Raw genomic sequence first — 214369 nt, 5'->3', positions numbered from 1 at the left:
GACCATCAGCTGCGGAGCAAACCAAGATTGCGCCGTCCATCTGAGCAGCACCAGTAATCATGTTTTTAACATAATCAGCATGGCCTGGGCAGTCAACGTGAGCGTAGTGACGCGCTTCTGTTTCGTACTCTACGTGAGCAGTATTAATTGTAATACCGCGCGCTTTTTCTTCTGGTGCCGCATCGATTTGGTCGTAAGCTTTAGCTTCGCCGCCAAATTTTTTCGACAACACTGTAGCAATCGCTGCAGTCAATGTAGTTTTACCATGATCCACGTGACCAATTGTGCCGACGTTAACGTGCGGCTTGGTGCGTTCGAACTTACCTTTTGCCATTTTAGACTCCTAATGAATTTATGAGAATATTCAGGCACACGCCCGACAACTTTGGATCAACAACGATTCTTGGTGCTCTTGACGTGGATTGAACACGTGGCCTCTCCCTTACCAAGGGAGTGCTCTACCACTGAGCTACAAGAGCAGATTACTTGCACCAAAAAAAATGCGCAAAATAAATACTGGAGCGGGTGAAGGGAATCGAACCCTCGTCATAAGCTTGGAAGGCTTCAGCTCTACCATTAAGCTACACCCGCACGGCCAACAAACAAAAGCCTAAAATCTTGCCAATGGTGGAGGGGGCTGGATTCGAACCAGCGTACTCAGAGAGAACAGATTTACAGTCTGTCGCCTTTAACCACTCGGCCACCCCTCCATTGGGAATCCAAGAGTATAGGGATACTTCCCTTGCCCGTCAACACCTTTATGCAATCGCGATATAAAATTTAGAAAATTTTTTGCGAAAGCTTACCTGTGTAGAACATGCTCTTTTTTATACACAAGCTTTTCTACATTTTTTTTACCTTATTACTAAGATCATTGTTTGCAATTCTGCGACATTTATTAAAATTATCTCCCTTAAGATAAGTTCCGGTAGCAAAATGGATTCGCTTTATTCGCTTTCCCTAAACCTAGAGGAGTCTATGCAAATGAACAAATTTCCTTTACTCACTGTCGCATCCGGTACCTTGTTGCTGGCGGCTTTAAGTTGTAATTGCCTGGCAGCGAGCGAGCGTGGCTCAGAAGCTGAGGCGCAAGAGATGGTCAAGAAAGCTGTTGCACTGGTTAAATCTGCGGGACCGGAGAAGGCATACAAAGTGTTTACCGAGCATCCCGATGGTGCGTTCAAGGACAGGGATCTGTATGTCTTCGCCTATGATTTTGAAGGAAACTGCCTGGCTCAGGGTGCAAATCCCAAAATGATAGGGAAAAATCTGATCGCCATTAAGGATGGCGATGGCAATGCTTTCATCAAGGGCATGATCGATATGGTGAAAGCAAATTCCAAGGGGACTTATGGTCCATATAAATTTACCAACCCAAATAGCCAGGGCTATGAACTCAAAAAATCGTACTGTGAACGTGGCGCGGGAGACACCATGGTGTGCGTAGGAACTTATTTCGTCAAATAGGCTAGCAAGTGTGGATATGCGTTAAAAGGAACGCATATCCAAAACAATCTTGCCGCGCTTAGTTTCTGGCATGCGCCAATTGATAAGCATCAATTCCTTCAAATTTACCTAATTCCTGCGACATAACACTAAGGGACGTGGCTAATTTTCGATTTAGCGCCACTGCCACGAAGCGCCACTCGGTCTTACCCTCTTTCGCCGAAATGCAAATTGTACCGGTCGCGATTTCATAGCCGCGCGCCAAGGCGAGCGCGCGTATTGCAGCCTCTTCCACCTCGAATCCGGCTTTAAATTGCATCACGATCGCTACTGCCTGTCTGGATGGCAACCAGGATTCCAGCTTGACCACCCAAATCATGCAACCAGCGGACAAAAACGCCAGCAAGATAGCGGCAGCGTAGAAGCCTACCCCGACCAAAATCCCTATCGCCGACGAAGCCCATAATGAAGCCGCAGTAGTCAGGCCACTGATACTAAATCCTTCCTTCATAATGATACCGGCGCCCAGAAAGCCTATGCCTGTGACTATGCCTTGTACCGTGCGCGAAGGATCCAGGTTCACCGGAATCGCCGCTCGACCACCGAACCAAAAATCCGGATAGCCGGTAATCACCACCAGTGCGGTTGAGGCCATACACACCAGGCCGTAGGTGCGCATACCCGCTGCCCGACCATGGTAGGAGCGCTCATAGCCGACCACGAAGCCTAGCAACATGGAGCCGGCCAGATTTAAAAATATAATGATATTTGCGTCTAATTCAGTGCTGGACCAGAAGGTGGAGACATAGGTCGAAAAGGTCAACATGACGATGCTCCTGAAATTATTTATATAATAAATCCAGTGTAACAATCCCTTTTCCTTAAGTGTGAAAAATCTCTCACCTTTTCCTGCAAGTGAGTCAGTTTGGGCTCAAAACGCCCAAGTCATAGAGACATACGCCAGCTTACGCAATGGCAATTGCGCGAATACCGAATCAGCGGCGCCGCCGTACCAGCGCCAGCCCGCGTCCACGCGCAGCTGATCACCTTGCCATCCCAAGGACGCGGTAGTTACGAGCCCGTTGTCGGCTGGGGTCCAGAGCAGATCCAGAGCCGGCTGCCAGGACGCCTTTTGCCAACTCCAGCGTGCAAACAGATTCTGCCTGTGCAAATTGGCGGAACTGGAAAGCAATTGGTTTTGCGCCTGCAAATTACCGGCTAGCGCACTCGTTTGCCCAACCAGTTTTGGGGCAGCGGCTAACAGCTGGAGATTGCGCGCACTCCATGCGCGCCACTGCTGCGGCGATGGAGCGCTAGCATCCCACCATGCTTCCATTATCAGACTATGTTGCGCTTCATTACTCCAGTTCAGGCCTAGCAATACCTGACTGATATTCTTCCGGGTCTCACTATGCCAGGGTGAACCAAGTAGCAACAAAGCTGGCTGCGCTTCCATGAGCAAACCATCGCTATGTCTTAAATAGCGGGCGGATGCATGCAACTCCAGCGCGTCACTGGCAACCCAGGCCAAGGCCGTTCCCAGACTCGCGCCGCTGTGTTTGCCGTAGCGCGCAAAACCATGCAGATCCAAAGCGCCTAAGCGATAATAGACACGCCCTGCCAAAGCTTGCTCTTCACCCTTATCCGGAATGCCGCCCGAAGTAGTCAAGTTAGAATTAGTTGAGCCAGAAGTAGTTGAGCCAGAAGTAGTTGAGTCAGATACGCCGGGATTCACCCAGACCAGAGAAGCCGCCAGCGTCGCATCGAAATACTCCGCCATCAGCAAGGGGCGGCCAATCGCGCTCACCGCGATCAAGCTTCTGCGTTTTTCTTGTTGCACCACATCATTCGGGCGAAAGCCATATGCCACATCCCACTCCACCACTTTTTTACCAGCGCTGAGCTGCCAGCCGCCCTCGCCCCACGCCGCGACTAACTCATTTAACCAGGCATCTGAGTTGCTATTGCCACGGCCATCGCTTTGCGCCTGCAGCGTGGCAATCCCGTTGATGCCTTTAGTCCCAAAATGCAACTCCGCCTCTAGCGTGCCTAGCTGCTGGGCTTGCTCTGCCTGCGGCGCGCCTATGCCATCGCGTAATTGGCTGGCCTGATGTTGCGGGCTCTTTGGATTCGCACTTTGCTGGCTCATTAAGGCACGTAACTGGCCCGAGCCATTCACGGTCTGGGCTGCAGCGTAGCCAGTCAACAGCGCGAACGTGGCCAACAGGGCGGTTTTCTTCAGCATATACACGCCTTACTCTAAGCTAGGGTTTTTGGCTAAAAACATCGGGTTCAGCCATTGCTCGGGGATGCTGCGCGGCTTGCGGCTCAGATAACGCACCCGGGTCTCTTTGTGGCTACTCAATTGATCCAGCAACACCATCTCACTGACCACTGCCGGTACTTGCGATTTATCCAGAATAAAGCTGGCGCGTTTGGCCAGCTTTTCCGACTGCACATAGAGGTCGGCCTTGATCGGTTCATGTTTAGTCTTACCCAACCACAAATCGATGTGTTGATAGGCCGCCGCTTTACGCGTCGCATCCAAACTAAGATGCAGGCAGGCTTGCGTGTTGCCCGCAGCTTGGCCCAGCCCTTGCTCAACTCGCTCGCACTGCTCTTCTGCCACTAACTTACCCTCGTAATCCTGGGCCCAGCTCATGGTCGCAATATCGCCGATAGAGGCGTCGCCCAATAATTTTTGCATAGGCGTAATCCGCAAGGGGCGCTGGCTACCGGGCAGCAACATCCAGAAATCATCGCCCAACATCAAGACCTTTTGTCCCGCTTCTGCAGGGCTTTGCATCAAGACCAAGGATTGGTGCTTTTTTTGCGAGAACACCAGGTAGCGACGTTCTTTTTCCTTACTACCATCGCGGTTGTAGCTGGTAATTTGGGTTTCTACCTGCATCTCATCACTAGCGAGGCGGAACTGATCGGCCGCCGTCAACAACGCGCCCACATCCTCGGCCAGCGCCGCACCAGAAAACATAGCGCAGGCCATTACCGTTGTTTTTAAAAAGAATTTCATCATTTTTTCCCGTTTAATTGTGGGCCAGCGCCACCACGATAGGCTGACGCATGGTGTGCCTGGCGATCCAGGCAGCCGACAACATCGATAAAAGGATCATCATCAAGATCGTGCCCAGATACAGGCCGGCATCGATACTCACCATCAAGGGATAACCGGTCGAGCGGCCCGGTGGCGGCGGCATCTGCACCGGGAACAGCGTCAACAGCAAGGCCACAGTCAGCGCCAGCAAGGCCCCCACCAACGCACCGCTGCCGCCCAACAACATGCCCTCGAAAGAAAAGCTGCGTATCAACTGACCCGGCAAGGTGCCCATGGCACGCAGACTACCGATTTCGCGGGTGCGTTCTATGATAGACATCGCCATCGCATTGGCCACCACAAACACCACAATCACGCTAATGATGAGACCGAGTGCGCCGAAGATGCGGTCATACAAATCTCTTACCGATTTATAGAAAAAAGCCTGATCCAGCCAGCTCTGCACCGTCATCGCCGGCAAGGCCGCCGCCAGCCTTTGTTGCGCGCTAGTGGTTGCCTCCATAGAATTTAAAAACACCCCCAAGCTCGATACCTTGTTGCTGTTCAAGAGTTTTTGCGCGGTCTTGATATCGGTGTACACCAGGCGTTTATCCATCTCTGGTATCCCAGTCGAGACCACCCCCTTCACCACCACGTCGAGCGCATTTAAGGCGCCATCGGTGGTACTGGTCATCAAGGTCAGGCTGCTGCCAGGTGTCGCCTTTAAACTACGCGCCAGCGCACCGCCTAAAACGATCTCGGTCTGGCTCGCATTACTGGCCAAAATCGCGCCCTGTTTCACGCTTAAAAACGGCCCTTTCACGGCGAATTCAGCATCGGGGTCTATCCCTACCGCCATCATGATGGTCGATTTATCGCCATTGCTGATCAAGCCGGTAAACTCAACTCTAGGCAAGACGTAGCGCACCGCAGCGTCGGCCAAAATCGTGGCCTGCAATTGCGCCGCGTTTGCTATGCCGTGCTGCAAAGGCAGATCTTCTTCCGTCACAAAATAGGCAGGATTCGCAATCACCAGGTGGCCAGAACTACGCGCCGCCGCCTGCGCTAAACCCTCGTAAGACGAATATGCAAAACCACCGGCCAACAAAATAGCCGCAGTGCCTAAGGCCGCCACCAGCACCGTCACCAGCGAACGGCGACGATTGCGTAGCGCATTGTAAAAAGCAAATTTCAGCCAGCTGGCATCGAACAATAAGACCCTCATTGCAGCCTCCCGTCCAGCAGCGACACGATACGGTCGCTGCGCCGCGTCAGCCGCTCATCATGGCTGGCGATGACAAAGGCCGCACCTTCGGCATGCCCGCGTTCACGCATCAAATCGAGCACCTGATCAGCCGTGTGCGAATCCAAACTGGCAGTCGGTTCGTCGGCGATCACCAGACTGGGGCGTTTGATTAAGGCACGCGCGATCGCCACCCTTTGTCTTTGGCCGCCAGACAGTGCATCCGGCAGATGCTGGGCATGCTCGTGCAGACCAACCGCCTTGAGTTGCGCCGCCACCCGTTCACGCCTTTCGGCTAAGGGCACGCCTGTCAAAAACAAGGGGTAATCGACATTCTCGGCCACCGTCATCACCGGCACCAGATTAAAGCTCTGAAAAATAAAACCTATGCTGTCGCGCCGCTGCAAAGTGCGCTGGGTTTCATTCAGATCTGCGATAGACACGCCACCCAACAAGACCTCACCGCTATCGGCCGCATCGATCATGCCGCACAAATTCAAGATGGTACTTTTGCCGCTGCCGGAAGGCCCGGTCAGCGCCAATAACTCACCGCGCTGCACCGATAAATCCACCCCTTGCAAGGCACGCACCAGATGGCTGCCGAGTCTATAAGATTTATACACATTTCTTAACTCAACCACCGCTGCCTGGCTGCTGGCAGCTTGCATCACGCCACCTCTTTCAGCATCGCCTTGGCCGCGGCGCTTTGCGGTGCTTCGCTGCGTATCACGCTTTCCAGAAAACGCCTGGCGTCGGCGTGACGCTTTTGTTGCACAGCCAGACCGGCAGCGCGCATCCACACCGCACCACGAAAACCGCTGGCAGTTTTTTCAAACTGCGCATCGGCCAAGACTTCATTGAGCAGCTTGCTACCGCGCTCCGCCCGATTCAAAAAACCCGGCACCGCCAAGAAGGTATTGGCCGCCACAAATTTCACTTCCAGCGGCAAGGGTGTGTCGCCATGCAATAACTTGGGGTCGGCCACCTGTGCCAGTTGCACGGCCTTGTCTAACATCGCCATACCGTCTTCCACATACGACATTTTCTTCCAAGGGAACATGGTGGTGTTGGCCAATTTAGTGGTGGCGGCACCGGCATACGCCATCAATAAGGGATGCGCAGGCTCCTTCTTGAGCAAGGCTGTAAAAGACTCAGCCGCCTGCTCTTCAGAACCGGGCGCGGCCATAAATTGCTGGAAAGCGCTTTGAAACTCAGGCTCAGAAAAAGCCAGCGCTTTAGAGCCAAACGCCAAAAACAAGCCCGCGCTGATGGCCAGTTTGAGCAAAATCAAGACGAACAAAATGCTAAATTTTTTTCCGACTGCTGCGTTGAATGTAGTTGTCATGCTGTACTCCAGAAATATAAGGGTTGAATAAATGAGCCAACCTGGCAAGAGTAAAGCGCGCAGCGCAGCATCGCCACCAGCTAGCGACCAAGGGCAGGAATAAGGTGTGAAGCGCAGCAAAAACAGCGCGAAAGGATTTTAAATACGGCATGGCCCAGCGCGCATAGCCGGCGCGGCCTGCAGGCCTAGGTGCTTGAAGAAGCGCATGGAATATGCGCAGTGGCAGGGGTGCTTGGTGAGATAGTGAACGGTGGATTAGACCTGGGGTTATTGCGGGTAATGGCCTTATTCAACCTTCTTGCGCAAAATTGAAGGGTGCGCACGCCGATCAGTAAATTCTAGACGCGCACTTATTCGCGCGTCATTTTCAAAAGTCTGGTTAGCCCTTAACATAGCCAGGCAACTACACCATCGCCACGCTTCGCCGCATCCTGGTAAAACCCGACTAAGCCAATATAATTTTGCAGTAAATAATCGAACGCATCATCTCCATCACGAACGCACATGTCAGCAAGATAAATGTCTGCGTCTTGCATTTTTTTTGGTTCGTATCGGGACTTGAAGGTATCGCCGTCAATTTGAGAAAGTGCATTCGCTATTTCGCGAACTTGGCTAGCCTCAATAATCCGTGCGGGGCCATAACCAACATCCTCCCCAATTTCTGAACCACCTAGAATAGCCAACGACAATATAGACTCCCCTGCGTCGACTTCACCACAAAGCATGAAATGAATACAATGCCATGATTTATCAACGTCAAAGTAATTAAAAGGCTCACTTTCGCCATCGTCTGGGTATAGAAAACTCTCTATCTGTTCAGGGTCAGACTGTAACTGTTCCATAATTTTTGCATCAACCGGTGCAAAGCAAGCAACCATACCCATATGAGACTCCTATTTTTTGAGGCCTAACTAACAGCGTTTATCCGCCGCACCGGAACGCAAAAATAAAATCCGCGAGCTGCTTGCGGTGGATAAACTTTGTTGGACTGAAACGCCTACTTGGCGCTCACACTGAAGATTGTAAGCGATGCACTTTCCATAGCGCTAGCAATTTGACCATCAGTTCACCATTCGTAATCCTTGCGTAGGGTGCGCCGTGCGCACCATGTGAAACCATACTCGCCGAATTTACCCGCTATTGATCCTGAACCAGCGTTGCGCAGCACCCTAGCTATGTGAACCCGGTAAGACGAAATGGGTTTCAACTATACCGCAACTAGCAATCTCAAAACAGGCAACGCCACAGCGCATATTCCATGCGCCTTTCCAGGCACATAGGCCTGCAGCCCGCATGGGATATGCGCGCTGGCAGAGCTGCTTTTGAGATCGCAAACCATGCAAGACGCTTGCGGCGATTGGCCGCCTACTGCTTGCGGCTTACGGTCTTAGCAGAAAATAGACGCTGCCACATCCTAAAAACACCGTTGGGTAGAAGGTGAAAGCGAAGCCAAATGCTCGGGACGCCGCACCGCCTGCATAGCCTATGTAGAACAACAGGCGACCAACAAAGAACATCGCGGCGGCCGCAGGAATCAGCGCCAGGAAGTGACTAGGCAAGATGATGGCGCAAGCAAAATACACCGGCAACGCGAGCGCCAATTGCTCCAGAGTGTTTTGCAGTAGCGCTTGCAGCAGCCAGGCGCGTGAGCTGCCCTCGGTAAGGCCGCTGCCATTGATGTCTTCTGGCGTAAAGAACCTATGCTGCGCCAATCGGGCGATACAGATGAACAATGTAGCCGCCGGTGCCATCAGTGAGACGGCCAGCAGTTTTAAACGGAACTCCAGGGATGCGCTGAGTACTAAGTAGACCGCGCCGAAGATGGCAGCCAGGGCGAGTAGCACCGCCGCCATCAAGAAGGCCGCCGCCGCGCCAATTGCCACGCCGCGTTGTGCGCTATCCATTGATGCGCCCGTCACGAATGACTTGTTAGGCATTATTTTTGCGGCCCCTCATTTTTTAATTTCATATTAAAACCAAATAATTGAGCGGCAAAAAAAGTCACCGAAAAACAAACCGCTGTAATGATATAAGGGCCAAACCAATAGGACATTATTTGATGTAGTACACCATCAGAATTTAAAGTACCAAAGGCGAAAAGAGTAACGCACAATAAGCACGCTAATAGAGCGACTATCACTATGCGAGCGGGTACGGAATTTGATTTGTTTATTTTCTCTTGATTATCCAATTTTTTAAACTCTCCGTTCTATGTAACATTGGTGTGATGTATAGGATTGAGCTGAAAGGCTGGCCGTCCAGGATAATAAAATGTCTTGTCCCATTTTCAGCTAGTACATCCCGAGTGCAATGTTATAAGTTTTCACGGCGCACGCTCAACTCTCAAGCCGACGATATCAGGATTTGATTTTAAAATCATCTCTACCGTTGAAGTGCCGGGATCACCGCCACGGTTGTAATTAGAAGTAAAACAATTTTGGCGACTTCCCGTCGATAGTCCAGTTAGCCATGGATCGACCATAAGTGCTCATTTTTATCAAAAGAAAGAAACGGCGTATCAAAACCATTTTCTGGCGTGAGACTTGCTGACAGATCAATCACCTTCGACAAGGACGCGATGAATTTCAGAATCGCCTCATGCTCAAACTGCCCCTTTATTTCGCATGGATCAATATCAAGTTCAATTTCATTTACAACAAAAAAATGACAATTTACTGTGACGCCACTTACATTAAGTGAAAGAATATGGTGGCCTTCACGATTTAAGAAAATGCTTTCTGCGGATAACATTTCTTGAGCTTTTCCATCAAACGAATATTCGTAATGAAAATCCTGAACGAACGATAGAAATTTCTTCCACTGCTCCATCTCGGTATCGACAAAGTAAACATCCCGCAATGAACCGTCTTGATTCCAAAGATCGGGGACTTCCGTGATTGATGGAAAACTCATGACGGCTACCGTGTTTTAATTTCAATTTTACAAGCTTAACCGAGCAAGTAGAAAAAGACCATTTGTTTCCATCGTCTTGAAACCCGCATGGGTGTTGACTCTTCTTACATAAGCTGGAGGTAAGCCCGGTTTGACCAGTTAGCTAAAGCCATCAGCGTGCGTCAGCCCCGAGTCCAGAATTTTGTGCGCTCAGTAAATCGCATTCTTGCGCGAGGCGTCAATAGCCGCAGGCGCATTGCGCCGCATGGAATTCCAAAACTGGCAACGCCACTGCGCATATTCCATGCGCTTCTTCAAGCACATTGGCCTGTAGGGCGCATGGAATATGCGCGTTGGCGGCATGTTGTTTTTGGTTTGCGGTTGCTAAGTCGAGTTTGCACCTCTGTCGTTGTTGTGAGATTGCTGGCCGGTGGTAGACCGGCGGCTACTCCCTTTTCTTGCTTCGCCAAGAAACGGAAGCAAAAGAAGGCGACGCAAAGTCGCTGCCCTTCGGGTTCCCGCCTGTGCAGGTCAAAAAATGGGAAATGAAGCAAACTCGCCTGCGGCTCAGACAGCTTCATTTCTAATCCATTTTCTGCCCAGCACAAGCGGCAGCGCCACATGCGAAAGGCGAACGTCAAAACATTCGTAGTGCAGCCGCCGCTTCTCCGCAAAAGCACATCGAGCTACGGCAATCCGCTGCTTTTGACTTGGTTTTTGATTTGGTTTTTGACTTGGTTTTTGACTTGGTTTTTGACTTGGTTTTTGACTTGGTTTTTGACTTGGTTTTTGACGTGGCTTTTGACTCGGCTTTTGACTCGGCTTTTGACTTGGTTTTTTACCTGGATTTTGAATCGAATTCGCATGTGGCGCTGCCAATTGTGCGGGGCGGAAAATGGATTAGAAGTGAAGCTGTTTGAGCGCAGCGAGTTTGCTTCATTTCCCATTTTACGACTTGCACAATTGGGCATCCCGCAGGGACAGCGACTTTGCGTCGCCTTCTTTTGCTTACTCTTCTTGGCGAAGCAAGAAAAGTAAGTAGCTACCGGGCTACCCCCGGTCGGCAATCACCCAACTACGACGGAAGTAAACCAGCGCCACCGCCAGCGCGCATATCCCATGCGGCTCGCAGGCCAAACGTGCCTGAAGAAGCGCATGGAATATGCGTGCTGGCAGGTGCAGCTTTTAAAACCACGACATCCCAGAGACATGGTCACGCCGATGGCGCCTTGCTCAAATCGCCTACTGCGCTGACTTTGTAGCTTTTAAAAACACCAATACAGCAAATAGCAACTCAATCAATCCACCTAGCCCTGCGGCGACGACCGGCGTTAGCGCTAAGAAGAACACCAGATTTGCGGCGAGTATCAGGCTCACACCGATTAGCCAGTAAATTGATCTGCCATACAGACTTGCGAAGATCAGGTAGCGGCATCCTATGGTTGCCATCATTGCTGGAAAAAATAAGCCTGGCTTTAAAAGAAAAAGACCATAGGCCATCGCGCAGCACAGGATAAGCCAAATTGTCGACGCCATCCCAAGCTGGTTCAGTGCATTGGCTTTGCTGGTCTTCGCGGCTCGTCCTAGCGCCTTGGTCACAATGAGGCTTATCGGATATATCAGCGCACCGCCTATGAGCAGAGTCCATACGGCCTGGTTTATCCCGAGCTGGTAACACACCAATGTGGCTGCCATCCACACCAGGCCCGACACCAGGATACCCGGGGCACCGTCATAGTAGGCGTGGCGCATTTCTTGTTGCTGCTGTTCGCTGATGGATAGTTTCATTAGATCTCCCTGAGGTTTACTGGATATGTCCGTCGTCGTACTTGGCGATCGCTAGTGGCTTCGCGCCAGACCTCGCCTTGACGACACTGGCTTAGACGCCGGCTTATTACCCGTCCGCCGGAACTGGTTTAAACAGATTGATATTGGTGGGCTGATACCCGAGTTTGGCGTATAGCGCCTGTGCGGTTTTGTTATGCCCGAACACATGCAAGGCTATGCCGCTAAGACCGCGGCTGCGTACTTCTTCCTCTAAGGCGAGCAAGGCGCGCGAGGCGTGACCGTGCCGCTGATGCTCAGGCCATACCGCAACATTGTAGACATAAGCGATTGGCGCATTGAACTTATGCCTGACGGCGAACCACAATACGCCCACCGCTTCAGCCTGGGCATTGGTAATCATAAAGAAGTGATTGTCTGGCGTGTGCAGACCCAGAGGCAGGAGTTCACTATTCTCCTTGCGTGCCAACGCCAGCGACTCTGATTCTGCCCACTCGCCAGATTCAAACTTGGCGGCGGCATAGTCTTTGATCGATAGCTCGGACCAAGTTGCGTATTCGGTATCGGACATGGGGCGCAGTACTGGCATAGGGCGATCTCGGTGAGGATTACTGTTAATTAATTTCGTAAAGTGGCTTTTAAATAGCAAACGGCGCAATACGCCGGCGCCAATTCGCTCCCACCTTAGGACGGGTTATGGCGTTTGAAACCCAAAGTTATGGCTTTGCTTGCCGAACTTCATTCGTTCTTTTTTTGCGGAGAAAAATCGCTTGCATACACGAGCGGCTTGCCCTCCAGCCACGGATGATAGTTGTTGGAAAATTCGATACGTGTGACATCCGAAGGATGGGATGCGCGAAAAAGTTTGAAGAAGGGACTCCATTCTGTAATCCGGCCCTTGTCACTCGCCCAACTGGCGAACATCTGAGCTTGAGTCAGGTTGTCTCTGGTCATTTCCAAGGCATAGCGATCTGCTTCCAGCTCGACATGTTGGCGAAAAGCGTTGACGGGAGGCAGCACCATTAAATAAAAAATGCTGAGCAACAGAACCGCCAGCGGCAAGGAAGCGGGGTGTGCAAGTTCCGAAAACGCTAAGCCTGATGACCAGCGCGCAACAACTGCGCGTGTCACGAGATGCACAAAGCATAGTCCCGCAAATGCCAGCCCTGACAGAAGAAAGAAAGCCTTGATGTTGTCATCCTTAGCGAAGTGCTTGGCCTCGTGCGCCACCATTTGCAGCGTCCACGACTCGGGGTTCTGAGCAAGCAGCGCGTCATTGAGCAGCATCAGACGAGTCGGCCCCATACCGATAACCCGCCCCGGCGGGCACGACGATGCCGGGTCGCAATGTTCGACCACGATGGCACTTTGCGGAACGCCAGCTCGCGCGGCCAGCTCGACGATGCGCTGTTCTAACGGCGAGTTGCCAAGTGGTTTGTAGCTTTGTGTGAATGGCTCCACCAGCAAAAACGCGAGCACCACGATGGATGCCGCAGCAGACGCCCATAGCCACCATAGCCGCCGACTCTTCCCTATCAGCCAGTACGCCAGCATGGCGACCAGCGTCAGTCCGACTATCGGCAACACCGATGCGCTGAGTTTGTTTGCGAGCCAGACCAGGAAAGCTTGGCTTTGCGCACCAGTTGCGTCGTCGTAAGCGCGATCCCATCGGTACCTAACTGGCAATCGAACTAGCCGGTCCAACAAGAAAAAGATCGCCGCGAAAAACGCCAGCGAGATAAGTCGATGTTGTCTGCAGATTCGTGCCGCGAATTGGTAGAGATGCGCGCCCCAGCCCGTGACCAGCAATATGAAAGGCAGGGCAAGACCCACGACTTGATTGAGGCCCCAGAACCAGTTGCTGGCATGGTGGTATTCAAGCGCTTTTGACGACGACGCGGGAATCTCAACGGATACTGCGGCGCTCACCGCAGCGACCATCAGCGCCAAGCTCGCGCACCCCAGGATACCAAATGATGCAAGACGAAAAGTGTTTCTCATGTGCTTCCCTCAGGTTAAAAATCTCTGGTCTGCCGCGACAAAATCAAATGAGTGGCCCTTGCTGTGGCTTCGTGCTTGACGCAGGCATAGCCTAAGGCCGGAAGATCGATACCTTCAAAAAGTCGCTCACCAGAGCCGAGCAGGACTGGCGATATGGCGACATGCATCTGATCGATCAGGCGCAGGCGCAGATACTGCTGGATCACATTGACGCCGCCACCAAGACGAACATCTTTGCCGCCGGCCGCTAGACGGGCGCGCTCAAGGGCGACGACAGGGCCTTCCGTTACGAAGTGGAAGGTGGTGCCGCCGTCCATGACTAGCGGTGCGCGCGGGTAGTGCGTCAGCACGAAGACCGGCACCTGATACACCGGGTTCTCGCCCCACCAGCCGCGCCAGCTCTCGTCTGGCCACGCACCACGAACCGGCCCGAACATATTCCTGCCGAGTATCCATGCGCCTATGTTCTGGAAACCGCGCGCGGCATACTGATCATCGACACCGGTTTCGCCGCTATCGTTTCCAAACAGCTTTTGCTGAAAAGTAAGCGTAGGGATCGCCCAGGCATGCAGCGCAGTACCGCCAACGCCCAGCGGATTATTCATATCCTGGTCTGGCCCAGCACCGTAACCGTCTAGTGAAATGGTAAAACCCTCTACGCGTAGCTTGGACATGATGCCTCTCTGATTTGCGAGTGATTAAGAAACTTGCTTGGGGATGCCTGATGTAAAAATAACCGGCGCACATGCGCGTCAGTGTCGAATGTGAAGTTAAATTCCACATTCTTTCTTGCTGATATATTTCTTCAAAATTTTAACTAACGTCCGTTTACTGTTCGCATACTCAATGTTACTAATGACGTATTTATCGTTTTCACGAATGAGGGTTACCGAATCTAGCCAATCAATAATGTCGGTTGCGTCTTTGGGATTTGAATTTCTTAGTCGAGCATTGATAATAAATTTTTCATCCACTTTCTTTTCGTCTAACGAAATAACTTTTGTAAGGCTTTCGTAATTCCCAACGAAAATACTTCCTTCAAACATTAGAGGTTTAATATCCCGAGGAGCTAGCGCAGCACATCTTTCTTCAGCCGCCAATGAAGCATGTAGCAAATAGACCAAATCGGTCGATAGAATTTTTTTCAAGGATTTGAGATCGCTCTCTTTCGGAAGACCACCACCATCATGGCCGATCACCCATTCGTAAAACTCTGCCGCAACGCGAGTAGGCGCGCTCTCAGCACAAAAGGATGACGATGACATTATCAAAGTCAAAAATATGGCAAGGCTTATTCGTATCATTAAAATCTAACGTATTTTAATTTGTTGAAAAACTAAGCGATAACTACAAAGCTAGTCAAAAGTTGTATTTCGCCGGAAAACCATATTGAGCCTGGCTCTTATCGCGGCAAGCTCGAAACCAAAAGAGAAAAGCCGATAGAAAGGGGCGCAGAGACTCATTTTCATTTTATCAATAAACTTAGCAAAATTGACTTTTATTTTTCCCGCCATCCACCGACTTTGCGCAGGGCGGCTATCGGCGCAGGCGTATTGCGCCGTATCAGATTTCAAAAACGGGCAACGCCACTGCGCATATTCCATGCGCTTCTTCAAGCAACACTGGGCTGCGAGCCGCATGGGATATGCGTGATGGCAGGGTCTGTTTTTTAAAACCCCTAAGTCACAGCAATTGCCTGCGCTTACGCCTTGCTCGTCGCAGCTGCCGAGCCAATCCCTTCTGCGAGGGCCTTCAGTTTGCCCAGCGTAACCGGAAGGCCGGCGTTCAGTTGCCTGGACAGCATAGGGCCAAGTACAAAGGATAGTAAACCCGAGAACGTCACTCTGTGAATGACCTCGGTCGCTCCTGGCGTGGCGACCAGTTCGTGCTCGAACAGCATGCAAAACAGGGGAATCTTAGACTCGACCGTGAAGCACCTGCCCGGCTCCACTTGAGTAAACAGCATAGGAACGCTCATACCCTTAGGTGGCGTGATACGACCGCGACTACCGACGCGAAATGGCCCCTCCAGATAGGCTTGCTTGGTGTCTGGATCCCAGGTGTGCCAGTTTTGTACATCCTCATAGATACCAAAGATTGTTTCAGGGGATGCAGAGATGGCGATTCGGTGTTCAACTTGCATTGCTAACTTTCAGAAAGGAGAAATGTGATGTTTGCGGCCTAAGCTTAAAGTTCAGCGACCGCGATGTGAAGCATGAACGCCCATGTGCAACGCCGTGATAGACAGCGGTTGCAACGGAAGATTCAATTCACGCAGCGGGCTAGAGAAAACCTGGCAGCTCACCGTGGATGCTTGATATCCTGGTCTGGGTCAGCGCCGAAACCGTCTATTGAATTGGTGAAATGCTCTACGCGTAGCTTGGACATGATGCCTCTCTAATTTGCGGGTGATTAGGAAACTTGGTTGGGGACGTTTGACTTTGGAGCTGAGGGGCCTGTTGGCGGAGGTCCACTCCAGCGACGGGTTAGGCGTCGCTGGCGGTGAGAGGCCTGTTGTCTTCAAATGTCGTGCCCGTAGACGATGAAGCCGGCATGCTTGCCAAGCTTTTCGTATAGCAGACGACCAGCGGCGTTCGTCTCGTGGGTTTGCCAGTAGACCCGCTTGATGCCCTTCGCTGCTGCTTCTCGATAAACACCTTCAATCAATGATCTTCCAATACCGCGGCCGCGCCCACCCTCGGCGGTGAATAGGTCTTGGAGGTAGCAGGTGAGTTCGATCCTCGTCGTGCTGCGGTGGAACAGGTAGTGCGTAAGGCCCACCAGTTTTGCTTCCGATTCCGCCACGAGCGCGAACACAGGTTCGTCGGGATCAAGGAATCGCTGCCAGGTGACTTTCGTGATCTCGGGCGCCAGTGCGCTCTCACCCTTCCGGCCATAGAAGGCGTTGTAGCCATCCCAGAGCGGTTGCCAGGCTTTGAAGTCGTCTTGCTTGATCGGACGTACGATAACAGGGCTTGGCATAAGGTTGGAAGTCTTCGGTTGTGAGATCGAGAGTATGCGGAATTGCAACGCCTAACGTTGAGGTGCCGGGATCGCCGCCACCATAGAATTGTCAAATAGCGAAATCGTCGCTGGCGATTCCCAGACGACCGCCTTGTTAGGAATTTCAATTTCTTTTGAAGTTTTTTGAGAAAAACATAACGAGGTCAACGTCTTTGTAAAGCTTCAAATGGTGGAAGACGACAATGAAAGACTTGAACTAACTTTCGCTCTCGATCGAGATCAAAGCACATATCAGCATGAAGCTCGTAAAGATACTTACCGTCTGAATTTTTATATCGAGGAGTTACTTGCATTCTAAAACCGGTGTCTAATTTCCTTATGGAATATTTAAAATCATATTTGCCCTCTTTTGTGTTGAACTCACTTGCCGCCCAATTTTTTGCGATATTTAGAGCATCTTTATCTTCCGCGTCAAATTTGTATGGCTTCATTGGAATCCATTTACTTTCACAGCTAACGAAAGCGAATGACGATAAAGAAGTTACAAAAACAAAGAATGCCCCGATAAATTTCATGCCTCGCTTCCTAACTAGTTATATCCGTCACCGTGACGGGCGAATCGGACGAGTGACGCATATTAAGAACAATCTCTCGAAACCCGCTAGCAGACTAGCTTTTGAGAGTTTCGCTAGATTTTCAAACGCATTAAAAAAACCTGAAATCCGTCAGCTTATTTTCTTTCGATTATATCAATAAAATTAATGAAATTAAAATATTCCCCTGAATGCATTTAAAGCTAATTACTCTCAATTTTTGCGCAGGGCCTCAATCCCCGCCGACGTATTGCGTCGCATGAAATCCCAAAAACAGGCAACGCCACTGCGCATATTCCATGCGCTTCTTCAAGCACACTGGCCTGCGAGCCGCATGGGATATGCGCGCTGGCAGGCCAGTCTGTTTAAGCAACTACTTAGCCGCTACTAAGCCGCTACCAAAGCGCGACATGTCTGCGATTGTGCTTTGCGCATCTGGGCTAGCCTAGCTCTGCATCCGGCCAACACTAACGATGTCGAGTTTCCAAGACTTATCCGATTTTTCTTGAAACTTTTCCTGTCATGCTGCGGTCTTAATCGGCTGGCAAAATACTATATTTGCTTGCGTTTTTTTGGCTCGGCTTTTTACAGACTTTGCATAGCCCACACCAATAGCAATGGCAGCGTATTGTTCTGCTGTTGACTTTATCCTTTACCACTTTGCTTCTACGAATTAATCATGAATACTACTGCTCTCTTGCAAAAACGTCGTTCACTCCTGACCGGTGGCGTGCTCGCGGGTCTGGCTGCTGTCACCAGCGCCAGCGAAGCCTTCGCTAAACCGACCAAGACCACAGGTCTGGTCCTCGATCAGGCCAAGTGGAGCAAACGCAATCACGCCCAGTTGCAAGCACTGATAGAGCGCAATGGCACAGCCAGCGCCAGCTACAACGCCAAGCGCCGCCCGTATGCCGTGTTTGACTGGGACAACACCAGCATCATGAACGACACCGAAGAAGCCTTGCTGATGTACCAGATCAATACCTTGTCGTTCAAGCTCAACCCGGCAGAATTTAGCGCCATCATCCGCCAGAACGTACCGGCCGGGCCTTTTGTGGCCGACTTTAAAAATGCCGCTGGAGCCATCGTTGATCTAGCATCGGTTTGCAGCGACCTCGATAGCGACTACCAATTTTTATTCGACAATTCGGATAAATTTAAAGGCAGCAAGAAGCTAGAAGAAATCCGCGAGACCCTGCAGTTTCAGGATTTCCGCGCCAAGCTGTATTTTTTGTATGAAGCCGTCAATGAAACCCATGGCGTTAAAGTCGGCTACCCGTGGGTGATCTACTTCTTCACCAATATGTCGGTGGCCGAAGTACAAAAACTGGCGGAAGCATCGAACGATCATAATCTGGGCTTGGGACTGAACAAGACCAAATACACCAGCCCGGCAGCCCTGAGCGGTAAAGCCGGTGTGGTCAGCGTGGCGCATTTCCACGGCATCCGCCTGTGCACCGAGATCGCCAGCCTGATGGATGCGTTCCGCCAAAGCGGCATCGATGTCTACGTCAGCACCGCTTCATTAGAAGACGTGGTCGCAGTATTTGCCACCACACCTAAATACGGTTACCACGTCAAGCGTGAAAACATCCTCGGCCTGCGCCTGGAAAGCGCCGACGGCGTACTGCAAAACAAATACAAGAAAGACTGGCCATTGAACTGGGGTCCGGGCAAGACCGAAGTCATCCAGCGCGAACTGGTTGCCAGCAAAGGCTACGGCCCAGTGTTCGTCGCTGGTGACAGCGATGGCGACTACGACATGCTGCGCGATTTCTCTGACACGCAATTGGGTCTGATCGTGAATCGCCTGAAAAAAGGCAAGATCGGAGATTTATCAAAACTAGCCTCAGAACAACTGAACGAGAAAAAACCCCGCTTCCTATTGCAAGGCCGTTTTGAAATGACAGGCAACTGGCTACCAGCAGAAACCAGTATCAAATACGGAAAATCCGCCGAGACTTTGCTGGCTTGATTTGCTGAGTTGAACTGCGACGGTTGGGAATAAAAAACGGCAAGCTTGATTTAGGCTTGCCGTTTTTTTTCGTTCTCATTTTCTATTTTTAAATAAGACGCGCTGGCCAAATCCGGTCTTATTTTTATGGTGCTTGTATTGCCTGCCGTAAAAGTAGAGTGCGCATGGAGCCCTACGCTTGCTGGGTAAGCCGAACGGTTTGCACCCGCCCTACCTGACTGATAAGGCTTTATCCCAACTTGCCGTACTCACATAGCTTTGAGTAGTTCCTGTCTTTTTGCTTCGTGTTCAGACTTGCTTATCAAGCCATCTTTGAGGAGAGCATCAACGTCCTTCAGTCTTTCAGAGATAGATGGTTGTGAAGATTTCAATTTGGAAGAAATTGCTACCTCCGCCTTAGTTGGGCAAGTTTGCGCGCATGTTTCCATTGCGGTTTTGCAGGATGACTCGTTAGCTAGGGGAAATAGCTTGAAGCCACTCATACAACTAGTGTGATTGGCCGAACATTGTTGTGCGCACACGCTGTCTGTGTTTGCAAAATCAACTTTTGGTGCCCCAACGCAGGCTGAAAGCAAGAAAACAAGTGTAGAAATAAGAGGTGTAATTTTTTTCATTGAATGGTTCGAATTGACGAGAAATAATTATCTAGATACGTCGAAAATGTGAAGCATATCCGATGAAGGGTAGCTACTCATCTTGACCAATTTTAAGAGTTTGGTTGTGTCATGCCACTCGGCGGCACACATTTAAATTGCAACTCGGTTGAGCCGAGTCGTCCGAGACCAGCAGGTGTAGTCGTCACTTCCACTGTCTTAACTTCAAGCTTTTTTCCACGGCAAAAGGCATTGGCTTCTTGGTAGACTTCAGCTTTATTGCTGAAAGATACGCCTACTCCAGGTGAACCATCTTTCTTACCAATCATGTAGGAATCTTGGCCCATTGGTATAACGCCAGTGCTCTGGCAACCGGCAAGTATCAATATTATTATTGCGGCGCTCAATGATTTAATGCGATCCAATTTCATTTCCTTGTGAAAGTTCAAAATTACATGCTTGGGCAAGCAGGGTATTACATTTTATCAATTAAATTGGCAAAGTTGAAATGAAATTCAGAGATCAGCTTTCACCGGATTTCTGCAAACCAATGAGGCAATGGGATTCATCTATTAATGCACTACAAAATTTCAAATACGTGCACTGCCGTCACGCATATTCCATGCCCTTCTTCAAGCACATAGGCCTGCAAGGCGCATGAGATATGCGTGCTGGCGGCATGCTGTTTTTGGTTTGCTGTGGCTTGGTCTTGTTTATATTTCTGTCGTAGCGGTGCGATTGCCGACCGGGGGTAGCCCGGTAGCTACTCCCTTTTCTTGCTTCGCCAAGAAACGGAAGCAAAAGAAGGCGACGCAAAGTCGCTGCCCTGCGGGTTCCCGCCTGTGCAGGTCAAAAAATGGGGAACGAAGCAAACTCGCTGCGCTCAGACAAGCTTCATTCCTAATCCATTTTCTGCCATGCACAAGCGGCAGCGCCACATGCGAAAAGCGAAGGTCAACACATCCGTAGTGCGACTTGCGCGTCTCCGTAAGCCAGCGTAGGTACGATTAGCGCAGCGTAATCGTACGCATGCCGCGCTGAATGAAATTCTATTTTCCGCTACCCCGCCCTGCCACTGCGCATATTCCATGCGCCTTTCCAAGCACATAGGCCTGCAAGCCGAATGGGATATGCGTGGTGGCAGGGTCAGTTATTAAATGTGCTACGGCACAATGACGTGCGTGCGATTACGCTACGCTAATCGCACCTACCGTGCTGCTTTTGATTTGGGTTTTGACCTTGCTTTTGACGTAGTTTTTGACTCTGCTTTTGAATCGAATTCGCATGTGGCGCTGCCAATTGTGCAGGGCGGAAAATGGATAAGGAATGAAGCTTGTCTGAGCGTAGCGAGTTTGCTTCATTCCCCATTTTACGACCTGCACAATTGGGCACCCGCAGGGCAGCGACTTTGCGTCGCCTTCTTTTGCTTCCGTTTCTTGGCGAAGCAAGAAACGGAAGTAGCCGCCGGTCTACCACCGGCCAGCAATCGCATAACAACCACCGAAGTAAAAACAAGACCAGACAACAGCAAACAAAAACACCTCAAACCAGCGCAGCCTTACAACAATTCAATACCAAAACGCCGGGCAATCAGCGCGAACAGGCCGAAGCTGACGATGGAGATCAGCACACTGGCCAGCAAAGTCAGCCAAAATCCCAGACGCGGCAGCAGCCAGGGGAAGACCAGAAACATAGGCAAAGTGGGCAGCACATACCAAAACGTGTACCAGGCATGATTGGCGATCTTCTGCTCGGACTGATGTTCCAGATGCAGCCAGATCAGGGTGATGATGGTCACCAAAGGCAGCGCCGCGATTAAGCCGCCTAGCCGGTCGCTACGCTTGGCCAGCTCAGAAACGAGCACCACGACACCGGCCGTCATCAAGTATTTAGTGATTATCCAGAGCATACTTTTCCTGTCAGCTAGCGCTACACCGAGCGCGATGACGCATGATACAGGGCGATGGCGAGGTGTGGAATATTTAGAACTGCCGCTGCCACGGCCTTCCCGTAATTTTAAAATTGTGCCCTGCCACTGCGCATATTCCATGCGGCTTAGCGGGGTGATGCCTTGGAGAGGCGCATGGAATATGCGCGTTGGCAGTGTCATGTTTTTGAAATTCACCAGGGCACTGCGAGATGCGTGCGATTAAATTTTATAAATCGCAGCTTGTTTGAAAAATCAAACATTGCTTTCAATTTGAACCACCCTCATCCCCACCCTTCTCCCGCTCGCGAGAGAAGGGCTTTGTATAGCGCAGAGCGAACTAGATCTGACTCAGGCGTGCCTGCATGCCGCCGGATAACCAGAGCTGCTGGTCGGCACCGACTATCATGGCATCGACCTGGTGTAAATGGCTGAGGCGCTGGCGTCCGGCGTCTGCGCCTGCCACCATGATGGCGGCACCGAGGCCGTTGATGGCGGCCAGATCATGGCTGACTAGCGCCAGACCGTGCGGGCCCTGGGTCGGGTAGCCGGTTTTTGGATCGAGAATATGGTGCAGGCGTTTACCTTGATGCATGAAGTAACGCTCATAGTCACCGGAGGCGGCGACAAAACCCTGATTCAACGCCACCACACCCAGAATTTGTTCAGGCTGGCGCGGGTCGCGCAGACCGACGCGCCAAGGGCGGCCGTTTAAATTACCATTCACCAGCACATCACCGCCGCCATTGAGCATGGCATTGTGCACGCCGCGTGCCTGCAGGGTTTGCAGGCCGGCCTGCAAAATTGGTAGCTTGGCGATGCCGCCTAAATCGAGGCGCATGCCGCGTTTGCTCAGATAAGCGGTGCCGGCTTTTTGATTCAGGATCAAGCCTTTGGAATCCACCAGCGGCAATTGCGCGGCGATCTGTTCGGCACTGGCCAGCGCTGGATGGGCGGCGTCAAAATTCCAGTCTTTAAAGGCACCGACGCTGGCATCAAAAGCACCGCCACTGCTGCGCGCTGCTTGTTGCGCCATCTGCAGTACCCGCATCATCTCGGCCGGCACTTGTACCGCCTGCAGACCAGCGGCCAGATTGATGGCGTTGAGCACGCTGGTGCTGCGGTAGCGGCTCATCATATCGGCCAGCCGCGCCATCTCGGTAAATGCCGTAGCCGCGGCGAGCTCTAGATTACCGCTGCCCTGCAGTGTCAGATCTAGCCGCGTGCCCATCAAGACCTGGCTGGCCTGATGAATATCCGGCCTGGCGTGCACAGTTGGCACCACCAAACCGCAAGCGAGCACAGGTAAGGCCATCAAGAGGCGACGGCGGCGCGCTTGGAATTGCGCTTCAATCCGCGCATCTGACAAAACAGGACACATACTTTTCCCCAAAGACTAAGCCTAGGCTCGCAAAATTAACTTAGTATTCAGCCCACTGCGAATACCATTTAAAAAAACAAACCTCTCACAGGAGACACAGAGGCACAGAGAACTTCCTGCTTGCCCTCTGTGAATCTCTGTGTCTCCGTGCCTCTGTGTTGAGAGGTTTTTAATTTCTTCATAGCGCTGAACAGTCAGCAAATTAACGCGACTGATCAACCATAAAATCTACCGTTGCCTTGACATCGGCATCGCTCAAAGTAGTCGAACCGCCACGCGCCGGCATCTGGCCTTTGGCGCCGGTGAAGCCTTCCAGCGCATGTTTGTACAAGACATCCATACCCTGGGCGATACGTGGAGCCCAATCGGCCTTGTCGCCAGGCTTAGGTGCGCCCGCCACATTAGCGGCGTGGCACAGCGAGCAGGTTTTGCCATAAGTCGCTTTGCCGACCACGTTTTCAGCAGCGGCCGGAGCAGTTGGCGCGGCGGCAACCACGACTGGAGCGGAGGCAGGAGCAGATGCGGCAGTTGTAGCCGCGTCTTTTTGGCCGCAGGCGCTCAACAAAGCCAAGCTGAAGATACTCAATATCAAAGCGGATGATTTTTTCATGATGTATTCCTTAATTTACGGTGGGTAGATCCGATCATTTCGAGCTCTAGATCGCGATTTTTATAGGCTTATTCTAACTCGCGCAGCGTGCGCAAATGGGTGTGATTGGAGTGTCGCACAGCAAAGTCTGCGCTAGAACAAACCTGCCGAAAAAATCATCCTATTTCCGAATTTTCTTGACGCCCGTCAATTGAATTTTTTTAGCTATAGCCCACCATCCCATCCGTTGTTGTATTCATTCACCATGGCCTAACCGTTTTACCTACCGAAAAGACCAGCTAATAAGGATCGCATCATGAGCCAAGACAAAACCGCAAAACCGGAAGTTGCTCCAGCATTAGGCCGCCGCAAATTCCTCAACACCGCCGCCATCGCCAGCATAGGTAGTTTGGTGGCCTGTACCGAAAAACCAAGCAGCGCCAGCGCACCGGTAGCAGCCTCAGCAACGGCAGCGAGTGGCGATCACTCCAGCGCCGCCAACGCTACACATCTGAAACCGGGCGAACTCGACACTTACTACGGTCTATGGAGCGGCGGTCACACTGGTGATATGCGCGTTTTGGGCTTGCCTTCTGGCCGCGAAATCCACCGCATTCCTTGCTTCGTACCGGATGCATTGGTCGGCTGGGGGATTACTAACGAGTCTAAAAAAGTCATGGGCACCAAGCCTGACGGTAGCCTGAAGTACACGGTTGCCGATACCCATCACACCCATGCCTCTTACAAAGACGGTAATTACGATGGCCGTTATGCCTGGATCAACGATAAGATCAATGCCCGTATCGCGCGTATCCGTCTCGATTACTTTGTCTGCGACAAGATTACTGATCTGCCTAATGTGCAGGGTTTCCACGGCATTTTTCCGGACAAGCGTGATCCAGTTGATGAAAAAATTAACTACACCACCCGCGTTTTCTGCGGCGGTGAGTTCGCCATTCCTATGCCTAACACTGGCATAGAAGACGGTAGCAAATACCGCTCGCTGTTTACTTGCGTCGATGCCGAAAGCATGGAAGTACGCTGGCAAGTGCTGATCGATGGTAACTGCGATCTAGTTGCTTCTTCGTATGACGGTAAATTGGCCGCCACCAATCAGTACAACACCGAAATGGGGGTGCACTACGAAGACATGATGGCATCCGAACGTGACGCCTGCCTATTCTTTAACATCGCCAGAATTGAAGCGGCAATTAAGGATGGCAAGTTCAAGACTATCGGCGACTCTAAAGTGCCAGTGGTCGATGGTACCCACGAAGGGAATAAGGATCCTAAGACCGCTTTGACGACTTATGTCTCTGTACCCAAAAATCCGCATGGTGTGAACGCCAGCCCGGACGGCAAGTATTTCATTTGCGCTGGTAAATTATCGCCAACCACGACTGTGATAGAACTGAACAAGGTCTTGGATTGGTTCGACGGTAAGCTGGAAAAAATCGACGATGCCATCGTGGCCGAAGTTGAACTGGGTCTGGGCCCTTTACACACCGCATTTGACGGTCGCGGCAATGCCTTTACTACGCTGTTCCTCGATAGCCAAGTGGTGAAATGGAATGTAGAAGCCGCGATCAAATTCCACAAAGGCGATAAAGCCTCGAAATATGTGGTGGATCGCCTCGACGTACAGTATCAGCCTGGCCATTTGAATGCATCGCAATCCGAAACCAAAGCGGCCGATGGTAAATACCTGGCGGTAGGTTGTAAGTTCTCTAAAGACCGCTTCTTGCCGGTCGGTCCTTTGCATCCTGAGAATGAACAATTCATCGATATCTCCGGTGAAAAAATGGTCTTGCTGGCGGATCACCCGGTACGTGGCGAACCGCATGACTTCATCATTTTCAAACGCGATCTGGTTCGTCCTAAGCAAGTGTATGACCTGAACGAATTCCCTTTAGCGACGAAAGATCCTAAAGAATCAGGTGTAGTACGCAATGGAAAAAAAGTGACGGTAAGACTGACTTCGCAAGCGCCAGCCTTCAGCATGCGCGAGTTTAAATTGAAAAAAGGCGACGAAGTCACCTTGATTCTGACTAATCTCGACAAGATTGAAGATTTGACGCACGGTTTTGCCATCCCGAAATACAACGTCAATTTCATCGTCAATCCACAAGAAACCGCCTCGGTCAGCTTCATCGCTGATAAACCAGGTGTGTACTGGTGCTATTGCACTCACTTCTGCCACGCTCTGCATTTAGAAATGCGCACCCGCATGATCGTGGAAGCCTAACCCGGTAGTTGTAGCTCCGGTGCTGTCAGGGTTTGCCTGGCAGCACCACACAGCAGGCTGATTTTTTGCATTTGTTTAGTAGGAATGCCGATGCTTTTTTCAGACCCTCTGTTAAGTAGGAATAAAAATGTATCTAAATAAAAACCACTTAGCGACCAGCGTAGTTCACTGCCTGGTCGCATTTTTTCTACTGCTGGGCATCGCTGTCGTCAGTAGCGACAACAGCTATGCGGCTACCGGTTCCTACGAGGCAGCCTTGCCCGATGAACTGAAAACCGCCAAGGACATGTGCGCGCTCATCCCCTGTGGCGAGGCGTTCCCCGGTGCCGTGAGTTTCTCCGAACGCATGGGCCAACCACCGTATGTAGAAGCCTATGGCGCGCCGGTAGCGGGCAAAAAACCCTTGCTCGGTTACGTGATGCTATCGACCGATATCACCGATACGCCAGCCTATTCGGGCAAACCCGTGGTCACGCTGATGGGCATGGACTTGAAAGGTCGTTTCGTCGGCATCAAGGTGCTTAAGCATTCAGAACCGATACTTTTACTTGGCATACCTGAGTCTGCCTTACTCAATTTTAATAAACAATACATAGGTAAATCGGTGGCCGACAAGGTCGAAGTCGGTCAGTCGCGTCCGGATGAAGGCGTGCTGGGCGTGGATGCCATCTCTGGCGCGACCGTCACCGTAATCGTGCAGAACCAGGTCATGATGACGTCTGGCATGGCGATTGCCAGACAAGTTGGCATCGTCGCCCCTAGCGTGCGTGAGCCGGCCAAGTATATCGTCAGCGGTCAGCATCTGTCATGGGATCAGTTAGTCAAACAGGGTAGCGTACAACGTTTGCTGGTCAAGGCCGAGCAAGTCGGACTGGAGAAAAACAGTGTGCCGTTTATCGAACTCTGGTTTGGTGACCTGAATCATCCGGATGTAGGCATCAGTCTTTTGGGCGAACATAGCTTCAATAACCTGCACTCGCAGCTGAAAGAAAACGAACATGCGATCTTCATCATCCGCACCGCCGGTATCGAGTCTTTCAAGGGTTCTGGCTTTGTACGCGGTGGTATGTATGACCGTATTCAGGTCAAGCAGGATGCCGACTCTTTTACTTTCCGCGATCTCGATTACCTCAATCTGTATGGCATAGAGGCCGCTGGCGCGCCCACCTATAATGAATCGGCGATCTTCGTGATACGCTCAAAAGCCTTCTCTAGCGCTTACCCGTGGAAACTCTCTTTCCTCGGCAACCGGGTCGACCGTGCCACCGGCGCGCGCAGCTTCGCTACCTTCGATACCAAATACTGGTTAGCTAACGAGCTCTTGCTAGGCGGCAGACCTACAGTCGAAGAAGCGGCAGCACCGTATGTGCGGATCTGGAAATCGCGTGCGCTAGAAATTATCTTGTTCGCTCTGTTGCTGATTGCTGTCACCGTAGTCTATGCTTTGCGCGAGAAACTGACACGTCGCTCTAGCCATAAAAACAAATGGCCGGTGAATATTTTCAAATATAGCGCCTGGGCACTGAGCATAGGTTTCGTCGGATTTGGCGCGATGGCGCAACCGTCTATCACGCAGGTGCTGACCTGGTTCCATTCCTTACTGTTTCAGTGGACCTGGTCGCTGTTCCTGACTGACCCTTTCATCTTTCTGTTCTGGATCTTCATTATTGTCACCGTCTTCCTGTTCGGGCGTGGTCTGTTCTGCGGTTGGATGTGTCCATTCGGCTCACTCTCGGAAGCGATTTACAAAGTCGGTGAAAAAGTTGGACTAAAACGCTTTCAGGGGCATCTGCCGCGCGCCTTGCATGACAAACTCAAATGGCTCAAGTACGCGATCTTTTTTGCCTTGCTGACGGTCTCTATGTTCTCCATGGGTCTGGCAGAGAAACTGTCAGAAGTCGAGCCGTTCAAGACCACCTTCCTGGTTGGCATCACGCATCGCAGCTGGCCGTATGGCTTGTTCGTCGCTGTCTTGCTGGGTATCTCACTATTCATAGAACGGCCTTACTGCAAATACATTTGTCCACTGGGCGCTGCCCTGGCCATGCCTAGTACCTTCCGCTGGTTCGGTCTGAAACGCAAACAAGACTGCAATAGCTGCAAGGCCTGCACAGTCAGTTGCGGTTCGCTGGCGATTGATGCGGCCGGCCGTATCGATCACCGCGAATGTCTGCACTGTCTCGATTGCATGGTGCTGTATACCGACGTCAAGGGCTGTCCTCCCCTGGCAAAAGAACGTAAACGGCGTGAGCGCGATGGACTAGAAATCAAGGCGATCGGACGTGATGGTTATTTCATTCCTATCTATCAGATCCCCGCGACCCCGGCCTCGACGGCAGTGCAAGCCGGGCCTGATCCGCGCATGCCTAGCGACATGGTAGTGCCTCCGCACAAAGCAGGCAGCACTGGCTTGAAATGGCTAAGTCAAGAACTGTTCGATCATTTGTGGCCATGGAGCGCAGAAGGCTGGGCATCGCAAAGAGCCTTACAAATCGCCGGTTTCGCGCTCGCCATTGCGGCCAGTCTGGCATGGGTATTCACCGCCTTCGGTCAACTTTCTTCGGCGGCGATCATAGGCTGGTGGTTAGGCTGGAGCGTCTACGAGGTATTGATACGCTTGTCCGGCCGTCGTTACGTGAAAGACGGCCCATGGTGGCAAGCCAATTACCGATATGCCAGCCTGATGGATATGCTGAGCTATGTCAGCTTCAAGAATTTGCTGATAGGTGCAGGCTTGTTCCTGAGCTTGAAGGCATTGGGGTTATTAGCAATATGAGAGCATACCCACGCTGCTTTCCCCTACTGCTGTTCCTTGCTATGGCCTATGTTCAGGCCGCCACCATACAAGTGCAAGCCGGCAGTTCGCTGCAACAGGCAATCGCCAACGCGCAGGCTGGCGATGTGCTTGAGATAGCACGAGGCCATTATCAAGGTAACTTTTTGATAGACAAGAAGCTGACCTTACGTGGTATCAATCGCCCGACTTTGAGTGCGGCGCAAAAAGGCGATACCATCCGCGTCACCGCGCCCGACGTAAGGCTAGAAGGCCTGATAGTGCGCGACTCCGGCGACAGTCTGAAAGACCAAAATGCTGGCATCTATCTTTACCCTGGTGCGCACCGCGCCGTGGTCAGACACTGCGATCTGACTTACAACCTGTTTGGCTTGTGGATAGAAAAATCTAATGACGTGCTGATCGAGGGCAATCTGATCACCGGCAAGCGCGAATACCATTCTTCGCAGCGCGGCAACGGGGTGCAACTGTACAACACCAATGGTGCGCGCATCATAGGCAATAACATCAGCTTTGTGCGCGATGCCCTGTATGTCGATGTCTCGCACCATGCCATTTTTAAATCGAATAAATTGCATCACAGCCGTTACGGCAGCCACTACATGAACTCTTACTACAATCTGTGGGAAGACAATGACAGCTATTACAACCGTGGCGGCCTGGCATTGATGGAAGTGCGCAATCAAACCGTCAGAAATAACCGCACCTGGGGCAACTCGGATCACGGCATCATGCTGCGCACCATGCAGGATTCGGTAGTCGAAAATAATGTGATCGCCGGCAACAACCGCGGCCTGTTCATCTATGATGTTGAGTACGTAACGATCAAAAATAATCTAATCGTTGACAACCACGTCGGTGTGCATCTGTCGGCAGGCTCTACCCGCAACGAGGTCGAGGGTAATGATTTTATCGCCAACCGCGAACAGGTACGCTATGTCGGTGCCAGGGATGAAAAGTGGGGCGTCAACAGCGGCAACCACTGGAGCAATTATCTGGGTTGGGATAGAAATGGCGACGGCATAGGCGATGTCGCCTATGAAGCGAATGACATGGTCGACCGCCTGAGCTGGCGCTACCCCAGCACCAAACTCTTACTTGCCAGCCCGGCAGTACAGGCCTTGCGTTTAGTCGCACAGCAGTTTCCTGTGTTACGCGTGCCTAGTGTGGTCGATCCCAAGCCGCGTATGCAGCCGACTAACAAGCAATGGAGCCAGTGGTATGGCAAGCATTACCCAGGTCAATAAGAGTCAACCTACACCTATGAAAAACACGCACACAACAAGCGCTCCGGCTATCCAGGTATGCGGCGTCAGCAAACATTACGGCGCTTTGCATGCGGTCGACGCTATCGATCTGACGGTACAGACTGGCGAAATTTTTGGCTTGATCGGCCATAACGGGGCCGGTAAAAGCACGCTGTTCAAGATGATGCTAGGTCTGGTCACGCCGACTTCAGGCGAGATCCTGATCAATGGCACAGCCGTCAGCGGGCCAGAATTTCGCCAGACCCGCCGCCAACTCGGTTATCTGCCCGAAAACGTGGTCTTGTATGACAATCTGAGTGGTCTGGAAACCCTGAAATTTTTCGCCAAACTCAAAGGCGCGCCAGCCGAGCAATGCGCCCCCATGCTGGAACGCGTGGGTCTGGCACATGCGCTGAAGCGCCCTTTGCGCGAATACTCCAAAGGCATGCGGCAGCGCCTGGGTTTTGCGCAAGCCTTGCTGGGTGAGCCGCACGTCTTGTTTCTCGATGAACCTACCAATGGCCTCGATCCGCAAGCGATACGCGATTTTTACGCCACACTGCGCGGCTTGCGCGACAGCGGTGTCACCATCATCATCACTTCGCACATCTTGGCCGAACTGCAAGAAAGAGTAGACCGCCTCGCCATCATGTCGGCCGGCAAGATACAGGCATTGGGCAGCGTCGCACAATTGCGCGAGCAAATGCAGATGCCGCTCACTTTGGCGCTCAAACTGACACCAGACGATGTACTACTGGCGCAAGACCTGCTAGCTCATATGGCCGGAGTCGCTTGCACCGTCGTGCCTGATGGCTTGGCCATCAGTTGCCCGCGCACTAGCAAGATGGCGGTGCTGCATGCAGTACACAGTCTGGGCAGCAAGTTACTCGATCTGAGCATACAAGAGCCTACGCTGGAAGACGTATTTTTTGGATTTTCGGATTAAATCAAAATAAAGAACACGCTATGGAATTCTCACAAATTTTTACCCTGGCCGCGAAAGAGTTTCGCGACCGCATCCGCAATCGCTGGGTGCTGGCGGTGGCTCTGGTGTTCACCGTTTTCTCTCTGGTCATCACCTATCTGGGTGGTGCACAGCAAGGCCAGATCGGACTGAAATCGATAGAGCTGACCATTACCAGTCTGGTTAGCCTGGTCATTTATCTGATCCCTCTGATCGCTCTCTTGCTGGGTTTTGATGCCATCGTCGGTGAACGCGAACGCGGCGCGCTCGACTTGTTGCTGGCGCTACCGATTACCCGTCTGGAATTATTACTGGGAAAATACCTGGGCTTGGCGGCTGCCTTAACGCTCTCGACCACGGCCGGCTTTTCGCTGGTGGCTATTTTGCTGTATCAACAATTTAGCTGGCCCGGCTTGTTCCACTACCTGGGCTTTATGTTCAGCTCGGTGCTACTGGGTCTGGCGTTTTTGAGTCTGGCGGTATTTATGTCGGTAGTGGCGCGTGAACGCACACGCGCCTCCGGTCTGGCGATTGCACTGTGGTTTTTCTTTGTGCTGGTGTTTGATCTGCTCTTACTCGGTGCTTTGGTGAGTACCGGCGGCAGCTACGGTGGTGATATTTTTGCCTACGCCTTATTGCTCAATCCGGCCGATGTATTCCGCATACTGAATGTTTTTTCCCTCGACGATGTCCGCACCCTATACGGTTTGTCCAGCATTATTCCGCCGGCGCTGGCCAAGCCCTGGATGATGGGCGCTGTCATGCTTACCTGGATAATTGTGCCGCTAGCCCTGGCACGCTGGAGATTTAAATCATGATGATCACACGCCGCAAATTTATATTCTCCACAGTCTCTCTTGCTCTGTTTGGTAGCGCTCTGGCTGGCTGCGGCCAATCCACGGCAGGCAAAACTCTGACACCGGTGGAGATCGATCCCCGTACCACCTGTGATCTGGACGGCATGTTACTGGCCGATTACGCTGGCCCGAAAGCGCAGATTTTTTATACCGGGCATGACACGCCTACCTTCTTTTGCGACACGGTGGAGTTGTTTCATACGCTGCTGGCACCAGAACAAGTCAAGGCGATCGCAGCTGTGTACGTGCAAGACATGGGCAAGGCCGACTGGGAGCAGCCGCGCGCTAACTGGTTCGATGCCAAGACTGGCTTTTATGTGCTGGGTAGCAAGCGCCACGGATCGATGGGCCCCACTATCGCCAGCTTCGCACAGGAAGCAGATGCCAAAAAATTTGCCGCAGAATGGGGCGGCAAGCTGCTGCGCTACGCCGAGATCAAGGCTGACATGGTGGATCTCTCTGGCGGTGCCTTGCACGATACCAGGATGTAATCATGCCGTTCCGTCCAGCCGCGCCAGCAACAATTACCAGGCACAGCTACCGACTAGGCGGCTGGCTGGTTTTGTCGGTGTTAAGCGCCATATTACTCACTCAAATTGTGCCCTGGCATGCGACTGGCAACGATACCAATCGCTTGACAGCAATTGGCGAAGTCTGCATCGTTGCGCCGCCTACGCCATATGATCCCGCATCGGGCATAGGCTTACATGCGCCGCGCGCGGTCCCCCTTGATGCGCGCTGCCCGGTGTGTGGCATGTATCCGGCCCGCAGCCGTGATTGGGCTGCGCAAGTGATATTCACTAATGGTGACGCCCAATTTTTCGACTCGCCGCTGACACTCTTCCTCTATCTGCAAGATGTAGGACATTACAGCGTTGGCCATCGCGCCAGTGAAATCGCCGCCAGCTATGTCAGCGACACCAGCCTAGCTAATGGTAAATGGATCAAGGCTAGTGAAGCCATCTATGTCAGCGGCTCGACTGCCATGGGACCGATGCGTGCCGGTAATCTACCGGCGTTTTCCAGCAAGGCCGCGGCACTCGCTTTTGTCGCGAAACGAGGCGGAGAATTAATCAGCGCCAAAGAGATCAGTCCGCAGCTACTGCAAAGCCTGAACGGTGCACGCCATACGCAAACTCATGCGCATACCGGATAAAATAAAAAAGCCGCAGTGACCATCGGTCCCTGCGGCTTGATCTTAAATCGTAAATCTTAAGCTTGTGCGGCGCGCTCGCCCTTGAGGGTAAACGCCATAAACAAAATCGCTAAGACGCATGAAGCTACCAGTATCATAAAGCCGCCATTCCAGCCAAAGCGCTCTACCGTCCAACCTAACAATGCGCTAGCCGCCACCGAACCACCGATGTAGCCGAAGAAGCCGGTAAATCCTGCCGCTGTCCCTGCTGCTTTTTTAGGTGCGAGCTCTAAGGCATGCAAGCCTATCAGCATCACCGGACCATAGATCAAAAAGCCTATACTGATCAGTGCCGCGATATCGACCACAGGATTGCCAGCTGGGTTTAACCAGTAGACCATCAGTGCCACCCCGACTAAGAGCATAAACAAGATACCGGCAGGAGCACGACGCCCTTTGAATACTTTATCGGACACCCAGCCACATAATAAGGTGCCAGGGATACCGGCCCACTCATAGAAAAAATATGCCCATGAGCTTTTATTCAAGCTGAAACCTTTGACTTCTTTTAAGTAAGTCGGCGCCCAATCAAGTACACCATAACGTATCAGATACACGAAGACATTAGCGAAAGCGATGTACCACAGTAGCTTATTATTAAACACGTATTTGAAGAAAATTTCCTTGCCGCTCAGTTCTTGTTCTTTGCTCTGGTCATAGCCGACTGGATAATCATTTTTGTATTCTTCTATACTTGGCAAACCCACCGACTGCGGCGTATCACGCATAGTAAAAAAAGCAAATCCAGCTATCAATAAAGCGAAGGCTGCCGGCACATAAAAGGCGCTATGCCAGTCATTAAATAGCGTCATGCCTAGCAAGAATAAAGGCGCAACCAAACCGCCGCCGACGTTGTGCGCGGTATTCCACAAGGCGACGACTTTACCGCGCTCCTTATGCGACCACCAATGCACCATGGTACGCCCGGCTGGCGGCCAACCCATACCCTGCACCCAACCATTAATAAACAATAAGGCGAACATTACGCCAACTGAAGACAAGGCCCAAGAGCTAGTGCCGATGAAAATAGTGAGCAAGGCGGACAACACCAAACCTAGCGCTAGAAACACTCTAGGATTAGAACGATCCGAAATATTTCCCATCAAAAATTTAGACAAGCCGTAGGCAATTGACACGCCCGATAAGGCAAAACCCAATTGGGTTTTGCTGTAACCCATTTCTATCAAACCGGGCATCGCCAGCGTAAAATTTTTCCGCACCAGGTAATAACCGGCATACCCAAAAAATATCCCCAGAAAAATCTGCAAACGCATACGCTTATAGGTAGCGTCGATTTTATCCTTCGGTAGTGCCGCTATATGCGGTGAAGGTTTTAACCAATCAAACATTGTTGTCTCCATTTAAAATCATGCCTTTAGCCCTAAAGCATAAGGTCGAAAGTTCTACTATTGTTGTAGGCCTAAGCACTAACACCAGCTGTTAGCGCCTGGCCACTCACGGATTTTCTGTGATCCAGATTGCGAGTTTTTTCTCGGTGTCAGCCGGCAAATGCAGGCCTAACTTGCTACGCCTCCATAAGATATCGGTGGCGCTGCGCGCCCATTCATATTCCATCAGATAGCGCACTTCCCTGACGTATAAGCCGGGTGCGATGGCCTCACCCATTTCATCAAGGCACGTACAATTTTGCAATAACTGATGAATTTTTGTGCCGTAGGCATGCGCATATCTGGCCACCAAAGCAGCAGGAAGCCAAGCGTATTGCTGCTGCATGGCACGTTCAAATTCGCCAAATTCGAGTACGGCACGATTGTTTGGTCCAGTGCCAAAAATATCTCCGCCTGGCAAGCAGGCGTTGGCAGTCCAAGACTTAGTGTGATTGCCGAGTAAAGGTGCCAGCATATCGACTGCGTCTTCGGCCAACTTGCGAAAGGTGGTGATTTTCCCGCCAAACACCGTCAGCATAGGTGCTGCGGACTGATCCAACTCTAAACGATAATCGCGGGTAATTGCCTTGGCATCGGCCGCACCATCATCGACTAGCGGGCGCACTCCGGAGTAAGACCAAACCACGTCACCAGGCAAAATCGCTTGTTTGAAATACAGGCTACTCAGTTCGCACAGGTAGTCGATTTCTTCCTGTTGTATCGCCACTTGATTGATATCGCCGCGATAATCGAGGTCAGTGGTGCCGATCAGTGTGAAATCTTTTTCGTACGGAATGGCAAACACGATACGGCCATCCGGATGTTGGAAAATATAGGCATTGTCGTGATCAAACAGGCGTTTGACCACGATGTGACTGCCCTTGATCAGGCGCAGCGTCTTGCCCGCTGCCTGCGGTACGCAATCTTGCTGAAACTGCGCCGACCAGGAGCCCGTCGCATTCACCAGACTACGCGCTTGCACAACTATCGTATCGCCTGCTTTATTGCGTAATTGGGCCTGCCATTTTCCGTCTTGCTGGATCACAGCGACACAGCTAGTACGGGTCATCACCGTCGCGCGCTTTTCGACTGCATCCATAGCATTCAAAACCACCAGACGCGCATCATCGACCCAACCGTCGGAATACATAAAGCCGCGTACCAGACTAGGGTTTAGCGCTACGCCCGCCACATGTTTGCGCAGATCGATCGCATTCGAACCAGGCAATAGTTCACGCCTTGCCAGATGGTCATACAGAAAAAGACCGGCGCGCAACATCCAGGCTGGTCGCAAGCCCTTCATGTGCGGCATCACAAAGCGCAAGGGAGAAATGATGTGAGGTGCCGAACGCATCAAGACCTCGCGTTCTATCAGGGCTTTTCTGACCAGATTAAATTCGTAATACTCTAGATAGCGTAGACCGCCATGTATCAGCTTGGAAGAAGCAGACGAGGTATGTGAGGCCAAATCATCTTTTTCGCACAGAATGACGGACAAGCCGCGTCCGGCGGCATCACGTGCTATGCCGACGCCATTGATGCCGCCACCGACGACCAGCACATCGCACTCCATTTTTTCTTGTGGCAAATTCATTTTGGCCTTTCTCGCTACTTTTTTATTTGGACTAAGACAAAATCGCTCCAGCGCGGCACTCCGGCTAAGTCTTACTCTTACGCTTACTTTAAGACGGCAAGACGGGTGTAACAATGCTGGGGCGGTTTTATGTAGTCTTACTAATGATATCGTGTGGCAAATACGCTACTAAGTCTTTAGCATGCAGCACAGATCAAATCATGCATACAGCTAAATACGTTAAGATGACAGGCGTCTAAGATACGCCAAAAGCCGAACGATAAGCAACAAATTTATGATTATTTCGATTCGAAAATGTTCGATAATGTTCTTTTTCATTCAAAACAATTCGAATTACTAACAATTTCTGTGCAATTTCTTCATTTTTGAACATTTATGATACTCAATCCCCGTCAACGACAACTGCTTGATGCAATCCGCGTATCCGTCACCATTTCGGTAGAAGATTTGGCGCAACAACTCGCCGTCACGCCGCAAACGGTACGTCGTGATGTCAAGCAAATGGAAGAAGCCAAGCTGCTGACCCGCTATCACGGCGGGGTAGCGCTAGCGTCCTCAGTTGAAAATATCGATTACGGCCAGCGCCAGCTATTACACAATGAGGCCAAGCGTGGCATCGCTGCGACTGTGGCACAGCAGGTTCCGGCGGGTTGTTCCTTAATGATTAATATCGGCACCACCACCGAAGAAGTAGCACGCGCCTTATTGCACCATCAGGGTCTGCACGTGGTGACGAATAATCTGAATGTGGCAGCGATACTGGCCGACAATCCCCAGTGTGAGGTGATCGTGGCCGGTGGCGTGGTGCGCGGACGTGATCGCGGCATCGTCGGTGAAGCCACCATAGACTTCATCCGTCAGTTCAAGGTCGATATCGGCATCATCGGTATTTCCAGCATCGATGAAGATGGCAGCCTGCGCGACTTTGATATCCGCGAAGTAAAAGTGGCGCAGACTATCATAGAACAATCGCGCGAGGTCTGGCTGGTGGCAGATCAGGGAAAATTTGGTCGCAAGGCGCTGGTGCGCATGGCGCATTTATCGCAAATCGACCGCTTGTTTACCGATGCGCCCCCGTCTCCGCTATTCGCCCAGGTACTTGAAGAGGCGCAGGTAAAATTGATCGTGACTTCAGAAGGCGCTGAAAGCGCTCAGCACATTAAGCACACGGCTGATTGATAACCGCTTCCACATGGTAGCCATCCGGATCGATCAGAAACGCGGCGTAGTAATGCTGTCCGTAATCAGGACGTAAACCCGGCGCGCCGTTGTCGCTACCGGCAACCAGTAAAGCGGCGGCATGAAAGGCATCTACCGCCGCCCTTGAACTGGCGGTAAACGCCAGATGAAAGCCCTCACCAGCGGGCTGCGCATCAGGGCGTAATTTCAGGCACAGTAAATCTTTGCCTTCAGTGACGCCGTAGCCTATCGCATCATCATCTTCAAACACGCGCTGATAGCCGAGCGCACCGAGCGCCGCATCATAGAAAGCCGCGGACAAACCCAGATCGCGCACCCCGAAAGAAATATGGTGAAGCATAGTCAATTCTCTTAAAAAAAATGCATTATACCTTTGGCTAGAACAAATAAAAAAAACGCCTGGCCCAACGCGCATAGCCCATGCGGCTTGCAGGCCAGGCAGGCTGGAAACCCGCATGGGATATGCGCGCTGAGCCTATCAGTTAGCGAGATCTGCTTATCGGCAAAACCACGCTACATGCGATTTACTTCTAAACAAAGAAGAAAATGATCCTTTCCTTTGCCGCTGTTCCTCTTCAAGATGACGCACTTATCCCTTTTCGGAAGAATTCCATGTCTGATCATCCAGCACCGCAATCCCACTTCAGTAAGACGCCAGCGCCAGCGCGTCGTCGTATCTTGTTGGCTATGCTCGTTGCGACTAGCTTAAGCGTGTGCATGCCAGCGCATGCGGCCGCAGACATCCTCAACGCCTCCTACGACGTGACGCGGGAATTGTTCAAAGAAATCAATCCGGCGTTCGTGGCCGACTGGAAAAAGAAAACCGGCGAAAGCATCAGCATCAACCAGTCGCATGGCGGCTCCAGCAAGCAAGCGCGCTCGGTCATCGACGGTATGGAAGCCTCGGTGGTGACCATGAACCAAGCCAATGACATCGATATTCTGGCCGAAAAAGGCCTGGTGCCGGCAGACTGGAGCAAAGCGTTTCCGAATGGCTCGGCACCGTTTTATTCGACCATGGTGTTTTTGACGCGCAAGGGCAATCCCAAACAGCTCACTAGCTGGGAAGATCTGGGCAAGCCAGGCTTAAAAGTGATCGTACCGAATCCTAAAACCTCAGGCAACGGGCGCTATACCTATCTGGCCGCCTGGGGATCGGTGATCAAAAGCGGCGGCACCGAAGCGCAGGCGCGTCTGTTGGTTGATCGCTTGTTTAAAAACGTGCCGGTACTCGATGGCGGCGGACGCGGTGCCACCACCACCTTTACCCAACGCGAAATCGGCGACGTTCTGGTAACCTTTGAAAATGAAGTGCAACTGGTGCGCCAGGAATTCGGTGACAACTTTGAAGTGGTGTATCCAAAAATCTCGATACTGGCCGAGTCGCCGGTGGCCGTGGTGGACCGCGTGGTGAATAAGCTGGGCAACCGCAAACAGGCTACTGCCTATCTGCAATTTTTGTATTCGGAAGCAGGTCAAGAGATCGTCTCCAAACATTTTTTCCGGCCACGCTCTGAACTGGCGGCCAAAAAATATGCGGCTAACTTTAAACCGATTAACCTGTTCACAGTAGAAGATGTATTTGGCGGCTGGAAGCAAGCGCAGAAAAAACATTTTGATGATGGCGGCGAGTTCGACAAGATTTATCAAAATAAAAAATAGACGATAAGTATAAATAGCACTCAAAGCTCCATTTTGGCTGTACATGAAAAAGCCCCCGAATTTTTTCGGGGGCTTTTTGCATCTGGCTCAAAAAGTTCTAACGTATTGCGCGCCATGTCAGGCTATCCACACATAGAAGAAAATCATCTATCAAACCCTGAAATGATTCGTTCTGATTTATTGGCCTGCAACGTATTCTGTAGCCCTGATCAATGACTAATAGACGCTTTTATCGCGACCGGAGATTGCTATGAACCTGAGTATATTTTCCCCCTCGATTCTCCGCAACGCCGCCAGGCTAGCGTCCATAGTTCAAACCGACAACAGGTAAAACATCATGCACCATCAAGCTCTACAAACTTATTTAAGCCGGCTGCAACATCATCTGCCGTCTGAAAGTGCCAGCAATCTTTGGCTCGATGAACAAGGGCGGGCTCGCGGCCGCTATGTGAACGCCTCGCTGACCAGCGCATTTCAAGCGATACGCAGTGGCGAAGATAACCAGATCATTGCCTACGAAGCCTATGCCCGCAGCTACTCTGCCGACGAGCTTGGCCTGAATGTCTGGAAGCTGCTGGACTACGCTGCCAGTGACGATGAGTCGGTAGCACTTGATAGGCTGTGCCGCCTGCTGCATGCGATCAATTTTTTCCGCCAGCCAGAGTCGCAACAACTAAATCTGTATCTAAGCGTGCATAGCCGTTTGCTGGCTGCCGTCGCAGGTAACCATGGGATGGCGTTCCGGCGCGTGCTCGATGTGCTGGAACTGCCGCATCAGTGCGTCGTGCTGCAATTACCCTTAATTACGCCAAGCCAGCGCTGGGTGCTAACGCACGTGGCAGAAAACTACAAACGCAACGGTTTTCGGGTCGGTGCCAATGCTGGCAATCTGGCGCAGGCGCTCGATGTGCTGGCGCGAATACGGCCCGCCTCCATCAAGCTCGATATAGAGCAAGTCGGCACTGATCATCAGCTATTATCGCAATTGTTAGAGCAAGCCGAAGCGCAGGACTGCCGCATCATCTTTAAACGCATCGAGACTGAGAGGCAGTTTGCACAACTGCAAAATAAGCTGGCGGGCAGCGCCAAACCGTATCAGGTACAGGGATTTCTGTTTGATCGCCCCAAAGCCAGCTTAGGGCCGCAGCGCTACGCACGGGCCTATGCGTTTGCCCATGAACAACGGATAGCAACTGGCGATGCACAGCTAGGCGGATAAAATTTATGCAGCGTTCTGGAAATTAGAGCAAAAATGCGCGAATTCAAAGCTATAGACGAAATTCATCTATCACTATGCTAAAAAATTCGTTTTCCATATAACCAAACCCTGCGATGATCAGCCATTCATAGTTACATACGTAATAAAGGCTGAGCATGGCATTTTCTATTGGTAGGCAAGCGCGCGGCAGTTCGCCAGTGCGGCGCGTGATCCCCGGCTTTCATCTGTCGCTGGGCTTCACTCTGTTTTATCTGGGGCTAATCGTCTTAATTCCCTTGTCGGCGGTGTTTTTGAAAACCTTCAGCATGAGCTGGGAGGCGTTTTGGGCTACCGTCACCTCGGAGCGGGTGATGGCATCGTACCGGCTGACCTTTGGCGCCTCGCTGTTAGCTGCGCTGATCAATGTGGTGTTTGGCGGCATCGTCGCCTGGGTACTGGTGCGCTATAAATTCCCCGGCAAGCGCGTGATTGATGCGCTGGTCGATTTGCCGTTTGCCCTGCCCACTGCAGTGGCCGGTATCACGCTGGCAACGCTATATGCACCTAACGGCTGGCTCGGACAGTTGCTGGCACCGCTGGGTATCAAGGTAGCCTACACCCCGCTAGGTATTTTGGTGGCGCTGATTTTTATCGGCTTGCCGTTTGTGGTACGTACCGTGCAACCAGTGCTGGAAGAAGCCGAAAAAGAATTAGAAGAAGCGGCCGTCAGCTTAGGTGCCAGCCACTGGCAGACTTTTCGACGAGTCACCCTGCCGACGATACTGCCAGCCCTGATGACCGGTTTTGCACTAGCCTTTGCGCGCGCCACAGGTGAATATGGCTCGGTGATTTTTATCGCTGGCAATATGCCTATGGTGTCTGAGATCACTCCGCTGTTCATGATTACCAAACTAGAACAATACGATTACGCCGGAGCGACCGCGATTGCAGTCGTCATGCTGCTGCTGTCGTTTTGCCTGCTGCTGAGCATCAACGCTCTGCAAGCCTGGACCCGTAGCAAGCAAAATGCAGGGAGAGAATAATGACGACGCAAAATTTACCCGCCAAGCAGCGCCGTATAGAGCCACCCATCACGCCGGCGGCCACGCTAGAACCGCTATGGATCAGAGTAATTCTAGTGACGGCGGCACTGGCATTTTTGACGCTGTTTTTGTTTGTGCCGCTGGTGGCAGTATTTGCCGAGGCCTTCAAGAAAGGCTGGCAGCTGTATCTGCAAGCCATCATCGAGCCCGACGCCTTGTCGGCGATACGCCTGACCCTGATTACCGCTGCCATTGCGGTACCGCTGAATCTGGTGTTTGGAGTAGCGGCGGCCTGGACCATTGCCAAGTTTGAGTTCCGTGGCAAGAGCATCTTGCTGACCCTGATCGATTTACCGTTTTCGGTTTCGCCAGTGATTTCAGGTCTGATCTATGTGCTGCTGTTTGGTGCGCAGGGCTGGTTTGGCGAATGGCTGCGTGATCACGATATCAAGATCCTGTTCGCGGTACCCGGCATCGTTCTTGCCACGGTATTCGTCACCTTTCCGTTTGTCGCCAGAGAACTGATACCGCTGATGCAGGCGCAGGGCAGCGAAGAGGAAGAAGCCGCGCTGGTGCTCGGTGCCAACGGCTGGCAAACCTTCTGGCACGTGACCTTACCGAATATTAAATGGGGTCTGTTGTATGGCGTGATCTTGTGTAATGCGCGCGCCATGGGTGAGTTTGGCGCGGTCTCGGTGGTGTCCGGACATATCCGTGGCGAGACCAATACCATGCCTTTGCAGGTAGAAATTTTATATAACGAGTACAACTTCACTGCCGCCTTTGCGGTGGCCTCGCTGCTAACGCTACTGGCCTTATTGACCCTGGTACTGAAATCCATCGTCGAATGGAAAACCAATGAATCACGTCATGAAGCTTCGTCTCACCAGCTTTCCCACGACATCGCAGGAGAAAAATTATGAGCATCGCAGTCCATCAATTACACAAAAAATTCGGCAACTTTACTGCGCTTGATCGTGTCTCGCTCGATTTTGCCGATGGCGAACTGACCGCCTTACTGGGGCCATCCGGCTGCGGCAAAACCACGCTATTACGCATCATCGCAGGTCTTGAATTTGCCGACAGCGGCCAGGTCTTGCTCGATGGCGAAGACGCTTCAGCCACCCACGTGCGCGAACGTCAGGTCGGTTTTGTGTTTCAGCACTACGCCTTATTCAAGCACATGACGATTTTTGAAAACATCGCCTTTGGCTTGCGCGTCAAACCGCGCCATTTGCGCCCGTCCGAAGCACAGATCAAAGAGAAGGTCACACAATTACTCGAACTGGTACAGCTCGATTGGTTGGCTGACCGCTATCCTCCACAATTATCCGGCGGCCAGCGCCAGCGCATCGCACTGGCGCGCGCACTAGCGGTAGAGCCGCGCGTCTTGTTGCTGGACGAACCCTTCGGCGCGCTCGATGCCAAGGTGCGCAAAGAGTTGCGCCGCTGGTTACGCCGCTTGCATGACGAATTGCACGTGACCAGTATTTTTGTCACGCACGATCAGGAAGAAGCGCTGGAAGTGGCGGACAAGATCGTGGTCATGAATCACGGCAAGGTCGAACAGATCGGTGCGCCTTCCGAGGTGTACCAGCATCCGGCCACACCTTTCGTGTACGGCTTTCTGGGCAACGTTAACCTGTTCCACGGCCGCGTGCATGAAGGCGTGCTCGATGCCGGTGGCGTGGCGTTCGACGCGCCCGGCCATCAGGACACCCGCGACGCCACCGGCACCGGCTATGTCAGGCCGCATGAGCTGGACGTGGCACGCTACACGCCCGGTGCCGAAGGTTTGCTGGTACGACTGGGACGGGTCCACAGCATAGGTCCGCTGGCGCAACTGGAACTGGTACGCGATGACAACGGTGCCTTGGTCGAAGCGCTGATCTCTAGCGAGCGTTTTGCCCAGCTACAGCTAAAAGTAGGTGAGAACTTATTAGTGACGCCGAAACGCCTGCACGTGTTTGTCGATCAACTTTAAATTCGTCCATCAGAAAACGATACGGAATGCTATGAACTTTCAACAATTACGCTCGATACGTGAAGCCACGCGCCGCCACTTCAATCTGACCGAAGTGGCCAATGTACTGTTCACCTCACAACCAGGAGTCAGCCGCCAGATCCGCGAAGTCGAGGAAGAATTGGGCGTCGATATCTTCGAGCGCAATGGCAAGCGTCTGACCGGTCTGACCGAACCGGGCAAGGACATCATGCACATCATAGAAAGACTGCTGCTGGAAGCAGAAAATCTGAAACAGGCCGGTGATGAGTACTCCGACCAGAACCGGGGCACACTGACCATCGCCACCACCCATACTCAGGCACGCTATGTGCTGCCTAAGGTGGTGCAACAGTTTCGCTTGGCGTTTCCCAATGTGCGTATCGCTTTGCAACAAAGTGCGCCTGAACACATCGCCGAGTGGGTCTTGTCCGGCAAGGCCGATATCGGCATCGCGACCGAAGGTTTGTCGCAATTTAAGGATCTGGTGTCCTTTCCCTGCTATGAATGGCATCACGTACTGGTGGTCCCGGACGGCCATCCGCTGCTGCAAAAAGCGAACGCGCTGAGCCTGCAGGATTTATCTGCCTATCCTTTGATTACCTATGATGTCGGGTTTACCGGTCGCGGCCATATCGATGACGCCTTTCGCCAAGCCGGGCTGACCACCGACATCGTCCTGACCGCCATGGATTCTGACGTGATACAACAATATGTCGCGCTCGGTCTAGGCGTAGGTATCGTGGCGGCGATGGCGATAGAAAGCCAGCGCATGCAGGGTCTGCAAACGATACAGGTCAGCCATTTATTTTCCGTCAATGTGACCAGACTGGCAGTCAGACGCGGCAGCTACTTACGCACGTATAGCTACGACTTTATCCAAAAATTTGCCCCGACCCTAAGCACCGAGCAAATCCGCAAGGCGCTGTCAGAACTGGAAAGCTCCGGTGACAGCGCAGCTAAAGCCGCAAGTTGAGATTGCGGCTCAGGATGAAACGGTGTGTGCGATAAGCAAGCCTTATGGGCGTTATCAGAGAAATTTAAGGCATGCCGCCAGCGCGCATATTCTATGCGGCTTGCAGGCCAGGCAGGCTGGAAACCCGCATAGAATATGCGCGACAGGCCTATGCTATGTTGAGATTTTGCGAGATGTATGCAGGTGCTAAAAATTGCCATCAGCTTGATAATTCTTGACCACGCGCAAATCACAAGCGCAATGCTGCTGGGCTTTCGCGGCTGGCTCGCGCTATAATTCGCCTTATGAAACGTTTTTGGAAAAATAAGCTCATCACGATCTGGATCGCCTGTCTGGCAATCTTGGCGAATGCGCTTGTGCCTTCCATTGCGAGTGCCTTGGCAGCGCGGGATGGTAATGCGCCGTCCTGGGCAGAGATTTGCAGCACACCAATTGCCGGGCTTGCTGCTAAAAAAGTCAGCACTAACATCGCGCTCAAGCTGCCTGGCAAGATCGATACCCATACTGCCAAACACTGTCCGTTTTGTCTGCCGCACGCCGGCAACTTTGCCTTAGCGCCAGCGGCCTTGCCTTGCTGCGCCGTGGCTGCCGGGCATGACGCCTTTCCTCCTCTGTATTATCAAGCGCCGTCCCTGCTGTATTCCTGGGTTACGGCCAATCCGCGTGGCCCGCCACAATTTTCCTAAGACTCCCTGCAATACTGCCCTCCGTTAAGGGCAGAGTGCTCTGCGTGCGATCAGTTCTAGCCTTTTGCTGAGCTGATCTGCCAGGGGCTGTCGTCACAGGAAAAGTCTTGGCTCACGGCTCTGATGCCGCTGCGCTAAGGCGACAAGGCACAATAATATGGATAAGCTTTATCTCAGCATGCCCGAGCGGGACGATCTGTCCCTGCCTAAGTCCATGCTCAAATCTTCACTGGTAGCCGGTGCTCATCTGGCTTTCTTGCTGTGCTCCTTGCAGGCTAGCGGCGTGATCAGCCACAAGGCTATGCCGCTACCCATGAATGTTATGACTGTGCTGATAGCAGCACCTAGTCAGCCAGCCGCGCCGGAAAATCTGACTAAACCTAGCGCGCCGGCCTTGCATCAAGCTGCCATCGCCCCGCCTTTGCAGCATGCCAGCGAGCAGCAAGCAACGCCGGAAGCGCCAGCCATGATCGCAGCGAGCGCTCCTACAACTACAGCCGCCAGCTCGACGCCAACAGCCGCTGCGGCAGTCTCGACAGCGGCAGCAGAGCAACGTACTGAAGCCAGCTTTGATGCCGCTTACCTGAATAATCCAGCCCCCGCCTATCCGCTGATCTCACGCCGTCAGGGTGAATTTGGCAAGGTCTTGTTGCTGGTACAGGTGACGCCGCACGGCACCGCAGCGCAGGTAGAGATCAAGCAGAGTTGCGGTTTTCCGCGACTCGATGAGGCGGCATTGGAAGCGGTACGCAAATGGCATTTTGTGCCGGCGCGGCATGGCGACGTCGCCGTCGCGGCCAGCGTGGTGGTGCCGCTGAGCTTCAAGCTAAATAGTTAAACCAAATAAAAATTACATCAATATAATCGGAATACAGAAATGAACTTCAAACACACTCCGCTAGCTTTCGCATTGCTTGCCGCTTTCACTCAAATGGCCTACGCCGCCGAGCCGCAAGTATTGGAAGAAATGGTGGTATCTGGCTCACGCAGCGCCACTAAACTATCGGAAACCCCGGTCGCGATTGGCGTCGTCAAGGAAGAAGTATTAAAGCGCGATAAGCCTAAGACCATGGGCGAGGTCATCAATCGGGTCGCCGGGGTGTACTGGAACGATCTCGGTAATGAGCAGCACAGCATGAGCATACGCCAGCCTATCAGCACCAACGCGGTGTATCAGTATCTGGAAGACGGCATTCCTATCCGTCCTTTGGGCGTGTTCAACCATAATTCACTCAACGAGATGAATCTGGCTGGCACTGAAAGCGTGGAAGTGGTCAAGGGTGCGGCCTCATCGCTGTACGGCAGCAATGCGGTCGGCGGCGCGGTCAATTTTATGACAGCACGGCCATCGGCTACACCTTACGCCAGCATCAGCGCACGCTATGAGGATGTTTCTGGCTACAAGCGCATAGACACCATCGCCAGCAATACCTGGGGCGATCTGGGCCTGCGTTTTTCCCAATACAGCTCACGCCGCACTGCTGACAACTGGCAGCAATACAGCAAGGGCGATAAAGACTCAGTCTCGCTGCGCGGCGATTATGCCTTGAGCGACTCGGCAATCTTACGCGCCACGCTGGTGCATACCGATCTGGATGTTGCCATGACCGGCGGCCTGAATGAAACCGACTACCAAAATACACCGGGCAAAAGCATCAATAGCTTCACCTATCGCAAGGACAAAACCACGCGCGCCAATCTGGCCTGGGAGGCGGAAACCGTCAAGAACGGTCTGACTACCGTCACCCTGTTTTCTCGCAAAAATGACCATGGCCAGATCCCTAGCTATACTCTGGTCGGTTGCAGCGCCAAGGCCAAACTTTGCCAGGGCACAGAAAATAATAGCCACGTCGATTCTCTCGGCCTGGACGCCAAGCATCAGCAAGAGTTTGATTGGCTGGCATCGCGCCTGATCGCCGGCGTGTATCTGGACAAGAGCGACAATCCTTACTACAGCAATAATCTGAGTGTGGTGCGTGACCCCGTCACCGGCATGAATCTGAGCTATAGCAACGCCAATGCCAGTAACCCAAAGGGCGTGCGCAACTATCAAGCCGACATCAACAACACCGCTTTTTTCACTCAATGGGAATTTAGCCCGCTGCCAAAAACCCGGGTCGTGGTCGGTGCCCGCGCCGACGCCATCAGTTACGACTACACGAATAATCTCTCACCGGCTGGCAGCGTTAATTATGGCGCGGCCAACGAGAGTCGTAGCTTTTCGCATGTCAGCCCTAAGCTCGGCGCTACCTATGCGCTGGGCAAAGACAGCAGCGTCTACAGCAATCTGAGTCAGGGTTTTACCCCGCCCGAAGTGAGCCAGCTCTACGGCAAGACCGGCATCCCAGATCTGAATCCGGCCACCTATAATAACTATGAGCTAGGCTTGCGCATGGCGTTTCTGGATGGTGCCTTAAAGCTCGATACAGCGGTATACCGACTGGACGGGCGCGATACCATCGTCAGCTACACCATCGCCCAGGGGAATAGCGAAAACCGTAATGCCGGCAGCACCCGCAGCCAGGGTTTAGAGCTGGGTCTCAACTATGATGCTGGCCTATTTGACGCCCGCCTTGCCACCACACTGGCTAGCCATAAATACGAAAAATATCAGGTCTCCGGCAGTATCGATTACAGTGGCAAACAAATGCCGCAAGCGCCTAGCGATATCACTAGTGCAGAGCTAGGCTATAAACCAGTCACTGGTGCGCGCATCGCGCTGGAACTGGTGCATCAAGGTGAATACTGGATGAACAATGCCAATACCGTGCGCTATGCCGGCCATACTTTACTGAACTTACGCGGCAGCTATCTGCTCGCCAAAGGCTGGGAGGTCTGGTTGCAAGCGCGCAATCTGGCAGATACGCGCTACGCCGACTCGGCATCAAGCTCTTACTCCGGCACAGGTGCCTATGTACCTGATACGCAAAACTCCTACACTCCGGGCGCACCGCGCAGCGTGATGCTAGGCGTGACGTATGCGTATGGCGGTAAATAATCTTGATGCATGATGACCACGAGAAAGATACTCTGATGAAAACCATCCTAGGACGATTAACAGGCTGCATGGCAATCGCCGGCTTGATGTTGACAACACTGCCGGCGCTGGCCCATCACAACGCGCCGGCAGTTTCCGACAAAGCAGCCGCCCCCTATTCCGGCAGCGCTTTTGCCCCCGACGGCGCACTGTGGAGTCTGCAACTGAACGCACAGGGTCATCTGGCCTTGCACATCAGCCGTGACGACGGCCGCAGCTGGCTGCCGGAGCGCGTACTCGACACCGGTGACGATCACATCAAAACCAGTGGCGAGAGCCCGCCGAAAATCGCCTTCGGACCAAATGGCATCGTCATCATTATCTACGCGCAACCGCTGGCGAAAAAATTCACAGGCGAAATCCGCATGCTACGCTCTACCGATGGCGGCGCCCACTTCGCCGCGCCGGTGACCTTGCATCAAGACCGTCAAGTAATCAGCCACAGTTATGCCGTGATCGCCTTCGATGCCAAAGGTGCTTTGCATACGGTCTGGATAGATTCGCGTGAAAAAGCTGCCGTCACAAGCGCCAATGAAGCGGCAGAAAAAACCGGACTAGCCAAGACTGATTACCGCGGTGTCTCGCTATATCGCAATGTCTCGCTCGATGGCGGTGCCAGCTTTGGTCCCGACAGCAAGTTATCCGACTATAGTTGCGAATGCTGTCGTATCGCCGTTACGCCGACTGCCAACGGCCAGATCGCGGCGCTGTGGCGGCATCTGACGCTACCGAATATCCGCGATCACGCCTTCACACTCTTGAGTGCAGAAACGCCAGTGGCTACTTCGGCACCCTTAGCCGAACCGGTGCGTGCCAGCTTCGACAACTGGGCGATAGACGGCTGTCCACACCATGGCCCGGCGCTGACCACATCCACAGCCGGTGGCTATCATGCAGTCTGGTTCGGCGACCGGGCTGGCGTGGCGCAGGTACGCTATGGCAAGCTTGATCAGGCCGGCAATCCCGTCGGCACTGCGCAAGTACTGCCCGATACCAAGGCCGAACACGCCGACATCCTTAGTAGCGGCAGCAAGCTGGCCATCGTCTGGCGCAGCTACGACGGCACAAAGATGAACCTGAAAGCCTGGATCTCGGACGACGATGGCCAGCATTTTAAGCTCAGAGAGATCGCCAGCAGCAAACTCGATAGCGATTATCCGCAACTACTCAGCAAGGGCGGAAAAATCTACGTGATCTGGAACACCACAGGGAAACGCCATGTTGAAATCCTTTAATTTCGGAGCGACTTTGTTGACTGCGCTCAGCCTGCTGAGCAGCGCTCAAGCTCTGGCTGCCGCCAAACAAATAGAAAATTTTGACGCGCACAGTTGGCAGCGTTTCCAGAAAGACTTACCACGCCCGGCGGCGGTGATTTTTTCGACCACCGATTGCAGCCACTGCCCGGCCATCATCGCCGCACTTGGCGAGCAACTAAAAAACCGCCTACCGCAGATACCTCTGGTGGTAGTGGTGATGGATGGCGAAGACCAGCCAGGCTTGCTGCAAGAAGCACACTACAAACCGGCCAGCCGCCTGTTCGTGTTCAAGGGCCAGAGCGCAGCGCTGCAATACTCGATCAACCCGAACTGGCGCGGCATCACGCCCTACGTCGCCCTGCTACCGAAAAACGGCGAGCCTAAATTAGTGATGGGCAAACCATCTGCGCAAGAACTGGAAAGCTGGCTAAGCAGCGGCCAAAAACACTAGACGTCTAGTTGACACCAGGCACAAGCCCAGCGCGCATATCCCATGCGGCCTGCAGGCCAGGCAGGCTGGAAACCCGCATGGAATATGCGCGCTGGGCTTGCCTGTTGTAGATTTTCACCTTGGATTAGCTCACAATTAAACTCACCACCGAGCTCAAAATTAGGCTCACCATCTGTATCAACAATGAAAACGGAAACATCATGAAAAAGATATTCATCACATCGCTACTAGCACTCTGTTTCGGCACTGCCGCACAGGCACAAGTGAGCGTCAAGGAAGCCTGGGTAAGAGCCACCGTGCCGCAACAAAAAGTCACGGGCGCTTTCTTGCAAATCACCTCAGGTCAAGAGGCGCGTCTGGTCGCTATCAGTTCGCCAGCCGCGGCCAGCGCCGAACTGCATAAGATGGAAATGGAGGGGGATATTATGAAAATGCGGGCCATCGATGCGCTTGCTTTACCCGCTGGAAAAATGCAAGAACTTAAACCGGGCAGCTATCACATCATGCTGATGAATCTGAAAGCACCTATCAAAGAAGGGGCCATCGTGCCACTGACGCTGACGATAGAAGGCAAGGACAAAAAACGCGAAGAGATACAGGTGCAAGCCGTCGCGAAATCCATGAATCAGGCCGCGGCGGCTGCGCCCATGCATCATTAAGCGGAGAGCCATCATGCACAGTTCTCCACGCGCGCTCATCGTCCCTATCATGCGCTGCTTTAATGTCGCGGCTATCTGCGCCCTTGCGGTGTGGCATGGCTATGCATTTCAAGTGAACCAGGCGATCGCACACGTACCACAATCACATGTTCTGGAATTGCAGCTAATCGAAAGCAATATGGCACACCTCACACAGACTCAAGCCAGCACCCTGAGCCATTGAAAGTATCAGCACACTTCGCGCTCAAATACATCCCACTAGCCTTAGGCGGAACACACTGACTAGACCAGTTTTTCCGCCTAAGCGCTCACCACCTTTCAGTCCCTAAGCCCGGCCAAAAGCGAAGGACGCAATTTGACTTTACAATTTCCTCCATTCTGGTACTGTAGTATTTGAAGTGCAATTTATTGCCTATTTGCAACGCAGCACAAGAATACATACTTGCACGCTAATTCTCTGACACCGCTAGTTCAGGAGAAACACATGAAGCCGAAAGCTCAGCATTTAGTATTGGCTCTAATCATCGCGAGCGCATCGCAATGGGCCTGTGCGCTGGAAAAAAGCACAGAAGCCGAAGCCATCGCGCTGATCCAAAAAGCCCAGGAATATCTGAAAAAAAACGGCATGGAAAAATCCATACTGGAATTTAATCGCCTAGACAGCCCGTTCAATAGCATCAGCGAGATGAATAAAAAAGGCGACCTGTATCTGTTTTCAGTGGACTCCAAGGGTTATCAGGCGATACATGGGAAAAACCCAAAAATCCCCGGTAAGGTGATGATAGACATGCGCGACAGCGACGGCGTCTACATCATCAAAGATTTGGTCAAGGCCTGCATGGAGAGCAAAGACGGCAAAGGCTGGACCCAGTATCGCTGGCCCAATCCTGTAAGCAAAGAGGTAGAAGTGAAACGCGGCTATATTGAGAAAGTGCCGGGCGTAGATATGTGCCTGGGTACCGGTATTTATAAATGAAGCGATAACTGGATAAATAAGCTTGTAATTAGCACCTCATTAGCTCCCAAATATAAAACTGCGTCTAAAAAGCAAAATCGAAAGTACCCGGCATGCAGCCAGTGGCCTTACCTACCCGACCTCGAATAGTCGGCCAGACTTTCTTGCTACTGGCCACCATCACCATCGCCGCTATCATCGGTCAAGCATGGTGGGCGATACAGCAAGACCGCCGCATCACACTAGAATCCGAACACGAAAACGGTTTAATCGCGGTACGTTTATTAGAAGAACACGCCACCCTGACACTGCATGAAGCGGAACGTAATCTGGATATGCTGCGCAATGCCATCCATGCAGAAGGCCGGCAAAAACCCATAGACGACACAATGATACGCAGCTTGCTGACCAAGGCTCAGCCCTTTAATCAGGTGATGAAGGCACTGCAATACGTCAACCCCCAAGGCGTCGCTTCGGTCAGCACTATCGATTACCCCGCCTACCAGACCGACGCCGACGACAGAACCTACATCCCCTATTTACTGGCGCATCAAGAACACAAAAAGATCATGCTAGGCCGACCGTTTCAGCGTTTTTATGACGCTGAGCTGGTGGTACCGATTGCGCGCAACATCTTTAGTGAGGACGGACGCTATCTGGGCATCATCAGCACAGACATCAGCGTTTCCTACTTTAGTACGGTGTATGCCAGAGTAGCGAAAGACAGTAAGGCGATGGTCGCCTTGTTTTCTGACGAAGGTACCGTGATCGTGCGCTTCCCTTTCGATCTCAAAGTGATAGGTAAAAATATCGCGAACTCTGGCGTCGTCAGTCAACTCAAGCAACAAGCCGTAGAAGGCCACTTTGAAGATAGCCATTTTTTGGACGCAGAAAAGAACGAGGCCCGACTTTACACGTATAGAAAAATCGGCGATTACGGCATCGTATCGATCTTCGCACGCGAACGCGACCTCACGCTGGCAGCATGGCGCCAGCGCAGTGCCGAACGTATGGCGTTTTCTGCGGTTGCGGTTCTGTTTCTCTGTCTCCTGATGTTTTTTCTGTGGAAGCATATACGCCAGCTCAATCGCACGGAAGAATCATTGCGCTTATCTGAGACTTCTTTACGCGCCAGCGAAAAAAAATTCGTCGATTTATTTGAGCAGTCTCCAGTTCCTTTGGCGCTGGTCAGATTAAGCGACGGTGTGATCATAGAAATGAACGATAGCCTATTAAGCCAATGGGGCTTTACCAGATCAGAAGTCATAGGGAAAACTGCTCTGCAATTAAAGGTATGGGAAACGCCGTCCGAACGTATCGGGTATGTCAATGCACTGCACGCGCAAGGTCACGTCCATGAATTGGAAGTACGGCTATGCAATAAACGCGGCGAAGTGGCGACCTGTCTACTGTCCTCGCGCGTGTTCAACTCAGATGGCGAACAGCTCATCATCTTTACGCCCATCGACATCTCGAGCATGCGCGCCATCGAAGACCAGATACGACATCTCAATACCGATCTGGAAGCCAGGGTTAGTGAAAGAACCGAGAGTCTGGAACACGCCAATCAGGATTTAGAAATCGCCTTAACATCCATGAAAAACATGCAGGCCGAGATGTTCCGCTCAGAAAAAATGGCGGCACTCGGTTATCTGGTAGCGGGAATCTCACACGAACTCAATACCCCTATCGGCAATAGCCTGATGGTAGCCAGTACCCTCAAAGAACATGCAGAAAATCTCGCCAGTGAATTAGGCAGCGGCAAACCGCGCCGCAGTATCCTGAACGAATTGATTGCGGAAACCAGAAAAGGCGCAGTTATTTTAGTGCGTAGTCTGGAACGTGCGGCACAACTGATCATCAGCTTTAAACAAGTCTCAGTCGACCAGGCCAGCAATCACAGACGTAGTTTTGACTTGCGCAAATCGCTAGAAGAAATATTGCTGACACTAGAACCCATGTATCGCCGCAGCGCCCACAAGCTCACACTCGATCTGCAAGCGGACATCAGCATGGAAAGCTACCCGGGTGCACTCGCGCAAATTTTAACCAATGCCATTAGCAATGCGATTAACCATGCTTTTGAGAACAAAGCGCAAGGTCTGATGCAGCTTAGCAGCCATCTCATCGAGGATGGCCAAGTCGAAATCATCTTCAGCGATAACGGTTGCGGGATTCCACCAGAAAACCTGAAACGCGTATTCGATCCCTTCTTCACCACCAAACTAGGACAAGGCGGATCGGGGCTGGGAATGAACATCGTCTACAACCTGGTCACCGAAGTCTTAGGCGGAAAAGTCGAATTAAAAAGCGAACTGGGTAGCGGCACCAGCCTAATCATCCGCCTGCCTTTGATTGCACCGGAAAACAAGGATGAGTAAGTGTCTATGACTTTGCTGAAACGCCACAAACATTTTCACAAAAGAGCCTGCAGAATAAACCAGGCCCAAGGCGCATATCCCGTGCGCCTTTCCGGGCAGGCAGGCTGCAAACCCGCATAGGATATGCGCGCCGGGCTAGGTGTTTTTAAAAACCAGGTCCCTTGTCATCCCGAGATTTACTCAAACTGTTTTTGAAATTGCTCGAATTGCAGTGTCAGACTGTCTAACTGGTTGCGCAGGCTTTGCACTTCCTGCTCTAAAGCACCGATCCTATCGCGCTGCGGCGTTGTGCCTGCACTGGCGGCAATCTCGGCTTGCTCTAACGCTTCTGCCCCGGACAACAGATGGGCGTAACGTGCTTCTTTATTGCCAGGCGCGCGCGCCAGACGGGCAACGAAGGGAGGATATTTGTCCATCAAAAAATCCAGGCTCGCTTCCAGTGCTTGCACTGTCGCAAACTCGTGCAGGCGACCGGCACGGCTGCGGATCTCGCCGGCCGTTTGTGGCCCGCGCAGCATCAGTACGGTGAGAGCGGCCAAACGGTCTTGCTCTAGCATCCATTTGATACGCATGCGATGCTCGTACTTGACCACACGCGCACCGGCCTGGTTGATCACACCGACTAGCTTTTTTTGCGCCAAATGGTCGAGCACTTCCAGCACTTTGCTTTCTGACAGCGACATCACAGGATCGCGGCTAGACAATTGATTACAGCCATTCACCAGGGCATTGAGCGACATCGGGTAATTATCGGGCGTGGTAGCCTCTTTCTCTGCCAGCACGGCCAGCACTCTGACCTCAAAGGCGTCGAGTAACTTGCTCTGATCGATGGCGTTAAGTTCAGGGCCGGTATTTTCTGCGGTGTTTTCTGCGATGTTTTCTGTGTTCATAGTGGTTCCATAGGAGGCGGATGCTGATGGTGGCGGCGAGCGCCGGTTTCAGCTTCGAGTGAACATTTTTGCATTCTACCAATTTTAGCCAGACTCCATGCTAATTCCTCCACCCAGCTATTTTGCGTAACTACCTGGGATTTAAATAAGCAACGCGCCAGCGCGCATATTCCATGCGCCTCACAGGCTAGGCAGGCTGGGGAAGCGCATGGAATATGCGTCTCAGGCTGGCCTTGGGCAAGAATAGAGGTGAAGCTTGATACTGATAAGAAAACGCCAGGCTAACTCGCGTTCATTCTAACTCGCGTTTTTTGAGCTTCATCCTGACTTATCGACATTTGGTCGCAGCAGCAACACCTTGTCAAAAGAATCTATTATATTAGGCTAGAGCTTGTCCCTGTTCATACCTAGGGCTTAGGCAAAATTTCCCAGCTAAGCGCATCGCCAAAAACAGAGATCAATAAGGCATGGCGGCTACAAGGACGCTGGGGCGTTTTTGCGTAAGTCCTGATAAATAAAATAAATCTTTTGGAGAATACCTAGTGCTGACCATCAAACACCTCAACAAGACTTACGCCAATGGCGTGCATGCCATCAACAATGTCAGTCTGGAGATCCCAAATGGTTTATTTGGTTTGTTAGGGCCGAATGGTGCCGGTAAATCTTCGTTAATGCGCACCATTGCCACCTTGCAGGAACCAGACAGCGGCAGTATCCATTTCCAGGGTATGGACGTCTTAAAAGAGAAAGAAGATTTACGTCGCCAGCTAGGCTATTTGCCACAGGATTTCGGGGTCTATCCCAAGGTCAGCGCAGAAGATCTGTTGACCCATTTTGCGATACTCAAAGGCCTGACTCAGAAAGCCCAGCGCAAGGAAATGGTCGAGAGCTTGCTACGCCAGACCAATCTGTGGGAGGCGCGCAAACGTGCGCTCGGCAGCTATTCTGGCGGCATGCGGCAACGCTTCGGCATCGCGCAAGCCTTACTGGGCGCGCCTAAACTGGTGATCGTCGATGAACCTACCGCCGGTCTGGATCCGGATGAGCGCAATCGCTTTCTGAATTTGCTGGCCGAGATCGGTGAGCAGGTGGTGGTTATCCTATCTACCCATATCGTGGAAGACGTGACCGACCTGTGCCCACGTATGGCGATGATCGCGCAGGGCAAGGTGCTGATCCAGGGTGAGCCGCAGGCGGCGATCGATGAACTCAAGAATAAGGTGTGGCGCAAAAGCGTCAGCAAGGCTGCTTTGCCTGAGTACCAAAGTAAATTTACGGTGCTGGCCAGCCGTCTGGTGGGCGGCAAACCGCAAATCAATGTCTATTCTGAGAGCCAGCCTGACGAGGGTTTTGTGCAAGTGGAGGCAGATCTGGAAGACGTCTACTTCTTGCAATTGCGCGCCTCCCAGGCAAGCGCAAATTTGACTGGTCAGGCAGCGGGCGCGGCAACTCGTGCCTCAGATTCCGCTGGCACCTCCGATGCAGCGACCGCCTCGCGTGCGGCTTAAGGAGCAGATCATGTGGTTAGAATTTTTTAAATTTGATTTGCGTTACCAATTACGTCAACCGCTGCTCTGGGTCAGCGCACTGATCCTGGCGGCCATGGCCTTTGGTGCTAGCAGCAGTGACTCTATACAAATGGGTGGCGCAATTGGTAATGTCAACCGTAACGCACCGGTCGTCATCGTCCAGTTTCTCGGGATCTTTTCTCTGATATCGATGTTTATCGTGACGATTTTTATCGCCGGTGCGGTGTTGCGCGATAGCGAGATCGGGATCTCCGACATGATTTTTGCCACCCCCATGCGCAAACATGATTATCTGATCGGGCGCTTCGCCGCCGGCATGCTGGCCTGCCTGATGATTTTTGTAGTAATTGCGATTGGTCTGATGCTGGGGCCGCTCATGCCTTGGGTAGATACAGCACGGGTCGGCGCATTTTCTTTGCATGCCTATCTGTGGGGTTTTGCGGTACTGGTCATCCCTAACCTCCTGTTTATCGGGGCTTTACTGATGTTACTAGCTGCCACCACACGTTCTATGATGCTGGTCTATGTCGGCGTGATCGCCTTCTTTGTGCTGTGGGGTGTAGCCGGAGCCTTTACCAGAGACATCAGCAATGAATGGATAGCCGTGTTGGTCGATCCGTTTGGCGTGCGCGCGTTTTCCCGACTAACGCGCTATTTTTCGGTGGCTGAATCGAATGCAGGTCTGCCAGCAGTGAGTGGATTTTTACTGGCGAACCGGGTCTTATGGTGCGCCGTCGCACTGGCTTGTTTTGCTGCCACTGTGGTGCTGTTTAAACCGCAGCGCGCTGGCACTAGCCGCGGTTTGTTCGGCAACACCAAGAGCGCAAAAAATGTTTTGGAACTGTCTTTGAAGACGCCATTAACACGCGTAGTACCGCAATTTTCTTCCGCCACGGCATGGCTGCAATGCTGGCAAATATTCTGCTTCGATACCAAGGCTGTGTTTAAAAGTGTGCCATTTTTGGTGATGCTGTTATTTGGTGTCATGAACTTCGTTGGCAGTGTCAGCCAATCAGGAAGCATGTTTGGCACCACCATCTATCCGGTCACATCAGAGATGCTGCAAACTTTGACCGGTAGTTTTAATTTTATGCTGATCATCATCTTGACTTTTTACGCTGGCGAACTGATCTTTAAAGAACGCCAAGTCAAAATTGCTGACGTGAGCGATGCCTTGCCAACTCCTAACTGGGCACCATTGCTCGCCAAAAGCCTGGCTTTATGTGGCGTGATTCTGGTTTTCATCGGCACCGGTGTGTTAGCCGCCATGTGTTTTCAACTGATTAAAGGCGATGTGCCTATCGAAGCTCTGCTGTATTTGAAGGGCAGCTTGTTGGGTTCACTGCCTTTTATCTTGATGGCGCTGTGCGCGATCTGTTTGCAGGTATTGACGAATAATAAGTTTATCGGCTATCTGCTGATGATCGTCCTACTGGTGTCGCAAATAGTCTTGGGCATCCTGCATTTCGATCACAATCTGTATAACTTTGCCGGTCTGCCTGCGATCGCGTATTCGGATATGAATGGCTACGGCCATTTCCTGTTGGGCTGGTCGTGGTATGCGGTGTACTGGAGTTTTTTCACTCTGGCCCTGCTGATCGTGGCGCAGGCGTTCTGGGTCCGTGGCCTGTCGCAAGAATGGCGGGTAAGGGTAGCTCTGGCGGCACAAAATCTAAAAGAAAAATCTGGATTGACACTGGCGATCAGTCTGAGCGGTTTTGCCTTGAGCGGTGGCTGGATTTTTTACAATACCAATATACTCAATCAGTATGAAGCCAGTAACGTCGCCATGGACAAGCAGGCTAATTATGAAAAACTATATCGCCAATATAAGGACTTGCCGCATCCTAAAGTGACCGATATCAGCGCCAATGTGGATATCTATCCGGCCGAAAGGCGAGTCGCAATACAGGGACACTATGTATTGCAGAACAAGACAGCGCAGCCTCTGGATACTTTGCGTTTGCAAGTGAATCCAGAAGTCGAAACCGTATGGCGCAATCTGCCGCCGCATCAGCTCACGCTCGAAGATAAAAAACTCGGATTCAGCATCATCAAGCTTACGCAAGCTTTGGCTCCGGACGAGAAACTTGATCTGACGTTTAGTGTGGATCTACGTCATCCCGGTTTCACCAATAGCGGTGCCGCCAACTCTATCAACCGCAACGGCAGTTTCTTCAACAACGCAGAGTTTTTTCCGCATTTCGGCTACAACGCCCGCGCCCAACTAATCGACCGCAACGAGCGGCGCAAGCGCGGTCTGGGTGAACCGGAGCGGATGGCTAAGCTGGAAAACGAGGCGGCACGTGTCAATAGCATTTTCGGTGCCGAGGCCGACTGGATCAATTTTGAGACCACGGTTTCAACCAGCGCCGATCAGACCGCGCTCGCACCGGGCTACCTGCAAAAAACCTGGGTAGAAAATGGACGCCGCTATTTCCACTACAAGATGGATAAACCGATGTTGCCGTTTTTTGCGTATTTATCAGCCAACTGGGAAATTAAGAAAGCCGACTGGAAGGGCTTGCCTATAGAAATTTATTATGACAAAAAACATGCCTACAACATAGACAAAATGATCAGCGGCACACAAAAGTCTCTGGACTATTTTAGTAACCAGTTCACGCCCTACCAACATCAGCAAGTGCGAATATTGGAGTTTCCTAAGTACCAGCGCTTCGCCCAATCTTTTGCCAACACTATCCCGTTCTCGGAAGGCATAGGCTTTGTCGCCGATCTGCGTGATAAAGATGATCTCGATTATGTGTTCTATGTGACGGCGCATGAGATGGCACATCAGTGGTGGGGTCATCAGGTGGTGGGAGCCGAGGTGCAAGGCTCGACCATGTTGATGGAATCGCTGGCTCAGTATTCGGCCATGATGGTGATGGAGAAAGAATACGGTCGTGAAAAAATGCGTAAATACCTGCGCTATGAACTGGATCGCTATCTCAGCGAACGCGGTGGAGAGATGGTCGAAGAGCAGCCTTTATTCCGGGTAGAAGATCAACAGTACATTCACTATCGCAAAGGCAGTCTGATTTTTTACCGGCTGCGCGATGAAATCGGCGAGCAACCCTTAAACCGTGCCTTGAAGCGTTTCTTGGAAGACAAAGCCTTTCAGCAAGCGCCGTTCACTACCACCCGGGAATTATTGAGCTACATCCGTGCCGAAGCAAAGCCAGAGCAACAGGCATTGATCACCGACATGTTTGAAAAAATTGTTTTCTACGACAACCGCGTCAACCAAGCGACTGCCAAAAAGAGAGCGGATGGCCAGTGGGATGTCACGATGAAAGTACATCTGGCAAAAATGGAGGCAGATGGTAAGGGCAAGGAAAGCAGCAGAGCCTATGACGAGCCTATAGAAATCGCCATTTTTGCACGCGCGGCAGGTGCCAAGGAGAAAGACGAGCGCATCTTGTACAGCGCAAAACGCGTACTCAAAGACGGTGATTCCACCCTGACGATCACCGTCAAAGAGCAACCCTACGAGGTCGGGGTTGATCCTTACAATAAGATGATAGACCGCGTCTCACGCGACAACCGCAAGGAAGTGAGTATCGAGTAAGTGCTTGACGAGTAAATCAACTACGAATGAGTGTGGTGTCAGCGCGACGCCACACTCATCTCAACTTGGGGTCTTAGCCAGACTGACGGTATCGCCGCTGGGGATACCATCGGCCTTCCAGCGATCAAATTCAGTTTGTATTGCGACCAGAGTTTGCTGACTGATTTCGGGCAAGCTGCCACCTAAAATTTTCTTAGCCTGCTCAAACCCTAGCTCGACTGCCGCCCGAATTTTGTCGATTTTTGCAGGGTCGCCGCCGATTGCGCCCTTGGCAAAACTGAGTATGCGCTCGGCGGTTTTTTGCACGCCAAACTCACCGTCAGGCGCGATGGCTGCTTTCGCTGCGTCTATCGTTTTCGGATCTACCGTCAACTTTTGCTCACCGCTCACCACTTTCTGCAAATTCAAACCTTGTTGCTCTATCAGCGGTCGTATTAAATCGATAATTTCTTGCGCCTTGCGATCTGACTCTTCCAGCAGGGCAGCCAGATCGGGTTTTTCTTTGGTTTGGTTCACACGTGGATCGCTGTAAGTAAAGGCGGTACTGCTGCTGGCACTGGCAGACAAACTAACACTATCTTGTGACAGCGTCGGGCTAGGGACGCTACGGGTAAGCGTCTCGGCGTGTTCATTGTCCCTTAACTTGACGGCAGTTTTTGTCGCTGGCAAGGGGCTGGGGGCGGGATTACTGATACGGACAGTCATGATGTACTCCTTTTTGTTTACTGTAAGCAAACTGAGTAATACAGATAAATACGGATAAATACTGGGAGGCAATATGCTTTACGATATTGATCTAGCATAGTTTATATCGACCGGATTACCGAAAAATCAAGGGCAAAGCTGCAATACGGTATAATTGAGGCTCATATTCATTGGGGAGTAGCCTCTTTCAGCCAGCTGAAAGAAGCGCATCAACATACTTGGCCATCCGGTCATGGTGCGTTTAATCAAGATAGAACTTTTCGCCGTAGCAATTTAGCGTAAGTCCTACAAAATTTTGATTTGGCAAGACTTTTGATATATGCGTTTCCGCTATCCAGGGATGGGGCGGGGAACGTGTGTATCATCAGTTTAATCGCCCTATCCCAAGACTAATCATGGAAGCTTTCTTCGTCTCTACTCTTGCTGTCGCCGTGGGTGAAATCGGTGACAAGACTCAGTTACTCGCCCTTTTACTGGCGGCCCGCTATAAAAAACCGATTCCCATCATCCTCGGCATCCTGGTTGCTACCCTCGCCAATCACGCTTTAGCTGGTTTGCTAGGGCATTGGGTGGTCAGCCATATCTCTTCGGAAGTGCTACGCTGGGCCTTGGGCTTATCGTTTCTGGGAATCGCCGCATGGACCCTAAAACCGGATGAAATGGGCGATGAGGGCATCAATGAAGGTCGCTACGGGGTATTTTTATTAACCTGCGTGACCTTTTTTCTGGCCGAAATTGGTGACAAAACCCAATTAGCGACCGTCGCGCTGGCAGCCAAATATACCAATCTGCCGTTAGTGATAGCCGGCACTACGCTGGGCATGATGATTGCCGACGTTCCAGCAGTATTTCTGGGCAAGATCGCTGCACCGAACTTCCCTTTCAAACTGGTGCGCTGGATCGCCGCAACGCTGTTTGCCATCTTGGGCGTCCTGGTATTGCTGGGTATCGGCGACAAATTTCTATAAATAAACAAAGCTATGATTACCATCTACCACAATCCTCGTTGCTCCAAATCGCGTGAAACTCTGGCATTAGTGCAACAGATTTCCAGTGAACAGAATCTGCCACTGGAGGTGGTAGATTATCAAAAATCGGCGTTAAATTTAGCGCAACTACGGCATTTGAATAAGCAGTTAGGCGGCAACGTAAAAGAAATGCTGCGCGAAAATGAAGATGAGTTTTCTAGTCTAGGCCTTCATCATGCAGATGATGAAGCTTTACTGGCTGCGCTTGCTAATCATCCGAAATTACTCCAAAGACCTATCGTCAGCTATCTGGACAAAGCAGCGATAGGGCGACCACCAGAATTTGTGTTGTCGCTATTTAAAAACACCACTAAGGCATCCGCATGAGCGAATTTATTTTAACCGCAGGCAGCGTCGTCAAATTTGGCACGATTTCGACTGCTTTGTACCCTATTTTTCGCCATGGCATTGCACCGGATACACCCAGAGAAGGCTTTCAGGAAGGACGCGAAAGCTTGCCGTCCTCGGGTATTTATGTCGGCGAGTTGATGGCCTACTTTGCCGCCTGCGGTGCTTTTTGCAATGCCACCAGCACTTTGCATGCTGCCCATGAAGAAGTGATGTCGCGCTTTGTGCAGCAGCTGCAAAACGCCCACGGTGAAAAGCCTGTCATGCCAGAGTTGGAAGAGATCGCGGCGCAAGCGGGTTTGCCAGTGATACTAGAAATCACGTTGGAAGAAGATTGCGTCTTGCTGGCAGACGATCAATTCATTGCCGATGGGAATGCCGAAAAAAGCTGGAAACTCTGGCGTAGCGGCACCTTGACACGCGCCGCTGGAATTCCGGCTAGCTGGATCAAAAAATTCTACTTCCCGCGCTTGCTCGATTATCGCGATGTCGCCAGTGGCCGTAATACCAGAGTGTTAGAACAAACCACAGACAGCGCATTGATGGTCGGTGGCCTGATGCAGTCCTGGCACAAAGATACCCCCGGCGATCTATTGTTGGCCTTCAAGAAGCAATATGGCCGCATCAACTTCTCACAATCTAGTGCTTTTGACGAAACCGCTCTGGAGCGTTTTTTCAATCTAAGCGCCATGCTCGACCCCGCCACCCGTCTCCTTAATCAAATGACGATCTGGCAGGATGTCGATGCACTGGCCAAGAAACAGCAAATACCGCTGGGCTAAGACAAACGGCTCATGCTGCAGGGTTGCGCTTGACGAAAAACAGCGCAGCCCCGATCGCCATCAAAATACCGCCAAAAAACCTGTTTTGCTTTTTTAATAGAGCTGGATCGCGAAAGAATCGCTGCATGGACGAAGCGGCAAATGCATAGCTATGCATCACCACCAAATCCACAAAACACATGGTCACACCGAGTATCAATAGCTGCGGCAAGACTGGCGCATGCTGACTGATAAATTGCGGCAACACCGCCACCATAAAGATAATCCCCTTGGGATTGGTAGCATTGGTAAAAAAGCCTATCAAAAAGCGTTTGCGCCAGCTCGGCACCAGTGTTTGTGGCAGAGCGACATCGGCGTCGATAGGGCTCAGCACTTTGGCGCGCCATTGGCTGATACCAAGATAAATCAGGTACAAGGCACCTATGGTCTTGACGGTGTTAAACGCCACTTCAGATGCCATCAACAGAGAACCGACACCGGCACCGGCGATTGCCAGAATCAATAACAGGCCCGCCTGCAGGCCGATAATCGTGCCTGTGGTTTTTTTTACGCCAAATGAGAGCCCATGCGACATCGATAAAACCGCGCCGGAACCAGGCGAGATAGCGATCACGCAGGCAGCAAGAAAAAAGGTAAACCAGGTAGTGAAGGGCATGATCAATTCAAACGAAATTGGTGGAGGCTTCGAGTCTAACATAGGACTCACGCAAAATTTTCCCGCCAGGCGCAGCGCCCAAGAACGTAATAAGTACCCATAGTACGATTGGGCGAATGCATGCACGCTGGGGCTGGTTTTGCTTAAATCCAATACACGCTCTAGCCGCGCATCATGGCCGCCATCAGCTGACTCTTAAGAGTTTTAATCAGCGCAGTCTCATCGGGCGGCACCCCTTCCTCGGCAGTCAAGGCGCGGTCGGCGTAAAAAAAGCCTATGGACTTTTTTTGCAGGACTAGCGGCAAAATAATAAAACTGCGTGTATCTGGCAGCAAATCTTTATGCCATTGCGGCAAGAGGTTTTGTATCTTGGCGACCGAGGCGTCGGAAATCATTAGATCGACGTTATTGCTCATGGCCAGGTGAAACACATCTTTTTCTTCTTTGACCGGAAACACAAAACGTCGCTGTCGTTCGGCATAAAGTTCACCGACCGATACCCTTGCCACATATGCCCCCTGTTTCATGTCGCGCAGGCAAGCGGTGGCAAAACGAAAACCCATAGCGCTGTACAGAGTCTCTAGTACCAATAAAATCATGTCGTTGAGTTTGACCTGATCCGAGGCCATCATCTGCATCACATCCTGCACTCCAGCTAACAACAAATCTCTGGCATTGCCGGGTTTGCCGCTGGGGTGACGCGGCGCAACTTGCAGTGCCGCACTATCAAAAGTGCTCAACATAAACTCACTGTCTAAGACTAAACTGGCGTCAGCTTCTTCGATCAGTTCGAGTGTGCCGACCTGACCATTTTGTAATAAGGCTATCCCCATACTCTCGGCCAGCTGGCGAGTCTCTAACTCGACCCTGGTGAGCATTTGCTCGAAGTGCGCCTTATCAAATTCCAAGGCCTTAGCAAAGCGCGGTAGCAAAGCACTGCAACGTGCTGCCAAACTCTGGCCAGTTGGCTGCGTCCCTGCTGCAAACATGATGCCGGCCACCGCATCACTAAAACTCGCAACCTGCTTTAACCATTCGCTGCGATGTTGCGCCTTTTTGACTTCGCCACTTGGTAAAGGGCCCAGCGATTGTATGATGGTGTCAGGGATTTTCCATTCCTGTAACACCGCTTCGCCAAATCGCGCGTAACTACAACCGAGCAAGAGATTGGCCGCGTCACTGGCCTTGTCGATCTCGCTCAGTTCCATGATATGGATGCGTTCATGTAATTGGTGATCGAAAGAAGCCAGCAAGACCTTGCCAATATTCTTAAACAAGGCTGCCACCGCTGCTTCTTCGGCATCGGAAAACTTACTGCGTTGCGCTAATTCGCGCGCGACTATGCTGGCACACAGAGAGTGCACCAGCTCTTTACGCACACTGCCCGCATGTTGTTTATTGCTGAAACCATCGACCAACAGCATCGCCAGTGCGCTGGTTTTAACCGCATTAAACCCTAGCAAAAATATGGCGCGCGACACCGTCGTCACAGGTGCGCCTGCGTGGGCGCGGTATTGCAGCGTGTTAGAGAGTCTGAGAATTTTTTGCGTCAACGCGACATCGGCCAACACAAAGTGCGCCAGTTTGGAAACCGGATCTTCACCGGATGAAGTGATCTCCAGAACCTTGGCGATCGAGATGCCTAAAGTCGGCAAATTTTCATCTTCTTTAATTTTTTTGAGCAAACGCTCGCGTGGCAATTCTTGTAGCGATTTTCCAAAATATTCTGATGAATGAGCGGACATGCAGCACCTATTTTTTTGTTTTATTTTGGACTATCGTAATGCCATATTTTTTCTGTAATTCATCATACAAACCACGGATCGCCTTCATCCGCGGATTCATAGGATCAAGCCGGGCGGCGGCAGCGATCAGACTCTTGGCTTGCTCGCCTATCTTATTATCCCAGCCTAAGTTTTCCAGACATTTGAGGGCGGCCAGAGCGGCATTCATCACCACTTGCGGATTATCTGGCGATTTTTGCGCTGCGCTCGCCATCAAATCGAGTGAGCCGCGGAAATCGCCTTGCTTGGCTTTTTGCACCCCTAGCGCGACCAACTCCATGACCTCCTTCTGACTCCGTTGCGCCAATTCTTTACCCAAATGCCCTTTGCCTGCGCTTTCAAATACACCGATAGCGCGGCTCATCATTTTTTGATCGCCGGCGTTACGCATCACATCCATGATGACTTCTGAAGCGGCCTCTTCTTTATCGTTTTCCAGACAGCTTTTAGCCAAACCCAATTTATTTTCGGTCGACAAACCTATGTCTTCGCGACTGGCTAGCACGGCGGCATCGAGCTCGTCGCTGAGTCTGGCGTCGCCGGTACCGGCATGCACCATCGCAGCCGAAATGGCACGGCAAGCTGCGGTTTTTTTCAGTCCGACCATGTTTTTTTCCATGTCGCGTATCACCGATTTGGCCTGATCGTGGTCGCCCTTCTTGACCAAGGCGCTGACCAGGTTGAGATGGTCTTCGGGATCGCGGAACTCTGAAAATTTAGCCTTGCTAACAACTTTTTTAAACACAGTCTCGGCCGTTTCTATATCGCCGGTACGCAGAGAAATCTCACCAAGTCTGCGTAAGCGCCGCACCGCATGTGGTGACACCGAGACTGCGGTATCGAGCACATCTTTCGCCTCCGGCAATTGACCTGCTGCTTCATGAGTCTTGGCCAGCCAGTCGTAGGCATCCATATACTTATCGTTCTCGTCCACCAGCGTCTTTAAGATCCCTTCCGCTTCGTCGAAGCGGCCTTGCATGAACAGGGTTTTTGCCAAACCCAGCTTGGCCCACGCCACCGCTCTCATCTCAAACACCTGTGTGTACAGTTGCTCGGCTTCTTCGGCCTCGCCGAGTATCACGTACAGCTCAGCGCGAAAGCGCATAAAGTCGATCAGATAACGCGGATAATTGTTTTCGCCTTCAACGCAAGCGGCGATCGCTTCTCGGATCGCGCCCTGCTCCATCAAGCTATACACTTCGATGAACGCCTTACGCTTTTCTATCGCTTTCATGACGCGTTCTAGCAGCGTGTCGGCAGTAAATGGTTTGAGCAAATAATCGGAAGGTGCCAGCTCAGCCGCGCTGACCACCTTGGCGTAACCACGCTCGGCCGTGACCATGATGAAGATGGTGGATAAAGGGGTGAGTTTGTGATGCCGCACATCTTCCAGCAATTGCTGGCCGTCCTGACCTACGCCCAGATCGTATTCGCACAAGACCAGATCGAATACTTTGGCCTGTATGGTACGGGCCGCGATACCGGCCGTATGAGCATGCTCGATCTTACTAATGCCGCATAAGTTGAGCATATTATGCAAGCTCACGCGCATGCCCGGATTGGGCTCGATCAGCAAGGCTCGAAAATCACTCAAATCGCTCATGAAAACCTTTAGCGTAATATGTTCTATCTGGCAGATGAATCTCTAGACAATGGCGGTTGCAGTATGAGAACCTTGCTTTCATTATAGACAGGATACGGCTAGTAAGCCGCGACTTATTGGCGCAAACAGCAGCCGATTTTCCATCCGCACTGCCAGCAATACGCTTATCGATATACACGTTGACGGTTAGGCAGCGCGCAAACTTTACTTTTCTTATGGCAATAAAAACAAGACTTAATAAAGAATTTGGATTATTTTTTCTGTTGCGAGACACAGCTTTGCTGCAATCGTCTCGCCAATGTACGAACTTGCCTTAGGCCGCTTTAGGCGTCTTGTTGAAAAGTTCAGGGGACAAGCTGCATCCTCAAGCGCCAGCGCGGCGCTATTTCAGAAAGCGCGCGATCAGCAATACCGCCAGCGACAACAGGATGGTGGAGGCAAACGGTAGCGAGAACACGCGCCCAAACAACTTGAAACGCAGATCGCCAGGCAAGCGTCCTATGCCGAGTTTTTCTAACCAGGGCAAGAGCGTAGAAAACACGATCAATGCAATAAATATCACGACTACCCAACGTATCATTTTGATTCCCTTAGAAATGCTGACTGGTGCTGACTGGTGCTGATTGATGCAGAGACAGATACTCCCCCAATATTTAAAATAAATCTCTTGTTTACGCATATGTATCAAGCGATGTTTAAAAATACTAAGAGGGAGTATATAAATTCCTGCGAATATTCTCCATTTAAGAAGCGCGCTTACAGCCTGTGGCTACGATCATGTCTTTGTAATTCTGGCGCTAATTGCGCCCCGCAGCCGACCACTAAGACCTTAAACAGCTCGCCCATTTCTGCCGGCGAGACCAGTTTTTGCAGCGCATTGGCAGCCGGTAGATAGCGCCGCACATCGTCCACTGGGATCCGTAACAGTATCTCGCCTATACCTGCTTCGAGCAAAAATCCGGCCTGACTGGTGTAGGCCAATAGCTCCAATCCGTCCTCCAGAGCTGCACTAGCGATGGCAGTAAAATCCACGTGCGCCGTAATATCTTGCAAACCTGGCAAATAGAATGGGTCGGGATGCGCGTGATGTCGGTAGTGGCACATCAGCGTGCCCTGTATGCGCTGATCCAGATAATATTCGTGGGCAGGGAAACCATAATCTAGCCAGATTGCGACCCCGGCCTTGCCATTTTGACTGTGACCAACTAGCAACATTTGCGCCACGCTATGCATAAAACCGACCGCTACCGCATGCACTTCCGTCGTATAGCCAGGTGCAAAATTCTCCGCATCTGGTATCTGCGCCACCAACTGCGCAGCTGCCTGGCGCGACGCTTGCAATACAAAAGCGCCTTGCGCATCGAGCACGACATCGAGCTCGGCCCAGCCTTGTGCAGTCTTTTTTAGCAGCGCAACCGGCATCGCGTCTAACACCTCATTACCGAGTACCACACCGGAAAAAGCCGCCGGCATAGTTTGCAACCAGACCACTTGCGGGAAGTCTTTCAGTAACTCTTCTTGTCTGGCTCTGAGCTCTCCGGACAATTCCACGATAAAATAGCGCTCTAGCGCAATTCCTGAGGTTTGACATTCCGATAAGAAGTCAAACGCCAGCCTACCGCTACCGGCACCGAACTCCATGATATTGGCCGAGGTTTGCAGGAATAATTTGGCGCACACTTGCGCCAGCGTGGCACCGAACAGAGCGGACATTTCCGGTGAGGTTGTAAAATCCCCGTCTTTGCCAAGTTTAATCGCGCCGCCGCTGTAATAACCGAGTTGCGGCGCATACAAGGCCAGCTCCATATAGCGCGCAAACGAGATTGCGCCAGCGTTGGCGGCGATCTCGGCGCAGATCACTTGTCGCAAGGCGCTAGAAGCGGCTTGCGCATCAGCACTGGGGACGGGAAGAGATAATTTGTTATTGGGTGTGGGATTAAGAAGTCGCATACCGCCATTGTAGTACCGCAGGCTATCGAAACTCTATAGAAAACGCAGAAATCCATACATGAGCCAGCCAACTAATAGTACAGCACAGCACTCGCCACGCGTAGCCTTAGTCACCGGCGCCGCCAAACGCATCGGCCGCCAGATCGCGCTGAGCCTGGCGCAGCGCGGCTGGGACATCGCCGTGCATTACAGCCGCTCTGCTGATGAGGCCGCCAGCCTGGTCGCTGAAATCCAGGCATTGGGCCGACGTGCGCACGCCTTGCAAGCCGATCTGGCCGATGAGGCCGCGGTGCAAAGCCTACTGCCACGTGCCATCACCGCACTCGGAAAAATCACCTGCCTGGTAAATAACGCCTCGCTGTTTGAGCAAGATGATGCTGCCAGCTTTAGCACTCAGTGTTTAAGTAAACACATGCAAGTCAATCTGAGCGCGCCGCTGCTATTGACGCAAGCCCTACATGCCGCCACCGCCGAAACTGAGCAAGCCTGCGTCATCAATTTGCTGGATCAAAAACTGTATAACCTCAATCCCGATTTTTTGTCGTACACCTTATCCAAAGCCGCGCTGCAATGCGCCACCACCACGCTGGCGCAGGCTTGCGCGCCACGCTTGCGGGTGGTCGGCATCGCCCCTGGCATCAGCCTGATTTCTGGCGACCAATCCGAGGCCGATTTTGCGCTAGCGCATCAACGCACCCCATTAGGCCGCTCCAGCACTCCCCAGGATATCGCCAATACGGTATGCTTCGTGGCCGAGGCGACGGCAATTACCGGCACCACGATCTTAGTCGATGGTGGCCAGCATTTGATTCCCCTGCAGCGCGATGTGATGTTTCTCGCCAACGCCCAACCAGTTTCACCTATCTAAGTCAGCAAAGCCCAATATGTTATCTATCCTGCATCACCCTCAACTCGCTGATTGCCGCCGCCTGTTTTTACGCAACTACGAAGTCTCTATCAACATCGGCGTGCACGAGTTTGAAAAGAAAGGTGAGCAGCGCGTCATGATCAATGTCGACCTGTACATCCCGCTGGCCTTGTCGACCCCAAAAGCCGATCATCTCGATGAGGTCGTCGATTACGATTTCATGCGCAGCACCATTGCGGCACGGGTGTCGCAAGGCCATGTCCATCTGCAAGAAACTTTATGCGATGACGTCGCCACTATCATGCTAGCCCATCCACGGGTACGTGCGGTGCGGGTCTCGACCATGAAACCGGATGTCTACCCGGACTGCGAAGGCGTAGGCGTAGAAGTATTTCAGATCAAGAACGAAGCGTAATTAAGAAACCTATCATGCAAGCAAACACAGTTTTAGAGCAGTCGCTAGTCAGCCAAAAATCGCAGGAAAAAATCACCTACGAAAACAATAAACTGCATAAGCGTTTATGCCGTCAGGTCGGCCAGGCCATAGGCGATTTCAATATGATAGAAGACGGCGACAAGGTCATGGTTTGCCTGTCGGGCGGCAAAGACAGCTATGCCTTACTCGATATCCTGATGACACTGCGCCAACGGGCACCGATTAATTTTGAGATCGTCGCCGTCAATCTAGATCAGAAACAACCGAATTTCCCTGACCATATTTTACCGGCGTATCTGGAAAAACTCGGGATACCGTATCACATAGAAAATCAGGATACCTATAGCATCGTCAAGCGCCTGATCCCGGAAGGCAAGACCACTTGCTCGCTGTGCTCACGTCTGCGCCGTGGCATCTTGTATCGTGTCGCCGATGAACTCGGTGCAAATAAAATAGCACTGGGCCATCATCGCGACGACATATTGGAAACTTTTTTCTTGAATATGTTTTTCGGCGGTAAGCTCAAAGGTATGCCAGCCAAACTGCAATCGGACGATGGCAAACATATCGTGATCCGCCCTATGGCTTACGTCAAAGAAGCCGACTCTGAGCGCTATGCCCAGGTCAAGCAATTCCCTATCATCCCTTGCGATCTGTGCGGCTCACAAGAAAACCTGCAACGCAAACAAATCAAGAACCTGATGCGCGACTGGGAAAAACAATACCCCGGCCGAGTCGAAAGCATCTTCTCATCTTTGTCTACGGTAGTGCCTTCGCATCTGATGGATAAGAATCTGTTCAACTTCAAACAGCTGCAAGCCACCGGTGTGGCCGACGCCAACGGCGATATCGCCTTTGACGAAGAACCCTGCGCAGTACCGACCAGCGGCGTGATCTCGCTGCATCTGGATCAAGACTAGTAGCAAAGCTTAGCCGCGGGCCTTTAAAATGCCCACGGCTAAGGCGCATATACCATGCGGGTTTACAGCCTGCCTGGCCTGCAGCCCGCATGGAATATGCGCGCTGGGCCTATACCTTAAAAATTCTTAAGCAGTCTAACTAGCCAAGGCTTAGGTCTCAGTGCTGACTTTATCCCAGTCGTTTTCTTCTTCATACTGGCAAATCCAGTTGACCGCCTGATGCCATTGCTTGATCACCGTTGCATCGATACTCGCTGGACAGGGGCGGCCGGTCAATTGGGTATGGCGAACTTCCCAGTGCAGGCGATACAGTAAATCTGACCAATCCATAATCGCGCTTTTGCTACGCGGACGTATCGCCGCTTGCAGTTTGTCGGGGGCTTCCAGCGCGTAAGGAAAAAATTTCAATACTGGTTTGAGATTGGATGATGTGGCTGGCACCGCGATCTTGTCGCTCAGGCCGGCGCACCAGGCCAGAAAATACAGAGCTTCCTGGCTCTGTGCAAACTGTAGATAGCTCGCTTCGTCTGGCGCGGCACCGAACAAAAATGCACTCTCCTGTGCCGACAAACAAGACTCCAGCTGATACGTCGCCAGATAGGCGCGCATAGGCAGGCAATCACGCGCCTGCGCCGCCGTGCTGACCGCCCACAGCGCGAGCATGCGCGCCAACAGTTGATCGGGCTTACGCAGTGTCACTTCCTCATCGGATTCGATGACGTGCAATTGCACATTAATGCGTATGCCGCGTTTATGCAATTGCAGCTCTGAGGCTTCTTTGCGTTGTTCTGGATTCATGGATAAAATTTGCTCATCACGGGCGATATTCAATAAGGATAGAATTATGCCATGCGCGCAGGTGCAGACCAGCGCTATCACACCGTGGCGTAATTTATGATTTAGCCTGATTGACGCTGCGCTAGCACTAGACATAGTCCACATGAAAACGGCGAAAGTACGAAATAAGCACGAAATATGCACGAAATGCACTTTGCTTTTCTTAGAAAAAATTACTATTATTTCAACAATGGAGCACGAGCCGGTATCGCGTTCTGCCTCTTTGGATGAAAGCGATCGCTGCTCACGACTAAGGCTGTCATATGAAGTATTTGAAGCAAGTTGTCGTTAGGTTCGCCGCGCCACGCTGCTTAAACATGCTGCTTAGCTGGCTGAGCTGGCTGAGTTTGGCGTATCTGCTGAGCAGCTTGCTGGCGCCTGCCGCTTATGCGCTGGATCACATTAATCTGCAGCTCAAATACCTGCATCAATTCCAATTTGCCGGTTATTACGCCGCGCTGGAGAAGGGTTACTATCAGCAGGCTGGGCTCGACGTGCAGATAAGCGAGGGCAAAAACGGCAGTGAGCCGCTAGATAATGTGCTGGCCGGACGGAGCCAGTTTGGTGTCGGCAGTAGCAGCTTGTTACTGGCGCGCCATGCGGGTAAACCGGTGGTGGTAGTCGGTGTAATTTTTCAACATTCGCCGTATGTACTGCTGACCCCACAAACCGGGCCCACCCAAACCATCCACGACATTGTTGGCCAGCGCGTGATGCTGGCCGCCCAATCGGAAGAAGTGTTGGCCTATCTGAAAAAAGAAGGGATAAGCTTAGACAGCATTATCCAGGTCGAACATAGCTTCGATCCCAAAGACCTCATTAACGGCAAGGTGTATGGATTTTCTGCCTACGCCACCAATGAAACCGATTTTTTGGAACAAACCGGGTTCGCCTATCAAGCGTATTCGCCGCGCTCGGCAGGTATCGATTTTTATGGCGATAACTTGTTTACCAGCGAACAGGAGATTGCCAACCATCCGGCCCGCGTTAAGGCCTTTCGCGATGCCAGCATGCGCGGCTGGCAGTATGCGATGAGCCATACGGAGGAAATCAGCGATCTGATTTTGGCCAAATATTCACAACGCAATAGCCGCGAGCATTTACTGTATGAGGCCAAGCAAATGATGCCGCTGGTACAACCGGTACTGGTAGAAATCGGCTACATGAACCCGGGCCGCTGGCAGCATATAGGCGAGGTGTATACAGAATTGGACATGTTACCCAAACAGTTTACGCTGCAAGGTTTTTTGTATGACCCGAATCCGCCCCCCGATTTACGCTGGCTGTATCGCAGTCTAGCCGCTGGTATCGCGCTCACACTGATCGCCTGGCTGATCCATTTAAAGCGCCTGAATCAGGAGCGTCGTCAGGCGCAAGAACTGATCAAACTCAGTGAAGAGAGGCTGAACTTTGCGATGGAAGGGGCCGGCTACGGTGTCTGGGATTGGGATGTCGGCAGCGGGACCGTGCTGTTTTCTGAGCGTTGGCGCGAAATGCATCAGATTGCGCACGACGCGCCCTTAGCCGATTGGGAGCAGTGGATACATCCTGACGATCTGAAGAGCGTCAAAAACACCATGAATGACTACCTGAACGGCAAGACCAAGGCCTACATCAGCGAACACCGCGCCTTGAACCAGGACGGCAGCTGGCTGTGGGTGGTGGATCGCGGCAAGGTAGTGAGCCGCGATAGCGACGGTCATCCCCTGCGCGTTGTTGGCACCCACGTAGATATCAGCGAACGCAAGCAACACGAGGCGATGTTACGGCAATTAAATGAAAAACTAGAATCGCGCGTGGAAGAGCGTACGCGCGAGCTCAGTCAGGCCATGGAACAAGTCATACAGTCGGAAAAACTGGTCTCCCTGGGCTCGCTGGTGGCTGGCATTTCGCACGAACTCAATACCCCTATCGGCAACACCCTGATGGTGGCCTCCACGCTCAATGACAAAATAGGCGAACTCAACACGATGGTGTTAAGCGGCAGCCTTAGCCGCAGTAGTTTGAACCACTCTTTGCAAGAGTGTCAGGAGGCCAGTGCACTGATCGTACGCAATACCCTGCGCTCCAGTGAGTTGATCAATAGTTTCAAACGGGTTGCGGTCGACCAGACCAGCGAACGCAGGCGCACTTTTGATCTCAATATACTGGTGCAAGACATACTCAACACGCTGGGGCCAGCCTTAAGACGCGCCAAGGTCGAGGTCGCAGTGCAGATTGCGGCCGGCATAGAAATGGATAGTTTCCCCGGCCATCTGGAACAAATCCTGAGTAATCTGGTCATGAATTCACTGCATCACGGCTTTGATCAAAAAACAACTGGACATACTGGACATATAAGCATTAGCGCTCAGCAGCTACAAGAAAGAATAGAACTGCTGTACCAGGATGACGGGATGGGAATCGCTAAAGAGTTGCAGCACCGTGTCTTTGAACCCTTCTACACCACCAAGCTAGGACAAGGCGGCTCAGGTCTGGGCTTGTCTATCGTCTACAACCTGACCCATGCGATTTTCAAAGGCCAGGTACTGCTAGAGAGCGAACCTGGTCAGGGCGTGCGCATGGTGTTTAACATACCGGCGGTGACTCCGGCCGCATAAGACGACCCAAACACATCGTCCTGCGCGCACCTCGCTACCCTAAGAGGGGCGATTGCCGCGCAATTTACCGACGATACCAGTGGGAAAAAAATACACGGACAAGATGAACAAAACGCCTAGCCACAACATCCAGCGATCCGGATGCAAGGCTTGCGCCAACAATGGCACGCCAACCAGCGCACTTGAGGCTTGCGCCATCAGACTCTTCAGGTAATTTTGCGCGATGATGAACAAGGCGGAACCAACCACCGCCCCATACATGGTGCCCATGCCACCGATCACCACGATCAGTAAAATATCGGTCATGACGTCAAAGCTGAGCATGGTCTTGGGACCGACATAGCGCAGCCAGAGCGCCATCAAGCCGCCTGCTAACGCGGCGATCAGCGCGGCCAGACAATTGGCCAGGACCCGATATAAAACGGTGCGGTAGCCCAAGGCTTCGGCGCGAAATTCGTTCTCGCGTATCGCTTGCAAGACCCGGCCAAAAGGCGAATTAACGACGCGTAACAAGAACAGAAATAACAGTACGCTGCTAAAAAAAACGATATAGTAAGTGATGACTTTGCCGTCCACTACGCGGCCAAAAATTTCTGCCTCGAACAGGCGAAACGCTGGTGACAGCAGTGCAGGTACACTGAAAGTCTTGCCGTCTTCACCACCGGTCAGATCGGATAATTGCGAGGCCAGTACGGCAAACGAAGAGGCCACCGCCAGCGTGATCATCGAGTAAAAAATCGCCCGCACCCGCAAGGCAAACAAGCCGACGATCAGCGCTAACACTACCGTCAGCAACAAAGCCGCGAGCAGGCCGGCAAATGCCACCCACCAGTAGGGTCCGTTGTCAGAAAGCGATAGTCCGATACCATAGGCACCGATACCAAAAAACATGGTGTGGGCGAACGAGACGATACCGGTGTAACCCAGCAGTAAGTCATACGATGCGACCAAAATAACGTAGACGCAAATGGTGGCGGCGGTATTCAAAGGACGCGCACCGCTGGTGATGAAGGGTGCCAGCGCCAGCCCCAGAAAGATCAGTAACAGCAAGCTACTGAGCAGGCGGCTGCGTGGTAGGTCGTCGGAAAAAATGGATTTTAATAGATGAGGTAAAAATTGTTTTTGCATCATATTTCCTAGCTAGCCTAGCGACGTCCGTTGGAGAAAAGGCCAGCAGGGCGCCATAATAATATCGTAATCATGAGTAATATATTCGAGACCAGTGCCAGTTTAGGAGCCAGAAAACCTGCGTAGTTGGTCACCAACGCCATTAATAAGGCACCGATAAAACAGCCGCCGACCGAGCCCAGCCCGCCAATGATCACGACGATAAATACCATCACCATAATCTCGCCTCCCATCGCCGCGGTCAGGGTTTCTTTGTACAATCCCCACATCACGCCGCCTAAACCGGCCAGAGCGGAACCGGCGGCAAACACGGCGACAAACAGACGCCGGATGCGGTAACCAAGTGCCTCGACCATTTCGCCATTTTCAACCCCGGCACGTATCAAGAGGCCGAGTTTGGTGCGATTCAGGATCAGGAACATGCTGACAAAAACTACGATACCGACCACCACCGCGATCAGACGATATTTTTCTATCGCCGCATCACCGAGCATGATCGCGCCGCGAAAACTGGTCGGCAAGGGCAACGGTATTTGCTCCGCACCCCAGATCACATTGATCATCTGTTCCGCCACGATCATGCCGCCCATGGTGATCAAGATTTGTTTCAGATGCTGACCATACACCGGCATGATGATGACGCGCTCAAACGCCCATCCCAGCAGGCCGGTGACGACCATCGCCAGCAACATCGCCAGACCGAGTACGCTCAGATTCATCCACAAGGAATCAACTTCCAGCCAGCTTTTCATCGGCAAGAGCACCAGCGTCGCGGTAAAGGCACCAACCGCGACAAAGGCCCCATGCCCGAAGTTCAGCACATCCATCAGGCCAAATACCAGGGTCAAACCGCTGGCCATAATAAAGATCATCATGCCCATCGCCAGGCCGGCGATAGTCAATGTAAGCCAGGTCGGGAAGCTGCCGACCAGCGGCAACATCAGTAGCGCCAACACGGGTACCAACAATAGCGGCACGATATCGCGCGGCGTACTGGGCAGACTTTCTGGAGCGGCAGGAGAGCTGCTGATGGGAGAGAGTTCGAGCATGGTGTTTCCTATTCTTTTATTGATGGCTAGCTAGCGACAAGCCCAGCAAGCGCTGTTGCAGATCCTGATCATCGACCAGATCTTGCATGGCACCGGTGTGTACGATGCGGCCGTCGTCCATGACAGAGACGGTGTCGCCCAGATCGCGCACAAAGCTGAAATTTTGTTCTACCAGCAGGATCGTGGTGTCACTTGCTTTTAACTCGGAGAAGGCGGCGATCAGGCTCTGAATAATCGCCGGTGCCAGGCCCTTAGTCGGCTCATCAATCAGTAACAATGCGCGCGGCTCTATGATGGCGCGGGCGATCGCCACCATCTGTTTTTGTCCGCCGGAGAGATTGCCGGCCGGGTAGTTCCAGAATTTTTTCAGGGGCGGGAAGAAGCCGAATATCCATTCCAGCCGGCTGCTATCCATAGGGCCATTGCGGGCTGCCAGAGTGAGATTTTCTTTGACCGTGAGATCAGAAAAAATCGCCATGCTTTCGGGCACGTAGGCGATGCCGGACATGGCGATATCGGGTGTCGCCATCGCGCCGATTTGGGTGCCGTCAAAGCACACTGTGCCCTGGCTGGCTTTCCACAGGCCCATGATGGTGCGCAGGGTAGTGGTTTTGCCGGCGCCGTTGCGCCCGAGTAATACCGAGAGGCCGCCGCGCGGCACGATCAGATCGACACCTTGCAAAATGTGGTATTCGCCGATGTGAGTGTGTACGCCGGAAAGCGTCAGCAGTGCTTCTGTCTTTGTTGAACTATCGGCTCGCATGAAGGCGTGTTCGGTTGAAAGTTCAATTGCCGCGTTAAGCATGTTTTTTTACTCCTGAAACTCCTGCTCGTGCCGCTGTTGTTGCCGTGCCTAGATAGGCTTCCTGCACGATAGCCGACGCCATAACTTCGACCGGATTGCCGTCCGCCACCAGCATGCCATTGTGCAAAACGATGATGCGGTCGGCCAGCGAGCGCACCACATCCATCTTGTGCTCGACCAGCAAGATGGTTTTATTTCGCTCTGCCTTGACCTGTTGAATCAGATCCAGCACCACCGGCACCTCGTCCACGCTCATGCCCGCAGTGGGTTCGTCGAACATCATGATCTCGGGTTCCAGCGCCAGCAAAATCGCGACTTCTAGCTTGCGCTTGTCGCCATGCGAGAGTACCGACACCTTGGATGCGCGACGCTCGAACAGTGCCACGCGCTGCAAATAATATTCAGCCCGTTCCAGCAATTCAGTGTGGCCTGACCACAGCGAGAACATATTCATGCCGATACCGGCACGGCTTTGCACCGCCAGCCTGACGTTCTCTATCACCGATAAATTAGGGAAAAGATTAGTCAGCTGAAAGGCTCGGCCTATCCCAAGTCTAGTGCGTTTGGCTGCGCCCAGACTAGTGATATCGGCACCGAATAGCTGCACCGTGCCAGCTGTCGCCGGCAACTGGCCTGACATCAGGTTGAAGTAGGTGGTCTTGCCAGCGCCGTTGGGGCCAACGATGACAGTTAATGTACCGGGATAAAAATCGGCCGTTACCTGATTCACCGCAACGTGACCGCCGAAGCGTATCGTCAGGTCGCGGGTCGACAGGGAAGGTTTTATAGCAACGGTATGGGCTGTACTGCTAGTGTTCATATTGACGATGTGTTTTTGCTGCTGGTGGCTTTGCTTCCCCCTGTCCCGCTAGCGGGACAGGGTTGGCAGGTAAATATCTAGCGTTTATTTTTGATAGGCACTGGCAGTTCACTGGCCGGAATTTCTCTTACCAGCTCCAGCAAATCCCACTCGTTTTTTTGATCTTTTTTAATCCGGAAATGGTACATGGCCTGCATCGCCTGATGGTCTTCCTTGCGGAAGCTCATCTTGCCTTTGGGCGTATCAAATTCCATACCTTCCATGCTGCTGATGAGTTTTTCGGTATCGCTGGATTTGGCTTTGCTAAGCGCTGTGTACACCGCGCTGGCGGCAGAGAAGCCGCCAGCGGTGAAGAAATCAGGCGGTGTCTTGTAGCGCTTAGTGTGTTCCGCGACCAGCCAATCATTCATCTTATTTTTTGGAAAATCGTAGTAGTAATAGATCGTGCCCTGGGTGCCGACAAAGCTCTTCCAGGTTTTCATGACGGGCAAAATATTGCCGCCTGGGGCCAGCGTAATGCCATAACGTTCAGGCTTCATATCGGCTAGCTTGCTCATAGGGTTGGCACCGGCCCAGATGATTTGCAGTACACGTGGTTCCGGTTTATCTTTGAGGGCTTCAAAAATACGCTGTGCGGCAGCGGTGAAGTCGCTGGTATTTTGCGCCGCATACTCTTCATGCACGATCTTGGCCTTAGCACCTACCGCTGTCAGCGCTTCTTTCGCCGCTTTTACACCGTCGCGTCCAAACGCATAATCTTGTGCCAGAAAGGCGATACTGCCGCCAGCCTTAATCGTGCTGGCAGCGGCCAAACCGTCTTGCATAGAATTACGGCTGGTGCGGAAGATGTAGCGATTCCATTTTTCGCCGGTAATCGCGTCTGCCACGGCAGGCTCGACGATCAGGATTTTTTTATATTCTTCGGCTACTGGCAACATCGCGATCGCCGAACCGGAAGAACTGGTGCCGACTGCGATATCAACCTTGTCGTCACCATAGGCTTCGGCCAGTAAGGTACGCCCCAGATCGGGCTTGCTTTGGTCATCTTTGACGATAACTTTAATCTTGCGGCCATTGATTTCCATCTTGCCGCCGCTCAGATATTCGAGACCCATAGTAAAACCGGTTTCGGTTTCTTTGGCGTAGGCTTCCAGCGCGCCGGTCTTGCCTGCGATCAATGCGATCTTGATTTCTTGCGCACTGACCATGCCAGAAGCAAGCAAACTACTGATGCCAGCGACCAGGGCGCTGTTTAGCGCCAATTTGCCCAGCCTGTTTAATTTCTCTGATTTCATTTTGTCTCCTGTGGGATATTTTTTTAATGTTTTCAGCTAATCGACCTGCGCCAGAAAATTACGGATCGCCGTCATCGCTACGGTCTCCGTCAGCATAGGCGCATGGCCGACTCCGGGCACTTCGGCATATAGCATAGCAGGGGCGACAGCGCGCATGTAATCGGATTGCTCTATCGTTATCAAATCGGACAAAGCACCGCGTATCAGCAGGGTAGGACGTTTTTTTGCCAACCGGCGAAAGGCAAATTTAGCGACGGCAGAACTAGCCTTGAGCTTACCGTTTTGCAATGCTAAGGCGATGTTAGGGTCATAACGCAAGGCCAGCTTGCCCTGAGCATTTTCGGCAAAGGCGCGACGCGCCCATTTGCCCCACTCTTCCCTACTATTGTCGGGGAAAGCCAATTGGTTGATGCTTTTGATATAGTCGGTGGCATCGGCCCAGCTTGCCAGAGTCTGGCCTTTACCGGCGTAGCCACCGATACGATCCAGTCCTGGTTGCGACAATACCGGGCCGACATCATTGAGAATTGCGCCTGCGACCAAATCAAGATGGCGCAAGGCCAAAGTCATGGTAATAATACCGCCCATAGAGGTGCCGATGAACACGGCACGCGCGATACCCAGATCAGTGCTGAGCTTGACGATATCGGCCGCATATACGGCAGGCTGATAGTGACTGCCGTCCGTATCGTATGCGGAGTAGCCACGGCCGCGCACATCGACCGCAATCACACGCCGTCCCAAACTGGCGATCCAAGGTGCCACTTCCTCAAAATCGGATGAATTGCGGGTCAATCCATGGATGCAGATCACAGGACACTTGGCGACACCGCTATGTGCGGCGTAATCACGCGCATACAAACGCAAGCCATCATTGCTGGTGAAAGTAATTTCAGTGAAAGTGCTCACGATAAAATAATCCTGATTGGGTGAGGATAAATATCGCATGCTTGGCCAAGCATGCGATTTGGAACGAGGCAATTAAATTTAGAAACGATAGTCGACCGTCGCCGTGACCGTGCGCGGATTACCGTAGAAGGCTAAGACATTACCCTCAGCGCCAAGCAAGGGGTTGTTGTAACCGGCGACCTTGTAACGGGTGTCATTGAGATTTTTTCCATGCAAACCGACACGCAGGCGATTGTCGCTACTGGTCCAGACCAGGCTGGCATCCCACAAACTGTAAGCGGTTTGATCCAGCATAGGAATCGCCACCGCATCCACCAATAGTGCATCGTCTCTATAAGCGACGCTGGTGATCAGTGACAGTTTGCCGTTTCTGCCCATCATCGCCAATGGCCAGTCATACGTGGCTTGCAGATTCGCGGTTTTCGTAGGCGTATTCTGGAAGAAACGCAGATTGGTTAAGTCAGCATTAGCCGGGCCTATAAATTGCGTGTATTTGGCATCGATGTAACTGAACATGCCAGTCAAAGTAAAAGCATCAGTGACTCTGGCACTGGCCTCCAGCTCTAGTCCTTTGATTTTGGCCTTACCGGCATTGGTTAAGGTGCCGGTAAAACTATCCATGATGCCGTCGCCGTTGGTATCAATTGCAACAGAGCCAGGAATCTGCACATCTTTGTAATCACTTTGAAAAATGGAAGCATTAGTTAAGATGCGACCACGGTTAAACTGTGATTTCAGACCCAATTCAAAAGTACTGATCTGTTCCGGCGCGACACCTTTTCTTTTGGCGAGCGCAGCTGGCGCATTGGCATCGGCGCCGATCACCATGCGCGGGTCAAACATGCCGCCTTTAAAACCCTCTGTCCACGAAGCGTAGACATTTTGCTCAGGGCTGGCTTTCCAGCCTAGAGAGACTCGTGGCGTGAATTTTTTATCGGTACGCTCTAACTCACCATTGACCAGATTGGTATCGGTACGTATCAGGACTGTGGCAGGGCCACCCATTGCGGGTGAACCGGCCGTGCCCAAGTAAACTTGTCTCAAAATCGATGCCTGACGTTGATCAACCGTGTAACGGCCACCGACCGAGGCAGTTAAGCTGTCGGTCAAATCGGCGCTGACGTCGGCAAATGCGGCCCAGGCTTTGGTATCGATATTGTCTTCGGTGAAGATCGATACGCCAATCACGCGTGCATCAAATTTGTTGTAGGCATTGGCATCGATGTAGTACACACCGGCGACGCCTTGTATTTTTTTACCGGTGTAAGTGGCTTGAAATTCCTGGCTGAATTGTTTATTGGTGTACAGCGCGGGGACGTCAAAATCAACTTTATTCAATGAATCAAAATCGATAGGGGCATACGATTTATCATGACGTGATGCGGTCACCGATTTGATCGTCAGTTCATTACTAATGTTGTATTCAATCAGCGCCGAAACTCCACTTTGGGTGACTTGCTGAGTATGCCCCAACACGGTAGTCAGATTAGCCTGAGTATCGTAGGAGTTGGCAAGAATCGGCGCGCCGCTCACTTTACCGACCGTCTCACGGTGCCCTTGTTTTGCGTTGGAATCGTCTTGCGTGGTATCGGCGGCCAGACGGATGAAGAGATCGGTGGTCGGCGTTACTTCTACGCTGATGCGTCCGGCACTGAGGTCTTTGTTGTAGTTAGCGTCACCGTTGGTAAGATTAGTACCAAAACCGTCGCGCGTAAATTTAGCCAGCGTAGCACCCACTCTGACCGTGTCTGAAATGGGGGTGCTGGCCGTCAATACGCCATCCATCTGACGGTAAGTACCAACGCTAGCCCGCAGCCGCACTTCGGTGGTCGGTGCCAACTTGCGGGTGACGTATTTCACCGCGCCACCGATAGTGTTGCGACCGTACAGAGTACCTTGCGGGCCACGCAATACTTCTATGCGCTCTACATCATAAATGTCGGCCACCGCTCCTTGTGGACGCGCCAGATAAATATCATCAAGATAAATGCCAACACCGGATTCATATCCAGCCACAGGATCTTGTTGGCCGACACCGCGAATAAATGAAGTCAGGGTAGAGTTGGTGCCGCGCGATGCGCTTAAGGTGGTGTTAGGCAGCGTTTGTGCCAATGCCGTCAGATCGGCAATCCCGGTCTTGGCCAACTGATCGCCGATAAACGCGGTGACAGAGACTGGCACATCCTGCAGCGACTCTTCTCGCCGGCGCGCGGTGACCATCACGGTTGCGGTCTCGCTGGTGGCACTGGCAGTGTCAGCACTCGGCGCGCTTTGCGCCTGCGCCATCGTGGTACCGGATACCGCAATCAGTGCGGCAGCCGAATGGCGCAATAATTTCATGTTTTTCTTAGTTAAACGCATCGTCGTCTCCAATATATTTTTTATGTAGTGTTATGCGTTTAAATTCGCATGGAGGGCAGTCTGGCTGAAATTACAAGGCCGAGAAAGTGGTCGAAACGCCCACCCTGTGTGCATATTTGCACATGCTAGGTTTTGTCTATGAGGAGACAGCGCCAGAATAGAAACTGCGAGGTGAAAAAGTGTAGGATTTTTGCATCAGCCTGTGTTTTGATGCACAATAGTTGGCATGAATACTTTGCCTGAATGGACCGATCTGCGTTTTTTCCTGGAGCTGGCGCGCGCCGGCACGCTTTCGGGCGCATCGCGGCGCCTGAACGTCGAGCACACCACGGTAGCGCGCCGCATCGACAGGCTAGAAATCCAATTGGGCAGCACCCTGTTTGACCGCAGCCGTGAAGGCTATCAAGTAACAGAAATGGGACTGGCCTTATTGCCACACGCCGAAGCCATGGAGAGCGCGGCGCTGGCTGCGACCGAACAACTGGGCGGTGCGCAAATTTCGGCACGCGGCGTGGTCAGGCTGGGTGTGCCGGAAATTTTTGGCACCCGTGTAGTCGCCCCCTTGTTGGTCGGACTACTGCAAGAACATCCTGAGCTCAGTGTCGATTTACTGTTACTGCCGCGTTTTGCCAATCTGGCCAACCGCGAAGCCGATTTGGGCGTGATGTTAGAGCCACCTAGTACCGGGCGCTATATGGTAACCAAACTGGCGACATTTCGCCTGTATCTGTATGGCGCACCTAGCTATCTGGCCAGCCACCCGCCGATACGCCAGCGCAGCGATCTGGCGCAACACGATTTTGTTGATTATGTACAAGACCGCCTGGCCAGTAGTGAATTGAGTTTTCTCGATGAATTAGGTTTTACGCCGCGGCGGCGGCTATGCTGCACAGGCATGATGGCGCAATGCGAGGCCGCTGCACTAGGTCTGGGCTTGGTACTGGCACCACCATATGCGATACGCCCCGAGAGCGGCTTGCTACCGGTGCTGCAAACCAGCTTCCACGCCGAACGCTCGTTCTGGCTGGCCGCGCCGGTCGATTTATACCGACTGCCCAGAGTAAGGGTAGTCTGGAATCTGCTACGCGAATACTCAGAGCAGCATCCGCCGCTGTTTGCCCACGCCGGCGCGCAAGCGGGCTAATTTTCTAGCCGGTCATCATCCCGCTGCGCTAGATCGAAAAGCTCTCGCATGTTAGAATTTGCACAATATTGACTAGAAAGCTCTCCCATGAATGTCGTTATCCTCGCCGCCGGTATGGGCAAACGTATGCAATCGGCCTTACCTAAGGTCTTACACCCATTGGCCGGTAAGCCTTTGCTGTCGCACGTGATAGACACGGCGCGCAGCCTGCAAAGCGCTGGCGCGGCAAATATCTGCGTGATCTACGGACATGGCGGCGAGCAAGTGCCCGCCACGGTAGCTGCCGCTGACCTGCAGTTTGCCAAGCAAGAGCCGCAACTCGGTACCGGTCATGCAGTGGCGCAAGCGAGCGCAGTGTTAGATGACAGCGTGCCGACTCTGGTGCTGTACGGCGACGTGCCGTTGACCACCAGCGCCAGCTTGCAAAGACTGATCACAGCTGCGGGCCAAGACAAACTCGCCATCCTGACCGCCGAAATGGCCGACCCGACTGGCCTGGGTCGCATGGTGCGTGAAGACGGCAAGATAGTGCGCATCGTCGAGCAAAAAGATGCCAATGAAGCAGAAAAACAGATTACAGAAATCAACACCGGCATCCTGATCGCGCCGACTGCCAAGCTGAAATACTGGCTGACCACGCTCTCCAACAATAACGCGCAAGGCGAGTACTACCTGACCGACATCGTGGCGCGCGCCGTGGCGGACGGCGTGGCAGTCGTTTCGGCACAACCCGATGCGATCTGGGAAACTCTGGGCGTGAATAGCAAGGTGCAACTGGCAGAATTAGAGCGCGTCCATCAAAGTAATATCGCCAAGCGTCTGCTGGAACAAGGCGTCACTTTAATGGACCCGGCGCGTATCGATGTGCGTGGCACACTCACTTGCGGACGCGATGTCAGCATCGATGTCGGTTGCGTGTTTGAAGGCTGTGTCACTTTGGAAGACGGCGTTAGCGTTGGCCCCAACTGCGTGATTAAAGATGCGCATATCAAAGCCGATAGCAGCATCAAGGCCTTCTGCCATATCGACGAAGCGATCATCGGTGCCAAATCGCAGATCGGCCCTTACGCCAGACTGCGTCCCGGCACAGAATTGGCTGACGACGTGCATATCGGTAATTTTGTCGAAGTAAAAAACAGCCAGATCGCGGCTCACAGCAAGGCCAATCATCTGGCCTACATCGGCGATGCTACCGTCGGTAGTCGCGTCAACATCGGTGCCGGCACCATCACCTGCAATTACGACGGCGCCAACAAGTTCCGTACCATCATAGAAGACGATGTTTTCATCGGTAGCGACAGCCAATTGGTCGCACCGGTCACGGTAGGTAAGGGCGCAACCCTAGGCGCTGGCACCACCCTGACCAAGGATGCACCAGAGGGTAAACTGACAGTCTCACGCGCGCGGCAAATCACCATAGACAACTGGCAGCGTCCGGTAAAAATCAAGAAGTAAGCCGACCCAAGAAATTTACCAGCACCACCCCGCTCACGCATATTCCATGCGGCTTAGCAAGGCACCTGCCCTGCAAGGCGCATGGGATGTGCGCGTTGGCAGGGCTGCCGAATTAACAGTTCAACCAGCTCAACGCCTATGCAAATCAACTACCTAGCTGACGACCAGCACCTGGCAACCGTAGCCGCCTGGCAGCACTCAGCATTTGGCTATCTCAATCCCAGCTTAGGGATGGCCCAACGCCTGGAAAGACTGCACGTATCGCTACAGTCCGAGCAACTGCCCATCGTTCTGCTGGCACTTTCGGATGATGGACAGGCACTAGGTTCAGCCAGTATTTTAGCTAACAGTCTCACACATCCACATCTATCACCGTGGCTATCGGCGGTGGTGGTACCGCCTGCGTATAGGCAGCAAGGAATAGCCTCGACACTCGCATTGCGTGCGGTGGCCGAAGCGGCGGCGTTGGGCTTTCAGAATTTGTATTTATTCACACCACATAACGAGTCTTTGTATGCGCGTTTGGGCTGGCAAACCATAGAGCGATCACAGCTAAATGGCGTGCCAATAGCGGTGATGAGGATAGATACAAAGTAACAGATAAACCACCAGTGCCCTACCCGCTCACGCATAGTCCATGCGGCTTAGCAAGGCACATGCCCTGCAAGGCGCATGGGATATGCGCGTTGGCAGAGGTGGTTTAGATTTATCCTGCGGCGGTTTTAGTCTTGAAGACGCCGTAGATACGCAGCAGCAGCGTCACGCCAGCTAACACGATGGCACCGGCGATCACCCCACTGATCGCATTCATCAGCGAAGGTGTCAGCGCCGCCAGCAGCACGCCGACGCCAGCCACACTGGCGGCCGCTGCTGTGCAGTTTTCTATGAAGTGATGCACCACTGGGATGCCATGCGTCAGGATGCCACCGCCGACCATGAACATGGCGACGGTGCCGATCACGGTCAGCGCCTTCATCAGCTTAGGGGCAAACGCCAGCAGCGCATCACCTACACTATGACGCAAGCCGCGCAAGGCGGCGCTACCAGTTTTTGTTTTCAGATACAGGCCGATATCGTCAAGCTTAACGATCAGACCGACCAGGCCATACACACCGACCGTCATGATGACGGCGATGGCGCTGAGCACCGCCACTTGGCGCGAGAACGCGGCACCCGCCACTGTACCCAGGGTAATAATGATGATCTCGCCGCTGAGTACAAAATCGGTACGGATCGCGCCCTTAATCTTGTCTTTTTCAAAGACCACCATATCGACTTCTTCATGCGCCAAAGCCTGCACCAGATCATCATGCTCAGTTTTATCTTGGGCGGCTGTATGCAGATAACTATGCGCCAATTTTTCAAAGCCCTCAAAACACAGATAGGCACCTCCCAGCATCAACAGCGGCATGATCAGGCCAGGCGCAAAGGCACTCAAAGCCAGCGCCAGCGGCACCAGTATCAGTTTATTTTTAAATGAGCCGATTGCCACCGCCCACACTACAGGTAACTCGCGGCTGGCTCTGACGCCGCTGACCTGCTCGGCATTTAAGGCCAAATCATCGCCCAATACGCCGGCAGTTTTTTTAGCCGCCATATTGGTCATGGAGGCGACATCATCGAGCACACTGGCAATATCATCGAATAGAGCTAACAGACTGGCACCGGCCATAACAGAATTTCCTTCTTTTTGCGTGGTTTAGGTATGGCCAAGCAGCTTAACCAGCGCTGGCCTAAAGCCGCCATTATGCCACTGCCGCAGCCTGGTTAGCACGGCAGGTAGCAGAAATGGCGATGGCCAACCGGCCTACAAATAAAACGCTAAAATACCTATCCGCCCCACGATGAAATCGAATCATGAAAACATCGACTTTTTTCTTGACCGCCATGTTGTCCACAATCAGTCCGTGGGGAATGGCGACCGATACGCTGCCATCGTGCCAAAGCTTGTCGCTAGCGTTTGCACAGCACCCGGATGAATGGGCGCATGTGCCCTTATCTAAATTTAAAAACGATACCCAGTACAAGATAGTGCAAGAAGCTGGACGTAAAATTTTACGTGCCGAAGCCGACGATTCCGCGTCGCTGTACGCGATCAAACTCAAAACCCCCAGCACCGAATTTAACAGCTTGCAATGGCGCTGGAAAACCGATGCCTTAATCCCCGGCGCAGACAACCGCGATCAGAAACGCGAAGATTCACCCTTGCGCGTGATGTTGTCATTTGATGGCGACCATAGCCGCCTGTCCGAGACCGAGCAATTTCGCATCAAAATGAGCAAGGCCATTTCTGGTGTTGAATTACCGTTTGCCACCTTGATGTATATCTGGAGCGAACAAGTCGCCCTTGAAAGCATCATTGCTTCGGCGCATACCAGTCAACTCAAAATGCTGGTAGTGGCATCGGGTAAAAACGGGCTGGGCACATGGCAAGCCATGCAGCGAGATATTGCGGAGGATTATCGTCGTGCCTTTGGCAGCGCGCCTGGCCGCCTGATAGGCGTATCGGTGATGACAGACACCGACAATACCGGGAAAAAAGCAGTGGGTTGGTATGCCGACTTGAGTCTGAGCTGCGCCAACAAATAAGACGCTGTATTGTGTTACAAACAATCTGTCCCCAAAAAGGGGCGCTTATTATTGATTATTATTGATCGACTAATTGTTGATGGACTAATTGATAAAACTACCTATAACAATTGATACAACTATCTACTACTGAAACGACACGACAAAACAATAAAAATTAATTACCTTCTTTATTCACGATGACCGAGATCAGCGCGATACTGGTTAAAGCAAAAGTGAGCAAAATTTGCACTTGTATAATGGCATTGAACATGATTTTCTTCCTGTAAGTGAGTACGGAACGAATCATAATCAAAAAACATTTATAAATATAATTTTAGTTTCTGATGTTCGATATTCATAATTTGAATATCTATTCTAATTTCTCATCAACAGCACTTTTGCCTGATTTTCATGCCGGTTTGCGCATTTATTCAGTTCCCGGGATTTTATAAATGCTAGTGATTGGCTGCGCAAACAGCTTACGCAACATAGGTTCAAACTCCACCACAGGGAAAGTTTCTGCGTGCGGATCGAAGGATGGACTATCGTATAAATCGCAAAATTCAGCGGTCCTTTCGAAATTCGGATTGGCACGAAATTGCTCCCGCATATCCCTATCCATACCCAGATGATGGAAGAAATAATAACCCTGAAAAATGCCGTGATGCTGCACCATCCACAGGTTTTCTTCACTGACAAAGGGCTTGAGGATCGCCGCCGCAATATCCGGATGATTGAAGGAGCCTAGCGTGTCGCCAATATCGTGCAGTAAGGCGCAACAGACATATTCATCATCACGGCCATCGCGCAAGGCGCGTGTAGCGGTCTGCAGAGAATGGGCATAACGATCGATACGAAAGCCGCCGAAATCGCCTTCCAGCAATTGCAGATGTTTAATGACGCGATCCGGCAAGCCCTTGCTGTACAACATAAATTCTTCAGCAATAATTTTCCAGTCCTCGGGGCTGCCATCTTGCATATGAGTAAAATGAGCACGGGCACGCATGATATCTCTCCTTTGATCTATTTTTTCACTGCGGATCAGCAGCGATATCAGCGCTGTCCGACACCGCAAGCTCCACTGTAAGCTAGACTAAGCCTACACCTTAGTCTAGTCTCTGGTCAAAAACATCAGAAATATTTTTACAACTTATATACGCTCGACCTGTTCATCCGTCCCCTTTCGGTGATGTGCGCCGGCCAACACAGAACTACAATTTTTCCATGTTCTTCATGTCAGGTGCAGCACTCCAGATGCGGTAATGCACTTCGACTCCTTGCGGCACATACACCACCACAGGCAAGCGGCTGTTATAGCGGATCAAAGTCGGTTCGCCGCCCAGAGCAATGAAGCGGGCCAGCTTGGGCGCGTTCGGATCTATCGCCATCAAAGTACCTGCCATAGGCCCAATTTGCTTGACCAGATAGCGCGGAAAGCCCCAGCCCGGTATGGTTTCAGTAATGATCTGGCCGCCGAAAAAATAGCGATTATGCGCATCCACCGCGACCGTCTTGCCGACTATCAGCTCGACCTTAAAAGCGGCCTCATCTTCCTGCACCGGCACTTGCAAGACATGCCTGACCATGCCAGCTTCGGCAGGCGGAAAAGCTTGCAGATTATCAGCCGCCTGACTAATCGGTATGAGGCACATCGTCAACAAGCTAGCGCCGAAGATTTTTTTGAGCGTCTTGATCATGGGGTTTCCTTGGTGAACAATGCAGTAAGCAATACAATAGGTAATGCAGGCAAATAAATTATAGCACTGCCCTAACGCGCATATCCCATGCGGGTTTCAAGCCATGCCGGGCTGCGAGCCGCATGGGATATGCGCGGTGGCGGCATGCCATATTGAGAATTTATGCAGGCAGCCCAAGGAGTCTTTCTGGATGGCTGTAACTGACAAAGCTGGTTTCGCGCGCGAAGCCTATCAGGGTGATGCCGGCATCGGTGGCGATGCGTATCGCCAGACTGGTGGGTGCCGAAATCGTGGCTAACACAGCGATCTTGGCACGCGCGGCTTTTTGCACCAGCTCATAGCTGGCGCGGCTACTCATCAGAGCGAAACCAGCGGGCCGCACCTTTTGCAATTGCTGTTCAGCCGCTGCCAGCGCACCGATCAGTTTATCCATCGCATTATGCCGCCCCACATCTTCGCGCAACATCAGGATATTCCCGTCCAGATCGGCCCAGGCGGCGGCATGCATGGCACCGGTCAGGGCATTGATGGTCTGAAATTTCTGCATCTCGGCAAAGGCCTTGAGCAGGGCCGCCGCGCTGAGCTGGCAAGACAAATCAACGGCCGTCGCAGCAACAGCAGCAGGCAGAGCCGCTTCGAAGGCCTTCAGGCTTTCTATGCCGCAGATGCCGCAAGCACTGGAGCCGGCCAGCAAGCGGCGCTTTTCTTTCAGACGGACAAAACAGGCAGTGGCAATGCTCAAGCGCAGCTCCACGCCAAGACCCGTCGCGTTGGTGACGATCTCGATATCGTAAATCTGCCGGTAAGAGTCGACGATAGACTCAGACAAACTAAAGCCGATCGCAAAGTCTTCTAATGCCAGCGGGCTAGCCATCATTACGGCATGAGAAATACCGTTATATACCAGCGCCACCGGCACTTCTTCCGCCACTGTATCGCTTACAAGCGGCCCCGCCCCAGTCTGAGTATGCCGCCGCACTTGGGCTGCCAGATATCCGCTGCGTTCGGGCTCGGGTTCAGATTCAACTTCACATTCAGCAATTGCCAGACTCGCCCTGCCTCTGGCGGTCAATTGCAACAACTCGCGTTCGCCGCTCTGTACCTTTTGCACTAAACCGTAACCGGCCACGCCGGCGATCACATCATCATTGAGAGCGGCGATGCAACGCAACAGGCTGCTCATGCGTACCCCCAGACGTTTGCACAAACGTGCCAAAGAAACTGGCTCGCTGTGCGCGGCCAGTTCGCTCAATAAGGCTTGCATCAATGATTGCGGATTGGTTGTGGCCATGGCCGATGCAGACAGGCTCAAAGTGTCATCTTGATTCGCATCTTGCTTCACATCCTGAGTCACATCCTGAGTCACATCCTGCCTCACACTCAGACTCCCGCCCGCGGCGCAGTATGCGGTGTGATGACGACGGGTATCGACTTGGAAGTCGGGGTACGGGCAAAATCGGCAAAACTCGACAAGGGCACCAGATTATTCGTCTCCGGATAATAGGCGGCCAGACAGGCGCGCGGAATATTGTAGGCCACTAACATGAAACGTTTCGCCATACGTTCTACCCCGTCCTCGCACAGGCTGCGCAGATCGACCCAGTCGCCGGCCTGCATGCCCAATTGTGCGATGTCTTGCTCATTAATGAATAGCACACGGCGCTCGCCAAACACACCGCGGTAGCGATCATTCATGCCATAAATAGTGGTGTTGTATTGATCGTGCGAACGCATCGTCGCCAGATTAAACACCGCTTCTCGCTGGCTCAGGCGGGCGCGGTGGATAGGCAAATCGACCGGTACCGGATGGGCGGAAAAATTTGCTTTTTTAGTGCTGGTTTCCCATACGCGCTCAGCCGCACGATTACGCAAATGAAAGCCGCCCGGCACTTTCACCCTTTGATTAAAATCGGCGAAGTCTTCAAATACGGCAGCGATTTTGTCGCGGATGCGATCATAGTCGGCCAGCAACCACATCCACGGTGTCTTGCTGCGCTGCTGCAAGGTCGCCAGCGCCAGCCTTGCCACGATAGCGGGCTCAGATAATAAATCGACAGAAGCGGGCGCGTTGATGCCAGATGACAGATGCACCATGCTCATCGAGTCTTCGACACTGACCGCTTGCGGCCCGCTTTCCTGCACATCGATCTCGGTGCGGCCCAGACAAGGCAAAATCAGCGCTTCGCGTCCATGCACCAAATGACTGCGATTAAATTTGGTGGCGACATGCACAGTCAATGCGCAATTGCGCAAGGCGCGGTGAGTGACATCGGTGTCGGGTGTGGCGGTGGCAAAATTGCCGCCCATCGCAAAGAATACTTTATCGCTATGCGCCAGCATCGCCTCGATCGCCGCGATGGTGTCGTAGCCCGGTTCACGCGGCGGGCTGAAATCGAACACTGCGCCCAGCTTATCCAAAAATGCTGGCCGCGGTTTTTCATAAATCCCCATGGTGCGATCGCCCTGCACATTGCTATGTCCGCGCACTGGACAAGGCCCGGCACCGGGGCGGCCTATATTTCCGCGCAACAGCAAGAGATTAAGTATCATCTGTATGGTCGCGACAGAATGCTTGTGCTGGGTAATCCCCATGCCCCAGCAGGCAATCACGCTTTTGGCGTTCAGGTAAATCTGGCCAGCTCGCTCTAGTTGGGCGCGATTCAGGCCCGATTCGGTTTCGATCACGGCCCAGGATTCTTGCATCACATCGAGCATGAAGGCTTCAAAATTAGCGGTGTGGCTGGCGATAAAATCGAGATCGATCAGGCGCGGTTTAGACTCGGCCTGGGCTTGCCTGTCTGCCTCTAAAACGTATTTAATCATACCTTTGACGGCGGCCAGATCGCCGCCTATCTTGAGCTGGAAATAGTCGGACGAGATAGGGGTAGAACCACCGCTCAGCATTTCGATAGGGCTTTGCGGATTCTGAAATTTTTCCAGACCGCGCTCACGCAGAGGATTAAATGACACGATGGCCGCGCCGCGCTTGGAGGCCGAACGCAATTCGCCCAACATACGCGGATGATTGGTGCCCGGGTTTTGGCCGAAAATAAAGATCGCATCGGTCACGTGAAAATCGGCCAATTGCACCGTGCCCTTGCCTACGCCTATCGCTTCGCGCATGCCAAAACCGGAAGGTTCGTGGCACATATTCGAGCAATCCGGAAAATTATTCGTGCCAAACTCGCGCACAAATAATTGGTACAAGAAAGCCGCTTCGTTACTGGTGCGGCCCGAGGTATAAAAGATCGCGTCGTTAGGCGAGGCCAGCGCATTGAGACGACTGGCAATCAAAGTAAAAGCAGCATCCCATGAGACAGCCTGATAGCTGTCACTAGCAGCGTCGTATTGCATAGGCTGAGTCAGCCGTCCCATACCTTCGAGTTCCTGATCGCTGCGCAGAGTGAGCTGCGCCAGGGTCTGTGCCGAAATCAGAGCCGGCGTGGCGCGCCTGGCGGTTGATTCGGCAGCCACTGCCTTGGCACCGTTTTCGCAAAACTCAAAGGTCGAGGTATGATCTTGATCCGGCCAGGCACAGCCGGGACAATCGAAGCCATCTGGCTGATTCGCCGACAACAGGGTGCGTGCGCCTTTGGCCGGTATACCCTGCTCAAAAATATGCTGCGCAACACTCTTCAAACCACCCCAACCACCAGCCGGACGCTGGTATAACTTTACAGTTTTTTTTGTCATGTTTGTCTAGTAAATCGTCTTGCAAGAGCTACGAATACGCCAGGTATAAAACTCGAATGTATAGAACAGAAAAAAAGATCGTCTCAAAATGCAGACGATCTTTTTAAAACGCCATACTGTTTAACTAATGTGCTTCACGATGTGCGTGAATAATACTACTTAAACAAAACTACCGCTTTTTGCAGCGTAATCCAGATCCCCAGAGCCATAGGAATACCAACCGCCAACCAGGCCAGATACACGGTGGCCGGATTACTGGCAAGCGCGCCTACCACGGGCGCATCGCCACTAGTATTGAGCGAATTAGTGAGCGAACTGGCGATCACTTTATCGTGCGCCAGTTGACGTTCTGCGGCCAATTCTTCGTCCGTCATAAACACCGATGGAGCGACTGGGCGTATCAAGAGATTGCAGATAAAGCCGAGCAAGAGCAAGCCTGCCAGGATATACATGGTAACGTCATAGGCCTGCGCTTTTGGTACGCCATTGGCAATCTGGTATTCGCGGATATAGCCGATCAGGACTGGTCCCAAGACACCGGCAGTAGCCCATGCGGTCAACAGACGACCGTGGATGGCACCGACCATTTGCGAGCCAAACATATCGGACAGGTAAGCTGGCACCGTAGCAAAACCGCCGCCGTACATAGACAAAATGATGCAGAAAGCCAGTACAAACAAGGCCAGATTATTCGCGTGAGCAGCACCAGGGATAGACGCATACAAGACGAAACCGAGTACAAAAAACACCGCGTACGTGGCTTTGCGTCCTATGTAATCCGAGCAGGACGCCCAGAAGAAGCGGCCGCCGATATTAAACAGCGACAGCAAACCGGTAAAACCAGCGGCGATGGTAGCGATCTGTTTCTTTTGATCCGAGTTCAAATCATTAAATGAGATATCCAGACCGATCAGTTTGCCGGCAAACACTTCTTGCAGCAAAGGCGAGGCCATCCCAAGAATGCCGATACCGGCCGAGACATTCAGACACAAGACCGCCCAGATCAGCCAGAACTGCTTGGTTTTCCAGGCCTTGTTCACATGCACGTGCTTAGAGGTAATCATGGCGTTGCTGGTTTGTGCCGCAGGCGGCGTCCAGCCCTTAGGTGTCCAGCCAGTGGCTGGCACACGGTAACCAAAGGCACCGGCCATCATGAAGACGAAATAGATCGCTGCCATCGCTAAAAATGTTTCCCAGACACCGACCGAGGTCGGCGTTGCGAAATGGCGCATCAACCAGTCAGCCATCGGTGCACCTATCATCGCGCCGCCGCCAAAACCCATGATCGCCATGCCGGTAGCCATACCACGCTTATCCGGAAACCATTTAATCAAGGTAGAAACCGGCGAAATATAGCCCAAGCCCAGCCCGATACCACCGATCACACCGGCTGACAGCCAGAGTATCCAAGCCTGATGGGTATACACGCCAAATGCCGACAACACCAAGCCACAGCACCAGCACAACGCCGACACCACACCAGCTTTGCGCGGGCCAGCATGCTCTAACCAGCTACCGAATAAGGCCGCCGAGCCACCCAGGAAAATGAAGAACAAGGTGTACATCCACTGCAGGGTAGAGATTTTCCAATCGCAATTACTGGCAAACAGCTCGGCAAAGATACTCATCTCTTTGGCGCATGCGACTGGCTTATCTATGCCTATGGCTTTCGATAAGGGTAACCAGAATACCGAGAAGCCGTAAGCCATCCCTATACATAAGTGGATGGCGAGTGCTGCCGGTGGAACCAGCCATCGATTAAAACCTTCGCCAGCGACAGTGCGCTCTTTGGCGAGTAGTGAAAACTGCGTTTGTGACATGGGCATAGACCTTGTTATGTTTGATAAGGAAGCGCTGATTTGAGTGAACATTCCATCCATCTATTTTTTCAATGATTTGAAACTCCAGGCTCATCAATTAAAGCTTGATTTAAATCAATTGAAAAATAGCAATCACATTGTGTTATATAAAATACTTTGCGACAACAATATTTTATTCATATTTGTTTCTTTCCAACAAATGTTGCCGGGACCTTAAGTATTGAGTGGGCCAAGCATGAGCTCATCGTCTATCGGACTTGATTTCGCTATTATTTTGACTAAATTAAGAACAGGCGCGGCGAAGCAGTCGACTCAAAAACATCGTCGTTTCCAGAAAAATAGTGTTAAAAAGTTCTAGTCATACCGCAAATAATCAGTGCATACTCAAAGTTAAGCTGACAGTTTCCTTGCGATTTTAGATGGCAATAAAGGTATGCGATGCTAAGAGTCAATACTATGGATTTCACTTACACGCGCAAACTGGTGACTCTACTGAGCTTGTTGCTATACCTGTCTGGCAACAGCAACGCCGCTTGTACGCGTGTAATCAATGTCCCGGTGGCAGCCACAGGCTTAAGCGTGACGACAGGCGAAGAGGGTGTCAGCGGTGTGTACCCGGAGTTACTCCGTAGCATGTCCGAGAAAAATGGCTGCAGTTTTAATTTCTCGGTAGTGCCCAGAGCACGCTTAGAACTGATGTTCGAGAACGGCACTGCCGATTTGATGTTTCCATCAAAAAAAACCGCGCAACGCGACCAATATGGCATCTTCATTCCTCTCATCATCAATCGCGCCAAACTGATGTCGCTAGACTCAAAATGGCCAGACCTACGCAGCGCGCAAGATCTGATCGATAGAAAATCTTTACGACTGGTGGTGGTACGTGGCTACGATTATGGTCCAGGCTATCTAGCCTTGATCAACGAATTGAACAAACAAAAACGCCTGCTATATGAAGCCGACCCAACCTCGGTGGCGCGCATACTCAAAGCGGGCGGTGCCGATCTAACTATCATGACGCCGTATATTTTGGTCGGTGCAATGAGCGGTGATGCACGCATTGAAGAGCTGATTCCTAAAATACGTTACGAGAGCATCGATGAACTGCCCTGGGGTGACAGCGGCATGTATCTATCTAAAGCGGCCTTGAACGACAACGACAAAGCAACCTTAACGGCTTTGCTGGAACAGGCGGCCAAGTCTGGGCTAGTCTGGAAAAGCTTCCAATCTTACTACCCAGATAATATGCTCAAAGAGAGCATGCGCCCACTGACACATCCCACCGCAGCCGCGAAATAAGCATCAAGCAATTTCTAGCAAATACATCACAGTAGCTCCACCCGCGTCTCAAACTTACTGCGCAAGGTAGAAAAAAAACTCCGCACATTGCGGATATTTGATTGCGTTGCAAACAGTCTATGCGCCAGTGCATGGTATGCCGGCATATCAGCCACTTGTATCACCAGCACAAAATCCGGCCCGGGTGAGACCCGGTAGCATTGCTGTACCGCGCTTTCTTGCGCCACCAAAGTTTCAAACTCGGTCTGCCGCTCGCTGGCTTGATGATCGAGCGTGATTTCGACGATCGCGGTCAGGCTGGGCCCGATTTTTTCGGCAGCCAAGATCGCCACCTGACGCGCGATCACGCCCTCATCTATCAAACGATTGACTCTGCGCAAACAAGTCGGCGGCGAGGCATGCACCAGTGCCGCCAAGGCGTGATTAGTCAAAGCAGCATCCTGCTGCAATTGCTGCAATATTCTCTTATCCAAATCATCGAGTTGCATAACTTCTCCCAAAAAATTCTACAAAGCACCTCAGTTTTGAAACACAAATGTAACAATATTGAAATTTAAGCTCAATATTTATGACAATTTGAAATAATAATCCACAACATGTTTCACATTAAATATTCATTCATATTATAGTAAATTTTGACAGAAAATTTTACACCATCTGCATTAGCATGATGCTACTTGTTCAAATTTATTCATTTCACTAGAGATAAGCGCAATACTGTTTCAGCCAGGCATCACTGCCAGGCGTATTGCCTTAACCCTGACACGGAGAATTACCTATGTGTGGCATCGTCGGCGCAGTAGCACAACGCAATATCACTCCCATCTTGCTAGAGGGTTTAAAACGTCTGGAATACCGCGGTTACGATTCTTGCGGTGTCGCCCTGCACGTAGACGGCAAACTGCAGCGCTCGCGCAGCACCGCGCGCGTCTCTGAGTTGCAGGCGCAGGTGGCAGAAACCGGGCTGGCCGGATTTACCGGCATCGCGCACACCCGCTGGGCCACCCATGGCGTTCCGTCGTCCGCCAATGCCCATCCACATTTTTCACGCGATCGCATCGCCCTGGTGCATAACGGCATCATAGAAAACCATGAAGAGCTGCGCGCCGAATTATCCGCATTAGGCTACGTCTTCGAAAGCCAGACCGATACCGAAGTGATCGCCCATCTGGTCGATCACCTGTACAGCGGCGACTTGTTCGAGACCGTACAACAAGCCGTCAAACGCCTCACCGGCGCTTTTGCGATTGCCGTGTTCTGCCAGGATGAACCGCACCGCGTAGTCGGCGCCAGACTCGGTTCACCATTGATCGTCGGTCTCGGCCAGGGTGAAAACTTTTTAGCATCCGACGCAATGGCCTTAGCCGGCACCACCGACCAGATCATTTATCTGGAAGAAGGCGACGTCGTCGATCTGCAATTGCAACGCGTCTGGATTGTCGACGCCGATGGCAAGCAAGTCCAGCGCGAAGCACGCACCGTGCACGCCCACACTGGTGCAGCCGAACTCGGCCCGTATCGCCACTACATGCAAAAAGAAATCTTCGAGCAGCCACGTGCCCTCGGCGATACGCTGGAAGGCGTCACCGCCATCATGCCTGAGCTGTTTGGCGACAAAGCCTTTGGCGTTTTCAAGCAAATTGACAATGTGCTGATACTCGCTTGCGGCACCAGCTACTACGCCGGCATGACCGCCAAATACTGGATAGAATCGATCGCCAAAATCCCCGTCAATGTCGAGATTGCCAGCGAATACCGCTACCGCGACAGCGTACCGAATCCAAGTAGCTTAGTCGTCACGATTTCGCAAAGCGGCGAAACTGCCGACACCCTGGCCGCCTTAAAACACGCCCGCAGTCTGGGCATGCCGCACAGCCTGACTATCTGCAATGTATCCACCAGCGCCATGGTGCGCGAATGCGAGTTGGCCTACATTACACGCGCCGGTGTCGAAGTCGGCGTGGCATCCACCAAAGCCTTCACCACGCAATTGGCAGCCCTGTTCTTGCTGGCATTAACCCTGGCACAAAGCAAGGGCCGCCTCAGTGACGAGCAAGAAGCCGAGCACATCAAAGCCCTGCGCCATCTGCCGGTAGCGATCACTGCGGTGCTGGCCTTAGAGCCGCAAATCATCGCCTGGTCAGAAGAATTTGCCCGCAAAGAAAACGCCTTGTTCCTCGGACGCGGCATGCATTACCCGATTGCCCTGGAAGGTGCGCTCAAGCTCAAAGAAATTTCCTACATCCACGCCGAAGCCTACCCGGCCGGTGAACTGAAACACGGCCCGCTGGCCTTAGTCACCAAAGAAATGCCGGTAGTCACGGTCGCGCCGAAAGACGCGTTGATAGAAAAACTCAAATCGAATATGCAAGAAGTGCGCGCACGCGGCGGCGAACTGTACGTCTTCGCCGATGCCGATTCACGCATCACGCCGAGTGAAGGTGTACACGTGATCCGCCTGCCAGAACACTACGGTATGCTGTCACCGATCTTGCACACAGTACCTTTGCAATTGCTGGCCTACCACACCGCCCTGGCACGCGGGACGGATGTGGATAAACCACGCAACCTGGCAAAAAGTGTGACAGTCGAGTAAGACGTTTTAAGAAAATTTCTGTTTTTTTTAAATAGCACCACCCCGCTCACGCATATTCTATGCAGGTTTGCAGCCATACCGGCCTGCAGGCCGCATGGGATATGCGCAGTGGCAGTGGGTCGTTTTTGGTTTTTTATTTGCAAGCGAATCGCAATAAGATCAATTCGAATTACTCATATTGCCGGCTCAATGTGAATTGAAATGCTGGGCTGATAAAACTGTAGCCCAGCCTACGAGCTATCTAAACATACTCTCCCTCATCACATTTTGCGCATGAGGTTCAATCGCAAGCAATACTTCTTCGCATTCCTTCACCGAAGATCCGAAAATACAGGATTTTACATAGGGAGAATTCTCTTTATCGACCAAAAGAGAATGGCGCACTTCCTTCACCAGTTGATCATACCTTCCGTGGCGATAGATGAAATTACCAAATGGCACCCAGAAATTACTGGTGTTAGTGCGTATCGAACTGGCGTAAGCGAGCGTCCAGAGAAATTCCAGTTTATCCAATCCATTCAAGTATTCCAGCTCACTCTGAAAAAGAGCGATGCCAACTGGTGCAAAATAGTCCTCAATCCAAGAATGCAAAGGAAGATGCCTGTTCTCTTTACCAGGTAATATTTTCACAGCGCCGGTGCCATTTTCTATCATGAAAATAGGATTGAGCGCCAAGAGCGCTAAAACATCGTCCTGGTGCTCACGCACTATTCTGACTGAAAATAATTCACCAAGAACGCCAAGATTATCCGCAGCAACTGCTCCCAGAGCGAAAGCGTGGATCACTAAGCACGCCGGATACCGTTGAAAATATATTAGCGTATTTATGCCGCTATTGTGCTTGCGTTGAGAAAGCTTGGCTAAACATCGAAGCCAAGGTTTCATTTGCGCTAATGTTGACCAGTACCCAGCAACTATAGCCATTTCAATTAAAGTAGTCGAAGTAGCTTCGTAGGCGCGGGCTCGATCACCCAGTGACTGGCCGTTTAAAACAGGAATATTCGTTCCAAAATTGGTGCCATGTATCACGTCGATGATGCGATTCGTCTCTTCTGAAATCAAGTCATTCAGTTGAATGGCATATTTCTCGTCAGACAAATATCTCTTCACACTGGCGACCGCGGCAGCGGTAGACAAAGGATGTGGCTGTGAAAATGACTCAAGTATGGTCACCAGTTCGGCGAGCTTAGAAAAAAATGCATCCGCGCCACCGATAGGAATAAATTGAGCGGATCGTCGTTGAATCAGATCTTTCGCTCTATCACCTTGATTTCCATGGCCTGCCCAATAGGTTGAAAATCGACGGTAAGGCGCTCGCGTAAGCGCGTTACGCAATGCTTCATCCCATTCTGCAGACCACCCGCACACAATCAGTCCATACTCATCAAATACACGGTCTAGCAAATGCATGAATTCATCTGGATACGCCGCAAGTTCACTAGATGTATTGCGAATGCGCGTATCGAGATAGTCACCGTGAATTTTAATTACAGTACAAGCAGTGTGAACCAGAGGTAGCGCACCGGTGATGTGATCGACCGTACTTAACACAGTGGGAACAATACCGACGTCTTGTAAAGCGATTTCTGTCAATTTGTCGAAGTTTGTGGTCAAAATCACGCGAACAAAACTGTCTTTCACAAGAGTCGCAATAGCGCGATGTGCGGCAGTCGGCTGCTTATCCCCCTCCGAACGTTCGTCCTCACTGGGCTCAATGTACGAGCGTACAAGTTGATGTCGTTCCGCAGGACTTTTACACAGAACATCCAATAATTCAGAGTAGTCCGGCTCTTTGCCGAATGTGGCCAAATACCATGCCGCCGGGTTAGGTTCGCAAGTATCGCCTTTCAACGCAGCAACCTTGCGCACAAGGTCAAGAGTGATTTCCCAGCCGGTTGGAATTTTCGATGAACGGGAAACGCCGGAACCAAGAAGTAACGCATAGACTCCCTTATTGGCGGAAATTGAAAATGCGAGCGAGCTAATGGGATCGATATTGACAGTCATTTTGAATTTTGATGAATTTTCCACGAAAGTCATCACTATACATCGGCTCATCGTAATTACTGGCTATGGAGCCCGATCACTTCAAGGCCCTAACCCGCAATAAATAGGGCGTCAATAGCCGCAGGCGTATTGCGCCGCATGGAATTGTTCACATACGACATACGTCGCAATGGATAGAACCGATTGCGCCCTGCAATTACTCGCGTATCACACGGCCTTAGCGCGTGGGACGGATGTAGATAAGCCACGCAACTTAGCAATAAGCATGACGGTCGAGTCAACGGGCATTTTTGAATTTTTTAAATAGCACCACCCCGCTCACGCATATTCCATGCGGGTTTACAGCCATATCGGCCTGTGGACCGCATAGGATATGCGCGCTGGCCGAGGGTCGTTTTTGGTTTTCTATTTGCAAGGGAATCGCAATAAGATCAATTCGAATTACTCATAGTAACTGCTTCATGTGAATTGAAATGCTGAGCTGATAAAACTCTAGCCCAGCCTACGAGCTGACTTCATTCATCTAACACGCCGATTAGTTTTTGCGCTAAGAAATTGACCAGTGCTCCAATGCGCGGCACTAAGGCCCCTTGTTTGTAGAATACGCACCATACCGGCTGGCTCCACGGCAGAGTCACAGTTTCCAGCAGCGGTACCAATCGCCCGCTTTCTACATCGCTTCGTGTCAAGAACTCAGCCAGACACACAATGCCAGCGCCGCCCAAGCTTAAATGACGTAAGGTCTCACCGCTGGAGGCCGCGATGGTTGGTTGTATCGGTAAGCCATCACCACCGAACTGTGGCAGCGGCCAAATATTCAGCGAAGAAGGCGCGGTAAACCCAAGCAGCCGATGATCGGCAAGTTGCTCTATATTTTTTGGTGTTCCGTGACGAGCCAAATACTCCGGGGATGCCAGCAAACGCAGACGGCTAGTTCCCAGACGTCTGGCGTTAAGGGTAGAATCGGCCAAAGGTCCGACACGAATAGCCAGATCAATGCGAGCTTCGATCAAATCAATCACCGTTTCGCCACTAATTAACTCAAGCCGCACCAATGGATAACTATCCATAAACGCCGCCGCCAAGGGCGCGACTAGATGATCCAACACTGGTGTTGCAGCGCTGACACGCACCAGTCCTGATGGCTGAGAAAGGCGGGCGATCAGTTGCTCCTCGGTATCCTGCAAATCGGCTAACACTTTCCGTGCCCGTGTCAGTAACCATTCACCTTCTTCTGTCAGATCTAGACGGCGCGTAGTGCGCGTTATCAGCGTCATGCTTAGCTGTGATTCTAGCCGAGAGATAGCGCGGCTTATACCAGACGGAGTCTGGCTAAGACGCTCGGCTGCGGCAGAAAATGATCCTGTATCTATCACGGCAACGAAGGCAATCAGCGCATCAACATTGAGCATTAGTGACTCCGAGTCAAAAGTGTATTGTAGCCAACATGGTTTTTCTTTGATAGCCCAACGCGCACACTGCGAGGCATTATTCATTTACCCCAAAGGAAAATCATGCCTCTCGCACTCTGGGCGCTGACACTCAGTGCTTTCGCTATCGGAACGACAGAATTCGTCATTGTCGGCCTCATTCCTACTATCGCTGCCAGCCTTGGCGTCTCCGTGCCGTCCGCCGGACTATTAGTTAGCCTATATGCCTTGGGTGTTGCCATTGGTGCACCGGTATTGACAGCATTGACTGGCCGCGTAAAACGCAAGCATTTGTTGCTGGGTTTGATGGCTCTGTTCACCATCGGCAATCTGGTCGCATGGATGGCACCGGGATACGAAGCGTTAATGGCAGCACGCGTACTGACCGGCTTGGCGCATGGGGTATTTTTCTCAATTGGTTCGACTATTGCGACCAGTTTAGTACCAAAGGAAAAGGCGGCCAGTGCGATTGCCCTTATGTTCACCGGATTAACGGTCGCGCTAGTGACGGGGGTACCGCTTGGTACGTTCATCGGCCAGACTTTTGGCTGGCAGTCGACCTTCCTTGCCGTATCTTTGCTGGGGATAGTCGCGTTTATCGGTAGCTGGATTCTAGTGCCGAACAATATTCCTAACAGCAAGCCGGCCTCCCTGTTGACACAATTATCGGTACTGAAAAAACCACGCCTGTTGCTGGTGTATGCCATGACTGCGCTGGGTTATGGCGGATCGTTTATCGCCTTTACTTACCTTGCTCCTATCTTGCAAGAAGTTTCCGGATTCTCTGCCTCTAGCGTCAGTTTGGTCATGCTAGTGTATGGTGTCTCGGTCACGATCGGAAATATTTGGGGTGGCAAGCTGGCGGACAAAAAAGGCCCAATTCGGGCATTGCAGATTGTGTTTTTCTTGCTGGCTCTCGTGTTGTTTGTTCTCACTTTTACAGCACCCAACGCTTGGCTGGCTTTGGCGACGGTATTAATGTGGGGCGCGGTTGCCTTCGGGAACGTACCGGGTTTACAAGTCTATGTAGTACAGCGGGCCGAGCTGGATGCACCGCAAGCCGTTGATGTGGCTTCAGGCCTCAATATCGCAGCGTTCAATATCGGCATTGCTGGCGGTGCATGGGGCGGTGGTTTAATTGTTGCCCACTTTGGTTTGATGGCCACACCGTGGATAGGCGCAATAGTGGTGCTCGGTGCGCTTGCTTTGACGACTCTGGCTGGTCGCTTGGATCGTAACGATGGGATTATTCTCCTGACCGAGCCAACGCACGTGGTTTGTGTCCATTAGCGCTCATCTATCAGCACTAACTCCACTTTACTAAGCGCTGGTTAATGAACCCGAACGGCCAACTCACCTAGTGATTGGCGAGTCGCGTTGTATCTTGGTCGTGATGTAAAACGAGTCTGCTAGATGTTTGCTTATCTTCGTATGCAATTGAAAGTTGCATCAGTCGATAAAAAATGACGAATACGGACTATATTTTTCGACTCACGACAAGTAGATAGATATAGTTCACCCGCTACAGACTACTTCGGTTTTTTGGAATTTTTGTCCATCAAGCTAAGCGTATAATTAAGCGATACAGACTTTATTGATACGATCAATTGCACCACCCCGCTCACGCATATTCCATGCGCCTTTGCTGCCAGTCTAGCCTGCAAGGTGCGTGGATAGTGCGTGGTGGTGGCACCTGTTTTTGATTTTTAGTTGCAAGAAAATCGCAAAAAAATCGATTCGAATTACCCATATTGCGGGTTCGATGTAAATTCACATGCTGGGCTTGGTAGCCCAGCCTGGCAGCTCATTCTTTGAGCAAGCGTACCAGATCAACGGCATTGGCCATGGCCATGTAACCTGCATCGTTGGGATGGGTGAAGTCGCCACTGTTCAAGGTCTTGAGCTGACGAGCTGGGTGTGCGGGGTCGCGCAGTGCCAGATCAAAATCGATGATGCCGTCAAACGCTTCGCCCGTCCGTATCCATAGGTTCACTGCTTGTCGTTTGGCCTCCATGTTTGCGCTATGGGGTAAGGGCCTGGTCGCGCCTTCCCGCGGCAGTAGGGTTCCGGCCCAGATTTTCACACCCTGCGCGTGAGCGCGGGCTATGAGCAGCTTCATGCCGTCAATGATTTGCTGGGCTGACACTTGGTCCTTAGGCGCAGTGAGTAGCTCCGAAGCACTAATGTCATTGATGCCTTGCATCAGAATGATCCAACGCAGACCAGGCTTGTTCAACACGTCACGCTGAAATCGGTTCAGCGTGCTCGGCCCTACGTACGGAGCGCCAAAATCATTGAGCACCCGGTTACCCGCAATCCCTGCGTTGACGACGGCAACCGTCCCCGCGGCGGGCGTGCCCTGCAAGCGGTTAGCCAGGAAGTCGGGCCAACGCGCATTGCCGTCCTGGGTCGATTCAACACCATCCGTGACAGAATCACCAACGACCACCAGCGTTTGCGTTCCACTAGGCGCCGCCACTTCAACATCGGTCAGGAAATATCTGCTGTCGTCGATCTGTGCGCCTGAAATAGATGCGAGGCCAGCGACATCCTTAGCTTCAATAAGATACGCGGTCTGGGCACCGTTACCATGCAGCGTAGGCAAGCTGGCCCCCATCGGCAAATAGAGACTGACGGCTAATTGCGCGAGCGCCTTGACTGGTAGCGGAACTGGATCGCTGGCCACGCTACTGCCGGGTGCGATAGTGACGGACCCGACACCATTGAACAAGGCAAGGCGATCACAGCCATCCACAATCGCGCCGCCACCTGCATGCAGGGCCACGTGCACAGAGCTGAGGATAAGCGGTTCGGTTCCCAGCAAATTGGAGAAGCGTAAACGGACACTCGTTCCGCCAACACTGGTGCGTACCACCTGCCGGATCGTAACTGGCTTTAACGCTGGTCCGACGCCGTCCGGTGCGGCCATCCATCCGGCTACCCAAGTGCTGGACGGCGGCACTGGCGCGGCTTGCGCCATCACGCTCGATACAAAGAACAGCAGGGTCGTAGCCCACAGCGAGCTGCTAAAAAGCTTAAGGCGCGTCATAAGAAAGGTCCAAAAATTAGGAGCTTGTATTATTTATCGTGAAGGAAATGCGCGATAGCTATGTGTGACAAAAACCCGATGGACAGTGACGAAAGTCGCGAGCGCGTATCACTTTGCAGCCTTTCTTGAGCGCGTAGTATCCCTTGTCGATTCGAATTTTTCTGGAGATCAAATAGTAATTAGTGATATCGCGAAAATTACAATTAAAATTATTTTTTCCACAGTATTACTTTCAATCGCCTGCAGTGAAGTTAGCGGCCTCGGCCAGTTCATCGACCGATAATTCCCTGCGCAAATTCTGTTTCGCGTAACTCTAGGCAATCTGAATTCGGTTCTGGTTCTAGCAACACCGAAAATTGCGCCGTGCTATATTTCAACGCTATTCTGCTAATGTTTAATTTATTTGGAGTTCGACCATGGCAAATATTGCGTTTTTAGGGACCGGTTTGCTCGGAAGTGCTTTCGCTGAGGCGGCGGCAAAACGTGGCGATTCTGTCTTTGCCTGGAATCGCTCCATGGATAAAGTGCAGGCCCTTGCGCAGTTCGGCGTGAAGGCGGCGGCTACGCCGGCCGACGCTGTTCGCGGCGCATCCCGGGTGCATCTGGTGTTGAAAGACGATGCCGTGGTCGATCAGCTGATTGCGGCGGCGCGCCCTGGACTCTCGCCCGAGGCGATTCTGATTGATCACAGCACGACCTTGCCGCAGCTCACCGCAGAACGTAGCGAGCGTTTGCGTGCCGCCGGACTCAAGTATCTGCACTGCCCGGTTTTTATGGGGCCGCCGGCGGCCCGTAACGCACAGGGATCGATGATGGTGGCCGGACCAGAGGCTCTGTTTACCTCGGTACAGGCCGAACTCGCCAAGATGACGGGTCGTCTGCAGTATATGGGGGAACGCACCGACCTGGCCGCCGCCAACAAGCTGCTTGGGAATGCGATGATCATAGGGATGATAGGCGTGATGGCTGACGTTTTGACTCTGGCACAGGCCAGCAACATAGACGGCGAAGACGCGATTAAATTGCTTGGTCTGCTCGATCTCAATGCGATGGTGACAGGCCGGGGAATGAATATGGCAAAGGGCAACTTCGCCCCAAGTTTTGAGTTGACGATGGCGCGCAAGGATGTCGGCCTGATGCTAGAGACTTGCGCTCAACGGCCGCTGGCGACTTTGCCTGCGATTGCAGCGCGCATGGATCAACTCATCGCTGCAGGACATGGTGCCGACGATGGCAGTGTCCTGGGTATTGATGCGCTACCACGGCCTTAAATATCACCAGCAAGCCTTAGATTTAATTCGTGCCAAAGACCACAAAGACCACAAAGACCACAAAGACGACTGAGACGGCGGAAATCCATGTGATTTTCGATTAACAATAATTGCAACACAACCAGGGCAACTAGCATGATCATACTTATTGCAGGACTAGTTCTTTTTCTCGGCCTCCACTCTATCCGTATCTTCGCTGACGGCTGGCGCTCGACACAGATACAACGCATGGGGGCCATGCCCTGGAAAGGCCTTTACGCTAGTTTGTCCGCGGCAGGTTTCTTGCTGATTATTTGGGGTTTCGGGCTGGCGCGCTCTAGCCCGCTGATTTTATGGACACCGCCAAGCTGGGGCCGGCATCTGGCAGCGGCGCTGATGCTATTGACCTTTCTATTGCTGGTTGCCGCCTACGTGCCAGGGAATCGCCTCAAGACGATGCTCGGCCACCCTATGCTGGTCGCGACTAAGACCTGGGCCTTCGCCCATTTGCTGGCGAATGGGACACTCGCTGATCTGATACTTTTTGGATCGTTTCTACTCTGGGCGATTGCCGATTTTGCGGTATCCCGCCGCCGCGACCGCTTAGCAGGCGTCAGCTATCCGGCGCTCGGCATCGGCCGCGATGTGCTGGTCATCGTCATCGCCCTGCCGGCATTTATATGGTTTGCCTTTTACGGCCACGCATGGTTGATCGGGGTCCGGCCATTTGCCTGAAGTGTTTTTAAGCGCGGCTGTCTAGCGAGGTAAGGCTATTTAAAAAATCAACGCCGCTATCGCGCATATTCCATGCGGGTTTACAGCCATGCCGGCCTGCAGGGCGCATGGAATATGCGTGGTGGCGTGCTTGGTTTTTAGAATTCTTATCCTGAGGCTCAGTGTTTTCTAGTGGCTGTGGTTATGTTGGGTTGGCGTCAGGCGTCAGACGCCAGGCTCAATCACAACTTGTACCGCTGTGCTGCAAAAACGCGAAATCCCATATTCGATGGGGACCGCATCTTCATCGACGTAGACGGTTTCTACATACAGTATAGGCAAGGCGCTGGGCTGACCGAGTTGCTGTGCCACTTCCTTACTCGGCATACGCGCCGTGACCCGGCTCATGCGACGTTGAAATTGCACAATGCCAAATTGTTCTAAGGCGAGATGGGTGATACCGTTCTTGGCATACAGTTCGGCTAATCCGGCGAAGCGCGGTAATGGAAAATACTGCGTACACACACCGATCACCTTGTCATCGACCACGTCGAGCGTCTCTACGCAAAGCACACTGGCTTGCGGCGGCAGATCGAGCAATTGGCGTAGCTCTGCACTTGCCAAGATCGTCGACCAATGCAGCACCTGACTAACGCCAACCCGACGGGCATTGGCGACACTGTGCGCCAGGCGGGTACGACGGCCGACTTGATAATCGATCACGTCTTCCCGCACAAAGGTGCCGCGACCGTGCTGCACGTCGACCATGCCGCGCTCTACCAGCGCTTTGATCGCTTGTCGCACCGTGTGCCGATTGACGTTGAAGCGTTCGGCTAAGGCTGTTTCATTGGGTAATCGATGATGTAAATGGCCTGCCAGAATATCGGCACTAAGCGCCTCTTCAATTTGCCGCCAGACGCTCACGCCTGCACTACGGATGATGTTATGTTGATTCATGCCCAATTCTGACATAGCTTAAGGAAAAAAATTGCGCCGCGCCAGCGCAAATGCAATGCTCATACCGATACCGCTAGTGATAGTCACTGCCTGCACCGATTCTGCCACCTGTAAAACTTCATAAGGACGGGGGCCACTGGCATACACACCTTGCCAGCGCTCTCTCACCTCTAAAGGTTTTTGCAAGAGATCTTGCGCCAACTGGAGGATCATCGTATCAATCTCAGTCTGATTGAATGGCGACACGGATTCAGCCACGGCATGCGAATCGCCTATGATCAGATCACCGCTATCACCCACTTGTTGCACGATCAAATGGATACCGTGTGTCAGTAGCGCGGGTTGGCTTTGTGCCACTTCGCGCCGCAATGCCGCCAGGCTATCGCTAAGCGCGGGGCACTCGGTGAAAGCGCCGTAATGCAGCGTCGATAAGCCAGTCATGAGAGTCGGACCCAGGCTTATCCCCGGGTTGGCGACCCGCTGCATTTGCAAGGCACACTGACGAATACCTAGCGCAGCAAATTGCACAGGATACAAAGTCTTAAAATCATGCCCAGAACACACCACCACTTCATCCGCAGCGCCTACCCCGCGACTAGTCTGTATATGCGGCAAATCTATGCGGTTCACTTGCACCCCGTACTGGAAAATGACACCGTGGCGTACAGCTAACCAATGCGCCAACATGGCGATGGCCTGACGTGCGTCTAGCGCAATCTCGTTGCCACTGAATAATCCGCCTATGCCATGGGCGTGGTGTTCGGCGACGCTGGTTGCCCCCAGCAATTGAGTGCCATAGTAACTCCCTCGCTCATGCTGAAAAGCCTCCAGCACGTCCAACTCTGCGCGGCTGCGTGCCACCACCAAGCTACCCTGTACCTTGTGCCAGCATCCGCTTTCTGTCAAAAATTCCAGCCACATGCTGCGGCTTTGTTGCGCCAGTTCGAACAAGTCGCCACTGGGCTGCCCTAGCACCAGCCCCAGCCCGAAATTACGCACCGAGGCACCGGTAGCACGATCCTCGCGCTCATACACCGTGACCGTATCGCCACGCAAGCTCGCGGCCCATGCATGCGCTAGCCCGACAATGCCAGCGCCGACGATGGCAACTCTATGTTTGCGCTGATTCAAGGTCGATCGCCTTGCGCCATACGTGCTTCGATCAGATCGATAATAGCTGGCAGATCGGCGAGACTATCGATCACATAATGCGCACCGGCGCGTGCCAGTCGATTAGCGGCGGCATCGCGCCGGGCGGCTGTTTGATCTGCCGATAACTTATCCATTTCGGCCAAAGTCAATCCGTTTTCATTACCGGACAGCGACAAGCCTACGGTCCACATCCCAGCCGCCAGACCTTCTTCTATGCCGGGCAGAGTATCGTCAACCTTAACGCAAGCGCGCACCTCACCGATACCTAATTCGATAAGATTGGCCAGGGCCATCCAGGGGCCAGGACGGCCGCCCGCTTTGAGATCATCAGTGGCCACCGCATGCGCTACCGTCAGTCCTTGCGAGGCCGCATGAGCCAGCAACTTATCCATGACCACCCGCGGATAACCTGAGCAGGAACCAATAGCGATATCGCGTGCCTTCAGTTGCGCCAGCACCGACAGTGTGCCGGGTATCAGATCGGAATAGGCCGCGACACGCTCGATTTGTAAGGGCAGGAAAGTGGCATACAGAGCATCCACGTCGGCGTCGCTCATGGCACGGCCATAACGCTGCTGCCAACGTTGACCAACCCCGCTTTGCTTGCCGAGTGCCTGGATGTGATCCCATTTGGCCAGCCCCATAGGAATGCGGGCTTCGGCCATCGTCACCGTGACTTCGAAGCCGGCAAAGGCATCAATCAGAACCTGGGTCGGGGCAAAGGAACCGTAGTCCACCAGTGTGCCAGCCCAATCGAAAATAACGGCACGTACCGGGCCCTGGTAGTTGCGTTGATAGCGATAGTTTGTCGTGTTGAGAGTCATGTTAGTAAGCGCGTAAATAAAAAGTGTTAAAGACAGATACCCATTTTTTTCAAGGCATGCGCGATCGCATCGAGCGCGATCTGCATTTCGGCCTGGCCTAGCGCACCGATACAGCCGATTCTAAAGGTCTCGGCCGAAGTCAATTTACCCGGATACAGGATCACGCCCCGTTCTTTGGTCAATTGGTAAAATTGACTGAAATTCCAGTGAGGATGGTTCGGTGCGTGCACCGTCACGATGATAGGAGCCTGCAACTCGTCGGGTAAAAAACTCTGTAATCCCTGCTCTTGCAAACCTTGAATCAGGGTCTGGCAATTGGCGCTGTAGCGCGCCAATCGCGCAACTCTGCCACCTTCTGCATCAAACTGATCGAGCGCCACCATCAAGGCCGCCATCACATGCGTCGGTGGTGTATAGCGCCATTGCCCGGTCTGTTCCATATACCGCCATTGTTGATACAGATCGAGCGACAAGGAATGCGCCTGGCCACTGGCCTGTTCCAGCGCGGCAGTTTTGCACAATACAAAACCCATACCTGGCACACCTTCCAGACACTTGTTGCTGGAGGCGATCACTGCATCAAAGTCTAAGCTGTTGGCCGATAAAGGTAGCGCACCGAAAGCACTCATGGCATCAATGATCAGTTTCTTACCGGCTGCGGCGACCACTTCAGAAATGGCGGTGATAGGATTGAGTATGCCTGTGCTGGTTTCGCAATACACCACGGCGACATGCGTAATCTGCGGGTCGCTGGCTAAAGCCTCGGCGACCCTGGCTGGGTCGACTGCTGCCGTTTCGCCGAAATCCAATACGCTGACCTGGCGCCCGATTATTTCTGTGAGCTGGGCTATGCGTTTGCCATAGGCACCATTGACCAGACAGAGTAATTTGCCATCACGTGGCATCAGAGTACCGATTGCCGCTTCCACCGCAAAGGTGCCTGAACCTTGCAAAGGCACACAAGTATATTGGTCGCCACCGTCGATGAGCGCAACTAAGCGCTGACGTAAGGAGGCGGTCAGGGCATTAAAATTACTGTCCCATGAACCCCAATCGTGCAACATGGCGGTCTTGGTTGCCAGGCTGGTAGTGAGTGGACCGGGGGTAAGTAGAAGGGCATCACGCATGCTAAACCTTTAAAAAAATAGTTGTGGAATGAGGACTTAATGTTTACTGGCGAAGTTGCGATAAGCTGCGCCAAGCCTGGCCTTTATGACTAAGCCACCAGCCTGCGCCATTCATCAGTAGCGTGATCAATAATGAACTGATGACGATCAGCGTTGCCATGGCGGCCGCGGCAGCGGTATCGCCAGCATCATCCATATTGAGGATCGCAAGCGCGGCAAGTACCGTGTCTGGGGTGTACAAAAAGATGACACAGCTCACCGTCGTCATACTGGAAATGAACAAATAGCGCGCCACATCGAACACGGCAGGCAAGCTCATTGGTAAGCTCACACGCAGAAAGGTGCACCACCAGGGGCGCTGCAAACTGCGCGCGACTGCCTCAATTTCACCATCAAGCTGGCGCAATGCAGTGCTCAAGCTTAAATGGGCAGTTGTATAAAAATGGGCAATGGTGGCAAGCACCATCAAGCTCATCGTTCCATACAAAAAATGCAGAGGATTGCCAGGCGCGTTGAAAAACAGCACATAGCCAAGCCCAAGTACCAAGCCTGGCACCGCCATCGGCAATAAGGCCAGGCTGCGTATGGTCGCAACGATGCTGCCCGGCACTGGCAGTTTTTCAACTAAATAGGCGCTGACAAAAATAGCTGCCGTACCAAATATCGACACCAGCATGGCCATGCGCATACTGTTTTGGAAGGCTTGCCAGCCTCCGCCATCCAATTGATCGAAATCAAAATGCGACCAGGTAAAGCTCATATCGTAAGGCCACATTTTTATAAATGCGGCGACACAGCCTACGCCCAGCAAAGCCAAGAGAAACACCGACACCAGCACACACAGCAGCGCTAAAATCCCATCACGCATTTGGTTGTGACGCGGCTGGTACACCACTGAGCGGCCGCTCATTTGGCCGCTACGATGGCGCGACAACCAGCGCTCGACCATAAAACTCAATACCGCCGGCAGCAGCAATAACACCCCGATGACCGCGCCTTTACTAAAATTTTGCTGACCGATAACCTGTTTATAGGCCTCCAGTGACAACACATTCATCTGTCCGCCGATTACTTTCGGGATGCCGAAATCGGTGACCACTAGCGTGAACACCACCATTGCGGCGGACACCAGCCCATAGCGTGCATTTGGCAGTGTCACCGTGATAAAACGGCGAAATTTACTGGCACCGAGTGTTTCTGCCGCCTCATACAATCGACTGTCACTGACACTCAGCGCTGCCGTCAATATCAACAAGGCATGCGGAAATGTATAAAAAACCTCGCCTAGCACGATACCGATGGGGCCATAAATCGTAGCGCCCGCCATCCAAGTTTTTAACAAACCTTGGTTGCCAAACAAATACACCAAGGAAATGGCCGGCATTAAAGAAGGCGCCAGCATGGGTGCCAAAGCAATCAACCTAAACACCTTTCGACCAGCCATGCGGGTACGCGTCAAGGCGAAGGCGAAAGCCAGTGCCAACGGCAGCACAATGAGCAGCGTCGCCAGCCCCAACGCAATGCTATTGCCAGCCGCGACACGCAGTCTTGGTTCAGCCAGCAGCGCCGACCAATTAGCGAGCCCTACATAGGCACCGTTGCGCGCTTGGGTACTCATACTGAACATGCTTAACAAGGGCGCAGCAATGAAGATCAGCATCAGTAAAGCGAGACCCGCAAGCAGCCAGACTGCGAGCTTTTCGTCTGCACTGCGGAAAGCCGACAAACGCTGTCTACGCGACAAAATCAAAGTGAGGGAAGTCATCATCATGATGCAACAGCAAAGACACGTACTTTGTGTTGAGGCAAGCTGACAGGAACCCGGCGACCAGGTTCTAGCGAGGCGTAGCCTGCATCATTTGGTCCGACATCGGCAAAGATAGACATGGCACGATCAACGCACAGCGATAAGCTGGCGCGCCGCAGTCCGCCGTGAAAATCAACCCGGTCGACGATCACCATCATGGAATCGGTTCCGGCATGCCAATGGGTTTCGATTTTTACGTCTTCCGGGCGGCAAAATAGACTGGCTTTATCCGCACCGGGCGGCAGCTCTACTTTGATAGGCAGACCAGCCAGGGTAGCTGCGCCATGAACGGAACGGCATAAAGGCAACCAGTTGGCGCGCCCGACGAAATCAGCGACAAAATGGGAGGCCGGATCGCGGTAGATTTGCTCCGGGCTACCAATCTGCTCAATCTGCCCCTTACTCATGACCACCACGGTATCGGCAATGCTCATCGCCTCATCCTGATCATGCGTGACCATAATCGTGGTCACACCGAGCTTTTGTTGTAAGCGACGCAGCTCTTGACGTAGTCGTTCACGTACTTTTGCATCCAAAGCGGATAGCGGCTCGTCCAGCAGCAACAGGCTAGGTGAAGTGGCCAGCGCGCGTGCTAAGGCAACCCTTTGTTGCTGACCGCCAGAGAGCTCAGCCGGATACCGGTTTTCTATGCCATTTAAGTCAATCAGATCAAGTAATTCATTGACCCTCTGGTTTTTGTACACACGATTCTGGCGCAATGCATAGCCAATGTTCTGGGCTACCGTTAAATTCGGGAATAGCGCATAGGATTGAAACACGATGCCGTAATTGCGCTTGGCGGGCGGCAGGTTGCCGATCTCACTGCTGCCCATAAACAAGCTACCGGAGTCCTGCACCTCCAGCCCTGCAATGATACGCAGCAGAGTGGTCTTGCCGCAGCCGGAAGGTCCTAACAGACAAACGAATTCGCCTTTTCGAATATTCAGATTGATGTCGTGCAGCGCCTTAAATGCACCGAAATGTTTACTGATATTCGAGATGCGCAACCAACTGTCTTGCGTATCGATTACCGATTGGGCGTGGTCCATATTCATGTGGCAGCGGTCTTTTCTATCATGCTATTTAGTCGACTGAGGTAATGCGTCAAAGGTGGAACGACTAGGCCGCATACCTTGGCGGCGTCGTCGCAGCGACGCAGTGCAATGGCTAGCGCGGCTTGTGGTTTGTCTATGAATGCGCACGCTTGGCTGTCATCCATTACCCCACCCTGCAGCGCCAAGCTCAGTCGCGATGCCTCGGATAGCCCGGCCAGATAGCCAGGCTGGTGGCGACACAAATAGCGCTTGGCATCCACATGCAAACGTATCGTCTCAATGACCGTCGGGGGCAACAGTCCGCGCAAGTACGGCACAACCCGTAGTTGATGCAGGTCATCCTTACCCTCAGCAAGTTCGTCATCGCTTTGCTGGAACAGCATGTGGCCAAGATCGTGCAATAGACAGGCGATGACTAAGCTGTCGTCGCCGCCAGCTTGCTCCGCCAGCCAGGCCGCCTGCAGCGCATGTTCGGTCTGGGTAATCGCTTCACCTCCGTAAAGCTGCGTCCCGGCTTGCTCAAACAGCGCGACGATTTGATCGCTAGAAAGATGCTTAGTCATAGTAATTTCAAAAAGATAGGACTTACGCAAAACCGCCCCAGCGTTGTTGTATCCGCCTTGCCGGAACAATTTTGCGTAAGTCCTAAAAAAATAGTGCGTCCGGAAAAATACGCCGGACGCCATTCTTAAAGCTTACTTAGGCTCGGATTTGCCGTCGTAACGTTTGCTCCACTCGGCCAAAATGCGGTCGCGGTTACTAGCGGACCATTTCAGATCCTGCTTGATTAAAAGTTGCTCGTACTTAGCTGGAATATGTGGATTCTGTTTGCTAATGCCGGGGTAGGCGACGATGGCAAAATTATTTGCAAATAATTCATTGGCAGACTTAGAGGCAGACCAATCGGCCAGTTTGCGTGCGGCATCGAGATTTTTCGTCCCTTTCATGATGGCCGTCGCTTCCACGTCCCAACCCAAGCCTTCCTTAGGGAAGATCAGATCAATCGGCGCTCCACTCTCTTTTAATTTGGCGGCGCGATACTCAAAGGCGATACCAATTGGGAATTCGCCACTAGCGGCTTGTTTGCAAGGCTTAGAGCCAGAATGCGTGTATTGCGCAATATTGCCATGCAGCTGATCCATATAGACCCAACCGTCTTTCTCACCGAATTGTGTCAGCCAGCCGCTCACGTCAAAATATCCGGTGCCGCTGGAGGCCGGATTTGGCATGACGATCTTGCCTTTATATTCGGGTTTGAGTAAGTCTTTCCAGCTCTCTGGCTTCTTCAAGCCAAGCTTGGCAGCCTCGACCGTATTGAAACAAATTGCCGCTCCCCATACATCCATACCGACCCAACTTGGCGGCGTGCTGTCGTCGACAAAGCGCTTGTTCAGCTTATCCAGACCTTTTGGCGCATAAGAAAGTAACATGCCCTCTTTTTCCAGCACCAGCAATGAGGTAGCGGCAACGCCCAACACCACATCGGCTTGCGGCGAAGCTTTTTCAGCCAATAATTTTGCGGTGATAATGCCAGTGGAGTCGCGCACCCAACGGATTTTTATATCCGGGTATTCTGTTTCAAATTGACGCTGATACGATTTCAACTGATCGGCTTCCAGCGCGGTGTAGACAGTCAGATTAGTTTCGGCAGAGGCCGCAATACTGAGCAGGCAAAACAGTGAGGATATGGATTTCAACAATGTGGGGAATTGCATCGAATACTCCTTTGGATAAAATGGTATCGCTGCGATACCGGAGCTTCGAATTGTAGTCAGGCTTTGTGACATCATCGTGACGTCTAGATGACTTGTTGCTGTTTTTATCGCGCGACATCTGAAGATAATGCTGAAGGCGAGGCGCTATTGCCTGCCTCAAAGTTGACACCGAGCTTTGCAACAGGAATTCGTAATCCCGGGTAACGCAGTACAGCGCAGAACGCGCCTCGCGATCGACTTGATTTGTATCGTTTATCTACACAAATTCGCGCATAGCGCCCCTAGTATTTGCTCTACTGTTTGAACTAATCGTCCCGATTCGGCAAGCGTAGTTCAGCCAGCAAACCACCGCCATCACGATTACTTAAATGCAGAGAACCACCTAGTGTCAGAGTCAATTGCTGTGCAATCGCCAGACCTAAACCGCTACCGCCGGTGTCACGATTGCGTGAATTTTCTACCCGATAATACGGCTGCAATACCGCTATTAGTTCAGACACCGGTATCCCCGGCCCTCTATCCATGACACCGATAGCGATCTGATTATCTGTAAGCGTTTGCAAGACAATTTCTACCTGTGTGCCGAACTTCAAAGCATTGTCTACAAGATTGCTCAGTATTCGCTTCAGCGCCTGCGGCGCGCTGCGTATCGGCCTGCCCAATTGGCCAGTCACAGCGATGCTGTCACCGGCATCCTGATAGTCCGACACCAGACTGCGCAGCAGCGCATCGAGATTGATGCTGCAAATTTTTTCATCTTGCCGCTGGCTACGATTGTGCGTACGGGCATAGGCGATGCCCTGCTCGACCAGGCTTTGCATCGCGAGTAAATCGCGTAGCAGCTTATCTTTATGCTGTTCGTCATCGAGCATCTCCACCCTTAGCCGCATACGTGTGATCGGCGTCTGCAAGTCATGCGTGACCGCCGCCAAAATCTGTATGCGCTCGCTCAGATAGGCGGCAATGCGCTGTTGCATGGCATTGAAGGCGATACCCGCCTTGGCCACTTCCAGCGGACCATCGGTAGGAAACAAATCGCCGGGTTTATCGGGCGATAAATTATCGGCAGCGGCCGCCAGTTGTGCCAGCGGGCGAGTCGCCAACCGCACCGCCAGCCAGCTAAAAGCGATCAGTATCAGTAATTGCACCATGAGGATGACGGGTAGCCAGACCGAGTAAGTCATACCACGCGCCACCATTTCTATACTGACCGGGGTGCCGTCACTGAGCTGTAAATGCAGATCCATGTGTTTGCGGGCTTCGGCATCCAGATAAAAACTAGGGGTGACCGTATATTCTTTACCCAGTGCGGAACTGACCGAATGCATCACCTCGATTGCCAGCGCGCTGTCGGCGGATTTTTCCGGCGGATGGACAGATGCAGGTCCGGCTGCGCGTAAAAAATAGCGGTAGTTATGTCTATCTAACTTAGTCAGCCAGGCCTCTCTCTCTACCGCCGGCAAACGCTCCAGCATCGCAATGGAGCCCGCCACATCATGCCCCAGATAATAGATCATGCTGGCTTTACTAGCCTGTTCGCGCTCATAGACTATCGTGCCAAACGACAGGACATGGGCCACACACAAACCGAATAATAAGATCAGGCTGAGACGGCCAAACAGCGAGCGTGGCCATAGATACGAGGCGCTGCGTCTGAGGCTTGTCAGCATATTGCGCTCCCGTTACTAACCGAGTGACTAGCGGTGACCGCGCAGGCCAATACATAGCCTTCGTTGCGCATGGTCTTGATGTAGCGCGGCTCGCGCGCATCGTCTTGCAGATGCACGCGCAGGCGGCTGATTAGCAAATCGATGGAGCGTTCAAACAGATCGGCATCGCGCCCCTGCGTGAGATTGAGTAACTGATCGCGGCTCAACACTCTTTGCGGATGCTCGAGTAAGACTTGCAGCAAGCGATATTCGGCACCGCTTAAACTCACCAGAGTGCCGTCTCTGTCTAACAGATGGCGCGCCTGGGTATCGAGCCGCCAATCGCCAAACACCAGCAAAGGCGGTGCCGTGGTGGCGCGCAGATTCGGTGGCAACATGCGGGTGCGGCGCAATACCGCACGCACTCTTGCCAACAGCTCGCGCGAGGCAAACGGTTTGCTCAGATAATCGTCCGCGCCCATTTCTAGTCCGACGATTCTATCGGTTTCTTCGGCCAAAGCAGTCAGCATCAAAATCGGGATATGACTGTGCTGGCCAGCGCGCAATTCGCGACACAGGCTCAGGCCGTCTTCTTGCGGCAGCATTAGATCGAGCACGATCAGATCAATACCACCGGGCGCCAATGCGGCCCGCATTTGTTTGCCATTGGCCGCAACGCTCACTTTGTAGCCATTTTTTTGCAGGTAAATGCTCAGCAGTTCGCGTATATCGAGATCGTCATCGACGACCAGTAAGTGATCTAGTGTTTCCATAGGCTCATTTATATCCGATTTAGCGCGTTAGCGAGGGGCACATTGTATCTCCATGTATCTGAGACGGTAGCAGATACATGGGCTTGCAAATCTCTGCATCCTGAACATATGGCAGATACAAGCGAGCGGTGTAATACCCGCATGCCGCAGCCTGTTTCCGCATTTAAGACTAACGGCGGCAAACCCTCACCATTTATGGAGTCTTATCATGTCTAGAAAAAATTTGTTAGCAAGTGCGCTGTTGTGCGCCACATTGGCAGGCATCAGCATCAGCATCAGCGCAGTGCAGGCCGCGACTGTGGCCGAGGGCAAGAGCCGCGCAGAAGTATTAGAAGAATTGAAGCAGGCGCAGGCTGATGGCAGCTATTACTGCAACGACAGCGACCGTCAACTAGAATGCAATGCGCTCGCGGCAAAACAACAACTGGCGCTGAAAAAAGCACCGCAACTTGGTCACTGGCTAAGTCAGAGCGGTCTATTGGAAATCGAGATCGCGGCGTGCGGCCAGAGCTTATGCGGCACCGTCATCAAAGAGCTGGGGCAGAGCACGAGCAGCACCTCGGCCTTGGGTTTACAAGTTTTATCCGGCCTCAAGCCAGTTTCATCCCAACAGTGGCAAGGCCGCATCTACAACCGCGGCAACGGCCTAACGCACGAATGCCTGATGAGCCTGGCCAGCCCCACAGAATTACGCATACTTGCCTACCAGGATACCCCGGCCAATGGCAAAGAACAGATATGGAGCCGAGTCGACTAATTTACCAGCAGCAAACATCGACTAACCAGACCGAAGCAGCTTCGTTAATCTCCCCATCGCGTATCGCCAGCGCGCATATTCCATGCGGGTTTCCAGCCATGCCGGCCGGTAAGCCGCATGGGTATTGCGTCCTGGACCTGCCGTATTGTGCATTTTGGCGCATTTGCAAAAGCGCCAAATATGCGTATTATAAAAAACCACAAGAAAAATTATCTGCGAGCGAAGACGGTAGCGCGTGTTTTGCGCGCCCGCGTTAACGCGAAAGCCAGAGAAGTTTTACCGATTTTTTATAGTTACAAAGGCGAAGACAAGGAATGCGTATTTTATTGGTGGAAGACCATCTGGAACTATCGCGCTGGCTGGCGAAGGCCTTGGAAGACGCCCATCTGACGGTGGAATGTGCAATGAACGGAGCCGATGCCGATGCCCTATTGCATACCCAGGAATACGCGCTGGTGATACTCGATCTGACCCTGCCGAAAATGGATGGACTCGATGTGCTCAAGCGCCTGCGGGCGCGTGGTAGCAAGGCACCGGTATTGATTTTAACCGCGCGCGGTGGTCTCAATGAAAAAGTTCAAGGGCTCAATTTAGGCGCCGACGATTACCTAGCCAAACCGTTTGAACTGGCCGAATTAGAAGCGCGCGTCAAGGCCCTGCTACGCCGTTCACAAGGCAACGAGGCGGTGACCCTGCTGTGCGGCGAACTCAGCTTTGATACGGTAGCACGCCAATTTTCTTATGCCGCCAATCTGATGTCGCTGACGCCGCGCGAGCATGCGGTGCTGGAAGCCTTGATCACAAGGCGCGGCCAGGCGGTTTCCAAAGAAAAATTATTTAATGAAGTGTTTGCACTCGATGATGACGCCAATCTGGACGCCATCGAAATCTACATTCACCGTCTGCGCAAGAAGTTAGAACAGGTTAGCGCCGGGGCTGTGGCGATCACCACCTTGCGTGGCATCGGTTATCTGCTGGAAGCCCGATGACGGCAAAGCCGGACGCGGTCGGCAGTCTGCGCGGCCAGTTTCTGCGATGGTTGCTGATACCACTAGTGGCATTGGTGGCAGCCAATGCTTTTTCGGTGTACCGCAATGCGCTAGACGCCGCCGATCTGGCCTACGATCGCTCCCTGCTATCGACTGCCCGAGCGTTAGCGGAACGGGTTGCCATCCTCGACGGCAAGGTCGTTGTTAACGTGCCCTACGTGGCGCTAGACAGTTTCGAGACCGATACTCTGGGCCGCCTGTACTACAAAGTGAGCGGCGTGAATGGCGAATTCGTATCAGGTTTTGAAGACTTACCTGGCTTGCCGAAAAACGTGCCGCGCTCGGATATTTATCCGGCCCTGGTACATTTTTTTCACGCTGATTATCAAGGTCAGGCGGTGCGCATCGCGGCCCTGCATCAACCGGTGTATGACGATCAGATGCGCGGCATCGCCCTGATCGAGGTGGCCGAAACGGTGGACGCCAGACGCGGCCTGTCGCGCACCATTTTGATCGACACCCTGCTACGCCAGGCCGCCCTGTTGCTGGCCGTTGCGCTGCTGGTATGGGTGGCGCTGCGTTTTGTCTTGCATCCTTTGATGGAATTAAAAACCGTGGTCGAGGCGCGCGCACCGACCGATTTATCCGATTTTGACGCCAGCCTGGTGCACAAAGAAATCCGCCCGCTGGTCAATGCCATGAACGGTTATATGGCCAGGCTAGAAACCCTGATCAGTAGCCAGAAACGCTTCATCGCCGATGCCTCGCATCAGCTACGCACTCCACTGACCGTGCTCAAGACTCAGGCCGAATTGGCCTTGCGCGAAAACGATCCGCTAGCGATGCGCCAAATTGTCCAGAGTATTGCCGGCACCACCGACGCCACAGTCCATCTGGCTAACCGTTTATTAACCCTGGCACGTACCGGACACGGCATCGCTGAGGCCGAAATGAGCCCGCTGTCGCTACGCGAAGTGCTGCATCAGGTGTGCGTAGAACTGGCCTTGCCAGCGGTAAAAAAACACATCGATCTATCGTTAGAAGCCGAGCAAGATGTGCGTATCTACGGCCACAGTTTGCTGCTGCATGAGATGCTGAGTAATCTGCTAGACAATGCGCTGCGTTATACCCCGCCGCACGGCCAGATCGCGATCCGCCTGTGCGCCGTGAATCTGGCGCTGGCAGACGGCGCAACCTATGCACAGCTGGTGATGGAAGACAGCGGCCCCGGCATCCCGGCCGCCGAACGCGACAAGGTGTTCGAACCTTTCTATCGTGCCTTAGCCGCCGGTGACAGCAACCCGGGTGGCACCGGTCTGGGTCTCAGCATAGTGCGCGACATCGTGGCTCTGCACCGTGGTCAGATACGTTTAGGCGAGGGCGCCAACGGCAAGGGTTTGCGGATAGAGTTGTTGCTACCACTATGAGCAGGCATTAGTAGGAGCTACTCTCGGGGGCATCGCGGCACCCAAACATGCAAACAGCGCTAAGCGCAAAAAAAAAGCCCCGGCTGTAGCTACAGTCGGGGCTTTTTTTCAGTGCAGAAGTATGTGCAGCGCGGGCCACCAATACATCGCTACACCAGTTTGATTACTTCTTAGCAGGCTCAGCAGCTGCCGGCGCTGCTACCGGTGTTGCTGGCGTTGCTACGGCAGCCGAGGCTGGTGCAGCAACTGGCGCAAGCGCAGGAGCGGCGGTGATCTCGATCTTGGCTTTAGCCTTCATATCATCGAGCATTTTTTTCATGTTTTGCTGTTGTACTTGTTGAGTCAAGCGCGGCTTAACTTGTTCCAGAGTCGGAATAGGATTAGCACGTGTGTCGTCCAACATGATCACATGGTAGCCAAATTGCGATTTAACCGGCTCTTCGGTGAATTTGTCTTTTTCCAGTTTGGCCACTGCAGCGCCAAATTCTGGCACCATGCCACGTGGATCAAACCAGCCCAGATCGCCGCCCTTGTCTTTAGATCCAGGATCTTTAGATTTTGCTTTAGCCAGTGCTTCAAAGGCCTTAGGATCTTTTTTCAGCTTAGCGATGATGTCTTTCGCATCGGCTTCTTTTTCTACCAGAATATGACGCGCTTTATACTGATTGCCGGCCGCTTGTGCCTTGATCTTGTCATATTCGGCCGTCAGCATGGCATCGGTGACGGTGTTGGTCTTCATGTAGTCTTGCACATAGGCGTCAGCCATGACAGATTGCTTGATCATTTCTAATTGATCGACAACTTCCGGTGTTTTATCCAAGCCCTTTTTAGCCGCTTCTTGCGCGACGATCAATTGCATGGCCAGATTGTCGATTATCAATTTGCGCGATTCAGCGTTGTCTGGCATGCCTTGGCTGGCTTGCTGCTTCAAGATCATCTCGACTTGTTTCTGGCTAATCGCGGTACCGTTCACGGTAGCGGCAACCGCAGCAGGGCTAGCACTAGTGCCGGCAGCGACAGTCTTATCGGCGTCTTTAGAATTACAGGCACTTAAGGCCAACAGCGCAACAGCACTAGTCAGTACGACGCGGGACTTGATCAACATCTTTATCTTCCTTTATGGGTGAGCTATTTGGTTTGCAGGGCGTAGCGCTGGCTGCACCTGCAGCTTGAATGAAAAACGACAGCGAATTCTACCCGTGATTGAGATAAATTACACAAAACTCACTTTTTGTTACCGATTTTTTGATTTCAACAGAGATTAAGCCTCCTCAACGCCTCGGCGCAGAGAGAGGCAAAATGAAGGATTAGCTAAATGAGGGACCGCGCCTTGGCTAGCGGCGCGCAAGACTTGGCGCTGGCGCCCAAACGCCAGCGTTTGGGCGTGATCCCACTCCAGCGTAAAAAGGCACGACTAAATGCGCTTTGCTCAGAATAACCTAGCAATAGCGCCACTTCCGGCAAGGCCAATCTGTCATCGCGCAAATAGTCTTGCGCCAGACGCCAGCGCGTATCGTCCAGCAAGACGCGGAAACTCCAACCACGTTGTTGCAAGCGCCGGCGCAAAGTGCGGCCTGACAAATGCAGATCCTGGGCGATGCCATCCAAGGCAGGTTCGCCCTGCGGCAACCGATGCAAGATTGCTAGACGTAAGTCTTTTTCCAAGGCGTCTTGCTGTGGCAATGCGGCAAACAGGGCCTGCACTTGCTGCTCCAGCATCGCCGCCAGTGCCGGATCGGCTCTACGTAATGGCAGCTGCAACAAGCTGGCGTCAAAAATCAATCGGGTCGCGTTCTGCTGAAATAGCACAGGACAGCCAAACATCTGGGCATACGGCGCGACATCGGCCGGTGCCAGCTCGACAAAATGTAGAGCCACTGGTGTCACCTTTGCATCGGTGATGTCACGAGCAAACTGCACCAGCGCCGCCATTCCGCATTGATTCGCTAACAAGCCGATGGCGCGCGAATCACTGCCCCATTCCAGCACCAGGCCGGCGCCATCCTGATAGTAGTATACCGGGCTGACATCATGCACCAGACGCTGATAGCGGATGTAGCGGGCGATGGCAACACTGACCGAACTCGATGCCAGTAACACATAACCTAGCGGACCCAGATGCGCCGGTCTGATGCTCGCGCCCAGATGCAAACCGAGCGCTGGATCTTGCAGATACAGTGCTGCCTGCTCTAGCATTCTGCGCCAGCTTTGTGCCGGGTAAGCGGCGCCTGGCACAGCTCTTGTGTCTGTGACGGCATTGCTGAGTGCCAGTCCCAACACCTGATTGGGATCCTCGCCCAGAGCTTCCAGATAATCAAACAAGAGACCCACATAGCTGGCCGGGACGCTACCGCTGACGATTGCCGGCGGCTGAGGTTGGGAGAACACGGAAAGTTTCATGGCCTGAATTGTCAATAAATATGAGCGCTGCTGTCAATACTAGTCATAACTCCGCAGCCTACAATCAAAAAAATACAACAGGAGACCCCTATGATTGCCCCCTACGCCGCCCAAGCCCACGCCCTGGTTCGTGATCCCTCACATTTTCAGTGGTATGTGATCCCCCTGCTACTGCTGGTACTGCACGCCTACGGTGAACAAGCCGCTGAAAAGCGCTGGAATGTGCTGCTAGGCGCTATCGCTTTTTGGTTGATGGATGGGGTAAATGAAATCTGGAACGGTCTGCTGTTTCATTTCTCCGGCTACGCGCCGGCCTGGAGCACTCCCGGTGAATCGGCCTATGTGCTACTGATAGGTCTGAATATAGAAATCAGTTTAATGTTTGCCGTCATGGGACTGTTTGCCATGCGCATGTTACCGGCCGAGCGCAAGCTTAAGCTGCTAGGCATGAATAACCGTTGGCTGCTGGCCAGCGTCAGCTCGGTCCTGTGCGTGATCGTCGAGCTAGGTCTTAATCATGTCGGCGCCTTGAGGTGGGAATGGAGCGGCTGGAACGCCCATGTCCCTTATCTAATCTGGCTAGTCGGCTACATGCCCTTCTTCGTGGTCGGCTATTGGGTGCACGACATGCCATCGCGCCGCCGCCAGATTGCCACCGTGGCGACACTCGCCGCTAGCGTGGCGCTAGGTCTGCTAGTGTTTGCCGGTATCCTCGGATGGATCTGATCCCGCCGCATTGAGGCAGCATTCATATAGCGGTTTTTTCTCAAGGCGAGACGCAATCTGGCTGCGGCTCGTGGCACGATATGCTGCCAGCAGCCGCAGCCAGATTGCGTGATGAGTTTTTGAAAACGAAGACAGACCGATTGATCGCGATGAATTTTGTTACACTGTCGCGCTCTTTCCCGTCTTTCATTTTTTGATTTCAAACTCGTGTCCCATTCCGCCTTTCTGCTCGTCATCCTCGCCGGTTTCATTCATGCACTATGGAATATCGCCGCCAAAAAAGCCGGCGGCGATGTACGCTTTGCCGGTTTTACCTGCATCATCATGATGCTGGTCTGGGCCCCGGTCGGTCTGTATTTCGGCTGGCAGGTGGTGCCGCAATGGGGCTGGCTGGAGTGGAGTTTTGTCGGTGCCAGCGGGGTTTTGCATGTGCTGTATTTCATCACCCTATTGCGCGGTTACCGCAAAGCCGACCTGACTGTAGTCTATCCGCTGGCGCGCGGCTTCGGCCCTTTGCTCTCGTCCAGCGCGGCGATACTTTTTTTAGGCGAGCGCATTTCTCTGATCGGTGCGCTAGGCGTCATTGCGGTAGTCGGTGGCGTATTCCTGATCGCCGGTGGCCCGCGCTTATTCCGCCAGCTTAAGGATCAGACCCAACAGCTGCGCCTGCGCAAGGGCATTTTTTACGGTCTGTTAACCGGCTTGTTTATCGCCGGCTATACGGTACTCGATGGCTATGCCGTCAAAGTCATCCTGATCTCACCTATTCTGGTCGACTACTTCGGCAACTTCATCCGTCTGGCCTTACTGCTGCCAGCCCTGTTGCGCGATAAGCAGGCGACGCTGACATCCTGGCGTCTGGAATGGAAATACGCCTTCATCGTCGGCGCCATCAGCCCTATCTCTTACGTGTTAGTGCTATACGCCATGCAAAGCGCCCCGCTCAGCCATGTCGCACCGGCACGCGAAGTATCAATGCTATTCGCCGCCCTGATCGGCGGCCATTTACTGGGCGAAGGCGACAGACTACAACGCGTAGTCGGCGCGCTCTGCATCGCGGTGGGTGTGATCGCGTTGGGGAATTTTTAGGCCTAGTCTTTTATATCTTCAGTGATATCTATTTTTCATTCTTCGTGTTTTGAGTATGCCAAGTTGTCCTTCATGCGAAGACCCTAACGATCACCGGATGAATATGAAGCACTTCGATTGGTGGGTTTGAGTATTCTAGGTGTATGAATGGAAAAATGCAGGATTATCAAAATGCGTAAGGCATCGCCTGAAAAACTTTGCACCATTGCGCTTGAGAAGATGCGCTAGAATAAAAAACACTATGAAAAGAAATATGCTGAATAGAATAAGATTTATACAGTGTGGAATATTGCTATCTCTCTTGAGCTTATTGGGATTGTCTGTGCATCTGGCCTTGCATCGCATCTTCCAGGTCGACGAAGCACAGAATCTGTTTATGATCAGGATGCTTGCGACACATCAGAGCGATCTCTATTTTACGAATGCCCTGCTGTGGATGCTGGGGCCAATGAGCTGGCTAGTTGGCACATTGACTGAATCGGTCAAAATCTTCGACTGGGCTCGCCTGCTTTTTCTTGGGGTGTACTTACTGAATATAGTCTTGCTGGCTCTAAATGTCGGCAGGAAAATGATGTCCTATCCCGGGTTGCTAGCTCTTTTCGGCGCGGCCACTCTTGCGCCTCTGTGGGACTATGGTTTTGAAGTCCGACATGACAATCTGATACTCACCGGTTTGCTTCTCATGTGGTGGCTCGGGCGTGTCTCCCCCCTTGGGCGATGGTCCTACTTTGGTTTGGGATTTTTAAGCATATTGATGCCTTTCGTAAGCTTCAAAGCGATTGCCTACTCAGCGCCTCTGAGCCTGGTTTTTCTATTATTTCCACCACCCGGGCATAAGGTGCATCAATCTATTCTTGTCAAAACATGGATACTGGGAACCATTGCTAGCGCAGCGGCAGTAGTTATGGCCTATCAATTCTCTTCGGCAGGCCCAGTATTCTTAGCTGGGATAAAAGCTGGATTGACGAGCGGTACAAATGTAATAAGGTTCGACCCAATAATTGCACTGGATCGCTTGCCCTTACAAATTCCCCTGATCGAAGGACTCGCGGTGTTGGCCGTGGCGTGGGTTCTCATTAAAGTACTTTCCGATCAAAAAGAAGCGTTCACTTGGGACGGGCTCCTTCCAGAGGCTTTGCTTTGCCTTGGAAGTTTTGCGTTGCTATTGATCAATCCTACCCCCTACCCCTACAATTTGGTGAATCTTGTTCCGTTTGCCTACCTGCTTGCATTCCGCTTCGCGGCGCCATTTGTCGAGTTCAAATACGAGAATCACCAATTCCAAACCCGTTTGCTTGGGCTGATGTTTTTTCTGCATATAACCCCTTTCATTCTTGCCATGCCTAGGCACCTAGAGTACACAAATGATAGACAGAAAATATTGATACAAACCGCTGAAGCAATGACAGATCCCCGCATGGACCGGGTCTATGATGCCGTAGGCATGCTTCCGACCCGGGCCTCCATTGGATTTAATTGGTACAACCATTCATTAAACAGAGCGGCATTTGCCAATGGGACTATCCCATCGGTCTCTGCAATGCTCACCGAACACCCTGCCTCGGTCATAATCAGAAGCTACCGAACCGAAATGATGTCTAACTCAGACAAAGAATTCATCCGTACCCACTACATCGCTATAGCAGATGATTTCTGGGTGCTAGGACGTACCCTTGCGCTAGGTGGTGGTGACTATACCGTAAGTCACTCTGGTCGCTATATGGTGCAGCAATTTGACCGCGGTCGCTTTCTTCCGCTACGTGATGCGCTTATGGCCGGCAAGCCTATTTCAGAGGAGCCAATAGAACTAAACTTGGGCACGGTACAGATCCAGTGTGCCCCAAACGTCCAGCCTGCAGTCGTTTGGATTGGCCCTTCTTTGAAGACACTACCCGTACTTGGGAAAGGAAATCATTCCAACTTATTTCGAAATTTTTATTAATCATGCTCAAAAAATCACCTCTTCCGCTTGTCTCCGTCTGCATGCCTGTTTTCAATGGTGGAGCCTACCTTGAACTGGCCATACGCTCGGTGCTGGAGCAAAGCTATACAAATTTCGAACTACTGGTGTTTGATGACTCATCCATTGATGGCAGCTGGGAAATCCTTCAGAATATCCGAGATCCGCGTGTCATTCTAGAGCGCAATCCTGCCAATCTTGGCCCGGAAGCAAACTGGAATCGTGCACTTGGCGCCGCGCGTGGAAAATATATTAAGTTGTTCCATCAAGACGATCTGTTGCTGCCCGATTGCCTGGCACAACAGGTTGAAGCGCTGGAACAACACCCCAATGCGGTGCTGGCTTTTTGTCGCCGCGACATCATCGGACCGAATGGCAAGAAACTGCTCAGTCGTAGTGCAGGTTGGAATGATCGTATCCTTGAGCAGTCTGAAGTTATTCAGCGTTGCGCACTAAAAGGCACCAATATTGTCGGCGAACCCAGCGCGGTGCTGCTACGCGCCGAGGTGGTTGCTGCCGTAGGACCATTCGACGGCTCTATTCCCTACCTGATCGATCTTGATTATTGGATACGGATGATGGCGCATGGCTCCGGCTGGTATAGTGATTCGACACTGAGCGCTTTTCGCGTCTCAGGTGGGCAATGGAGCGCAGCAATCGGGAAGACACAGGGACGAGAATTTTCTATGTTCCTTGATCGACTAGCGGATGGCCCGCTACGAGGACATCGGTTTCTTGTGACCTATGGTAGGGTTCGCGCGCATATAAACGCTGTCCTGCGCTCTATCCTTTATAGGTTTCTTTAGGAGCAACACGTGGCAACATTACCAGTAATTTATCGCTCGATCTTGCGCCTGATTCGTTTTTCGATTGTTGGATTTATCAACACAGTTGCGTCCTATCTGGTGTTCGCATTGTTCATTTGGGTCGGAGTTCATTATGTGTTTGCATCATTGGCGGCAAGTTCGATAGGCATGTTGATGGGATTTAAACTGCATGGCGCGTTCGTCTTTGACCATCCGGGAGATCACCGTTTTTTACGTTTCATGGGCATTTCTTTTCTAATTTTTGCTTGCAGTTTAGGTATCCAAGCACTGGCACGTATCAGCGTGAATGATTACCTGGCTGGCGCCATTGCTGCTGCTATCACCATTCCTATTTCATTCTTGTTAAATCGGACTTTTGTATTCCATGCACCGGACGACCTACACTGTGAAAGGTAAAAATACGTTGAACAATTCATCATGTCTTATATGCGCAGGACAAACACTGGAACCCATGCTGTTAGGATGCGCCGATCTATATCTCAGAACCTCGTATGTGGTGGACTACGGGGTTTGCAAGGATTGCGGCTTGGTTCAACAGATGCCGATTCCTGTTAGCACCAGCGACTTCTATCCAACTAGTTATCCTATGCATCATTCGCGTGGACGGCTGTTTATGTTTGCGCGAAAATTTTTGATTCGGGGCGTCTATTTTGATCCAAAACCCAGCGACCGCACTAAAACCCTGCTCGATTTTGGTTGCGGGGATGGCTCTTACCTCGAATCGATACTCGGACGCGTAGGGCGTAGAATTGGATTTGAAGCCGAGCCGAATCAAGCACGTCAGGTCGGGGCACAACTGGGTATCGACGTAATCAGCAATCAACTCGATACACAAATCGTGCCCAACGCAAGCGTTGATATTGTGACGGCTCATTTTGTACTGGAACACTTAACTGATCTTGACGGCGCATTTGAATATTGGCGACGCATCCTGAAACCCGATGGGCGCTTACACCTTGCCGTTCCCAACATCAACTCCTTCGAGGCCCGGTTGTTCGCAAAAAAATGGCATGGCCTTGATTCACCTCGACATATAAGCTTTCCCCATGGTAAAAATATGTCGAGGCTGGCCGAAAAGCATGGGTTTCGAATCGTACGTGATTCCTATGGAATTTTTCCGAATACCTGGGCGGCGAGCATTGCCACTGTCATTTCCGGGCATTTCAACAAAAACATTTTCTTGTTGATGATGCCAATTGGATTTTTACTTGCATGTTTGATGCCACAATCGACGGCAATTTACGAATTGGTAAATACTGATTAAGTTCACCTAAAATGGGATGTAATTATGAAGGCTTTGTTTTTATATGTAATGCAAAAAATATTGAATTTCAAAAGAAATAAAATAATATTGGCCAATATCAATAATGATATGCAGGTAATTGCCGACTTTGGCTGTGGCCACTTTCCGAATAAGTACGCCAACGTTTTGGTAGACTCCACGCAAAGCGACAATGAACAGCGCGGTGGATTTAAAGTATCCCGTGGCTCAAAAAATGCGATTTTTCATGATTTAAATTTAAACGAATTTCCTTACCCTTTCAAGGAAAAGGAGTTCGATTTTGTAATTTGCAGTCATGTCTTGGAACACCTTGATGATCCGGTCCGGGTTTGCGCGGAATTTTCAAGAATTTCGAAGGCAGGTTATATTGAAGTTCCCAATTATTGCATTGATCTCTTTATAAAAAACAACGATATCATTCATAAATGGCTATGTGCGCTAGGTGCGAAGTCGAATTCGCTTGTATTCACGAACCGTCGGGATTTTTTGAACACCTTTCCATCCTCGGAGCTCAATATATTTCTTCGATTTTATCTCCAGCTGACAAATATCCACTATGTATGGCGTGATGAAATTGAAGCTAATTACTCTGTGTTCGATATCGTCGTTAAAGCGCCAGAGCAATGCTGCCCTCAAAAAATAATATGACCAATTCAATAAATTTTTCTGACCACATCCTGCGTGTCTCCATCGTGGTGCCAGTGTTCCAGGGCGAATTGACCTTGGATGACCTGATCGAGGAAATTGTCCCTCTCACTGCACCTAGTATGACGCCAGCAAAAAATCGCTTCCAAGTGATCGAGGTGATCCTGGTTAACGATGGTGCGCTGGATGGTTCATCCGACGTGATCTTGGGTCTAGCGAAACGGTATCCGTTCGTCAGACCCATCTGGCTATCTAGAAATTTTGGGCAACATCCTGCAACGCTCGCCGGCATGGTCAGTACAGTCGGCGATTGGATTGTCACGCTCGACGAGGACGGACAGCATGATCCCGCATTCGTGGGGCCTATGCTCGACCAAGCCTTGGAACATGGAGCGCAACTGGTTTATCCCAAACCGGAGAATGTTGCACCGCATGCTTGGTGGCGCAATCTGGCCAGCAAATTCGCAAATGGCTTAGGCCGGAAACTTCTCGGTGATCGGTCAGCTGGAGGTTTTTCAAGCTTCAGACTAATACAGGGAGAGATCGCGCGAAGCCTGGCGGCATTTTGTGGCCCGGGCGTATTTCTCGATATCGCGCTGTCGTGGGTCGTTGGACGAGTTTCCTTCTGCCACATCGTACTTCGGAACGAGCGCGGACGCAGCTCTGGCTACTCACTGAGAAAGTTAATGGCCCATCTCTGGCGCCTTATTATGACCGCTGGTACGCTGCCGTTGAGAATCATTGCATTGACGGGATGTCTGACCATACTGATCTCAATTGTTATCACGATCTATCTGCTGTGGGGTAAATACGCACATCAAGTACCGATTCAGGGATGGACCTCTTTAATGATCGCAATAAGTCTCTTTTCTGGATTGATTCTATTCTCCATCGGGGTGATCGCCGAGTATTTAGGTATGCTGCTCATCATGGCCTTGGGCAAACCACTTTACCTGACAGTGACTGGGCCAAAGCCCAAAGACAAAGACGCTTTATGAGTAATACATTGGCCTGGGTATTGGGCGGAGGAGGCTTGCTGGGATCCAACGTCTTGCAGGCCATGGCGCAGCACAGATTTGGCATAGAACCATGGCGACTTGGATCGTCTGGAATCCCATGGAGAAACCCGGTTCAAGGCCGACAAGTTTTAGAGGCGCAAACATTGGAGTTTGTCCGGGAAGTGAATACCAGAGGATGTAGCTGGGCCGTCTTGTGGTGCGCAGGTTCCGGCGCGGTAGGAAGCTCCAATGAAAGTCTTCGGGTTGAGACAGATTATTTAAACTGCTTGCTCTATGCACTTGGCAAACAGCTTCCGCAGCATCGGGGCAAGGTGCTCTTGGTCAGTTCTGCCGGTGGCGTGTACGGAAATAATCACAAGCAACCGCTAACTGAGACATCAAGCTGTCAGCCGATTTCGGATTACGGCAGAAATAAGTTACTCCAGGAAAGTATGCTTCAGGAATGGGTGAAGGAGCACCCCGAAATTTCGACTTTGGTTGCACGCATTTCCAATTTGTATGGCCCAGCACCACAGATAAATACCGCCCATGGCTTGATCCCACACATTTCCCGCAGCATCTTACATCGAGTACCTATCAATATTTTTGTCCCCTTGGACACTTCGCGTGACTACATCTACGTAGATGATTGTGTTTCTAGTTTGCTGGAGGGATTATCACGACTAGGAGAAAATGGTCGCGAACACGTTTTAAAAATCTTTCACTCTGGAGAAACGAAAACGATTGCTGGACTCATCGGTGTATTTTCAAGACTAACACACGGTCGTGTCAGAATAGTCTGCGCGACCAGTCCGATCGCATCCCAGCAATCACTACAGCTACAGTTCCGTTCCACGGTCTGGGTGGATCTGATGCCAGAACAAAGCATTAGCCTAACAATCGGCGTCCAGCGGGTGCACGCGCACATGCTTTCGATATTTCAAACTGGACGGTTACCACCGGTGCGCTAGACATTGTTCTAATGCCGAAAACATCAAGGGCGTTCACCCATAAAAATCACACGTGGACAAGGTGTTTTCGGTTCTGAGGCAGGGCACCAGAACGACACCGTAATCGCCCAGCGCTGGCAGGATATTTCTATCAGATCGGGGGTTTCGCCCTGGCCCAGATTGCAGGTCGATTGCAATGCTGCATCAAGAGATTTGGCTTGGAAATAGCCATAGCCGCTGATTTTTTGCACAGCCTGGTAAGCCAGTTTCGGATCTAAGCTGCCGGGGCGCATCACCAACTGACGCTGCCTGAGCTGGACCAGGGTTTCCAACTCGGCCTGGGCGCAGCTCCATTGTTTCGCGCTGCGTACGCATTGCGCCACGTAGTACAGCGGCTGCCCCTCTAGGCGCGCATGCGGACGGCATTTGACGTCGGCATAATTGGCGGCACTGGCGTTCGCTTCAAAGGCGCGTGCATCGATCTCGGCCAGCGCCATCCCATATTTTTGTCCGCACACGACCTGCTCCAGTAACATACTTTCGTCGCGGCTGAATTTGGCAGGAAAGGTTTGCGTTTGCGCCACTGCCGCGACGGCGGGCGCGCTCAGTTGCGACAGCAAGATGGTAGTCAGGCAGAGTAAGCCATGGCGAATGCGGTACATCGATTTCATTTTCTATCCGGGCCAGACATTTTTCAGTGTTTCTTCAACAGATTGGCCGTAAGAGTGGTTGAAGCGGGCGGGGTAAGGCTAGAGCCTATTTTACATGGCTAAGGAAACTTCTAAAATCCCCAAACTGTAAGCGCAATATCCATGCGCCTAGTGGCACGATATCCGGCTGCAGGCCGCATCGGGATTGCGGCAGCGATTTGCTAAGGCATCAGCCTAAGATCATCAATTACAGCCTTCCACCAGACTAATGGTTTTGCTGCCGGCATAGATGGTCTCGACTTTATCGTTGGCAATCTCAAACTTCATGCCGCGGCTGCGCTTGGCGTCCCAGAGAAAATAGTAAAACCCTTTTTCATCGTACTTATGCACTTCTATCTCTAGCTGTTTGCCAAACAGGCGCTTGAGTTTTGCGCTGGAGTCGCCGACTGCCACACCTGATTTGGTGAGTATGCCAGGTGAGTTTGCTTCTATGTGCGTAATCCGGCCGTGCTGCAGCATCAGCGTGACTCCAGCGTGGCCCTGCGCAGCCGACATAAACTTGCAGGCCGAGCCAGGTGGGCCTTCGCTCGCTGTGATGAGCTTGCTGCCGAGTAGTGACTCGGCTTGTTTGGCCGTCATACCCGGCTGTAGCGGACCGTAGCCAGCGCTGCTTAAACGCCAGTCGTCTGCCGCCCATAATGCGTTTGAGAACAGCGTGGCAATCAATAAACTCGATAACGTGAATAGATACTTCATAAAACCTCAATCCGGAGTATAGAAAAATCATTAGCTCGCTAGCATAAAGCAAAACGCCCGCGAACTAGCGGGCGTTTTGGATAGCCAATGCTGGTGATTACTGCGCTTGACGGCACTCACGATGCGCAATTCGCGGATAGCGCTGACTGCGACGTCTGGCTAGCAGCATGCCAGACCAGCACAGTGTAGCTAAGGCGAATAGGGCGAGGCTGTCGGGTTCTGGTACTTCGCTCGCGGCTATTTCAAAACTAATGGTATCGATGGCGAAATCCTCATTTCCTAAAATTCTGACTTTCGCGATATTGCCTGCACTGCCGGCAATATGCCCTACCGAACCGGCGCTAGCGAAGCTGTTTAGGCTCATCAAATCGACTTCGATGAGATTATTCAAGAGGTCATAATAATTCACGCTGAAAGTAAACTCGCCAGCACCGTTGATAATATCGAAATTGAGATTATTCACCAGACTAGAGAAAGTGAGGTCGATATAGCCATCTAAAGTGCCATATAAATTTATGCCCGAGGTTTGCATATTCGACCACCCCTGATAATTCATCACCACCGCGCTAGGCCCGGAGCTCACGGTCAGATCCGGATAGCTGACGACATTGTATGCGCCACTGCCAAAACAGCAATCGACGGGTGCGCCTAGTTCATCAAAATTGTGTGTGATCGGTGCCGCAACGCTAGAAAGTGCCGTTGCCATTGCCATCAAACCAAGAATGCAGATGACTAGCTGTGCCCGTAAATTCGACGTCATGATGGATCTCCCTGAATTATTATTAATGATTTCAGGAAGCAAGCATTTTCTATGCCGCAATAAATTAAATGAAGTAAATCAATCGCTTAATACGGAATTTGTGAAAAAATCAACGACAGACCTGTAAAGAAAATCGACAGTTTCTAGCGCGGGTTTATCGCCGCGGCATCGCTTTCTCAACAGACCGCATCCACCCCGGCCGCCCGCACAAAGGACAGCAGCGCCTGATCGACACCGGTGCGTGCCAATCGCTGCGGCTCTTGTTGCAGCGCCAGCCACATTTTCTGACGCGTACCAGCATCAACGCCGGCAAAGGCTTGCGTGAGTTGCTCCCATTCGGCGCAAGCGGCCTGCACCTGCACCGAATCTGCGGCCGCAGCGGCATGCATCAAGGCGCGCATACGGGCGATCAGGGGCAACCATGCCGGCCCGTTTTTGCCATAGCTGCTGCGTAGTTTTTGCATCTCGGCCTGATTTAGATAGCGCGCATAAATGGCTAAACGTTGCTCGGCCAAGGCCGCGGCCATATACGCCATCATGGCTGGGTCTATGCCGGTTTGTACTTGCATGCTGCTCTCTTGCAGCATCATCTGGGCCGACTTGACCATCAGGTCTGGTTTGCCACCGGTAAATTGCTGGACCAGATCAGACCAGCGCTGAGCCGCCTGCTGCACTCTGGGCTCGTCCACTGGACAAGCCGCTGCCATCAACTGTTTCACTTCTGCGATCAAGACTGGCCAGCTCAATTGCGCCTCAACCACCACAGTATCGTTCTTGCGTCGCTGCAGCTCGGCCTGCTCATCGCTGCTGAAATATTTGTCATACATCGTCATCAACTCCAAAGTTGCCAGCCAATCGGCCAGTTCCGGTTCAAGCCCGCCTTGCTGCGCCTGTTGCAGCGTGTCCTGCAAATTACTGAGGCGATCACGTAAGCGCACGGCCTGGCTGATCTGCAGATTCAAGGCCTGTAATTGGCGCGCTATCAGACCAGGCAAAGCCTCGCCTTCACTCGCCAGCGTGGTAGCTACCTCGGCTAATGACAAACCGAGTTGGCGCAAGGCCAAAATGCGGTGCAAGCGCGCCACATCGTTGCGGTTATACAGCCGGTAGCCAGCCTCGCTGCGCGCGGATGGTGAGAGCAGCCCCAGCTCATCATAGTGATGCAAAGTACGCACCGTTAAGCCGCTACGGCTAGCCAATTCACCTATTTTTAATAACATAGCCTCACCTCCATAACGCTACTTTCCAGCCTCACCTAAGGTCAGGGTCAAGCACTATTGTATATTTTTGCAGCACAGGTCGGCCAGCGCGCATATTCCATGCGCCTGTTCGGCCTGCCTGGCTGGAAACCCGCATGGGATATGCGCGCTGGCCGGTTGCTGTTTTTAATTTTCTTAGTTTGCCTTTAGCACGCCCACATCAGCGGGCGCGCCTGATTGTATGCGCATAGCCTGCCACCAGCAGCGCCAGCGTCATCAGGGCATGCTGCGCGATCGAAGTGCGATCGGCGGCACCGTTAAAGCCCAGCAGGTCTATCCAGGCGACGCCGTTCGCATTGATCGCCACGTATAACCAAAACAAAGACAGTGCCAGGAAGCTGCGCGAGCTGCCGGTGCAGCGTCCTAAGACAGTCGAACCAGCGGACAAGGCGCAGATGCCGACCAGCAAGGCCAATAGCTTGATAGGCTGGTGGGCGAACAAGCCCAAGCCAATTGGCAGCAGTAACAGCCAGCCGAGGATAATAGGCGTCGCCAGATGGCGCAGATAGCGGCTAGTCGCGCCGCCGCTGCTGGCGTGTACCAGGTTCTCAGTATCGGCCTGATAATCACGGCTGCCGATATCGGCGATCCACAATAGCCACACCAGAGTGGCGGCCAGCATTAAGCCGGACAAACTGGCGGCGGGTGCAGCCAGCGCCAGCAGCGGCATCAGCAGTAAGGCCAGGATTGCCGCCGGCGCACTGGCCAGACTCAGGGCCAATTCTGCCACTAGTTGGCCGCCCAGACCTGGCACGCGGGTAGCCAGTGCAAACACCGGCCGCGCCAATGCCGCCATCGGGCGCAAGGCCTGATTGAGCCACTGCAAAGGGTTACGACGGCTGTTGCTGAGGCTAGGCTTGAGCTTATCGCCTGAGTAGCGGTGAAACAGCAGCAGCGCCGGTACTAGCGGCGTGAGCGCCACCACACCGCAAGCGAGCCGGTAATAAATCGGCAGTGACCACCACAGCGCGTCTGGCAACAACAGCGGCGTCATGGCCGGATTAAACGGGCCACCGCCCAAGGCAATCGCGGTGGTTCCAAAATGATGCAGCAAGATCAGCATGATGCTGCTCATGCCGAAAAAATCGAAGAGCATGATGCCTGATTCATCGGTGCTAATAGCGCGGCCAGCCTCGCCTTGCGCCACCAAGACCGCGCACCAGACGATGAAATACAGCAGATCACCGAACTTGCCCATCAAAGGTACAAAACTATCGAACAAGAGCGCGCAACTACTGCAAAAAAAGATCAGCGGCAGCAGCATCAGGGCATAGCTTTGCAGATACAGCATCGGCTGTATTGGGCCTACGCCTATCAGCGCTTGCTTTAGCATGATGGTCAGCATCACTACGCCGCCTATCAGACTCAGGTAGGCGACATTGCCTAGCCAGCGTCCCAGTAAAAACCAGGCACCGCTGACCGGCGTGCTGGCGATCACACTAGCGAGGCCCTGACGCAGATCTTCGCGCACCCGGCCGCGCACCAGATAAAAGCCAACAAAGCCTAATAGCATGGCGCTTAAGGTGGCGCTGCCTAGCGCCAGCGCGGCACTATTGTAAGCAGTGCGCGTGCCATCCACCACCATCATTGCCACCCCGGTTTTAGGGTCAAGTATCATGGCCCAGGTGGCCGCCGCTACCAGTAACAACACCACTACGCTGCTGAGGCGGCGCAGCCGCAGACGTAATTCTAGCTGCACCAGGCTAAGCAGAAGATGTAAATGCAAATGCAGATGCAGCTTCATGCGGCTTGCTCCAGACTGGCGTAGCGTTGCGCCATCAAGGCTTCTTCCAGACTAGGTTCGGCCAGCGCGGCGTCTGCGCAGGGGCTGTGCGGATGGGCGATGCGTAGATTAACGCTGCTACCGATACGCTGTGCCTGCAACACATTGACCCTGGCTGAGAGCGCCTCAAAATCGCTGTGCGCGACCTGTGCCGACCAGATCTGGCCACGCGCTTGTTGTAGGAAGACCTCCGGGCTTTGATGTGCGATCAATTTGCCCTGACGCATAATCGCCAACTCGCTGGCGATACTCGCCACATCAGAGACGATATGGGTGGACATGATGACCAGTTTTTTAAACCCCAGCTCGGCCAGTAAATTGCGAAAACGTAAGCGCTCTTCCGGATCGAGACCGGCGGTGGGTTCATCGACGATCAGAATATCGGGATCATTGAGCAGCGCTTGTGCGATGCCTAAGCGCCGCCGCATGCCGCCAGAAAAAGTGGAGGCCGGTTTATGCGCATGTTCATGCAGGTTCACCATTTCTAGCAGCTGCAACAGACGCGCCGGATTGCGCACCCCTTTGAGCGCAGCAAAATACTGCAAAAATTCGAGCGCGCTGAGATTAGCGTACACGCCAAAATCTTGCGGCAAATAACCCAGGCGCTGGCGTATCGCATTCGGTTTTTTAACGATGTCGACACCTTGAAACAAGATCTGCCCGCTGTTGGGGCGCGTGAGTGTTGAGATCATCTGCATCAGGCTGGTTTTACCGGCACCATTGTGGCCGATCAGACCCACCACGCCCTGCGTCAGGGACAAGTTCACATGGTCAACCGCTGGCGCATTTTTTCCATAGGTTTTTACTACTTGGCGTATTTCCAGCATGATGCGCTTCCTCGCAGGGTCTTAATCAGGCTAGCACTGTACTGCGCCAAGTGAGGGCAAGCCAGCGCCACCCGACAGGCTGCCTAAAGCTTGGGCCAGAGCGAAAAATACGCCGCATAAAACGCAAATCGCTGGTTTAAGAAAATGAGGACTTACGCAAAATTGCTCCGGCTAGGCGCTTGCAACGACGCTGGGGCGGTTTTGCCTAAGTCCTAAAAATATATTTTTCCAAGCGCGTATCCAAACTGCACATGCTCGCCTCTTAGTTGGTGAGGGATGTCCTCATCACCTAGAATTGGAAAACATCATGTTATATGCAAAAAATTTACCTGCGTGGGAACGTCTGGCACGTATCATTGCCTCAGCCTTGGCAGTGGCAGCGAGTTTTTATTTTTTTAGCGGCAATACCGCGCTGTTGCTAGCCGGTTCGGCGCTCGGCTTCGCCCTCACTGGCCTGGTCGGCTTTTGCCCTATGTGCGCCATGGCCGGACGCCGCATCACTAAAGACCAATAAATCTAAGGCAAATAAGCACAACCGGGCGCATCATCTGCCCCCCGGTAGTGCTAGCAAAATCGGCAGCAAATCGCACCCAAAATGCAGGCGGAATAGCATGAAATTATCAGAACAAAATTTAGGCTTACTCACTGCCGCCAAGATCGGCGACCCCAGCGCGCTCAATCATGTGCTGATCTTATGCCAGCCCGATATACGGCGCTATGCACAACGCCATTGCGCCATCAGCGATGTCGACGATGCGGTACAAGAAAGCCTGCTGATACTCTCGCGCAAAATCGGCACGGTACAAGCGCTGGCGGCCTTGTCCGGCTGGCTGTTTAAAGTGGTGATGCGCGAATGCCGCCGGCTAGGACGCACACTGCTGCGCTACGATCCCTACGAAGAAGAAAAGCTGGAAACCTGGCTAAACACACGCAGCACCGATCAATTGCGACTAGAACTGATACAGGCACTAGAATCGCTACCGCAAGACTATCGCGAGATCATCTTACTGAGGGATTTTGAAGAGCTCACCATAGGCGAAATCGCCCAGCAATTAGGGCTGACCCCAGGCGCCAGCAAAAGCCGCCTACACCGCGCCCGCCTGCTAGCCCGCGAGTATTTACTCGGTAGCCAATAAGCAGCTTGCGCCAAGCTGAGTTCAGCTTACGGCAGGAGCACATCCAAAAACGATCACACAATCTGGCTGCGCCTGCTGGCAGCATTTCGGCCTGTAGGGCGCATGGGGTATGCGGGATGGGTTTTGGTTTTGAGAAATCGTTTGCGTGCGCTGGTGCGATTGCAGGTCAAATTGCTAGTAATTTAATAAACGTTTCGCTTACAATTTGAACCATGAGCGCCACGCGATGTGCTGCGTATAAACGTTTTCATTAGGTTACCTAGTTCTATAAACCGATAGATCAATCAAGGAGCACCATGGACCCAGTAACAATGATTTTGGCATTAGCACTTAAGAATCCCCAAGCAACGTCCGAGGCTATCCATTCCTACAACAAACCGGGACAAGTCGATACTGGCCAACTCCAATCGAGCGTCGCTGATTTCGCGATGGAAACGCTTACTTGTTATCACAAAACAGCGCGATTTAGAGGTGTTGATATTTTAGGTGCGCCTTGGCGCGAACAAGAAAAATACGGAGCAGAGGGATCTGTCGTAATTCGAATTAATTTCTCAGGAATGTCTGGCCTTCCGTATCAAATGATCGTTGCTGCTATGGCGAAAAGTGGAAGCTACCGTACATTTGTGATACATGAGAACGCATCCATTAATTACAATAAAAATTGTTCACTGGAGCGCTGGACAAAAACAGATGCAACTCAATAGGTACGATTGTTTAGCGCGGTAGGCTGGGCTAGAGCTTCATCAGCCCAGCACACGCGTACAACCACTAGCGGCGCGTTGAAATTGCCGACTGGATGTGAATGAGCTAGTTATTTATCAAGAGGAAAAATGCGTATGACACCGACAGAATTGATGAGAGAGTGGGTCGCTAGGTTCAATGCAGCAGACATACAAGGCTTGGCGGATATGTACACGGAAGACGCTGTTAATGAGCAAGCCGTTCTTGCTGAACCGTTGGTAGGCCGCTCGGCAATCCGCAAATTGCTTGAGGTCGATTTCGCTCGAGCAAAGATGGTGTGTATCGAAGAGCGTATCTATGAGTGCGGAGATACTGCGATTCTTCAATGGCGAGACCCACTCGGTTTGAAAGGTTGCGGGTTCTTCCAGTTTAGGGATGAAAAAATCTGCCATCAGAAGGGATATTTTGATCAACTATCGTTCTTTAAGGCGCAGGGCTTACCGGTACCACGTGACTATCTCAATTCCTAAGCACGGTAGGCTGGGTTAAAGCTTCATCAACCCAGCCTACACATGGTCACACCGAGCAGCGGCAAATTAAAATTGTCGGCTAAATGTGGCTAGGAATGCTGGGCTTAGCAGCCCGGTCTACGAGTTATGCTGCACGTCCATTTAATTTCAAACTTAGTTGTCAACCACAAGGAGTAAGACCATGAAAATTTCCGTAGAAAGCATCGTCAAAGCGCCCATCGCCAAAGTCTGGAGTGCTTACACCACGCCGGACGACATCAAGCAATGGAATGCGGCTTCTGATGACTGGCACACTACCCAAGCCAGCGTCGATTTGCGTGCCGGTGGGGCGTTTTCATCGCGCATGGAAGCCAAAGATGGCAGCTTCGGTTTTGACTTCGCCGGAACCTACACCAAGATCGTACCTAATGAGCTAATCGAGTATGCATTCGGCGACCGTACTGGGGTAGTCGAGTTCATAGAGAGCGAAACAGGCGTCACGCTACGTGTAACTTTCGAAGCTGAAAACGAATATCCGGAGGAACAACAACGCCAAGGATGGCAAGCTATCCTGAATAATTTCGCCAGACACGTTGAAGCCAGCTGAACCTGGTAGGCAGGGATAAAGCTTCATCAGCCCGGCACACGGACGCAATGGCCAGCGAGGGATTGAAATGGCCGACTAGATCTGCACAACTATGCCGGCCTTACTAGCGGCGCCCATCAACATATCCAAACCAACCACGCAATCTGGCTGCGCCTACTGGCGGCATTTCGGCCTGTAGAACGCATGGGATATGCGGGTTGGATTTGAAATTGAGAAAATTTTCTTGTCTGCGTCTGCACGATTGCAGGTCAAATTGCTAGCAAGACGGCAAACGTATCGCATACAATCCCTCAGCGTATACGTTTCGCAGGCATTACAGTCGAACAAACTTTATCCGCCGCAAGCAGCTCGCGGATCTTATTTTTTGCGTTCCGGTGCGGCGGGTCTACGCTATTATCCAGCATAATAAATGAGTACTGATGACACAGCACCGCAGCAAAACGCTGCTGAATTCGCATGGCAGAACGATGACGTCTTTGGCCGTATAGCGTCCCGCTACGACCAGCTATGCGATGTCTTTAGCTTTGGCATTCACAGACTCTGGAAACGGCGCGTCGCACGACGTATAGCAAGTGAAGATTGGCGTACGCTACTGGATGGAGCGACCGGAACCGGCGACATTATTCTTCGCGTGCTGGCCGATTCTTCAACTCAAGGGCGCACCGTCATTGCATCGGACGTAAGCGCAAAGATGCTCGCTATCGCAGAACAACGCCTACGCGCCTTCCAAGACGCGGTAAGCCTCAGGCTGCTGGATGCCGAGAACATGTCGGCCATACCAACAGACAGTATCGACGCATATTCCATTTCACTCGGCCTAAAAATTTGTAACCGCCACCTAGCAGTCCAGGAAGCACTACGAGTTCTCAAGCCGGGTGGCAGACTCATCGTCTTAGAGGCATCCAATATTCGCTGGAAGTTACTGCATCGCGCCTATCTGGCATACATGACCGTCTGTATGCCGGTACTTGGCTGGCTGGCAAGCGGCGGTGACGCGTCTGCATACAGTTACTTATTACAAGGTGTTCGCGACTTCCCGACCGCAGAGCAGCTTGCTCAAGAGTTGCTCAACCATGGTTTCGAGGAAGTCACTTTCGAGCGACTATCACTTGGTATCGTCGCGATACACACCGCGCGCAAACCAGGTGCAAAACCCTATTCCCAACCCTGAAATCAATAGGATGCTTTTCATTAAGGCGAAAAAAGCTCTCATGCCAAGCGTTATACCGTATTTTTTAGAGATATTTCACGAGTATTTACCGAGGATTTACCGAGGATTAATTTCAAACGCTTTTCACGTTGCCCGCGATTCGGCAACGAACGCAGCCGAGGATAAAACCCAAAAAATATCTCAAAGCGATATGGATACGTCTGAAGACACGCCATATATTATGTTCATGTTCAGAACAGCCAAAGAACAACGTAGTGCCGAACAAGTTGGAGTGGTTGCCTTGCTTAAGAATGTTTCGATGCGCGAATTGAGAAAATTCCCTTGCGTGTCACATTTATTACAAAAAGTTGATATTTGCATTCGAAACGAAGAGGAAAACTACGATGAGACTTGGGTAGGCTCAAGATATGGTGGTAACTCGTAATACCTAGGGTTCAATTGCCACCTGCGTACTGCGCCAAATAGCGGGCAATTGCATGAAAGAAAAACTTAGTCCACGAAAGGTACGAAAACAGAAATAAGCGAAAAAAGCAATCAGGACCAGTGGGAAATGCATAGGCTCATAGGACGAAGCCAGTGCGCTTTCGTATTTTTTGTGCTTTTCGTGACTTTCGTGGAAAAAATTAGATCCTTTTAAACGGCCTGAGTTTTCATACAATCGCCCTAGTTAGCGTTTGCATTACGTGCAAATGGCGTTGATTTCGGGTCTAATATACAATTCGCCCCCCGTCGTTCCCTTTTCACTGAGGATATCCCCATGCTTACATTTTCCGCCGCGCGCGCTGCACGTAGCCTTCGTGCCGCTATTACAGTTGCTTTATTCGGTTTTGCCAGCCTTGCTCAGGCTCAGGCTGTATTTAAAGTCACTGCTATCCCGGATGAGTCGCCAACCGAACTGGCGCGTAAAGCTGCCCCGCTGGTCAAATATCTGGAAAAAACTCTGGGTATGAAGGTCGAATTTACTCCCGTGACTGACTATGCCGCCTCGGTAGAAGCGCTGGCGAACAAGCAGGTTGATTTGGCCTGGTACGGTGGTTTTACTTTTGTGCAGGCCAGTGTGCGCTCCGGCGGCAAGGTAATCCCTCTGGTGCAGCGTGAAGAAGATGCTAAATTTCGCTCGGTCTTTATCACTAGCGACCCTGCTATCAAAACTTTGGCTGATCTGAAGGGCAAAAACGTCAGCTTCGGTTCGCAGTCCAGCACCTCCGGCCATCTGATGCCACGTAGCTTTTTGCTGCAAGCCAATATCGATCCGGATAAAGATTTTAAGCGTGTGGCTTACTCCGGTGCGCATGATGCGACTATCGCTGCGGTAGTGGCGGGCAAGGTCGATGCCGGTGCTTTGAATATTTCGGTGTGGGAGAAATTTGTCGCCGACGGTAAAGTCGACACCAATAAAGTGCGCGTGTTTTACACCACGCCTGGATTCTTCGATTACAACTGGACGGTACACGCCGACATGCCTGCGGCGCAACGCGAAAAATTGACTAAGGCTTTCTTGAGTCTGGATCGCAGTACTCCAGAAGGTAAAGAAATCTTAGAGCTGCAACGTGCCACCCGCTTCATCCCTACCAAAGCAGAGAATTACAAGGGTATAGAACAAGCGGCGCATAGCGCTGGTTTGCTCAAGTAAGCATGAAGTTAGATTTACTCGCAGTCTCGGGCCGGCATCCGGCGGCCAAGCCAGATGCCGCGCCCGCCTTGCGCGAACTCAGCCTGAGTCTGCGCTCTGGCGAACAGCTCGCCATCATCGGCCCCTCGGGGGCTGGCAAGACCACGCTCTTGCATTTGATGGCATGCGCGCTACAGCCATCGCAGGGCAATCTGCAGCTCGACAATAGCGATCCCTGGCAACTCTCGCGCGCTGCCTTGCGAGCCTTGCGCGGCAAGCTGTTTTTAGCGCCGCAAGTGCCACCTTTGCCACCGCGCCAAAGAGTGGTGACGGCGGTGCTGGCGGGGCGTCTGCCACATGAAAATATCTGGGCTAGTCTGCGCAGCCTGTTTTATCCGCAAGACATCCCGCGTGCCGAACGCGCGCTAGCCAGCTTTGATCTGAGTGATAAATTATTTGAACGCGTCGATAGACTGTCGGGCGGCGAACGTCAGCGCGTCGGTCTGGCGCGTGCGCTGGTGTCTGAGGCCAGGTTGTTGCTGGTCGATGAGCCGCTCTCTGCGCTCGATCCGCAACGCGCTCAGCAAGCCATAGTTGCACTGACCGAGGCGGCCAGCGCGCGCGCGGCGACGCTGGTGGCCAGCCTGCATCATGTAGAGATGGCACTGGCGCATTTTCCGCGCATCGTTGGTTTGCGCGATGGTGCCTTATTTTTTGATCTGCCAGCCGCGCAAGTGAGCGAGCAGCATTTGCAGGCGCTGTATGCGCAAAAACTGCATGAACTGAGCGGCACTGCCCATCCGGCCGACGATCAATTCCCGCCAGCGCCAGCACCGGTGGAGATGCTGTGCCGCTGAGCGCGCAACTGCCTGTGCTGACTCAGCCAGCGCTACGTGATCCGGCCTGGCGCGGGCGGGTATTCTGGGCGCTGGCTAGTCTGGCGCTGTTGTGGCCAACTTTAGTCCTGACCGAATTTAAACCTTGGATCTTGCTAGAGCCGGATGCCTTGAAACCGGCCTGGAATTTTCTCAGCGCGTTTTTTCCGCCACGTTCTGATCCTGAATTTTTGCTCTTGCTGGCGCGGGAAACCTGGCGCACCGTGGCGATGGCGACTGCCGGCATGAGCTTAGCCTTGCTGCTGGCACTCCCCTTATCGCTCTTGTCGGTGCGGGTCTTGTCGCTGTCGGCACTCACTGGCAGTATGGCGCTGCTACCGGCCATACTGCGGCAATTGGTGCGCTGGACCCTGATGGTGCTACGCAGCGTCCCTGAGCTGGTCTGGGCGCTGGTGTTTGTGCGGGTGGTGGGCTTAGGCCCGACCTCGGGGGTACTGGCGATCGCACTGACCTATGGCGGTATGCTGGGCAAGGTGTACGCCGATATCCTAGAAAGCAGCGATGCGCACGCTAGCAGCAGCCTGATGCGCAATGGCGCGGGCCGCCTGCAGACTTTTTTCTATGCGTTACTGCCGCAAAATGCCGCCGAGCTGACCAGCTACACTGTGTACCGCTGGGAATGCGCGATACGTTCCAGCGCAGTGCTCGGTTTTGTCGGTGCCGGCGGCCTCGGACAATTGATGGATAGTTCCATGAAGATGTTTAATGGCGCAGAAGTAGCCAGTATCTTGCTGGTGTTTATGGCGCTGGTATGGCTGGCCGATCGCATCAGCGCCGCCTTACGCAAAATTTTGGCATAAAGCATGCAAGCTCCTCAGCACCCACCAACCACGCAAGCGACCACGCAACTGCCGCCCAAGCTGTTCAACGCCCGTTGTCTATCCTGCTGGTTAGTCTTGGGCGTAGCACTGTTGGTGCTGGCCAGCTTTACTACCCTCAACCTGCAATGGGCGCAGTTTTTCTCCTGGGATGCGATTGGCCGCATGGGGCGCTTTGTGGCCGAACTGATGCATCCAGAAACCAGCCCCGCTTTTCTGCACAAGCTAGCGCTGGCGACGCTGGAAACTCTGGCGATGTCGGCACTAGGCACTTTACTGGCGCTGTTACTCGGTGTGCTGCTGGCACTACCGGCCAGCAAGACGCATGCACAAGACATGGCGCGCTGGCGTGGCCCGACGCGCTTGCTACTGAACGCCTTGCGCAGCACGCCAGAACTGGTGTGGGCCACCTTACTCTTGATTGCGGCCGGTCTCGGCCCGTTTGCCGGGACTCTGGCGCTGGGTTTGCATACTTCTGGCGTCTTGGGTCGCTTGTTTGCCGAAGCCATAGAAAACGCGCCGCCAGAACCCGGCTTTGCGCTGCGTCTGCGCGGGGTCTCTGAGACCCGGATATTTTTGTACGCCAGCTTGCCGCAAGTCTTGCCGCAACTACTCAGTTACACCCTCTACCGCTGGGAAAATAATATCCGCGCCGCTGCCGTGCTAGGCGTAGTCGGTGCCGGTGGCCTGGGCCAGATGCTGGCCTTCCACATGGGCCTGTTCCAGATGGGTGAAACCAGCAGCGTCTTGCTGGCCATGATGCTGCTTGTGGCGCTGGTCGATGCACTCAGCTATCTGATACGCAGTGCGTTGTCGCGCTAAACGCCGCCATTTGCCAAAACTATCTTTGCAAATGTGTCAGCAGACCTGCACTGGCGTCTTCGATATAGTCGAGCACCAGGTCAAAGCCGCTACTGCCGCCGGAATATGGATCGGGCACTTCATCAGTCTCAAAATTATTTGCGTACTGCATGAACAAGCCGATTTTGTGGCGATACGCGGATGGGCAAGCAGCTTGCAACAGCGCCAGATTGTCTCTATCCATCGCCAGCACATAATCAAATTTCTCAAAATCATGGGCGCACACCAGACGCGCCTTTTGCTGGGATAAATCGTAGCCGCGTTTTTTGGCAAACTGTTGTGAGCGGGCATCTGGTGCCGCGCCAACGTGATACGCATGGGTGCCGGCCGAATCGATCTCTAGCGCCAGCCCGGCCGCCTGCGCACGGGCACGGAACACGCCTTCGGCAGTCGGTGAGCGGCAAATATTGCCCATGCAAACAAATAAAATTGAAACGGTTGGCGTGTCGGACATGATCTGAAATCCTGAAGAGGAAAAAGGCAATAAAGCCAATATAAATGTTGCCTCAATAATATCATCAATCAGACACGGGCAGGCCAGGCTTATCGTCTACACCGGCGGCGCAGTATGTGCTGCCAAACTGCTAGCCGATTGGCGGCGCGCGACAAAACGCCCTTTGAAAGCCAGCGCGGGTTGCTCTATCAGATACCATGACAATACCGCCAGCATTAGCGTCACAGCGCCCGATAGCAGCGTCAGCACGGCGACCGAGATCGCGGGATACAAGGCGATCAGCGATTGCTGCACCGGGAAGGCGTAGATATAAACGCCGTAAGAATAATCACCTAGCACATTGTATTTTCGAATGAGGCCCGCCGGCACATAGGCCAGATAAAACAAGATATAAGCGAGACTTACTTGATACACCAGAAAAAACGCCTGTTGATTCAGCATTGCAGAGCCTAGCAAGGCAAGACATAGCGGCCAGAACAGGCGTGCGCTTAGTTGCACTTTGTCTTTCAACACCGCATAGGCTGCACCGGAAAAGAACATGAAAAATAATCCATCAGCCGGACTATGTTCAGCACTAGAAAAATAATGCACGAGGCTAAAGATGCCAGCGCCGGTGGCCAGTAGGAGGATCAATCGACGAAACAGCAGTAAGCCGTGGTTTTTCGAAACACGGCAAACAGCCCAAAAAATCGCCAGAAAGATATACATCTTCACCTCGTACACCATCGTCCACAGTGAGCCATTGACCGCGCCCTTGTAGGGATTACTTTCAAACACGCCAGGCAGGTAATAGGCGGCACCCGTCACCAGAGTCAGACATTTATGCAGATAATAGTAAGTTTGCGGATGGCTATAGTAAGCAGTCAGAGTCAAGCTGGTAAATACAGCGCCCAACACAAAGACACTCAATAGCAGTACCACCAATAGCCCAGGAAAGATACGCAAGGCTCTGGCCAGCAGATATTCCTGCAGGTTTTGTCTTTGCAACAAACTGCCAGTGACTAAAAAACCGCTGGCAATAAAAAACAAATCAACCGCGATCGAACCCAAGCTGATACCAAGATCCTGACCCAAGGGTTCTGGCTGTTTAAGCAAAGCAAAACTGTGACCGACCAGTACCGCCAGCGCTGCGAGTATGCGGATCAAATTGTAATTATTGTTTTTTCCCGACGTGACGCTAGATAACTTCATTAAAAATTCCTGTTGCAAAAATGCAGAGCATCATTGAGAGGTTCTTGGCTGCGCCAAATTAAGGCTGACATTATCCGATGAAAACTCTGGTGAACAAACTAAATCGCGTTGGCAAAACGAAACTCGCTATCTCAGACGCACAGAAAATTATCCGGCAATACCCCTGCCAGTGCGCATATTCCATGCGGTTCTCCCGGCACCCTAGCCGCTAGGCCGCATGGGTTATGCGTGAACGGGCAGGATGTTTACAGATTGAGAAAACGACGCTCAAATTGCTCAGGACGCTCACCATCTACCTGCAGCAAGCGATCCAGGCGCAGCTCGCTAGCATTATCCAGACGGAGATAATCGGCACCCGCTTTGGCGTAAACATCGGTGATCAGTGCCTCACAGGTCTTGGTACTGCCGTCTTCTGCCAGATACACCAGCACGCAGCGCTGACGCCGCGTTGCCAGAGCTTCTAGCACATCGTGGAATTCGCAATTAACACTGCGGTAGGTAATTTCAGGCGTATTGTTCATGTTATTTTGTTCATGCAGTTATTGCCCTTTTACTCAAGAGAGTCTACGAAAAATGCGTGTAAGGCGATGAGACAATTCTGCCGCTAATGGAACAATGATTGCCATTTTATGGTCTTCTGTATTGATTATGGAACATATACACTCTCTTCATCATCACTCAACCTAAAGGATTTCTCCATGAACGCACTTACTTCTTTCGGCCCTTTGCTTGGCCGCATCCTGATCGCCAGCATCTTTGTCTTATCTGGCATATCAAAAATTACCGGTTTTGAAGGCACGGTCGGCTATATTGCCAGTAAGGGCTTGCCATTCGCCAGTCTGGGCGCAATCGCTGCCATTATTGTAGAGCTAGGCGGAGGTATCATGCTGATCATCGGTTGGAAAGCACGTTGGGCGGCAGCCGCCATGTTGTTCTTTACCGTCGCTGCGGCCTTCATTTTCCATAATTTTTGGGGTGTTGCGGCCGATCAGGCGCAAAATCAGATGATACATTTCATGAAAAACCTCTCTATGGCTGGTGGACTGTTGTTTGTCATTATCCACGGCAGCGGTGCCTTGAGCCTGGAAAAAACCAGAGCATAATCAGCCACAATTAAGGTCCGGAAATGAAGCGGAGCCCGCCTTTAGTGGCGGCCTGCTTGATAGATCAATTTTGAAAAACGCAGATCTTAGCAGGAGCAAAGTATGAATAGCAGCAAACGCATGCCGGTACTCTTTATTGGCCACGGTAGCCCTATGAACGCACTTGAGGATAATGCCTGCACCCGTGTTTGGGAAAATTTAGGACTAAGTCTGCCCCGGCCCAAGGCGATACTCGCAATCTCGGCGCACTGGCTCACCGATGGCACCGCAGTGACGGCGATGAGCGCGCCCAAAACTATCCATGATTTTGGCGGCTTTCCGCAAGCGCTGTTTGATATGCGTTACCCGGCACCCGGTGATCCTGTTTTGGCGGCACGCATCGCTGAATTACTCACGCCATTTACCGACACGCCAGTACAGCTAGATCAGGATTGGGGCTTGGATCATGGCAGCTGGTCGGTGCTGGCAAAAATCTACCCGGATGCCAGCATTCCGGTACTGCAATTAAGCTTGGATATGCGGCTGTCAGCAGCGGCGCATTTTGCACTCGGCCAGCGGCTGAGAGCATTGCGCGATGAAGGCGTGCTAATCATCGCTAGCGGCAACGTGGTGCACAATCTGAGGCAGCTAGATATGCGCTCAACAGGATATGACTGGGCACATCGATTTAACGATGCAATACGCGAGGCGATACTAGCCGGACAGTTTGAACAGGTGATCGACTACCCCGCTTTTGGTCCGGACGCCGCATTGGCGGTGCCAACTTCAGAACATTTTTTGCCCTTGCTGTATGTGTTGGGTGCGCGTATCGATGCGGAGCCTATACAGATATTCTGTGATCAGATTGAGTTGGGTTCTATCAGCATGCTATCGCTGATGCTGGGCGAGGCCTGATGGATTAGTCTGTGTGACTCCATTAGCACTGATGTAGTGGTCATGCCGCTGTCATGCTCGTCTATTATTATTTGTACATCTTCAACTTACTCATTTACGATCATGTACAAATTCTCCTTACTCCCTGGCGCTGCACTGCTTTCCGCGAGTCTCTTGGTAAGCGCCTGCGGTGGCGCTAGCTCTGACATTCAACCGACCCCATTGCCTGCCAAAGTAGTCATCGGTCATAGAGGCGCTTCTGCCTTGCGTCCCGAACACACAATCGCGTCCTACACTAAGGCGATAGAAATCGGTGCCGATGTCATCGAACCCGATTTGGTGAGTACCAAGGATGGCGTATTAGTCGCACGCCACGAAAACGAAATTTCTGGCACCACCAATGTCGCAGATAAGCCAGAATTTTCCGCCCGCAAACAAACCAAAAAAATTGATAACGTCAGCGTCACCGGATGGTTTACCGAAGACTTTACGCTGGCCGAATTAAAAACCTTGCGTGCCAAAGAACGCATTCCTGCGAATCGTCCTGAGAACGCCAAATTTGACGGCCAATTCGAGATCCCGACCTTGCAAGAAGTGATCGATCTGGCCAAGGCCAAAAGCACAGAAACTGGCCGCACCATAGGTATTTATCCAGAAACCAAACACCCTAGTTATTTCAAATCTATCAATCTGCCTTTAGAAAAACGTCTGATCGATATCCTGCATGCCAACGGCTACCGTGGCAAAACCGCAGCAGTATTTATACAGTCATTTGAAGTCAGTAATCTGAAAGAAATCCGCAAGATGACGGATCTGCCCATCGTTCAACTTTTGTCTGGGTCTGGTCAGCCGGAAGATTTTCGACTGGCCGGAGATAGCCGTAGCTATGCCGACATCGCCAGTGCCGCCGGCCTGATAGAAGTGGCGACCTATGCCAACGGCGTAGGCCCATCCAAAGAGATGATCATTCCGCGTGATACGCAAAATAATCTGGGCGTGCCAACTAGTTTGGTAAAGAACGCACATGCCGCCAATCTGGTTTTGCATCCGTACACCTTCCGTCCTGAAAATCCATTTTTACCAGCGAATCTACGCAAGGGTAATGTCGCTTCATTGACCGAACGTGGCGATCTGGCCGCCGAGTTGAAGATATTTTTGGAAGCCGGCATCGATGGTTTTTTCACCGATGATCCGTCGATCGGGCGTGCCGCAATGGATGCGTATCTGGGCAAAAAATAGTTTTACACATGATGAAAAATGCTGAGCCTGATGCCTTCAGCGTCGGGCTCAGAGTCAGCATCCATGATTACTTGAGAAAGCGCGCATTCATCCATTCATACGGAAGCGCGTCAGAAAATAGCGCCTCCGTCGCTTGCTCATGCAGAAATTTCTTTGTCAGTAATTGTGCGTGAGCATAACTCGCCTGAAAAATTGCGGGCCCCACAGTAAAACGCTTTGCTCCTGCAGCAGCTAATTCAGAGATCGCTGGCATACCAGACAGTACCATCAGATTGAGCGGCATGCCGATCTCTGCGGCCACCAAGGCGACATCCGCGAGCCCTGTCATGCCGGGGATAAATCCAGCATCAGCGCCCGCTCTAAGATACTGCCGTAGCCGCTCACAAGATAAATCTCGTGCCGCATCGCCTTGCGCCAATTGACTCAAGTAGACATCGGTACGGGCATTAATAAACAACGGAGTACCCGCCAAAGCGGAACGGGTAGCGACGATCTTATCTACCAACATAGCCGGCGTATTCACGCCGTCTTCTAAATTGATACCAGCAACACCACATTGCATGATATCAACGACCAGTGCCGCTACTTCGTTTGGATTATCGCTATAGCCATCCTCCAAATCGATAGTCAAAGGCACTTGCAATACGCGCAAAATACGTTTTACCGCGGCCATTAACTCTGCCCGCGGCAAGGCACCTCCATCGGCATAGCCGAGCGACCATGCCAGCGCTGCGCTGGAAGTAGCTATCGCGGTAGCGCCGGCTTGCTGGAATAAAACGGCGCTGGCAGCATCCCAGGCGTTCGGCAACAAGAAGGGGTACGGTGTAAAGTGCAGTTCACGGAAGGCAGAAAAATGCGAGTGGTTCATGCTTAGGCGCTTTCAAAATAATCGTAGCGCCATATTAGGATAAACCCGCGTTCAGCTCTGGCCGTTTTCGGACCTTGATCTCGGCCAGGGTCCTCACCTGAGCCAGGTCATGCTCTTGTTCCAACAGGTATACGGCACTTATCCCGCGATTGAGGACCTGGGTGTGACCGTTATGTAAACTTTCAGATGCAAGCTCATTTTGGCCACAGCCGCAAAAAAAATAGACCAAAGCTATGCGCAGCTTAGCTTGGTCCTTAGCCTAAAAAAGAAATTAGAAATTAGAAATTAGCGCAACAGATGTGATCAGATCAATTTTGAATATTTTGCACCGGTTTGCTGAGCAAGATATTGATCAAACACCATGCCCACGGCACGCACAAACATCCGCCCCTTGGCGGTGACTACGATGCTGTGTTGATCGACCTTAATCAGTTCAGCCTCTTCGTATTGCTGTAACTGTGCCAGTTCATCCGCAAAATAGGTGAGGAAATCGATGCCATGCGCATCATTAATTGCCGCAAAATTTACCGGCCCGCTGCACATCAACTCCATAATCACCTGACGGCGCAAGACATCGTCGGCAGTCAGCGAGAAACCTTTTTCTATCGGTAACTGATCGGCGTCCAGATGCTCGTAATACGCTTTGATCGTACGTACCGATTGACTATACGAATGGCCTACTTTACCGATCGCGGAGACACCAAAACCGATCAAATCGCAATCGGCGCGGGTGGTATAGCCCTGGAAATTTCTATGCAAACTCTTGTCCAGACGTGCTTTATTCAGTTCGTCATCCGGTTTGGAAAAATGATCCAGTCCTATGTAAATATAACCCGCATCGAGCAATCTGCGCACCGACATTAAAAATATTTGCAGACGCTCTTCTGCGCTAGGCAACTCGCTATCGATAATCTGGCGCTGCGCCTTGAAACGGCTAGGCAGATGAGCGTAATTGTAGAGTGCAATGCGATCTGGTGAAAGTGCTATAACCTGGTCTAGCGTGCGGTTAAAGCTTCCCAGGGATTGCTTAGGCAGACCATAAATCAGGTCGGCATTGATCGATTCAAAACCCGCTTTACGGCTGGCGGTGACGGCCTTTTCTACCATTTCATAAGGCTGTATGCGATTCACCGCTTGCTGTACAGCCGGATCAAAATCCTGTACCCCAAAACTAGTGCGGTTAAAACCCAATTCGGCAAGCAAGGCCAAAGTATCATCGCTGACCGTGCGTGGATCTATCTCTATCCCCAGTTCTGCATCGGGCAAAATTTCAAAATGACTGCGTATTAACGCCATCAGCTCGCGCAGTTCATCTGGATTTAGAAAAGTAGGAGTGCCGCCACCAAAGTGCAGCTGAGCGGTGCGCCGGTCTGGGCCTATCCTGGCTGCAACCAAAGCCATTTCTTTGGCCAGGTAACGCAAGTATTCCGTGGTACGGCTATGGTCTTTGGTAATGATCTTATTGCATGCGCAAAAGTAGCACAGCGATTCACAAAATGGCACATGAATGTAGATCGACAAGGGCGGATTCTTGCTAGTATCGGCGGCGCGCTGTTCCAGATAGCCGATATACGAATTTTCACTGAACTCAGCATGGAAACGGTCCGCAGTCGGATACGAAGTGTAACGCGGACCAAGCTTGTCAAAGCGGCGTATCAACTCTTCGGAAAATTCTATGTCTGGCAAAGTATTCATGGGTTTAGCGATCAATTCGTTTTCAGCGTTTTGCAATGGTAAGACTGCGAGCGAAGCATCACGATAAGTGAGCCAAGTTAACAATAGCCCATTTTACCTAGGGTTTTTTCTCTTTACCGGCTATCAGAAAATTTCTTGTTTTTCATCAAGTTATTCGCGCGAAAATTCGAAGAATCTATACGTAAAGATAACTTTTTATATCGACGTGTCTACTCCATCAGGCAAGTTTATAGGCTTAGATTTGGTATTTTTTACTGAAATTTTGCGTTTTTTAGTGATAAAGCATCTTGCGTAAGCTGTTCCAGCACAAACGGGTAGCGCTAGGCTTGCGTGATGCATTTTCAAGGCTTAGACCCGAGACTGGCACCTGGTTACGGTGCCGCCCCGAAAGAATTGACCGACGCTCGGTCTACATTAAGCTTTTCTAGAATGCCAGAGTTTGCATACGCACCGCATGCACCTGTAAGCGCTTGATCGCGACTTGCAAAAAATAATCGGCGCTCTACTGCTCCCGAGGTCGTCTATTTTTTCTCTGCGCTGGTCGCCAGTAGTTGCGGATGATCGCGCAGTAACTGCGCTTGCATTGCTACTATGCGTTTTATTTTTTCTTCCACTTTGCTGATGTCAGCCGCTGCGATACCCACTTCGCGGGCGCGTGCGACATCGGCTTTAAGACGCGGCACTTCTGTCTGTGCTGCGTCTATAAAGGAAGAATACAGGCGCATATTTTGGCGTGCCTCGTATTGCTGATAGGCTTTAGGGTCGGCCAACTCATCGGCGCTGGGTAGAGTTGGTTCTGCGGTGTTATGAATCACAGGCGGGCTGCGCGGATCGCCGTTTCTGGTATCGAGCAAACTCTGGGTAGCCGACATTTCGCTGCCGGTAGGCAGCAAGGCTACCCGCTGCACTGCTGCTGGTTCTTGCTCTTGCAGGGGAAGATGGCGTGCTTTACTATCCGCTACGCTGCTCGCTGGCGCTTTCTCCGAGCTGATTTGCCTGACGTTTTCCGGCGCATTTTCGGCTTCCGTCCATTGCCATACCACCAGCGCTACGCATATCACCGCGCTGCTGACGATCAGGATTTTTTTGCTGCGTTGCATGGGCTTTTTCTATGAATTTTTCTATGGGATTTTCTACGGTTCTTTCTCTCGCCAGTCATGGGTCTATGCGTCGCTTATCCCAGGCTCTGGCGGTTGATTTCTATCTTCGCATTTTTCAGTAATTGCTGACGCAAGTTACTGATCTGGCGTAGCGCTTTTTCTTGCGCTAGCGCGCGTGCAGCCTGATAGCGCACGGTTTCTGATTTGGGGTCCTGATAGCCTTCCTTGCGCTGCTCAACCAATACAATTTCCCAGTATGCCTGCTCTTTAGGACCAACGGCGGCACGAAACGGTGGCGAGACCTTACCCACGTCCTGCATAAATGCCAGCTCTTCTAGCCAGCTCATTTTTGAACGATGCATAATCAGACCCAGATCACCACCGTGGCTCGCATCGGCGGCCTTAGAATACTGTTGCGCCAGTTGGCTAAAGTCTGCGCCTTTGGCGGCAGCATCAATCACGCTTCTGGCACTGGCTTCGTCCGCGCTACGGATATGGCGCGCCTTAACCGAGATGATGCGTTTAAATTCTTCCTTATGCGTCTGAAAATAACTTTGCACTTCGGCTGGAGTGACTTGCACTGCTAGCCGATTGAGTAGCGGGCTTTCGGAATCGATGTCGGCGCCTACGCCGTGCAAGCTCATCAGGGCGCGCACTTCCATTTGCTCGGACAAAGCCAGCCGCAGGTCGGCCACGGCATCGGCACCGAAGCGCTGATTGGCCCATTGCTGCAGATACAGATTGCCTAGCAATAACATCGCCTGCTGCTGCATGTAATCACGGTTACGGTTAAAAAATTCCACCCGTCCCTGTACATTCTGGCGCAAGAAAATATCGTAAAGACTGATACTGGTAGCTGTGACCAGACTGCTGCGCAAGAGCATCTGACGTTTGGCAGCGCTCAATTGGGACGGAGTTAACTGGTAGTCGAGCAAGACCTTGTCGCTGGGCCCGAACACCAGATCAAGTTGATCCGTCGCGAGCTTGCCGCGCTCCAGCACCAGGCTATTGAGATTGCCGCCCGCCAGATTTTTGATACTGGCCTCAATCGGATCGCGGTACACGGTGCGCAAAGTACCGCTAAGCTGATCGTCGAGTGCCACTTCGGCGGCAAAGCCGACCCGATTGGCGCTGGCGGGTGTCGTATATTCGGCAAAGTCGCGGCGCGCAGTCTGCGCCAACAAGCGATTCGCCAGCAAAGATTCAAGCACCACGGCGCGCGAAGTTTTTGGATCAGATAACTGCGCCATGTAAGCCATCACGTCCAAGGTAAACCTATGCACGGCGACGCCATTGACGCGCGCCGCCAGCGTTGGGTCATGCAAGGCCGCGGCGGTTTGCGCCAAAGAAAAAGAGGGATAGGCGCACAGGCCAAGCACCATCATTAAGAACAACAAGCGTTGCTGGAAAAACTGTAGCAAGTGATGTTGAAATAGATGTAGAAACAACTGTCGAAACAAATGTCGAAATAACGGGGCCTGCATGCCTATCCTTTTCATCTTAATTGGACAGACGTTCGGCGGCACGATTCAGAACGTGCACGACCATCGCAATCGCATGCGGTACCACCTGCTTAGCTACCCGCACCCTGTCGTTTTGATCGGTCGACGACAAGACTATGCCGCCCACGCGATACGAGTAAGTACCACCTTCAGTCAGCAACGGACGGATGTCGGTAGCATTGGCTGCCAAAGGATTAAAGTCTGCCAGCGCGGCGTTCACCAGACTGACGTCATTCAAGTTTTGGCTGTAGTAATAATCGTTGACCCATTGTTCCCAACCAGAGTGGTTTTTGGCCGAAGTAGTCCAGGTGTGATGCGGTTGCAATAAATCGGTGGAATGCATCACAAAGCCCAGACTCTGCAAACTTGGCTTGGCCAAAAACTGCTGAAACCAGTATTGCGCCAGATTGTCGATAGGCTGAAATGGGGCCTTTTCAAAATCGGCATATTGGTTGACGTTAGAGTTGCCGCCGTGACGATAGTGCGCCTCGGTGATGCCATAGGTATTGTATTTGCTGCTGTCGCCGAACCAGCCCTTGAGCCCGCCCGCACCATCATCAAGGTAATCACCGACTAACCAGGCAGCGGCCAGATTATCGATGTCGCCGGCCACGGTCAGCTTGGCATAATTGTAGCCACCAAAGGGATTGCCATGCACGTCAGGTCCTGCGGTATGGTTTTGAAAATGCCAATACGAGGTGTACTTGACGATGCTTTGCGCTGCGCCCCAGACTGGTGCCAACTGGCAATTGCCAGTGGTGGCACCGCAGATATAGGTGTCGGCGAAATCGTCGACATCGTAGGCGCCCTGCCCCATGGCGGTGGCAAATTGCTCTACCGTGTAACCGGCGCGTGCCAGACCGGCTGCCAACTTGGAGTAGTTGGTTTTGTCAGGGTTGTTTTTCATGAAGTTGACGGCATCCATCGCAATGCGACGGTGGGTCTCTTGCTGAAACGCTAAAGCGGGAAGAGCGATACAAAATGCAGATGCGAGTACTGTCAATCTTAATGCTGATTTCATGGGAAGGTCCTTGAAATAGTGGAAGATGAATCGTCGTTTGCTAGTGTTGTGTACGAAATTTTTCGTCAGGTATTGAAACACGACTGATGAATTTTTAGGCAGCAAGGATATAGAGTGTCACATCTAATTTTTTCGCTACTGTCGTCATCGCCTAGACATAAACAGCTGCTATTACTGGCGAATCGACATGCCACTTCGAGCCCGCTCAATGCGGAACAAAACGGGTCATCAGGGTAGGACGAATGTGATCCAAAACCTGTCCGGTGCGGACATGATCTGTTCGTAGAATTTTACAAGTGGCATCGCCAGTGCGCATATTCCATGCGGGTTTCCAGCCTGCCTGGTCTGCAAGGCGCATGGAATATGCGTGGTGGCAGGGGTGATGCGTGGATGCGTGCGCTAAGTCAGCAATTGTTCGCAATCGCCAGGATGGCGTAAATACTCGCTCAGCCATGAGGCGACTATTTGTGCTTGTTGAGCGATGCTGTGATCGAAACCATGTGCCGCCAAGAGTGCGATGCCATTGGTGTCGGCCAGCACACCGGGCATCAGCCTGAGAGATTTGCGGTCGCCGTCAACGGCGCTGACGCATAGCGGCAGCAAGCTCTGCTTTAATAAGGCGGCCAGCACCAGATTGTGCGAGGAAACGATGACGCTCGCGTTCGCCGCCAGTGCGTGCAAGACCGAGGCGGCGGCCGAGATCGATTCCAGGTGATTGGTGCCGCGAAATATTTCGTCGATGAGGTAGATGCCGCGCTGCGGGCTTAGGCTGGAGGCGAGCAGTTCGCGCGCGCGTCTGAGCTCGGCAATATACAGGCTCTCGCCGCCGAGCAAAGAGTCTTCGCTTTGCATGCTGGCATACACCGGCAAGGCTGGCACTCTGGCGCTATGCGCATAACAAAAACCAAAGGCGCGTGCCGTGATCAGATTGAGTCCAAGCGCGCGCAGCAAGGTGCTTTTTCCTATGCCATTTTGGCCAGAAATAAACGCGCCCTTGCCGTCTAAGTGTATGGACAAAGGTGCTGGATCCGGCATCAGGGGGTGGACAAATTGTTCCAGCATCATCTGCCTGTCTACGCTGCGCTCCGACCAACAGACCCGTTCCACAGTATTCAGATGCGCGGCCAGCGCCAGATCCGCCTCCAGTTCGGCGCAACGCAGAAAACAGCGCTGCAAAAAATCTTGATGCAACAAGACTGTGTCCCTACTTTTAAAATAATGCCGCACATTGCCTAACCCAAACCAGTCGTAATAGGCGCGTCCGGCCGGTATCAGATTAAGTTCCGGGTGATCGCTCAGCGCACGGTTAATTTTGCTGGCGCGCACATTGTCGGCGATAAAACTGGCGGTGAATGCGCTCTGTTCTTTTTCGCTACGGTTGCCCAGTTTGGTCGCCACACCCAGCATCAATTGCACAGACTTGATAGCCTTATTCCAGACGTGCACACGCATGAAAAAGCTGCTTTGTAGCGATAACAGAAAAAATATTGCAGTGCCTGCGCCGATCCAGGCCCACGGAGTCAAGATCGTTAAGATGAGTGATGCCGGTAACAACCAGGGCAGCATCCACAGATAGCGGGCCCAGGCAGGAACCTCATGTAGCGCTTGTGTGCCGAACAGCATTGCGCTGATCTCGGTGTCGCTCTCGCGTAACGGCCGGCAGAGGTTCTGTAGTTCTGACCTTAGTGCAAAATTATTCTGTAGTTCACCCAGCCTGGCGCAGAGAGTATGGCTAGCCTCATTGCTGAGCCCTAGGCGTAGCCGCCGGTGCAGCAGTTGTTGTCCGAAGATGCTTACCTTCACCGCAATATGATCGCTGTACTGATCCAGCAGAAGATCATTCCAGCTTTGATCATCGATACAGGCATCCTCGGGCTGGACAGTACAACGCTGCAACATGGCAACGTCGCTACGCGCAAAAGGATAATCGATCAAGGATTGGCTTTGATACGGGCCTAGTCGTGCCAGTAAGCCAGAGACACGACAACGAATAGTTTTGAATAAAGTCGGCATGCGCAGCTTGCAGGATCAGGTAAATGGATAAACTAAGTGCAACAGATGGGGAGAGCAATCGAGAAATCAAGTGAGCGCTTGCTGCCTCTGCAACTAATGCGATGAGAAAACGACGACCCTGCCAGTGCGCATATTCCATGCGGGTTTCCAGCCTGCCTGGTCTGCAAGGCGCATGGAATATGCGTGGTGGCAGGGGAGAAAAACTTATTTGGCTACGCAAGCGTTTCAACTCGTGACGGCAAAGATAGACTGAGGGTTTTGCTTATTTCTTTTCTCGAACAACACAGCTTCGCGTCTTAGCCATTGCTCAAATGCGAGCACAGTCGGACTTTTCTTTTTACGGCTGGCGGTCACCATGTAGTAGGCGTAATCCGAGGGCGCAATGATATCAAACAGGCGCACCAGACGGCCGGCCGCAATATCGGCCGACACCAGGCTGCTGCGGCCTATCGCGATGCCTTGCCCGGCGATGGCGGCGGCCAGCATTAAATTGCTGTCGCTGAAATAGGTTTCGTGTTTAAAACTGGCACTGTCCAAGCCGGCTAGCGCGCTCCAGGTGTTCCACTCTAGCGGACAGTCGTCACATAGCAAGCGATAACGCTTTAGGTTATTGATATTGTTTGGCAGCTTGCCCTTATTAAAATTTGGGCTGCAAACCGGAAAAATCCGGTCCTCCAAAAATTTTTCGGCATCGCAGCCAGGCCAATTGCCAAGGCCGTAGCGAATCGCGATATCGGTCGCCGAACGTTCCAGATCGCGGATTTCTTGTGAGGCATGGATACGTACCGCGACACCCGGTTGTAGTTTTTGGAACTTACTCAGACGCGGCACTAACCAGGAGGTAGCAAAAGAGGGCAAGGTCGATACCGTAATCGCCGGTGCATGCTGGCTCTTACCTATTTCGCTCAGAGCCCTTTGGATTTGAGTTAAGGCCGGCTGTATCTGTTGCTGCAATGCGGCTCCAGCTTCGGTGAGTTGCATCTGCCGGCCGCGACGCACAAACAGCGCCAGCCCCAAAGAGGTTTCCAGATTGCGTATTTGCTGGCTAACCGCGCTATGCGTGATGTGCAGCTCTGCCGCTGCTAAGGTATAACTTTGATGGCGGGCAGCCGCTTCAAAACTGCTGAGCGCATTGAGTGAGGTCGTGTTCATCGCTTATTGTTAGATTTCCTTACATGACTTGTCAATAAATATCGTTCGCTTTCAGCGGACGGGTTCTTTATGATGGCGACCTACGCCTATTGGCGACAACTTAAGTTCATCATGTCTAGCTCCAACCTGGTACGACTCCTTTTACTCAGCCTCATCTGGGGCACCAGCTTTATGCTGATGCGTATCGCCGCGCCAGTGTTTGGACCGATGCTAACGACCTTTGGCAGGGCCGGACTCGGTGCGCTGGCCTTGTATTTATTTGCGCGTTATCGCGGGGTGGATATGGCCTGGCGTCGTAATGCCAAATTCTATCTGGTGGTAGGTCTGGCCAATACCGCGATACCGTTTAGTTTGTTTGCCTGGTCGGCGCTGTACATTCCCTCGGCCTATATGGCGACCATGAACTCATTGGCACCTATCTTTACTGCTGTATTTGGTTTTCTGATGTTGGGTGAGCGCCTGACGCCGCTGCGCATCGCTGCTTTTTTATTGGGCTTGGTCGGCGTGGCGGTCTTGGTTGGGCTAGGTCCAACCGCAATCACACCACAATTGATTTTAGGCGTGCTGGCTGGTATGGGAGCGGCCATCAATTATGGTTTCGCAGCAACGTATACCCGTATGCATGCTGGCAAAATTCCCTCGCTTGCCACTGCCGCAGGTAGTCAGTGCGCGGCGGCACTGGCGCTGCTTCCGTTTGCCTTGCCCGGCGTCCCGCATGCACTAGAATTTGGCACCCTGCACGCGAGTCTGGCAGTGTTGTTTTTGGGGCTAATCTGCACTGGCGTTGCGTATGGCCTGTTCTTTCATCTGGTCACCAGTGAGGGTGCCAGCAAGGCGATCACCGTAACTTTTCTGGTGCCAGCTACTGCCTCGGTCTGGGCCTGGTTGTTATTGAATGAGCCCATCACTCCGGGCACCGTGATCGGTATCTCTACCGTGTTAATCGCCACCGCCATGGCGCTGGGGCTGCTGAAATTGCCGACTCGCGTGCACAGCGCATAGCGAGCCACCAGATCAGCAGCAAAAAAAATTTTACGCGAATTCAGGACAAATGATTCTTGCGAAATTCGCTGGGGCTGACGCTGCACCAACGGCGAAAGCTGCGGCTAAAGTTGGAGGTGTCCTGATACCCCAGGCGTTCGGCGATGATTTCTATGCTGTCTTTGCTATGCTGCAGATGCCAGATCGCCTGCTCTTTGCGTTTGGCGTCTAGCAGGCCTTGATAACTACTGCCTTCCAGTTTGAGTTTGCGCATCAGCGTACGCGGCGAGACATGTAACTGTTGCGCGATCTGCGGTAACTCGGGTAGCGCGCCATCGCCAGCAGCATGCAACAGCTCTTTGACGCGTTGCGTGAGCGCTGTTTGTAGCCCATCAGCTAAAGCGCGATCGCATTCCTTGCGTGCCAATTCATACGAATTACAGTCGGCAGTCAGGCAAGGCTGATCGAGTAATTCTGGTGGAAAATAAAAACTCAGGCGCTGGCTACCGAAACGCACATCACCGATTCCAAAGCGTTGGTATTGATCAGCCCAGGGCGGTGCACGAAACGGTAGATCGACACGCATCGTTGCAAACACATTTCCCAGCGCTGTTTCCAATACCCGCATCAAGGTGGCTAAGACTGCCTCCAACATAAATTGGCGTACAGCACCCAGTTCCAGGCGCTCACTCACGTCCAGACGACCCATAGGATTTGGCTGCTCGCGTTCATGATAGGCGAAGGCAAAGGTGTCGGCGCGCAGTTGTCCGTACTGTGCGATGGTCTGCAATAGCTGGCGCAAGCTACCGCTAGAAATGGCGGCATGTCCGACTGCACCATGCACTGAGACTTGACCATACGCACCCAACTCCAGCCCTAGCCAGGGACAATTGTAGCGGCGCTGAGTCGCCAGTATCAGGCGCTCAAAGGTAGCCAGATTAAGTTCACGCGGATCGCTGGCCAACTCGGTCCAGCGTAAGCCGGCCTCTGCCAGCACCGCATCGGCATCCACGCCATGCTCGCGTAGCTGCACATACAGCAGTCGGGCGTAGGCCGGATGCAGACTGCAAATTTGGGCGGGACGGTTTGGAGGCATCAAAGTTCGCGTACGGTATTGAATCGGTGTTCGTCGTCATTTGACGACAGTAATCAAGCATTTGGCAGTTTATGACGATTTATTGTCACTTGCAACGGTGTTAATAAAATCCCACAAAGCCGACACTCTGAACACAAATAGAAAACCTAGGGAGACCGACAAAATGAATCAGACACGTAAACCGCTGCCAGCTGGTGTTGCAGCGGCAGAACACTCAAGTACTTACCGCGACCGCAAACGTTATGCCTGGCTACTGGCACTATTGGTGCCACTGGCGGTGGGCTTTGGCCCGATGCTGATGCTGCTCACCAATGACGTACACATGTTGTGGATCATGCCTTTTTTTATGTATGTGATCGCGCCTGTGCTCGATTACGTGTTGGGCGAAGACCTGAGCAATCCGCCTGAGAGCGCGGTAGCCATGCTGGATGCGGATCCTTACTACCGCTGGATTACTTTTCTGTTGGTGCCGGTACTCTGGGCGGGCTTTATCTTCGCGGCCTGGTTTGTAATGCAGCATGAATTACCCTGGCATGGTGTATTGGCGATGGTGATCACAGGCGGTATGGTGGGCGGATTTTGCATTAATCTCGGGCATGAAATGGGGCATAAAAACACCAAGCTAGAACGCTGGCTGGCCAAGATCATCCTGGCACCAAGCGGCTACGGTCACTTCTTCATCGAGCACAATCGTGGTCATCATCGCGACGTAGCAACCCCTGCCGATCCGGCATCATCACGTATGGGCGAGAGTATTTACCACTTCGTACTACGCGAGATTCCGGGCGCTTTCAAGCGCGCCTGGGCGCTTGAAAAAGACCGCCTGCAACGTTGCGGCCAGCCACTATGGTCGCTGCATAATGAGATACTCCAGCCCGCCTTAATTACCATCACCTTGTGGAGCGCTTTGGCACTTTGGCTGGGCGTAGCGGTCCTGCCGTTCTTGCTGGCGGTGTCGTGTTGGGCGAATTTTCAGCTGACCTCGGCCAACTATATCGAACACTATGGCTTGCTGCGCCAGCAGCGTGCGCCCGGTCGCTATGAGATCTGCCAGCCACATCACTCCTGGAACAGTAATCATATTTTTTCCAACTGGGCGCTGTTTCACCTGCAACGCCATTCTGATCATCACGCCCACCCTTTGCGGCGCTATCAGTCGCTGCGTCATTTCGAACAATTGCCCCGTCTGCCTAGCGGTTATTTCGGCATGTATCTGGTCAGCTATGTGCCGCCGCTGTGGTTTTACCTGATGAACCAACGTTTATTGGAAGTGGTGGAATATGACGCCAGCCGTATCAATTTTGATCCACATCGTAAAACGCAATTGATGCGCCGTTACCAGTTGCAGCACGCCGCAGAAAACGCGGCAGGCGTGGAGCGTGCCGCATGAGCATCTACCAATGCCCGGAATGTGGCTACCAGTATGATGAAGATAAGGGCGAGCCGCATGAGGGCTACGCCCCCGGCACGCTGTGGCAAGCTATTCCCGATAGTTTTTGCTGTCCAAGTTGCGCCGTGCGCGACAAGGCCGATTTTGAACCTGTGGATGACGAGACTTAGTTTGGGGTTTGTCTAATTTTTTTCACCCCGGCCAGCGCGCATATTCCATGCGCCTCTCCAGCCTGCCTGGCTGCTAGACCGCATGGGATATGCGTCTCCGGCCTGTTGGCAACTTCTAAAAACCCTATACTCGGGCGCAGCGCGGCGTCGATTGTTCAATGCGATCCTCGCAATACCGACGTATTGCTCCGGTATGCGCCTTGCGCTGCATCCCAATTAACTGGTTTTTAGAAGCTCCCTGGTGCTGGTACAGTTCTGCCTCAGTTCTGCTCCAGCTCTGCTTCAGTTCTGTTTCAATAAGATCAAAAAATCCTGTATCGGCAAGGGCTTGCTGAACAGATAGCCCTGGTAGTGGCCGCAGCCTTTTTCACTTAGCCTTTGTCGCTGCTCTTCGGTTTCCACCCCTTCGGCGATCACATCCAGATTCAGGCTGTGCGCCATCGCGATGACGGTGCGCACGATCGCCTTATCGTTGCTATCAGTCGCCAGATCACGGACAAAGGACTGATCGATTTTGATTTGATCCAGCGGCAAACGTTTTAGATATTGTAGCGATGAATAACCGGTACCAAAATCGTCGAGAGAAAACAGCAAACCCATAGATTTCAGGTCATTCATGGTGTTAATCGTATCTTCTATATTGTCTAGCAACAGACTCTCGGTAAGTTCTAATTTGAGTAGTTTGGCGGGTATCGCATACCTGCGCAGCAATTCTTGCACTTGTGCTACAAAATCCGTTTGCCGAAATTGTTTGGCACTGACATTAATCGCCAGCACCAACTGGCGTGTCAGAGTATCTTCCTGCCAGAGCTTGATCTGGGCGCAGGCACTCTCCATCACCCAGTAGCCTAACCCCAATATCAACCCAGATTCTTCAGCCAAAGGGATAAATTCCTGTGGATACATCAAACCGTTTGCAGGATGGTGCCAACGGATTAAGGCTTCGGCACCCAAGGCTTGGTGCGCGCTATTCATCTGGATTTGGTAATACAATTCAAATTGATTTTGCGCCAGAGCCTGGCGCAACTCCAGTTCTAATTTGGTGCGCTGCTCTATGGCATGCTGCATGTGCGGATCAAAGAAACACAACATATTGCGGTTAGAATTTTTCGCCTGATACATCGCCATGTCAGCTTGCTTCATCAATTCTTCTATTGTTTTTTCCTGAGAATTAAACATGGTGACACCGATGCTGGCACTAAGCTGATATTGATGGGTACTCAGTTGATAAGGCAGATTCAAGGCCGCGAGTATTTTCTCGCCGATAGCCTTAGTGTGGGCAGCCGCCTCTGCTGTGCTACCACTCAGACCTTCTAGCATCACAATAAATTCATCACCGCCAAAACGAGATACGGTGTCGCCCTCACGGATGCAAGTGCTCAGTCGCAGAGCAACTTGCTGCAACAAGAGGTCGCCCATGTCATGCCCGTGCATGTCGTTGAGATTTTTAAATAAGTCCAGATCGACCATTAATAAAGCGCCGTGGCGATTATTACGCGAGCTCGCTGCCAACGCCTGTTTGAGCCTGTCTAGCAATAAGCGCCGGTTTGGTAGTCGGGTCAGTGAATCATAAAACGCCAGATGTTTAATTTCTTCCGCTGCCGCCATGCGCTCTGTGATGTCACGTAAAAACCCGACCGTACCGTAAACTTCACCTTGATCGTCAATCACCGGTGCCTTGTAGGTTTCGACCCAGGAGGTGTGCCCCTCATGACTGAGCTGCTCTTCAATGTAGATATTTTTTCTGCTGCTTAGCACTTCCTGATCAGCGGCGCGATAGCCTTCTGCCATGGCTGGTGGCGCGATATCGAAATCATTTTTTCCAATTAATTCATCGGTATTGTCTATGCCGAACAGACGGCCAAACACGACGTTAACCGAAAGATAGCGGCTTTCGGTATCTTTGAGCCAGACCGCGAAAGGAAAATTGTCGAGTAAGGCGCGCTGATACCTCTCTTTGCGCATTAACTGCTGTTGCGCGGCGCGCACTTGTTCCAACGCATCATGCGCCATCTCTTCGGCCTGACTGCGCCGCAATATAATCAATCTTAGTTTGCTTAAGGTCCGGTTAAAGGCATCGATCACCTGATCAAATTCACTCAATTGTAGGTAGGGCAGCTCATCTGCTTCCTCAGCCTTATTTGAGGCCAGACGGTTCAGAGCGTCACGCAAACCGCGTAGCGGAATGAAGACCATACGCAAACTAAGTATTAGCATCAATAGCAAAATACCGTCCATGATCAGCACTTCGATCAAGCGCTGCGACAATGCCAGGCTGAGTTTTTTATCGATTTGTTCACGCGAAAAATAGATCACTATCTGTGCGGTACTGGCGCGCCTTCTCAGGTCATCAATATGCGGTGGCGGATAGATGTCGCTGCGGATTACCAGCGCACTCGCTTTAGTCAGTTTGGCGGACATTTCCAGAACACCGCGGGTATCGCGTTTAATCCCGGCAATGATATCGTGGCGTATAGGGTCAAGCAGGTAGATGGCCTGCACCTCGGGCGCTGTCAGCACGCCTTCGAGCTTGGCTAGGATCAGGTCTCGATCCAAGATCCAGACCGGATAAGCCAAATTTGTTTGCAATTGGCTCAGTACTTCTTGTTGCTGGAGCGCGAAACGCGTTTCCAGTTCTTTCGATAACTGGTGTTGGGCATAAATACCGAAAGCGCTTAAGGTCGCCGTGGTGACCACGATGAACAAGACGATCAAGCGCAGACGTATTGACTTCATCTTTATTACCCTGTCATCGTGAAGTAGGAACGGTACTAGAAAAATTTACCAAAAAGTACTGGCAGTCAATCCTCTGGTATTTCCGGCGCTCTATTTATTGATCACGGAATCAAATAGCTGGCGGAATTTTTTCAATTCCGGATGCATCTCTTCATATTTTTTACTAAAACCTATATGTACCGTTTCTTGCTTGGTCTTCATGACCAGACTCGATTTATCTTGCATTCTCTCCGGCAAACCGGCAACGGCCAAATCTTTCAAGGTCATTTGTATCACCAGATCCGGATTGACCACACAGTCCAGCTCTCCCACCAGCATTTTCTTTACCAGATTGGGAAACTCGATTCCTTCGACGATTTTAATTTTCCCCTGTTTGGCAAATTCGAAAAACGCAGCGCCTGGTGCCAGATAGGCTTTTTGATTGCCAAAGCTCATTCCTGCAAAATCGTCGGGAAATTGTTTAAATTGACGATTTTTAATAGCTTCACGATTACAGTAGACCGCTACTTCTTCCAGATAAATAGCCTTGGAATGATTTAAAAAGGGCCGTTCATCGGGACGGTAATAGACCCCAAGGATGCCGGCGCTCTCACCATGCTCGACTTCAGCGATAGCGCGCCCCCACGGGGCCAATTTAATTTTGACCTCATAGTCAGGCAATTTTTTGAGTATTTTGGCAAGGCTGTCTACGTAAGCGCCTTTCACTGCTCCGTTTTCTTGATACGAAAACGGTTTTTGGCCTTCCTCAGAATATAAGACGATGGACGTTTTGGCGCTTGCTAAATGGCTGGTGAGCAACAGCAATAAGCTTACTATCAAGCCGTTTCTTATTCGCATTTCTAAACTTTCTGATGCAATTGCTGTTGGCGAGCATTTCGCGTTCTCAGCAAGTGCTGCTGAAATAGCGATTTTCTTTAGTCAGGTCAAGTATTCCTCAATCTTTAACGACAAACAAGTTCCATGTAACTTATTTTAAAACCTAGACCTGGATGTGGGCGATCTGCAGGGCGGTGAGTATCCACAGGATTATCAATACGACATTACTCAATGCGAATGCAGTCAACCTGTGCATCACCGCGTTATAGCTCAAATGGATAATGCTATGAACAACGCGTAAGCCTACGTAGGTCCAGGCTAGTGCGAGCATTCGTGTTGAACTTGATAGCGACATCTGAGTCTCAAGCTGAGTCATATACAGCATCAGGCAAACCACATAAAACAAGACGGGGAGTTCCAGCAAATTCATATAGTTGCGGTTAGAAATACTGACATAGGCGGGGACTTTGGCCGATTCGCCATATTTAAAATCATCGCTGACGATCTCGCGCCTTAGTCCGGCGCGAACACGAAAGAAAGGGATTAACAAGAGCACCAGCGCAGTCCAACCCGCCAGGGCAAAAACCGGATAGAGGATGGCAGGATTGTGCATTTTGAATGACTTTATCGATATTTGAGGAGCTGTGCGCCTTGCGGTAGGCTTAGGTGCTTTTTTTTGCAGTAAAATTTCATTTTTATAAATTAACCGTAATTTGCAAAGCTTTGTTACTTGGCGCTACAGTAGTTTAGGGTATGCTTGCCGACTTGAATTGCTGCAAAATTGATTATCGCACATGAAGTTGTACATCGAACCACCCGAAGACGAACAGATAAGACCGGGCGAAATCCATCTGCATATCCGTTTCCGTCCAGCCAATATGCTGGGGATCTTGCTCGTGGTATTGATGCATGCTTTTCTACTGTATTACTTGTTGCATCTAAAAACACAAAAAAAAGAAGGCAATACTGAAAGTCCGCAAAGCCCTATCGTGCTGATGTTTGATGCCCCGAAAGCGGCGACCGCAGCCAGAGCAGAACCCAAGAAGGCACAGACCAAACCGGTGCTGAGTAAGCCAGTTTCTCAGCCTAAGCGCATCACGCCTTTGATCGCTGAGGCAGCGACCCCGCAACCTCCACCTGACAGCACCGCACCACAAGGCATGGATATGTCGAGCATGCTCAATGCAGCGCGCGAACGACGCCGTCAGCAGGAAGAAAACGCGGCACAAGAAAATCAACAAGCCCAGCAAGGCAGTCGCGGCTTGAGCCCACAAGAAGTGGCAGAAGCCAATGTCAAACGCAGCATGCAGCAAGCGAATGGTCGTCAAGGCACCAATGGTGTATTTCAAATCATCAGTAAGAGCACCCGCACTGCCAGTTTTTCCTTCCGAGGCTGGAATCCAGGGAATGCGAATAATAGTTGGAGGCAGGTAATCGAAGTCGATGCTGGCCTGGGTGGCGATGTCGATTTGGCCATCATACGACGCATGATAGAACTGATACGCACCCACTACAAAGGCGATTTCAACTGGGAATCGCAACGCTTGGGCCGCGTGATTAATCTTTCGGCGCGGCCTCAGGATAGCGCAGAATTAGAGCGCTTTATGATGAAGGAATTTTTTGGCAGTTAAGCTAAACAAGCGCTGAAAAGACCGTTTTGACGCAACAAATAATCTTCGCCAGCTAGCCGGCTCGGGTGATTCCGCAAGAAATTCTGTATTTTTGCTGGCCTTGATCAACAGCCAGCCACTGCGCTGCACCTGATAGGTGGCACCTTCCTGCAAAACAGTCTCATGAAAAAATCCGTGCGCGTCGCCCCAGATCGGCGCTTCGCTCAGACTGATGGCACCAGCCGTCAAATGGATTTTGCTGCCTGCCACTACATAAGAATTCCAAACCTGCCCTGTGCGTAAAGTCGTGATATGCATGCTGCCCGCCTTGTTTACTGGTGTAAGAGTGACTACAGAATAGCGCCGACTGGCCAGGCATAACAGACACAGAAAACTGCTAACTGCATCGTATCAGCTGTTTTTTTTTAGATCTGTTATTGTCTGATTTAGTCGCAACTGTATCTATTCACGCTGTAATGGCCAGAGGATCATACAAACATGGATACTCAAACACTCTACAAACGCCTGGCGCAGCATTATTTGAACGCAATTAAAAGCGGCGCATTGACGCCGGGCGACCGTATGCCCTCGGTGCGAAAACTGATGGCTTTGCATGAGGTTAGCCTGTCAACTGCCTTGCAATTGTGTCGTCATCTGGAAACTCAGGGCTGGCTGGAGGCGCGTCCGCGCTCCGGGTATTTTGTGCGTCACCCTAAGCGCGTGCAGCTGGTACCAGTAGCCGAACCGGCTTCTGGTACGCCTATCGACCCGGCCCAATATGTCGGCATCCATGAGCGCGTCTCGGCCATCATCGCGCAGGGTCAGCGTCCGATTAAAGTAAATCTGGCACGCGCCACCGGTGCCCCCGATCTGTATCCGGAAACTGAACTAAGAAATCTGGCGATACGCATCTTGCGTAACAAACCGCATCTGCTGACCAAGGCGATCGCCCCAGGCGGGAATAAAGAGTTAAAGAGTGCCCTGGCAAAACGCGCGCTAGACTATGGCATTAGCGCGGCTCCAGACGAAGTGATTGTTACCTATGGCTGCATAGAAGCCTTAAATCTGGCCTTGCGCGCAGTGGCGCAAGCTGGTGACGTGATTGCAGTCGAGTCGCCGACTTTTTATGGTTTGCTACAGGTATTGGAAAGCTTGGGGATGAAGGCCCTGGAAATCCCCACCAGCCCGCATACTGGCATCTCGATAGAGGCGCTGGAGTTGGCGATGCAAACTTACGACAACATCAAGGCCGTGGTAGTGGTGCCACACTTACAAAACCCGCTCGGTAGCATCATGCCCGACCTGCACAAGCAAAGGCTGGTGGCCTTGTGCGAGCAGCAGCATATTCCTTTGATAGAAGATGATTCGTATGGAGCCTTAGTGAACGCCGATCTGCCACCGACGGCGGCAAAGCATTGGGATCGCTCTGGCAATGTCATCTACTGCGCATCGCTACACAAAATTTTGGCGCCCGGGATGCGAATAGGCTGGATGCTGGCGGGACGCTGGCACGCCCGTGTGAATATGCTGAAATATGCACAAACCCGCTACAACGAAGAACTCTCACAATTAGTCGTGGCCGAATTCTTACAGTCGAGCGCCTATGACCGTCACTTGCGACGTCTGCGTGCCACCCTGAGCGTGCAGCGTGAACGAACTGCCGAAGCGATCGCCGCCTATTTCCCGTCTGGCACCCGTCTCAGCGTGCCCAATGGCGGCGTTTCTATTTGGGTAGAGATGCCGAATCAACTCTCTTCTAAGGCGGTGTTTGAGGCTGCCTTAGAGCATGGCATCTTGGTTTCACCCGGCTTACTGTATTCTAATTCCAACCGCTTCAATCACTTTTTGCGTCTCAATTGCGGCATGCACTTCAGCGCAGAACTGGATCTGGCTTTGCGCACCCTGGGCAATATCATTCACCAATTAGTACAAAAACAATTAAGTGCGGCAGCTTGATTTTTTCTGACTGAAATTCGGCTTGAAGCATAAAAACAGGCCAGCACTAACACATTGCTGGCCTGCTTTTATCTGTCTGTTTAGACAATATCTGATTCCCTCACTAGTGATTTCTACCTACTGCAGATGTGGAAAGTCACAATAGCGCGACGCCCAAATTTTTTCAATAATGAAGCACAGACGGCAATTCGCGTCCTCGTGTTACACATTATTGAAACGTTCCGTCGTCTTGATGTCTGCAACACGCCCACCATGACAATAACACTATGGAGACATCGGATGAATAAGCCGCCGCTATATAAATCACTCTACTTCCAGGTAATTACCGCCATCCTGATCGGCGTCTTGCTGGGCTACTTTAATCCAGAAACTGGCGCGGCCATGAAGCCCTTGGGTGACGCCTTCATCAAACTCATCAAGATGATGATCGCCCCGATTATTTTCTGCACCGTCGTAATCGGTATCGCCGGCATGGAAGACATGAAAAAAGTCGGCAAAACCGGTGGCATGGCATTGCTGTACTTTGAAGTCGTCAGTACGCTGGCACTGATCATCGGTCTGATCGTGGTCAATGTATTGCAACCAGGCGCAGGCATGAACATCGACGTCAGTACACTCGATACCAAGGCGGTCGCAGCATTTGCCGGCCCCAATAAGATGCAGAGCACGACCGATTTCTTTATGTCCATCATCCCGAGTACCGTAGTTGATGCTTTCGCTAAAGGCGAAATTTTACAGGTCTTGTTGTTCTCCGTTCTGTTCGGCTTCGCCTTGCATCAGTTCGGTGGCCGCGGCACCGTGATCTTTGATTTCATAGAAAAACTCTCACACGTTTTGTTTGTCATAGTCGGTTACGTTATGAAGGCAGCGCCCATCGGTGCCTTCGGCGCGATGGCATTTACTATCGGTAAATATGGTGTCGGTTCTTTGCTGTCATTGGGTAAACTAATGGGCTCGTTTTACCTAACCTGCCTGTTATTCATCTTTGTCGTCCTCGGCACTATCGCTAAAGTACATGGCTTTAGCGTCTGGAAATTCATCAAGTACATCAAAGAAGAATTGCTGATCGTACTGGGCACTTCTTCATCTGAATCGGTGTTGCCACGCATGATGGCTAAGCTGGAAAATTTGGGTGTTAAAAAATCGGTAGTTGGTCTGGTGATCCCTACTGGCTACTCCTTCAATCTGGATGGCACATCTATCTATCTGACCATGGCGGCAGTATTCATCGCCCAGGCCACCAACACGCCGATGAGCATCATGCAGCAGATTACCTTGCTGGCAGTCTTGCTACTCACCTCCAAAGGCGCGGCAGGAATTACCGGTAGCGGCTTTATCGTGCTAGCCGCAACCTTATCTGCAGTCGGCGGCGTCCCTGTGGCTGGCCTGGCGCTGATCTTGGGAATAGATCGTTTCATGTCGGAAGCACGTGCCTTAACCAACTTGATCGGCAATGGTGTCGCCACTATCGTAGTCGGCCAGTGGGGTAAAGATGTAGACATGGCGCGTTTGCAGCAATGTCTGAACAATGAAACCACGGCTCAGGCAGAGCAGCCAGAACTGGTGCTCGATAAGGTGAATGTACATTTAGCGACTAAGTAAATTACCCCAATCATAAATAAAAGCGGGCTCTGTAAAGGAGCCCGCTTTTTTTTATTGCGATTGATTGCTGGTCAGTGCTGCGGATTGAGCAAGTTTCGACGTACAGAAATTTTGCTAGCCAAGGCTAAAAATCCAATAGTATATGATGTTCGCCAATACGACTTCTTCCGGAGAGCACATGGCATTATTCGACCACTTTCTCATCATCGCCTTACTGGTTATCATCAGTGCGTTTTTCTCTATGTCAGAAATTTCTTTGGCGGCCGCACGCAAGGTCAAATTACAGGTGCTGGAATCCGAGGGCGAGCTGCGTGCAGCCAAGGTCCTGGCCTTGCAATTACAACCCGGGCATTTTTTTACTGTGGTGCAAATTGGCCTGAACGGGGTGGCGATACTCGGTGGTATTTTGGGTGAGCAAGCCCTGACCCCGTATTTTTCCAGTGTATTTCATTCTGTGTTTGGCAATACCAGTTGGGTCGATACCGCCAGCTTTATGAGCTCGTTTCTATTTGTTACCTCATTGTTCATTTTATTTGCCGATCTAATTCCCAAAAAAATGGCGATGATAGCGCCCGAGTCGGTAGCGATGAATGTGGTCGGTCCTATGCTGTGGTGTGTGCGCATTTTTAAACCCTTGGTGTGGGTATTTAACGGCTTGGCAAATCTAATTTTTCAATTGTTTAATATGTCTACCACGCGCGATGAGCAGATCACCTCTGATGACATTTACGCAGTAGTCGATGCAGGTGCTGAAGCCGGAGTATTGCAAGCGCGCGAGCATCGCATCATCGGTAATGTATTTGAACTCGAGAACCGCACCGTCCCTTCGGCCATGACGCAGCGCGACAATATAGTGTATTTCAGTCTGCAAGACAGCGATATCGTGATACGCCAAAAAATTGCCGAACACCCCCATGCCAAATTTCTGGTGTGTGACGGCCAGATCGATACCGTGGTCGGTTATGTCGAGTCCAAAGACATACTCAAGCGGGTGTTGACCAACCAGGCCTTCTCCAAGGTACAAGAATTATCCTTGCGCACCGCCCTGGTAGTGCCGGATTCTTTGACGCTATCGGAAGTATTAGAGCATTTCAAAGGCACTCGTGAAGATTTTGCCGTGGTACTCAACGAATACGCGATGGTGGTTGGTGTCATCACACTCAATGACGTGTTGAGTACCCTGATGGGTACCTTACTCCATCCTTTTATGGAGAGCCAGATCGTTCAGCGCGATGCCGATTCATGGCTGATTGATGGTGCTACGACGGTAGAAGATGTCTGCAGAGCCTTGGCGATTGATGGGCTGCCTGATCAGGAAAATTATGAAACCATTGCCGGCTTCATGATGACGATGTTGAAAAAAATTCCTAAGCGCACAGATTGTGTTTATTTTGCCAACTACAAATTTGAGGTGGTCGACATTGACCATTACCGCATCGATCAATTGTTGGTAGTGAGGCACAATCCACCCGCAGCAGCGGAGCTTATCCATTGAATGGGCAAATATCGTCTATAATCTGCGCCCGTTTTAAGATAAGCAGCCAGGAAATTTGATGTCACACGCATGTGGAGTAGATTTTGGTACCTCGAATTCGACCGTAGGCTGGCATAGGCCGGGACATTCGGCTCTGCTCACATTAGAACAAGACAAATTTACCCTGCCCTCGGTGGTGTTCTTTAATGCCGATGAAGACGAGGTCAACTATGGCCGCGCAGCACTGACATCGTATCTGGCTGGCTATGAAGGGCGTCTGATGCGCTCTATGAAAAGTTTGCTGGGAACCAGTCTGATTGAAGGCCAGACCGAGGTACAAGGCCGTGCCCTGCCGTTTCGGCAACTATTAGGTCACTATATCGCCGAATTAAAACGTAGAGCGGAGCAGTCTGCCGGGCAAACTTTCAGTCAGGCAGTGTTTGGCCGTCCCGTGCATTTTATCGATGACGATAAAAACGCCGATAGGATCGCGCAAAATACCCTGGAAGACATCGCACTGGCAGTGGGTTTTAAAGACATATCGTTTCAATACGAACCGATCGCAGCGGCGATCGATTACGAATCAAGAATAGAACGTGAAGAACTGGTCTTGATTGCCGACATCGGCGGTGGTACCTCAGATTTTTCGCTGGTGCGCTTGTCGCCAGAACGCAGTACCCATACCGAAAGGCATAGCGATATCCTAGGCAATGGCGGCGTCCACATAGGCGGTACCGATTTCGATAAATATCTGAGTTTGACTCAGATCATGCCTCTGCTGGGCCTAGGTGGAAAGCTGGCGAATGGCACTGAAGTTCCCTCAGGACATTATTTTAATCTTGCTACATGGCATACGATTAATTTGTTGTATACCCAAAAAGTGACGCGTGAGATGCAAGACATTTACCGCGATGCGAATACCGATGATTTGCGGATACGCCTGGAAAGATTTTTATTTCTGCTGGAACAGCGCGACGGACATTGGCTGGCGATTAAATCCGAAGAAGCCAAAATCATGCTATCTGATCAGGACCGCATCAGTTTACATCTGGATAGATTGCGCAGCAAGACCGGAGCCGCCTTAGAGTGTGTGCTGAATTTGGAACAACAAGGTTTTCAAGCGGCGATTACCCACCTGATGGAACAGATCGCCCAGACCATACAGAAAGTATTAGACGACGCCGGAGTTACAGCGGCAGAAATCGACACGGTATTTTTTACCGGCGGCTCTAGCGGGGTACGTGGCTTACGTCAACGCATCGCAGCCATGGTACCAGGCGCAAAAAAAGTCGAAGGTGATTTGTTTGGCAGCATAGGCGCGGGCCTCGGACTGGATGCACATCGACGCTTTGCCTAGCTGGAACAGTTTTGAGTAAGTCCAAATACAGACAGAAAATTTCCTGTTGCACAACAAAGAGGATGCTATATACTGGGGAAGTATGAGTAAAACCAGTATATTAAAAGTACTTGCGAGCGTGCTATCTTTTCGGGAAAAACATGTCAAACACTACATTTGGTCACGACGATGATGCGCTTTTCATCGAAGAAGATGTCCCAGATCCTGCCCTCACTCATTTAGCTCAACGTGTCTGGAAAATTGCGATTGTCGACGATGATGAAGATGTACATCGCGCCACCGAATTTGCTTTGCTTGATGTCAAAATTCTCAATCGCAAACTCGAATTTATCCATACTTACTCAAAAGCCGAAACCCGCGAACGTTTTGCGCACGAATCTGATATTGCGGTAGTCTTGCTCGATGTTGTGATGGAGACCGAACAAGCCGGTCTGGAGCTGGTCAGTTTCATCCGCGACGAATTGGCATGGCGTGATACCCGCATCATTTTGCGCACCGGACAACCTGGTTATGCGCCAGAAGAAGATGCCATCCGTGACTACGACATCAATGACTACAAGACCAAGAACGAACTTACCCGCAAAAAACTGCTAACGGCGCTGACCGCTGCGATCCGCTCTTACGATCAAATTCGCACCATCGATGCTAGTCGTCGTGGCCTGCATCAGATCATCGTTTCCAGCGCCTCGTTTTCAGTCGAAGATGGCATACATGGTTTCGCCGCCGGGGTGATAACTCAGATCGCGGCCCTATGTGGAGTGCCTCCCGAGGGCTTATTATGCGCCCAGGGCGACTACCCCGATCAGACCGGTCATACCACGCGATTTAGTGTGATCGCTTCGGCCGGTCAATATAGTAAACTAATGAATTGTCCTATCGACGATATTGAGATCGTCGAGATACGCGACTCACTCAAACATGCGTTGACCCATAGAGTATCTTTGTTCACCCAAAAAAATATGACCCTGTATTTTGCTGGGCAAGGCAATCGACCGGTCGCTGCATATATTGATCTACCGTATGCGCTGAATGAAATCGATCAACAGTTGCTAGAAGTATTTTGTTCAAATCTGGGTGTCTGCCTGGATAATTTGGGTTTGGTCACTCAGCTCAAGAGTCACGCGTATCGCGATCAGTTGCTGATGCTGCCAAATCGTCTGAAGTTCATAGAACAGATCGACGATGTCTTGCAAAAGCAATTGATACAGAAAATGCTGGTATTGATCGATATCGACGATTTTGCTGAAATTAATGATGTTCTTGGACATCACTATGGCGATTTAATGCTCAGAGCGGTGGCGAGCCGTCTGCAGGAAAATCTCGGAGCGGATATTTTTCTGGCGCGAATTTCCGGTGATGTATTCGGCTTACTTGGGGACCAGGACGCTTTACAGCCGGACAAACTCCAAGCCTTGTTTTCCACTATGTTCCTGATCGAAGATACGGCCCATAGCGTCTCTATGTCTATGGGTATCGTAGCGCTAGACGGCTATGGCAACACTGGAGCCGACGCTTTAAAAGACGCCAGTATCGCGCTCAAACGTACCAAGGGACATCAGCGTGGCTCACATACGATCTTTACCCGTGAAATGGGAATAGAGATACGCGAGCGGGCACGTTTAATGCAGCATTTGCACAAGGCCTTTGATGCCGATCGTCTATTTCTGGCGTATCAACCGCAGGTCGATCTGAACAGTCGGCGTCTGATCGGTTTTGAGGCGCTATTGCGCTGGCGTACCGATGAGGGCCTGATGATACCGCCCAACGATTTTATTCCCCTGGCCGAGCATTCCGGCTTGATCATCAGCCTCGGCGCCTGGGTTTTACGCACCGCCTGCCACACTATGGTGCTATTGCAAGAAGCCGGTCTGGCTCCCGATAGAATGGGGGTGAATGTCTCAGTCATACAATTTCGCCAGCCGGACTTCATACATATCGTAGAGTCAGCATTACGCGATACTGGCTTACAGCCGCAATTTCTGGAATTGGAAATCACAGAATCGGTCACCATGGCGGGAGCCGAAATGTTTGAAGAGTCGCTGATCAAATTTAAGCAAATGGGGATACAAATCGCGATTGATGACTTTGGCACCGGATTCTCCTCATTGAGCTATCTGGATAAGTTGCCGGTAGACAGACTCAAAATTGACCGCGCTTTTGTCAATCAAATTGATACGCCGGATGGCCCGCGCATCGCAGAACTGATCACTCAATTGGGTAAAAAACTAGGCTTGCAGCTGATTGCCGAAGGGATAGAGACCGAACATCACTGGCAGGTATTGCGCGAAATGGGTTGCCATGAAGGACAGGGCTTCTTAATCGCCAGACCGATGATAGAAGCCGATCTGATAGGCTGGATACAAAGCTGGAATTCCAACTCCGCTTCCGATTTCAGTATCTAGTTTCAAAGAAAAATGGCTGAATGCGCAAGCTCCGCATTCAGCCATTTTTCTAAGCATTAAGGTATTACTTACTCGGTTTAACTGGCTCAGGCGCTTGTTTGTGCTGCATAAAATGATGACGCATATTGCGGTGACTATCGTCAAAAATCTTTTGCTGCTCAGGCGTCAGCACTGCATAAAAAGTTTTTAAGGCAGTCAGACGTTCCTGCATCTTGGCCTGATGTTCTTTGCCGCGTTCCAACATTTTTTCCATGCGTTCGGGCGTCGTCAACTTGTCCATTTCCTTGCGATCAGGCGGAGTCGGCATGGCAGTTGGGGTGCTTGCTGCAACAAAGGTTTTCCAGGCTGGCTCTTGCGCTTCTGTGAGTTTAAGCTTCGTATGTAATTGCGCCTGGTGTTTTTCCATGCCTGCCTTCATTTTTTCATGCATTTTGGCGTGATCCCCACCTTCAGGGCCATGCATGCCAGGTCCGCCCATGCCCACCCCTGCATTTTGAGCAAACACGCCGCCTGCGGCAGTAATGGCAACTGCAGTCAAGCCTATGAAGAATTTGTTTTTCAATGATTTCATGATCTTCCTTTGATATGGTGGATTGATTCAGGCAATATGCTTGCATCGCTGCATTTGTTTGCCTACTGTGCCCTGCACATGACATATATTGCAGCAAACAGCGCGCAGACAAGTGTCATAGATCAAAGCTTTGTATCGCAGTGTAACGAGCCACTCAGATACCCTAGCCTATTGTTGCGCATTGTTTCAAACCGAGCTTTAGCTAACAAAGCGATACAAAATCAAAGTTTCACTGAGAGAGTGGTGCACCGATAATGAGAAGCATGGATACCCCAAATAAGATACTCATCGTAGACGATGACCGCGAAATACGCAGCCTGCTGGCCGATTACCTCGAGCTTAATGGCTATATCGCCATGACCGCCGCCGATGGCCTGGCGATGTGGGCCACACTGAATGAACATAAATTCGATTTGCTAGTGCTCGATCTGAATATGCCTGGCGACGATGGCTTAACCCTGTGCCGTAATTTGCGGGCAAAATCAAATATGCCTGTGATTATGCTGACCGCCAGGAGCGAACCGCTAGACCGCATCATCGGTCTGGAAATGGGAGCGGACGATTATTTATCTAAGCCGTTTGAACCTCGTGAGCTTTTGGCGCGCATACGCAGCGTATTACGACGCAGTAACTCAGTTCTGCATGACGGCAATGGTGCCGAAGTACAAAAACTTAAATTTGCTGAATGGACTCTGGATTTAACCGCGCGTCATTTAATCAGCCCGGATGAAATGGTGGTCGCCTTATCCGGTGCCGAATATCGTTTACTGAATATTTTTTTAGAGCAACCAAATCAAGTTTTAAACCGCGATCAGTTACTCAATATTATGCATGGCCGGGATGCCGATCCCTTTGATCGATCTATCGATATTCAGATCAGCCGCTTGCGTCAAAAATTACGAGAAGATGCGCGTACTCCGCAAATCATCAAAACCGTACGTAACGGCGGCTATGTATTGGCAGTCACGGTTACTGCAGAGTAAAGTTTATGAACATTTTTAAATCCATGTCGGGGCGGGTGTTCGCCATTTTGTTACTCGGCGTGGTCAGTGCCACCTTGCTGACAGGTTGGCTGACCTTTGGTGAGCGGCAAAAAACCATTGCGCAATTTCGCGATTCGCACGCAGTAGAACGCGCCGAACAATTGGTACTGGCGATGGATGCCCTGCCAGCGGCCAATCGTCAAGCCTTTCTGGCAACCGCGCCACGACTTGGCTTGCGCGTTACCACCCTGCCGCAAGTGAGCTCAGATCAAGGCCCGGAGTCGGCCTATGCCGTGACGCTCAGCGAAAGACTGGGCAAAACCTTTAAAGTGATCTCCTTGCCGCAAAAGCTGGAAGACTGCCCGAAAAGGCCGCACGAATATAAGCAAGAGCATATTCCCTGCGAAGCGCTAGGCATCACCCTGCATGATGGCAGCGCTTTGCGGCTGATGATTTTGCCGCCGCGTAATCCTATGCCGCCTTTACACAATGAATTTTTTCTGTATTTGCTGCTATTCTTAGCCATCATCGCGGTACTTGCCTATCTGGTTTCACGCATGACCATGCGTCCCTTAAACCAATTGGCGCAAGCGGCGACCGATCTCGGTCACGACATTAACCGTCCCGCTTTGCCCGAGCAAGGCACGACAGAAATTGTGCAGGCGACCAAGGCATTCAATGCCATGCAAGCGCGCATACGTCAGCACATACAACAGCGCACGCAGATGCTGGCGGCCATTACTCATGATCTGCAAACGCCACTGACGCGCCTGCGTTTGCGGCTAGAAAAAGTCAATGATCAGGAGTTGCGTGACAAATTAATCGGCGATCTGTCTGCCATGCAAATGATGGTAAAAGAAGGCCTGGATCTGGCGCGCAGCATGGACAGCCACGAGCCTTTGAAGGCACTCGATCTCGACTCGCTGCTAGACAGTGTCTGCATCGACGCTAGCGACGCCGGCCAGGATGTGACTCTGAGCGGAGAATCTGGCGTGACCGTAATGGCCAGACCGCAATCGCTGCGCCGCTGCCTGAACAACCTGATCGACAATGCGGTCAAATATGGCCACTACGCCAGACTGAGCATGGAAACTGTAGAAGTGGCCGGCAATAAACACATTCATATTTTGATACGTGATGGCGGCAGCGGCATACCAGTCGATCAGCAAAGCAAAGTGTTCGAACCTTTCTATCGTATGGAAAGTTCGCGCTCGCGCCATACCGGCGGCACTGGCTTGGGCTTGACGATAGCGCAGAACATCGCACAGCAACACGGCGGCAGCCTGCAACTAAGTAATCTGCCGGAGGGCGGCCTGCAAGTAGAACTGAGCTTGCCAATAAAACCGGCTTCCTGATTACGTTTTCCTCTCTGCCTGATAGAATTAGGTATTCGTAGAACTTAGGCAGACAGGAAAATGTTTTGATCACTTTACAGCTGGGCGATGTCAGCCATATTATTCAGCTCGCGATTGCGCCGGTGTTTTTGCTAACCGGCGTTGGTACCACGCTGACGGTACTCACCAATCGTCTGGCGCGCATCATCGATCGCTGTCGAGTGCTGGAAGATCTGATACCGGAAGAGGTCGGAGCCCCCTTAAAGCCGGGCTTACGAGAAGAGCTCGATGAACTGTATGAGCGCTCGCATCTGATCAACCGCGCCATCACGCTCAGCACCTCTTGCGGCTTGCTAATCTGCCTGGTCATTACCACTTTATTTCTGGCCGATGCCACCAGTCTGGGCTTGGATAATATCATCGCGGCCTTGTTTGTCGGTGGCATTCTGGCACTGGTTGGCAGCTTCATCTATTTTATGCGCGAAATTTTCGTCGCCACCAAAACGCTAGCCAGACAAAGAGAACACGGCAGCCGACGCGGACGTCCGTAAGCTGTTTAGGCCGCCTCGTCCAGACGCTTTTGCATGAACACGCTATAGGCATCCTCAGGATAGCCACCAAATGCAGCGCAGACACTATAACCGGCCTGCGCGTACAAACTCTGGGCTTGCGGCTGTAAGGTGCCGGTCTCCAGCATCAGTTGCCTGCAGTCAGATTTTTTTGCGGCATTTTCCAAAGTCACCAAGATGCTTGTTGCGATACCGCGTCCACGTTGGCCAGGGCTTACATACATGCGCTTGAGTTCGCCATAGCTCGCCGTCAATAACAAAGCGCCACATCCTAGCGCCACACCCTGGGCGTCGCGGGCGACTGCCAGGAGCAGCTGTTCTTGCTGCACGCTAACAAGGTCAAGTGCATACACGCTGGCAGGTGGATACAGCGTATGTTGATACACGTCGAGTTCGGCAATCAGCGCCAAAACATCTGGCTGATCGGCGGCTTCAAAAGTGATATACACTGCGTCTTTCGTCACGCCAATGCTGGTACTCATACACTCACTCCCGCAGACAAAGCTTTATAAAACAGCGTGGTCGAACAAAGCCCACCTTGCGGCCACAGCGCATAATCAGGAATCATGCCGCACTGTATCCAGCCCAGTCTTTGGTACAGGCTCTCAGCCCCACCACCAGTGGCGGTATCAAGCACCAGTAAACTTTTTCCCGCAGCGCGCGCAGCCACATCGGCGGCATCCATCAAGGCGGCAGCGATACCCTGACAACGGGCGCTACGGTGCACCAATAATTTAGAAATATCGGCGCGGTGCGGCTGATTCTCTGGTTGGCTAGTAATTACTTGCACACTGCCGACGATATGCCCGGCAGGATTTCTCGCCACCAGCAAGACGCGTTGTGCCGCCGCCGCGCTACTGATGACAGCTAGCCAAAAAGCATCCGCCTTGGCCGGCGCTAAAGGCTGCATAAAACTGACCGAGGCACCGCCCGCGACACAATCGATCAGTAGCTCGCTCAAAGCGGGCAGATCGTCGGGCGTAGCGAGTGCATTAATTTGCTGTATCGTAAAAATGGGCTGCAAGACTATCTCCTGGTGGGGTGAGAAAAATCGCTATTGATCACCACCAGATAACGCGCTGGCAAGGCGCTGCTATTGTGATAGACAATTTCATGGTGTTCTTGCATGGCCAGACAATCACCTTCGTGCAAACTATAGTGAATACCGCCCGAGATGATTTCCATACTGCCTTCGATCAGCCAGATCTGCTGCGGTATCCCGCTGTCGCGCTGACCCGCCTGATAACTGACGCTAGCACCCGCCGGAAACAGCACTTCAACAATCTGTAGCGGCGAGCGAAAATGCGGCGGCGAGATATTTCTGCGCATATAGCCAGATTGCGGATCGGTCCACAGCAATTGCTCGGCGCGCCGCACCAAAGGGCTGGCCGCGTCTTGCGGCTCTTCAAACAAAGAGGCCAAAGTCACACCGAGGCCGAAAGCCAGCTTATCCAAGACCACCGCGGTAGGGCTACTCTCGCCGCGCTCTATCAAAGAAATCATAGAACGGCTGACATGGCACTTGCTCGCCAGCGCATCAAGCGACATGCCACGCTCAGCCCGCAAGCCGCTAATTCGCCTGGCAATCCTTAGATTCAGGTCGTCGTTGTTGGAATTGGATTCTTTCATAATGGAGTAATTGTCCAATTTAATGGATATGCTGTCAAGCGCCAGTGAATAAGTAGCGACTTCTCATAACCGTTCAGCCGCCTGCGATCCGCTCAACACTGAGGCGCAAAAATGCATACTCCCCCAATTCTTTAATAAAATAGGCAATTAACGCATATATTCATTGCGCAATAAAAATACACTAGGGGGAGTATGTTCGAAAAGCCCAGCCAGGCGCGTAAGAAAACAAACAAAAAGGCGACGCTGACTAAGCTGGCAACGCGCGCAGATGGCTAGCATTCTGAGCAATGAAAATTGAAATTAATTTCAAATATGTTAATATTATTGATAGAATGAAAGACGACAGCAATGACGCTTTTCACGATTTTTTTAGTACTCACCGCATTTACAGTACATCTCAGAAAAGCCAAGCTGGACTTGGGTTTTGAGAGCTTGCACTTAAATTTTTATGTGACACCCGTCCGTTTCGCCCGTCACGGTGACGGACATATCTAGTTAAAAGTCAGGGATTATTGTGGCGCGACGAACGAATTTAGGTAGTGTCAGCAGCGGCCTAATTGGTTCGTTCAATAGTCGAAACAATGATGTTGGCGGCTACTGGGGTATCGGAAAATTATTCTCTTTCGCTAATTCGGGAAATGTAGATACTGTTTCGATTGATTTGTTGAGTGGCGCCATTTCACCACCTACCGATCAGTTTGCTTCTCTCATCGCTTTTTATCGTGCGATGCTTGAAGCAAGGCTTAAAGGACAAGGTATTTCGGCAGCATGGGTTTCGAAGGCAGTAATCACAGTAAAATTTAATCAAGCGTTTGATCATAAATATCATTATTTTCGTTCTGCATTAGGCACGCCATACGTCTGTAAATGCGAAATAATCGATGACAATGGAAAAATGCACTGCGCCGCCGCAGGTAACAATTGCCGACCTCATAGTCCTGCAGAGGAATCAAGGAGTTCACGTGGTCAAAACTTTTAACTCAACAATCGACACGGGCGCTTTGCGTCGGTCATTTCAGCGTTAGGTCTTTCGAATGGCCAACATCGCTCAGCCATCTGTTCAATCCTTGTTGATAGAAATGAAGTTCAACGGTCAGCCGCTTTCCACTGGAACTGCATTTGTTGTTGCCACAGTCAAGGGGCCGCATCTCATAACGAACCGCCATAACGTTACAGGCCGACGTCAAGATACCAACGCGCCGTTGTCCCCTACGGGAGGCATTCCAAATGAAATTGTTGTTGTACACAACCGCAAGGGGTTTCTCGGCCAATGGGTCTTGAAAAAAGAGCCGTTGTACGCCGGTGATACACCGCTCTGGAAAGAACATCCAACCTTAGGGGCCCTAGCTGATTTTGTAGCGTTGCCCCTTTCAGACCTAACAGATGTCGAAGTATTTCCTTACGACCCAAGCAACCCTGGGCCAGCACTTTTTGTCGGCACTGCAGATACCGTAAGTGTTGTCGGCTTTCCGTTTGGCATGACGGCTGGTGGCGCTTTCGGAGTTTGGGCTACGGGTTTTCTTGCATCTGAGCCTGAGGTGGACTTCAACAATCTTCCAATACAGCTCATAGATTGTCGGAGCCGCCAAGGACAGTCAGGCTCACCTGTCATCGCCTACCGTAGCGGCGGAATGGTTGCGATGGCTGATGGGGGAGCCGCTGCGTTTGCTGGTCCGGTATGGAAATTTATCGGCATCTACAGTGGCAGAATCAACGCCGAGTCTGACATTGGTATTGTGTGGAAGGCTGCTGCCGTACAGCAACTGATTGCTTCACTATGAGACCTAACAATTCCGTCGAGCCTGATAGGGTGGGCAGGTTTTTGTGCCCACGCAGAGATGAACCGAAATCGATGCATGGAGGATTTGGTTTGATGGGCTAAGCTGATGTGTTGTTTGAGCCTTACGCGTGGGCACGATGATGCTGTGCCCACCCTACGCGATTTCCCCCCCCCTTTTTCAGCACCACCAATATGTATATTCGCCCTCTATTTTCCTCCATTCTTGTATTAATTCTTGCATTTGACGCTCAGGCTAACGAGTCTTGCGGCTTGCAGGCGGCGCGTCTACTGGCGGCGGGCAAGACGACAGAACTTGCTGCCTGGTTCGCTCAGCCGTCAGAGCTGGCGCTGCCCTTGCAAGGCCAGCTTGAAAATCTCGGACAACTAAGCGAACTGCAGGAAGTCGCTAGCGCCCGCTTTGCACAACATCAGCGCGTATCTATAGGCGCTACCGATTTGCCAGCGTCCTACCACTATCAGGGATATTGGATCAACGCAGTCTCAAGCACCGCCGGCCCGCTGCAGTTTCATATCGCCAGCGTAGGGCAAGCCAGCTGCAAGCTGCTGGCACTGCACATCGATACTGAAAAGTGAATTGCATCGCGGCATAATCGCGATGTCTAGCGTATTAGGACTTGAAGTCTGAACTAGAATTAAAGAGAAACGAAAAAAAACTAAAGCGGTTAACATCGAAATAAAATTAAGTGATGCTAAGCACATTGATAACCAGCACAGGTATTTACAATGACTGAAATAGTTGATGATTCCTTCTACGCACGCGCCGACGCGCACATCAATCTCTCGAATGAGCAACTGAACGATGTCGGCATTGGAAAAGTAAGCGCCTCAATGATGTACAGCGTAGCCCGGTTTAATGCATGGGTAAGCGCACGCGGCTTTGAGTCTGCAAGTGACATGAGCGCAGCACGAAATGAAACAATTGATTATTTTCTTATTCAGTATAGAGAGATGCTCAAAGACAATCTTGACGATTACATCGCCAACTTCGAAAAGTACATGAGGGCAAAACCGTGATTGCCCAAATTAAAGTGCTCAGCATAGAAACAAGCTAAAGCGACGCTGAGCACTTTGCTGGTAGCCCCCCCCATCAAAAACCAGCCAAAGAATATACTCCCCTATTTTTTTAATGAATTAAGCCATTTGCGCATATATCCATTGCGCAATAAAAAAACACTAGGGGGAGTATGACCAGTATTCGTATGCAAAAACCAAAATAAATATCAAATTAACTATTTTTTGATGCTAAAATTTAATTGCTTCGTAGTGCTTTTTTTAATGCTGATTGAAGATACGCTGCATGGTTTGAAAGCGAATCTGCAAGTAGGCTTAAGAGAGTTTTCTCTCAACATATTTTGCGACAAAAGTCCTTTGCACCAGTCGCGCTGACGGACATACCTAGCCACCAAGAGACATCTCAGTTTTTCCGGATATCACATGAAAACATCAATCAGTATTCGTCGCCTTGCCTTGATGCTGCCATTGTTATGGCAGGTGCCTGTAGTAGCCAACACGACGAGCTTTGATGCGGCACTTAGCACACATCTTGCGGCGATTGAAAACAGAGATTGGGTCGCGTTTGAGTCGACCTTAACTGAAGCTGATACTTTGACTTTCATCTTACCCAATGGCCGACTTTCGAAGTCCAGCGCAGAGTTCAAGAAATCAACTCAAGCTTGGCTGGCTGATCGGGACTGGTCGTGGTCATATCAAATATTAAGCACGACATCCAATGCCAACGCTGGCGTCGCCGTGCTTGATGTTAAATACGCGGACCTGGACGAGGCTGGAGTCGAATACAAGATGCATTACTTGCTCAGCTTGGTATTCAACAAGGAGCGTGGAGGCTGGAGATTGATGCATGATCAGAATACGCTCTTATCAAAGTACGCCGTAAGCCACAATAAGTAGGACGTCAATCGCCACAGGCGTATTGCGCCGTATGGAATTCTTTTTGTAAATACGGGCCATCGATCAGCTCGATAGCGCCTTATGCCTTGCAGTTTAGCGCTAACTTTAAGCACTTTTCTAGCACCGCTAACTACGCATATTCGCCGTCTGCTTTTCTCTATGATCGCATTGCTGCTTGCATTTAATCCTCAGCTAAGACGCTGGGCTTCACTTTAAGCTAATCATGAGCTACCACGTTTCAATCATAAGAACATCTAATCCAATTGGGGCGGCAGAAGTTGCTGCGGCTGTTTCACTTATGCCAGCGTGGAAATTCGATGAAACGCGCCTTGAAGCAACTTGTAGCATCGACATCGACGCTAAGCAAACCCTCACAGTTTGGCTGCAAGATGGAGAACTCTGGACCAAGAACCCATCAGAGTTAGCAATTATTGAAATGCTGAAGCTAGCTCAGCAGCTCAACGCGCGTGTTCGGGGCGATGAGTTTGAGACCTATCGTACTGCGACAGAAACCTACAATCATCCCGACGATGACGAACTGAAGAAGGCCGCCGAGCTAGAAATTCAATCGATAGTTCGCGGCACAAAGAAAAGACAATGGCTACTCAATGCCATCATTCTTGGCTTCTTTATCGCGTTAGCCTTGGTCGCAAAGAATTGCTCTGGAGCGTGACACCCGCGCAAGTAACCAACAGCAAAGTGCTCAGCTTCGCTTTAACTTATTTCTACGCTGAGACTTTGCTGGCAGCCCCATCAAAAACCAGCCAAAGAATATACTCCCCCTACTTTTTTATAATATAGGCCATTTGCCCATACATTCATTGCGCAACAAAAAACACTAGGGGGAGTATGCCCTTTAGCGAGAGCACCTTGCTGCGCAATGGCATGCCTATACTGATCTGACTGAACCGGCATGATAGGCATATCGCAAGCCATGAAGACAGGTAAAAAAAACAATTAAATATTAAATTAGCTAACTTTAATGATAATATTTAGTGCCTCGCAAGACCATTTTTTACGTTATTTACGCGGGTTGGTGATTTCGTACATTGCTAGAAAGCGAAGCTGCAAGTTGGATCACTAAGGTTTCAACTGAAAATGGTTTCAACTGAAAATGCCAAGCAACAAAAATCCGATTCAGTCGTCATGTTGACGGACCTATCTATTGGACCACGTAAAGGAATGTGCATGAACTGGAAGCCGAATAAGTGGGCAGCGACAGTGCTGGCAATGATTTTCCCTCCGCTGGGAATGCTTTATTTGAATCAGTTACGACTTGCAGGCGTTTACTTTGCACTCGTTATTCTATTGGGACTCATACAATTTTGGCTGGCATTGTCAGGTTTTGTTCTGCCCCTGAAAGTGCTGATATCTCTATTTGCTGCGGTGCATGCCTACCGTATTTCGGTCCGAGACTATGTAATCGGAAGCAGGGCGTGGTTCAGTCGCTGGTATGGGCTATTTGGCGTAGCACTAGCGGCGTTCAGTTCTATGGTCTGTTTTCGGGCCGTTTTGTATGAGCCATTTCACATTCCCTCCCAGTCCATGCTTCCTTCAATACCAGAGGGCGCATACATCGTCGTGCAGAAATTTGGTTATGGCAACTACAAGACGAGTTCTGGCCTGCGAATCGCCAAAAAACCGGTGAGTGCGGCCATCATAAGAGGAGATGTCATGGTCTTTGAATACCCAAACGATAGGAGCGTAAATTACGTTTTCCGGGTGATTGGTTTGCCTGGTGACCATATCGAATACAGCGACAAACAACTCCTTATCAACGGCAAACCATTATCGTCTGAAGTCGGCACTGCGCAGCTGCGTAGCAAAATATTCACCGAGGCTGCAGGTCCGACAAGCTACCAGGTTGCAATTGAAAACGACGCACCGGCAAAGAATTTTTCAACAGACGTCAACCCGGGCCATTTGTTCTTGATGGGCGACAATCGGGATAACGCAAACGATAGTCGATATTGGGGGCAACTTCCTTATGACCTTCTCGTGGGAAAAGTCGTGTATGTGCTCAAGAGCAGCGCGACCCAAGCCAGCAGTCAAGCGAATGCCGAGTAAGTGAGGCTTGTGTTTTCTAGCCTGCCTGAGGCACTGCATCACTTTTGCGTTGGACCACATTTTAGGAGTAAGTTTTGAAAACTTTGCTAACGGCCCTACTACTGACTGCCAGTTGCCACGTGCTGGCTGAATGCAAGCCTTTCAAGGGACTTGAGGGCGTGGTTTCATTAGAACCGTGCAGGGCTGGCGATACTTGTGTACCTGCCACTGAAGCGTTTTATCAATACTTAACAAAGAAAACTGAAGAAAGTGACGATCCAACTGTCCTCAATTTCAGCGCGCATGCTAGCCCATGGCACTTATACGACAGTGAAATGCGAATTCTCAACATCGAAGATGTTGCCGAAATGATGAAACCCTATATTCAAGGAGGAGTGAAGCGGATAGTACTCAAAGCCTCCTGGAGCGCAGTGTCGCCTGATCGCGGCGAAAAATCTTTAACACGCAAACTCTCCGAGGCTCTTGGTGGTTTTCCGGTTGAAGGGGCTGATGGATTTCTTTGGATCTCCAAGGATGGCTCGATCAGGACTACCCATCAAGCGACGACGTTTTTCCAAGGAGGTGGTCCCTACCAAATAAAATCGGGGAGCGAAGTGTTTGCATCAATGCTTGTCGGCTGGCAAGCCTCGCTTGAAGATGTCTTTTTGCGAGACAAAAACGCAAATGGCATCAATGCTGCCGGGGCAGCTTGGGACATATTCTATCTTTGCCCTGAACGTGCCTTGCAAGCATTTGAAACAGCGGCACGTTACGATAACCCGATTGCCGCCTACAACGCCGCTATGATCCGGCTAGAACGGAAATCAAAAAGCGATTTGACCGCAGCGACCGCACTACTCTCGCAAGCGGCCAAAGCAGGCGACCAGAAAGCGCAAACACGTTTAGCAATGCTGAGCAAACCGGCGCGCTAACGACTATGCACTCTTCGACTTTTGAATATTTTCGTTGGTTCAAAGGCCGTAAGGCGCATTAGGTAATGCCGTAAGCCACAATAAGTAGGGAGTCAGTCGCCGCAGGCGTATTGCGCCGATTGGAATTGTTCATAGACGACTTGCGGCGCAATCGATGAAACCCATTGCCCTACCGATTGCTGGTTACGGGCTTTTTATTAAAACCGTGGCGGTGCTCCCGTCACATCTGCCTTTGGCTCCAAATGCATATGAGCGATATCGAATTGTTTGCACCTATCAATGATCTGGCACACGGCGATGCGCTAGAAGACTGGCGCTGGCTGGTTGGATCTAAGGCGCAAGCGCTTTTGCTCACCGCTATGGGCGACCTGTTCGTCACAAAACCAAATTTCTTAGGTCAACAGCCCATTTTCTTACTCGACCCTAACGTTGGAGCATTCACGAAAGTAACTAGCAATAGGGCCGCGCTTAAAGCTCGTATCGCAGCGCCTGACATCGAAGTATCTAGCTGGCTAAAGTATGAACTACTGCAGGAGTTGCATCGTCAGCTTGGCGCACTTGCACCGGGCAACTGCTATTCACCCAGAGTGCCCGCGTCATTGGGCGGCAGCTATGAGCATGACAATTTCGAACAAGCCGACTGGAGGGTACATTTATCTGTTCTCGGCCAAGTGCATCAACAAATTAAAGATTTACCTCCTGGCACCAGCATTTCAAAAATTGAGCTAAGCAAATGAGCCTATGCGTTCTATTAGGATTTTGGGTCTACGCTCACCAAGCTAACTCGGCGTTCAACTCGTACGCCGCTTAACTCAAAACTTTTCAAAACCTTAAATCCCTATGACGAAACTTGACGACACCTCTTGGCATTTATCGAGCGAAGAATTTTCTGAGGATCTACCCGAGGAAAATTCGGCCACCCATATAGGAATGTTCGTTGCGTGGGCTATACATAACGATCTGTGGGGAGAAATCCCTGGCGGTGACTGGGCGGGTCCTATGCAACAAGTTCGCAAGCATGAGATCAGCGGTAGCAGATTCGTACTTGAGCAATGCGATGGAAAGTTGTTCTCCGAAATGCTCAATGAGAAAGGTGCCCTGTTCGCCGGGTGGTACTACGACCATTACACCAAAGACTATCAATGCACGCTAGCCCAGGACCTGGAGTCAGATTATCACGTATCAGATACCAGAGAAAACTATGAACGCATGGCCGGGGTGTTGAGTGCAAAGTATAAAAAATTCACGCTAAGACGAAAGCCTTGGTGGAAATTTTGGTAAGAGATCAAAACATGAGCGTTGATTGTGACGCCGCCCTATCGTTCTTTCTTGGTGCTAGCTGCAATGCGCAGCGTGCATCACTTTTGCGTTGAGCCACATTTTAGGAGTAAGTTTTGAAGACTTTGCTATCAGCCCTGCTACTGACTGCCAGTTGCCACGTGCTGGCCGAATGCAAGCCTTTCAGAGGGCTTAAGGGTGTAGTTTCATTAGAGCAGTGCGCGGCTGGCGATAATTGTGTGCGTGCGGCTGAAGCTTTGTTCAAATACGCAGGAATGAAAACTGAAGAAAACCAAGATCCAACTACCCTCGTTGTCTTTATGCATGCTAGCCCATGGCGTTTTTACGACAAAGAGAATCGCATTGTCAGCATTGAAGATATCGCCAAAATGGTAAGGCCAGATATTAAGGGAAAGGTGAATCGGATAATTCTCAAAGCCTCCTGGAGCGGCGTGCCGCCTGCTCACGGCGAAAAATCCTTAGCAAGCAAACTCTCCGAGGCACTTGGTGGTTTTCCGGTTGAAGGCGCTGATGGCTTTCTTTGGATCGCCGAGGATGGCTCGACCAGGACCAGTCACCAAGCGTTTACAGTTTTCATAGGAGAGCTCTACAAAATACCGGCTGGGCGCGAATTGTTTATCTCTATGGTGGTCGGCTGGCCAGCATCGTATGAAGAGGCTTTTTTGCGCGACAAAAATTCAGAGGGAATCAACGCTGCCGGGGAAGCTTGGGATACCTTCTATCTTTGCCCTGAACGTGCCTTGCGGGCATTTGAAACAGCGGCGCGTTACGATAACCCGATTGCCGCCTACAACGCCGCTCTGATCCGACTAGAACGGAAATCAAAAGGCGATTTGAAAGCAGCGACCGCGCTACTTTCGCAAGCGGCCAAAGCAGGCGACCAGAAAGCGCAAACACGTTTAGCGATGCTGAGCAAACAGCCGCGCTAATGACTATGCACTCTTCAACTTTTGAAGGTTTTCCTTGGCCCAAGCTCGGGTGCAACCGGACTGTCGTCTACCAATGGCCCTCATCCAAAAAACCTAAAACTATGCCAAATACTGCGTCCTGTCCCGTGCGAAAGCCGCCCCATGATTGAGTTTATCTTTGAACTTCTTGGCGAGTTTCTGCTTCAGGTCATCGTTGAAGCGTTTATAGAAATAGGGTTTCATTCTTTTGCAGAGCCGTTACGCCGGCCGCCAAATCCCTGGCTGGCAGCCATAGCTCTCATACTGTTAGGTGCCATTCTCGGCGGCCTCAGTCTGCTGGTCTTTCCGAATAATCTGGTGCCACAGGCTTGGCGTGTTTTCAATCTCATTGCGACCCCGATTGCGGTGGGCGCGGCCATGACTATCATTGGTGCCTGGCGCGCAAGTAGTGGCCAATCGTTGTTACGGATTGACCGCTTTTCGTACGGCTATTTGTTTGCTCTTAGCATTGCTTTGGTGCGTTTCAATTTCGCGGTATAAGGCAATCCAAAACCGGTGGATCTGGACATTAAAAGGAAGCGTTAATGGGAGCAAAAACCTGGATGCTGGTGTACAGCAATGGCAATGTGAGCGAGCTACTGCGAGGCAAGCCTGCATTAGATCGTCCTGCTAGCCTTGCTCTTGCCAAAAAGCTGTTTCCAGAGCACAGACTAAACCCGCAGGATGATGTCGATTTATCTTTCACCTGCCCGCGTGGCAAGGACTTATTCATCGCTTGCTATCCTGGGGTGACGATCATCGCAGCGAAAGAATTTGCGATCGACTACCCGTCTCACTTACCGACAAAATTTCTTGACCCTAGGCTAGGCAATACGCTTTATTTTCATGCGATGCATAGCGTGGTTGATTGGTTTGCCTATGCGATCTGGAAAAAGGGAAAACTCCTCAGATCGCTGAGCGTGTCGCCAGACAGTGGCGTGCTTGAAGACCTGGGACCACGACTAAGCTTTGAAGAGCCGTATTGGAATGGACAACATCCTGCGCTTGATCCGGAAGAAGATGCCTCTGCCTATCCCTTGGTATTTCACCCCTTAGAGCTAGGCGAAGCGGCATTGCTAGAATTTTTCGGCTATCAGTTGGAGGGAGAGTTAGACCCAACTCAGATAGAACCCAGCCAAATCCCTTTGATGTGTTTCAAACGCTCAAAAAGCTGGTGGAAATTTTGGTGAGGTATTGCTTAATTGCGTGGCTATCAAGGTCGCGGCATTTTCCATCCTTAGCGCGTTAGACGAGACAGCGACCAAAGCGAGCAAAAGGGGCTGCATCGACATCATTTAAAGCGATGCTGATAAAACCAGCCAAAGGATATACTCCCCTATTTTTTTAATAGTATAGACCATTTGCGCATATATTCATTGCGCAATAGAAAAACACTAGGGGGAGTATGCTCAGGCATAAGGCGTATGCAAAGCTCACTAATTAAAATAAAACAATGTTAAATTTACTAATTTATTGATAGAATGAAAAGCAATTGCAATAAGGTTTTTTATGGTTTTTTTACCGATTAAATCTTCAGTCCGTCTCTGAAAAATCATGTTGCAAGCGCGTTTTGAGCGATTTATCTTAAAACATCATGTGTCACACCTCCGCTTCGCCCATTTCGGTGAAGTATCTATTTTTTAGGCTTTACCTCATGCACGGCTATCGCAAATTGCGCTTCACTCATCTGCTCGCTTTACCAATGTTTAAATCAATTGTCTTGGCATTCGCCCTGGCCCAGCTGCTATTCACATCTGCTGTGGCGCTGGCCACTCCGGTGTACAAGTGCAGCGTCAATGGGATAGTGAATTATCAGCAGGGCCCATGCCAGCCGGATAGCCGCAAGCCTCCTACCGTTGAAGAGCTCAATGCCGAGCGACATAAGAAACTGGCGCAAGAAGCGCAACGCCCGACCAGCCCCAAGCAGCAGTCCAGTAGCTCCGCTAAGCCTGAGGCCGCCGCAGCAGAACCAAGCAAGCTGCCTGTTTCAGCGCGCCCATCATTCAAGTGCGATCAGCGAAAACATTGCAGCCAAATGACTTCATGCGCAGAGGCAAAGTATTTTTTGTCGAATTGCCCTGGCGTAAAAATGGATGGCGATAGAGACGGCATTCCATGCGAAGAACAGTTATGCACTCACTAAAGCCAGCTAGAATCTAAATGAGACCATCCATAGTATGGCGAGGCATTGTTTAATTGAGCGCCGATACAGTTTTAGCTCAATTTAGGCGCTCAATCCAGATACTTATTTTTTAGGTTTTTATGCATACTCGCTGGCGCATCTTTGCGACATTGACCGGTATTCACCTGACGTTGCTGGCATACGCGCCGCCGTCGATTGCGCCCTTGCTGGCGGGATCGATATACTTCCCGCTGTGGCCGCTTAAGGCAATGGGTATTCCGGTGTTTGGGGTGGCAGAGTCCGGCGGCTGGGCCGCGCCATCACTGCTGGGCTGGCTGCTGCTCGCTTGTCTTTGGTCTGCCATATGGTTCGCAACCGCCAGCCTTCTATCTCGTCTTTTCACAAAAAGAACTAAGCATATCTAATTGATTTTTGGTATCAGGCCACCTCGCCGCTACGCAATGCTAACTTCAAAAAACCTACACCGGAGTCGCCATGCAACACATCCTCGTCTATTCTGATTCTTTGTCCTGGGGCCTGGTTCCTATGACGCGCCAGCGCTTACTGTTTGAGCAGCGCTGGCCGGGCGTGCTGGAGCTCGCTCTTGGTTCTGATCAAAAAGTGCGCGTCGTCGAAGATTGTCTGAATGGCCGGCGTACCGTATGGGATGATCCTTTTAAACCCGGGCGTAACGGGCTGGCCGGCTTGGCGCAACGTATAGAAATCCACTCGCCGTTAGCGTTGGTGATACTGATGTTGGGCACCAACGATTTTCAATCCATGCATGAGCACAAGGCCTGGCATGCGGCGCAAGGTATTAGTGCACTGGTCGCGGCGATCCGCAGCGCGCCTATCGAACCGGGCATGCCAGTGCCACCAATACTGGTGCTGGTGCCGCCAGCCTTACGCACTCCGCAAGGCCCGATTGCAGCAAAATTTGAGGGTGGTGAAAAAAAATGTCTGGGCTTGGCCGCCGCCTATCGCAAGGTGTGCGAAGAACTGGGCTGCCATTTCTTCGATACGGGCAGCGTGATCACGGCCAGCAAGCTCGATGGGGTGCATCTTGATCTGGATCAGCATTTACTGCTTGGTGAGGCCGTGGCCGAAGTCGTCAAAGCGCTGCATTTGAAAAGTGTGGGCAGCAATAAGCGCTAGCGTATTGCGCCGCATGGAAACTCAAAGCTCCCCTGCCAGCGCGCATAGAATATGCGCCGTAGCCGGGCTCACCGTGCCGCTTTTGTAAGCGCGGCTTGCGCCCGATTACACTGCATTAATCGGGCCTACGGCTTTTTTTCTTACCGGTTAATTTTGCAACTTGCAACTTGAAATGTAAAACATGAAGCATCAACAAAGACGCGCATGACGACTGCCAGGCGATGACTACACCAGAGATTAAGAAAAATCATCCTTTGGCATTTTTTGCTCTGGTGCTGGGATTGAGTGCGCCTTTTTGGATCATCAGCATAGGCTCAGGCAAGAGCGCGCTGCCGGATAATATTCCCGTCACCGATATCGGCGCCACACTAAGCCCTCTGATTGCCGCTTGCCTGCTGGTCTACCTCGAGAATGGCAAGCTAGGTTTGCAGCGTTTTCTGGCACGCATCTTTGACGTCAAGAAGATCCAGGACCGGCGATGGCTGATCGCGGCGATACTGGTACTGCCAGCGCTATATTTAGTGACTTACGCGGTGATGAGATGGGCGGCGCTGCCGATTCCGCAGCACCTCAATCTGTCTATGGCATTGCCTGGCACGCTGGCGATGTTCACGATAGCCGCAACGGTAGAAGAACTGGGCTATACCGCCTACGCCACCGATGCATTGCAAAAAAAATTCTCGGCCATCAGCACAGCGCTGTTGGTCGGCCTGCCTTGGGCCTTGTGGCATCTTCCGTCCATGATCAAGATGGAACAAAGCACACCACTGATCATCTGGGGGCTAGTGGCAACCGTTGCCTTCCGGGTCATCACTGTTTGGATCTATAACAACTCGAATCGCTCGCTGTTTGCGGTGCTCATCGCGCACGCGATTGGCACCACCGCCAGAACTGCGTTTCCCGGTGGCCGTCACGGCTATGAGTTGGCTGATGGTTCGATCAGCTATGCCATCATCATCCTGGCAGCGATCACCGTCACGCTGCTTTGGGGGCCGCGTACTTTGCGTCGATAGCCAGGACGTATCACATATTGCCGGGCATGGAATCTCAAAACACCCCCCTGCCAGCGCGCATATCCGGTGCGGGTTTGCGGCCTATATGCCTGGAGAAGCGCATGGGCTATGCGTGGTGGCAGGGGGCATTTTGGCTTTTGCATTGTCTCTGCATCGCCCGATTACGCTGCGCTAATCAGGTCTACGCGGGCTGGCATGCGCTATGCTTTGCCGGATTTTTACGCGAAAAAAAAGGACATGCTCAGCTCAGCATGTCCTTCTCTGTATGCGGCAATCCTAAGTCAGCTGGTTTGGCTGCCTTAGCATGGTTAGCTCAGATTTATTTCAGCAAGGCCTTTACTTCATCTAGCTTGGCAAAAGGTTTTTTGCTGGCGACGATGTATTCCAGCTCTTTTTGTGCCTTGGCTTTATCGCCTGATTTGAGCAAAGCCATGGCGTAGTGATAGCGTACGTCGAGTACCTCAGGCATGCCGGCACTGGCTTTTTCTAGTAAGGGCAGGCCGCGTGCCAGATCGCCTTTTTCTACCAGGATCCAGCCCAGGGTATCCATCACCACTGGCGTGTTCTCGGCCAATTTATTTGCTTTCTCGGCGTACTCCAGGGCGCGCGGATCTTTCTCTTCGCCGTAGGCCCATGCCAGATTATTCAAGACCATGACACTCTCAGGCGCAGTTTTTAAGATCAGTTGTAGCTGCTCTATATACGCCGACTTATTCTTCTGGTTCGGCATATTGTAGTTGGCCAGATACATACGGGTCTCGTTGTCGGCTGGATGATCCTTGAGCCATTTATTGATGCGCAGATCGGCATCTTTGGCTTTGCCATCGGCCAGCATCGCGCCATGCAGCTTGATGATGAGGTTACCGTTCTGGTTGAGTTTATAGGCCTTCTCGTAGGCTGTTAGGGCAGCGGCGGCTTTTTTCTGCTGCATTAGCACATCGCCTTCCATGATGAAACCGGCCGGTGATTTGTCATGGTCTTTCTGAATCTGACGGCTTAATGTCAGCACCTCGTCGAGACTGCCTTTTTTAGCCAGTAGCGAGCCCAGTGCCAGTTGCGCCTCGAAATAATGCGGATCGATACCCAGGGTTTTTTTCAAGGCATCGATAGCAGCAGCAGTATCATTGAGCCCGATATGCGCGCCGGCTACCTTGTATTGATTCTGTGCCGATCCTGGCATCATGGCCGCCAGTTTTTGATAACTATCCAAGGCTCCGGCTTTGTCGCCCACGCCCAGTTTGGTCATCGCCAGCAATTCCATAAAGTCCGCCTCGGTGGGGTGGCTGGCCTGGGCTTTTTTGGCAAGATCGAGTGCTTTGTCTTTTTCGCCCAAGGACATCAAGTATTGCGTCTGCATTTGCGCAATACCGGGATTATCCGGATGCTCGGTAGTGCCTAGCAATAGCCATTTTTTCGCTTCCGCCTCTTTCTTTTCAGTGATCGCCAGATTGGCCAGCGCCACGATCACTTGCAGATTTTTCTTGTCTTGCTCTAACACCGCTTCTAAGCGTTTTCTGGCCGCTTCGGGTTTCTTGTCTTGATAATCCATGCGCGCCAGATTCAGCACCGAGGGGAAATAATTCGTTTGCAGGGTCAGAGCTTTTTCAAAACTGGCGCGGGCTTTTACCAGGTCTTTCTTTTCCAGATAAATCGCGCCTTTCAGGTTTTGTATGACCGGATTAGTAGGCTGTTCTTTCTCGGAGGCGTTGGCCGCTGCCAGTGCTTTATCGCCTTCTTTCATGCGCATGTGGGTCATGATCAACAGCACTCCGGCGTTGCTCGATTTGGCATCGAGCTCTTTCGCTTTTTCCAGCTCGGCGATGGCACTACCATTGTCTCCCATACTCAACCTACTCAGGCCCAGGGCGGTGTGATACTCGACCGATTTGGGTGCCAAGGCACTGGCTTTTTCGAAAGACTCGGTGGCTTTGTTGAAGTTTTTCTGTTGCATATAGGATTCACCGGCCAGCGCAAATAACTGGCTATCCTCTTTCTGCGTGAGTAGCAGCGGTTCGATCAGGGCCAATGCCGCTTTGCTGTCGCCACCCTTCATCACGCTGCTGATCAAGAGTTTTTGCGCGTACAGATTATTCGGATTTTTCTCCAGGTACTTTCTTAAAAAACGCTCGGCTTGCGCATACGAACCCATCGCCATTTGTACTGAGCCGGACAAGAGTAAGCCTGGCAGATAATCGGGTGCCAATTTTTGAACTTGCTGCAGAGATTCCCAGGCTGGTGCAAATTTATCCTGACTGAAATCGAGTAAAGCCTGAGTGTAAAAAACCAGTACGGCATTGCCACCAATTTTTTTAGCGGCAAGGATGTCTTTTTGCGCTTCCTCATATTTTTTCAGGCCGATTTCAATCTCGGCTTTTGCGACAAAGGCAGCACCGTTCTCGGACTCGACTTTGGCGGCCTCGTCAAAAGCGGTCAAGGCTTCAGGAAACTTGCTTTGCGCTCTTAATAAATTTGCCTTAAACATCAGCACCCGGCTGTTTTTTGGATTTTTGCTGACCGCGATATCGGCATACCGGTGGGCAGCTTCCATATCGCCGTCGCTAATGGCCAGTGAGGCCAGACCGATCAGGGCATCGGGATAATTCGGGTCGATTTTTAAGACCTGTTCGAAAGTCTCTTTCATCTCGGGCTTTTTGCCCAAAGCCATATACGCGTTGCCGCGCAGACTGATGAAAGCCGGGTCAGTTTTAGCACGCGGGTCTTGCGCCGTATCATCCAAAACTTGCTGGGCTTTGCCCAACATCAGCTTGGCTCTGGAGAGACCGGGCAAGGCGGTAGCAGGGCTGACACCCAGACTGACCGCCTTTTGTAATTCTTTTTCTGCCGACAGGGCATCGCCGGCTTCCAGATAGATAGTGCCAAGTAAGTAGCGCGCGTCTTTATTATTGGCGTCTTGTTGTAAGGCGTTTTTGAGCTGAATAATGGCAGCCTTATTGTCGCCTTTTTGCTGATACTGTTTGGCATCAGCGAGAAACTTATCCGTGCTTTGGGTCTTACCACAGGCACTTAAACTCACAGCCAGTAGCAGCGTGCTGGTAAGCAGGGCGACCGACGAATATTTTTTATTGCTGTTCGACATAGTTAATCCTTGTTGACTCACATAAAGACGGGCTAAACCACAGAAACTCTTATTCAAACACTACGTTTTTCAAGGTTACACCACTTTTCACTTGTATCCTATCTGGCAGAAATGTAAACCTTGGCTAGCGGTAAAAAAAACCCAATTTGTTGCGCCAATTGATCTCATTCGCCCTGCCGCAACAGCGCATCGCCAGACAGCATGCCCACGGCGCATATCCCATGCGGCTTAGCGGCCAGACTGGCTGAAAACCCGCATGGAATATGCGCTGTGGCGGCATCATGTTTTGAAAACCCGTTGTATACGCTGCAGCAGGCGTTTGCTGTGCTTCCGCCCTAAATGCCAGAACGCCGCCAAGATGCCGGTGGCGCTACGTAAGTTGTAGGCGCGCAGGCCCCAGCGTTCGCGCCTATCTGACATCCAATCCTGTTTATAGGCATCGTCGCCGGTCAGATAATCGACTTCGCTGACACCATCAATCTCTATCACCTGGCGCATCATATGGCAGGTGAGCAAAGAGCCGATAGAGAGTGGCGTGTAGCGCTCATCGTAGGCGAGCTTGTAAATTAAGGCACGGCCTCGATGCACGATCCAGAATTGCGCTGCCACCGCCTGCCCGTCCAGGTAGGCAAGCGCCAGCCGCAAGCTGCCTTGTTGCGCGCAGCTGCGCATCAGGGCCGCGATAAATTGTGGCTGCGCTTCAGAGGGCTTCCAGCTGGAGCGATAGACTTGTTCATAATCGGCCAACGCGCTTGGCAACTCAGCTTCAGTTTGCACCAGCTTGAACTGCAAATTATTATTTTTGCCGGCTTGCTTTTGCTTCTTTTTTAGGGTGTTTTTCAGGCGCGATGGCAGGCTCTCGAAATACTCAGGAAAACTGCGGCCATTCAGTTTGAGATACCAATTTCCAAAACAAAAATAGCGCTGCACTGCCATCCCGGCCGCCCGGCAGGCGCTCTCGATTGCGGGTAATTGCATGCTGTCCAGCGCCAGCGGATGCAGATCGAGACTGCTCCAGCGCGGCACTTCTTGGGCAATCTGATGCAGTAAAAAATTCAGATCGTCCTCAGTCACTTCTTGAGCGGATGCGCGTATCAGACTGAACAGCGAGCTATAGTAATTGGAGGCGGCGAGTAAAGCAGGCGAGCGCCCTAGTTTGTGTTTGCGGGCATTAATTTTGTCCTTAACGCATAGCGGCAGCAACAACAAGGCTTGGCCATTTTTCTCTAAGCCATACAGGCGCAAGCTGTGCTCTGCTCCCAGCGATTCGGCATACAAGGTTTGTAGCCAGGAAAAACTAGCGAAAAAATTCGATGCAGCATCGGCCTCCAGCATCAAGTTTTGATAGGCGGCAGGCAGGTCTTCTAATCGTGTAAATACGCGCACTGCTCGCATCAATAAAACCCTGGCTGGCGACGCATGGGCTTACTCAGCCTGGCTCAGCAAATTCTGCTTATACCATTGCATGGCTTCATGCAGCCCCTGGTCTACCCTATGCGTAGGCTGATAACCGAGCAGTTTCTTCGCTTTGCTAATGTCCGCCTGAGAATGCCGGATGTCACCGTTACGAAAATTTTCGTAAGTGGCATGATGCTGCGCCAGATGTGGGAAATCGTCGATTAATAAGGCTTTCATCATTTGATACAGCTGATTGAGGCTGGTGCTATCGTTGAGTGCCACGTTATAAACCTGGTTGCCAGCTTCAGGATTGTCGCTCAGTGCAGCCAGCAAATTGGCTTGTACGACGTTGGCGACAAAACAAAAATCGCGCGTGGTTTCACCGTCGCCATTGACATGCAAGGTCCGGTTTTTAATCAGAGCCGCCACCCATTGCGGTATCACTGCCGCGTACGCACCGTTTGGATCCTGACGCGGGCCAAACACATTGAAGTAACGCAGACCGATAGTATCGAGGCCATAGCAACGCGCAAACACGTCGGCATACAGTTCATTGACATATTTGGTGACCGCATACGGTGACAAGGGCTTGCCTATGACCGCCTCGACCTTGGGCAGATCGGGGTGATCGCCATAGGTAGAACTGGAGGCCGCATACACAAAGCGCTTTACTTTGGCGTCGCGCGCGGCGGTGATGATGTTCAGGTAGCCAGTGACGTTATTCGCATTGGTCAGGATAGGATCTTCCAGCGAGCGCGGGACTGAGCCTAGCGCGGCATGGTGCAAGACATAATCGACACCCTGGCAGGCAAGCTGGCAATCTTTAAAATTGGTGATGTCACCGACTATCATCTGAAAATTCTTGAATAAGTCGGGTCCCACCAGAGCCTGCACCTGATCCAGATTATGCTGATAGCCCGTCGAAAAATTATCCAGGCCACGCACTTTCTGATTCAGCTTGAGCAAAGTTTCCAGCAAATTTGAACCGATGAAACCAGCCACACCGGTGATTAACCAGGTGGCTTGATGACTGTGTAGCACTTGCTGTACATCTTCAAATTTAGTCATTTTTAATACAGGTAAAATTACAAACGCCAGACAGTAAATCCCGCCGCGCGCAAGGCGCTTTGATCGTATTTTGATTTAATATCGACGAAGCAGGCGTCGGCACTTGACTTAGCCTGGTAGTCGGACAAGGGACGCGCTATCAGTTCTGCATGCGAGACGGCGGCAATCGTCACCGTAGCCAGCGGTAAATCATCCCATGCTTCTAGTTTCAGGCCGTATTCATGTTCCGCCTCGGCGCTATCGGCCAAAGGATCGTGGATGTGCACATCGACGCCGTAAGACTGCAGCTCAAAAATCATATCGGCTACTTTAGAATTGCGTAAATCCGGGCAATTTTCTTTGAAGGTCAAGCCCATCACGTTCACCACGCAGCCTTTCACATGATGGCCAGCCTTGATGATCTCTTTGACGACTTTTTCGGCGATAAACTTGGCCATGCCGTCGTTAATTCTACGACCGGCTAAGATCACTTGTGGGTGATAGCCCAGCATGTCGGCCTTGTGGGTCAGGTAGTAAGGATCGACACCGATGCAATGGCCGCCTACCAAACCAGGACGGAAGTTCAGGAAATTCCATTTGGTACCAGCCGCCTGCAATACTTCCAGCGTATCGATGCCTATCATATCGAAAATAATCGCCAGTTCGTTCATCAGCGCGATATTCAGATCGCGCTGGGTATTTTCTATGACCTTGGCGGCCTCGGCCACCTTGATGCTAGTGGCTCGGTGCACGCCTGCGCGGATGATGGTTTCATACAGTTTGGCAATTTTGTCGAGGGTCTCGGCATCATCGCCAGAGACGATTTTTAAGATGCTGGTTAAGGTATGTTCTTTGTCACCGGGATTAATCCGCTCGGGTGAAAAACCGACATGAAAATCTTCTTTCCATTTCAAGCCAGAATGTTTTTCCAATACCGGTATGCAGACTTCTTCAGTTGCGCCCGGATACACAGTGGACTCGTAGATCACGATGGCGCCGCGCTTCATGTGCTTACCTACAGTAACGCTGGCACCAATGAGCGGTGTGAAATCTGGATTATGTGCCAGATCGACCGGCGTCGGCACGGCGATCACCACATAATCGGCTTGCGCCAGAGTGCTGGGATCGGTACTCACGCTGAGGTGGCGCGCAGCTTCTAACTCCGGAGTCGACAGCTCGCCGGTAGGATCAATAAATTTTTGGTAACTGGCGATTTTTTTTTCGGATAGATCAAAGCCTATCGTCGTCATTTTTTTACCGAACTCTACTGCCAGCGGCATGCCCACATATCCCAGTCCTACCACGCCTACGATAGTCATAAAATTCTCACCTCAATAAAATTAAAATAAATCGACATCATTTCTGATATCGCGGGCCTGGCTTTACATCTTTTTTTGCAGTAATTCTTGGACAAAGTTAACCGGTATTGCATAACTGATGCCGCTAGGATTGGTGATTGCGGTTTCTTTAAGGCCTTTCACAAAGACCAGATTGATGACCCCAATGACGCGCCCGGTTTCGGTGTCGTAGACCGGACTGCCGCTATTACCCGGATAGGCGGTGGCATCTAGTTGAAATACAGAATACGGTGCACGGCGTAGTTGCGCCACCACTTTGGGATCGAGCCGGCGCGAATCTATTCCAGGTTTAACGATAGGCGTAATCGCCGCGATCGTGCCTTTATGTGTGGCACGGTGGAAGCCCAAAGTGATCGCTAGCGGAAAACCGGTGAACGCGATCGCCTGACCTTCTAGCACACTGCCGGCGTCGCCTAGTTCTAAAGCCGGGATCGGACTGCCTGTGACTCTGAGTCTGGCCAGATCATGTTCTTCATCGATGGCGACGATGGTGGCGGCTCTAAATTCTGTGCCCTCGCCTTTGGCGACCAAGATTCCCAGACTAGCATCCGCGCCGTTTTCGGTGTTCGCTTTAAATGAGCCATTGACCACATGGGCGTTGGTGATGACGGTCAGCCCATCGCCCACCACAAAACCGGTGCCAGAGAAACTGACGGCGGGAGCGCGGGTTTTTTCAAAAGTGGCGATCGCCACCACCGAGGGCTTGATATTTTTTACAATGCTGGGAAAATCTGCGGCGCATACCGATGCTGCAGCTGCCAAGCTTAGGGCGGTGCATAAAACATACTTTAGGAATGACAAATTATTCATGTTGTAGGGAATAAATTTCCGTTAAAAAAACTGTTTTAGCGTCTGTGCTGCCTAGCTAGCAGTGTAATGAATTTTGGTATTTTTTGCATCATATTTAGGACTGGGGCCTGCCATCCGCCACAGGCATATTGTGAATATTATTAGACCAAGACCTCCACGGCTGGTCTATGGCTTAAAAACTGACTGGGGCTGGCACTTAATCCGTAGGCACCAGACTGGAATACCACCAGTAAATCGCCGACTTCTGCTTTAGGCAAGAGCATTTGATCGGCCAAAATATCCAGAGGCGTACACAACGGACCGACCACATTGACCAACTCAAGGCTCTCGCTGCCGATTTTATTGGCTATCGCGACCGGATAATTTTTACGTATGACTTGACCCAGATTACCTGACGCGGCCAGATGGTGATGCATGCCGCCATCGGTCACCAAAAATGTTTGTCCGCGCGAGATTTTTTTATCGATCAGCCTGGCGACGTAGATACCGGCCTCTCCGACTAAAAACCGACCCAGTTCTAACACCACCGCGGCCTCAGGTAATTCTGTGGCCAGTCTTTCCATCCATAGTTGTAAATGATCGGCGATACTGTGCAAATCGAGCGCGCTCTCGCCCGGAAAATACGGAATCCCAAAGCCACCGCCGATATTGAGCATACGCAAAGGTCGCGGCGCGTATTCCGCCAGCCTCAAGGCCAGTTCAAAAGTATTCGCATGCGCTTCTATGATGGCCTGCGCTTTAAGATTTTGCGAACCGCAGAAAATTTGCAAGCCGTAGAAATCCATCTTCAACATGCCGATGCGCTGCAATAGTTGCGGCGCTTGCTCGGCATCGACGCCGAAGGGCTTGGGGCCACCGCTCATCTTCATGCCAGAAGACTTTAATTCAAAATCCGGATTCACTCTGAGCACAACTTTGGGACGCATGCCAAGTTCGATCGCTATGCGGTTCAGGCGTTCTAATTCCGTGGCCGATTCGAGATGGATCAGCACTTGCGCTGCCAGCGCCTGGCTTAATTCGGCATCGGTTTTTCCGGGCCCGGCAAAACTAATGTGTTCGGGAGGCATACCGCTGTCTAAGGCGCATTTTAATTCGCCGCCCGAAGCGACATCGAGGCCATCGACCAAGCCCGCCATGTGCTGCACCAGCGCCGGCATGGGATTGGCCTTGATAGAATAATGCAGTTGCACGCCGCCAGGGAGGATCTGCCGCAACTGAACGATGCGCGCATCCAGCAATGCTCTGTCGTAGGCATAGAAGGGCGTACTGCCTACCCGTACAGCCAGCCGCGTCAAAGGGATGCCGCCCACCAGCAAACAACCATCCTGAACTGCAAACTGTGTGAGTGGCGCATGCTGCGGTTTATTCATAGTGGGCATGCGCTATCCGTGCTGGTTGTGTGGTGAACTGCGAGGCTTAGACGGTGAATCAGACAGTAAAAAAGTACCATGCCCAGAGCGCAAGCCCCATGCGGCTTTGCGGGCAGGCAGGCTGGAAAGGCGCATGGATACTGCGCATCCGGCCTGCCTGTTTTTAAGTTTCGTAGAGAGCTGCTTTGCATGCGAGTACTTATGCCTTATCGCTCGTGAGAAAAAAATTCTGAAATTGCGTTTGCAGGGATTTTCTGTCTATCTTGCCGTTGGTATTGCGGGGTAAATTCTCGCTCACAATCTGTATATGCGCAGGTACCATATACGCTGGCAATTTTTGCTGGCTATGCTGGCGTATCGCCTCCACTTGCAGACTCTGTTGTGCATTTTGCTGCAGCACCAAGATGATCGCCTGTCCCATTAAAGGATGTGGCACACCGACTGCGGCGATTTCAGTGAGCGCGGTATAGTCGGCGACCACCTCTTCGACCTCACTCGGGCTGACGCGGTAGCCCGAGACCTTGATCATGTCATCTTCGCGCCCGATAAAATACAGGAATCCCTGTTCGTCCATGCGTACCGTATCGCCCGACCAAACCGCGATTTCTGGCAAAGGCAGGCCCGCCAAACGTGGTGGCAAGGGACGAAACCGTTCGGCAGTTTTCTCAGCATCATTCCAGTAGCCCAGCGCCACCAGCGCACCGCGATGCACCAATTCTCCAGCTTCATTGGCAGCGCAAGGCTGACCTTGCTGATTCATCACGATTAACTCTACCCCCGGGATTGCCTTACCTATCGAGTCTGGTCTGGCATCGACTTCGTCTGGATCCAGATAGCTGGAACGAAAGGCCTCGGTGAGCCCATACATCAGATAAATTTTGGCGGCCGGAAACAGCACGCGCAAGGCCTCTAAAGTGGCCTTAGGCATGGCACCACCCGAATTGGTGAGGTAGCGCAAAGTGCTCTCTTTTGGCCATTTTTGCTGCGCTAACAGCAGCCACAACGGCGGTACTGCAGCTAAGCCGGTAATGTTTTCTGTGGTGACCGCGCGCACTATGTCTTGCGGCATCAGGTAATTCATCAAGACCACACAAGCACCAACACTCAAAGCGGTGGTTACCTGGCTCAAGCCGTAATCAAAACTGAGCGGTAAAACGGCAAGTATGCGGTCGCTGCTTTGATTGTTAAGGTAAGCCGATACACTCGCCGCGCCCGCCAATAAATTGCGATGCGACAGCACCACACCTTTGGGTTTGCCGGTGCTGCCTGAGGTATACAGGATGGCCGCCATATCGGCATCGATACAAGGCGCTGCGACCGGTGCCAATTCAGCAGCGGCCAATGCCTGCGTCCAGGTCAAGCTCTGGATAGTCGCTGGTAGCTCTAACTCGTCAGCAATTTCAGTATCGAGCACGATGATGCTGTGTAAGTCGGGGCAAGTCGCCAATACCTGCGTCAGGCTACGCAAGCGCTGTGCCGAAGTGACTAAAATTTTCACATTGCAGTCGGCCAGGATATACGCCACTTGCTCCGCTTTCAGGAGCGGATTGACGGGGACAAAGGCGGCACTAGCGGCAGAGGCGGCGAACATGGCGACCACCGCTTCTGGGCGTTTCTCCAGATAAATCGCAATACGCTCAGAACGCGCTATCCCTTGGTTCAGATAGCCGCTGGCCAGCTGATTGACCTGTCGCATCAGGCTGGCATAATCGGTGTCTTTAGACTGATAACGCAATGCTGGCGCATGCGGTGCCTTAGCGCAGCTAGCTAGCAAAAGGGTATGGAATAAATCTGGCATTTTGCTCGTAAAAACAATCTATTTAATCGCGTGACGGCTCATCAAATCGTATAGGGTAGGGCGACTAATGCCGAGTAACTCGGCCGCCTTGACCATATTCCCGTCTACTCTTGCCAGCGCTTTGAGCACCGCTTTATGCTCAGCTTCATCACGTATCTGGCGTAAATTGATTGCCTCTTCTTCCACCGGCAACGACGATAAACCAAGGTCGTCAGAAGTAATTTGCGGCCCGTCTGCCATGATGACGGCACGTTTAATGCAGTTTTCCATCTCGCGTACATTGCCTGGCCAACTATGGCTTTCGATTAAGGCCATCGCCTCTTTGTTGAAGCTGAGGCCGGAACGTCCCTCTTTCGCATTGAATTTATTTTTGAAGTGATGCGCGAGTAAAGCGGCATCACCGATGCGCTCAGATAAGGGCGGTATATTGATGACAATTTCGCTGAGGCGATAATACAGATCTTCTCTAAAACGACCAGTGCTGGCCAATTCTTTCAAATTTTGGTGAGTCGCGCAGACGATGCGCACATCGACAGGAATTTCCTTATGGCCGCCGATGCGCTCGACCACCCGCTCCTGTAAGAAACGCAGTAATTTAGCCTGCAGTGCCATCGGCAAATCGCCTACTTCATCAAGAAAAAACGTACCCTCGTTCGCCAATTCGATTTTGCCGAGATTTTGTTTGACCGCGCCGGTGAAGGCACCTTTCTCGTAGCCGAACAGCTCGCTCTCCAAAAGATTTTCTGGAATCGCGGCACAGTTGATGGCCATAAAACGCTTATTCTGACGCGGGCTGAGCTGATGCAGCGCACGCGCCAGCACTTCTTTACCGGTACCGCTATCGCCCAGCAACATCACCGAGGCCGAAGACGGCGCGACTTTTTCTATGTTGCGACATACTTTTAACATGCCAGGATCGCGACTGATGACGCCAGACATGGGCGACGACGATTGAACTTGCAGCATGCGGCGATTCTCTTGTTGCAGCTGATGCAGGAAAAAAGCGCGCTCTACGACTAGGCCTAACAAGGTTGGGTCAAACGGTTTTTGATGAAAATCATAGGCACCAAGAGCGATCGCCTTGACCGCATTATCGCGCTCTTGATTGCCGGATAACACGATGATTTTCGTATCCGGTGCCAACGCCAAAATTTGCTGCAAGATGGCCAAACCTTCGGTCGCGCCATCCGGATCTGGCGGCAGGCCCAGGTCCATAGTCACCACCGCCGGTTCATGTCTGCGGACATGGGCTAAGGCGGACTCGCGGTCACCGGCAACTAATACCTCGTAGGCATCGAAGCTCCAGCGCAATTGTTTCTGCAACCCCAGATCGTCTTCAATGATCAACAACGTCTTTTTTTCCTGGCTCACTGCGTGACCTTTTGTGGTTTAACTTTCATTAAGCGGCTTTCTGTTCCGGCTCAAATAGCGACAAGACTAGCTTGAATGTGCTTCCTTTTGATGGTTGGCTGCTCACTTCCAGCGTACCACCTAATTCCTGCACATATTCCTTGGTTTCAAAGACCCCGATACCCATGCCTGCGAGCTTGGTAGAAACAAAAGGACTAAACAGTTTTTCCTGGATAAACTCTTCCGTCATACCGACTCCGGTATCGCTGATCTCGACTATCGCCGTGTTGCCTTGCTGGCGTAATATCACTCTGACCTCACCATCTTTCGGGGTGGCCTCAATCGCATTTTGTACGATGTGGCCGATAACTCTTTCGAGTCGCCCCCAATCTGCTTTAATGCAGACATTTTTTTCTAAAATCTCCAGCACAGGTGTCGGTGTGTATGGTGCTTTTGATTCGACCACCTGGGCTAATAGCTGATCCAACAAGATGCCACTGCGGTCGTCGGTGCTTGCACCGCGGCTGAGTTTTTGCAGCAAGACTTTCATTTTTTGTACAGAATGCTCTATGGTATCGAGCATATCCTTCTGAAATTCTGGGTTATTTTTATGTTTTTCTGCGTTCGACAACAATAAGGATAACTGTGCCACCAAATTCTTCAAGTCATGCACCATGAAGGTAGACATGCGGTTAAATGATTCAAACTGCCTTGCCACCATCAGTTCATTAGCGGAATCTTGCTGCGCCAGATAACTGGCGGCCTGACTGCCCGCAATTTTTAATAAATCAAGTATCTCCCAATTAAGCTTAATCGCACTTCTGGCTTTGGCCAACACCACAAAGCCAAATAATTTGCCGTGCAAGATCAATGGCAAAACTAGCCAGGCTTTGTCATAGGCGCTTAACCAGGCCGGTATGACTACCGCTTCATAGGTTTCAGAGCCAAGATCAATATCGCTTAAGTCTATCACCCACTGTTTTTCTTCCAGCAAGCGGCAAAAGCCGCTGTTGATAGACTCGGTACTGGCATTGAGTTGCATATTCCATTGACTCGACGCCTCGCAGAAACCGGATTCTCGCACTACAAACAAGGCAGCGGCCGGACTCTCGACTAATTCCGCCAAGGCACGGATAGCACGTTCGCCCAAGTCTGGACCTTGCATGGAAAGCGTGCGGGTGAAACGTATCCACTCTTCCCTATAGTCATAATTATAATTGTAAAAATGCTTACTTATAAAGACTTTCAACCACGAGCGTACCGAGCCTGAAAATATCAATACCACCAGCAGAACTACGGCACCAAACAGGAAGGCAACCTGCATCACGAAGCCCCAGTTACCGCCAAAATAGCGCAAATAGTAGCCAGCGGCAGCCATCGCTAATAGATAAAAAGCGGCTCCGAGCAAGGTCGCGGAATGAAATAAAATCCGACGCGACACCAGAATGCCTTGCGACCATTTGGGATTACGCGCGATCGAGATAGCCAGCAGCGGCACGGTGATCGCATCCACAATACCGCGCGCGGACCATATCTCACCATTCACCTTGCGGAACAGCATGGCGTCGCTATACAGATAGAAATCGTAGACAAACAAGCCACCAATACCGAGACACGCAAATTTAATACCCCAACGCCCTTTTTCTGAGGTATTTCTAAAGAACTGCTCGACTAACAGCATGCCGATGACCGACAACACGACGCGACCGTTGGTGTCGCTAAACAGATTGACGATAACACTGAGAAAGCCAGGTAAGATAAGTTCGCGCGCCAGCGTGGCAAATAGTTGCAGTAGCAAAAAACCGGAAATCACCAAGACGTGGGTCTTGGCATTGCGCAGAGCGGAAAAGCGGATTTCTTGCGGAGGATCTAATAAAATCAGCAAAAAAATCACCCATGCCGCGCTCCGGGCGAGTTCGAGAGTATGGGCAACGATGCCGAGGGGTATTTCTAAATAGGCGTGCAATGCCAGACTTGCGGCCCAGACTGCGGTGAGCAAACAGGCGCTGGTCATCGACAACCAATGCAATCTACCGCGCCATTTTGTCAGCAAAAGCAGGGAAAGAAGCGCAAATGCCAAGGCGGCGATGGAATAACTGAGAACAGCAACGCTAATCAGCATCCGGACTACTTTCTGATAAATTCAGTCGAGAAGAAAGCAATTTCATCGGGCACCTTTGCCCAGCAATACGACTTGTACCGTTTCCAAAAGAATTAAGACATCCAAAAACAGACTATTATTTTTTACGTAGTAAAGGTCGTATTGGAGTTTTTGCAGTGCATCCTCCACCGATGCTCCGTAGGCGTAGCGCACTTGCGCCATACCGGTAATGCCGGGCTTGATGCTATGTCGCATATTATAAAAAGGGACTTCTTTACAAAGCTGCTCTACAAAAAAGGAGCGCTCCGGGCGCGGTCCGACAAAACTCATCTCGCCTTTTAAAACATTAATAATTTGCGGCAATTCATCGATACGCAATTTACGTATCACACTCCCTACCCGCGTAGTACGCGGATCATTAGTGGTGGCCCATTGTGGTGCGTTGGCCTTTTCGGCGCTGGTTCCCATGCTACGAAATTTCAGTACCATATATGTCTGGCCGTTTTTCCCGACCCGCTCCTGCCGATAAAAAATCGGGCCGCGATCTTCTAGAAAAATTAAGCTCGCAGTAAAAATCATGACCGGCAAAGTCAACACAAACAGGAAGGCGCTCACCACCAGATCGAAGATTTGTTTGCTGAATTTACGTGAAAAACTTTGATTGAAGCCTTCGCCAAATACCAGCCAACCTGGCTGTAAAGATTCGACCCTGATCTGGCAAGCTTCGCGTTCAAAAAAGGCGGCAGCATCGATCACTTTAACGCCATTCAATTTGCAATCTAACAGCTCTTGTATAGGAAACTGCGCACCACGTCGGTTTTGTACCGCCACCACAATTTCATCGGCATGATGTTTTTCCGCCAAAGATACTATGCCTTCGACCTTGGGCAGAATGTATTTAGGTAGTACACAAGCGTCTTCATTAGGCAGCGGGACGAAGCCTATGATCTCGTACTCATGGTGAGCGGAATTGCTCAAGGCCAACTCATGACATTCTTGTGCCAATTTGCCGGTTCCTAAAAATATGATCCTCGATTTCAGCAATCCTGATTCAGACGTCTTAAAAAATAACACGCGTCCGATTAACACCCCAGTAGCGGAAAATACAAAAACCAAGCCCATCACTCCGCGACCTAAATAAAGATCGGGAAACACATAGAACAGCATAGTGATAATTGTTAAGGCCAGAGCGAATGCTGGCATTAAACGCAGAAAAGTGTTTCGTATTCCCTCCCGAAAATTAATTTGATACATGCCCAAGGCGCTGAGACTAAAAACAACAGTGAGAGCAAAGGTAACAGCAGTAAAGAAAAAGTGCTCTATGCCGACAAACGAGGGGTAACTATGATCCAGCATCCTGACCATGGCACCCAAATAGACCGCGCCTAGCGAAATACCAAACTCAAATATGAGTAAGCTGAAGGTAATTTTCGATACATGGTGATTTGCGATTCGCAACATTGATACTCCAAGTTTACGGCAACAGCTCTAAGCTTTAATTAAAAAGTGCTTTATTTACATATTTTTTGAATATTTTTTGATTTTAACATCCTTGCATGACAGCGTGATTAAGAAGACAATCTAAGTCAGCTTATGCAGATCGCATGATGTCGGTTCGCAACGCTAGCGTATCTAGCACTCACTAGTTAGTGCTAGGACTTACTATACAAGTCAAATTTGCTTGATGCAACGCCAACAATAACGACGCATCAAATTTCTAAAAACTGTTGCACATACCCAGAATTTCATAATGAGACCACTTGCTAAATTTCTTATTTTCAGTGGCATTTTGTTTGCGACTGCGTCACAGGCAAACGACAAAAGTGAAGCGACTCAGTTGCTGGAACAGATACGCAACACCATAGGCAAGGCTGCCTGTAATGATCAGCAACAATGCAAAACCATAGGGATAGGACTGAAAGCTTGCGGTGGTCCAGAACTCTACCTTGCGTGGTCTACGCTGGCTACCGACGTTAATTTATTAAACGCGCTCAGCCTAAACTACCGAACACTGCGTGAAGAGCAAATCAAAGCGGCCGGAGAAATCAGCAACTGCATGGCGATAAAAGATCCCGGTGCCTATTGTCAGATTTCAGCGGAAAAATCGGCTACAGGTGTTTGCCAATTAGGGCTGGACGGTGTGAATATCGCAAATTGATATTCAAAAACGAGAGAGGAATAGAAAAAGGCTGCACTTTCAAAAAGTGCAGCCTTTTTTAATGGCAGTCTGAAAGCTGCATTCAGACTGCCCTAGACATTACTTACGGATTCTCGTATCACTGCGTTCACCAACAGCGGTTGGCGCAACTGCACCAGTTTCTATCCGCAAGATCGTCGTGGCTTGTACATTGCCACCAGCATCTTTAAATTGACCGGCAGCTAAGTAGCGTTGATTATTTGCCAAACCAGACCAGCTCATGCCGATAGTCGCATTTGCACCGGCAACCACCTTACTTGGCGTTGCCAAGCTGAGGTTACCGCCTGTATCGCCAGTCGTTACGACCCAGCTAGACATACGGTAGCTCATATCGTCATTACCAGTTGCCGTTCCGTAGGCAGTAACACAGACTTTATAATTACCCGTCGCCGGACTAGCAATTTGTACTTGCTCTGTCGATCCATCATTACCAGAGTAAATGTAACTACCATCTGGCTTCAACAACATCATGTCGAAATCATCGGCACCTGGGTTGCTGGTATCTTGATTACGCAGAGAGAAGCGAGCTGCTACCGTATTAGCTGGGATGGCAAAGTTATGCACCTTAGTCGATGCAGTATCGCTACCCGCAGCACATGCCGCCTTCAATTGAGCACTAGTCAGAGCGCCTGGTGCCAACGTAACGGAATCGCCCAAAGTCGCGGCTTTCAAGCCACCTTTAGCAGTCCCCATCGAACCAGTGAAGCCAGTCTTAATGGCAAACAATTTACTACCAGAAACTTTGTCACTAGTGAGTTCAGCAGGAGCTGAAATCGCCTTACCGACTACGGCACTGAGTGGGCTACGAACGACATGACCAGCTGCATCAGACCAGGTCAGGGCACCATATGCCCAGACGTTTTCCGCGGCCGAGACCGGTGTGATTTTGACGGTGAATGCACCCTTTGCACCTGCTGCTAAATTCAAAGTTGAAGGAGTCACCAAAACGGAAAAACCTGGCAAACTTGCTACCGCGTTGTAGGTCGCTGCAGCATCGCTGACGTTAGTCACTTCACGCGTCAGGGTAGTTGGGCCAACCACGTTACCGACAGTCAATGAAGGTAAGTTGAGGTTGTAAGTCTCATTCAAAGTACCAATATTGGTACAGTCAGAGGCAGGGACAA

The 214369-nt window shown here is 51.7% G+C and carries 203 protein-coding genes, 3 tRNA genes and 1 riboswitch (1 of these 207 only partly in view); of the genes, 99 read left to right on the top strand and 107 right to left on the bottom strand.

Annotated elements, in window-relative coordinates; translation table 11 throughout:
• From ACO0K8_RS08675 to ACO0K8_RS08660, 4 genes are all read right to left on the bottom strand, one after another.
• The coding region (locus ACO0K8_RS08675) for a GTP-binding protein (protein ID WP_422946255.1) at positions 1-334 on the bottom strand (334 nt) is incomplete at its 3' end.
• Positions 335-404: 70 nt separating this feature from the next.
• Positions 405-479, bottom strand: a tRNA-Thr gene (locus ACO0K8_RS08670).
• A 38-nt stretch (positions 480-517) separates the two neighbouring features.
• A tRNA-Gly gene (locus ACO0K8_RS08665) sits at positions 518-591 on the bottom strand.
• A 34-nt stretch (positions 592-625) separates the two neighbouring features.
• Positions 626-710: transfer RNA gene (locus tag ACO0K8_RS08660), tRNA-Tyr, on the bottom strand.
• 274 nt (positions 711-984) lie between these two features.
• Here ACO0K8_RS08660 and ACO0K8_RS08655 point away from each other — a divergent pair.
• Positions 985-1467, top strand: a complete 483-nt coding sequence (locus tag ACO0K8_RS08655; RefSeq protein WP_422946254.1) for a cache domain-containing protein — start codon at positions 985-987, stop codon at positions 1465-1467.
• 58 nt (positions 1468-1525) lie between these two features.
• On the opposite strand, the gene ACO0K8_RS08650 is transcribed toward ACO0K8_RS08655, so the two are convergent.
• From ACO0K8_RS08650 to ACO0K8_RS08605, 10 genes are all read right to left on the bottom strand, one after another.
• Complete coding sequence (locus ACO0K8_RS08650) at positions 1526-2272, bottom strand: MgtC/SapB family protein (RefSeq protein ID WP_422946253.1); 747 nt, start codon at positions 2270-2272, stop codon at positions 1526-1528.
• A 105-nt stretch (positions 2273-2377) separates the two neighbouring features.
• Positions 2378-3691 carry a hypothetical protein gene (locus ACO0K8_RS08645; RefSeq protein ID WP_422946252.1) on the bottom strand — a complete coding sequence of 438 codons (1314 nt, stop codon included), beginning with the start codon at positions 3689-3691 and terminating at the stop codon, positions 2378-2380.
• A gap of 9 nt (positions 3692-3700) precedes the next feature.
• Positions 3701-4477 carry an outer membrane lipoprotein-sorting protein gene (locus ACO0K8_RS08640; protein WP_422946251.1) on the bottom strand — a complete coding sequence of 259 codons (777 nt, stop codon included), beginning with the start codon at positions 4475-4477 and terminating at the stop codon, positions 3701-3703.
• A gap of 13 nt (positions 4478-4490) precedes the next feature.
• Positions 4491-5723, bottom strand: a complete 1233-nt coding sequence (locus ACO0K8_RS08635) for an ABC transporter permease (RefSeq protein ID WP_422946250.1) — start codon at positions 5721-5723, stop codon at positions 4491-4493.
• A complete protein-coding gene (locus ACO0K8_RS08630) occupies positions 5720-6409 on the bottom strand; it encodes an ABC transporter ATP-binding protein (protein WP_422946249.1) in 690 nt (229 codons plus the stop codon). The genes ACO0K8_RS08635 and ACO0K8_RS08630 overlap by 4 nt, the downstream gene beginning before the upstream one ends.
• On the bottom strand, positions 6409-7086 hold the full coding sequence (locus ACO0K8_RS08625; RefSeq protein WP_422946248.1) for a hypothetical protein: 678 nt from the start codon (positions 7084-7086) through the stop codon (positions 6409-6411). The genes ACO0K8_RS08630 and ACO0K8_RS08625 overlap by 1 nt, the downstream gene beginning before the upstream one ends.
• 386 nt (positions 7087-7472) lie before the next feature.
• A complete protein-coding gene (locus ACO0K8_RS08620) occupies positions 7473-7970 on the bottom strand; it encodes a YfbM family protein (protein WP_422946247.1) in 498 nt (165 codons plus the stop codon).
• A gap of 495 nt (positions 7971-8465) precedes the next feature.
• Positions 8466-9023 carry an MAPEG family protein gene (locus tag ACO0K8_RS08615; RefSeq protein ID WP_422946246.1) on the bottom strand — a complete coding sequence of 186 codons (558 nt, stop codon included), beginning with the start codon at positions 9021-9023 and terminating at the stop codon, positions 8466-8468.
• Positions 9023-9277, bottom strand: a complete 255-nt coding sequence (locus ACO0K8_RS08610; RefSeq protein ID WP_422946245.1) for a hypothetical protein — start codon at positions 9275-9277, stop codon at positions 9023-9025. Before ACO0K8_RS08610 ends, ACO0K8_RS08615 begins: the two co-directional genes overlap by 1 nt.
• A 272-nt stretch (positions 9278-9549) precedes the next feature.
• Positions 9550-9999 carry a hypothetical protein gene (locus tag ACO0K8_RS08605; protein WP_422946244.1) on the bottom strand — a complete coding sequence of 150 codons (450 nt, stop codon included), beginning with the start codon at positions 9997-9999 and terminating at the stop codon, positions 9550-9552.
• Positions 10000-10599: 600 nt separating this feature from the next.
• Between ACO0K8_RS08605 and ACO0K8_RS08600 the strand changes: the two genes are divergently transcribed.
• Positions 10600-11016: a hypothetical protein gene (locus tag ACO0K8_RS08600; protein WP_422946243.1), complete on the top strand. Its 417-nt coding sequence runs from the start codon at positions 10600-10602 to the stop codon at positions 11014-11016.
• Between the two features lie 204 nt (positions 11017-11220).
• Here ACO0K8_RS08600 and ACO0K8_RS08595 read toward each other — a convergent pair whose 3' ends face one another.
• The 9 genes from ACO0K8_RS08595 to ACO0K8_RS08555 all read right to left on the bottom strand — a co-directional run bounded on the left by ACO0K8_RS08595 (position 11221) and on the right by ACO0K8_RS08555 (position 17303).
• Positions 11221-11766 carry a DUF7010 family protein gene (locus ACO0K8_RS08595; RefSeq protein ID WP_422946242.1) on the bottom strand — a complete coding sequence of 182 codons (546 nt, stop codon included), beginning with the start codon at positions 11764-11766 and terminating at the stop codon, positions 11221-11223.
• A gap of 106 nt (positions 11767-11872) precedes the next feature.
• A complete protein-coding gene (locus ACO0K8_RS08590) occupies positions 11873-12352 on the bottom strand; it encodes a GNAT family N-acetyltransferase (RefSeq protein WP_422946241.1) in 480 nt (159 codons plus the stop codon).
• Between the two features lie 149 nt (positions 12353-12501).
• Complete coding sequence (locus ACO0K8_RS08585; RefSeq protein WP_422946240.1) at positions 12502-13764, bottom strand: M48 family metalloprotease; 1263 nt, start codon at positions 13762-13764, stop codon at positions 12502-12504.
• Between the two features lie 14 nt (positions 13765-13778).
• Positions 13779-14438 carry a dihydrofolate reductase family protein gene (locus tag ACO0K8_RS08580; RefSeq protein WP_422946239.1) on the bottom strand — a complete coding sequence of 220 codons (660 nt, stop codon included), beginning with the start codon at positions 14436-14438 and terminating at the stop codon, positions 13779-13781.
• Positions 14439-14534: 96 nt separating this feature from the next.
• Positions 14535-15029 (bottom strand): hypothetical protein, encoded by a 495-nt coding sequence (locus ACO0K8_RS08575; RefSeq protein ID WP_422946238.1) that lies wholly within the window; start codon positions 15027-15029, stop codon positions 14535-14537.
• Between the two features lie 90 nt (positions 15030-15119).
• Positions 15120-15368 carry a hypothetical protein gene (locus tag ACO0K8_RS08570; RefSeq protein WP_422946237.1) on the bottom strand — a complete coding sequence of 83 codons (249 nt, stop codon included), beginning with the start codon at positions 15366-15368 and terminating at the stop codon, positions 15120-15122.
• Positions 15369-15466: 98 nt separating this feature from the next.
• Positions 15467-15907, bottom strand: a complete 441-nt coding sequence (locus tag ACO0K8_RS08565; RefSeq protein ID WP_422946236.1) for an SRPBCC family protein — start codon at positions 15905-15907, stop codon at positions 15467-15469.
• 377 nt (positions 15908-16284) lie between these two features.
• Entirely contained in the window at positions 16285-16746 is a 462-nt protein-coding gene (locus ACO0K8_RS08560) for a GNAT family N-acetyltransferase (RefSeq protein ID WP_422946235.1), read from the bottom strand.
• Positions 16747-16931: 185 nt separating this feature from the next.
• Entirely contained in the window at positions 16932-17303 is a 372-nt protein-coding gene (locus ACO0K8_RS08555) for a hypothetical protein (RefSeq protein ID WP_422946234.1), read from the bottom strand.
• A gap of 715 nt (positions 17304-18018) precedes the next feature.
• Here ACO0K8_RS08555 and ACO0K8_RS08550 point away from each other — a divergent pair.
• Positions 18019-19296, top strand: a complete 1278-nt coding sequence (locus tag ACO0K8_RS08550) for an HAD family hydrolase (RefSeq protein WP_422946263.1) — start codon at positions 18019-18021, stop codon at positions 19294-19296.
• A 248-nt stretch (positions 19297-19544) separates the two neighbouring features.
• Here ACO0K8_RS08550 and ACO0K8_RS08545 read toward each other — a convergent pair whose 3' ends face one another.
• The 5 genes from ACO0K8_RS08545 to ACO0K8_RS08525 all read right to left on the bottom strand — a co-directional run bounded on the left by ACO0K8_RS08545 (position 19545) and on the right by ACO0K8_RS08525 (position 23807).
• Entirely contained in the window at positions 19545-19910 is a 366-nt protein-coding gene (locus ACO0K8_RS08545; RefSeq protein ID WP_422946233.1) for an SHOCT domain-containing protein, read from the bottom strand.
• Between the two features lie 92 nt (positions 19911-20002).
• Complete coding sequence (locus tag ACO0K8_RS08540; RefSeq protein WP_422946232.1) at positions 20003-20314, bottom strand: hypothetical protein; 312 nt, start codon at positions 20312-20314, stop codon at positions 20003-20005.
• Positions 20315-21447: 1133 nt separating this feature from the next.
• A complete protein-coding gene (locus ACO0K8_RS08535; RefSeq protein WP_422946231.1) occupies positions 21448-21798 on the bottom strand; it encodes a DUF3147 family protein in 351 nt (116 codons plus the stop codon).
• 358 nt (positions 21799-22156) lie between these two features.
• The gene (locus ACO0K8_RS08530; protein ID WP_422946230.1) at positions 22157-23197 is read right to left on the bottom strand and encodes an FAD:protein FMN transferase; all 1041 of its coding nucleotides are present in this window, start codon (positions 23195-23197) and stop codon (positions 22157-22159) included.
• A 202-nt stretch (positions 23198-23399) separates the two neighbouring features.
• The gene (locus ACO0K8_RS08525; protein ID WP_422946229.1) at positions 23400-23807 is read right to left on the bottom strand and encodes a c-type cytochrome; all 408 of its coding nucleotides are present in this window, start codon (positions 23805-23807) and stop codon (positions 23400-23402) included.
• 295 nt (positions 23808-24102) lie between these two features.
• Between ACO0K8_RS08525 and nosZ the strand changes: the two genes are divergently transcribed.
• The 7 genes from nosZ to ACO0K8_RS08490 all read left to right on the top strand — a co-directional run bounded on the left by nosZ (position 24103) and on the right by ACO0K8_RS08490 (position 33049).
• Entirely contained in the window at positions 24103-26031 is a 1929-nt protein-coding gene (nosZ, locus tag ACO0K8_RS08520) for a TAT-dependent nitrous-oxide reductase (RefSeq protein ID WP_422946228.1), read from the top strand.
• A gap of 127 nt (positions 26032-26158) precedes the next feature.
• Positions 26159-28807 (top strand): 4Fe-4S binding protein, encoded by a 2649-nt coding sequence (locus ACO0K8_RS08515; RefSeq protein WP_422946227.1) that lies wholly within the window; start codon positions 26159-26161, stop codon positions 28805-28807.
• Positions 28804-30072 carry a nitrous oxide reductase family maturation protein NosD gene (locus ACO0K8_RS08510; RefSeq protein ID WP_422946226.1) on the top strand — a complete coding sequence of 423 codons (1269 nt, stop codon included), beginning with the start codon at positions 28804-28806 and terminating at the stop codon, positions 30070-30072. Before ACO0K8_RS08515 ends, ACO0K8_RS08510 begins: the two co-directional genes overlap by 4 nt.
• A 16-nt stretch (positions 30073-30088) precedes the next feature.
• Positions 30089-31018, top strand: a complete 930-nt coding sequence (locus ACO0K8_RS08505; RefSeq protein ID WP_422946262.1) for an ABC transporter ATP-binding protein — start codon at positions 30089-30091, stop codon at positions 31016-31018.
• Between the two features lie 20 nt (positions 31019-31038).
• Positions 31039-31854, top strand: coding sequence for an ABC transporter permease (locus tag ACO0K8_RS08500; protein ID WP_422946225.1), 816 nt, complete (start codon positions 31039-31041; stop codon positions 31852-31854).
• Positions 31851-32384: a nitrous oxide reductase accessory protein NosL gene (locus tag ACO0K8_RS08495; RefSeq protein ID WP_422946224.1), complete on the top strand. Its 534-nt coding sequence runs from the start codon at positions 31851-31853 to the stop codon at positions 32382-32384. The genes ACO0K8_RS08500 and ACO0K8_RS08495 overlap by 4 nt, the downstream gene beginning before the upstream one ends.
• 2 nt (positions 32385-32386) lie before the next feature.
• Positions 32387-33049 (top strand): nitrous oxide reductase accessory protein NosL, encoded by a 663-nt coding sequence (locus ACO0K8_RS08490; RefSeq protein ID WP_422946223.1) that lies wholly within the window; start codon positions 32387-32389, stop codon positions 33047-33049.
• Positions 33050-33105: 56 nt separating this feature from the next.
• On the opposite strand, the gene glpT is transcribed toward ACO0K8_RS08490, so the two are convergent.
• Positions 33106-34437 carry a glycerol-3-phosphate transporter gene (gene glpT, locus ACO0K8_RS08485; RefSeq protein WP_422946222.1) on the bottom strand — a complete coding sequence of 444 codons (1332 nt, stop codon included), beginning with the start codon at positions 34435-34437 and terminating at the stop codon, positions 33106-33108.
• A gap of 106 nt (positions 34438-34543) precedes the next feature.
• The gene (gene glpD / locus ACO0K8_RS08480; protein WP_422946221.1) at positions 34544-36070 is read right to left on the bottom strand and encodes a glycerol-3-phosphate dehydrogenase; all 1527 of its coding nucleotides are present in this window, start codon (positions 36068-36070) and stop codon (positions 34544-34546) included.
• A 375-nt stretch (positions 36071-36445) separates the two neighbouring features.
• On the opposite strand from glpD, the gene ACO0K8_RS08475 reads away from it, so the two are divergent.
• Entirely contained in the window at positions 36446-37249 is an 804-nt protein-coding gene (locus ACO0K8_RS08475) for a DeoR/GlpR family DNA-binding transcription regulator (RefSeq protein WP_422946220.1), read from the top strand.
• Here the strand turns inward: ACO0K8_RS08475 and ACO0K8_RS08470 are convergent.
• A complete protein-coding gene (locus tag ACO0K8_RS08470; RefSeq protein WP_422946219.1) occupies positions 37230-37610 on the bottom strand; it encodes a VOC family protein in 381 nt (126 codons plus the stop codon). The genes ACO0K8_RS08475 and ACO0K8_RS08470 overlap by 20 nt on opposite strands.
• A 272-nt stretch (positions 37611-37882) precedes the next feature.
• On the opposite strand from ACO0K8_RS08470, the gene ACO0K8_RS08465 reads away from it, so the two are divergent.
• The 15 genes from ACO0K8_RS08465 to ACO0K8_RS08395 all read left to right on the top strand — a co-directional run bounded on the left by ACO0K8_RS08465 (position 37883) and on the right by ACO0K8_RS08395 (position 53576).
• Positions 37883-38932 (top strand): sulfate ABC transporter substrate-binding protein, encoded by a 1050-nt coding sequence (locus ACO0K8_RS08465; protein ID WP_422946218.1) that lies wholly within the window; start codon positions 37883-37885, stop codon positions 38930-38932.
• A gap of 337 nt (positions 38933-39269) precedes the next feature.
• Positions 39270-40151, top strand: a complete 882-nt coding sequence (locus ACO0K8_RS08460) for an EAL domain-containing protein (RefSeq protein ID WP_422946217.1) — start codon at positions 39270-39272, stop codon at positions 40149-40151.
• Between the two features lie 155 nt (positions 40152-40306).
• Entirely contained in the window at positions 40307-41173 is an 867-nt protein-coding gene (gene cysT, locus ACO0K8_RS08455) for a sulfate ABC transporter permease subunit CysT (protein WP_422946216.1), read from the top strand.
• On the top strand, positions 41173-42096 hold the full coding sequence (gene cysW, locus ACO0K8_RS08450) for a sulfate ABC transporter permease subunit CysW (protein WP_422946215.1): 924 nt from the start codon (positions 41173-41175) through the stop codon (positions 42094-42096). The genes cysT and cysW overlap by 1 nt, the downstream gene beginning before the upstream one ends.
• On the top strand, positions 42093-43157 hold the full coding sequence (locus tag ACO0K8_RS08445) for a sulfate/molybdate ABC transporter ATP-binding protein (RefSeq protein WP_422946214.1): 1065 nt from the start codon (positions 42093-42095) through the stop codon (positions 43155-43157). The genes cysW and ACO0K8_RS08445 overlap by 4 nt, the downstream gene beginning before the upstream one ends.
• Before the next feature lie 31 nt (positions 43158-43188).
• Entirely contained in the window at positions 43189-44151 is a 963-nt protein-coding gene (locus ACO0K8_RS08440; RefSeq protein WP_422946213.1) for a CysB family HTH-type transcriptional regulator, read from the top strand.
• A gap of 284 nt (positions 44152-44435) precedes the next feature.
• A complete protein-coding gene (locus ACO0K8_RS08435) occupies positions 44436-44837 on the top strand; it encodes a DUF2946 domain-containing protein (protein WP_422946212.1) in 402 nt (133 codons plus the stop codon).
• Between the two features lie 157 nt (positions 44838-44994).
• Positions 44995-45675: an energy transducer TonB gene (locus tag ACO0K8_RS08430; protein WP_422946211.1), complete on the top strand. Its 681-nt coding sequence runs from the start codon at positions 44995-44997 to the stop codon at positions 45673-45675.
• A 39-nt stretch (positions 45676-45714) separates the two neighbouring features.
• Positions 45715-47835: a TonB-dependent receptor family protein gene (locus ACO0K8_RS08425; RefSeq protein WP_422946210.1), complete on the top strand. Its 2121-nt coding sequence runs from the start codon at positions 45715-45717 to the stop codon at positions 47833-47835.
• Positions 47836-47870: 35 nt separating this feature from the next.
• Complete coding sequence (locus ACO0K8_RS08420) at positions 47871-49109, top strand: hypothetical protein (RefSeq protein WP_422946209.1); 1239 nt, start codon at positions 47871-47873, stop codon at positions 49107-49109.
• Complete coding sequence (locus ACO0K8_RS08415) at positions 49093-49581, top strand: hypothetical protein (protein ID WP_422946208.1); 489 nt, start codon at positions 49093-49095, stop codon at positions 49579-49581. The genes ACO0K8_RS08420 and ACO0K8_RS08415 overlap by 17 nt, the downstream gene beginning before the upstream one ends.
• Before the next feature lie 200 nt (positions 49582-49781).
• A complete protein-coding gene (locus ACO0K8_RS08410; RefSeq protein WP_422946207.1) occupies positions 49782-50240 on the top strand; it encodes a copper chaperone PCu(A)C in 459 nt (152 codons plus the stop codon).
• A 13-nt stretch (positions 50241-50253) separates the two neighbouring features.
• Positions 50254-50463 (top strand): hypothetical protein, encoded by a 210-nt coding sequence (locus ACO0K8_RS08405; protein WP_422946206.1) that lies wholly within the window; start codon positions 50254-50256, stop codon positions 50461-50463.
• 261 nt (positions 50464-50724) lie between these two features.
• Positions 50725-51216 carry a cache domain-containing protein gene (locus ACO0K8_RS08400; protein WP_422946205.1) on the top strand — a complete coding sequence of 164 codons (492 nt, stop codon included), beginning with the start codon at positions 50725-50727 and terminating at the stop codon, positions 51214-51216.
• Between the two features lie 92 nt (positions 51217-51308).
• Positions 51309-53576 (top strand): ATP-binding protein, encoded by a 2268-nt coding sequence (locus ACO0K8_RS08395; protein WP_422946204.1) that lies wholly within the window; start codon positions 51309-51311, stop codon positions 53574-53576.
• A gap of 176 nt (positions 53577-53752) precedes the next feature.
• On the opposite strand, the gene ACO0K8_RS08390 is transcribed toward ACO0K8_RS08395, so the two are convergent.
• The gene (locus ACO0K8_RS08390) at positions 53753-54466 is read right to left on the bottom strand and encodes a YceH family protein (RefSeq protein ID WP_422946203.1); all 714 of its coding nucleotides are present in this window, start codon (positions 54464-54466) and stop codon (positions 53753-53755) included.
• Between the two features lie 542 nt (positions 54467-55008).
• Here ACO0K8_RS08390 and ACO0K8_RS08385 point away from each other — a divergent pair.
• A complete protein-coding gene (locus ACO0K8_RS08385; protein ID WP_422946202.1) occupies positions 55009-55974 on the top strand; it encodes an ABC transporter ATP-binding protein in 966 nt (321 codons plus the stop codon).
• 10 nt (positions 55975-55984) lie between these two features.
• Positions 55985-59566 (top strand): M1 family aminopeptidase, encoded by a 3582-nt coding sequence (locus ACO0K8_RS08380; RefSeq protein ID WP_422946201.1) that lies wholly within the window; start codon positions 55985-55987, stop codon positions 59564-59566.
• Positions 59567-59626: 60 nt separating this feature from the next.
• Here the strand turns inward: ACO0K8_RS08380 and ACO0K8_RS08375 are convergent, their stop codons facing one another.
• Positions 59627-60271 carry a hypothetical protein gene (locus tag ACO0K8_RS08375; RefSeq protein ID WP_422946200.1) on the bottom strand — a complete coding sequence of 215 codons (645 nt, stop codon included), beginning with the start codon at positions 60269-60271 and terminating at the stop codon, positions 59627-59629.
• A gap of 160 nt (positions 60272-60431) precedes the next feature.
• A riboswitch (yybP-ykoY riboswitch) is annotated at positions 60432-60573 on the top strand.
• Positions 60574-60666: 93 nt separating this feature from the next.
• Between ACO0K8_RS08375 and ACO0K8_RS08370 the strand changes: the two genes are divergently transcribed.
• Genes ACO0K8_RS08370 through ACO0K8_RS08360 form a run of 3 tightly spaced genes read left to right on the top strand, consistent with a single transcriptional unit; the run spans position 60667 to position 62429 of the window.
• Positions 60667-61239: a TMEM165/GDT1 family protein gene (locus ACO0K8_RS08370; RefSeq protein WP_422946199.1), complete on the top strand. Its 573-nt coding sequence runs from the start codon at positions 60667-60669 to the stop codon at positions 61237-61239.
• A 12-nt stretch (positions 61240-61251) separates the two neighbouring features.
• Positions 61252-61626 carry an arsenate reductase (glutaredoxin) gene (arsC, locus tag ACO0K8_RS08365; RefSeq protein WP_422946198.1) on the top strand — a complete coding sequence of 125 codons (375 nt, stop codon included), beginning with the start codon at positions 61252-61254 and terminating at the stop codon, positions 61624-61626.
• Positions 61623-62429: a hypothetical protein gene (locus ACO0K8_RS08360; RefSeq protein WP_422946197.1), complete on the top strand. Its 807-nt coding sequence runs from the start codon at positions 61623-61625 to the stop codon at positions 62427-62429. Before arsC ends, ACO0K8_RS08360 begins: the two co-directional genes overlap by 4 nt.
• 10 nt (positions 62430-62439) lie before the next feature.
• Here ACO0K8_RS08360 and ACO0K8_RS08355 read toward each other — a convergent pair whose 3' ends face one another.
• From ACO0K8_RS08355 to ACO0K8_RS08335, 5 genes are all read right to left on the bottom strand, one after another.
• Positions 62440-63084, bottom strand: coding sequence for a LysE family transporter (locus tag ACO0K8_RS08355; RefSeq protein ID WP_422946196.1), 645 nt, complete (start codon positions 63082-63084; stop codon positions 62440-62442).
• Between the two features lie 161 nt (positions 63085-63245).
• Complete coding sequence (locus tag ACO0K8_RS08350; protein ID WP_422946195.1) at positions 63246-64829, bottom strand: HDOD domain-containing protein; 1584 nt, start codon at positions 64827-64829, stop codon at positions 63246-63248.
• Positions 64830-64836: 7 nt separating this feature from the next.
• Positions 64837-66471, bottom strand: a complete 1635-nt coding sequence (locus ACO0K8_RS08345; RefSeq protein WP_422946194.1) for a tetratricopeptide repeat protein — start codon at positions 66469-66471, stop codon at positions 64837-64839.
• A 382-nt stretch (positions 66472-66853) separates the two neighbouring features.
• Positions 66854-67051 carry a DUF2905 domain-containing protein gene (locus ACO0K8_RS08340; protein WP_422946193.1) on the bottom strand — a complete coding sequence of 66 codons (198 nt, stop codon included), beginning with the start codon at positions 67049-67051 and terminating at the stop codon, positions 66854-66856.
• Between the two features lie 176 nt (positions 67052-67227).
• A complete protein-coding gene (locus ACO0K8_RS08335; protein WP_422946192.1) occupies positions 67228-68421 on the bottom strand; it encodes a class I SAM-dependent methyltransferase in 1194 nt (397 codons plus the stop codon).
• Positions 68422-68479: 58 nt separating this feature from the next.
• Here ACO0K8_RS08335 and ACO0K8_RS08330 point away from each other — a divergent pair, with 58 nt between their 5' ends.
• From ACO0K8_RS08330 to ttcA, 3 genes are read left to right on the top strand one after another with little or no spacing between them, the layout of a single operon-like run.
• Entirely contained in the window at positions 68480-69289 is an 810-nt protein-coding gene (locus ACO0K8_RS08330; protein ID WP_422946191.1) for an SDR family oxidoreductase, read from the top strand.
• A gap of 16 nt (positions 69290-69305) precedes the next feature.
• The gene (locus ACO0K8_RS08325; RefSeq protein ID WP_126127219.1) at positions 69306-69704 is read left to right on the top strand and encodes a dihydroneopterin aldolase; all 399 of its coding nucleotides are present in this window, start codon (positions 69306-69308) and stop codon (positions 69702-69704) included.
• 14 nt (positions 69705-69718) lie between these two features.
• Positions 69719-70645: a tRNA 2-thiocytidine(32) synthetase TtcA gene (gene ttcA, locus ACO0K8_RS08320; RefSeq protein ID WP_422946190.1), complete on the top strand. Its 927-nt coding sequence runs from the start codon at positions 69719-69721 to the stop codon at positions 70643-70645.
• A gap of 150 nt (positions 70646-70795) precedes the next feature.
• Here the strand turns inward: ttcA and ACO0K8_RS08315 are convergent, their stop codons facing one another.
• Positions 70796-71443 carry a DUF4272 domain-containing protein gene (locus ACO0K8_RS08315; protein ID WP_422946189.1) on the bottom strand — a complete coding sequence of 216 codons (648 nt, stop codon included), beginning with the start codon at positions 71441-71443 and terminating at the stop codon, positions 70796-70798.
• A gap of 302 nt (positions 71444-71745) precedes the next feature.
• Between ACO0K8_RS08315 and ACO0K8_RS08310 the strand changes: the two genes are divergently transcribed.
• Positions 71746-74082 (top strand): ABC transporter substrate-binding protein, encoded by a 2337-nt coding sequence (locus ACO0K8_RS08310; RefSeq protein ID WP_422946188.1) that lies wholly within the window; start codon positions 71746-71748, stop codon positions 74080-74082.
• Between the two features lie 39 nt (positions 74083-74121).
• Here ACO0K8_RS08310 and ACO0K8_RS08305 read toward each other — a convergent pair whose 3' ends face one another.
• From ACO0K8_RS08305 to ACO0K8_RS08275, 7 genes are all read right to left on the bottom strand, one after another.
• Positions 74122-75210, bottom strand: coding sequence for a branched-chain amino acid ABC transporter permease (locus tag ACO0K8_RS08305; protein WP_422946187.1), 1089 nt, complete (start codon positions 75208-75210; stop codon positions 74122-74124).
• A gap of 17 nt (positions 75211-75227) precedes the next feature.
• On the bottom strand, positions 75228-76259 hold the full coding sequence (locus tag ACO0K8_RS08300; RefSeq protein ID WP_422946186.1) for a branched-chain amino acid ABC transporter permease: 1032 nt from the start codon (positions 76257-76259) through the stop codon (positions 75228-75230).
• Positions 76260-76275: 16 nt separating this feature from the next.
• The gene (locus ACO0K8_RS08295; protein ID WP_422946261.1) at positions 76276-77022 is read right to left on the bottom strand and encodes an ABC transporter ATP-binding protein; all 747 of its coding nucleotides are present in this window, start codon (positions 77020-77022) and stop codon (positions 76276-76278) included.
• A 34-nt stretch (positions 77023-77056) separates the two neighbouring features.
• The gene (locus ACO0K8_RS08290) at positions 77057-77884 is read right to left on the bottom strand and encodes an ABC transporter ATP-binding protein (RefSeq protein ID WP_422946185.1); all 828 of its coding nucleotides are present in this window, start codon (positions 77882-77884) and stop codon (positions 77057-77059) included.
• Positions 77885-77961: 77 nt separating this feature from the next.
• Positions 77962-79179, bottom strand: coding sequence for a substrate-binding domain-containing protein (locus ACO0K8_RS08285; protein WP_422946184.1), 1218 nt, complete (start codon positions 79177-79179; stop codon positions 77962-77964).
• A 36-nt stretch (positions 79180-79215) separates the two neighbouring features.
• Entirely contained in the window at positions 79216-80088 is an 873-nt protein-coding gene (locus ACO0K8_RS08280) for an alpha/beta fold hydrolase (RefSeq protein WP_422946183.1), read from the bottom strand.
• A gap of 78 nt (positions 80089-80166) precedes the next feature.
• Positions 80167-82449: a TonB-dependent receptor gene (locus tag ACO0K8_RS08275; protein ID WP_422946182.1), complete on the bottom strand. Its 2283-nt coding sequence runs from the start codon at positions 82447-82449 to the stop codon at positions 80167-80169.
• 226 nt (positions 82450-82675) lie between these two features.
• Here ACO0K8_RS08275 and ACO0K8_RS08270 point away from each other — a divergent pair, with 226 nt between their 5' ends.
• The 3 genes from ACO0K8_RS08270 to ACO0K8_RS08260 all read left to right on the top strand — a co-directional run bounded on the left by ACO0K8_RS08270 (position 82676) and on the right by ACO0K8_RS08260 (position 85645).
• On the top strand, positions 82676-83593 hold the full coding sequence (locus ACO0K8_RS08270) for a LysR family transcriptional regulator (protein ID WP_422946181.1): 918 nt from the start codon (positions 82676-82678) through the stop codon (positions 83591-83593).
• An 87-nt stretch (positions 83594-83680) separates the two neighbouring features.
• Positions 83681-85048 (top strand): bifunctional UDP-N-acetylglucosamine diphosphorylase/glucosamine-1-phosphate N-acetyltransferase GlmU, encoded by a 1368-nt coding sequence (glmU, locus tag ACO0K8_RS08265; protein WP_422946180.1) that lies wholly within the window; start codon positions 83681-83683, stop codon positions 85046-85048.
• Between the two features lie 138 nt (positions 85049-85186).
• Positions 85187-85645 (top strand): GNAT family N-acetyltransferase, encoded by a 459-nt coding sequence (locus ACO0K8_RS08260; RefSeq protein ID WP_422946179.1) that lies wholly within the window; start codon positions 85187-85189, stop codon positions 85643-85645.
• Positions 85646-85754: 109 nt separating this feature from the next.
• Here ACO0K8_RS08260 and ACO0K8_RS08255 read toward each other — a convergent pair whose 3' ends face one another.
• On the bottom strand, positions 85755-86720 hold the full coding sequence (locus tag ACO0K8_RS08255) for a DUF808 domain-containing protein (RefSeq protein WP_422946178.1): 966 nt from the start codon (positions 86718-86720) through the stop codon (positions 85755-85757).
• A 185-nt stretch (positions 86721-86905) separates the two neighbouring features.
• On the opposite strand from ACO0K8_RS08255, the gene ACO0K8_RS08250 reads away from it, so the two are divergent.
• The gene (locus ACO0K8_RS08250) at positions 86906-87637 is read left to right on the top strand and encodes a DUF3047 domain-containing protein (RefSeq protein WP_422946177.1); all 732 of its coding nucleotides are present in this window, start codon (positions 86906-86908) and stop codon (positions 87635-87637) included.
• Between the two features lie 409 nt (positions 87638-88046).
• Here ACO0K8_RS08250 and ACO0K8_RS08245 read toward each other — a convergent pair whose 3' ends face one another.
• The 5 genes from ACO0K8_RS08245 to ACO0K8_RS08225 form a co-directional block, all read right to left on the bottom strand.
• Positions 88047-88625 carry an HD domain-containing protein gene (locus ACO0K8_RS08245; RefSeq protein ID WP_422946176.1) on the bottom strand — a complete coding sequence of 193 codons (579 nt, stop codon included), beginning with the start codon at positions 88623-88625 and terminating at the stop codon, positions 88047-88049.
• A gap of 205 nt (positions 88626-88830) precedes the next feature.
• The gene (locus tag ACO0K8_RS08240; protein WP_422946175.1) at positions 88831-89316 is read right to left on the bottom strand and encodes an ecotin; all 486 of its coding nucleotides are present in this window, start codon (positions 89314-89316) and stop codon (positions 88831-88833) included.
• A gap of 160 nt (positions 89317-89476) precedes the next feature.
• Positions 89477-90694 carry a formate dehydrogenase accessory sulfurtransferase FdhD gene (gene fdhD, locus ACO0K8_RS08235; protein WP_422946174.1) on the bottom strand — a complete coding sequence of 406 codons (1218 nt, stop codon included), beginning with the start codon at positions 90692-90694 and terminating at the stop codon, positions 89477-89479.
• A 2-nt stretch (positions 90695-90696) separates the two neighbouring features.
• The gene (locus ACO0K8_RS08230) at positions 90697-93009 is read right to left on the bottom strand and encodes an FdhF/YdeP family oxidoreductase (protein WP_422946173.1); all 2313 of its coding nucleotides are present in this window, start codon (positions 93007-93009) and stop codon (positions 90697-90699) included.
• Between the two features lie 155 nt (positions 93010-93164).
• Complete coding sequence (locus tag ACO0K8_RS08225) at positions 93165-94829, bottom strand: OFA family MFS transporter (RefSeq protein WP_422946172.1); 1665 nt, start codon at positions 94827-94829, stop codon at positions 93165-93167.
• 456 nt (positions 94830-95285) lie between these two features.
• On the opposite strand from ACO0K8_RS08225, the gene ACO0K8_RS08220 reads away from it, so the two are divergent.
• Entirely contained in the window at positions 95286-96128 is an 843-nt protein-coding gene (locus tag ACO0K8_RS08220) for a substrate-binding periplasmic protein (protein ID WP_422946171.1), read from the top strand.
• Positions 96129-96154: 26 nt separating this feature from the next.
• On the opposite strand, the gene ACO0K8_RS08215 is transcribed toward ACO0K8_RS08220, so the two are convergent.
• Entirely contained in the window at positions 96155-96616 is a 462-nt protein-coding gene (locus ACO0K8_RS08215) for an Lrp/AsnC family transcriptional regulator (protein ID WP_422946170.1), read from the bottom strand.
• Positions 96617-96906: 290 nt separating this feature from the next.
• On the opposite strand from ACO0K8_RS08215, the gene glmS reads away from it, so the two are divergent.
• Entirely contained in the window at positions 96907-98724 is a 1818-nt protein-coding gene (gene glmS, locus ACO0K8_RS08210) for a glutamine--fructose-6-phosphate transaminase (isomerizing) (RefSeq protein WP_422946169.1), read from the top strand.
• A 237-nt stretch (positions 98725-98961) separates the two neighbouring features.
• On the opposite strand, the gene ACO0K8_RS08205 is transcribed toward glmS, so the two are convergent.
• Positions 98962-100731: an SIR2 family protein gene (locus ACO0K8_RS08205; RefSeq protein WP_422946168.1), complete on the bottom strand. Its 1770-nt coding sequence runs from the start codon at positions 100729-100731 to the stop codon at positions 98962-98964.
• Between the two features lie 515 nt (positions 100732-101246).
• A complete protein-coding gene (locus tag ACO0K8_RS08200; protein ID WP_422946167.1) occupies positions 101247-102143 on the bottom strand; it encodes a LysR family transcriptional regulator in 897 nt (298 codons plus the stop codon).
• A 102-nt stretch (positions 102144-102245) separates the two neighbouring features.
• On the opposite strand from ACO0K8_RS08200, the gene ACO0K8_RS08195 reads away from it, so the two are divergent.
• A complete protein-coding gene (locus ACO0K8_RS08195; RefSeq protein WP_422946166.1) occupies positions 102246-103451 on the top strand; it encodes an MFS transporter in 1206 nt (401 codons plus the stop codon).
• A 514-nt stretch (positions 103452-103965) separates the two neighbouring features.
• On the opposite strand, the gene ACO0K8_RS08190 is transcribed toward ACO0K8_RS08195, so the two are convergent.
• Positions 103966-105210, bottom strand: a complete 1245-nt coding sequence (locus ACO0K8_RS08190) for an SGNH/GDSL hydrolase family protein (protein WP_422946165.1) — start codon at positions 105208-105210, stop codon at positions 103966-103968.
• 416 nt (positions 105211-105626) lie between these two features.
• On the opposite strand from ACO0K8_RS08190, the gene ACO0K8_RS08185 reads away from it, so the two are divergent.
• Positions 105627-106481: an NAD(P)-dependent oxidoreductase gene (locus tag ACO0K8_RS08185; RefSeq protein ID WP_422946164.1), complete on the top strand. Its 855-nt coding sequence runs from the start codon at positions 105627-105629 to the stop codon at positions 106479-106481.
• Positions 106482-106616: 135 nt separating this feature from the next.
• Positions 106617-107195, top strand: coding sequence for an NnrU family protein (locus tag ACO0K8_RS08180; RefSeq protein WP_422946163.1), 579 nt, complete (start codon positions 106617-106619; stop codon positions 107193-107195).
• A gap of 204 nt (positions 107196-107399) precedes the next feature.
• Here the strand turns inward: ACO0K8_RS08180 and phnF are convergent, their stop codons facing one another.
• The 10 genes from phnF to ACO0K8_RS08130 form a co-directional block, all read right to left on the bottom strand.
• On the bottom strand, positions 107400-108131 hold the full coding sequence (gene phnF, locus ACO0K8_RS08175; protein ID WP_422946162.1) for a phosphonate metabolism transcriptional regulator PhnF: 732 nt from the start codon (positions 108129-108131) through the stop codon (positions 107400-107402).
• An 18-nt stretch (positions 108132-108149) separates the two neighbouring features.
• Positions 108150-109262, bottom strand: a complete 1113-nt coding sequence (locus tag ACO0K8_RS08170) for a TIGR03364 family FAD-dependent oxidoreductase (RefSeq protein WP_422946161.1) — start codon at positions 109260-109262, stop codon at positions 108150-108152.
• Positions 109259-110107 carry a phosphonoacetaldehyde hydrolase gene (gene phnX / locus ACO0K8_RS08165; RefSeq protein WP_422946160.1) on the bottom strand — a complete coding sequence of 283 codons (849 nt, stop codon included), beginning with the start codon at positions 110105-110107 and terminating at the stop codon, positions 109259-109261. The genes ACO0K8_RS08170 and phnX overlap by 4 nt, the downstream gene beginning before the upstream one ends.
• Before the next feature lie 26 nt (positions 110108-110133).
• The gene (locus tag ACO0K8_RS08160; protein WP_422946159.1) at positions 110134-111234 is read right to left on the bottom strand and encodes a 2-aminoethylphosphonate--pyruvate transaminase; all 1101 of its coding nucleotides are present in this window, start codon (positions 111232-111234) and stop codon (positions 110134-110136) included.
• A gap of 43 nt (positions 111235-111277) precedes the next feature.
• Positions 111278-113005, bottom strand: coding sequence for a putative 2-aminoethylphosphonate ABC transporter permease subunit (locus tag ACO0K8_RS08155; RefSeq protein ID WP_422946158.1), 1728 nt, complete (start codon positions 113003-113005; stop codon positions 111278-111280).
• Positions 113002-114096, bottom strand: a complete 1095-nt coding sequence (locus tag ACO0K8_RS08150; protein WP_422946157.1) for a putative 2-aminoethylphosphonate ABC transporter ATP-binding protein — start codon at positions 114094-114096, stop codon at positions 113002-113004. Before ACO0K8_RS08150 ends, ACO0K8_RS08155 begins: the two co-directional genes overlap by 4 nt.
• Positions 114093-114659, bottom strand: coding sequence for a phosphonate degradation HD-domain oxygenase (locus tag ACO0K8_RS08145; protein WP_422946156.1), 567 nt, complete (start codon positions 114657-114659; stop codon positions 114093-114095). The genes ACO0K8_RS08150 and ACO0K8_RS08145 overlap by 4 nt, the downstream gene beginning before the upstream one ends.
• 132 nt (positions 114660-114791) lie before the next feature.
• The gene (locus ACO0K8_RS08140; protein WP_422946155.1) at positions 114792-115811 is read right to left on the bottom strand and encodes a putative 2-aminoethylphosphonate ABC transporter substrate-binding protein; all 1020 of its coding nucleotides are present in this window, start codon (positions 115809-115811) and stop codon (positions 114792-114794) included.
• A gap of 305 nt (positions 115812-116116) precedes the next feature.
• The gene (locus tag ACO0K8_RS08135; protein WP_422946154.1) at positions 116117-117481 is read right to left on the bottom strand and encodes an ATP-binding protein; all 1365 of its coding nucleotides are present in this window, start codon (positions 117479-117481) and stop codon (positions 116117-116119) included.
• Positions 117475-118233 (bottom strand): response regulator, encoded by a 759-nt coding sequence (locus ACO0K8_RS08130; RefSeq protein WP_422946153.1) that lies wholly within the window; start codon positions 118231-118233, stop codon positions 117475-117477. Before ACO0K8_RS08130 ends, ACO0K8_RS08135 begins: the two co-directional genes overlap by 7 nt.
• Positions 118234-118441: 208 nt before the next feature.
• Between ACO0K8_RS08130 and ACO0K8_RS08125 the strand changes: the two genes are divergently transcribed.
• Entirely contained in the window at positions 118442-118990 is a 549-nt protein-coding gene (locus ACO0K8_RS08125; RefSeq protein WP_422946152.1) for a DUF2147 domain-containing protein, read from the top strand.
• A gap of 1 nt (position 118991) precedes the next feature.
• Here the strand turns inward: ACO0K8_RS08125 and ACO0K8_RS08120 are convergent, their stop codons facing one another.
• Positions 118992-119153, bottom strand: coding sequence for a hypothetical protein (locus tag ACO0K8_RS08120; RefSeq protein WP_422946151.1), 162 nt, complete (start codon positions 119151-119153; stop codon positions 118992-118994).
• Between the two features lie 151 nt (positions 119154-119304).
• On the opposite strand from ACO0K8_RS08120, the gene ACO0K8_RS08115 reads away from it, so the two are divergent.
• Together ACO0K8_RS08115 and ACO0K8_RS08110 are read left to right on the top strand one after the other, a co-directional pair.
• Complete coding sequence (locus ACO0K8_RS08115) at positions 119305-119979, top strand: response regulator (RefSeq protein WP_422946150.1); 675 nt, start codon at positions 119305-119307, stop codon at positions 119977-119979.
• Positions 119976-121406, top strand: coding sequence for a sensor histidine kinase (locus ACO0K8_RS08110; RefSeq protein ID WP_422946149.1), 1431 nt, complete (start codon positions 119976-119978; stop codon positions 121404-121406). Before ACO0K8_RS08115 ends, ACO0K8_RS08110 begins: the two co-directional genes overlap by 4 nt.
• A gap of 163 nt (positions 121407-121569) precedes the next feature.
• On the opposite strand, the gene ACO0K8_RS08105 is transcribed toward ACO0K8_RS08110, so the two are convergent.
• Both ACO0K8_RS08105 and ACO0K8_RS08100 read right to left on the bottom strand, forming a co-directional pair.
• Positions 121570-122511 (bottom strand): foldase protein PrsA, encoded by a 942-nt coding sequence (locus ACO0K8_RS08105; RefSeq protein WP_422946148.1) that lies wholly within the window; start codon positions 122509-122511, stop codon positions 121570-121572.
• A 206-nt stretch (positions 122512-122717) separates the two neighbouring features.
• Positions 122718-123806, bottom strand: coding sequence for an AraC family transcriptional regulator (locus ACO0K8_RS08100; protein ID WP_422946147.1), 1089 nt, complete (start codon positions 123804-123806; stop codon positions 122718-122720).
• Between the two features lie 90 nt (positions 123807-123896).
• Between ACO0K8_RS08100 and ACO0K8_RS08095 the strand changes: the two genes are divergently transcribed.
• From ACO0K8_RS08095 to ACO0K8_RS08055, 9 genes are all read left to right on the top strand, one after another.
• The gene (locus ACO0K8_RS08095; RefSeq protein WP_422946146.1) at positions 123897-124532 is read left to right on the top strand and encodes a hypothetical protein; all 636 of its coding nucleotides are present in this window, start codon (positions 123897-123899) and stop codon (positions 124530-124532) included.
• Between the two features lie 207 nt (positions 124533-124739).
• Positions 124740-125621: an EamA family transporter gene (locus ACO0K8_RS08090; RefSeq protein ID WP_422946145.1), complete on the top strand. Its 882-nt coding sequence runs from the start codon at positions 124740-124742 to the stop codon at positions 125619-125621.
• Positions 125622-125862: 241 nt separating this feature from the next.
• Positions 125863-127563 carry a hypothetical protein gene (locus ACO0K8_RS08085; RefSeq protein ID WP_422946144.1) on the top strand — a complete coding sequence of 567 codons (1701 nt, stop codon included), beginning with the start codon at positions 125863-125865 and terminating at the stop codon, positions 127561-127563.
• A 41-nt stretch (positions 127564-127604) separates the two neighbouring features.
• Positions 127605-128387 carry a glycosyltransferase family 2 protein gene (locus ACO0K8_RS08080; protein ID WP_422946143.1) on the top strand — a complete coding sequence of 261 codons (783 nt, stop codon included), beginning with the start codon at positions 127605-127607 and terminating at the stop codon, positions 128385-128387.
• A gap of 9 nt (positions 128388-128396) precedes the next feature.
• A complete protein-coding gene (locus ACO0K8_RS08075; RefSeq protein ID WP_422946142.1) occupies positions 128397-128804 on the top strand; it encodes a GtrA family protein in 408 nt (135 codons plus the stop codon).
• 130 nt (positions 128805-128934) lie between these two features.
• Positions 128935-129672, top strand: a complete 738-nt coding sequence (locus ACO0K8_RS08070) for a class I SAM-dependent methyltransferase (RefSeq protein WP_422946141.1) — start codon at positions 128935-128937, stop codon at positions 129670-129672.
• A 24-nt stretch (positions 129673-129696) separates the two neighbouring features.
• Positions 129697-130338: a class I SAM-dependent methyltransferase gene (locus tag ACO0K8_RS08065; protein WP_422946140.1), complete on the top strand. Its 642-nt coding sequence runs from the start codon at positions 129697-129699 to the stop codon at positions 130336-130338.
• Positions 130335-131333, top strand: a complete 999-nt coding sequence (locus ACO0K8_RS08060) for a glycosyltransferase (RefSeq protein ID WP_422946139.1) — start codon at positions 130335-130337, stop codon at positions 131331-131333. The genes ACO0K8_RS08065 and ACO0K8_RS08060 overlap by 4 nt, the downstream gene beginning before the upstream one ends.
• On the top strand, positions 131330-132304 hold the full coding sequence (locus ACO0K8_RS08055; RefSeq protein WP_422946138.1) for an NAD-dependent epimerase/dehydratase family protein: 975 nt from the start codon (positions 131330-131332) through the stop codon (positions 132302-132304). The genes ACO0K8_RS08060 and ACO0K8_RS08055 overlap by 4 nt, the downstream gene beginning before the upstream one ends.
• A 23-nt stretch (positions 132305-132327) precedes the next feature.
• Here the strand turns inward: ACO0K8_RS08055 and ACO0K8_RS08050 are convergent, their stop codons facing one another.
• The 6 genes from ACO0K8_RS08050 to ACO0K8_RS08025 all read right to left on the bottom strand — a co-directional run bounded on the left by ACO0K8_RS08050 (position 132328) and on the right by ACO0K8_RS08025 (position 138318).
• Positions 132328-132954 (bottom strand): hypothetical protein, encoded by a 627-nt coding sequence (locus ACO0K8_RS08050; protein ID WP_422946137.1) that lies wholly within the window; start codon positions 132952-132954, stop codon positions 132328-132330.
• A gap of 222 nt (positions 132955-133176) precedes the next feature.
• Positions 133177-133689 (bottom strand): hypothetical protein, encoded by a 513-nt coding sequence (locus ACO0K8_RS08045; RefSeq protein ID WP_422946136.1) that lies wholly within the window; start codon positions 133687-133689, stop codon positions 133177-133179.
• A gap of 97 nt (positions 133690-133786) precedes the next feature.
• The gene (locus ACO0K8_RS08040; protein ID WP_422946135.1) at positions 133787-134449 is read right to left on the bottom strand and encodes a PEP-CTERM sorting domain-containing protein; all 663 of its coding nucleotides are present in this window, start codon (positions 134447-134449) and stop codon (positions 133787-133789) included.
• A 176-nt stretch (positions 134450-134625) separates the two neighbouring features.
• Positions 134626-135669, bottom strand: coding sequence for a MerR family transcriptional regulator (locus ACO0K8_RS08035; protein ID WP_422946134.1), 1044 nt, complete (start codon positions 135667-135669; stop codon positions 134626-134628).
• A gap of 199 nt (positions 135670-135868) precedes the next feature.
• On the bottom strand, positions 135869-137452 hold the full coding sequence (locus tag ACO0K8_RS08030; RefSeq protein WP_422946133.1) for a hypothetical protein: 1584 nt from the start codon (positions 137450-137452) through the stop codon (positions 135869-135871).
• Complete coding sequence (locus ACO0K8_RS08025) at positions 137449-138318, bottom strand: ABC transporter ATP-binding protein (protein ID WP_422946132.1); 870 nt, start codon at positions 138316-138318, stop codon at positions 137449-137451. Before ACO0K8_RS08025 ends, ACO0K8_RS08030 begins: the two co-directional genes overlap by 4 nt.
• A gap of 307 nt (positions 138319-138625) precedes the next feature.
• Between ACO0K8_RS08025 and ACO0K8_RS08020 the strand changes: the two genes are divergently transcribed.
• The 11 genes from ACO0K8_RS08020 (at position 138626) to phnE (ending at position 146570) form a co-directional block, all read left to right on the top strand.
• Positions 138626-138832: a YgaP family membrane protein gene (locus ACO0K8_RS08020; protein WP_422946131.1), complete on the top strand. Its 207-nt coding sequence runs from the start codon at positions 138626-138628 to the stop codon at positions 138830-138832.
• Positions 138833-138929: 97 nt separating this feature from the next.
• Entirely contained in the window at positions 138930-139454 is a 525-nt protein-coding gene (locus ACO0K8_RS08015) for an RNA polymerase sigma factor (protein WP_422946130.1), read from the top strand.
• A 296-nt stretch (positions 139455-139750) separates the two neighbouring features.
• Positions 139751-140158, top strand: a complete 408-nt coding sequence (locus ACO0K8_RS08010; protein ID WP_422946129.1) for a hypothetical protein — start codon at positions 139751-139753, stop codon at positions 140156-140158.
• Between the two features lie 132 nt (positions 140159-140290).
• Entirely contained in the window at positions 140291-140665 is a 375-nt protein-coding gene (locus ACO0K8_RS08005; protein ID WP_422946128.1) for a nuclear transport factor 2 family protein, read from the top strand.
• Between the two features lie 181 nt (positions 140666-140846).
• On the top strand, positions 140847-141251 hold the full coding sequence (locus ACO0K8_RS08000) for an SRPBCC family protein (protein WP_422946127.1): 405 nt from the start codon (positions 140847-140849) through the stop codon (positions 141249-141251).
• Positions 141252-141660: 409 nt separating this feature from the next.
• A complete protein-coding gene (locus ACO0K8_RS07995) occupies positions 141661-142422 on the top strand; it encodes a ubiquinone/menaquinone biosynthesis methyltransferase (RefSeq protein WP_422946126.1) in 762 nt (253 codons plus the stop codon).
• The gene (locus tag ACO0K8_RS07990; RefSeq protein ID WP_422946125.1) at positions 142397-142846 is read left to right on the top strand and encodes a hypothetical protein; all 450 of its coding nucleotides are present in this window, start codon (positions 142397-142399) and stop codon (positions 142844-142846) included. Before ACO0K8_RS07995 ends, ACO0K8_RS07990 begins: the two co-directional genes overlap by 26 nt.
• Positions 142847-143179: 333 nt before the next feature.
• The gene (locus ACO0K8_RS07985) at positions 143180-144055 is read left to right on the top strand and encodes a putative selenate ABC transporter substrate-binding protein (RefSeq protein WP_422946124.1); all 876 of its coding nucleotides are present in this window, start codon (positions 143180-143182) and stop codon (positions 144053-144055) included.
• A gap of 2 nt (positions 144056-144057) precedes the next feature.
• Positions 144058-144891 (top strand): phosphonate ABC transporter ATP-binding protein, encoded by an 834-nt coding sequence (locus tag ACO0K8_RS07980; protein WP_422946123.1) that lies wholly within the window; start codon positions 144058-144060, stop codon positions 144889-144891.
• The gene (locus tag ACO0K8_RS07975; protein ID WP_422946122.1) at positions 144882-145730 is read left to right on the top strand and encodes a PhnE/PtxC family ABC transporter permease; all 849 of its coding nucleotides are present in this window, start codon (positions 144882-144884) and stop codon (positions 145728-145730) included. Before ACO0K8_RS07980 ends, ACO0K8_RS07975 begins: the two co-directional genes overlap by 10 nt.
• A gap of 3 nt (positions 145731-145733) precedes the next feature.
• Positions 145734-146570, top strand: a complete 837-nt coding sequence (gene phnE, locus ACO0K8_RS07970) for a phosphonate ABC transporter, permease protein PhnE (RefSeq protein ID WP_422946121.1) — start codon at positions 145734-145736, stop codon at positions 146568-146570.
• 19 nt (positions 146571-146589) lie between these two features.
• On the opposite strand, the gene ACO0K8_RS07965 is transcribed toward phnE, so the two are convergent.
• The 3 genes from ACO0K8_RS07965 to ACO0K8_RS07955 all read right to left on the bottom strand — a co-directional run bounded on the left by ACO0K8_RS07965 (position 146590) and on the right by ACO0K8_RS07955 (position 148775).
• Complete coding sequence (locus ACO0K8_RS07965) at positions 146590-147063, bottom strand: low molecular weight protein-tyrosine-phosphatase (protein WP_422946120.1); 474 nt, start codon at positions 147061-147063, stop codon at positions 146590-146592.
• A 96-nt stretch (positions 147064-147159) separates the two neighbouring features.
• The gene (locus tag ACO0K8_RS07960) at positions 147160-148254 is read right to left on the bottom strand and encodes an acyltransferase family protein (RefSeq protein WP_422946119.1); all 1095 of its coding nucleotides are present in this window, start codon (positions 148252-148254) and stop codon (positions 147160-147162) included.
• Positions 148255-148499: 245 nt separating this feature from the next.
• A complete protein-coding gene (locus ACO0K8_RS07955) occupies positions 148500-148775 on the bottom strand; it encodes a hypothetical protein (protein ID WP_422946118.1) in 276 nt (91 codons plus the stop codon).
• 177 nt (positions 148776-148952) lie between these two features.
• On the opposite strand from ACO0K8_RS07955, the gene ACO0K8_RS07950 reads away from it, so the two are divergent.
• From ACO0K8_RS07950 to ACO0K8_RS07940, 3 genes are all read left to right on the top strand, one after another.
• Entirely contained in the window at positions 148953-149357 is a 405-nt protein-coding gene (locus ACO0K8_RS07950) for a DoxX family protein (protein WP_422946117.1), read from the top strand.
• A 102-nt stretch (positions 149358-149459) separates the two neighbouring features.
• Positions 149460-150251, top strand: coding sequence for a 4,5-DOPA dioxygenase extradiol (gene ygiD / locus ACO0K8_RS07945; RefSeq protein WP_422946116.1), 792 nt, complete (start codon positions 149460-149462; stop codon positions 150249-150251).
• Positions 150252-150353: 102 nt separating this feature from the next.
• Positions 150354-151469: a glycerophosphodiester phosphodiesterase gene (locus ACO0K8_RS07940; RefSeq protein ID WP_422946115.1), complete on the top strand. Its 1116-nt coding sequence runs from the start codon at positions 150354-150356 to the stop codon at positions 151467-151469.
• Between the two features lie 67 nt (positions 151470-151536).
• Here the strand turns inward: ACO0K8_RS07940 and ACO0K8_RS07935 are convergent, their stop codons facing one another.
• The 8 genes from ACO0K8_RS07935 to gcvA all read right to left on the bottom strand — a co-directional run bounded on the left by ACO0K8_RS07935 (position 151537) and on the right by gcvA (position 160820).
• Positions 151537-152337, bottom strand: a complete 801-nt coding sequence (locus ACO0K8_RS07935) for an isocitrate lyase/PEP mutase family protein (protein ID WP_422946114.1) — start codon at positions 152335-152337, stop codon at positions 151537-151539.
• A gap of 303 nt (positions 152338-152640) precedes the next feature.
• Positions 152641-154032, bottom strand: a complete 1392-nt coding sequence (hemN, locus tag ACO0K8_RS07930; protein WP_422946113.1) for an oxygen-independent coproporphyrinogen III oxidase — start codon at positions 154030-154032, stop codon at positions 152641-152643.
• A 521-nt stretch (positions 154033-154553) separates the two neighbouring features.
• Positions 154554-155132, bottom strand: a complete 579-nt coding sequence (locus tag ACO0K8_RS07925; RefSeq protein ID WP_422946112.1) for a hypothetical protein — start codon at positions 155130-155132, stop codon at positions 154554-154556.
• A gap of 74 nt (positions 155133-155206) precedes the next feature.
• Positions 155207-156616 carry a peptidylprolyl isomerase gene (locus tag ACO0K8_RS07920; RefSeq protein ID WP_422946111.1) on the bottom strand — a complete coding sequence of 470 codons (1410 nt, stop codon included), beginning with the start codon at positions 156614-156616 and terminating at the stop codon, positions 155207-155209.
• 16 nt (positions 156617-156632) lie between these two features.
• Positions 156633-157655, bottom strand: coding sequence for a phospholipase (locus ACO0K8_RS07915; RefSeq protein WP_422946110.1), 1023 nt, complete (start codon positions 157653-157655; stop codon positions 156633-156635).
• Positions 157656-157860: 205 nt separating this feature from the next.
• Complete coding sequence (locus ACO0K8_RS07910) at positions 157861-158013, bottom strand: hypothetical protein (protein WP_422946109.1); 153 nt, start codon at positions 158011-158013, stop codon at positions 157861-157863.
• A 41-nt stretch (positions 158014-158054) separates the two neighbouring features.
• Positions 158055-159668 (bottom strand): MutS-related protein, encoded by a 1614-nt coding sequence (locus ACO0K8_RS07905; RefSeq protein WP_422946108.1) that lies wholly within the window; start codon positions 159666-159668, stop codon positions 158055-158057.
• 225 nt (positions 159669-159893) lie between these two features.
• Entirely contained in the window at positions 159894-160820 is a 927-nt protein-coding gene (gene gcvA / locus ACO0K8_RS07900) for a transcriptional regulator GcvA (protein ID WP_422946107.1), read from the bottom strand.
• Positions 160821-160931: 111 nt separating this feature from the next.
• Here gcvA and ACO0K8_RS07895 point away from each other — a divergent pair, with 111 nt between their 5' ends.
• On the top strand, positions 160932-161822 hold the full coding sequence (locus ACO0K8_RS07895; RefSeq protein WP_422946106.1) for a DMT family transporter: 891 nt from the start codon (positions 160932-160934) through the stop codon (positions 161820-161822).
• A 40-nt stretch (positions 161823-161862) separates the two neighbouring features.
• Here the strand turns inward: ACO0K8_RS07895 and ACO0K8_RS07890 are convergent, their stop codons facing one another.
• A complete protein-coding gene (locus tag ACO0K8_RS07890) occupies positions 161863-162897 on the bottom strand; it encodes an AraC family transcriptional regulator (RefSeq protein ID WP_422946105.1) in 1035 nt (344 codons plus the stop codon).
• A gap of 163 nt (positions 162898-163060) precedes the next feature.
• Between ACO0K8_RS07890 and ACO0K8_RS07885 the strand changes: the two genes are divergently transcribed.
• Positions 163061-164287: an alkane 1-monooxygenase gene (locus ACO0K8_RS07885; protein WP_422946104.1), complete on the top strand. Its 1227-nt coding sequence runs from the start codon at positions 163061-163063 to the stop codon at positions 164285-164287.
• Positions 164284-164457 carry a rubredoxin gene (locus ACO0K8_RS07880; RefSeq protein WP_422946103.1) on the top strand — a complete coding sequence of 58 codons (174 nt, stop codon included), beginning with the start codon at positions 164284-164286 and terminating at the stop codon, positions 164455-164457. Before ACO0K8_RS07885 ends, ACO0K8_RS07880 begins: the two co-directional genes overlap by 4 nt.
• Positions 164458-164739: 282 nt before the next feature.
• Here ACO0K8_RS07880 and ACO0K8_RS07875 read toward each other — a convergent pair whose 3' ends face one another.
• The 3 genes from ACO0K8_RS07875 to ACO0K8_RS07865 all read right to left on the bottom strand — a co-directional run bounded on the left by ACO0K8_RS07875 (position 164740) and on the right by ACO0K8_RS07865 (position 168622).
• Positions 164740-167193: a putative bifunctional diguanylate cyclase/phosphodiesterase gene (locus tag ACO0K8_RS07875; protein WP_422946102.1), complete on the bottom strand. Its 2454-nt coding sequence runs from the start codon at positions 167191-167193 to the stop codon at positions 164740-164742.
• A gap of 90 nt (positions 167194-167283) precedes the next feature.
• Positions 167284-168012 (bottom strand): substrate-binding periplasmic protein, encoded by a 729-nt coding sequence (locus ACO0K8_RS07870; RefSeq protein WP_422946101.1) that lies wholly within the window; start codon positions 168010-168012, stop codon positions 167284-167286.
• Between the two features lie 160 nt (positions 168013-168172).
• The gene (locus ACO0K8_RS07865) at positions 168173-168622 is read right to left on the bottom strand and encodes an MAPEG family protein (protein ID WP_422946100.1); all 450 of its coding nucleotides are present in this window, start codon (positions 168620-168622) and stop codon (positions 168173-168175) included.
• A 181-nt stretch (positions 168623-168803) separates the two neighbouring features.
• On the opposite strand from ACO0K8_RS07865, the gene ACO0K8_RS07860 reads away from it, so the two are divergent.
• The gene (locus tag ACO0K8_RS07860) at positions 168804-169640 is read left to right on the top strand and encodes a hypothetical protein (protein WP_422946099.1); all 837 of its coding nucleotides are present in this window, start codon (positions 168804-168806) and stop codon (positions 169638-169640) included.
• Here ACO0K8_RS07860 and ACO0K8_RS07855 read toward each other — a convergent pair.
• Entirely contained in the window at positions 169602-169937 is a 336-nt protein-coding gene (locus tag ACO0K8_RS07855) for a hypothetical protein (protein ID WP_422946098.1), read from the bottom strand. The two genes, ACO0K8_RS07860 and ACO0K8_RS07855, sit on opposite strands and share 39 nt — an antisense overlap.
• Positions 169938-170117: 180 nt before the next feature.
• Between ACO0K8_RS07855 and ACO0K8_RS07850 the strand changes: the two genes are divergently transcribed.
• From ACO0K8_RS07850 to ACO0K8_RS07830, 5 genes are all read left to right on the top strand, one after another.
• Positions 170118-171575 (top strand): PLP-dependent aminotransferase family protein, encoded by a 1458-nt coding sequence (locus ACO0K8_RS07850; RefSeq protein ID WP_422946097.1) that lies wholly within the window; start codon positions 170118-170120, stop codon positions 171573-171575.
• A 279-nt stretch (positions 171576-171854) separates the two neighbouring features.
• Complete coding sequence (locus ACO0K8_RS07845) at positions 171855-173177, top strand: dicarboxylate/amino acid:cation symporter (RefSeq protein ID WP_422946096.1); 1323 nt, start codon at positions 171855-171857, stop codon at positions 173175-173177.
• A gap of 178 nt (positions 173178-173355) precedes the next feature.
• On the top strand, positions 173356-174672 hold the full coding sequence (locus ACO0K8_RS07840; protein ID WP_422946095.1) for a hemolysin family protein: 1317 nt from the start codon (positions 173356-173358) through the stop codon (positions 174670-174672).
• Between the two features lie 58 nt (positions 174673-174730).
• A complete protein-coding gene (locus ACO0K8_RS07835) occupies positions 174731-176008 on the top strand; it encodes an Hsp70 family protein (protein ID WP_422946094.1) in 1278 nt (425 codons plus the stop codon).
• A gap of 140 nt (positions 176009-176148) precedes the next feature.
• The gene (locus ACO0K8_RS07830) at positions 176149-178410 is read left to right on the top strand and encodes a bifunctional diguanylate cyclase/phosphodiesterase (protein ID WP_422946093.1); all 2262 of its coding nucleotides are present in this window, start codon (positions 176149-176151) and stop codon (positions 178408-178410) included.
• A gap of 64 nt (positions 178411-178474) precedes the next feature.
• Here the strand turns inward: ACO0K8_RS07830 and ACO0K8_RS07825 are convergent, their stop codons facing one another.
• The gene (locus ACO0K8_RS07825) at positions 178475-178981 is read right to left on the bottom strand and encodes a Spy/CpxP family protein refolding chaperone (protein ID WP_422946092.1); all 507 of its coding nucleotides are present in this window, start codon (positions 178979-178981) and stop codon (positions 178475-178477) included.
• A gap of 263 nt (positions 178982-179244) precedes the next feature.
• On the opposite strand from ACO0K8_RS07825, the gene ACO0K8_RS07820 reads away from it, so the two are divergent.
• The 3 genes from ACO0K8_RS07820 to ACO0K8_RS07810 all read left to right on the top strand — a co-directional run bounded on the left by ACO0K8_RS07820 (position 179245) and on the right by ACO0K8_RS07810 (position 181849).
• Positions 179245-179964 (top strand): response regulator, encoded by a 720-nt coding sequence (locus ACO0K8_RS07820; RefSeq protein WP_422946091.1) that lies wholly within the window; start codon positions 179245-179247, stop codon positions 179962-179964.
• A 5-nt stretch (positions 179965-179969) separates the two neighbouring features.
• Complete coding sequence (locus ACO0K8_RS07815) at positions 179970-181319, top strand: ATP-binding protein (protein ID WP_422946090.1); 1350 nt, start codon at positions 179970-179972, stop codon at positions 181317-181319.
• A 68-nt stretch (positions 181320-181387) separates the two neighbouring features.
• Entirely contained in the window at positions 181388-181849 is a 462-nt protein-coding gene (locus ACO0K8_RS07810) for a DUF2721 domain-containing protein (protein ID WP_422946260.1), read from the top strand.
• Positions 181850-181854: 5 nt separating this feature from the next.
• On the opposite strand, the gene ACO0K8_RS07805 is transcribed toward ACO0K8_RS07810, so the two are convergent.
• Genes ACO0K8_RS07805 through ACO0K8_RS07795 form a run of 3 tightly spaced genes read right to left on the bottom strand, consistent with a single transcriptional unit; the run spans position 181855 to position 183496 of the window.
• Positions 181855-182349 (bottom strand): GNAT family N-acetyltransferase, encoded by a 495-nt coding sequence (locus tag ACO0K8_RS07805; RefSeq protein ID WP_422946089.1) that lies wholly within the window; start codon positions 182347-182349, stop codon positions 181855-181857.
• On the bottom strand, positions 182346-182891 hold the full coding sequence (locus ACO0K8_RS07800) for a GNAT family N-acetyltransferase (RefSeq protein WP_422946088.1): 546 nt from the start codon (positions 182889-182891) through the stop codon (positions 182346-182348). Before ACO0K8_RS07800 ends, ACO0K8_RS07805 begins: the two co-directional genes overlap by 4 nt.
• A gap of 2 nt (positions 182892-182893) precedes the next feature.
• Positions 182894-183496: a helix-turn-helix domain-containing protein gene (locus tag ACO0K8_RS07795; protein ID WP_422946087.1), complete on the bottom strand. Its 603-nt coding sequence runs from the start codon at positions 183494-183496 to the stop codon at positions 182894-182896.
• Positions 183497-184010: 514 nt separating this feature from the next.
• Here ACO0K8_RS07795 and ACO0K8_RS07790 point away from each other — a divergent pair.
• The 14 genes from ACO0K8_RS07790 to ACO0K8_RS07725 all read left to right on the top strand — a co-directional run bounded on the left by ACO0K8_RS07790 (position 184011) and on the right by ACO0K8_RS07725 (position 194572).
• Positions 184011-184475 carry a hypothetical protein gene (locus tag ACO0K8_RS07790; protein WP_422946086.1) on the top strand — a complete coding sequence of 155 codons (465 nt, stop codon included), beginning with the start codon at positions 184011-184013 and terminating at the stop codon, positions 184473-184475.
• A 55-nt stretch (positions 184476-184530) separates the two neighbouring features.
• On the top strand, positions 184531-185277 hold the full coding sequence (locus ACO0K8_RS07785) for a trypsin-like peptidase domain-containing protein (RefSeq protein WP_422946085.1): 747 nt from the start codon (positions 184531-184533) through the stop codon (positions 185275-185277).
• A gap of 191 nt (positions 185278-185468) precedes the next feature.
• Positions 185469-185870 carry a hypothetical protein gene (locus ACO0K8_RS07780; RefSeq protein ID WP_422946084.1) on the top strand — a complete coding sequence of 134 codons (402 nt, stop codon included), beginning with the start codon at positions 185469-185471 and terminating at the stop codon, positions 185868-185870.
• Positions 185871-186020: 150 nt separating this feature from the next.
• Positions 186021-186311, top strand: coding sequence for a DUF3144 domain-containing protein (locus ACO0K8_RS07775; RefSeq protein ID WP_422946083.1), 291 nt, complete (start codon positions 186021-186023; stop codon positions 186309-186311).
• 420 nt (positions 186312-186731) lie between these two features.
• Positions 186732-187205 (top strand): nuclear transport factor 2 family protein, encoded by a 474-nt coding sequence (locus ACO0K8_RS07770; protein WP_422946082.1) that lies wholly within the window; start codon positions 186732-186734, stop codon positions 187203-187205.
• 223 nt (positions 187206-187428) lie between these two features.
• Entirely contained in the window at positions 187429-187878 is a 450-nt protein-coding gene (locus ACO0K8_RS07765) for a hypothetical protein (protein WP_422946081.1), read from the top strand.
• Positions 187879-188303: 425 nt separating this feature from the next.
• On the top strand, positions 188304-189272 hold the full coding sequence (gene lepB, locus ACO0K8_RS07760; protein ID WP_422946080.1) for a signal peptidase I: 969 nt from the start codon (positions 188304-188306) through the stop codon (positions 189270-189272).
• A gap of 74 nt (positions 189273-189346) precedes the next feature.
• Complete coding sequence (locus ACO0K8_RS07755) at positions 189347-190183, top strand: hypothetical protein (RefSeq protein WP_422946079.1); 837 nt, start codon at positions 189347-189349, stop codon at positions 190181-190183.
• 248 nt (positions 190184-190431) lie between these two features.
• Positions 190432-190920 (top strand): T6SS immunity protein Tdi1 domain-containing protein, encoded by a 489-nt coding sequence (locus tag ACO0K8_RS07750; protein ID WP_422946078.1) that lies wholly within the window; start codon positions 190432-190434, stop codon positions 190918-190920.
• A 103-nt stretch (positions 190921-191023) separates the two neighbouring features.
• On the top strand, positions 191024-191464 hold the full coding sequence (locus tag ACO0K8_RS07745; RefSeq protein WP_422946077.1) for a hypothetical protein: 441 nt from the start codon (positions 191024-191026) through the stop codon (positions 191462-191464).
• A gap of 113 nt (positions 191465-191577) precedes the next feature.
• Entirely contained in the window at positions 191578-192411 is an 834-nt protein-coding gene (locus tag ACO0K8_RS07740) for a hypothetical protein (protein ID WP_422946076.1), read from the top strand.
• 141 nt (positions 192412-192552) lie between these two features.
• A complete protein-coding gene (locus ACO0K8_RS07735; protein WP_422946075.1) occupies positions 192553-192930 on the top strand; it encodes a hypothetical protein in 378 nt (125 codons plus the stop codon).
• A gap of 44 nt (positions 192931-192974) precedes the next feature.
• The gene (locus tag ACO0K8_RS07730; RefSeq protein ID WP_422946074.1) at positions 192975-193619 is read left to right on the top strand and encodes a DUF6928 family protein; all 645 of its coding nucleotides are present in this window, start codon (positions 192975-192977) and stop codon (positions 193617-193619) included.
• Between the two features lie 404 nt (positions 193620-194023).
• A complete protein-coding gene (locus ACO0K8_RS07725) occupies positions 194024-194572 on the top strand; it encodes an excalibur calcium-binding domain-containing protein (protein ID WP_422946073.1) in 549 nt (182 codons plus the stop codon).
• Positions 194573-194732: 160 nt separating this feature from the next.
• On the opposite strand, the gene ACO0K8_RS07720 is transcribed toward ACO0K8_RS07725, so the two are convergent.
• A complete protein-coding gene (locus ACO0K8_RS07720; protein ID WP_422946072.1) occupies positions 194733-194915 on the bottom strand; it encodes a hypothetical protein in 183 nt (60 codons plus the stop codon).
• Positions 194916-195046: 131 nt separating this feature from the next.
• Between ACO0K8_RS07720 and ACO0K8_RS07715 the strand changes: the two genes are divergently transcribed.
• Positions 195047-195706, top strand: coding sequence for an SGNH/GDSL hydrolase family protein (locus ACO0K8_RS07715; RefSeq protein ID WP_422946071.1), 660 nt, complete (start codon positions 195047-195049; stop codon positions 195704-195706).
• Positions 195707-195927: 221 nt separating this feature from the next.
• The gene (locus ACO0K8_RS07710; protein ID WP_422946070.1) at positions 195928-196719 is read left to right on the top strand and encodes a CPBP family intramembrane glutamic endopeptidase; all 792 of its coding nucleotides are present in this window, start codon (positions 195928-195930) and stop codon (positions 196717-196719) included.
• 319 nt (positions 196720-197038) lie between these two features.
• Here ACO0K8_RS07710 and prsT read toward each other — a convergent pair whose 3' ends face one another.
• From prsT to ACO0K8_RS07660, 10 genes are all read right to left on the bottom strand, one after another.
• Positions 197039-199816 (bottom strand): XrtA/PEP-CTERM system TPR-repeat protein PrsT, encoded by a 2778-nt coding sequence (prsT, locus tag ACO0K8_RS07705; protein WP_422946069.1) that lies wholly within the window; start codon positions 199814-199816, stop codon positions 197039-197041.
• A 279-nt stretch (positions 199817-200095) separates the two neighbouring features.
• The gene (locus ACO0K8_RS07700; RefSeq protein ID WP_422946068.1) at positions 200096-201202 is read right to left on the bottom strand and encodes a GNAT family N-acetyltransferase; all 1107 of its coding nucleotides are present in this window, start codon (positions 201200-201202) and stop codon (positions 200096-200098) included.
• 39 nt (positions 201203-201241) lie between these two features.
• On the bottom strand, positions 201242-202282 hold the full coding sequence (locus ACO0K8_RS07695; protein WP_422946067.1) for an SDR family oxidoreductase: 1041 nt from the start codon (positions 202280-202282) through the stop codon (positions 201242-201244).
• Positions 202283-202299: 17 nt separating this feature from the next.
• Complete coding sequence (locus ACO0K8_RS07690; RefSeq protein ID WP_422946066.1) at positions 202300-203580, bottom strand: nucleotide sugar dehydrogenase; 1281 nt, start codon at positions 203578-203580, stop codon at positions 202300-202302.
• A 63-nt stretch (positions 203581-203643) separates the two neighbouring features.
• Positions 203644-204429, bottom strand: a complete 786-nt coding sequence (locus ACO0K8_RS07685) for a S1 family peptidase (protein ID WP_422946065.1) — start codon at positions 204427-204429, stop codon at positions 203644-203646.
• A 140-nt stretch (positions 204430-204569) separates the two neighbouring features.
• Positions 204570-205808 (bottom strand): pyridoxal-dependent decarboxylase, exosortase A system-associated, encoded by a 1239-nt coding sequence (locus tag ACO0K8_RS07680; protein WP_422946064.1) that lies wholly within the window; start codon positions 205806-205808, stop codon positions 204570-204572.
• Positions 205809-205998: 190 nt separating this feature from the next.
• Positions 205999-207597: an acyl-CoA ligase (AMP-forming), exosortase A system-associated gene (locus ACO0K8_RS07675; protein ID WP_422946063.1), complete on the bottom strand. Its 1599-nt coding sequence runs from the start codon at positions 207595-207597 to the stop codon at positions 205999-206001.
• Positions 207598-207615: 18 nt separating this feature from the next.
• Positions 207616-208968, bottom strand: a complete 1353-nt coding sequence (prsR, locus tag ACO0K8_RS07670) for a PEP-CTERM-box response regulator transcription factor (protein ID WP_422946062.1) — start codon at positions 208966-208968, stop codon at positions 207616-207618.
• Between the two features lie 28 nt (positions 208969-208996).
• Positions 208997-211069 (bottom strand): XrtA/PEP-CTERM system histidine kinase PrsK, encoded by a 2073-nt coding sequence (gene prsK / locus ACO0K8_RS07665; protein ID WP_422946061.1) that lies wholly within the window; start codon positions 211067-211069, stop codon positions 208997-208999.
• 42 nt (positions 211070-211111) lie between these two features.
• Positions 211112-212509, bottom strand: a complete 1398-nt coding sequence (locus tag ACO0K8_RS07660; RefSeq protein WP_422946060.1) for a TIGR03013 family XrtA/PEP-CTERM system glycosyltransferase — start codon at positions 212507-212509, stop codon at positions 211112-211114.
• Positions 212510-212798: 289 nt separating this feature from the next.
• On the opposite strand from ACO0K8_RS07660, the gene ACO0K8_RS07655 reads away from it, so the two are divergent.
• On the top strand, positions 212799-213206 hold the full coding sequence (locus ACO0K8_RS07655) for a hypothetical protein (RefSeq protein WP_422946059.1): 408 nt from the start codon (positions 212799-212801) through the stop codon (positions 213204-213206).
• A gap of 99 nt (positions 213207-213305) precedes the next feature.
• On the opposite strand, the gene ACO0K8_RS07650 is transcribed toward ACO0K8_RS07655, so the two are convergent.
• On the bottom strand, positions 213306-214369 hold the 3' end of the coding sequence (locus tag ACO0K8_RS07650; protein WP_422946058.1) for a S8 family serine peptidase. It continues 2098 nt past the right edge of the window; the window shows 1064 of its 3162 coding nt (coding positions 2099-3162); its start codon lies beyond the right edge, outside the window; the stop codon is at positions 213306-213308.

Origin of the sequence: Undibacterium sp. Ren11W (assembly GCF_049340485.1) — a bacterium.
Classification (GTDB): Bacteria; Pseudomonadota; Gammaproteobacteria; order Burkholderiales; family Burkholderiaceae_D; genus Undibacterium.
This window is presented reverse-complemented; position numbering and strand designations above follow the sequence as displayed.

Bases quoted from the DNA above. Each gene is read 5' to 3' on its own strand.
- ACO0K8_RS08460 (WP_422946217.1), top strand. From the start codon at position 39,270: ATGCACCATCAAGCTCTACAAACTTATTTAAGCCGGCTGCAACATCAT.
- ACO0K8_RS08355 (WP_422946196.1), bottom strand. From the start codon at position 63,084: ATGCCCTTCACTACCTGGTTTACCTTTTTTCTTGCTGCCTGCGTGATC.
- ACO0K8_RS08655 (WP_422946254.1), top strand. From the start codon at position 985: ATGAACAAATTTCCTTTACTCACTGTCGCATCCGGTACCTTGTTGCTG.
- ACO0K8_RS08295 (WP_422946261.1), bottom strand. From the start codon at position 77,022: ATGCGAGCCGATAGTTCAACAAAGACAGAAGCACTGCTGACGCTTTCC.
- ACO0K8_RS08225 (WP_422946172.1), bottom strand. From the start codon at position 94,829: ATGTCACAAACGCAGTTTTCACTACTCGCCAAAGAGCGCACTGTCGCT.
- ACO0K8_RS08310 (WP_422946188.1), top strand. From the start codon at position 71,746: ATGAAGTATTTGAAGCAAGTTGTCGTTAGGTTCGCCGCGCCACGCTGC.
- ACO0K8_RS08555 (WP_422946234.1), bottom strand. From the start codon at position 17,303: ATGAAATTTATCGGGGCATTCTTTGTTTTTGTAACTTCTTTATCGTCA.
- ACO0K8_RS07915 (WP_422946110.1), bottom strand. From the start codon at position 157,655: ATGAAATCAGCATTAAGATTGACAGTACTCGCATCTGCATTTTGTATC.
- ACO0K8_RS07840 (WP_422946095.1), top strand. From the start codon at position 173,356: ATGGCATTATTCGACCACTTTCTCATCATCGCCTTACTGGTTATCATC.
- ACO0K8_RS07985 (WP_422946124.1), top strand. From the start codon at position 143,180: ATGCTTACATTTTCCGCCGCGCGCGCTGCACGTAGCCTTCGTGCCGCT.
- ACO0K8_RS08025 (WP_422946132.1), bottom strand. From the start codon at position 138,318: ATGCTGGAAATACGCCAAGTAGTAAAAACCTATGGAAAAAATGCGCCA.
- ACO0K8_RS08370 (WP_422946199.1), top strand. From the start codon at position 60,667: ATGGAAGCTTTCTTCGTCTCTACTCTTGCTGTCGCCGTGGGTGAAATC.
- ACO0K8_RS08405 (WP_422946206.1), top strand. From the start codon at position 50,254: ATGCACAGTTCTCCACGCGCGCTCATCGTCCCTATCATGCGCTGCTTT.
- ACO0K8_RS08150 (WP_422946157.1), bottom strand. From the start codon at position 114,096: ATGAATATGGACCACGCCCAATCGGTAATCGATACGCAAGACAGTTGG.
- ACO0K8_RS07890 (WP_422946105.1), bottom strand. From the start codon at position 162,897: ATGCCTCCAAACCGTCCCGCCCAAATTTGCAGTCTGCATCCGGCCTAC.
- ACO0K8_RS08495 (WP_422946224.1), top strand. From the start codon at position 31,851: ATGATGATCACACGCCGCAAATTTATATTCTCCACAGTCTCTCTTGCT.
- ACO0K8_RS08490 (WP_422946223.1), top strand. From the start codon at position 32,387: ATGCCGTTCCGTCCAGCCGCGCCAGCAACAATTACCAGGCACAGCTAC.
- ACO0K8_RS08475 (WP_422946220.1), top strand. From the start codon at position 36,446: ATGATACTCAATCCCCGTCAACGACAACTGCTTGATGCAATCCGCGTA.
- ACO0K8_RS08020 (WP_422946131.1), top strand. From the start codon at position 138,626: ATGTTATATGCAAAAAATTTACCTGCGTGGGAACGTCTGGCACGTATC.
- ygiD (WP_422946116.1), top strand. From the start codon at position 149,460: ATGAATAGCAGCAAACGCATGCCGGTACTCTTTATTGGCCACGGTAGC.
- prsT (WP_422946069.1), bottom strand. From the start codon at position 199,816: ATGTCGAACAGCAATAAAAAATATTCGTCGGTCGCCCTGCTTACCAGC.
- ACO0K8_RS08135 (WP_422946154.1), bottom strand. From the start codon at position 117,481: ATGCTGACAAGCCTCAGACGCAGCGCCTCGTATCTATGGCCACGCTCG.
- cysW (WP_422946215.1), top strand. From the start codon at position 41,173: ATGACGACGCAAAATTTACCCGCCAAGCAGCGCCGTATAGAGCCACCC.
- hemN (WP_422946113.1), bottom strand. From the start codon at position 154,032: ATGAATACTTTGCCAGACATAGAATTTTCCGAAGAGTTGATACGCCGC.
- ACO0K8_RS07815 (WP_422946090.1), top strand. From the start codon at position 179,970: ATGAACATTTTTAAATCCATGTCGGGGCGGGTGTTCGCCATTTTGTTA.
- ACO0K8_RS07955 (WP_422946118.1), bottom strand. From the start codon at position 148,775: ATGAACAATACGCCTGAAATTACCTACCGCAGTGTTAATTGCGAATTC.
- ACO0K8_RS07925 (WP_422946112.1), bottom strand. From the start codon at position 155,132: ATGCAACGCAGCAAAAAAATCCTGATCGTCAGCAGCGCGGTGATATGC.
- lepB (WP_422946080.1), top strand. From the start codon at position 188,304: ATGGTTTCAACTGAAAATGCCAAGCAACAAAAATCCGATTCAGTCGTC.
- ACO0K8_RS07960 (WP_422946119.1), bottom strand. From the start codon at position 148,254: ATGAAGTTATCTAGCGTCACGTCGGGAAAAAACAATAATTACAATTTG.
- ACO0K8_RS08100 (WP_422946147.1), bottom strand. From the start codon at position 123,806: ATGAAACTTTCCGTGTTCTCCCAACCTCAGCCGCCGGCAATCGTCAGC.
- ACO0K8_RS08095 (WP_422946146.1), top strand. From the start codon at position 123,897: ATGATTGCCCCCTACGCCGCCCAAGCCCACGCCCTGGTTCGTGATCCC.
- ACO0K8_RS07785 (WP_422946085.1), top strand. From the start codon at position 184,531: ATGGCCAACATCGCTCAGCCATCTGTTCAATCCTTGTTGATAGAAATG.
- ACO0K8_RS08130 (WP_422946153.1), bottom strand. From the start codon at position 118,233: ATGGAAACACTAGATCACTTACTGGTCGTCGATGACGATCTCGATATA.
- ACO0K8_RS07965 (WP_422946120.1), bottom strand. From the start codon at position 147,063: ATGTCCGACACGCCAACCGTTTCAATTTTATTTGTTTGCATGGGCAAT.
- ACO0K8_RS08375 (WP_422946200.1), bottom strand. From the start codon at position 60,271: ATGACTGTCCGTATCAGTAATCCCGCCCCCAGCCCCTTGCCAGCGACA.
- ACO0K8_RS07680 (WP_422946064.1), bottom strand. From the start codon at position 205,808: ATGCCCACTATGAATAAACCGCAGCATGCGCCACTCACACAGTTTGCA.
- ACO0K8_RS08140 (WP_422946155.1), bottom strand. From the start codon at position 115,811: ATGCAATTCCCCACATTGTTGAAATCCATATCCTCACTGTTTTGCCTG.
- phnX (WP_422946160.1), bottom strand. From the start codon at position 110,107: ATGACTCTCAACACGACAAACTATCGCTATCAACGCAACTACCAGGGC.
- ACO0K8_RS07715 (WP_422946071.1), top strand. From the start codon at position 195,047: ATGCAACACATCCTCGTCTATTCTGATTCTTTGTCCTGGGGCCTGGTT.
- gcvA (WP_422946107.1), bottom strand. From the start codon at position 160,820: ATGAACACGACCTCACTCAATGCGCTCAGCAGTTTTGAAGCGGCTGCC.
- ACO0K8_RS08605 (WP_422946244.1), bottom strand. From the start codon at position 9,999: ATGAGTTTTCCATCAATCACGGAAGTCCCCGATCTTTGGAATCAAGAC.
- ACO0K8_RS08645 (WP_422946252.1), bottom strand. From the start codon at position 3,691: ATGCTGAAGAAAACCGCCCTGTTGGCCACGTTCGCGCTGTTGACTGGC.
- ACO0K8_RS08240 (WP_422946175.1), bottom strand. From the start codon at position 89,316: ATGATCAAGACGCTCAAAAAAATCTTCGGCGCTAGCTTGTTGACGATG.
- prsK (WP_422946061.1), bottom strand. From the start codon at position 211,069: ATGCTGATTAGCGTTGCTGTTCTCAGTTATTCCATCGCCGCCTTGGCA.
- ACO0K8_RS07725 (WP_422946073.1), top strand. From the start codon at position 194,024: ATGTGTCACACCTCCGCTTCGCCCATTTCGGTGAAGTATCTATTTTTT.
- ACO0K8_RS07920 (WP_422946111.1), bottom strand. From the start codon at position 156,616: ATGCAGGCCCCGTTATTTCGACATTTGTTTCGACAGTTGTTTCTACAT.
- ACO0K8_RS08290 (WP_422946185.1), bottom strand. From the start codon at position 77,884: ATGAACACTAGCAGTACAGCCCATACCGTTGCTATAAAACCTTCCCTG.
- ACO0K8_RS07795 (WP_422946087.1), bottom strand. From the start codon at position 183,496: ATGAAAGAATCCAATTCCAACAACGACGACCTGAATCTAAGGATTGCC.
- ACO0K8_RS08250 (WP_422946177.1), top strand. From the start codon at position 86,906: ATGAAAACATCGACTTTTTTCTTGACCGCCATGTTGTCCACAATCAGT.
- ACO0K8_RS08300 (WP_422946186.1), bottom strand. From the start codon at position 76,259: ATGCTCGAACTCTCTCCCATCAGCAGCTCTCCTGCCGCTCCAGAAAGT.
- ACO0K8_RS08330 (WP_422946191.1), top strand. From the start codon at position 68,480: ATGAGCCAGCCAACTAATAGTACAGCACAGCACTCGCCACGCGTAGCC.
- ACO0K8_RS08565 (WP_422946236.1), bottom strand. From the start codon at position 15,907: ATGCAAGTTGAACACCGAATCGCCATCTCTGCATCCCCTGAAACAATC.
- ACO0K8_RS07845 (WP_422946096.1), top strand. From the start codon at position 171,855: ATGAATAAGCCGCCGCTATATAAATCACTCTACTTCCAGGTAATTACC.
- ACO0K8_RS08160 (WP_422946159.1), bottom strand. From the start codon at position 111,234: ATGCGTGATGCCCTTCTACTTACCCCCGGTCCACTCACTACCAGCCTG.
- ACO0K8_RS08515 (WP_422946227.1), top strand. From the start codon at position 26,159: ATGTATCTAAATAAAAACCACTTAGCGACCAGCGTAGTTCACTGCCTG.
- ACO0K8_RS07720 (WP_422946072.1), bottom strand. From the start codon at position 194,915: ATGGCAGACCAAAGACAAGCGAGCAGCAGCCAGCCCAGCAGTGATGGC.
- ACO0K8_RS08585 (WP_422946240.1), bottom strand. From the start codon at position 13,764: ATGAGAAACACTTTTCGTCTTGCATCATTTGGTATCCTGGGGTGCGCG.
- ACO0K8_RS08535 (WP_422946231.1), bottom strand. From the start codon at position 21,798: ATGCTCTGGATAATCACTAAATACTTGATGACGGCCGGTGTCGTGGTG.
- ACO0K8_RS08200 (WP_422946167.1), bottom strand. From the start codon at position 102,143: ATGCTCAATGTTGATGCGCTGATTGCCTTCGTTGCCGTGATAGATACA.
- ACO0K8_RS07685 (WP_422946065.1), bottom strand. From the start codon at position 204,429: ATGAATAATTTGTCATTCCTAAAGTATGTTTTATGCACCGCCCTAAGC.
- ACO0K8_RS07820 (WP_422946091.1), top strand. From the start codon at position 179,245: ATGGATACCCCAAATAAGATACTCATCGTAGACGATGACCGCGAAATA.
- ACO0K8_RS08115 (WP_422946150.1), top strand. From the start codon at position 119,305: ATGCGTATTTTATTGGTGGAAGACCATCTGGAACTATCGCGCTGGCTG.
- ACO0K8_RS08445 (WP_422946214.1), top strand. From the start codon at position 42,093: ATGAGCATCGCAGTCCATCAATTACACAAAAAATTCGGCAACTTTACT.
- ACO0K8_RS07690 (WP_422946066.1), bottom strand. From the start codon at position 203,580: ATGACTATCGTAGGCGTGGTAGGACTGGGATATGTGGGCATGCCGCTG.
- ACO0K8_RS08360 (WP_422946197.1), top strand. From the start codon at position 61,623: ATGAGCGAATTTATTTTAACCGCAGGCAGCGTCGTCAAATTTGGCACG.
- ACO0K8_RS08035 (WP_422946134.1), bottom strand. From the start codon at position 135,669: ATGTTATTAAAAATAGGTGAATTGGCTAGCCGTAGCGGCTTAACGGTG.
- ACO0K8_RS08185 (WP_422946164.1), top strand. From the start codon at position 105,627: ATGGCAAATATTGCGTTTTTAGGGACCGGTTTGCTCGGAAGTGCTTTC.
- ACO0K8_RS08440 (WP_422946213.1), top strand. From the start codon at position 43,189: ATGAACTTTCAACAATTACGCTCGATACGTGAAGCCACGCGCCGCCAC.
- ACO0K8_RS08590 (WP_422946241.1), bottom strand. From the start codon at position 12,352: ATGCCAGTACTGCGCCCCATGTCCGATACCGAATACGCAACTTGGTCC.
- ACO0K8_RS08195 (WP_422946166.1), top strand. From the start codon at position 102,246: ATGCCTCTCGCACTCTGGGCGCTGACACTCAGTGCTTTCGCTATCGGA.
- ACO0K8_RS08315 (WP_422946189.1), bottom strand. From the start codon at position 71,443: ATGAATCCAGAACAACGCAAAGAAGCCTCAGAGCTGCAATTGCATAAA.
- ACO0K8_RS08220 (WP_422946171.1), top strand. From the start codon at position 95,286: ATGGATTTCACTTACACGCGCAAACTGGTGACTCTACTGAGCTTGTTG.
- ACO0K8_RS07940 (WP_422946115.1), top strand. From the start codon at position 150,354: ATGTACAAATTCTCCTTACTCCCTGGCGCTGCACTGCTTTCCGCGAGT.
- ACO0K8_RS07775 (WP_422946083.1), top strand. From the start codon at position 186,021: ATGACTGAAATAGTTGATGATTCCTTCTACGCACGCGCCGACGCGCAC.
- ACO0K8_RS07895 (WP_422946106.1), top strand. From the start codon at position 160,932: ATGTCTAGCTCCAACCTGGTACGACTCCTTTTACTCAGCCTCATCTGG.
- ACO0K8_RS07660 (WP_422946060.1), bottom strand. From the start codon at position 212,509: ATGTTGCGAATCGCAAATCACCATGTATCGAAAATTACCTTCAGCTTA.
- ACO0K8_RS08615 (WP_422946246.1), bottom strand. From the start codon at position 9,023: ATGCCTAACAAGTCATTCGTGACGGGCGCATCAATGGATAGCGCACAA.
- ACO0K8_RS08010 (WP_422946129.1), top strand. From the start codon at position 139,751: ATGGACCCAGTAACAATGATTTTGGCATTAGCACTTAAGAATCCCCAA.
- ACO0K8_RS08435 (WP_422946212.1), top strand. From the start codon at position 44,436: ATGAAACGTTTTTGGAAAAATAAGCTCATCACGATCTGGATCGCCTGT.
- phnF (WP_422946162.1), bottom strand. From the start codon at position 108,131: ATGAATCAACATAACATCATCCGTAGTGCAGGCGTGAGCGTCTGGCGG.
- ACO0K8_RS07860 (WP_422946099.1), top strand. From the start codon at position 168,804: ATGAAGTTGTACATCGAACCACCCGAAGACGAACAGATAAGACCGGGC.
- ACO0K8_RS07805 (WP_422946089.1), bottom strand. From the start codon at position 182,349: ATGAGTACCAGCATTGGCGTGACGAAAGACGCAGTGTATATCACTTTT.
- ttcA (WP_422946190.1), top strand. From the start codon at position 69,719: ATGCAAGCAAACACAGTTTTAGAGCAGTCGCTAGTCAGCCAAAAATCG.
- ACO0K8_RS07875 (WP_422946102.1), bottom strand. From the start codon at position 167,193: ATGAAGTCAATACGTCTGCGCTTGATCGTCTTGTTCATCGTGGTCACC.
- ACO0K8_RS07825 (WP_422946092.1), bottom strand. From the start codon at position 178,981: ATGAAATCATTGAAAAACAAATTCTTCATAGGCTTGACTGCAGTTGCC.
- ACO0K8_RS08570 (WP_422946237.1), bottom strand. From the start codon at position 15,368: ATGGAATATGCGCAGTGGCGTTGCCCGTTTTTGAAATCTGATACGGCG.
- phnE (WP_422946121.1), top strand. From the start codon at position 145,734: ATGCAAGCTCCTCAGCACCCACCAACCACGCAAGCGACCACGCAACTG.
- ACO0K8_RS08245 (WP_422946176.1), bottom strand. From the start codon at position 88,625: ATGCGTGCCCGTGCTCATTTTACTCATATGCAAGATGGCAGCCCCGAG.
- ACO0K8_RS08190 (WP_422946165.1), bottom strand. From the start codon at position 105,210: ATGACGCGCCTTAAGCTTTTTAGCAGCTCGCTGTGGGCTACGACCCTG.
- ACO0K8_RS08060 (WP_422946139.1), top strand. From the start codon at position 130,335: ATGACCAATTCAATAAATTTTTCTGACCACATCCTGCGTGTCTCCATC.
- ACO0K8_RS08575 (WP_422946238.1), bottom strand. From the start codon at position 15,029: ATGTCATCGTCATCCTTTTGTGCTGAGAGCGCGCCTACTCGCGTTGCG.
- ACO0K8_RS08640 (WP_422946251.1), bottom strand. From the start codon at position 4,477: ATGAAATTCTTTTTAAAAACAACGGTAATGGCCTGCGCTATGTTTTCT.
- ACO0K8_RS08005 (WP_422946128.1), top strand. From the start codon at position 140,291: ATGACACCGACAGAATTGATGAGAGAGTGGGTCGCTAGGTTCAATGCA.
- ACO0K8_RS07730 (WP_422946074.1), top strand. From the start codon at position 192,975: ATGGGAGCAAAAACCTGGATGCTGGTGTACAGCAATGGCAATGTGAGC.
- ACO0K8_RS08325 (WP_126127219.1), top strand. From the start codon at position 69,306: ATGTTATCTATCCTGCATCACCCTCAACTCGCTGATTGCCGCCGCCTG.
- ACO0K8_RS07710 (WP_422946070.1), top strand. From the start codon at position 195,928: ATGACTACACCAGAGATTAAGAAAAATCATCCTTTGGCATTTTTTGCT.
- ACO0K8_RS08395 (WP_422946204.1), top strand. From the start codon at position 51,309: ATGCAGCCAGTGGCCTTACCTACCCGACCTCGAATAGTCGGCCAGACT.
- ACO0K8_RS08110 (WP_422946149.1), top strand. From the start codon at position 119,976: ATGACGGCAAAGCCGGACGCGGTCGGCAGTCTGCGCGGCCAGTTTCTG.
- glmS (WP_422946169.1), top strand. From the start codon at position 96,907: ATGTGTGGCATCGTCGGCGCAGTAGCACAACGCAATATCACTCCCATC.
- ACO0K8_RS08270 (WP_422946181.1), top strand. From the start codon at position 82,676: ATGAATACTTTGCCTGAATGGACCGATCTGCGTTTTTTCCTGGAGCTG.
- ACO0K8_RS07935 (WP_422946114.1), bottom strand. From the start codon at position 152,337: ATGAACCACTCGCATTTTTCTGCCTTCCGTGAACTGCACTTTACACCG.
- ACO0K8_RS07745 (WP_422946077.1), top strand. From the start codon at position 191,024: ATGACGAAACTTGACGACACCTCTTGGCATTTATCGAGCGAAGAATTT.
- ACO0K8_RS08285 (WP_422946184.1), bottom strand. From the start codon at position 79,179: ATGAAATCAGAGAAATTAAACAGGCTGGGCAAATTGGCGCTAAACAGC.
- ACO0K8_RS08045 (WP_422946136.1), bottom strand. From the start codon at position 133,689: ATGAAGTATCTATTCACGTTATCGAGTTTATTGATTGCCACGCTGTTC.
- ACO0K8_RS08055 (WP_422946138.1), top strand. From the start codon at position 131,330: ATGAGTAATACATTGGCCTGGGTATTGGGCGGAGGAGGCTTGCTGGGA.
- ACO0K8_RS08105 (WP_422946148.1), bottom strand. From the start codon at position 122,511: ATGTTGATCAAGTCCCGCGTCGTACTGACTAGTGCTGTTGCGCTGTTG.
- ACO0K8_RS08525 (WP_422946229.1), bottom strand. From the start codon at position 23,807: ATGAAAAAATCATCCGCTTTGATATTGAGTATCTTCAGCTTGGCTTTG.
- ACO0K8_RS08470 (WP_422946219.1), bottom strand. From the start codon at position 37,610: ATGCTTCACCATATTTCTTTCGGGGTGCGCGATCTGGGTTTGTCCGCG.
- ACO0K8_RS08340 (WP_422946193.1), bottom strand. From the start codon at position 67,051: ATGATACGTTGGGTAGTCGTGATATTTATTGCATTGATCGTGTTTTCT.
- ACO0K8_RS08650 (WP_422946253.1), bottom strand. From the start codon at position 2,272: ATGTTGACCTTTTCGACCTATGTCTCCACCTTCTGGTCCAGCACTGAA.
- ACO0K8_RS08120 (WP_422946151.1), bottom strand. From the start codon at position 119,153: ATGCGCCAAAATGCACAATACGGCAGGTCCAGGACGCAATACCCATGC.
- ACO0K8_RS08530 (WP_422946230.1), bottom strand. From the start codon at position 23,197: ATGTGTCCTGTTTTGTCAGATGCGCGGATTGAAGCGCAATTCCAAGCG.
- ACO0K8_RS07950 (WP_422946117.1), top strand. From the start codon at position 148,953: ATGAACGCACTTACTTCTTTCGGCCCTTTGCTTGGCCGCATCCTGATC.
- ACO0K8_RS08415 (WP_422946208.1), top strand. From the start codon at position 49,093: ATGTTGAAATCCTTTAATTTCGGAGCGACTTTGTTGACTGCGCTCAGC.
- ACO0K8_RS08560 (WP_422946235.1), bottom strand. From the start codon at position 16,746: ATGCCAAGCCCTGTTATCGTACGTCCGATCAAGCAAGACGACTTCAAA.
- ACO0K8_RS08305 (WP_422946187.1), bottom strand. From the start codon at position 75,210: ATGCAAAAACAATTTTTACCTCATCTATTAAAATCCATTTTTTCCGAC.
- ACO0K8_RS08630 (WP_422946249.1), bottom strand. From the start codon at position 6,409: ATGCAAGCTGCCAGCAGCCAGGCAGCGGTGGTTGAGTTAAGAAATGTG.
- ACO0K8_RS08400 (WP_422946205.1), top strand. From the start codon at position 50,725: ATGAAGCCGAAAGCTCAGCATTTAGTATTGGCTCTAATCATCGCGAGC.
- ACO0K8_RS08510 (WP_422946226.1), top strand. From the start codon at position 28,804: ATGAGAGCATACCCACGCTGCTTTCCCCTACTGCTGTTCCTTGCTATG.
- ACO0K8_RS07905 (WP_422946108.1), bottom strand. From the start codon at position 159,668: ATGCCGACTTTATTCAAAACTATTCGTTGTCGTGTCTCTGGCTTACTG.
- cysT (WP_422946216.1), top strand. From the start codon at position 40,307: ATGGCATTTTCTATTGGTAGGCAAGCGCGCGGCAGTTCGCCAGTGCGG.
- ACO0K8_RS07780 (WP_422946084.1), top strand. From the start codon at position 185,469: ATGTATATTCGCCCTCTATTTTCCTCCATTCTTGTATTAATTCTTGCA.
- ACO0K8_RS08635 (WP_422946250.1), bottom strand. From the start codon at position 5,723: ATGAGGGTCTTATTGTTCGATGCCAGCTGGCTGAAATTTGCTTTTTAC.
- ACO0K8_RS08015 (WP_422946130.1), top strand. From the start codon at position 138,930: ATGAAATTATCAGAACAAAATTTAGGCTTACTCACTGCCGCCAAGATC.
- ACO0K8_RS08425 (WP_422946210.1), top strand. From the start codon at position 45,715: ATGAACTTCAAACACACTCCGCTAGCTTTCGCATTGCTTGCCGCTTTC.
- ACO0K8_RS08335 (WP_422946192.1), bottom strand. From the start codon at position 68,421: ATGCGACTTCTTAATCCCACACCCAATAACAAATTATCTCTTCCCGTC.
- ACO0K8_RS08545 (WP_422946233.1), bottom strand. From the start codon at position 19,910: ATGAAAAAAATTACACCTCTTATTTCTACACTTGTTTTCTTGCTTTCA.
- ACO0K8_RS08350 (WP_422946195.1), bottom strand. From the start codon at position 64,829: ATGTCCGCTCATTCATCAGAATATTTTGGAAAATCGCTACAAGAATTG.
- ACO0K8_RS08580 (WP_422946239.1), bottom strand. From the start codon at position 14,438: ATGTCCAAGCTACGCGTAGAGGGTTTTACCATTTCACTAGACGGTTAC.
- ACO0K8_RS07850 (WP_422946097.1), top strand. From the start codon at position 170,118: ATGGATACTCAAACACTCTACAAACGCCTGGCGCAGCATTATTTGAAC.
- ACO0K8_RS07880 (WP_422946103.1), top strand. From the start codon at position 164,284: ATGAGCATCTACCAATGCCCGGAATGTGGCTACCAGTATGATGAAGAT.
- ACO0K8_RS08050 (WP_422946137.1), bottom strand. From the start codon at position 132,954: ATGAAATCGATGTACCGCATTCGCCATGGCTTACTCTGCCTGACTACC.
- ACO0K8_RS07835 (WP_422946094.1), top strand. From the start codon at position 174,731: ATGTCACACGCATGTGGAGTAGATTTTGGTACCTCGAATTCGACCGTA.
- ACO0K8_RS08260 (WP_422946179.1), top strand. From the start codon at position 85,187: ATGCAAATCAACTACCTAGCTGACGACCAGCACCTGGCAACCGTAGCC.
- ACO0K8_RS07910 (WP_422946109.1), bottom strand. From the start codon at position 158,013: ATGCGCCTTGCAGACCAGGCAGGCTGGAAACCCGCATGGAATATGCGC.
- ACO0K8_RS08230 (WP_422946173.1), bottom strand. From the start codon at position 93,009: ATGACAAAAAAAACTGTAAAGTTATACCAGCGTCCGGCTGGTGGTTGG.
- ACO0K8_RS08345 (WP_422946194.1), bottom strand. From the start codon at position 66,471: ATGAGCGATTTGAGTGATTTTCGAGCCTTGCTGATCGAGCCCAATCCG.
- ACO0K8_RS08080 (WP_422946143.1), top strand. From the start codon at position 127,605: ATGCCTGTTTTCAATGGTGGAGCCTACCTTGAACTGGCCATACGCTCG.
- ACO0K8_RS07655 (WP_422946059.1), top strand. From the start codon at position 212,799: ATGAGACCACTTGCTAAATTTCTTATTTTCAGTGGCATTTTGTTTGCG.
- ACO0K8_RS08505 (WP_422946262.1), top strand. From the start codon at position 30,089: ATGAAAAACACGCACACAACAAGCGCTCCGGCTATCCAGGTATGCGGC.
- ACO0K8_RS08600 (WP_422946243.1), top strand. From the start codon at position 10,600: ATGCGAAAGGCGAACGTCAAAACATTCGTAGTGCAGCCGCCGCTTCTC.
- ACO0K8_RS08620 (WP_422946247.1), bottom strand. From the start codon at position 7,970: ATGGGTATGGTTGCTTGCTTTGCACCGGTTGATGCAAAAATTATGGAA.
- ACO0K8_RS08000 (WP_422946127.1), top strand. From the start codon at position 140,847: ATGAAAATTTCCGTAGAAAGCATCGTCAAAGCGCCCATCGCCAAAGTC.
- ACO0K8_RS07675 (WP_422946063.1), bottom strand. From the start codon at position 207,597: ATGCCAGATTTATTCCATACCCTTTTGCTAGCTAGCTGCGCTAAGGCA.
- ACO0K8_RS08145 (WP_422946156.1), bottom strand. From the start codon at position 114,659: ATGACTAAGCATCTTTCTAGCGATCAAATCGTCGCGCTGTTTGAGCAA.
- ACO0K8_RS07980 (WP_422946123.1), top strand. From the start codon at position 144,058: ATGAAGTTAGATTTACTCGCAGTCTCGGGCCGGCATCCGGCGGCCAAG.
- glpD (WP_422946221.1), bottom strand. From the start codon at position 36,070: ATGAATTTGCCACAAGAAAAAATGGAGTGCGATGTGCTGGTCGTCGGT.
- ACO0K8_RS07885 (WP_422946104.1), top strand. From the start codon at position 163,061: ATGAATCAGACACGTAAACCGCTGCCAGCTGGTGTTGCAGCGGCAGAA.
- ACO0K8_RS08030 (WP_422946133.1), bottom strand. From the start codon at position 137,452: ATGAAGCTGCATCTGCATTTGCATTTACATCTTCTGCTTAGCCTGGTG.
- ACO0K8_RS08595 (WP_422946242.1), bottom strand. From the start codon at position 11,766: ATGAAACTATCCATCAGCGAACAGCAGCAACAAGAAATGCGCCACGCC.
- ACO0K8_RS08410 (WP_422946207.1), top strand. From the start codon at position 49,782: ATGAAAAAGATATTCATCACATCGCTACTAGCACTCTGTTTCGGCACT.
- ACO0K8_RS08380 (WP_422946201.1), top strand. From the start codon at position 55,985: ATGTGGTTAGAATTTTTTAAATTTGATTTGCGTTACCAATTACGTCAA.
- ACO0K8_RS08390 (WP_422946203.1), bottom strand. From the start codon at position 54,466: ATGAACACAGAAAACATCGCAGAAAACACCGCAGAAAATACCGGCCCT.
- ACO0K8_RS08085 (WP_422946144.1), top strand. From the start codon at position 125,863: ATGAAAAGAAATATGCTGAATAGAATAAGATTTATACAGTGTGGAATA.
- ACO0K8_RS07735 (WP_422946075.1), top strand. From the start codon at position 192,553: ATGATTGAGTTTATCTTTGAACTTCTTGGCGAGTTTCTGCTTCAGGTC.
- ACO0K8_RS08125 (WP_422946152.1), top strand. From the start codon at position 118,442: ATGTCTAGAAAAAATTTGTTAGCAAGTGCGCTGTTGTGCGCCACATTG.
- glpT (WP_422946222.1), bottom strand. From the start codon at position 34,437: ATGTTTGATTGGTTAAAACCTTCACCGCATATAGCGGCACTACCGAAG.
- ACO0K8_RS08065 (WP_422946140.1), top strand. From the start codon at position 129,697: ATGAAGGCTTTGTTTTTATATGTAATGCAAAAAATATTGAATTTCAAA.
- ACO0K8_RS08430 (WP_422946211.1), top strand. From the start codon at position 44,995: ATGGATAAGCTTTATCTCAGCATGCCCGAGCGGGACGATCTGTCCCTG.
- ACO0K8_RS07855 (WP_422946098.1), bottom strand. From the start codon at position 169,937: ATGCATATCACGACTTTACGCACAGGGCAGGTTTGGAATTCTTATGTA.
- ACO0K8_RS08255 (WP_422946178.1), bottom strand. From the start codon at position 86,720: ATGGCCGGTGCCAGTCTGTTAGCTCTATTCGATGATATTGCCAGTGTG.
- arsC (WP_422946198.1), top strand. From the start codon at position 61,252: ATGATTACCATCTACCACAATCCTCGTTGCTCCAAATCGCGTGAAACT.
- ACO0K8_RS07830 (WP_422946093.1), top strand. From the start codon at position 176,149: ATGTCAAACACTACATTTGGTCACGACGATGATGCGCTTTTCATCGAA.
- ACO0K8_RS08180 (WP_422946163.1), top strand. From the start codon at position 106,617: ATGATCATACTTATTGCAGGACTAGTTCTTTTTCTCGGCCTCCACTCT.
- ACO0K8_RS08215 (WP_422946170.1), bottom strand. From the start codon at position 96,616: ATGCAACTCGATGATTTGGATAAGAGAATATTGCAGCAATTGCAGCAG.
- ACO0K8_RS08275 (WP_422946182.1), bottom strand. From the start codon at position 82,449: ATGCGTTTAACTAAGAAAAACATGAAATTATTGCGCCATTCGGCTGCC.
- ACO0K8_RS07865 (WP_422946100.1), bottom strand. From the start codon at position 168,622: ATGCACAATCCTGCCATCCTCTATCCGGTTTTTGCCCTGGCGGGTTGG.
- ACO0K8_RS08155 (WP_422946158.1), bottom strand. From the start codon at position 113,005: ATGATGATGACTTCCCTCACTTTGATTTTGTCGCGTAGACAGCGTTTG.
- ACO0K8_RS07770 (WP_422946082.1), top strand. From the start codon at position 186,732: ATGAAAACATCAATCAGTATTCGTCGCCTTGCCTTGATGCTGCCATTG.
- ACO0K8_RS08465 (WP_422946218.1), top strand. From the start codon at position 37,883: ATGTCTGATCATCCAGCACCGCAATCCCACTTCAGTAAGACGCCAGCG.
- ACO0K8_RS08205 (WP_422946168.1), bottom strand. From the start codon at position 100,731: ATGACTGTCAATATCGATCCCATTAGCTCGCTCGCATTTTCAATTTCC.
- ACO0K8_RS08420 (WP_422946209.1), top strand. From the start codon at position 47,871: ATGAAAACCATCCTAGGACGATTAACAGGCTGCATGGCAATCGCCGGC.
- ACO0K8_RS07750 (WP_422946078.1), top strand. From the start codon at position 190,432: ATGAGCGATATCGAATTGTTTGCACCTATCAATGATCTGGCACACGGC.
- ACO0K8_RS07695 (WP_422946067.1), bottom strand. From the start codon at position 202,282: ATGACTAAATTTGAAGATGTACAGCAAGTGCTACACAGTCATCAAGCC.
- ACO0K8_RS08500 (WP_422946225.1), top strand. From the start codon at position 31,039: ATGGAATTCTCACAAATTTTTACCCTGGCCGCGAAAGAGTTTCGCGAC.
- glmU (WP_422946180.1), top strand. From the start codon at position 83,681: ATGAATGTCGTTATCCTCGCCGCCGGTATGGGCAAACGTATGCAATCG.
- ACO0K8_RS08625 (WP_422946248.1), bottom strand. From the start codon at position 7,086: ATGACAACTACATTCAACGCAGCAGTCGGAAAAAAATTTAGCATTTTG.
- nosZ (WP_422946228.1), top strand. From the start codon at position 24,103: ATGAGCCAAGACAAAACCGCAAAACCGGAAGTTGCTCCAGCATTAGGC.
- ACO0K8_RS07765 (WP_422946081.1), top strand. From the start codon at position 187,429: ATGAGCTACCACGTTTCAATCATAAGAACATCTAATCCAATTGGGGCG.
- ACO0K8_RS08040 (WP_422946135.1), bottom strand. From the start codon at position 134,449: ATGACGTCGAATTTACGGGCACAGCTAGTCATCTGCATTCTTGGTTTG.
- ACO0K8_RS07995 (WP_422946126.1), top strand. From the start codon at position 141,661: ATGAGTACTGATGACACAGCACCGCAGCAAAACGCTGCTGAATTCGCA.